This is a genomic window from Algoriphagus sp. A40, assembly GCF_002002735.1.
GTDB lineage: Bacteria > Bacteroidota > Bacteroidia > Cytophagales > Cyclobacteriaceae > Algoriphagus.
Map to the genome: position 1 here is coordinate 1 of NZ_MUNY01000045.1, position 230,686 is coordinate 230,686.

The 230,686-nt window shown below is 44.9% G+C and carries 162 protein-coding genes and 1 tRNA gene (1 of these 163 cut by a window edge); 75 read left to right on the top strand and 88 right to left on the bottom strand.

Features of this window, described 5'->3' with window-relative positions; all coding sequences use genetic code 11:
* Window positions 1-154 precede the first annotated feature (154 nt).
* Both B0E43_RS07620 and B0E43_RS07625 read right to left on the bottom strand, forming a co-directional pair.
* Window positions 155-2,599: an FtsX-like permease family protein gene (locus B0E43_RS07620; protein ID WP_077348314.1), complete on the bottom strand. Its 2,445-nt coding sequence runs from the start codon at window positions 2,597-2,599 to the stop codon at window positions 155-157.
* A 13-nt stretch (window positions 2,600-2,612) separates the two neighbouring features.
* Complete coding sequence (locus tag B0E43_RS07625) at window positions 2,613-5,030, bottom strand: ABC transporter permease (protein ID WP_077348316.1); 2,418 nt, start codon at window positions 5,028-5,030, stop codon at window positions 2,613-2,615.
* A 468-nt stretch (window positions 5,031-5,498) separates the two neighbouring features.
* Here B0E43_RS07625 and B0E43_RS07630 point away from each other — a divergent pair, with 468 nt between their 5' ends.
* Window positions 5,499-6,377 carry an aldose 1-epimerase family protein gene (locus B0E43_RS07630; protein ID WP_077348318.1) on the top strand — a complete coding sequence of 293 codons (879 nt, stop codon included), beginning with the start codon at window positions 5,499-5,501 and terminating at the stop codon, window positions 6,375-6,377.
* Window positions 6,378-6,559: 182 nt separating this feature from the next.
* Here B0E43_RS07630 and B0E43_RS07635 read toward each other — a convergent pair whose 3' ends face one another.
* From B0E43_RS07635 to B0E43_RS07655, 5 genes are all read right to left on the bottom strand, one after another.
* The gene (locus tag B0E43_RS07635) at window positions 6,560-8,914 is read right to left on the bottom strand and encodes an ABC transporter permease (protein ID WP_077348320.1); all 2,355 of its coding nucleotides are present in this window, start codon (window positions 8,912-8,914) and stop codon (window positions 6,560-6,562) included.
* Window positions 8,915-9,138: 224 nt separating this feature from the next.
* Entirely contained in the window at window positions 9,139-11,499 is a 2,361-nt protein-coding gene (locus B0E43_RS07640) for an ABC transporter permease (RefSeq protein ID WP_077348322.1), read from the bottom strand.
* Between the two features lie 248 nt (window positions 11,500-11,747).
* A complete protein-coding gene (locus B0E43_RS07645; RefSeq protein ID WP_077348324.1) occupies window positions 11,748-14,159 on the bottom strand; it encodes an ABC transporter permease in 2,412 nt (803 codons plus the stop codon).
* Window positions 14,160-14,463: 304 nt separating this feature from the next.
* Window positions 14,464-16,905 carry an ABC transporter permease gene (locus B0E43_RS07650; RefSeq protein WP_077348326.1) on the bottom strand — a complete coding sequence of 814 codons (2,442 nt, stop codon included), beginning with the start codon at window positions 16,903-16,905 and terminating at the stop codon, window positions 14,464-14,466.
* A 311-nt stretch (window positions 16,906-17,216) separates the two neighbouring features.
* On the bottom strand, window positions 17,217-19,595 hold the full coding sequence (locus tag B0E43_RS07655) for an ABC transporter permease (protein ID WP_077348669.1): 2,379 nt from the start codon (window positions 19,593-19,595) through the stop codon (window positions 17,217-17,219).
* Window positions 19,596-19,964: 369 nt separating this feature from the next.
* On the opposite strand from B0E43_RS07655, the gene B0E43_RS07660 reads away from it, so the two are divergent.
* Window positions 19,965-21,125, top strand: a complete 1,161-nt coding sequence (locus B0E43_RS07660; protein ID WP_077348328.1) for a VCBS repeat-containing protein — start codon at window positions 19,965-19,967, stop codon at window positions 21,123-21,125.
* A gap of 78 nt (window positions 21,126-21,203) precedes the next feature.
* Here the strand turns inward: B0E43_RS07660 and B0E43_RS07665 are convergent, their stop codons facing one another.
* The 4 genes from B0E43_RS07665 to B0E43_RS07680 all read right to left on the bottom strand — a co-directional run bounded on the left by B0E43_RS07665 (window position 21,204) and on the right by B0E43_RS07680 (window position 31,438).
* Window positions 21,204-23,618: an ABC transporter permease gene (locus B0E43_RS07665; RefSeq protein WP_077348330.1), complete on the bottom strand. Its 2,415-nt coding sequence runs from the start codon at window positions 23,616-23,618 to the stop codon at window positions 21,204-21,206.
* A gap of 196 nt (window positions 23,619-23,814) precedes the next feature.
* Complete coding sequence (locus B0E43_RS07670) at window positions 23,815-26,286, bottom strand: ABC transporter permease (protein ID WP_077348332.1); 2,472 nt, start codon at window positions 26,284-26,286, stop codon at window positions 23,815-23,817.
* 192 nt (window positions 26,287-26,478) lie between these two features.
* Window positions 26,479-28,884: an ABC transporter permease gene (locus tag B0E43_RS07675; protein WP_077348334.1), complete on the bottom strand. Its 2,406-nt coding sequence runs from the start codon at window positions 28,882-28,884 to the stop codon at window positions 26,479-26,481.
* 193 nt (window positions 28,885-29,077) lie between these two features.
* Window positions 29,078-31,438 carry an ABC transporter permease gene (locus B0E43_RS07680; RefSeq protein WP_077348336.1) on the bottom strand — a complete coding sequence of 787 codons (2,361 nt, stop codon included), beginning with the start codon at window positions 31,436-31,438 and terminating at the stop codon, window positions 29,078-29,080.
* A 26-nt stretch (window positions 31,439-31,464) separates the two neighbouring features.
* Between B0E43_RS07680 and B0E43_RS07685 the strand changes: the two genes are divergently transcribed.
* From B0E43_RS07685 to B0E43_RS07695, 3 genes are all read left to right on the top strand, one after another.
* Window positions 31,465-31,701, top strand: a complete 237-nt coding sequence (locus B0E43_RS07685; RefSeq protein ID WP_077348338.1) for a hypothetical protein — start codon at window positions 31,465-31,467, stop codon at window positions 31,699-31,701.
* Between the two features lie 155 nt (window positions 31,702-31,856).
* Window positions 31,857-32,210 (top strand): DUF6152 family protein, encoded by a 354-nt coding sequence (locus B0E43_RS07690; protein ID WP_077348340.1) that lies wholly within the window; start codon window positions 31,857-31,859, stop codon window positions 32,208-32,210.
* Window positions 32,211-32,212: 2 nt separating this feature from the next.
* Complete coding sequence (locus tag B0E43_RS07695; RefSeq protein ID WP_077348342.1) at window positions 32,213-32,689, top strand: DUF6644 family protein; 477 nt, start codon at window positions 32,213-32,215, stop codon at window positions 32,687-32,689.
* Between the two features lie 195 nt (window positions 32,690-32,884).
* Here the strand turns inward: B0E43_RS07695 and B0E43_RS07700 are convergent, their stop codons facing one another.
* The 8 genes from B0E43_RS07700 to B0E43_RS07735 all read right to left on the bottom strand — a co-directional run bounded on the left by B0E43_RS07700 (window position 32,885) and on the right by B0E43_RS07735 (window position 49,803).
* The gene (locus B0E43_RS07700) at window positions 32,885-35,308 is read right to left on the bottom strand and encodes an ABC transporter permease (protein ID WP_077348344.1); all 2,424 of its coding nucleotides are present in this window, start codon (window positions 35,306-35,308) and stop codon (window positions 32,885-32,887) included.
* A 229-nt stretch (window positions 35,309-35,537) separates the two neighbouring features.
* On the bottom strand, window positions 35,538-37,994 hold the full coding sequence (locus B0E43_RS07705) for an ABC transporter permease (RefSeq protein ID WP_077348346.1): 2,457 nt from the start codon (window positions 37,992-37,994) through the stop codon (window positions 35,538-35,540).
* 409 nt (window positions 37,995-38,403) lie between these two features.
* Window positions 38,404-40,830: an ABC transporter permease gene (locus B0E43_RS07710; RefSeq protein WP_077348348.1), complete on the bottom strand. Its 2,427-nt coding sequence runs from the start codon at window positions 40,828-40,830 to the stop codon at window positions 38,404-38,406.
* Between the two features lie 211 nt (window positions 40,831-41,041).
* A complete protein-coding gene (locus tag B0E43_RS07715) occupies window positions 41,042-43,477 on the bottom strand; it encodes an ABC transporter permease (protein ID WP_077348350.1) in 2,436 nt (811 codons plus the stop codon).
* 199 nt (window positions 43,478-43,676) lie between these two features.
* Complete coding sequence (locus tag B0E43_RS07720) at window positions 43,677-46,085, bottom strand: ABC transporter permease (RefSeq protein ID WP_077348352.1); 2,409 nt, start codon at window positions 46,083-46,085, stop codon at window positions 43,677-43,679.
* Between the two features lie 135 nt (window positions 46,086-46,220).
* Window positions 46,221-47,153 carry a DUF4097 family beta strand repeat-containing protein gene (locus B0E43_RS07725; RefSeq protein ID WP_077348354.1) on the bottom strand — a complete coding sequence of 311 codons (933 nt, stop codon included), beginning with the start codon at window positions 47,151-47,153 and terminating at the stop codon, window positions 46,221-46,223.
* Window positions 47,154-47,445: 292 nt separating this feature from the next.
* Window positions 47,446-48,462: a cytochrome d ubiquinol oxidase subunit II gene (locus tag B0E43_RS07730; RefSeq protein WP_077348356.1), complete on the bottom strand. Its 1,017-nt coding sequence runs from the start codon at window positions 48,460-48,462 to the stop codon at window positions 47,446-47,448.
* A 9-nt stretch (window positions 48,463-48,471) separates the two neighbouring features.
* Window positions 48,472-49,803: a cytochrome ubiquinol oxidase subunit I gene (locus B0E43_RS07735; protein ID WP_077348358.1), complete on the bottom strand. Its 1,332-nt coding sequence runs from the start codon at window positions 49,801-49,803 to the stop codon at window positions 48,472-48,474.
* 259 nt (window positions 49,804-50,062) lie between these two features.
* On the opposite strand from B0E43_RS07735, the gene B0E43_RS07745 reads away from it, so the two are divergent.
* Window positions 50,063-51,049 (top strand): bestrophin family protein, encoded by a 987-nt coding sequence (locus B0E43_RS07745; RefSeq protein ID WP_077348362.1) that lies wholly within the window; start codon window positions 50,063-50,065, stop codon window positions 51,047-51,049.
* 193 nt (window positions 51,050-51,242) lie between these two features.
* On the opposite strand, the gene B0E43_RS07750 is transcribed toward B0E43_RS07745, so the two are convergent.
* The 9 genes from B0E43_RS07750 to B0E43_RS07790 all read right to left on the bottom strand — a co-directional run bounded on the left by B0E43_RS07750 (window position 51,243) and on the right by B0E43_RS07790 (window position 68,362).
* Window positions 51,243-51,938: a head GIN domain-containing protein gene (locus B0E43_RS07750; protein WP_168171915.1), complete on the bottom strand. Its 696-nt coding sequence runs from the start codon at window positions 51,936-51,938 to the stop codon at window positions 51,243-51,245.
* A 113-nt stretch (window positions 51,939-52,051) separates the two neighbouring features.
* Entirely contained in the window at window positions 52,052-54,478 is a 2,427-nt protein-coding gene (locus B0E43_RS07755) for an ABC transporter permease (protein WP_077348366.1), read from the bottom strand.
* A 20-nt stretch (window positions 54,479-54,498) separates the two neighbouring features.
* Window positions 54,499-56,922 (bottom strand): ABC transporter permease, encoded by a 2,424-nt coding sequence (locus tag B0E43_RS07760; RefSeq protein WP_077348368.1) that lies wholly within the window; start codon window positions 56,920-56,922, stop codon window positions 54,499-54,501.
* A 138-nt stretch (window positions 56,923-57,060) separates the two neighbouring features.
* Window positions 57,061-57,753 carry a head GIN domain-containing protein gene (locus B0E43_RS07765; protein ID WP_077348370.1) on the bottom strand — a complete coding sequence of 231 codons (693 nt, stop codon included), beginning with the start codon at window positions 57,751-57,753 and terminating at the stop codon, window positions 57,061-57,063.
* A 281-nt stretch (window positions 57,754-58,034) separates the two neighbouring features.
* Window positions 58,035-60,458 (bottom strand): ABC transporter permease, encoded by a 2,424-nt coding sequence (locus B0E43_RS07770; RefSeq protein WP_077348372.1) that lies wholly within the window; start codon window positions 60,456-60,458, stop codon window positions 58,035-58,037.
* A gap of 340 nt (window positions 60,459-60,798) precedes the next feature.
* Window positions 60,799-63,162 (bottom strand): ABC transporter permease, encoded by a 2,364-nt coding sequence (locus B0E43_RS07775; protein ID WP_077348374.1) that lies wholly within the window; start codon window positions 63,160-63,162, stop codon window positions 60,799-60,801.
* Between the two features lie 228 nt (window positions 63,163-63,390).
* Window positions 63,391-65,841 carry an ABC transporter permease gene (locus B0E43_RS07780; RefSeq protein WP_077348376.1) on the bottom strand — a complete coding sequence of 817 codons (2,451 nt, stop codon included), beginning with the start codon at window positions 65,839-65,841 and terminating at the stop codon, window positions 63,391-63,393.
* A 312-nt stretch (window positions 65,842-66,153) separates the two neighbouring features.
* The gene (locus B0E43_RS07785) at window positions 66,154-66,852 is read right to left on the bottom strand and encodes an ABC transporter ATP-binding protein (protein ID WP_077348378.1); all 699 of its coding nucleotides are present in this window, start codon (window positions 66,850-66,852) and stop codon (window positions 66,154-66,156) included.
* Window positions 66,853-67,033: 181 nt separating this feature from the next.
* Window positions 67,034-68,362 carry an efflux RND transporter periplasmic adaptor subunit gene (locus tag B0E43_RS07790; RefSeq protein WP_254423383.1) on the bottom strand — a complete coding sequence of 443 codons (1,329 nt, stop codon included), beginning with the start codon at window positions 68,360-68,362 and terminating at the stop codon, window positions 67,034-67,036.
* A gap of 251 nt (window positions 68,363-68,613) precedes the next feature.
* Between B0E43_RS07790 and B0E43_RS07800 the strand changes: the two genes are divergently transcribed.
* The 3 genes from B0E43_RS07800 (at window position 68,614) to B0E43_RS07810 (ending at window position 71,955) form a co-directional block, all read left to right on the top strand.
* The gene (locus B0E43_RS07800; protein WP_077348384.1) at window positions 68,614-70,002 is read left to right on the top strand and encodes a sigma-54 dependent transcriptional regulator; all 1,389 of its coding nucleotides are present in this window, start codon (window positions 68,614-68,616) and stop codon (window positions 70,000-70,002) included.
* Complete coding sequence (locus B0E43_RS07805) at window positions 69,992-71,344, top strand: PAS domain-containing sensor histidine kinase (RefSeq protein ID WP_077348386.1); 1,353 nt, start codon at window positions 69,992-69,994, stop codon at window positions 71,342-71,344. Before B0E43_RS07800 ends, B0E43_RS07805 begins: the two co-directional genes overlap by 11 nt.
* Before the next feature lie 95 nt (window positions 71,345-71,439).
* On the top strand, window positions 71,440-71,955 hold the full coding sequence (locus tag B0E43_RS07810; protein ID WP_139352698.1) for a hypothetical protein: 516 nt from the start codon (window positions 71,440-71,442) through the stop codon (window positions 71,953-71,955).
* Between the two features lie 127 nt (window positions 71,956-72,082).
* On the opposite strand, the gene B0E43_RS07815 is transcribed toward B0E43_RS07810, so the two are convergent.
* On the bottom strand, window positions 72,083-72,691 hold the full coding sequence (locus B0E43_RS07815) for an outer membrane beta-barrel protein (protein ID WP_077348390.1): 609 nt from the start codon (window positions 72,689-72,691) through the stop codon (window positions 72,083-72,085).
* A 196-nt stretch (window positions 72,692-72,887) separates the two neighbouring features.
* Here B0E43_RS07815 and msrA point away from each other — a divergent pair, with 196 nt between their 5' ends.
* Together msrA and B0E43_RS07825 are read left to right on the top strand one after the other, a co-directional pair.
* Complete coding sequence (msrA, locus tag B0E43_RS07820) at window positions 72,888-73,988, top strand: peptide-methionine (S)-S-oxide reductase MsrA (RefSeq protein ID WP_077348392.1); 1,101 nt, start codon at window positions 72,888-72,890, stop codon at window positions 73,986-73,988.
* A 180-nt stretch (window positions 73,989-74,168) separates the two neighbouring features.
* Window positions 74,169-74,576, top strand: a complete 408-nt coding sequence (locus B0E43_RS07825; RefSeq protein ID WP_077348394.1) for a hypothetical protein — start codon at window positions 74,169-74,171, stop codon at window positions 74,574-74,576.
* Here the strand turns inward: B0E43_RS07825 and B0E43_RS07830 are convergent, their stop codons facing one another.
* Entirely contained in the window at window positions 74,577-75,011 is a 435-nt protein-coding gene (locus B0E43_RS07830) for a Dabb family protein (RefSeq protein ID WP_077348396.1), read from the bottom strand.
* 101 nt (window positions 75,012-75,112) lie between these two features.
* On the opposite strand from B0E43_RS07830, the gene B0E43_RS07835 reads away from it, so the two are divergent.
* Window positions 75,113-76,108 carry a 2-hydroxyacid dehydrogenase gene (locus tag B0E43_RS07835; protein WP_077348398.1) on the top strand — a complete coding sequence of 332 codons (996 nt, stop codon included), beginning with the start codon at window positions 75,113-75,115 and terminating at the stop codon, window positions 76,106-76,108.
* Window positions 76,109-76,163: 55 nt separating this feature from the next.
* Here the strand turns inward: B0E43_RS07835 and B0E43_RS07840 are convergent, their stop codons facing one another.
* From B0E43_RS07840 to trxA, 12 genes are all read right to left on the bottom strand, one after another.
* Window positions 76,164-76,358 (bottom strand): cold-shock protein, encoded by a 195-nt coding sequence (locus tag B0E43_RS07840; protein ID WP_077348399.1) that lies wholly within the window; start codon window positions 76,356-76,358, stop codon window positions 76,164-76,166.
* Window positions 76,351-76,611 carry a cold-shock protein gene (locus tag B0E43_RS07845; RefSeq protein ID WP_077348400.1) on the bottom strand — a complete coding sequence of 87 codons (261 nt, stop codon included), beginning with the start codon at window positions 76,609-76,611 and terminating at the stop codon, window positions 76,351-76,353. Before B0E43_RS07845 ends, B0E43_RS07840 begins: the two co-directional genes overlap by 8 nt.
* Window positions 76,612-76,621: 10 nt before the next feature.
* Window positions 76,622-77,815, bottom strand: coding sequence for a DEAD/DEAH box helicase (locus B0E43_RS07850; RefSeq protein ID WP_077348401.1), 1,194 nt, complete (start codon window positions 77,813-77,815; stop codon window positions 76,622-76,624).
* A 12-nt stretch (window positions 77,816-77,827) separates the two neighbouring features.
* On the bottom strand, window positions 77,828-78,814 hold the full coding sequence (locus B0E43_RS07855) for an acyl-CoA desaturase (RefSeq protein WP_254423384.1): 987 nt from the start codon (window positions 78,812-78,814) through the stop codon (window positions 77,828-77,830).
* A gap of 403 nt (window positions 78,815-79,217) precedes the next feature.
* Window positions 79,218-80,567: a hypothetical protein gene (locus tag B0E43_RS07860; protein WP_077348403.1), complete on the bottom strand. Its 1,350-nt coding sequence runs from the start codon at window positions 80,565-80,567 to the stop codon at window positions 79,218-79,220.
* A complete protein-coding gene (locus B0E43_RS07865) occupies window positions 80,567-81,619 on the bottom strand; it encodes a c-type cytochrome (protein ID WP_077348404.1) in 1,053 nt (350 codons plus the stop codon). Before B0E43_RS07865 ends, B0E43_RS07860 begins: the two co-directional genes overlap by 1 nt.
* A 156-nt stretch (window positions 81,620-81,775) precedes the next feature.
* Window positions 81,776-82,507 (bottom strand): acyl-[acyl-carrier-protein] thioesterase, encoded by a 732-nt coding sequence (locus B0E43_RS07870; protein ID WP_077348405.1) that lies wholly within the window; start codon window positions 82,505-82,507, stop codon window positions 81,776-81,778.
* The gene (locus B0E43_RS07875) at window positions 82,504-83,676 is read right to left on the bottom strand and encodes an MFS transporter (RefSeq protein WP_077348406.1); all 1,173 of its coding nucleotides are present in this window, start codon (window positions 83,674-83,676) and stop codon (window positions 82,504-82,506) included. The genes B0E43_RS07870 and B0E43_RS07875 overlap by 4 nt, the downstream gene beginning before the upstream one ends.
* Window positions 83,677-83,921: 245 nt before the next feature.
* Window positions 83,922-84,416, bottom strand: coding sequence for a YeeE/YedE family protein (locus B0E43_RS07880; RefSeq protein ID WP_077348407.1), 495 nt, complete (start codon window positions 84,414-84,416; stop codon window positions 83,922-83,924).
* A 14-nt stretch (window positions 84,417-84,430) separates the two neighbouring features.
* Window positions 84,431-85,012 (bottom strand): YeeE/YedE family protein, encoded by a 582-nt coding sequence (locus B0E43_RS07885; RefSeq protein ID WP_077348408.1) that lies wholly within the window; start codon window positions 85,010-85,012, stop codon window positions 84,431-84,433.
* Window positions 85,013-85,219: 207 nt separating this feature from the next.
* A complete protein-coding gene (locus B0E43_RS07890; RefSeq protein ID WP_077348409.1) occupies window positions 85,220-86,644 on the bottom strand; it encodes a rhodanese-like domain-containing protein in 1,425 nt (474 codons plus the stop codon).
* A gap of 87 nt (window positions 86,645-86,731) precedes the next feature.
* On the bottom strand, window positions 86,732-87,052 hold the full coding sequence (gene trxA / locus B0E43_RS07895) for a thioredoxin (RefSeq protein WP_077348410.1): 321 nt from the start codon (window positions 87,050-87,052) through the stop codon (window positions 86,732-86,734).
* A 171-nt stretch (window positions 87,053-87,223) separates the two neighbouring features.
* On the opposite strand from trxA, the gene B0E43_RS07900 reads away from it, so the two are divergent.
* Both B0E43_RS07900 and B0E43_RS07905 read left to right on the top strand, forming a co-directional pair.
* Window positions 87,224-90,211 carry a DUF2723 domain-containing protein gene (locus B0E43_RS07900; protein ID WP_077348411.1) on the top strand — a complete coding sequence of 996 codons (2,988 nt, stop codon included), beginning with the start codon at window positions 87,224-87,226 and terminating at the stop codon, window positions 90,209-90,211.
* Between the two features lie 69 nt (window positions 90,212-90,280).
* The gene (locus B0E43_RS07905) at window positions 90,281-90,808 is read left to right on the top strand and encodes a DinB family protein (protein WP_077348412.1); all 528 of its coding nucleotides are present in this window, start codon (window positions 90,281-90,283) and stop codon (window positions 90,806-90,808) included.
* A 4-nt stretch (window positions 90,809-90,812) separates the two neighbouring features.
* On the opposite strand, the gene B0E43_RS07910 is transcribed toward B0E43_RS07905, so the two are convergent.
* Window positions 90,813-91,589, bottom strand: a complete 777-nt coding sequence (locus B0E43_RS07910; protein ID WP_077348413.1) for a bifunctional 2-polyprenyl-6-hydroxyphenol methylase/3-demethylubiquinol 3-O-methyltransferase UbiG — start codon at window positions 91,587-91,589, stop codon at window positions 90,813-90,815.
* Window positions 91,590-91,650: 61 nt separating this feature from the next.
* Between B0E43_RS07910 and B0E43_RS07915 the strand changes: the two genes are divergently transcribed.
* Both B0E43_RS07915 and rlmB read left to right on the top strand, forming a co-directional pair.
* Entirely contained in the window at window positions 91,651-92,886 is a 1,236-nt protein-coding gene (locus B0E43_RS07915; protein ID WP_077348414.1) for a GWxTD domain-containing protein, read from the top strand.
* The gene (rlmB, locus tag B0E43_RS07920; RefSeq protein WP_077348415.1) at window positions 92,859-93,635 is read left to right on the top strand and encodes a 23S rRNA (guanosine(2251)-2'-O)-methyltransferase RlmB; all 777 of its coding nucleotides are present in this window, start codon (window positions 92,859-92,861) and stop codon (window positions 93,633-93,635) included. Before B0E43_RS07915 ends, rlmB begins: the two co-directional genes overlap by 28 nt.
* Window positions 93,636-93,766: 131 nt before the next feature.
* On the opposite strand, the gene B0E43_RS07925 is transcribed toward rlmB, so the two are convergent.
* Together B0E43_RS07925 and B0E43_RS07930 are read right to left on the bottom strand one after the other, a co-directional pair.
* Window positions 93,767-94,843 carry a mannose-1-phosphate guanylyltransferase gene (locus B0E43_RS07925; RefSeq protein ID WP_077348416.1) on the bottom strand — a complete coding sequence of 359 codons (1,077 nt, stop codon included), beginning with the start codon at window positions 94,841-94,843 and terminating at the stop codon, window positions 93,767-93,769.
* Between the two features lie 6 nt (window positions 94,844-94,849).
* Window positions 94,850-95,818, bottom strand: a complete 969-nt coding sequence (locus tag B0E43_RS07930; protein WP_077348417.1) for an SIS domain-containing protein — start codon at window positions 95,816-95,818, stop codon at window positions 94,850-94,852.
* 98 nt (window positions 95,819-95,916) lie between these two features.
* On the opposite strand from B0E43_RS07930, the gene recQ reads away from it, so the two are divergent.
* The 4 genes from recQ to B0E43_RS07950 all read left to right on the top strand — a co-directional run bounded on the left by recQ (window position 95,917) and on the right by B0E43_RS07950 (window position 101,367).
* The gene (gene recQ / locus B0E43_RS07935) at window positions 95,917-98,094 is read left to right on the top strand and encodes a DNA helicase RecQ (RefSeq protein ID WP_077348418.1); all 2,178 of its coding nucleotides are present in this window, start codon (window positions 95,917-95,919) and stop codon (window positions 98,092-98,094) included.
* Between the two features lie 15 nt (window positions 98,095-98,109).
* On the top strand, window positions 98,110-99,399 hold the full coding sequence (gene purD / locus B0E43_RS07940; protein WP_077348419.1) for a phosphoribosylamine--glycine ligase: 1,290 nt from the start codon (window positions 98,110-98,112) through the stop codon (window positions 99,397-99,399).
* Between the two features lie 131 nt (window positions 99,400-99,530).
* On the top strand, window positions 99,531-100,919 hold the full coding sequence (ricT, locus tag B0E43_RS07945; protein ID WP_077348420.1) for a regulatory iron-sulfur-containing complex subunit RicT: 1,389 nt from the start codon (window positions 99,531-99,533) through the stop codon (window positions 100,917-100,919).
* Window positions 100,912-101,367: a gliding motility lipoprotein GldH gene (locus B0E43_RS07950; RefSeq protein WP_139352699.1), complete on the top strand. Its 456-nt coding sequence runs from the start codon at window positions 100,912-100,914 to the stop codon at window positions 101,365-101,367. The genes ricT and B0E43_RS07950 overlap by 8 nt, the downstream gene beginning before the upstream one ends.
* Window positions 101,368-101,378: 11 nt before the next feature.
* On the opposite strand, the gene B0E43_RS07955 is transcribed toward B0E43_RS07950, so the two are convergent.
* Together B0E43_RS07955 and B0E43_RS07960 are read right to left on the bottom strand one after the other, a co-directional pair.
* Complete coding sequence (locus tag B0E43_RS07955) at window positions 101,379-102,680, bottom strand: hypothetical protein (protein ID WP_077348422.1); 1,302 nt, start codon at window positions 102,678-102,680, stop codon at window positions 101,379-101,381.
* A gap of 241 nt (window positions 102,681-102,921) precedes the next feature.
* Window positions 102,922-103,176, bottom strand: coding sequence for a hypothetical protein (locus B0E43_RS07960; protein ID WP_077348423.1), 255 nt, complete (start codon window positions 103,174-103,176; stop codon window positions 102,922-102,924).
* Between the two features lie 475 nt (window positions 103,177-103,651).
* Between B0E43_RS07960 and B0E43_RS07965 the strand changes: the two genes are divergently transcribed.
* From B0E43_RS07965 to B0E43_RS23160, 4 genes are all read left to right on the top strand, one after another.
* Window positions 103,652-103,740 (top strand) — tRNA-Ser (locus tag B0E43_RS07965).
* A 358-nt stretch (window positions 103,741-104,098) separates the two neighbouring features.
* Window positions 104,099-105,313, top strand: a complete 1,215-nt coding sequence (locus B0E43_RS07970) for a site-specific integrase (RefSeq protein WP_077348424.1) — start codon at window positions 104,099-104,101, stop codon at window positions 105,311-105,313.
* Window positions 105,314-105,710: 397 nt separating this feature from the next.
* A complete protein-coding gene (locus B0E43_RS23155) occupies window positions 105,711-106,061 on the top strand; it encodes a hypothetical protein (RefSeq protein ID WP_254423386.1) in 351 nt (116 codons plus the stop codon).
* 12 nt (window positions 106,062-106,073) lie between these two features.
* Window positions 106,074-106,304, top strand: coding sequence for a Fic family protein (locus B0E43_RS23160; protein WP_139352700.1), 231 nt, complete (start codon window positions 106,074-106,076; stop codon window positions 106,302-106,304).
* 645 nt (window positions 106,305-106,949) lie between these two features.
* On the opposite strand, the gene B0E43_RS07980 is transcribed toward B0E43_RS23160, so the two are convergent.
* From B0E43_RS07980 to B0E43_RS08035, 11 genes are all read right to left on the bottom strand, one after another.
* Entirely contained in the window at window positions 106,950-107,936 is a 987-nt protein-coding gene (locus tag B0E43_RS07980) for a hypothetical protein (protein WP_077348425.1), read from the bottom strand.
* Entirely contained in the window at window positions 107,936-108,550 is a 615-nt protein-coding gene (locus tag B0E43_RS07985) for a hypothetical protein (protein ID WP_077348426.1), read from the bottom strand. Before B0E43_RS07985 ends, B0E43_RS07980 begins: the two co-directional genes overlap by 1 nt.
* Window positions 108,551-108,598: 48 nt before the next feature.
* Window positions 108,599-110,011, bottom strand: a complete 1,413-nt coding sequence (locus tag B0E43_RS07990; RefSeq protein WP_077348427.1) for a hypothetical protein — start codon at window positions 110,009-110,011, stop codon at window positions 108,599-108,601.
* Between the two features lie 193 nt (window positions 110,012-110,204).
* Window positions 110,205-110,474 (bottom strand): hypothetical protein, encoded by a 270-nt coding sequence (locus B0E43_RS07995; RefSeq protein WP_077348428.1) that lies wholly within the window; start codon window positions 110,472-110,474, stop codon window positions 110,205-110,207.
* Window positions 110,475-110,479: 5 nt separating this feature from the next.
* Window positions 110,480-114,889, bottom strand: a complete 4,410-nt coding sequence (locus B0E43_RS08000; RefSeq protein ID WP_077348429.1) for a DUF6443 domain-containing protein — start codon at window positions 114,887-114,889, stop codon at window positions 110,480-110,482.
* The gene (locus tag B0E43_RS08005; RefSeq protein ID WP_139352701.1) at window positions 114,886-115,350 is read right to left on the bottom strand and encodes a hypothetical protein; all 465 of its coding nucleotides are present in this window, start codon (window positions 115,348-115,350) and stop codon (window positions 114,886-114,888) included. Before B0E43_RS08005 ends, B0E43_RS08000 begins: the two co-directional genes overlap by 4 nt.
* Window positions 115,351-115,379: 29 nt before the next feature.
* Window positions 115,380-118,577 (bottom strand): hypothetical protein, encoded by a 3,198-nt coding sequence (locus B0E43_RS08010; RefSeq protein WP_077348431.1) that lies wholly within the window; start codon window positions 118,575-118,577, stop codon window positions 115,380-115,382.
* Window positions 118,578-118,579: 2 nt separating this feature from the next.
* Entirely contained in the window at window positions 118,580-119,512 is a 933-nt protein-coding gene (locus tag B0E43_RS08015) for a hypothetical protein (protein ID WP_077348432.1), read from the bottom strand.
* Window positions 119,513-120,986: 1,474 nt separating this feature from the next.
* On the bottom strand, window positions 120,987-122,975 hold the full coding sequence (mobC, locus tag B0E43_RS08025) for a conjugal transfer protein MobC (protein WP_077348434.1): 1,989 nt from the start codon (window positions 122,973-122,975) through the stop codon (window positions 120,987-120,989).
* A 26-nt stretch (window positions 122,976-123,001) separates the two neighbouring features.
* Complete coding sequence (locus B0E43_RS08030; RefSeq protein ID WP_077348435.1) at window positions 123,002-124,276, bottom strand: relaxase/mobilization nuclease domain-containing protein; 1,275 nt, start codon at window positions 124,274-124,276, stop codon at window positions 123,002-123,004.
* Entirely contained in the window at window positions 124,261-124,653 is a 393-nt protein-coding gene (locus B0E43_RS08035) for a hypothetical protein (protein WP_077348436.1), read from the bottom strand. The genes B0E43_RS08030 and B0E43_RS08035 overlap by 16 nt, the downstream gene beginning before the upstream one ends.
* Window positions 124,654-124,968: 315 nt before the next feature.
* Here B0E43_RS08035 and B0E43_RS08040 point away from each other — a divergent pair, with 315 nt between their 5' ends.
* The gene (locus B0E43_RS08040) at window positions 124,969-125,250 is read left to right on the top strand and encodes a hypothetical protein (protein ID WP_077348437.1); all 282 of its coding nucleotides are present in this window, start codon (window positions 124,969-124,971) and stop codon (window positions 125,248-125,250) included.
* A gap of 274 nt (window positions 125,251-125,524) precedes the next feature.
* On the opposite strand, the gene B0E43_RS08050 is transcribed toward B0E43_RS08040, so the two are convergent.
* From B0E43_RS08050 to B0E43_RS08065, 4 genes are all read right to left on the bottom strand, one after another.
* Window positions 125,525-125,935, bottom strand: coding sequence for a hypothetical protein (locus B0E43_RS08050; protein WP_077348439.1), 411 nt, complete (start codon window positions 125,933-125,935; stop codon window positions 125,525-125,527).
* A 15-nt stretch (window positions 125,936-125,950) separates the two neighbouring features.
* Window positions 125,951-126,787, bottom strand: coding sequence for an RteC domain-containing protein (locus B0E43_RS08055; RefSeq protein WP_077348440.1), 837 nt, complete (start codon window positions 126,785-126,787; stop codon window positions 125,951-125,953).
* A gap of 78 nt (window positions 126,788-126,865) precedes the next feature.
* A complete protein-coding gene (locus B0E43_RS08060) occupies window positions 126,866-127,723 on the bottom strand; it encodes an RteC domain-containing protein (RefSeq protein ID WP_077348441.1) in 858 nt (285 codons plus the stop codon).
* A gap of 4 nt (window positions 127,724-127,727) precedes the next feature.
* On the bottom strand, window positions 127,728-129,293 hold the full coding sequence (locus B0E43_RS08065; RefSeq protein WP_077348442.1) for a terpene synthase family protein: 1,566 nt from the start codon (window positions 129,291-129,293) through the stop codon (window positions 127,728-127,730).
* Window positions 129,294-129,576: 283 nt separating this feature from the next.
* Between B0E43_RS08065 and B0E43_RS08070 the strand changes: the two genes are divergently transcribed.
* Together B0E43_RS08070 and B0E43_RS08075 are read left to right on the top strand one after the other, a co-directional pair.
* Window positions 129,577-130,011, top strand: a complete 435-nt coding sequence (locus tag B0E43_RS08070) for a MauE/DoxX family redox-associated membrane protein (RefSeq protein WP_077348443.1) — start codon at window positions 129,577-129,579, stop codon at window positions 130,009-130,011.
* Between the two features lie 350 nt (window positions 130,012-130,361).
* A complete protein-coding gene (locus B0E43_RS08075; RefSeq protein ID WP_077348444.1) occupies window positions 130,362-130,634 on the top strand; it encodes a DUF6520 family protein in 273 nt (90 codons plus the stop codon).
* A gap of 55 nt (window positions 130,635-130,689) precedes the next feature.
* On the opposite strand, the gene B0E43_RS08080 is transcribed toward B0E43_RS08075, so the two are convergent.
* From B0E43_RS08080 to B0E43_RS08090, 3 genes are all read right to left on the bottom strand, one after another.
* Entirely contained in the window at window positions 130,690-132,006 is a 1,317-nt protein-coding gene (locus B0E43_RS08080; RefSeq protein WP_077348445.1) for a RagB/SusD family nutrient uptake outer membrane protein, read from the bottom strand.
* Window positions 132,007-132,123: 117 nt separating this feature from the next.
* On the bottom strand, window positions 132,124-135,309 hold the full coding sequence (locus B0E43_RS08085; protein WP_077348446.1) for a SusC/RagA family TonB-linked outer membrane protein: 3,186 nt from the start codon (window positions 135,307-135,309) through the stop codon (window positions 132,124-132,126).
* Between the two features lies 1 nt (window position 135,310).
* Window positions 135,311-136,972 carry a TlpA disulfide reductase family protein gene (locus tag B0E43_RS08090; protein WP_077348447.1) on the bottom strand — a complete coding sequence of 554 codons (1,662 nt, stop codon included), beginning with the start codon at window positions 136,970-136,972 and terminating at the stop codon, window positions 135,311-135,313.
* A gap of 786 nt (window positions 136,973-137,758) precedes the next feature.
* On the opposite strand from B0E43_RS08090, the gene B0E43_RS08100 reads away from it, so the two are divergent.
* The 10 genes from B0E43_RS08100 (at window position 137,759) to B0E43_RS08145 (ending at window position 148,080) form a co-directional block, all read left to right on the top strand.
* Window positions 137,759-137,983 carry a helix-turn-helix domain-containing protein gene (locus B0E43_RS08100; RefSeq protein ID WP_077348449.1) on the top strand — a complete coding sequence of 75 codons (225 nt, stop codon included), beginning with the start codon at window positions 137,759-137,761 and terminating at the stop codon, window positions 137,981-137,983.
* Entirely contained in the window at window positions 137,976-138,218 is a 243-nt protein-coding gene (locus tag B0E43_RS08105) for a helix-turn-helix domain-containing protein (protein WP_077348450.1), read from the top strand. The genes B0E43_RS08100 and B0E43_RS08105 overlap by 8 nt, the downstream gene beginning before the upstream one ends.
* Before the next feature lie 382 nt (window positions 138,219-138,600).
* Window positions 138,601-139,401, top strand: a complete 801-nt coding sequence (locus tag B0E43_RS08110; RefSeq protein WP_168171917.1) for a hypothetical protein — start codon at window positions 138,601-138,603, stop codon at window positions 139,399-139,401.
* A complete protein-coding gene (locus B0E43_RS08115) occupies window positions 139,338-140,258 on the top strand; it encodes a nucleotidyl transferase AbiEii/AbiGii toxin family protein (RefSeq protein WP_254423387.1) in 921 nt (306 codons plus the stop codon). The genes B0E43_RS08110 and B0E43_RS08115 overlap by 64 nt, the downstream gene beginning before the upstream one ends.
* A gap of 67 nt (window positions 140,259-140,325) precedes the next feature.
* Window positions 140,326-141,810 (top strand): restriction endonuclease subunit S, encoded by a 1,485-nt coding sequence (locus B0E43_RS22925; RefSeq protein WP_168171918.1) that lies wholly within the window; start codon window positions 140,326-140,328, stop codon window positions 141,808-141,810.
* Window positions 141,807-143,405, top strand: a complete 1,599-nt coding sequence (locus B0E43_RS08125) for an AAA family ATPase (RefSeq protein ID WP_077348452.1) — start codon at window positions 141,807-141,809, stop codon at window positions 143,403-143,405. Before B0E43_RS22925 ends, B0E43_RS08125 begins: the two co-directional genes overlap by 4 nt.
* Window positions 143,402-144,244 carry a hypothetical protein gene (locus B0E43_RS08130; protein WP_077348453.1) on the top strand — a complete coding sequence of 281 codons (843 nt, stop codon included), beginning with the start codon at window positions 143,402-143,404 and terminating at the stop codon, window positions 144,242-144,244. The genes B0E43_RS08125 and B0E43_RS08130 overlap by 4 nt, the downstream gene beginning before the upstream one ends.
* Entirely contained in the window at window positions 144,245-145,708 is a 1,464-nt protein-coding gene (locus tag B0E43_RS08135) for a class I SAM-dependent DNA methyltransferase (protein ID WP_077348454.1), read from the top strand.
* Window positions 145,708-146,544 (top strand): UPF0489 family protein, encoded by an 837-nt coding sequence (locus tag B0E43_RS08140; RefSeq protein ID WP_077348455.1) that lies wholly within the window; start codon window positions 145,708-145,710, stop codon window positions 146,542-146,544. The genes B0E43_RS08135 and B0E43_RS08140 overlap by 1 nt, the downstream gene beginning before the upstream one ends.
* A gap of 12 nt (window positions 146,545-146,556) precedes the next feature.
* Window positions 146,557-148,080, top strand: coding sequence for an endonuclease NucS domain-containing protein (locus tag B0E43_RS08145; RefSeq protein ID WP_077348457.1), 1,524 nt, complete (start codon window positions 146,557-146,559; stop codon window positions 148,078-148,080).
* A 535-nt stretch (window positions 148,081-148,615) separates the two neighbouring features.
* Here B0E43_RS08145 and B0E43_RS31375 read toward each other — a convergent pair.
* The gene (locus B0E43_RS31375; RefSeq protein WP_371454680.1) at window positions 148,616-149,239 is read right to left on the bottom strand and encodes an NERD domain-containing protein; all 624 of its coding nucleotides are present in this window, start codon (window positions 149,237-149,239) and stop codon (window positions 148,616-148,618) included.
* Between the two features lie 532 nt (window positions 149,240-149,771).
* Window positions 149,772-150,068, bottom strand: coding sequence for a hypothetical protein (locus B0E43_RS08155; protein ID WP_077348461.1), 297 nt, complete (start codon window positions 150,066-150,068; stop codon window positions 149,772-149,774).
* A 489-nt stretch (window positions 150,069-150,557) separates the two neighbouring features.
* Between B0E43_RS08155 and B0E43_RS08160 the strand changes: the two genes are divergently transcribed.
* The 6 genes from B0E43_RS08160 to B0E43_RS08185 are packed head-to-tail and all read left to right on the top strand — an operon-like array spanning window position 150,558 to window position 158,213.
* A complete protein-coding gene (locus tag B0E43_RS08160; protein WP_077348463.1) occupies window positions 150,558-154,352 on the top strand; it encodes an Eco57I restriction-modification methylase domain-containing protein in 3,795 nt (1,264 codons plus the stop codon).
* The gene (locus B0E43_RS23165) at window positions 154,349-155,266 is read left to right on the top strand and encodes a TIR domain-containing protein (protein ID WP_139352703.1); all 918 of its coding nucleotides are present in this window, start codon (window positions 154,349-154,351) and stop codon (window positions 155,264-155,266) included. The genes B0E43_RS08160 and B0E43_RS23165 overlap by 4 nt, the downstream gene beginning before the upstream one ends.
* 12 nt (window positions 155,267-155,278) lie before the next feature.
* A complete protein-coding gene (locus B0E43_RS22800; protein ID WP_139352704.1) occupies window positions 155,279-155,815 on the top strand; it encodes a hypothetical protein in 537 nt (178 codons plus the stop codon).
* A complete protein-coding gene (locus B0E43_RS08175) occupies window positions 155,781-156,692 on the top strand; it encodes a restriction endonuclease (RefSeq protein ID WP_077348465.1) in 912 nt (303 codons plus the stop codon). The genes B0E43_RS22800 and B0E43_RS08175 overlap by 35 nt, the downstream gene beginning before the upstream one ends.
* 5 nt (window positions 156,693-156,697) lie before the next feature.
* Window positions 156,698-157,465, top strand: a complete 768-nt coding sequence (locus tag B0E43_RS08180) for an abortive infection system antitoxin AbiGi family protein (RefSeq protein WP_077348467.1) — start codon at window positions 156,698-156,700, stop codon at window positions 157,463-157,465.
* Between the two features lie 34 nt (window positions 157,466-157,499).
* A complete protein-coding gene (locus tag B0E43_RS08185; protein ID WP_077348469.1) occupies window positions 157,500-158,213 on the top strand; it encodes a hypothetical protein in 714 nt (237 codons plus the stop codon).
* A gap of 114 nt (window positions 158,214-158,327) precedes the next feature.
* On the opposite strand, the gene B0E43_RS08190 is transcribed toward B0E43_RS08185, so the two are convergent.
* A complete protein-coding gene (locus B0E43_RS08190) occupies window positions 158,328-158,765 on the bottom strand; it encodes a hypothetical protein (RefSeq protein WP_077348471.1) in 438 nt (145 codons plus the stop codon).
* Between the two features lie 153 nt (window positions 158,766-158,918).
* On the opposite strand from B0E43_RS08190, the gene B0E43_RS08195 reads away from it, so the two are divergent.
* Window positions 158,919-159,485, top strand: a complete 567-nt coding sequence (locus B0E43_RS08195) for a hypothetical protein (protein WP_139352705.1) — start codon at window positions 158,919-158,921, stop codon at window positions 159,483-159,485.
* A gap of 217 nt (window positions 159,486-159,702) precedes the next feature.
* On the top strand, window positions 159,703-159,825 hold the full coding sequence (locus tag B0E43_RS28630; RefSeq protein ID WP_256386912.1) for a hypothetical protein: 123 nt from the start codon (window positions 159,703-159,705) through the stop codon (window positions 159,823-159,825).
* Between the two features lie 115 nt (window positions 159,826-159,940).
* Here the strand turns inward: B0E43_RS28630 and B0E43_RS08200 are convergent, their stop codons facing one another.
* The 9 genes from B0E43_RS08200 to B0E43_RS08240 all read right to left on the bottom strand — a co-directional run bounded on the left by B0E43_RS08200 (window position 159,941) and on the right by B0E43_RS08240 (window position 170,560).
* A complete protein-coding gene (locus B0E43_RS08200; protein ID WP_077348475.1) occupies window positions 159,941-160,249 on the bottom strand; it encodes a hypothetical protein in 309 nt (102 codons plus the stop codon).
* A gap of 207 nt (window positions 160,250-160,456) precedes the next feature.
* A complete protein-coding gene (locus B0E43_RS08205) occupies window positions 160,457-161,299 on the bottom strand; it encodes a maleylpyruvate isomerase N-terminal domain-containing protein (protein WP_077348477.1) in 843 nt (280 codons plus the stop codon).
* A gap of 284 nt (window positions 161,300-161,583) precedes the next feature.
* The gene (locus B0E43_RS08210) at window positions 161,584-163,851 is read right to left on the bottom strand and encodes a lipid-A-disaccharide synthase N-terminal domain-containing protein (protein WP_077348479.1); all 2,268 of its coding nucleotides are present in this window, start codon (window positions 163,849-163,851) and stop codon (window positions 161,584-161,586) included.
* A complete protein-coding gene (locus B0E43_RS08215; protein ID WP_077348481.1) occupies window positions 163,844-164,590 on the bottom strand; it encodes a glycosyltransferase family 2 protein in 747 nt (248 codons plus the stop codon). Before B0E43_RS08215 ends, B0E43_RS08210 begins: the two co-directional genes overlap by 8 nt.
* Before the next feature lie 20 nt (window positions 164,591-164,610).
* Window positions 164,611-167,058: an outer membrane beta-barrel family protein gene (locus B0E43_RS08220; RefSeq protein WP_371454679.1), complete on the bottom strand. Its 2,448-nt coding sequence runs from the start codon at window positions 167,056-167,058 to the stop codon at window positions 164,611-164,613.
* Entirely contained in the window at window positions 167,027-167,470 is a 444-nt protein-coding gene (locus B0E43_RS08225; RefSeq protein WP_077348483.1) for a PepSY-like domain-containing protein, read from the bottom strand. Before B0E43_RS08225 ends, B0E43_RS08220 begins: the two co-directional genes overlap by 32 nt.
* A gap of 59 nt (window positions 167,471-167,529) precedes the next feature.
* Entirely contained in the window at window positions 167,530-168,819 is a 1,290-nt protein-coding gene (locus B0E43_RS08230) for a histidine kinase dimerization/phospho-acceptor domain-containing protein (protein ID WP_168171919.1), read from the bottom strand.
* The gene (locus tag B0E43_RS08235) at window positions 168,816-169,490 is read right to left on the bottom strand and encodes a response regulator transcription factor (protein WP_077348487.1); all 675 of its coding nucleotides are present in this window, start codon (window positions 169,488-169,490) and stop codon (window positions 168,816-168,818) included. The genes B0E43_RS08230 and B0E43_RS08235 overlap by 4 nt, the downstream gene beginning before the upstream one ends.
* 95 nt (window positions 169,491-169,585) lie before the next feature.
* Window positions 169,586-170,560: an ArdC family protein gene (locus tag B0E43_RS08240; RefSeq protein ID WP_077348489.1), complete on the bottom strand. Its 975-nt coding sequence runs from the start codon at window positions 170,558-170,560 to the stop codon at window positions 169,586-169,588.
* A gap of 226 nt (window positions 170,561-170,786) precedes the next feature.
* On the opposite strand from B0E43_RS08240, the gene B0E43_RS08245 reads away from it, so the two are divergent.
* Window positions 170,787-171,083, top strand: coding sequence for a hypothetical protein (locus B0E43_RS08245; RefSeq protein ID WP_077348491.1), 297 nt, complete (start codon window positions 170,787-170,789; stop codon window positions 171,081-171,083).
* A gap of 90 nt (window positions 171,084-171,173) precedes the next feature.
* Here B0E43_RS08245 and B0E43_RS08250 read toward each other — a convergent pair whose 3' ends face one another.
* Window positions 171,174-171,644, bottom strand: coding sequence for a RadC family protein (locus B0E43_RS08250; RefSeq protein WP_077348493.1), 471 nt, complete (start codon window positions 171,642-171,644; stop codon window positions 171,174-171,176).
* Between the two features lie 247 nt (window positions 171,645-171,891).
* Here B0E43_RS08250 and B0E43_RS08260 point away from each other — a divergent pair, with 247 nt between their 5' ends.
* From B0E43_RS08260 to B0E43_RS08330, 15 genes are all read left to right on the top strand, one after another.
* Complete coding sequence (locus tag B0E43_RS08260) at window positions 171,892-172,383, top strand: hypothetical protein (protein WP_077348497.1); 492 nt, start codon at window positions 171,892-171,894, stop codon at window positions 172,381-172,383.
* Between the two features lie 85 nt (window positions 172,384-172,468).
* Window positions 172,469-172,798, top strand: coding sequence for a DUF4134 domain-containing protein (locus tag B0E43_RS08265; protein ID WP_077348499.1), 330 nt, complete (start codon window positions 172,469-172,471; stop codon window positions 172,796-172,798).
* A 22-nt stretch (window positions 172,799-172,820) separates the two neighbouring features.
* Entirely contained in the window at window positions 172,821-173,150 is a 330-nt protein-coding gene (locus tag B0E43_RS08270; protein WP_077348501.1) for a DUF4133 domain-containing protein, read from the top strand.
* A gap of 67 nt (window positions 173,151-173,217) precedes the next feature.
* The gene (locus B0E43_RS08275) at window positions 173,218-175,677 is read left to right on the top strand and encodes a TraG family conjugative transposon ATPase (protein ID WP_077348503.1); all 2,460 of its coding nucleotides are present in this window, start codon (window positions 173,218-173,220) and stop codon (window positions 175,675-175,677) included.
* Between the two features lie 32 nt (window positions 175,678-175,709).
* Window positions 175,710-176,414, top strand: a complete 705-nt coding sequence (locus B0E43_RS08280) for a conjugal transfer protein TraI (RefSeq protein ID WP_077348505.1) — start codon at window positions 175,710-175,712, stop codon at window positions 176,412-176,414.
* Window positions 176,415-176,433: 19 nt separating this feature from the next.
* Window positions 176,434-177,081 carry a hypothetical protein gene (locus tag B0E43_RS08285; RefSeq protein ID WP_077348507.1) on the top strand — a complete coding sequence of 216 codons (648 nt, stop codon included), beginning with the start codon at window positions 176,434-176,436 and terminating at the stop codon, window positions 177,079-177,081.
* Window positions 177,082-177,088: 7 nt separating this feature from the next.
* Window positions 177,089-177,727: a hypothetical protein gene (locus B0E43_RS08290; protein WP_077348509.1), complete on the top strand. Its 639-nt coding sequence runs from the start codon at window positions 177,089-177,091 to the stop codon at window positions 177,725-177,727.
* 12 nt (window positions 177,728-177,739) lie between these two features.
* Window positions 177,740-178,960, top strand: a complete 1,221-nt coding sequence (gene traJ / locus B0E43_RS08295) for a conjugative transposon protein TraJ (RefSeq protein WP_077348511.1) — start codon at window positions 177,740-177,742, stop codon at window positions 178,958-178,960.
* Between the two features lie 11 nt (window positions 178,961-178,971).
* The gene (traK, locus tag B0E43_RS08300) at window positions 178,972-179,589 is read left to right on the top strand and encodes a conjugative transposon protein TraK (RefSeq protein ID WP_077348513.1); all 618 of its coding nucleotides are present in this window, start codon (window positions 178,972-178,974) and stop codon (window positions 179,587-179,589) included.
* Window positions 179,590-179,591: 2 nt separating this feature from the next.
* Window positions 179,592-180,896, top strand: coding sequence for a conjugative transposon protein TraM (gene traM / locus B0E43_RS08305; RefSeq protein WP_077348515.1), 1,305 nt, complete (start codon window positions 179,592-179,594; stop codon window positions 180,894-180,896).
* Window positions 180,897-180,929: 33 nt separating this feature from the next.
* On the top strand, window positions 180,930-181,769 hold the full coding sequence (gene traN / locus B0E43_RS08310) for a conjugative transposon protein TraN (RefSeq protein WP_077348517.1): 840 nt from the start codon (window positions 180,930-180,932) through the stop codon (window positions 181,767-181,769).
* Window positions 181,770-181,831: 62 nt separating this feature from the next.
* On the top strand, window positions 181,832-182,611 hold the full coding sequence (locus tag B0E43_RS08315) for a hypothetical protein (protein WP_077348519.1): 780 nt from the start codon (window positions 181,832-181,834) through the stop codon (window positions 182,609-182,611).
* Window positions 182,612-182,621: 10 nt separating this feature from the next.
* Window positions 182,622-182,945 (top strand): hypothetical protein, encoded by a 324-nt coding sequence (locus tag B0E43_RS08320; RefSeq protein WP_077348521.1) that lies wholly within the window; start codon window positions 182,622-182,624, stop codon window positions 182,943-182,945.
* Entirely contained in the window at window positions 182,942-183,211 is a 270-nt protein-coding gene (locus tag B0E43_RS08325; protein ID WP_077348523.1) for a helix-turn-helix domain-containing protein, read from the top strand. The genes B0E43_RS08320 and B0E43_RS08325 overlap by 4 nt, the downstream gene beginning before the upstream one ends.
* Window positions 183,208-183,486: a hypothetical protein gene (locus B0E43_RS08330; protein ID WP_077348525.1), complete on the top strand. Its 279-nt coding sequence runs from the start codon at window positions 183,208-183,210 to the stop codon at window positions 183,484-183,486. Before B0E43_RS08325 ends, B0E43_RS08330 begins: the two co-directional genes overlap by 4 nt.
* A gap of 134 nt (window positions 183,487-183,620) precedes the next feature.
* On the opposite strand, the gene B0E43_RS08335 is transcribed toward B0E43_RS08330, so the two are convergent.
* Together B0E43_RS08335 and B0E43_RS08340 are read right to left on the bottom strand one after the other, a co-directional pair.
* Window positions 183,621-184,118 carry a hypothetical protein gene (locus tag B0E43_RS08335; protein WP_077348527.1) on the bottom strand — a complete coding sequence of 166 codons (498 nt, stop codon included), beginning with the start codon at window positions 184,116-184,118 and terminating at the stop codon, window positions 183,621-183,623.
* Between the two features lie 14 nt (window positions 184,119-184,132).
* Entirely contained in the window at window positions 184,133-192,019 is a 7,887-nt protein-coding gene (locus B0E43_RS08340; RefSeq protein ID WP_077348529.1) for an RHS repeat-associated core domain-containing protein, read from the bottom strand.
* 513 nt (window positions 192,020-192,532) lie between these two features.
* Here B0E43_RS08340 and B0E43_RS08345 point away from each other — a divergent pair.
* Genes B0E43_RS08345 through B0E43_RS08365 form a run of 5 tightly spaced genes read left to right on the top strand, consistent with a single transcriptional unit; the run spans window position 192,533 to window position 195,530 of the window.
* Window positions 192,533-193,045, top strand: a complete 513-nt coding sequence (locus B0E43_RS08345; protein ID WP_254423389.1) for a hypothetical protein — start codon at window positions 192,533-192,535, stop codon at window positions 193,043-193,045.
* Entirely contained in the window at window positions 193,042-193,725 is a 684-nt protein-coding gene (locus B0E43_RS08350) for a hypothetical protein (RefSeq protein ID WP_077348531.1), read from the top strand. The genes B0E43_RS08345 and B0E43_RS08350 overlap by 4 nt, the downstream gene beginning before the upstream one ends.
* Window positions 193,726-193,727: 2 nt before the next feature.
* The gene (locus B0E43_RS08355) at window positions 193,728-194,573 is read left to right on the top strand and encodes a hypothetical protein (RefSeq protein WP_077348533.1); all 846 of its coding nucleotides are present in this window, start codon (window positions 193,728-193,730) and stop codon (window positions 194,571-194,573) included.
* A 55-nt stretch (window positions 194,574-194,628) separates the two neighbouring features.
* Complete coding sequence (locus B0E43_RS08360; protein ID WP_077348535.1) at window positions 194,629-194,958, top strand: STAS-like domain-containing protein; 330 nt, start codon at window positions 194,629-194,631, stop codon at window positions 194,956-194,958.
* A 5-nt stretch (window positions 194,959-194,963) separates the two neighbouring features.
* Window positions 194,964-195,530 (top strand): PIN domain-containing protein, encoded by a 567-nt coding sequence (locus tag B0E43_RS08365; RefSeq protein WP_077348537.1) that lies wholly within the window; start codon window positions 194,964-194,966, stop codon window positions 195,528-195,530.
* Between the two features lie 403 nt (window positions 195,531-195,933).
* Here the strand turns inward: B0E43_RS08365 and B0E43_RS08370 are convergent, their stop codons facing one another.
* The 8 genes from B0E43_RS08370 to B0E43_RS08405 form a co-directional block, all read right to left on the bottom strand.
* Entirely contained in the window at window positions 195,934-196,443 is a 510-nt protein-coding gene (locus B0E43_RS08370) for a hypothetical protein (RefSeq protein WP_077348539.1), read from the bottom strand.
* A gap of 273 nt (window positions 196,444-196,716) precedes the next feature.
* The gene (locus tag B0E43_RS08375; protein ID WP_077348541.1) at window positions 196,717-197,454 is read right to left on the bottom strand and encodes an RHS repeat domain-containing protein; all 738 of its coding nucleotides are present in this window, start codon (window positions 197,452-197,454) and stop codon (window positions 196,717-196,719) included.
* Between the two features lie 198 nt (window positions 197,455-197,652).
* Window positions 197,653-198,090 carry a hypothetical protein gene (locus B0E43_RS08380; RefSeq protein ID WP_139352706.1) on the bottom strand — a complete coding sequence of 146 codons (438 nt, stop codon included), beginning with the start codon at window positions 198,088-198,090 and terminating at the stop codon, window positions 197,653-197,655.
* Window positions 198,083-205,486, bottom strand: a complete 7,404-nt coding sequence (locus tag B0E43_RS08385) for an RHS repeat-associated core domain-containing protein (RefSeq protein ID WP_168171920.1) — start codon at window positions 205,484-205,486, stop codon at window positions 198,083-198,085. The genes B0E43_RS08380 and B0E43_RS08385 overlap by 8 nt, the downstream gene beginning before the upstream one ends.
* A 375-nt stretch (window positions 205,487-205,861) precedes the next feature.
* Window positions 205,862-209,095, bottom strand: coding sequence for a PKD domain-containing protein (locus tag B0E43_RS08390; protein WP_077348547.1), 3,234 nt, complete (start codon window positions 209,093-209,095; stop codon window positions 205,862-205,864).
* Window positions 209,096-213,892 carry a hypothetical protein gene (locus B0E43_RS08395; protein WP_077348549.1) on the bottom strand — a complete coding sequence of 1,599 codons (4,797 nt, stop codon included), beginning with the start codon at window positions 213,890-213,892 and terminating at the stop codon, window positions 209,096-209,098. It abuts the gene before it with no gap.
* 26 nt (window positions 213,893-213,918) lie between these two features.
* Complete coding sequence (locus B0E43_RS08400) at window positions 213,919-214,686, bottom strand: hypothetical protein (RefSeq protein WP_077348551.1); 768 nt, start codon at window positions 214,684-214,686, stop codon at window positions 213,919-213,921.
* Window positions 214,683-215,861: a hypothetical protein gene (locus tag B0E43_RS08405; RefSeq protein ID WP_139352708.1), complete on the bottom strand. Its 1,179-nt coding sequence runs from the start codon at window positions 215,859-215,861 to the stop codon at window positions 214,683-214,685. Before B0E43_RS08405 ends, B0E43_RS08400 begins: the two co-directional genes overlap by 4 nt.
* Before the next feature lie 1,552 nt (window positions 215,862-217,413).
* On the opposite strand from B0E43_RS08405, the gene nirB reads away from it, so the two are divergent.
* The 9 genes from nirB to B0E43_RS08455 form a co-directional block, all read left to right on the top strand.
* Window positions 217,414-219,924: a nitrite reductase large subunit NirB gene (gene nirB, locus B0E43_RS08415; RefSeq protein WP_077348557.1), complete on the top strand. Its 2,511-nt coding sequence runs from the start codon at window positions 217,414-217,416 to the stop codon at window positions 219,922-219,924.
* 19 nt (window positions 219,925-219,943) lie between these two features.
* On the top strand, window positions 219,944-220,321 hold the full coding sequence (gene nirD, locus B0E43_RS08420) for a nitrite reductase small subunit NirD (protein ID WP_077348559.1): 378 nt from the start codon (window positions 219,944-219,946) through the stop codon (window positions 220,319-220,321).
* Window positions 220,322-220,331: 10 nt separating this feature from the next.
* On the top strand, window positions 220,332-220,922 hold the full coding sequence (locus B0E43_RS08425; protein WP_077348561.1) for a DUF4202 domain-containing protein: 591 nt from the start codon (window positions 220,332-220,334) through the stop codon (window positions 220,920-220,922).
* Window positions 220,915-222,723, top strand: coding sequence for an ATP-binding protein (locus tag B0E43_RS08430; RefSeq protein ID WP_077348563.1), 1,809 nt, complete (start codon window positions 220,915-220,917; stop codon window positions 222,721-222,723). The genes B0E43_RS08425 and B0E43_RS08430 overlap by 8 nt, the downstream gene beginning before the upstream one ends.
* 59 nt (window positions 222,724-222,782) lie before the next feature.
* The gene (locus B0E43_RS08435; RefSeq protein WP_077348565.1) at window positions 222,783-223,445 is read left to right on the top strand and encodes a response regulator transcription factor; all 663 of its coding nucleotides are present in this window, start codon (window positions 222,783-222,785) and stop codon (window positions 223,443-223,445) included.
* A 145-nt stretch (window positions 223,446-223,590) separates the two neighbouring features.
* On the top strand, window positions 223,591-225,015 hold the full coding sequence (locus B0E43_RS08440) for an MFS transporter (RefSeq protein ID WP_077348567.1): 1,425 nt from the start codon (window positions 223,591-223,593) through the stop codon (window positions 225,013-225,015).
* 94 nt (window positions 225,016-225,109) lie between these two features.
* Entirely contained in the window at window positions 225,110-228,634 is a 3,525-nt protein-coding gene (locus B0E43_RS08445) for a nitrate reductase (RefSeq protein ID WP_077348569.1), read from the top strand.
* A complete protein-coding gene (locus B0E43_RS08450; protein ID WP_077348571.1) occupies window positions 228,631-230,073 on the top strand; it encodes a rubredoxin in 1,443 nt (480 codons plus the stop codon). Before B0E43_RS08445 ends, B0E43_RS08450 begins: the two co-directional genes overlap by 4 nt.
* A 224-nt stretch (window positions 230,074-230,297) precedes the next feature.
* On the top strand, window positions 230,298-230,686 hold the 5' end (the start) of the coding sequence (locus B0E43_RS08455; RefSeq protein ID WP_077348573.1) for an alginate export family protein. 889 nt of this gene lie beyond the right edge of the window; the window shows 389 of its 1,278 coding nt (coding positions 1-389); it begins with the start codon at window positions 230,298-230,300; its stop codon lies off the right edge, out of view.

Consider the following 230,686-nt stretch of genomic DNA (forward strand, 5'->3'; position numbering starts at 1 on the left):
CGGAACCATACTCAGCGACAGGCAGGTGCACTATCACGAAGGCGGCCAAACTGTTTAGGATAAGGCTAAGTTAACCCCGTCATTTCCTTTTTGTATGTTCCCGGAATATTTAAGACTCAGCCTGACAGAGATTCTAGCTTCTAGATACTTAAGATTATTCGTCCTTCAGCGTATCCACGGGATTCATTTGAGTGGCACGGAAGGATTGGGCTGACACAATGAATAAGGTAAAGAGGATCCCGACGATAGCCAAAATAAGGAAACTCAACCAAGAAGGCCATTCTTTCACCGTAAACTGCTCCAGCCATCCCTGCATAAAATACAGGCTCAATGGCAAGGCAACTGCAACTCCAACCAGTGTAATGACCAGAAATTCCTTGTCGAACATCCAGGAAATGCTCCAGCTTGAAGCTCCCAACACCTTTCGGATTCCGATCTCTTTGGTTCGTCCGGCAATACTCAAAGCTGCCATCGCAAGCAGTCCCATCGCCGCAATCAGAATCGCGATACACGCTGCCAAGAAGACCATTTTCCCCAAGCGCTCATCAGCTTCATACTGTTTTTGAACGGTTTCATCGAGGAAACTAAAACTGAATGCTTCGGACGGAAACACGCGCTCCCACTCAGATTCAAGTAGAGTTCGGAAGGCCTCAAAGTCAGTTCCGTTGCCTTTTACCATCACTTTTGGATTGGTAGCAGCATGGATCATAAGCATGTTTATCCCAGAAAAGATTACATCGGGACTTTTAGCCAAGATGACAGGTTCGATCTCTTTATAAAGGGAATTGTGATTGAAATCTTTCACCACTCCCACGATCTGATGTCCATTGATCTCCTTGCTTGGTAACAGTTCTCCAAGGGGATCATCCCAACCCATCACTTTGGCAAAGGTTTCGTTGACCAAAACTGCGCTGCTGTCCGCTCCAGGCTGGGGATTGAAATCCCGGCCTTTTGCCATCTCCAGTCCCAGAGTTTTCACATAGTCACCTCCCACAAAGTTGAGCCGGAAATTAAACTGCTTGCCTTCCTCAGTCGGAAAGCCTCCATCCCAAAATGAATCGTCTCCATAGGTCGCAATGGTGATACCGGCTGATTGGATCTCGGATCTACCCACCAAAGCTTGGCGGTATTTTTCTGCCTGTGCAAAACCCGCACCGATGGACTTGACAAAACTGGTTCCCGGTACATCCGGCACATCGACCAGAATTATCATCTTTTGATCAAAACCTAAATCATAATCCCTGATAGCATTCATCTGATTGACCATAATCAAGGTCGATGCGATCAGCATGAATGAAATGAAAAACTGAAAAGCCACCAATCCTTTTCTCAGCCCCTGCTTTCCAAACCGGATCGAAAGATTGCCTTTCAATACTTTGATAGGTCTGAGGCTGGACATGAAAAACGCCGGATAAGCTCCCGCCAAGGCGGTGATTCCTACTACCAATCCGAATAAAATCAGGATTTGGGTAGGGCCATATACCAAGTCCAGTTTCTTGTCAAAGAGCTCATTGAAAGTTGGCAGAAGTACTTCCGCCAAGAGCAATCCAAGAATGAGCGCAGCAATGGTGATCAAAAATGCCTCGGTCAAAAACTGGAATACCAACTGTCCAAATTCCGCTCCCATGGTTTTGCGTACACCCACTTCCTTGGCTCGGGTGGTCGATCTCCCGATTGCCATCGTGGTGAAGTTGATACAGGCTATCAGCAAAATCAAAAATGCAATCCCCGCCAAAATCCAAAGTAAAGTGGGACGGGTAGATTCGGCCATTCCAGAGTCCGGATTATCCGTGAGATGTATCTCAGAGATTGGTTGGAGTGTGAAAGAATAATTTCCCTCTTTATAGTCCTCGCCGAGCACTTTTTTCATCATGGAATCTACTCCAGATTCTATCGCCGCCTTTGACTGTGCATCGTTGAGCTTTACATAGGTATCTCCATAGACGTTATACCAAGAATCCTGATTTTGCTGCGCCACGCTGAAATCCAGGTTTTCATCGTTCACCAACATCTCAAACTTGATACTGGAATTAGCCGGCAGATCCTCCAAAAGTCCTTTCACCTGGTATTCTTCATAGTTGTCACCCATCTGCATCCGGATGGATTTCCCCATAGGGTTTTCATCCCCAAAATACTTTTTGGCAGTCTCCTCGGTGATCACCACGCCAAACTTATCTTTCAGGACTTGGTCTTTTTTCCCCTCAAGAAGCTTGAAACTGAAAATTTCCAGAAAATCCGGACTTACAGTCATGTATTGTTGGGTCTGGGTAGTCGCCTCATCCAGATAGGCCTGGGCCGATCCTCCAATTAACCTGGTTGTGTGAGTCACCTGCGGAAATTCCGCGGCAAAGGTCGGCGCTGTGATGATGGGAGTAGAAAAACTTGACATCATCCCGTCTTCTCCTTTTTCATGACGCTCCAAGCGAAAAATCCGATCGCTCTCTTCGTGGAAATTGTCGAAGCTGCTTTCGAAATGGACAAAAAAGAAGATCAGAACGCTGACTCCCAAACCCAATGTAAGACCGATCAGGTTAATCCCGGTGTGCAGTTTGCTCTTGGCAAGATTCCGGAGGGCGATTTTGAAATAATTCTTGAACATATCTTATGCTTGATTATTCAGATTTAATACTCTTGACCGGATTGGCCAGTGCAGCTTCTATAGCTTTTGACCCTACTGTCAGGACAGTAAGTGCCAGGGAGACTACAAAGACCACAATAAACAATCCAATGGTCAATGGGATTCGGTAGGCGAAACTTTCCAACCAACCTTCCATCATGTAGTAAGCTAGAGGTACCGCAACCAAAAATGAAAGGATGATCATCAGAACAAATTCTTTGGAAATCATCACTGTGATCTCAGGAATCGAGGCCCCGAGGGTCTTTCGGATTCCGATTTCTTTCACCCGTTGACTGACTAGGAAGGACACCAATCCATACAGTCCCAAACCTGCCACCACAAGTGATATCCCCGCAAAAATCTGGTAAACCAAGGCGAGCTTTTCTTCACTTTCATAGAATTCATCGATCATTTCATCGTAGAAGCGAGGAGAATAAATCTTGTTGGGATAAAACGAGGTAAAAACAGCCTCAATCTGGTCCAGCGTAGTCCTGGATACATTTTTCTCAAGCTTAATCGCAGAGTAGAAATACCAGTTTTGGATAGTAGTCAGCAAAATTGGCTTGATCTCATCACGTAGGGAATTAGGCGTAAAATCCTTGACAACACCGGTAATTTCGAGCCAAGGTCCTGTTCCCAGTCTTATGGTTTTTCCGACTGCCGACTCAGGGTTCCCTTCGGTTAAGTTTCTAGCCAGAGTCTCATTGATGACAGCTTGCCTTGCGGTATCACTTTGGGAATACCCCTGTCCGGCCAAAAATTCCATGTCGAAATTCCCGAAATAATCTTCATCTGCCAGTTTTAAAAAAACCGGATAGGGCACATCATCAGCTTTATTGTCAAAGGAAAAATTTGTCGAGGAATTATTGTCAGATCCCGGAGGATCAGAGGCCAAACTAACGGACTTTACTCCCGGTATCCGAAGAAGTTCCTGCTTGAAGCTGGCAAGTCTGGGTTGGGCCGGATTTTCCTGCTCCAATTCTATGAGATAGACTTCCTCCTTGCTGAATCCGAGATCCGCATTTCGGATATGGTTCATTTGATTTAAGGAAATCAAAGTCGCGATCATCAGAATCTGGGCGATCGCAAACTGGACCAGCATGAGAGTTCGCCTGAGTGATACGCTTCCTAACTGGGCTGTTTGCACCTTGCCACGCAAAGCACGGATCGGCTCAAACCTTGAAACCACCAGAGCCGGGTAAAGCCCGGAAAGAATTGTCACCAGTAAGACCAAAGCCGCAAGAAATCCATAAAGCATGGATGGGATTTCCCTGAAATCCTCAGGAACATTGGAAACCAGGGACAGGTAAGGAACTGCAAGTATCACTACCAGGAGAGAAATCAGCGAGGCTGACCCTACCAGTATAAAAGTCTCCGTGAGAGAAAGATTGATCAGCTGTGACCTGGAACTCCCCATTATCTTATGGATACCGATTTCCTTGCTTTTGCCAATGGCACGGGAGGTCGATAAATTGATGTAATTGATGGAGGCCATTACTAAAATGAACACTCCGATCAGGATCATGGTACGAACCCCTGAACTGCGCACTTGTGTTCCGCTAAGTGGCTCCAAATCCTGATCGAAATGGATTTCAGCCAAGGGCTGCAGGTGATGGCTGGTGATAGAATTGCCACGGCCTTCAAAGTGTTTTTTGGAAAGTGCGAGGAGTCCCTCTTTTACCTGTTCCAAACTTTGATCGGCAGTAGGCACTACATACACTTGAAAATTGCTGCTGTTGCTCCCAAAATTTTCAAAATCCTGGCGAAAAACCTTCTGATGTGATTTTAAGGTTTCGAAGGAAAGAAAGACATCCGATCTGAAATTAGAATTGGCAGGAACATTTTCTACTACTCCGGCGACTGTCAAATCCACTCCGTTAAGCAGATGAAGGGTTTTTCCCATTGCTTTTTCAATGTCTCCAAACATCAGTTCGGCCATCTTTCTGGACAAAAATGCCTGCTCAGTTTTGGCCAAATCTGCAGGATTTCCTGACAGAAAATCAAGCTTAAAGATGTCAAGGTACTCCGGTGTAATGCTAAACGCATGATCCGACATGAATTTATTCTGCTTGCCCGATCCGTTTTCCTCATCCAAAGCAAGTTGGACATTCCAAAGTCCTACCACCGGGGCTACTTTTTCAAAAAGACCCCTTTCTTCCATAAGCTCCAAGGAATAAGGAGCTGGAATGCCCGGGGTAAACTCAGAGCCATCGGAATATTTTTCCTCGGTGGTGACCCGGTAGGTCCTTTCAAATTCCGGTTGAAACCGGTCAAAGGAAAGTTCGAAATACACCACAACAGCCAAAAGCATGGCTGCAGAAATCCCCAGTATCAAGCCAAACAGATTGATCAGACTGTTTACTTTGCTTTTAAGCAGGCTTCTTAGAGCGATCCTGAAGTAGTTTTTTATCATGTTTTTGAAAATAAAAATTGAAATTTCTCAATGTTCCAAGTTGGCAAGTAGGGAAGTCGGGAGGTTTTGGAAGTCAGGATTGTTCAAAAACCCATCTTTTCCCTAGTCTCTAATCTCTTTTTCTAGCTTCTTGTCTCTTGTTTCTTTACTCTCGTCACTTGCCTCACACTTCTGCCACCTCAACATTTTTCGCACAGAAATACTTTCCCACATTTGTGCCATGAAAAAAGCCCCCAATTCAAGAATTTAAGGGCTTTTGAAAAATTCAGGCCACTGGCATGCGTACATTTTTGTTCGTCATCGCACAATTTCTATTTTAGAATAGAACCTTGTATAAATCCATTCAATTAATCTTGCTTCACCCAAATAACCACTGCTTCCAGGCCAGATCATATTCCATTCAAAATAGATTCATTCGGATCGAGAGGTCTCAATTCCTATCTTTCCAGCTCAATTTGCCCGCTAGATATGAACTATAGCATTGAATCCGATTCGCTCCAAGTCCAAGTCCGACTCAAAGGAATGGAGCTCAGCTCCATCCGGTCCAAAACCACCCAACAGGAATATCTTTGGCAAGGTGACTCCCGCTATTGGACCGGTCAGGCGCCGGTTCTGTTCCCGATCATCGGAGCACTGAAAGGTGGAAAAACCACACATCTGGGACAGGAATATGCCCTGCCCAAGCATGGATTTGTCCGAAATTCTGATCAGGTCCAATTGGTCCAACAGCAGTCCGATCAACTGGTTTTCCGCATGGAGTCAAATTCCAATTCCCTTGCCGTCTATCCTTTTGTCTTTGCCTTGGAAGTCAAATTCCAGCTTTTTGGCAAGTGTTTGGAGATTTCACACAAAGTTTACAACCTGGATGACAAAGACATGTACTACTCCATTGGGGGACATCCAGCATTTAACTGTCCACTGCTTCCCGGGGAAAAGCTGGAAGACTATCTGATCGAATTCCCGGAGAAAGAAACTGACTCTACCTGGATGATTGCGGCAGAAGGACTGATTGGAGAAAAAGGAGAAATGGTTCTTAATGGCACCAAGGAAATCCCTTTGCATGCTCACCTGTTTGACCATGACGCCTTGATTTTCAAACAACTGAAGTCCAGAGAAGTGTCTCTCAGTCACAGGCAAAGAGGTCCGGTGGTCAAATTAGAGTTTGAGGATTTCAATTACCTCGGGATCTGGGCAAAGTCAGGAGCACCCTTTGTATGCCTTGAGCCTTGGCTTGGGATCGCAGACTCTGTTCATCACTCGGGACTGTTAGCTGAAAAGGTAGGGATCCGCATACTCTCACCCGGAGCAACTGAGACGAAAACCTTCCGAATCTGGATTGAGGAATGAAGGAGGAGGTCGGGAAGTTAGGAAGTTAGGAGGTTGGAAGTCGGGAGGTTAGGAAGTTGGAAGTAAGGAGTTGGGGAAGTTAGGAAGTCCATTGTTATCTCTTTTCTCCAATCTCTTGTTTCTTGCCTTTTGTCCCTAGTTTCTAAAATCTTGATACTTATATCTTGATACTTGATACTCTTTTACTCGCTTTTCAGCGTCTTGGCAGGATTCACCATTGCTGCTTTGATCGCCTGTGAACTGACCGTCAAAAACGCAATCAGCAAAGCGATCAGCCCAGTACCCACAAACACTTTCCAATCGATCCCGATTCGATAGTCAAAACCTGCAAGCCATTCGCTCATCGCATACCAGGCAATCGGTACCCCGATCAGCATTGCGATCAAAACGAGTTTGGTAAACTCTCCCGAAAGAAGCAGCACCAATCCACGCACGGAGGCTCCCAGGACTTTACGCACCGAAATCTCCTTGCTTCGCTGCTCAGCAATAAATGCAGCCAAGCCAAAGAGCCCCAAACAGGAAATCAGGATCGCCAATGCGGAAAACACAGTGGTCAGCGACCTGGTCTGCTGCTGACTTGCAAACTTCCGGGCGTGCATTTCATCGGAAAAGATGTATCCGAATGGAGATCCGGGATTGAATTTCTTAAACACCGTCTCCAATTGGGCGATAGTTTCCGGCAAGGCGGTTTCGGTAAGGCGGATATGGACAAAGTTCTGTTGGAGCTTTGGCCCAAAAATCAAGACTCCTCCGGGCTTACCAAAAGGAGAATCGATGATAAAATCCTTCACTACCCCAATGATCCGATATTCCTTGTCCCCATCCTTGATGATTTCACCGATCGGGTTGTCAAAACCCATAAAGCCCATAGCTGTTTCATTGATCAGAACAGCTGTGCTATCCGCAGGATTGGTGTAGACGTCGATGTCCCGGCCTGCAATCAGCTCCAGCCCTGCGGTTTTCACCACATTGGCATCAGCTCCCATGCGCTGGATTGCGGGCTTGAAGGCCTCATCTTTTCCCTGCCATTCCATCAGGTTGGTGTCGCTGTAGGTTTCTGTGAAAGGTGAAAAGGTACTCGAGATCGATACGACTCCGGGCAAAGCTTCCACCTCACCGCGAAAAGCGGTGTAGTTTTTCCTAAGCGACCCAGTCAATTGGTGATAGATCAGATTTTCGGTATTCAAACCCATGTCTCTGTTCTGCACAAACTGCATCTGCTCTCGGATAATCCAAGTACTTGCAATCAAAACGGCCACAATCGTAAACTGGAAAACCACCAAGGCTTCTCTCGGCTTAAACCAAGTTCTCGTGGTATTCATCCGTGACTTCAGCACCAGCGCAGGACGGAACGAACTCAACAAAAATGCAGGGTAAAGGCCTGCCAGGATTCCAGTCAGCAACACATATCCGAAGGAAAAAGCCCAGAAATAGTATTGGTCAAAAGGCAAACTCAGTTCCTTGTCAATCAGCTGATTGAATCCAGGAAAAGCAAGGGTAATCACCAACAAAGCCAGGACATAAGCAGCCAAAGAGATCAATATTGACTCAGCAAGAAATTGTCCGATCAGCATGCTTCGATTTGCTCCGGAAACTTTGCGGATACCGACTTCTTTTGCCCTTTTCTCGCTTTGGGCAGTGCTCAGATTGACAAAATTTACACATGCGATCAGCAGGATAACGATCCCCACCAAACCAAACATGCGTATCAGGTCGATCCTTCCTCCAACTGATTTTCCGTTTTCAAACTCACTCTTCAGGTGCAAATCCGACATCGGAAACAGGAAGTCATTCGTATTTTTGATATCCGCGTTTCGAAGGGAGAAATCTTTGAATTTGTCGTTGAATGAAGTGAGGTCGGTATCCGGTGCCAGCATTGCAAAAGTCCTGCAGTTGTTGTTTCCCCAAAAATCTCCAGCCCAGCCCATCACTTCGAGCTTTTTGTATGGTAAAAATGCCGTAAACCGAAAATCGGTGTTTTGTGGCAGGTCTTCAATCACGGCTTTTACTTCAAAATCAAGTTCGGACTCCACCTTCACGGATTTACCAAGGGCAGGCTCATCACCGAAAAGCTTTTTGGCAACCGACTCGGTCAGGATGATATTATCAGGAGAATTAAGGGCGGCCACAGGATCGCCTTCCAATACCCGGAAACTGAACATTTCAAAAAATCCGGGGTCAACAAATGAGGTCTGCTCGTAGAAACTTTTCTCTCCTACCGACAAGACCATCGGGTCCCATTCCGTGACGTGCGTCACGGCCTCAACTTCCGGATATTGGGCCTTCAGCGCAGCAGCATAAGGTGTCGGCGTATAATCCCAGCTCAGGACATTCCCCTGATTGACATTGGTGCGCCAGACCGCATAAATCCTGTCGGATTTTTCATATTGGCTGTCTACAGAAAACTCGAACTGAATCCACACCATAATCAGCACCGAAGCCGCCATACCTATCGCCAGCCCACCGATATTGATAAAGGCGTATCCCTTACTTCTGAGGATGTTTCTCCAGGCGATTTTAAAGTAGTTTTTCCACATGTTTTCTTAGGGTTGAAAGATTGGAAAATTGAAAGATTGGAAAATTGAAAGTGGTAAAGTAGTAAAGTGGCAAGGTTGGAACGTTTAGATGTCACAATTGATTGAATCATTGAAGGGTAAAAGGTTTCCTAGAGTCAGGTGCTTATACACTAGTTGCGACCTAGTCAATCGTAATTCGTAAATCATAAATCCGTCTTGATTCTTGATACTAAATACTAGATACTTTACTCATTTTTGAGTGTTGTCGCAGGATTGGTAAGCGCGGCTTTGATTGATTGGAAGCCTACAGTAAACAAGGCTATAAGCATGGTGACTGTGCCTGTAGCAACAAACACCCACCATTCAATTCCTACGCTATAATCGAAATCCTCAAGCCATTTGTCCATGACAAACCAAGCCACGGGAACCGAAAGGAGGAATGCGATCCCAACTAGTTTTAAGAAATCCCTGGAAAGCAATACGGAAATACTTGCAACACTGGCACCAAGCACTTTTCGCACACCGATTTCCTTGATCCGATTCGCGGCCATATAAGTCGAAAGACCGAATAAGCCCAAACAGGAAATCACAATTGTGAGCATGGTAAAGAGGATAGATAGGCTGGCAGTTCGTCTGGTATCGTTGAATTTTCTGGCGTATTGCTCATCTACAAAATTGTATTCGAAAGGAAAGTTGGGATTGTAATCTTCAAAAATCCCCTGAATGGCCGCGATGTTTTCGGCCATTGGCCGGTCTGGATTAAGACGCATATGCACCACACTATACCAGGAGGATGGTCCGAATACCATCAAAGGATTGACAGGATCATAGGGGGACTCGAAAATAAAATCCTTGATGACACCAACGACCGTGTATTTATCTTCTCCTTCAGAAACGATCTGTCCCACTGGATTTTCCAGGCGCATTTTTCTCACTGCCGTTTCATTAAGCAGGATTGCCGTTGAATCGCTGGGAAACTGTTCAATATCGATATCCCGACCATCTACCAGTTCGGTTCCCATTACTTTCATAAAATCGGTATCTGTGCTGAATCTGATAAAGTCGAGCTTCTCATCTTCCGGAGTGCTTCCGGGCCAGGAATATCCCCAGCCATCGCTGTAGCGTTGGGTAATCGGGCTCATTGATTTGGTGATTGCCTGCACTGACCCACTGCCCAAAAGCGATTGTTTGATCGCACTGTAATGCTTTTCCACATCCCCTTGCAAAAACAGATAAATGAGATTCTCCTTATTGTATCCCAGTTCCCTGTTTTGGGCATGACTTATCTGACGCTGGATGATAATGGTGGAGACGATGAGGACGATGGCAAAGCTGAACTGCAGAACTACCAATATTTTGCGGGGATTGACCGCCGAGGTCGCCGCGCGGAAAGTGCCCTTAAGGACATGGACAGGAGTAAAAGCGGAAAGAAAAAATGCCGGATAGCTTCCCGCCAAAAGGCCTGTAAACAGGATAAATCCTAGCAGTTGCAACCAAAAAACGAAATCGCTGAAGGGAAGGAAAAGCTGTTTGTCGACCAGCGTATTGAAGGAAGGAAGAGTCAACTGGACAAAGAGCAGCGCAAGAAGACCGGCAATAAAAGCGATAAGGGTGCTTTCGCCGATAAATTGGGCAATGAGCGAGGTCTTTCTAGCCCCTACCACTTTTCTCAAGCCCACTTCTTTGGCCCGCTTTTCACTTCGGGCGGTGCTCAGATTCATGAAGTTGATACAGGCAATGACCAGGATAAACACGGCTATAAAACCAAACATGCGTACGGTAACAATCCTGCCGCCGACAAGCTGGCCATTCTCGCTTTTACCATAGAGATGCACCTGAGACAGCGGATAGCTAAATACTTCTGAGGTAGTTTCTCCATTGGTATGCTCTCGGGTGACATTTTTGACTTTTCGGTTAAATTCCTCATGAGAGGCATTTTCCCCAAGCAATATATAAGTATCTATCGAGTTGTTTCCCCACCATTCGTCGTCCCAGTCCAGCTTCTTCATGTATGCCCAAGGGAGAAAGTAGTCTGCTTTGAACCGGGTATTATTTGGCAGATTTTCCAACACTGCGGTGACGGTGAATATATCAGCACTGTCCAACTTGACCGTCTCCCCCACGGCATTCTCCGTACCAAATATCTTTCTGGCAAAATCGGCTGTGACCACCATATTGTAAGGATCATCCAAGGCTGTGGACCTATCGCCCTGAAGTGTGGGTAAATCCAGCACATCCAAAAATTCAGGATCGATAAAAACCCCTGACTCGTTCATTTTTTTATCCCCTACAGTCATAAGGAAGTTGGCGTGGTTAGCCCGAACCGCCTCCTCCACTTCAGGATAATCTTTTTCAAGAGTAGGACCAAGTATTTTGGGAGTAGTGCCCCATACCCAGAGTTCCCCGCTAAAAGTATCCCGGTTGTACATCCTGTAAATCCGGTCGGTCTTGGGATGTTCCCGATCCATACTTACCTCATTCTGGACCCAAAGGAGGATTAGGATAGCAGAAGCCATACCGATGCTCAAGCCTCCTATGTTAATGAAGGCGTATCCTTTGCTTCTGATGATGTTTCTCCAGGCGATCTTAAAGTAGTTTTTCCACATGACTTTTTTGATTGGGAAATTTTAAAATTGAAAGATTGGAAAATTAAAAGTGGTAAAGTAGTAAAATGGCAAAGTTGGAACGTCTAGATGTCACAATTGATTGGATTATCGAAGGGTAAAAGGTTTCCTAGAGTCAGGTGCTTAAACACTAGTTGCGACCTCGTACCCCGATAGCTATCGGGGCGTAATTCGTAAATCATAAATCCGTCTTGATTCTTGACTCTTGATACTTAGTACTTGATACTTGACTAATCGCACTTTAAGCTATCCACCGGATTGGCGTAGGCAGATTTAAGGGTTTGACTTCCAACGGTCAGCATGGCCACCAACAGAATGAAAACCGATGGAACGAGAAACAAGTCCGTACTGAGATCAAACCTACTTGCGTAATTTCCCAACCAGGATTGGATCAGATAATAGGAAATCGGAATAGCTATCAATCCTGACAAGGCTACAATTCCAAGAAATCCTTTGGAAAGAATCCACAGTAAAGCGGGCTTGGATGCTCCTAAAACTGTCCTTACTCCAATCTCTTTGGTTCGCAACTGAACCATAAAAGCCGAAAGGCCAAACAAACCCAAGCCGGCAATCAGAATAGAAAGCAAGGTGAAGAGTAAAACTGTCTTGGCAAACTGCTGCTCTTGCTCGTATTGGGCATGATAGGTGTCGCTCAGGAATTTATAACCATAGCTATATCCGGGAAAAACCGAAGACCAGATCTTATTCAGTTCCTCCACTGCCATCTTGGAATCAGCCGTATTCAACTTGACAATGAAATTGTCCGGCGTGCTGCTTCGATACAGGATTAAGGGCATGTAGACTTCCTTGGGAGAGCGTTGGTGGAAGTTTTTGAACACACCCTGAATTTCCGATGGATGTTCCCCCCTGTAAAAAGTCAGTTTTTGCCCAATTGCTTCCTCCGCCGTTGTAAATCCGAGGTTTTCCAAGGCTTTTTCATTGATCCAAACACTTTCAAGCGGACTTTCCGGCTCCATGGATTTGCCTGCCAGAAGTTCAATCCCCATTACCTCGGCGTAGTTGGCAGTCACCCCATAGTCATAATAGATAAAGCTCCCTTGGCTATTGTCAGCCCCTAATTTTGTCACTTTACTTGAGGAATGCATATCCTTCACTTCTGAACCTGGCACCGAGCCGGACAGGGTAATCGCTTTCACCCAAGAGTTTTGCAAAACCTGAGACTCAAAGGAACTTAACAGACCTTTTCGCAGTGAATCTGATTCGATTCCCTGAGGTGATTTGATGACAAGCGTATTGTCTATATCTACACCAAGATCCTTTGAATTTAAAAAGTCCATTTGCTTGTAAATGGCCATGGTCACACAAAGCAAAACCACTGAAGCAGTAAACTGTAAGTACACCAGTCCTTTGCGAAGCGAAACTCCATTGGCAGAGGCACTGAATTTCCCCTTGAGGACAGAAATGGGCTTAAAGGCGGACAAAACCAGCGCGGGATAAAAACCGGAAACTAAGGTCCCGAAAAGCACCACGATTGCCAGCAGAAAAGCCAAACGGATTTCCCCAAAATTTGCAAGGCTGAGATCCAGCCCGGTAAATTCCCTGAAGTAGGGAAGCAGCATCAGGAATGCCAACAAGGCCAGTGTTCCGGCCAACAGATTTGTCAAAAATGCCTCAATGAAAAACTGGAAAATCAGCTGGCTTTTGGAAGATCCGATCGTCTTTCGGATCCCCACTTCCTTGGCCCGGTCCATCGCCTTTGCAGTTGACAGATTAATGTAATTGATCCAGGCCAAGAACAAAATCAAAAGACCTATCATCAACAGAAAATTAACTGTCTCCGCACTGCCGTTGACCTCCGGCTCATAAGTCTTGTTGGAATACAGATGAATGTCCTCAATGGGTTCTGCAACTACCACTTTGTCCGGCAACTGCATATTGGCTTTGGAATAGGCCAAGAGTTTTTGATTGAACTCCTCAAGATCCACTTCATCCTGCATCAGTAGGAAGGTGTATTCATTATGCGATGACCAGAGGTTTCTTGGGTAAAAGTCAAACACCAGGGGTACAGTAGCGTGAGAAATCAAAATATCGTACTTCATGTGCGTATTTTGAGGCAAATCACGCATTACTCCCACGATCTCTAGTGGATTTTCGGAATAGGAAAAAGAAAGCCTTTCTCCCACAACATCTGTTTTGTCAAAGTATTTCCTGGCAATGGATTCAGAGATGACGATTTTGAAAGGCTCGTTAAATTTCCCGAGGTTTTCAAACCCTAGAAAATCAAAGGAGAAAATATCAAAAACCGACTCGTCGGCAAAATAAACGCGATTTTCATAACTCACCAAGGAAGCTTCCTGATTCTCAAATTCCAAAGATTCCATCGGAAACATTCTGACAAAATCCAGCACTTCAGGCATTTGATCCTTGAGTTCCTGCCCTTGCAACTGGTAGGTCTGCGAATCATTCAGGACAAACTCATTCCCTTTGTAAATGTCGAGCGTGATACGGTAGATATTCGCCGCCTTCGCATGCATGTTTTCGTAGCTCTTTTCGAAGTCAACATAAAAGAGAATCATCAGCGCAGACACGATCCCCACGCTCAGCCCTATGCTGTGAATGGCAGTTGAGGTCTTATTTCTCAACAGATTCCGATAAGCCAACTTGATATAGGTTCCCAGCATTTTTTATCGCCTTAATGCCCATCCGACCTTCTACTTCCATGCCAGTACAAATAGCCCATAGGGGCCCAAAATTCCATAAATGCCAGTAAATAGTGAATTCCCATCGGACACTACCGTCCGTTAGTGGGCAAAAAGGCGGGAAGATTGGAGGTCGGGAGGTTGGAAGTGGGAGGTTGTCGAGTTGTCAAGTTGCCTGTGCTGAGCGAAGTCGAAGCACCGGGTTGTTCTAATTGTCGGCCTCTTTCCTCTTGTTTCTTGGCTCTTGTTTCTAAATACTTATGTCTTGATACTTGCATCTTCGTTCTCACTCGCTCTTCAGACTATCTATCGGATTGACTACGGCAGCCCGGTAGGATTGGGATAAGATGATCCCCAAACTGATCAGCAAAATGGAACCCACTCCTATCCCGATTGGGATCACGCCGATGCTTACTCTGGAGGCAAAGAAATTCAGCCATAGATTATTGATAAAATAAGCCGCCGGAACTGACAAAATAATGGCCACGGCAAGCAGTTTAAGAAAACCTTTGGAGAGCAGGTAGATGATCTCGGGAATGCTGGAACCCAGGGTTTTTCGGATTCCGATTTCCTTTACACGGGTTTGTGCAGTGTACATCGCCATTCCCAGTAAACCCAGACAGGAAACAAAAATCGCCAAAAAGGATATCAAGCCGATGACTGAAATCACATCTCCCAGCACCTGATGGATAAACAGCAGCTCCTGATCCAGGTATTTGTAGGAAAACTTCGAATTCGGATTGACTTCCTTCCAGGTTGATTCCAGTGAAGCCAGGGTTTGAGACAGATTTTGACCAGAGACTTTCACCAAGGCAAAGCTCATGGCATCATTCCGGTTGCGCAAAATCAGACTTTCCATTTCTCGGTCTGGGGAAAGAAACTGGAAATCCCTCACCACTCCAGCTACCTGCACATTCTTAAATTCCCCCTCTTCATTCAAAGTCAATTGCTTGCCGATGGCCTGCTCATTGCTTCCCAGATTGAAGGTTTTTACTGAAAACTCATTGATCAGGATCAGGTTTTCACTTCCTTCATCCGGTAGATTTTTCCCGGCAATGACTTTCAGATCCAACACATCCACGGTGTTGCTGCTGATGTCAAAAAAATTACTCTGGACAGTGTCCAATGGAAAGTCCGAATTGACACCCTCCAAACCAAAATTCATGCCCCCGCCGGGGATCAAAGAGGTCGCACCTACCTCGGAAACCGCAGGATTGGAGGCCACTGCCTGTGCAAAACGCTGGTAATTGTCGGGATTGAAGAGTTTGACGGTTACTATATTCTCCTTGTCAAAGCCGTAGTCAAAATTCAACATGTGCCTGGCTTGGGACTGGATCAAAACAACCGATATAATAAAGATCAAAGAGATGGAAAACTGAACTACCAGAAGAATATTGCGGATTCCCATGCTTTTGAAAAGCTTCAAGTCACTTAGCTTTTTGAAGAGATTGACCGGGTTCAGCTTGGCAACATAGGTCGCGGGAAGCAATCCTGCCACAACACCAACCAAGATGCTAAACCCAATAAAGACCAATATCCCGGGAAGACTTTGGCTGAAAGAAATCTTCAGGTATTGATTGAAAGTCAATCCGTCAAAGCCCCGCTCGAGAATCTGAAGTATCAGGAAGGCAAAGAACAGCGAGCAAAGAGAAATCACGATCGCCTCAGTTATGAATTGGACGAAAATCTGCGTTTTATTCGCCCCAGATACCTTTCTGACTCCCACCTCTCTCAGTCGGGTCAACGATCTAGCCACAGACATATTGGTATAATTCAGGCATGCCGAAAACATCACAATCAGGCACAACACCCCCAAAATCCACAATACAACCTTTGGAATAGAGACATGCGTCGTATTGCTGATAAAATCCGACGGCGAGAGATCTCTCAATGCCATGGCCTTAAATGAATGTTTGTTGTCGTATTTTGGACCGTAGATCTGCTCAGAGACTTTATCCAGATTGGCCTGAAGATCCTCTTTTCTTTTCCCCTCTTTCAACAGGACATAGGTATAATTGGTCCAGACATTATCCCAGTTGTTGTCTTCCGTACTTCTGACAGCCCCTTCGGGCAAGGACTTCATGGTACTCAAGGAAGCTAGAAATTTAAAAGGCAGGTGCGTCTTGCCCGGATTGGGATTCAACACGCCGGTGATGGTAAAGTAGCCGAAATCGGTCTCAGAATTTCCTTCCTCAATATCCATGGCCCTCATGTCCTTGTCATGAAAACCCACCGACTTGCCCAGTGCCGATTCGCCTCCAAAAAGAATTTCAGCCATATCCGACGTGATCACGAGGGAAAAAGGATCATTTAGCGCAGTGTTGGGATCGCCTTCCTTGAAACTGAAATCAAGGATTTGAAACAGGTTGGCATCGGCAAAATAGCCTCCGCCGGTAGCGAATTTATCTTCAAAGATCACGTCCCCGCCAATTTCGCTGTTGATCGCCGCAGCGGCTTCGATTATGGGATATTCGTTTTTCAGCTTTTCGGCCAGAGGCAATGCAGAACTTGCCGACTCTCCGTTATTTTCCTGATAGCGTGTGGTATGAACCCGATAAACCCGATCCTTTTTGGATTGATAGGTATCGTAACTGTACTGATCCATCCCGATCATAAGGATGAGCAGGCAGACGGACATACTGACTGCCAGTCCGAGAATATTGATCAGGCTAAAAGATTTGTTGCGGATCAGGTTCCTCCAGGCGATTATGATGTAGTTCTTGAGCATATCCCTTAGATTAAATCCAGGGGAAAAAGGTTACAAGTCGCAATGATCAGTCGCAGTGATCAGTGATCAGTCGCAGTGTTCAGTGATCAGTCGCAGTTTGCAGTATTCAGTCGAAGTCAGTGTCCAGTATCAGTAATCAGTCAAAAGACATTCAATCCACTGAGATCCAAGTGAAAAAGGCCAGCATCACTTGATTCTAATCTCTTGCCTCTTGCCTCTTGGTTCTACCTTCTTGATTCTAATCTCTTGCCTCTTGCCTCTTGGCTCTAGTTTCTTGATACTTGATACTAGCTACTTGATACTTTAAAAAATCATTCGTTCTTCAGCGTCTCTACCGGATTTTTGATTGCAGCTTTGAAAGCCTCAATACCGACTGTCAGCATCGCGATCCCGATTCCGAGAATTCCCGCCACGGCAAAAAACCACCATTCAATCCTGATCTGATAGGCAAATTCCTTTAACCACACCGTGCCTCCATAGTAGGAAATCGGAACTGCTATCACGACCGCCACCAAGATCAGTTTCACAAAATCTGTGGACAACAACGTCACAATACTGCCCACTGAGGCACCCATCACTTTGCGCACCCCCACTTCTTTGATCCTACTTTCTGCATTGAAAGCAGCCAATCCAAACAAGCCGATGCAGGAAACGAAGATGGAAAGCATCGCACCGACGGTGATCATCTGCTTCCAGCGGGCTTCCCTTTCGTAGCGTTTCAGGTTGTTTTCCTCTTCGAAACTGTAATCAAATGGCATGAATGGTACATGCTTTCTAAAAACCGCTTCGATCTTTTTGACAGTCTCGGCGGTGTTCCCTTCATTCAGTTTGATAAAAAGTGTCTGAAGTCCATACTTGGGATCCTGAGTCAATACCAAGGGTGCGATTTCCTCTTTGAGCGAAGCAAAGTGGTAGTCTTTCACCACACCGATTACTTTCATTTTCTTGTTTTTCCATTCAAAGTCGACCTCTTTTCCCACACCTTCTGTCCAGCCAACTTTCCTGAGAAACGCCTCATTGACCAAGATGGATTCCTCGGGATCAGTGGCAAACTCCGGGGAGAAGTTTCGGCCTTCCACCAGTTGGATTTCGAGGGTTTTGAGAAAATCATCATCCACCCCGATATACCCAAAATCAACGGTTTCATTGGCTACTTTGGCTACGGTTCCGTTGTAATTCCCATTATAACCGGCGACAGCAGCGATCTCTGACATGCCACTAAGCTCCTGCTTGATCGCATACAGACCTGCCCGGTTTCCACGCATACCACTCACTTTCATCACCCGCTCATCATTGTAACCCAAGTCGAGGGTAGTCAGGAAATTGAACTGGGAAACAATCAAAATCGTGCCCACGACCAGGCAGATCGAAAGTGTAAACTGAAAGACCACCAAGCCTTTGGTCAGGAGGTTTTGCTGCATCAGCTTGTCCCGTTTATAGAGACTCTTGGTGGGACTGAAACCCGAAATCACGAGCGCCGGATAAAATCCCGCCACCAAACCTGTCACCACAAACAGGCCTACAAAAACCAGGATCAGATTTGTGTCCAACAGATAGGAAAGCGATAATTCCTTGGTGGCCAAAACATTGAAAGTCGGCAGTGCAAATTGAGCTAAAAGGAAAGCAAGCACAAAGGCGAAGAAGGCAAGCAAAAATGATTCTGTCAAAAACTGAACAATCAGCTGTTTTCTCTGCCCACCGATGACTTTGCGGATCCCGATTTCCTTGGCTCGGCTCAGCGATCTGGCAATAGCAAGATTCACAAAATTGATGCAGGCAATGATCAGGATGAAAAGCCCGATGCCGCCAAGAATGTAAGAGTACACCGGATTGCTGGTTCGGGTGATTCCGTTCCGGTCGTTGTCCATCCCATTGTCCAGGTGGATGTCCATAAAGGGTTGCAGACTGAAACTAACTTTTTCATGAAATCCGGGTGAATTGGCAAGTTCTTTGGCTGCGTTGATTTCAAAAATCTTGTCCATTTTCGGACCGATCTGAGCCGGATCTGCACCAGGATTTAAGAAGACAAAGGTGTTCATATAGAAACCCAGCCATTCGTCATCAGTCCAACCGTTGGCCACCTGCCATTCAAAGGAGATCATGCTGTCAAACTGGATCGTGGAGTTTTGAGGGATTGTTTTGACCACTCCGGAAACCATAAAAGGAACAAACTGATCCTTCACCTTGAGTTCGACGACTTTGCCGACAGCGTCTGTGGTTCCGAAATAATTTTCTGCCATTTCCTCAGTCAGCACGATCGAACTGATGTCCGAAAGGACAGTCTTTGGATCACCATGAAGTAGTGGAAGCGAAAAAACCTCAAAAAATACAGGATCCGCGAAAAGCACATTGGTACTCAAAAAGTCCTCTCCCTTTTTGACGACAAACGGCTGAGTCTGGGTTCGGATTACTTCTCGGATCTCGGGAATTCCGTCCTTAAATGAAGGTCCATGTATCGCATTTGTACTTGCAATGGTGTTCTCATCCTCTGAGGAGGCCATCGTCACCTTGATGCGATAGAGCTCATTCCCGTTTTGCTGAAAGCGGTCAAACGTCGATTCATCTTTGAAATACAGCAGGATCAAAATACAGCAGGTCAGCCCCAGGGCCAATCCTCCGATATTGATGAGAGAAAAGACTTTGCTTCGCACCAGGCTTCTCCAGCCGATTTTAAGGTAATTTTTCCACATTGGGGTACTGATTTGAATAAGTGAAAACGAGAAATTTGGAACTATCTTTTTGCAAATCCAGCTTACTGTTTTTGTAAAAACCCGGTCAAAAGAACCTGATTTCACACGATGTTCTTTTCCAGATTTGTGCCAGTAAAAAATCCTTTCCAACTAATCAAAAACAGCCTTTTCCACTTTTTTCACGCAAATAATCGCCCAAATTTGTCCGCATTCGGTCAAAATCAAAATCAGGAAATGCCGACGTTTCTGTTAAAGACTTTTCGTAATTGAGGCTAAAATTAAAACTGCAAAGTTACTTTTCGCAGGTTAAGTCATCTATCCCTTTTCCTCAAAAATCTCCTATCTTTAAGTTAGACCACTTCCAAAGCCATGTTTTACACTTCAATTTTATACCTGACCCTTGTTTTTCAATATAAAAATGCCCCTGTTTTTGAGGAGCAGGTGATAGATACCGGAGTTGCCATCGGCTATGGAATCGCCATTGGCGATGTGGACGGAGACGGCAAGCAGGATATCCTTTTGGCAGATAAAAAACAAATCGTCTGGTATCGAAACGGGGATTGGAAAAAGCAGGTGATGGCTGAAAACCTCACAACTTCCGACAATGTCTGTATCGCTGCCCGTGATCTCGACGGAGACGGCAAAGTTGAGGTGGCAGTTGGGGCTCAGTGGAATCCGGGTGAAACCTCAGACACTGAAAAATCCGGAGCAGTGATTTACCTGATCCGACCAGCTGATCCGACACAATTCTGGACTCCCAAAACGCTCCATCATGAACCAACTACCCATAGAATGCGATGGCTAAAGACCGAAAATTCTTCCCATCTGATTGTGGTTCCTTTGCACGGCAGAGGAAATGCAAACGGTGAAGGTGCTGGTGTGAAAGTGATCGCCTATGAATTTCCTGACAATCCAGCTGGCGAATGGAAGTATAAAGTCATTGAGGAAAGCATGCACCTGACACATAACTTGGATGTGATCGGAAAAGACTCTGATAATGCCATTCTTTTGGGAGGAAAAGAAGGTGTCACCTATTTAGGTTCTGCAGCAGCGAATTGGGAAAAAGAAAAAATCAATCTCCCTACCAATCCAAGTGTAGGTGAACTTCGATTGGGCAAGAGTTCAGGAAAAAATCAATTTTTGGCTACCATCGAACCCATGCACGGGACAACGCTGGTCGCTTATGAGGGTCTTGGGGATAAAATGGATTCTAAAGACCTAAAAAGAAATGTCCTCCACTCCCAACTCAAGGACGGTCACGCAATCGCAGTTGGGGATTTTTTGGGTTTGGGCTCAGATCAAATCGCGGTGGGCTGGCGGTTGCCCAATGAAGCGGGAGAATTTGGCATCAAGCTTTTTGTGCCAAAAAACGGTTCATTCTCTGAATTTGAGGAGCATTGGATCGACAAAAACGGCATGGCGTGTGAAGACCTGCAGGCCGCAGATCTGGACGGAGACGGCAAACTGGACCTGATTGCTTCAGGCAGATCCACCAAAAACCTCAAGATCTATTGGAATAGCAGTCGATGAAATGACTAGTTATTGAAAGACAAAAGGCTTCACGTAAATCGTAAATCCGAAATCTCCTATCCGAAATCCGAAATCACCCTACTCGCTTCTCAGGCTGTCCACAGGATTCATCAGCGCAGTCCGAACCGACTGAAAACTCACCGTAAGCATGGCAATCACCAAAGCCACTAAACCTGTGATAAGGAAGTATCCCCAATGCAGGTCGATTTTGAAGGCGAAATTTTCCAGCCAAGTACTTGCCAGATAGAGGCTGAGCGGCACTGAAATCAAAATCGCCAAGAGTACCGTTTTTCCAAAATCCCTGGAAAGCAAGGCAACAATACTCCAATCGGTTGCGCCCATGGTTTTGCGGATACCAATTTCCTTGGTTCGCTGTTCGGTCATAAAAGCCGTCAGCCCATACAGACCAAGACATGCAATGAATATGGCCAACAGGGCACAGCCGACAATGATCGAAGAGGTCCGTTCCTCTTTTTTATAATTCCGCTGAAAGTCCTGGTCCAAAAACGAATAAACAAAGGGTTCGGTAATGGCCGATTTTTCCCATGCAGTGCTGGCACTTTCCAAAACCTCGGTCGCATTTCCTCCCTGGAAATTTGCTATCAAATGACCTCCGTAAGGATTATTGATAAATGCGTAAGGTTCGATTTCTTTGTGGAGACTTTGAAAGTGGAAATCCTTGACTACTCCAACAATCTCCAGCGAATTCAACTCCCCTCTCCATTCATTATGGACCTGTCGCCCCACAGCATCTTCCACCTCATAGCCCAGAGCCTTGATGGCGGATTCGTTCAGAATAATAGATGGTACTTCAGATTTAAAATCGCTGGTAAAGGACCTGCCTGCGAGCAGCTTAAATCCAAGCGTTTCCACGAAATCGTCCCCAACGCTGGCATTTGTAATATTGACAACTTCCTCCACTGACTTTCCTTCCGCGTAATACAGCATACTTTCGATGTTTTCGATGCCCGGATAGGTCGATGCGATGGTCACTGATTTCACGTTGGTATTTTGAAGCAGACCTGATTTCAGCACTTCGTACTTGCCCGCAGCATCCTCACTTTGAAGCGGAATCACGAGTTGCTGGTCTTTGGCAAAACCCAGATCCTGCTTTTTCACAAAATCCAGCTGCTCCCGGATCACAAAAACCATCAAAATCAAACAGGCTGAAATCGCAAACTGAAAGACTACCAACACCTGCCTCAATGAAAATCCCACCATGTGACCCCTGAATCTCCCCTTCAAAACCTTAATCGGGGTGAATCCCGAAAGGAAAAATGCCGGATAAACTCCAGCTGCAATCCCTGCAAGGACAGCTGTAACAATAATCCCAGCCACTGGCAAAAAGCTCTGGTAAAGCTCAAGTTCTTTGCCGGTCATTCGGTTGAAAAATGGCAATAAAAGCGAGGCACCGACCAAAGCTATCAGCAATCCCAACAGAGAAATCAGGATGGATTCTCCCAAAAACTGCCAAATCAAAGCCTTGCGGTCTGCTCCGAGTAATTTTCTGATTCCCACTTCCTTGGATCGCTTTTCGGATCTGGCTGTAGCCAAATTCATAAAATTGATGCAGGCAATCAGCAAAATGAAGACAGCCACCGACCCGAAAACATAAAGCGTGGTCAGATTTCCGGTGGCTCCCAACTCATATTCCAGTTTGGATTGCAGGTAGATATCCCGGACAGGCTGAACAAATAGCGTTTTGGAAAATCCCATTGTTTTGAGGTCAGCAGCCGCTTTTCTATCAAAATACGAAGCTAGCTTCACCTCAAAAGCTGCCGGATCTGCATTATCCTCCAGTTTCACATAGGTGTAAAAAATGTTGTTAGTCGCCCAATTGGTCATGGATTTCACCCAGTCACCGGTGCCATTGTTTTCCATGGAAAGTAAAAAATTGGCATCAATATGAGACTTCATTCCCTTGTCTTGGAATACACCGGTTACCGTGAAATCAAAATCTCCAAAGGGAAGACCAACAGTCAGCGACTGGTTTACCGGATCGGTATTGCCAAACAATTTTGCGGATAGTGTCTCAGATAAAATCACAGAATTGGGAGCCAGCAATGCCCTTTCCGGACTCCCTTTTGAAAACTGATAGTCAAAAACCCGGAAAAAAGTCGAATCAATGAAATATCCCTTTGTCTCATAAAACTGCTTGGATTCACCTCCGGTTTTGGTTTTGAGCAGCATTTTGTCCAATTCCGGGAATTTCAGCAGTCGGGTAGCTTTCTCTACTTCCGGGAATTCGTCGGCCAATCCCTGAGCGACAGGCCCGGGAGTCCCAGCCCAGTCCACATCAGTAGTCCGAACAGCGATCCGATAGAGTCGGTCCACGTCTTTCAGGTGCTTGTCATAGGAAAATTCATCTGTGATAAACAGCCCGATCAGTAGACAAACCACCAACCCGACAGCCATCCCGCACACATTGATTGCAGTGAGTGACATGTGCTTTTTCAGATTTCTGAGGGATATTTTGATGTTGTTTTTCCACATGATTTCTTTGATTGGAAAATTTTTAAAATTGAAAGATTGGAAAATTGAGTGTTGGAAAGTATAAAGTGGTAAGGTTCTAAAGTTGAAAGGTTTGAAAGTTTCCTAGAGTTGAAGACCAAATCACTAGTTGAGGCCTCGTAAATCGTAAATCAAAATTCGTAAATCCGAAATCCAATATCCGAAATCCGAAATACCCTCATTCACTTCGAATCGATTCCACCGGATTGGCTTGAGCGGATCTGAGAGACTGAATCGAGACGGTGGCATAAGCCACAACTACCGAAATAACCGCAGTCAAGAGAAAGAACCCAGCCGAAATCGGTATTCTGTAAGCAAACTGCCCGAGCCACTGAGACATCAGCCAATACCCCAAAGGCAAAGCCACGAGCAAAGAGAGAAAGACCATCACCAAAAATTCCCCGGTGATCTTGTGCACAATTGCCATTACTGATGCTCCCAAAACCCGGCGGATTCCGATTTCTTTTCGTTTGGACTCGGCGGTAAAGATGGACAAGCCCAACAAGCCCAGGCAAGAGATCAGGAGCGCCAAAAAGGAAAACAGCCCGAGCAGATAGCTGGTTTTGGCTTGCTGCTCGTATTGCATGGATATCGCCTCATCGATAAACCGATAGTCAAAAGGCAAACCCTGATAGACCGATCTCCAGGCAGCCTTGAGCTGGATCAGAAGTTCGGGACTGATGCCCTGATCCACCTTGATCAAGGTATGGTTGGTACCGTCAAAAGCAGCGTTTTTGGCAGGCAAATAGATGGTGGGGGTCAGGCTGTAGCGCAGATCCCGGGTATGGTAGTCTTTCACCACACCGACAATATTTCCTTTGAAATTGGAGAAAAGCTCTCCGTTTTCCTCTGTGAAAACCCGCAGGTCGGACCCGATGGCTTCTCGGGCATCTTTGTCCAACCAGTCCAGGGCAGATTCATTGACGATCATGGCGACATTCTCCAAACCCGGAAATCTGTCCCGCATCAACTTTGACACTCCCCGATCAGCACCGTCTTCGAGAAACTCCCGGCCTGCCACCATCGGAACGCCCAAACTTTCAAATAAACCTGCATCTACATACTGCACATTGATGTTTTTGGCTTCCCCTTCTTTGATACCCGGATAGTCCGCCATTGGATTCCATCCGGTATCCATTCCAGGTCGGTCACTGGTAAATTTCACCGAACTAACACCGGGGATTTTTGACAATTCCTGCTTGAGAATGTCCCCCTTTTCTTTGGCAAGATTTCCCATTTTTACAGAAATCAACCCTTCTGAATCAAATCCCATGGAGGTATTTCTCAGGTAGTCATGCTGATAGTAAACCACTGAAGCGCAGAAAACCAGCAGGGCCGAAAGCACAAACTGAAATACGACCAGACTTTTGCGCAGCAGAGACTTCCCGCCCCTCAAAGCGGAGCTCTTCAAGATCAACTCGGGCTTCAATCCAGAAAGGTAAAAAGCCGGGAAAATCCCCGCCAAAAGAGAAGATCCCACCCAAACCATCAGAAGCAATAGCTGAAGGGAGCTGTCCTCCCCCAAATTCAAAGGAATGGTAAAGCCCATCCGAGACTCAATCGTCGGAGTCACCAGATAGACAATCAGCAAGCCAAGTTCAAGGGAAACCGCATTTATAAGAAAAGATTCAGCCAAAAACTGACTCAACAACTGACCTCGCTGGGCTCCGTTGACCTTGCGGATTCCGATTTCCTTCATCCGCTTGATCGCTCTGGCCGTTGCCAGGTTGATGAAATTGATGCAGGCCAAAACCAATACAAAAATGCCGATCGAAAGAAAGATGACCAGTGTCTGACGCGAAATCGGTGGAGTCCAATCACCCTGAAAATCCGCATCGGTGTGGATACTTTGGATAGGTTGGAGAAAATGCACATACCCCTTTGCCTCCTCTGCATTCCGGTAGTTGGGGTTGACCTCCGGTATCTTTTTGCTCACCTGTGCTGCGTCCGTTTGGGGTTCCGTCTTCACATACGTATAAGTCTGTGGCCACCAGAAACTTCCAAAATCAGCCGTGACCGGAAAGTCATTGAAGGACTTAAACGTGTTCATGGAAGCGATAAAATCGAAGGCCATGTGGGTGTTTTTCGGAAGGTCTTTGAGTACTCCCCGTACTTCAAAAGCTAAATCACCCGTAGAAATTAATGATTTTCCGACAGGATCCTCCTCACCAAAATACTTCTGCGCCATGGCTTCGGTAATGATCACTTGGTAGGTATTTTCCAACACACCATCCCAGCTTCCTTTGCTCAGTTCAAAACCAAAAATCCTGTCAAAGCCCGGATCGGAAAAGATAAACCTGTCCTCCCGAAAACTTTCCTCCGGCGCCGTTCCTTCCGGAGCATGCAGGTAGGTGCTGATCTGAGTCACACTCACGACTTCAGAAAGTTCCTCAACAAATTCTTTGCGAAGCATGGGAGCCACAGCCCCACCTGCCCAAGACCAATTCTGGTCAGAATTCACCGTTTGCACTACACGATGGATCCGATCAGAATCCGGGTGAAATTGATCATAAGATCGCTCAAACTTCACAAATGCCATCAGGATCAGGCAGCTTGCCAGTCCTATTGAAAGTCCGAGGACATTGATCAGAGAGAATGCTTTCTGTCGGATCAAGTTTCTCCAGGCGATTTTAAGGTAGTTTTTCCACATGATTCATTGATTGGAAAATTTCAAAATTGGAAAATTGAAAGATTAGGAGTTGGAATGTGGTAAGGTTCTAAAGTTGTAAAGTCTCCGAGAGTTCAAGGCCAAAATACTAGTTTAGGCCTCGTACCCCGAGCTTTCGGGGCGTACTTCGCATTTCTTAAATCCGAAATCACATGTCCGAAATCCGAAATCCCATCATTCGCTTTTCAAGCTTTTCACCGGATTCATCAGTGCGGCTTTTACGGCTTGGGAACTCACCGTCGCCAAGGCAATCAGAATCGCGACCAACCCTGAGATTGCAAATACCCACCAGTCGATCTCGATCCGATAGGCAAAATCCTCAATCCAGCGATCCACCACATACCAGGAGACCGGAACCGCGATGACAATAGCCACCAACACAAGCTTGATAAAATCCCTGGAAAGAATCGCCACCACACCCCCTACCGATGCACCCAGCACCTTTCGGATGCCGATTTCCTTGATCCGCTGCTCGGTGGTAAAGGTCGCCAGACCAAAGAGGCCAAGGCAGGAAATCAGGATTGACAGCATGGTCAGCATCCCGACGATGGCATTTACGGTGCGATCTGCCCGATACAATTCTGTAAAGTGGTCATCCAAAAACTCGTACTCAAACTCGCGTTCGGGGATCACCGAGTTCCATACAGACTCCAGATGGGCGATGGCCTCTGGAGCCCTATCTCCCGCTATCTTCACTGAAGCCTCGTCATATCCCCAGTCTTTCTGGTTGAAAATTGTCAACGTCTCCACCTTGTGATGCAGGGAGTTGAAGTTGAAATCCCGGACAATCCCCACGATGCTGGCAGCAGAATCCATTCCGCTAAACCCAAACTGCCGACCGACGAGAGATTCGATCGACTTGCCTTCCCCTTCTTCCAGCAGCAGTTCCTGAGCCATCGATTCGTTGATCATGTAGGCCTTGCCATAGTCTGCTTCTGTCCCGTTGAAATTTCTCCCAGCGATCAGTTCTATCTGATAGACATCCAGAAAGTCATGATCTACTACCACCTGGGAGGTTGCGAGATTTCTGGCAGGCCCGTCCCCGTGAAAAGTCACCCCAGTTTGGTGCAGGTTATTTCCCAGACGCTGACCGGATGCCGTCACATTTTCAACCAAGGTACTGGCGAGCAATTTCTCCTTCATCACCTCGTATCGATCAGAATAGCGACCGAGAGGAATAGTGACCACCTGATCATGAGAAAATCCCAGGTCTTTCTCCTGCATGAACCTGACTTGTCTGGTTGCAAAAAAAGTCGAAATGATCAGGAAGATCGCACAGCTAAACTGCACGATGACCAGTGCATTGCGGAAATCAGACTTTCTTTTTCCGGACTCAACCGAACCTTTCAAAACTTTGACAGGATGAAAACTTGACAGAAAAACCGCCGGATATATTCCTGAAAGTATTCCCACGGCAATCGCCCCAAAAATCAGAGATCCCAAAACAATCGGGTCGCTAAACAGTGGGAATTCCAGTTTTCGCTGGCTAAAGTCGTTGAGAAAAGGCAATGCCAAAAAGACCATGACCACCGCCAGGATCATCGAAATACCGCTAATGAGGATCGATTCGCTGATAAACTGAAAATACAGCTGGCTTTTTGAAGCTCCGGAAGCCTTGCGAACTCCGATTTCCATTGCCCGGCTGATAGACTTGGCCGAGGAAAGGTTCACGAAGTTGATCCCGGCTATAAACAGCACAATCAGCGCGATGTAGAAAAATATCTTGGTGTAGGCACCGTCAAATTTCTGATAATTGAGATAGTCGTGAGTGATGTCCGTGGATCCGGCATGTACCTGATCTAAGTCTTGAAGAAACAGCTTGTATCCTTTAGCCCCTTCCTCAGACATATGGGAAAGCAAATAGGCAGGAAACTTAGATTCTAATTCCGGAATATCTGTTCCTTCCACCAGTTCGAGGTAAGTCGTCAGCCAGTTTCCGCCCCAATTCTCCATATTTTGAGGGCCCACAAAGGTGCTGAATGAGGCGATTCCTTCAAACTTGAGGTGTGAGTTGGCTGGAATGTCAGCGATAATCCCGGTGACGGTAAAATAAGCACTGTCCTCCTCTGCCACCTCAAGCGTTTTACCCATAGCTGATTCTTCACCAAACAACTGGAGTGCTCCGGATTCGGTCAACACCATACTCCGAGGCTTGGCTAGGGCTGAGGCTGGATCTCCTTCGATCAACTTGAAATCGAAAATTTCAAAAAAGGAGGAATCCGCCCAAATGGTCTCCTCCAAAGTGAAGGTGGACTCATTCATGAGAAACTTCATCTCTCCGCTGGGTCTCACCCGGACATAGTTGAGAATTTCAGGAAATTCCTCCTTCAAAGTTGGCCCCATGGGAAACATGGACAGCGCCACGTTTTGAGGAGCGACCATGCCTTCCCACTGTTGTACTTCGTTGAGTCGATAGATATTCTTGGTATGAATTGCGTCAAAATCCCGCTCATAATTCACAAACAACAGGATCATGATGCAGACGGCCATTCCGATGGCAAGACCGAAAATGTTCAAGGCGGAGAAAAGCTTGTTTTTCCTCAGGTTACGAAAGGCGGTTTTCAGATAGTTTTTCCACATGGTATTTGAATTGGAATATTGAAAGATTGGAAAATTGGAAGATTAAGAGTTGAAAGGTTGTAAGGTTTTAATATGGTTGGGTTTTCAAGAAAATAAGGCTAAAACACTAAATAAAACCTCGTAAATCGTACTTCGTAAATCCGAAATCACATTTCCGAAATCCGAAATCCCATATCCGAAATCCGAAATCCCCTCACTCGCTTTTCAAGCTATCCACAGGATTGGCCAAAGCGGCACGCAGGGTATTCATGCTGACCACCACCAGAGAAAGCAGCAATACCACCACACCTACAACCACAAATAGCCAGAAATTGATATCGATATGGTAGGTGTAAGTCTCCAGCCAGGCATTCATCCTCCAATACGCGAAAGGCACTGCGAGGCAAAATGCAATCAACACCAGCTTGAGGAAATCCTTGGAAATCAACAACAGCACCTGAAGAATCGAAGCGCCCAACACTTTTCGGATTCCGATCTCACGGAAGCGCTTTTCTATGGTAAAAGAAGCCAATCCAGCCAATCCGATGCAGCAGATAAAAATCCCAATTCCGGAGAAAATAGTAATGATCTTGCTCACCAACTCCTCGGATAAAAACTTTCGCCCAAATTCTTGATCCACAAACTGATATTCAAAAGGAACTGCAGGGTTGTACTTTCTGAAAATCCCCTCCACAGCCTCCAATCCAGCCTGTACAGGTGTACCTTCAGTAAACCGAACATTGATCGAGTAAGTCCTTGTGGGGTCAAAATAGATCATCATAGGATCTACCGGGTTGAAAGGTGAATCCATCACCACATTATCCATCACCCCGATTACGGTGTAGTCCGTGTTTCCATATCTCATTTGCATGCCAACCGGCTCCTCTAGACCCATAGCTTCCACCGCTGCCAAGTTGAGGATCAAAGCTGAGGAATCGCTCGGCATTCCGGTAAAATCGGTTCCTTCAAGCATCTTGACTCCCATAGTCTCAGAGAAATCCACATCTGAATACAAACCTGTCATCAACAGGTTCATATCAGTTGGTTTTCCTTCCCAGCTTGGTGCAGGAGCTCTCCACCAAATACTCGTGATGGGTGAAAATGTCCTGGTGGTTGCCTGGACCATTCCGGTTTTGAGCAACTCGTCTTTGATCACCGCGAAGTTTTGCTGGATATCTTCGGTGGACGAGATCATGATGAGGTTATCGGGGTTGTATCCGATATCCCGGTTTTTGATGTGCTGGATCTGCTGGTAAACGATGAGCGTACCCGAAATCAGCAGGATGGAGATGACAAACTGCCCAACTACTAGGATATTTCTTGGTAAGACTGCTTTTTCACCTGCGAGGAAAGTACCCTTCAGAATCTTGATCGGATTGAAGGAAGAGAGATAAATGGCGGGATAGCTGCCGGCAATCAGTCCAGTAAATGTCACCACCGCCAAAGAAATGATCCAAAATACCGGAGAGCTGAGATCCAAAGACAGCGTCTTTCCTGCCAATTGATTGAATGCAGGCATCAACAGGAAAACGGCAATCACCGAGACAAAAAAGGCCAACAAAGTCAAGGTCATGGACTCAAAAAAGAACTGGAGCATCAACTGCTTTTTGCCAGATCCCAGGGTCTTGCGGATACCCACTTCCTTTGCCCTGCGCTCAGAGCGGGCGGTGGAGAGATTCATAAAGTTGACACAGGCAATCAGCAGGATAATTACCGCAACAATTGAAAAAAGCCGGACATAGGTAATCATGCCGCCTGTATTTACTCCGTCCTTAAACTCGCTAAAAAGCCTCCACTTGCTCATCGGAAAGGCGAAATAGGTGCTGATTCCTTGGTCAGTAGGGTTGTTTTTGATTTTGATTGCCGATATTTTTTTAGACAATTCCTCCGGATCGGTACCCGGTTGCACTTGTAAGAAAACATTCCAGGAGGAATTGGTCCAGTTGGTCAAAGCCCGTTGCAAGCTCTCGTCTGAATAATTGAACAAATGGATGTAGTCAAACTTAAACGAAGAATTCCCCGGCAAATCCTTTAGAATGGCGGTGATAGTTACCTCCCTGTCATTATCGATTTTCAGCGTTTGGTGAAGCGGATCCGCATTTCCGAAAAGTGATTTTGCCGCTGATTCTGTCAGAATAATGGAGTTGGGATCAGGGAGTGCCGTTTGGGCATTTCCCTGAAGAAACTGCCAGGAAAACACGTCAAAGTAATTTTCGCTGACCGTAATCCCATTTTTGCGCTGCTTGGTATCCCCAAAAGCCAGAATATGCGATTCGTCCCAAGTACTCATTACCGCATTTTCTACTTCAGGGAGTTCCTGCTCAAGGGCTTGAGCTAAAGGAAAGACCATATTTTGGTCTGTAAAAATCTGATCGTTGTAATCCCGGTGTGCCATCACACGGTAGATATCCTCATAGTTTTCATGAAACTTATCATAGGTAAGTTCATCGTACACCCACAGCAGGATAAATATGGTACAGGTACAACCAAGAGAAAGGCCGACCAGGTTTGTGATTGAGAACTTCTTGTTTCTCAACAGATTTCGATAGGCTATCTTAAAATAATTGATCCACATGGTGTTCGATTGGAAAATTTGAAAATTTGAAAATTGAAAGATTAAGAGATGAAAGTTGGGATAGGTTTGAAATGGAATGGTTTTCAAAAGACTTTGGCTTCGGAGTTCACCTATTCCTCTCACTCAGATTTTACGATTTCTATGCCAACAAAAAAGAGGAAAAAAACCCCTTTAAACCCGTATTTATCGGTTTTGACACCTATGTAACGGACGAAAATGCCCGATTGCGGGCAAAACAAAGAATCCATCCTATGCGGCCCTGAAATCTTAAACCTGTAAAAACAACTATACCTATCAGGTCAAAAAATCCCTGAAATCAAAGGCAAAATTTTCAGTCTATTTCCAACTTAAAGCGCTGAATACTAACAACTCCCATTGGATTTGTTTATTTTTAAGTAGTACCAAAAGCCAAAAGACCATGATTTACTTAAAAAGCACTTCCCTCGCCCTTCTATTTCTTCTCAGCCTTTCCTTCGGTTTTCTGCATCATGGTTGGGCCAATTATGACCAGACCAAAGTGCTGGACTTTGAGACCACCATCGATGAATCGACTTTTGGGAATCCCCATACGATGGCCACAGTAAAGTATCAGGATGAGTCCTGGACCGTCTATCTGGCTCCGGCAAGCCGCATGACAGAACGTGGACTGTCTGCCGAAATGATCAAAAAAGGCACGAAAGTAAGATTGGTTGCCTACCCACATAAAACAGAAAAGGGGGAAATGAGGGCCGAAAGGATATTTGTTGACGGCAAGAAGTACGAGCTAAGATAGGCGTGTCGGAATACCTTGACTGGCTGGAGCACACTTCCTGGGCGGAGGCAATCCGTCAATCCCTCTGGCTGTATCCAGCCTTAGAAATAGTCCATATTCTGGGAATTGTTATTCTAGTCGGTCCAGCATTCTTGTTTGACCTTTTTCTATTGGGTTTTTCCAAAAATTTACCCTTTGCCGGCATGGCGCGATATCTGTTGCCCTGGTCCCGGCGCGGTCTAATCCTGATAATTCCCTCGGGGTTATTCTTGTTCATAACCAATGCCGAAACGCTGGGCTTTGACCCCACCTTCTGGTTAAAAATGGTTTTGCTAGCAGTTGCTGGACTGAACGCGCTCGTGTTTCACAAGTTTGTTTCCAGAGGGAAACTTGATCCAAATACTCCTCCAAAAATCCCTTTGCTTTATAAAATCCAGGCGCTGGTCTCCATTTCCGTATGGATTGCTGTTATCAGCTGCGGGCGTCTTTTGGCTTACTGATCACTAATCCTTTGGGCTCTTTTCTCGACTTAGCCTTTCCACTTTCCCGCCACCGGTAAGGTTGGGAAGTGGGAAGGTTCAGCTCCTCTTTTTCTACGGTCAAAAGGCAAATGGAATTAGAGGTCGTGACTGTTTTTTGACCAATGCGATTGGCTTCGACTCCGCTCAGCCTGACCACTGCGACTGACCACTGCTTTACTCACTCTTCAGACTGTCCACCGGATTCATCATTGCAGCTTTGACGGACTGAAAACTGATCGTCACCAGAGCTACAATCACAGCGAGAAGTCCAGCAACCCCAAAAATCCACCATTGAACAGGTACCTGATAGGCAAAACCTTCCAGCCATTTATTCATCCCAAACCAAGACACTGGTGTTGCTATAACGATGGCTATCAGAACCAGCTTGATGAAATCTTTGGAAAGCAGACCAACGATGGAAGAAACCTCCGCTCCCAGGACCTTTCGGATCCCGATTTCCTTGGTTCGCTGCTCGGCGGTATAGGTTGCCAGACCAAGCAATCCCAGACAGGCAATCATAATTGCCAGCACAGAAAATGTGGTGAAAATCTTTCGAAACCTGAAGTCGGATTCATATTGCTTGTTGAAATCCTCATCCAGAAAACTGTAGATAAAGGGGCGTTGGGGAGCCAGTTTTTTCCAGACATCTTCCACCTTGGCGATGGTTTCTGGAAGGTCATCTCCTTGGACTTTCACGCTGATGTACCGGCTTGCATAGGCTTCAAAAGGTAAAGTCAGGGGTTCAACCGCCCGATGCAGGGAGATATAATTGAAATCCTTCACAACACCGATTATCTGCCCCTCTCTCCCCCATTGATCAAATTTCTTTCCCACAGCATCAGCCGGATTGGCATAGCCATACTGACGAGCGGCAGCCTCATTGATCACCAAAGCTGAGCTGGAATCTGAGGGATAGTCTCTCGAATAGGACCTTCCGGCCACCAGTTCCAAATCAAAATGATCAATAAAGTCCAGACCCACCTGAAAAATCGGTTGCGCTTCCTGCTTCATTTCCCCTTCCGGAGTTTCGATTGTAGTCCCGGCATTTGGGAAATAACTTCCCGGAACACTGCGTGAAAACGCGACTGAAAGCACATCCGGCATCGCTTCAAGTTCACCCTGGATCACAGCCGATACATCATTCACCTTCTCATCGTAATTGTAGTCCAGCACCAGCATGTGCTCTTTGTCAAAACCCATGTCCTTGTCCAGCAAATGGCTCATTTGGGAATAAACTACCAAGGTGCCAGCAATCAAGGCAATGGAAAGACTGAACTGAAATACGACCAACCCTTTACGGAGATTGACTCCTTTTGCATCGGATTTGTTGATCCCTTTCAGGATCATCACCGGTTGAAAACCAGAAAGTACCATGGCAGGGTAATATCCTGCCAGCAAGCCGATGACTAGGATAATTCCTAAGAAAACAGGGACCGTTTGTAAGTTGACCATCTGATTGAATTCAAAGACTTTCCCGGTTAGGTCATTCATCATCGGAATGGCTGCAGAAACAAAGATCAATCCGGCTACTGCTGCTAAACCGACGATGATCAGTGATTCACCCAAAAACTGAAAAATCAAAAGGCCCCGGTCGGCTCCAATGGATTTTCGAATGCCTACTTCCTTCGCACGCTCCATGGAACGGGCAGTGGACAGGTTCATGAAATTGATCATCGCAATGATCATTATGAACAAACCAATGATGGAAAAGACATAAATATTCGGCAAAGATCCGGTCTCCCCTGGTTGACGTTGCGCCGTTGTTCTGAGATAAACGTCACTGAGAGGTTCAATGGCGATGGTATAGCCATAACCGTTATCCCCGTTTCTTCTTTCTATAAATTCTGGAATTTTCGCTTCAAAAGCAGCTCTGTCAAACTGATCATTGACCAGGAAATAGGTATACGTGTCCACATAACCCCAAGCCTCAAAAATCTCCGGGATTGACTGACGGAATGTTTCAAGGGAAAGCAGTGCATTGAACTTAAAATGGGAATTGGATGGCAGGTCAGCCATTACTCCGGTCACGGTGTAATCCCCTTCATTGGCTCTTCCTGCGGATTCGCTGCCTTTTAGCGTTTTGCCCAAGGCACTCTCATTGCCAAAGTATTTTTTGGCGGTAGTTTCTGTCAAAACCACGCTGTAGGCTGCAGCCAGTGCAGTCTTGGGATCTCCCTCGATCAATTTCCAGCTAAACACATCGAAAACCGTGGAATCCATGAAAAACACACCGTCCTCCTGGGTGATGTTGTCTCCCACAGTAAACAAAATGTCTGCCCGTCCGGAGAACTGAACGACCTTTTCAACCTCAGGAAAATCCAACTTCAAAGCAGGTCCAACAGGCGCATTTCCCCAAACCCAAAAGGGTTGAGCTTCGGCACCTTCTGTCACTCCTTCCGGAGATCTGGATCCATGCGTCACCCGATAGATCCGATCACCTTTTTCATGGTAGTTGTCATAGGACAATTCATCCTGCACAAACATAAAAATGAGCACACAGCAGGCCATTCCAACCCCCAGTCCGATAATGTTAATGATGGAATAGACCTTCTTTTTGAGAAGATTTCTATAGGCGATTTTCAGATAGTTTTTCCACATGGTCTTTTGATTCGAAAATTGAAATATTGGAAAATTAAAAGATTAAGGGTTGGAAAGTGGTATGGTTCGACAAGCTCACCAACCGGACTCAGCACAAGAATTGGTAAGTGGTAATGTTGGAGGGATTCCTAAAGCAAGATGCTTAAATACTAGCCGAGATCTCGTCTTTCGTAAATCGTCCTTCGTATTTCGTAAATCCGAAATCCCATATCCGAAATCCGAAATCCCCTCATTCGCTCCTCAAGCTTTCCACAGGATTCGCCAAAGCAGCCTTCACACTCCTTAAACAGATCGTGCCAAATGCGATCAGCAAGGTAACCGCAGCGGCTACTCCGTAAATCCACCAGGCGATATCGATGTGATAGGCGAAGTTTTGCAGCCACAAATCCATAAAGAAATAGCCTGCCGGAAAAGCAATAACCAGTGAAATCCCCACCAATTTGATAAAGTCCTTGGCTAGCATTCCTACGATCTGGCTTACGGTTGATCCTAGCACTTTCCTGATTCCGATCTCCTTGATCCGCTGTTCTGCGGTGAATGTGACCAACCCAAATAACCCCAAGCAGGCTACGAAAATGGTCATCAAGGCAAGGACAGTAAGAAATGACCCAATCTTCGCTTCCTGGATATAGGTTTCATTGTACAGCTCATCCAAAAAGGCATAATGGAAAGCCTCGCCCGAATTGAAGCCCGCCCAAGTCTGCTCCATATCTGTAAGCAAGCCCGGAATATCCCGGTTGTCCACTTTTAAGATTAGGCTGTAATAAGGGTTATAAACCATCATCAAAGGCCGGATAGGCTCCCTCAAAGATCTGGCAACAAAATCCTTAACGACACCAACGACCCTCACTTCTTGCCTGCCACCCTGATTGTCCGTCATCTTTTCAAAGACTTTCCCGATTGGATCTTCAGCAATTCCCAATTCTCTGGCAGCTGTTTGGTTGAGGATTATGTTATTTTCTTCCGAACCGAGGTCCAAAGAAAAATTTCTCCCAGCCACGATTTCCATTCCCAGGGTAGGGATATATTCTTCATCGATCCCATATTGGGTCAACCTCAATGAGCCTGAAGGAGAATCATCCATTACCAGATTTTGACTGCTAGTATCGGTTGGACCAGATGGTATATAGGCTGATTTAGTGATGTTTTGAACACGAGGATCCGCCTTTAATTTATCTCTGAATACATCCAAATGGTCTCCCAAAAGTCCCGCATCACGCAAGACAATCAATTGCTCCTTTTCATAGCCAAGATCTTTATTCTGGATGTAATTCATCTGTTGGGAGACCACCAACGCACCGATAATCAAGGCCACGGAAACTGCAAATTGAAACACCACCAAGGTACTTCTAAAGGCTCCGCGGCCACTTTTCGATATCTTTTTCTTCAACGATTCGATCGGTTTGAATCCCGAAAGGAAAAATGCAGGATATCCTCCTGCCAAGATCGTTACTAACAGCACCATTACCCCAAGAGAAATCAGGATTTCGGGCTGGATAAGCGTTTGCATCGAAAGGGATTTGTCTGCGAAATCATTGAAAAAAGGAATGGCAATCTTGGCCAAGATTCCTCCCAATATCATCGCGATGCAAACTGCCACAAAAGACTCAGATAAGAACTGGAAGACTAGATTTTGCTTATCAGAACCCATCACTTTTCTCACGCCGATTTCCTTTGCCCGCTGCGAAGCCCCGGCGGTGGACAGGTTCATGAAATTGATGCAGGCAATCAGCAGCATAAAGACCGCAATTGCACAATAGATCAAGACGGTCTGTTTGTCACCTCCGGCTTCAAAATCGCCTTTCCCTGCATAAAGTGGATTGAGATGGATCGCAGTGACGGGTTGGAGCTTGAAGTAAACGTGATTTCCTTTTTCAAAAAACTCCTCGAAACCCATCCCTAAACCCTGTTGCATCTGGCCTTCCATATATTTCTTCGAAAGGGCAAGAAGCTTAGACTCCACCTGGGATTTTTCAGTTCCCTCATTCAAAAGCAAATAGGTCACATAGCTTCCGGAAAGCCAACTTTGGTTCTTTGCATCGGAATTCCCCAGCATCGATCCCAGCATATCAAACTGGAAATGCACGTTTTCCGGGATGTTCTCAATGACACCCGTAATGGTATAGTCCCCGGCAAAATTGTGGTATTCACTCGAATAATAGCCGAGATCTTCCAGTTTGATGACCTGATTGATGGGGTTTTTAGAGTCAAAAAGAGCCTTCGCCTGATCCTCAGTAATGACTAGCGTATTTGGTTTGTTTAGTGCTGTGGATGGATCTCCGCTGATAAAAGGAAGGTCGTAGATTTCAAAGAAGTTGGGATCCACAAAGGCAGTGGTTCCTTTTCGAATCACTTTTTCACCCATGCGGATTTTGGTATCCGAACTCAACTTAATCACTCGTGTACTGGCTTCAACTTCAGGAATTTCATCCTTGAAAGTCTGGGCCACGGGAGCCATCACACTGGCTTCATTCAGAAACTCTTCCCCAATCTTGGCATCCAGATTTACGCGATAGATCCGGTCCGAATTGGCAAAGAAACGATCGTAGCTAAACTCCTCGATTACATACAGGCTGATCACCACAGTGGTGGCGATTCCCAAGGTAAGCCCAAGAATATTGATGAAAGACACCAACTTATTCTTCATGAGACTTCTCCAGGCGATTTTAAAGTAAGTTTTGAGCATGATCTGAATTGGAAAATTTTAAAATTGAAAGATTGAAAGATTATGGACTCTGCCAGATATCCATTCTTTCAATTCTACCTAGAAGTTCTCGATAAAAGAATTCCACTTTTATGCCACTATAAATCTTCGCTAATGCCCTCAAAAAGGCATAATTTGAAAAATAGATTTTTAAGCTCGGACGCTTTTGTTCGCTCTCGGGCAAAATAGATCCGATAGCTCTTTCTATGTGGGAAAGGTTGGAAAGTTTTAAAGTTTAAAAGTTATGGGTTAGTGGAAAGGTTAAAAGGTTGGAAAGTTTAGGGACTCAAAGGTCAAGTTGAAATTGAACCTCAACCTTTCCCAGACCTCGTCAATCGTAAATCATAAATCGTAAATCCTTCTTGGTTCTTGATACTTACATCCTGTTACTTTATTCATTCTTCAGACTTTTGATCGGATTGGCTTTGATGCTTTTGAACGACTGTAGATAGATCGTTGCCAAAGCCAAAACCAAACAGGATCCCGCCGCCAGCACAATCACCCAAATCTCGACTCCGGTTCGATAAGCGAATTCTTCCAACCAACCCTGCATCACATAGATGGAAAGTGGGACGGCAAAGACCATCGCAATCAGAATCAACTTCATGTAGGACTTGGAAAGCAAAAGGAATATCTCCAGCATGGAGGCTCCAAACACCTTTCTGATGCCGATTTCCTTCACCCGCAGATGGGCTGTGAAGGAAGTCAGTCCAAACAAGCCAAGAATCGCAATAGCAATCGAACCCAGGGTCAAGGCCCAAAGCAGTCCTTCCATCCGCATTTCGGACTGATACAACTTCCCGAAATCTTCATCCAGAAAGGTATAATTCATAGGGACTCTCGGCTCATAGACTTTCCATGCAGCCTGAAGTTCAGCAATTCCAGCTTTCAAATCCCCACCCTGTAGCCTGACAGAAATGTAATCCCGCAGGAAATAGTCATGCATGTACTCGATCACCAGTGGCTTGATTTCATTCCGAAAGGACTCAAAATTAAAATCCTCCACCAACCCTATGACTTCCAAGGTTGCCTCGTCATTGGCTCCTTGGTTTTTGACGATCAACTGACCAATAGGACTTTCGCTGATGCCAAGGATTTCGGCGGCTTTTTGGTTAAGGATAACCTTCTTGACATCCGCCCCTGCTACCGATGCGAAATTCCTTCCATCGATAAGCCTAAACTTATACGTTTCCAGGTAGTTATGATCGGACTCGTACCAGTTCATCCCCTGTTGCAGTGTAGAGGTAGGTGAGTTGAATGAGCGCATCTGAAATTGCTCAGCCATAGGAATTCCCGTTGAAAAGCTCATCCCCTGGACTTGGGTACTCGAAGCAAATCTTCCCAAAAAGTCCTCCCGCTGGTGATTTTCGATCTCCCCGTCGTTGTGGATGATGAGCAGCTGCTCACGGGAAAAACCCGGATCACTTTGCTGGATGTAATTGAGCTGGCGCTGGACGATCAGGGTACAGATGATCAGCGTGAGCGTGGTCGCAAACTGAAATACCACCAGCCCGTTTCGGAAGCTATGGGAGTTTTTACCCACGCTGAGCTGCCTTTTCAAAACCAGAATCGGCCGGAAAGAGGAAAGATAAAATGCCGGGTAAAAGCCCGAAAGGAAAGTAAGCACCACGATCAAAGCCGGAACAGTGGCCAGGATCAAGGAGTTTTGAAGCAGATTGAAGTCGATATTTTTCCCGGAAAGCTGGTTAAACACCCCGTTAGAAAGCTCCACCAAGACCAGTGAAACTGCGACGGAACCCAAGACCAAAAGAAAAGCCTCAGTCAAAAACTGCCAGATCAGTTGGCGCTGGCCGGAGCCCATCACTTTTCGCACTCCCACCTCCATGGTCCGCAGTCCTGCTTTGGCCGTGGCCAGGTTCATGAAATTGATGCAGGCCAAAAGCAAAACGAACACCCCTACCAATCCAAAGAGGTACACATAGCTTTCGTAGCCATTTGGTTTGATCTCCCGCAGCAAATGAGACTGCAAGTGAATGTCCCGCACGGGCATAAGTTTCAGGTTGTATTCGGAGTTTTCACCTTCTCCTTCCAAGGCTGGAAGCGCAAATTTGGCCACCAGCTGATCGAGCTTCCCGGCTACTTCGCTTTGCTTTTCCTTGGGGAATTTGACGTAGGTATAGAGGATTGCCCAGCTCCAGTTGTCCATCAAGAAAATCTCCCGATGCATCTCAGGCTCATAGACCAGCATGTCAAATTCTAGGTGAGACTGCTCGGGAATCTCCTCCACCACTGCAGCCACTTGTCGTGGATTGGGATTGTTGCTTCCGATCAGCAGCGTCTTGCCAATCACCTCCTGTGGACTCAGGTCACCAAAGTATTTTTGGGCAGCAGCGGTAGTAATTACGATGTGATCCGGGCCCGAAAGGGCTTTTTCCGTACTTCCTGCAGCCAAAGGCAAATCGAAAACTTCAAAGAAGCCGGGTTCAGCATAGAAAACTTTATCCTCACGGAACACCTGATCTTTGTTGACACCTTCCGCCGGTTGCACCGTAAAGTCATTCCATTTCAACAATCTGGTGACGGCTTCTACCTCCGGAATATCGGTCTGAATCCTGGGCCCCAAAGGCGGTGGTGCAGTGGCATAGCTGGCCGTCGCAAAGTCACCCCAATGGGAACTGACACGGAAGACATTTTCCGAGTTGGGGAAAAATCGGTCGTAGCTCCTTTCGTCCTGGACAAAAAGCATGATCATCAAAAACCCGCTGATCCCCAGAGTGAGTCCAAAGCCGTTCAGCAATGTGTAGAGTCTGTTCTTCTTGAGCGTTCTCCAGGCGATTTTTAGGTAGTTTCGGAACATTGGAATTGGAAAATTAAAGTTGCAAAGGGGTAAAGTTGAAAGGTTTCCTAAGGTCAAGGACTTAAACACTATTCAAGGCCTCGTAAATCGTATTTCGTAAATCTTAAATCCTTCTTGCCTCTGATTTCTTGTCTCTTGTTTCTTTGCTTCGACTCCGCTCAACATGACAGAGATTCTTGATACTTGCTACTTAAATCTTGCTACTACGTCACTACTCCCCTTTCAGCGTGGTTGCAGGATTGATTCGCGCAGATTTGATCGCATGATAACTGATGGTTCCCAGTGCCATCGCTGTCGCCATTACTCCTGCTAATGCAAAGCTTTGCCAGCCTAAATCGATTTTGTATTCGTAATCTTTGAGCCAATTATTCAGCAGATAGTAGGCGATCGGAGTAGCCAAAACCAGGGAAGCTAGGATCATGTAGACGAATTTTTGCGTCAGCATCCCATAAATCCCCTGAAGCGAAGCCCCCAGGACTTTTCGGATGCTCATTTCTTTGGTTCGCTGCTCCACCATGTAAGCTGAAAGTGCAAACAAACCCAGACAAGCCACCAGGATGGCAAGGAAAGCAAAGCTGGTAAAGATGATTTTGATCCTTCGGACATTGTCATACATCTGAGCAAAGGAATCATCCATGAAAGCATAGCGAAAAGCGAGATTTGGCGCAAAGCCAGTCCATTTTTCCTCTATTGATTTCAGCAATCCAGGCATATCGGCAGTATTCGTCTTGACAGAAATGATGGTGTTGCTTTTCCCCAAGAACATCGCGAGTGGCTCCACACGCTCTTTCATGTTGTCAAATCGGAAGTCTTTCACGACTCCGATAATCTCATTCAGCTGGCCGAATCGGGACACTTTTTTCCCAATCGGATCCGAGATATTCAGCTCCTTGACCATCTGCTCATTCACGATGACCCCCTCCCGATCAGTGGCTATGGTCTTATCGAAGTTCCTTCCGGCAATCAGCTCGATTCCCAAGGTTTTCAGATAGTCTTCGTCGATCTGCCAGACCTGTCCGGGAACCGTTTCATCGATGTTTTCACGGCCCTCGTTGACAAAAGAGTTGCCGTTTCGTTTGGTATTTTCGAGAGGCAGATAGTCGCTGATCGTGACAGATTCGATTCCCTGAATCCGTTCAAGTTCTTCTTTGAACACCTCATCTTTATCCCCCAGCATATTGGTGCCATAGAGCTGGATGACCTGGTCTTTTTCAAAACCGACTTTGGAAGTAAGGATAAAGGACAACTGCTCATTGATCACGAGTGTGCCAATGATCAGGATGATCGAAACGGTGAATTGAAAGACCACCATACTGGTTTGAAAACCTCCCGATTTGCTTCCCAATCGAAGCTTGCCTTTCAGTACGTTGATCGGAGCAAAACCTGAAAGATAAATTGAAGGATAAAATCCTGCGATCCCACCCACCAGCAAAGCTGAAACCAGGAGAATTGGGACAAAGAACACATTATCCCAAGGCATGGAAAGCGCAATCCCGGTCATCTCCTGAAAAACCGGCATAAAGGTCTGAGCCAATACAATTCCTATCACAAATGCGATGAAGGTGAGCAGCATGGATTCGGACAAAAACTGAAAAATCAAATGGCCGCGACTAGAACCGACCACCTTGCGCAAACCCACTTCTTTGGCCCGGTTGGCGGATTTTGCGGTGGAAAGGTTCACGAAATTGATCGAGGCCAGCATAAGGATAAAAAGGGCCACTGTCCCAAAAACCCAAACGATTTTGATATCATTTCTAAAAGGAGAATCACTCTCAATAGCTGCTGAATGGAGATGGATTTCTTCCAAAGGTTGCAGATAGACTTTGGCATTTTTCTCGATTGTCTCAGCCATCGCCAATCCGGCCGCCGCCATTGCTGGCTTCAGGTACTTGGAGACTACCGTCGTACCCAACGTATTGCTAAAAGCGGCCACATTCGTCTCAGGCTGGACAGCGACGTAATTTTTATAGTTGCTTTGGATCCAGCGATCCTGTTCTCCTTGGCCAAATTCCACTCCTGTCAAGGTCAGGAAATAATCGTAATTCAAGTGAGAATTGGTCGGAAAATCCTCCATCACTCCGGTGATCTTACGTGGATCTTCCCGGTTGCCATTGAGGTAAATCACATGCCCAATGGGGTTTTGGTCTTTGAAGAATTTCTTGGAAATAGTCTCGGAAATTACAATGGTCTTGGGTTCAGCCAAAGCTGTTTTGGAATCCCCAAACACCATCGGAATGCTGAAAATATCCAGGATTGCCTGGTCAGCATAGGTAAATCCCTCCTCATGATGCTGCATTGCTTCATCATCGATCTGGATCTCATTGGTACCCGCTCCATAGAAAAGGTCATTGTCCATGATCCTGCCTGCCTGCTCTATTTCGTCAAAATCAGCGTCCACGGTTCTGGCCAGATTTGCCGAAAAGTGAACCGTATATTCCGTGGTTCCCGCCATGTCAAGCCTGCCAACCACCCGATAGATATTGGCTGAGTTAGGGACATATTTGTCGTAACTCGTCTCGTGAATGATATAGACGGCTATAAGTATGCAGGCTGATATTCCAATGCTGAGTCCCGCAATGTTTATAAATGAAAACCCCTTGGCTTTGATGAGGTTTCTCCAGGCGATTTTTAGGTAGTTTTTGAGCATTTTCTCAAAATTTAAAGATTGGAAAATTTTAAAATTGGAAGATTAAAGTGGGAAGGTTGTAAGGTTACTTGGGGCCAAGGACTAAAACACTATCCAAGACCTCGTACCCCGATAGCTATCGGGGCGTATTTCGTAAATCGTAATTTCTCTTGCCTCTCATTTCTTGCCTCTTGATTCTTGATACTTACCTCCTACTTCTTCACTCACTTCTCAGACTCTCCACCGGTTTCATCAGCGCTGATTTCATGGCATGAGCGCCCACTGTGACCAAAGCAATAAGCAGCGTCAATACCGCCGCAAAAGCGAAATAAGACCAGGAAAGATCCACCCGGTATGCAAAGCGCTCCAACCAGTTTTTTGCAACCAAGTAACTGACCGGTATCGCTATGCCTATCGCAACCAAAACCAAAGCAACGAAGCTTCCTGCCACAAGGCGAAGGATATTCCATTCATTGGCTCCCAATACTTTTCTGATTCCGATTTCTTTGACCCGCTGCTCTGCCATGAAAGCTGCCAGTCCAAACAGCCCCATGCAGGAGATGAGGATTGCCAGTCCGGCAAAATAGTTTGCCAATACCAGCACCCGTTGTTCAGCTGCGTAAAGCAACTCGTAATCCCTGTCCAAAAACCCGTAGTCCATGGCCAAACCGGCAAACTGACTGGAATAGAGACGTCGCAATCCTGCTACAGTCTGTTGTTCCATTCCCGGTTCAATTTTTACAAGAATCGTGTTTGCTCTTGGTTCCAGACGGATAATGCACGGCACAATGGATTCAAAGAGCGACTCAAAATGGAAGTTGTCCGTCACTCCGATGACCTCTTTGGGAGAACCCCAAAAGCTGATGATTTTACCTACCGGATCTTCAAGCTGCATGGCATCGACCGCTGCCTGATTGAGCAAAACTTTCTCTGTCTCGTTGGTAAAATCCCTGGAAAAGGACCTCCCCTCTTGGAGCTCAATCCCTAGCGTCTCGACAAATCCATATCCGATTTCCAGGTTGCTGAAGTTCAACTGCTCATCTTCATCGCCGGCTTTCCAGTCCACACCCGACATTCCCCCGTGGTTTCCCGTGAGATTGTGGTAAGCATTTGTAGCCTTAACCACACCGGGCACTTTCTCTACCTCTCCAAGAAATCCTTCGACACGATTCTCCCAACCACCACCGATCTCAAAGAAGTTTTCATCTCCGCCATCTGGCATTTCCAGTTGAAAGCGCAGCACATTTTCCCTGTGATAGCCCAGGTTTTTGGTTTGGATATATTCCAGTTGCTTGTGAACAATCGCCACAGAAACGATCAGCAAGACTGAAAGTGTAAACTGAAATACTACCAGGCCTCTTCTGGCCGAAATCTCTTTCCATGAACCCGGAAGTTTGTTCTTAAAAGCAGTGATTGGCTGAATCCCGGAAATGTAAAATGCCGGATAGCTTCCCGCCAAAATGCCGACAAGAAGAGCCGTCACAAGAACACCAAACACCAGCACCGGGCTGAGAGCAAGTGACAGTTGCTTGCCTGTGATGAGGTTAAACTGAGGCATGGCCAGCTGCACCAAAAGGATGGCGCAAAGTGTGGCTATCGAAGTCAGCAATACAGATTCGGTGAGGAATTGGGAAATCAGAGACGATTTGGCTGCGCCAAAAGATTTCTTAATTCCGATCTCCTTGGCTCTTTTGGAGGCTTTGGCTGTTGTGAGATTGATAAAGTTGATGGAGGCGATGACCAGGATGAAAATCGCGATAATTGAAAATAGTCGGACATAACCAATCCTTCCTCCAGCCTGCTTACCGTTTTCGAAAGTTCCTTGCAGGTATCGGTCCGAAAATTTTTGCAGAAATAGACTCGATTCAGAATCCACTCCTTTTGCTTTTAAAAAATCCCGGATCTTGAGATTGAATTGATCCAGTGAAGCCCCGGGAGCTAGTACCAAATAAGTATGTGGATCGCTGTTTCCCCAGTTCTCCAACTCATATCGATCTTCGATATACAGCGCGTAGTTAAAGAGAATATCACTTGGATTCGAGGAATTGGCGGGCGGGTTTTTAAACACAGCCTGGATGGTGAAATCTCCACTCAGCGATCCAAAATCCCAGACTATTCCTTTTCCGATCAGATTATCGGTGGTATTAAACAACTTCTGTGCAAGCTCTTCGGAGATTGCTACCGAGTATTTGTCGGCAAAGATGCTTGACTTGTTGCCAGCGAGAAGTTCAAGAGAGAAAATATTGAAGAAATCAGGCTCAACGTACTGAGGCCTGGCTCTGAATGCATTTTCCTCAACTTTTGCCAGCCCTGTATTTGGAAACCAGGAAGCTGGGATCACGGAGGTGGCGAATTCCACTTCAGGTATTTCCTCCACCAAAGCCTTCGCCAATCTTCCCTGCGTAGCCTGTAAAGTCAGGATTTGATCCCCTTCTTTTACATTCTGCAGAACCTGATAAAGTCGCTCATCATTTTCGTGGTACCTGTCCACACTGTACTCATCCACAACCCACAAGCTGATCAGCACCACACCTGCCAATCCGATCGTCAGTCCAATCAGATTGATCAAAAAGGTGGTCTTGTTTCGCTTGAAATTCCTTAGGGCAAGGAGGATATGATGTTTGAGCATTACAATTGGGTTTGGAGGTTGGAAGTCAGGAAGCTAGGGGGTTTGGAGGTTTAAAGGTTTGGAGGTGGAAATGTTGGGAGATTCCTCATAATCTCTTTTCTCCAGTCTCTTATCTCTGTACTTGGTACTTCGTACTTAATTAAACTCCAGATTAATACTGCCTCCAGAGCTCTGCATAGTGACAGGAATTCCTCCACCGTTGACCTTGCCTACGATCTTGTCTTTCTTGATTTCTCCGTCAAAATTTGAAAGCGGCGAGTTTACCCGACCACCACTGATGTCCAGATTCAAACCCAATCCATCCGGAACCACTGCCGTAATGCTTCCACCACTGGAGTTTAGGGTCAGCTGTTTCTCCAATTTGGAGAGCTGGGCTCTCACGGATCCTCCGCTGGAATTCACCACGATACTGCCTGCGATTTCCTCCAGATTGACGCTTCCCCCAGAGGAACCGATCATCAAATCACCAGTGAGTTGATTGACTTTGATGGAGCCGCCGCTTGACTGGGCTTCTACATTTCCTTTGAAGTTTTCCACCCGGAATGAACCGCCTGAACTTTGGGTTTTTACCTGTCCGCTGCTGTTGATCACCTGGATACTACCACCGCTGGAAGCTACGTCCTGTTTCCCGTTCAGTCCCTCAATTGCAATTGAGCCTCCGCTGGATTGGAATTTGGAGGACATTTCTTTCGGTACTTTGACCTTAAAGTGCAGGCTCATTTTACTGCGGTTGGTATTGGGTTTCTTTTTGACAATTAGTGAGACCGTATTTCCGCTTTGATTGATGTCCAGATTATAATTTTCCAGCTCCTTTTCCACCGCTGAATCTTCCATTTCGATCTCTTTCCCGTCCAGCTTCACATACATGTCAACCACGACTTCGTTGCCACTGGCACCTGTCACGGCGACCGAAGAGCCGGAAGTTTCCACGTTAAGATTGCCTGCACCGCTCAAAGTGAATTTTTTAGTGAGATATGGATCCCCTCGAAAATCCATTGCGAAAACCGAGAATTGCAGAGAAAGCAACACTAGAATCAAGAAAGCTGAAGTTGTTTTGATGCGTGTCATAGCTAGAAGTTGTTTAGACAGTTCGAGCAAACTCCCATTTCCACTTTTGTGCCAGTAAAAAACCGTCCAATTAGGTTCTTTTGAGGCTTTCCAGGAATCAATATCCTAGCCTCCGTACATTTTCGTCCGCTTGCGGTCAAAACTTCAATCCATTTTATAAAATCCTAAATCAAAGTCTTTATTCATTTCGGATACTCTGGCCAGGCTAGAGGGATAATCTGGAAAAATGCGATCAAAAACTCACCAAAAAGCAATCCACTGGTACTGTCTACCGCTAGTTCGCTCTTGGGCACTAATGAGTCTCAGTGACTTTGTTTTTCTGAAAGCTATACAACAGATACCCCAATGAGGGCAGAATAAAAACACTCCCGATCAACAAGGCCCAGGCCAAAGTTTCGATTGGTTTGCCGGTGGCGGATGAATTGAAAAAAGTCAGGTTTTCACCTGATTTGAGAATGATCAACTCGGGAAAATAATGATACCCAAAAGCCAATAAAATCGTGCTGACGACAAATCCACTGAGCAGTCTAATTCTGATTTGATTTCCGCTTTTCAGAGAAAACCAAAGGTAAATCATGGCCAAAGTAGCCAGAATCAACATCCCAATCGTGACACTTTCCTTAAGCAAAAGGCCCAAAAGCGGTACCTCATCAACAATCGAAGCAAGAAACACAAAACCTCCTGCCAGAACTGTAAGGATAATAAACTGCTTTGCTTTCCGAACTACGAGTGTTCGGACTGTGGGATTATTGGATTCCCCAATCAAAAAAATGGCGGCTAAAAAACCACATATTGCTATAGTAAATAAGCCCACCGAAAAGCTAAAAAGATTGAACCAGGGCTGGATATAACCCTCGCAGAAACTGGCAGCCTCAGGATCAATCTCCCCTCCGACCGCAGCTCCGAAAATCAAGCCCAGGAAAAATGGCGTAATAAAACTGGAATAAGTAAAAATGAGATTGTAGACTTTCTGCATCTCATCTTCATATGCATCGTAGTGACGAAACACAAAGGCAGTTCCCCGCCCGATAATCCCAATCAGCATCAAGGCCAGCGGGATATGCAAATGCACTGACAGCAGGGTATAGATCGGCGGAAACCCAACAAACAGGATGACAATTGCAATGATCAGCCACATGTGGTTTGCCTCCCAGATCGGTCCGATGGTTTTGTAAGTAGTGTCGCGCAGCTGCTCACGCGCTGAGGCTGGAGTGAACAATTCGACGATCCCCGCACCAAAATCCGCCCCTCCAAGGATCACATAGAGCAAGAGGGCAAGACAAAGAAAAATGATGACCACGTACAGCATAAGTTCAGCTTAAGGATTGGATGAGGCCGATGAGTTTTGATCCAAGATTTTAGGCAAAGCTTTGATCTGTCGATAGAGCAGAAAGGTCACTATTCCTGCCAGAGAAATGTAGATCGCAGTGAATACAATAAATGAATACACAATCCCAGGAATCGGCGTCACGGCATCTTTGGTAAGCATGATTTCATAGATAATCCAAGGCTGACGCCCCACTTCGGTCACGGTCCAGCCGGATTCCAAGGCGATAAATCCCAATGGTGTCGCTGCCACAAACAGCCAAAGAAACCAGCGCTTGACTTGCCAGCTTTTCTTTTTCCAAAGGGAAATAAAATAAAGAAAACTCAGCCCAACCAACAGCATCCCCAAACCCACCATAATCTGAAAAGCAAAATGAGTCACCATCACTGGAGGATGATGCTCCTCAGGGATTTGATCCAATCCGATCACTTCCGCATCAAAGTCCCCATGTGCCAGAAAACTCAAAGCCCCGGGAATTTCGAGGGCATAGTTGACTTCTTTTTTTTCCACATCAGGAATCCCGCCGATGATCAAAGGCGCTCTTTTTGAAGTTTCGAAATGCGCTTCCATCGCAGCCAGTTTTGCGGGCTGCCGCACTGCGATATCCTTAGCGGAAATATCCCCTGAGATCGGTTGTAGGATTGCCGCGACTGCTCCAAAAAAGATGGCGATTGAAAAAGCCTTTCGGTGAAAAGCCAGATTTTTGCCCTTCATCAGCAAATAGGCGTGAATTCCCGCTACTGCAAATCCTGTGGACACAAATGCCGCTAAAGTCATGTGCAAAGCTTGAGTAAACCAAGCATCGTTGAAAAGTGCCGCAATGGGATCAATATTGAGGTATTCTCCATTGACAAAATCAAATCCAGTCGGACTGTTCATCCAGCCATTGGCAGCCACCACCAAAATACCAGAAGCCAATCCACTGATCCCCACGATCATTCCGGTCCACCAGTGAAACCACGGGTTAAATTTACCCCAGCCATACAGAAAGAACCCTAGAAAGATCGCTTCAATAAAAAACGCTGTTCCTTCCAGCGAAAAGGGCATTCCGAAAATCGGGCCGGCATGAAGCATAAACTTCGGCCACAGCAATCCCAGTTCAAAGGAAAGCATGGTGCCTGACACCGCTCCAGTCACGAAAAATATCGCTACGCCTTTGCTCCAAACCTTGGTCAATTCTTTGTAAAGCGGGTCTTTGGTTTTTAGGTATTTGTAATGGGAAGTGGCCATGAAAAACGGCATCACCATCCCGATGCAAGCAAAAATGATGTGGAATCCCAAGGAAAGGGCCATTTGGGAGCGGGCAGCAAAAAGATCATCCATAGAACAGCGACTTGGTCAAATCTAAAATCTTTGACGACATGAGACCATCTGAAGTCTCGATAGTGTGACGTAGTTGGAGTGGATTAAGTTCCTGAAAGGAGTCAAATTTCACCTCAAAAACCACTTCCCAAGTTAGGAAAAGCCACTCTTCTAAAATGGCCTGCTTGGTATCGTTTTCATGGTACAACCAACATTTTGGGTAGCCTGAATTGGATAATAGTGATAACTTTTTGATATTTTAAATCCAAACCACCCCCTTATGTACGTCAACAGGCACTATCACATCTGGAGCACCGTTCGTTGGTCTAAAAAACCGCTTTTAAATTCCCTTTTTTACTCCGCTGCCATCATAGTGCTCTATGAAATCACCGGTATCCCATTTTCACTTCCCTGGCAGCCTATTTCAGTTATCGGTATTGCGGTAGCCTTCTATTTGGGATTCAAAAACAACAGCTCCTACGACCGTGCCTGGGAGGCAAGAAAAATCTGGGGAGCCATCGTCAATGACAGCAGGTCTTTGGCTATCGGAATTCTGAGCCTCCCCTCCTCCCAAATTCCTTTTGAATGGAAAAAGGAATTTGTTTTCAGGCACATTGCCTGGGTGATGGCCCTCAAGCATACCATGAGAAAAAGAAAATCATGGGAACACGACTCGAAGATTGAAAACCTGATATTTACACCCCATTTCCGGGAGGAGGGCATGAAGGGAATGAATGCCGAATTGGAGAAATACCTCAGTTCTGAAGAAATCCAAAAGCTGCACACCTTCAACAATATTCCTATCCAAATCCTGAAGGCCCAGAGTCTGAAACTGAAAAATCTGGAAGAAATCGGGGGTATTACCGAATACAAACACGTGTGGCTCCAGCAATTGATCGCAAGATTGGTTGACAACCAAGGTGCCTCTGAGCGGATCAAAAACTTCCCTTTTCCGCGTCAATATGCATCCACCGGACTGTTTATCAATTACATCTTTTGCGCATTGATTCCATTTGGTCTGCTGGATATTTTTTCCCAGTCAGAAATCCTTCATTATTGGCTTACCGTACCCTTCTCCACGATTATTATCTGGATATTCTTTTTGGTAGACCGGATCGGTGATTATTCTGAAAACCCTTTTGAGGCCGCTTACAATGATGTGCCGATTTCCTCCATATCCAGGGTCATCGAGATTGATCTTTTAGAGATGCTTGAAGAAAAGGATGTTCCACCGCCATATCCTGTGGAAAATGGGTTTTTAATGTGAAAAAGACGGAAGACTGAAGACCGGAGACGGGAGAATTGCCAAACACTTCGTCATTCGATACCTGCCCGCCGCAGGCTGGTTCAACATTCGATGTTCTCTATTGAAAAATTGGAAGACCGGAGACGGGAGACGGAAATAAATCCGAAATCCCATCTCCGAAATCCGAAATCTTGCCTCATCAACCAAAGGAAAATTACCTTTTTCTAATGCTGCTTGATCCGGATACTTTGATTTCTCCCATTCGCGGGGAACCTGAATACACCACGTCGCCTGATCCGGAGGAGTGAACCGACACTTCTCCCAATTCACCCACATAAGTACTGCCTGATCCTGATTTGGAAACATCCAACTCATCAATCGCCAAATCCTCAGCTACAAAATCTCCCGAACCTGACTGGCTGATCTCAGCCTCTCCTACTGCTCCGGATGAGATGGTTACTTTGGCTGAACCAGAGATATTTACATCCAACTCGTCTGCCCGGAGACTTTTCATATCAATGTCCCCAGATCCGGAAAGTCCGATATAAAATTCTCCGGCAGTGACGTCAGATTTTACTTCCATTTCACCTGAACCTGAACACTTGATGCCTTCCAGTTTTCGGTAGGTAACATAGAATTTCAGGCTGACGTTGTTGTAATTACCTTTGACGAGTCCAAGTTGGAGTACATCTCCTTCGATTTCTGTTCTTACTTTGTCCAGGCCGACACCTTTGGCCTCGATTCTGATCTCTTCGGTATTTCCTTCCACCAAGATCACCTCCCAGCTTCCTCCGGAATGTACTTTGGTGAATGATCCAGGCTTTCTGGTTTCAGTTTCTTGGGCTTGCACGCAAGACACCATGACTAGGGATGCAAGTGCAAATGCTGCGATTTTAGGATAGATTTTCATAATTGATAATTGAAAGATTGCAAAATTTGAAAATTTGAAAATTGGTTTAGTTGGTCGAGCCATCACTTGACTCTTATTCTTGATTCTTGATACTTGATACTTCCTACTATAAACTACTCATTCTTAATACTTTTTATCGGATTGGCCCAGGCAGCTCTCAGAGTTTGTGAGGTTACGGTAACAGCGGCAATAATTCCCGCAATCAATCCAGCCCACAGGAAAATGGTCCACGTAATTCCGGTTTTATAGGCAAAATCTTCCAGCCAGCTGCTCATTCCAAACCAGGAAACGGGAATGGCAATCAGGAATCCGACTGCAACGAGTTTGAGGAAATCCTTGCCAAGCAATACCAAAATATTCCCTGTTTCTGCCCCCATCACTTTTCTGATTCCGATTTCCCGGGTACGTTGTTCGGTAGCAAAGGTCACCAAGCCCAACAAACCAAGGATTGAAATCAGGATCGCCAAAGCCGAAAAGAAGGTGAAAATGGTTTTCACTTTTGCTTCCGCCTCATATTGCTGATTGAATCCTTCATCTACAAAAATCGGCTCAAACGGATAATCCGGTCTCAATTGCGCCCATTCCCCTTCCAGGAACGCCAAGACTTCCTCCCGCTGGGCTGCATCAATCTTGATACTCACTTGATTGTTCCTATCTTGAGAAATCATAAACACGATCGGAACGATGGGTTGATGGAGACTTTCAAAGTGAAAATCCTGCATAACTCCAGTTACAAACCCACGGCGTCCGCCATACAAAAACTGTTTTCCAACAGCTTCTTCAGGACTGGCCCAACCCACTGCCCGAATTGCGGCTTCATTGAGTATAAAAGCTTCCGTAGAATCACTGGCTCGCTGAAAATCAAAATCACGGCCGGCCTTTAGGGGGATTCCATAAGTATGTAGGAAATTATGCGCCACATGAATGTCGGCGATTCGAACATTCAACTGGGTCATTTCACCATTGACTTCTGCGGTACTTCCCTGAGAATCCAGCAATCTCCCAGAAGGCACACGGCTGGACATGCTCACTTCCTTGATTCCCGGATGATTTTCCAGCCTGTCCTTGAAAATCAGGTAACTGGAGCTGATCTGTGCGCTGTTTGGCAAAACCACAATGTCTTCCTTCTGGAATCCCAAGTCTTTGTTTTGCATAAAATCCAGCTGCCTCACCACCACCAACACCGCCACGATCAAAATCACAGAAATCGCAAACTGACCGATAACAAGAAATGATCGGAAATTCTCATGCCCTTTTCCGGCTTTGAAAGCACCTTTCAAGACTTTTGCTGGTTGAAAACCAGAGAGGAACAAAGCCGGATAACTTCCCGAAATCAGTCCAACAAACGCCATCAGCCCAAAAATCCCCAGCAGATATTCCGGGTTTTCAATAAAATTCAAGCTTAATGTCTTATCCGTAAAATCCGAAAAGGTGGGCAAAAACAGGTAAACCAGGATGATCGCCAGAATCATGGAAAACAGCGTCATCACGAAGGATTCACCCATAAACTGCCGGATCAAGATCACCTTGTCTGCACCCATTACTTTGCGAAGCCCCACTTCCATAGATCTCAGAGAGGACCTGGCTGTGGACAGATTCATAAAGTTGATGCAGGCAATCAGCAGGATAAACAGGGCTACTGCCAAATAGACGAAAACATAATCGATGTTTCCGTTGGGCTCAATCTCAGAAGCCAGGTTGGAATGCAAATGGACATCCGCTATCGGCCATAGAAAAAGTCCTGTTCCTTTTGACATCGGGATTCCAGCCTGGTTTTCTCCCATTCTCCGGTCGATCATGCCAGGCAGTTTGGCTTCAAATGCCTTTCCGTCGACTCCCTCAGCCAACTTGATAAATGTGGAGAAATTATTCGAACCAAAGTTGGTCATAAATGCTTCCTGTCCCCCGTAAAACTGGACCACAGGAACCATGGAACCCAGAAAATCCACATGAAAATGGGAGTTTTCGGGCATGTCTTCCATCACACCGCGAACCTGAAAAGTAAATTCCTGCCCACCCAGCTCAGCCTGCAATTCTTTCCCAATGGCTGGCTCGTCACCAAAATATCGCTTTGCAGTACTTTCAGTGAGGATAATTCCATCGGCTTCGGTCAGGGCCTTTTGGGCTTCCCCTTCTACCATTTTCCAGGAGAAAAGATCAAAAGATTCTGGATCAGCGAAGAAAAACCGCTCCTCAACCATGGCAGTTCCCCCGTTTTTGATCAATGCTTCAAAGTTGAAAAGTCTTGCCGACACCTCCACTTCCTCCGCAAAATCAGATTTCATCAGCGGTCCAAAAGGTGGTGCCAAGTGCCCCAAATGAAGACTTTCTACACCATCCTGATTGAACCAAGCCCTGGAAACCCGGTAAATCCGATCCGCATCTGGGTGGTATTTGTCATAGCTCAACTCAAATTGCACGTAGAGCAAAATGACAATACTTACCGCCATCCCGATTGCGAGACCGATCAGGTTGATCAGTACGTACATCGGATGCTTTTTGGCATTTCGAAAGACGATTTTGAAATAATTCTTAAACATAGTGCTTGTGGTATGGGTGATTACTCTGATTTCAAACTTTTGACCGGATTGGTGCGTGCTGCAATGAATGCCTGATAGCTGACAGTGAGCAAGGCAATCGCCAAAGTCACCAAACCGGCAATAAGGAAAATCAGCGGATTAAGCTCCGTCTGATAGGCAAATGACTGGAGCCATTGCTCCATGGCCCAATAGGAAATCGGTGCACCGATGACAAAGGCCACAATCACCAGCTTACTGAAATTGGTTGTCAGCATCCACACAAGTCCGGAAGTAGAGGCACCGAGTACTTTTCGGACACCAATTTCTTTGGTCTTTTGATAGGCCGTATAAGCAGCCAATCCAAAGAGTCCTATGCAGGCTATGACAATTGCCAAAACGGAAAAGGAAGTGAGAATTTTGCCTGAAATTTGCTCGCTTTGGTAAAGTTGTCGGAGGTCATTTTCAAGAAAAGAGAAAGTAAAGGGCTGGTTTTGGCCAAAACGGTCCCAGAGTTTTTCCACTTCAGCGATGGTTTGTTGGGGATTATCCCCGGAAATACTCAAGGCCAAAAATGCCTGAAAACCTACTGCCGACTCTGCGCTGAAGATCGCAAGTGGAGTCACTGGTAAATGCAAAGTCTCAAAATGAAAATCCTCAGCCACTCCGATCACCGTGTAGGGAATACTGACCTGTTCCCCATTGATTTCTGTACCACTGAAAATCTTGCTTCCTACGGGATTTTCCAGTCCAAAGGCATTGACGGCAGCTTTATTAAGAATGACAGAAGTGCTGTCATTGAATCCTTCTTCAAAAATCCGTCCTTCAGCCATATCGATATTCATGGCTTTAAGGAAAAAATCATCCGCAACAAAGCCCTTTCCGGTCAACACTTCTGATCTTCCTTCGGGAGTAAACTGAATTCCAAAAAATGAATTTCCAGGCATATTGCTTGTACCTCCGGCATTGAGAACACCGGGAATTTTGAGGACTTCTTCACGAAATGTTTCCGGATTTTCCAGTTGGCCAAAGCGATCGACGACCAGAATATTTTCCCGCTGGAAACCAAGATTTTTGGTTTGGATAAAATCGATTTGTCGGTCGATAATCATCGTCGCAGCAATGAGCATGATCGAGATGGTAAACTGGAATACCACCAATCCATTTCGGAGAAATTGACCTTTTTTGGAGGAATTTAATCTCCCTTTCATGATTTCAACGGATTGCATTTTTGAAATCTGGAAAGCCGGGTAATAGCCCGCAACTAAGGCTACAAAAACTGCCATACCCAACAGCCATGGCAATAGTTCGATTACTTTTTCAAAAGAGAGCGAGAGTTCTTTCTGAGACATGTTGTTGAAAAAAGGCAAAACCAGCCCCACCAAAATGGTGGACAAGGCCAAACTTATCACAACCAACAAAACAGCTTCCAACAAAAACTGGGCGATCAACTGGCCACGGTCGGATCCCATGGCTTTTCTGACCCCAACTTCTCTGGCCCTCTCGGAAGACCGTGCAGTAGCCAAGTTGATAAAATTGACCGAAGCGATCAGCAGGATAAAAAAGGCGATGGAGATGAAGATATAAACATATCGGATATCTCCGTTGGGCTTGAGTTCAGCCTGAAGCTGGGATGTCAAGTGGATATCTCCCAAAGGCTGGAGAAAATAGGTATAGCCATTTCCAGCAGCCACATAATCATCGTAATTGACACCGGTATTTTGTTCAATTTGCCCGGCTGCGTATTTTTTCACTAAGGGAGGAATCGCCGCTTCAACGGATTCTGGGGAAGCATTTTCCATAACTTTGATATAAGTCATTGCGGAAAATGAGGCATAGGTTGGACGCTGATTGAATTCTTGGCCGGCAGTAGACCCGAGCATATCAAATTTGAAATGGGTATTAGACGGAAGGTCTCTCATGACACCGGTTACCTCCAAATCATCCCCGTCAAGTTTAAGAAGCTTTCCTACGGCATCTAACGAACCGTAATATTTGAGAGCAAGTGTCTCGCTCAAAACCACTGCTTTGGTTTTGTAAAGTGCCGTTTTTGAATCCCCTACCAATAGCTCAATTGGGAACATTTCAAAAAAATTGGAATCTGCTACCGCGACCGAACGCTCCTCGTAGATATCCTCTCCTACCTGCACGGTACTGGCAAAATCCCCAAACGAAAACAAACGTGTTGCATCCGCCACTTCAGGAATTTCATTTTTGAATGCCTCTGCAAATCCGTCAGGAATAATCGCATACAGATTGACATGGTCGGGATAGACCCGCTCCAGTGCTACCCGATAGACTTGCTCATGGTCCTTCCAAAATTTGTCATAGCTGATTTCATCCTTGACTTGGAGGAAAATCAAGATGCAACAGGTCAAGCCCAAGGTCAGTCCAAAAATGTTTATCCCGGTATAAACCTTGTTTTTGACGAGGTTGCGGTAGGCGATTTTCAGGTAGTTTTTGAACATTTTCTAAGATTGGAAAATTGAAATATTGAAATATTGAAATATTGGAAGATTACTATTCCTCCCTTCACTATTTATTAATTACTTCCTGCACAATCTTCTCTTGATTGTTGGCTCTTAATTCATGGTACTTGGTACTTTTTATTGCTTGATCAATTTGGTAGAGCCGGAGATTCCGATGCTTTGCTTATCGGGATTGCCTCTGTAATAAATATTTCCGGATCCGGAAGATCCTACCGTGAAGGATTCAGTCACTCCGATAGCCGCGTCGCCGGAGCCTGATTTCCCGATTTTCACGTCTTCAGCGGTGAAGTTGATGGCTTCCAGATCACCAGATCCTGACTGACCGATATTCGCTTCATCAGCCTGTCCGCCTTCAATGATTACTTTCCCTGATCCACTCATTCCCACACTCAGCTTTTCAGCATTGATGTTTTTGGCTGTGATGCTTCCCGAGCCTGAGAGCCCGATGTTAAAGGAATTTGCTCCAAAATCGGATTTGAGGATCATGTCTCCCGACCCTCCGTTTCCGACCGCTTCCAGTTCGCGCACGGTGATATACACTTTTATATCCACGTTGTTGTGGTTGCCTTTGACAAGTTTGATTTCCAGCTTGTCGTCATCCACCTCGGTGATCACTTTGCTCAGGTCAAAGCCATTGGACTCCAACCGGACTTCGTCTTTGGAACCTTTGATGATTTCTACGTCCCAGCTTCCGCTGTTTTCAATTTTGGTAAATGAGCCCGGAGTTCTGGTTTCTGACTTTTGGGCTATTGCCGTTGAGACAGTCAGAAACATTGCAATTGCTAATGCGGAAATTTTAGATGGTTTCATGTGTGTAGAAGTGAAATAGTTTGTGGTTTTTATTTAAGTGCCAGAGATTGTGCCAAGGAAAAAACACCCTTTACCAACTCTAATGCTGTTTTTCCTAGAAATAAATGTCCGAGAAAAGTCAATTTTGACCGCAAGCGAACGAAAAAAGTGTTCAGTAAGCAGTCTCAGTTTGCAGTTTCTCAATCACTTTTCGGGTCATAAGAATTTATTCTGGGAACTGGCCAATTTTCTATAATCATGGCTAGTTCTTCTGATCAATAGGATTGAATTCTTTTTCCTCATTACTCATTTTTAAGGTAGTCTACCGGATTGGATGCAGCGGTCTTGAAACTTTGGTAGCTGACCGTAAGCCAGGCAATCAGGATCGAAAACGCCCCGGCGAAGAAGACCAGGATCAAGTCGATCTCAGTGCGATAGGCAAAATTTTGGAGCCAATAATTTTCCAAAAAGAAGTAACTCAACGGGCCGGCTATTAGGAAAGCAATGACTACAAGAAGGATAAAATCTTTGGATAGTATCGTTACCAAATTGGCCATTGAGGCCCCCAGGGCTTTGCGTATGCTGATTTCCTTGGATCGCTGCTCAGTGGTATAAGCTGCTAGGCCAAACAGGCCTAAACATGCTATCCCGATTGCCAAAACAGTAAAAATCAAGATAATCTGACCCATTTTTTGTTCCTTTTGGAAAAGGAGATTGAAGTCCTCGTCCAAAAACGAATATTCAAACGGTGCGCCACCGGAATGCTTTTTCCAAAGGGCTTCCAGCTGGCTGATCTTTTCGGTGACTGATCCGGGACTGATTCGAAGTGCCATCTCATAAAAATTATCATTGGCACCTTTCATGACCACAAGTGGCCTGACATTTTGCTTCAACCCTTCGAAGTTGAAATCTTCCATCACTCCGATCACTTTTCGATAAGTAGGACTTCCGTCCTCATTCCAAAATCCGCCGAGCTCCTGGGTTCCGTCAAGTTCCGTCCATCCCATCAAGGCCATAGCAGTCTGATTGATCAGCAAAGCCCCTGTATCTGATGGGATTTCTTTGGAAAAAAATCGTCCGGAAGACAACTTAAATCCTAAAGTCTCCAGGTAATCTTCATCCGCATAATTGATGTGGCAAAGGATATCCTGTTGTTTGTCTTTGGTCCGCATCACTGAAGTCCAATCCATCCGGGGAGGCAGGACATTGCTATAGGAAGCTGCCGAAAAACCCGATTGGGCTAGTAATTCCTGTTTGAAGGCCTGAAAATTGTCACCCAATGAACGAACATGCAGCAAGGCCAGGACATTTTCTTTGTCAATCCCCAAGTTTTTTTCCTGCATGTATTTGAGCTGTTTGTAAACCACCATGCTGCTGATCATCAGTGCTATGGAGATAAAAAACTGAAAGATCACCAAACCGCTTCTTAATGCCGAGCGCTTGACTCCTGACCGGATTTCTCCTTTGAGTACAGCTACCGGAGAAAAAGAAGTGAGGTAAAATGCCGGATAAGAGCCCGCAAGCAAGCCTATGACAAGAATGAAGGCCAGAAACAGTAACAAAAACTGGGGCTGAACCAGTATCTCAAAACTTAATGTTTTGCCTGACAACAAGTTGAAAGGCTTTAAAAAAATCAAAATGATCACAATGGAGGTCAATCCCGCAATCGCGCTGTAAAACATAGACTCGGAGAGGAACTGTCCCATGAGGCGCTGGCGTTGTGCACCGATGGACTTCCTGACTCCCACCTCCTTGGCTCGGCTGGCTGATCGGGCAGTGGATAGATTCATGAAGTTGATGCAGGCGATCAGCAGGATGAAAACGGCAATCCCTGAAAAAAGGTAGAGGTATTGGATGTTTCCCGGTGGTTTGATCTCATCCGAATTATTGGATTTCAGGTAAATGTCCAGCATCGGAATGGAAATCAGGCCGTAGGAATTTCCCTGCTCCACAAATGCATCCATCGAAATCCCCAAAAACTGAAGAATCTCTGCACCCACATACTTAATAACAAAATCATTAAGGGCGTTTTGCACGCTTGCAGGATCTGCTCCCTCGGAGATACGGTAATAGGTCAGCAGGTTGTTGCTGGTCCAGTTTTCCTGCTCGAAAAACCACCAGTTTTCTCCTGAAATGACTGCCTCAAAATCCAAATGGGTATTGGAGGGCAAATCTTCCATCACCCCTGTCACTTCCAGTGGAGTCTTGTCCCCGCCACCCAAAATGGTCTTTCCGATTGGATCCTGATCGGCAAAATACTTTTTGGCAATGCTCTCGGTTAGGATGATTTTATCAGGCCCTTTCAGTGCAGTTTGCGCATTTCCACTGATCAATTTCAGCCCGAAAAATTCAAGAAAATTGGAATCAGCGACCATTACAATGGGTTCGGTAAAGGCCTTATCTTCCTCCATCAGTGGATAGGCTCTCATGACTCCCATTCTCACAAAGTCCTCAACCTGCGCAATTTCCTCTTTCATTGCAGGGCCAACAGGAGTGGCTGAATTGGTAGAGGTAAACTCGTTTCCGTTAAGTTTTCCCGAGATATTAACCCGGTAGATTCGGTCAGCATTCGGGATAAATTGATCATAGCTCAATTCATCAAACACAAACAGGAAAATCAGGACACTCGCCGCCATTCCAAGGCTGAGTCCGAAGATATTGATGAAGGAATAGACCTTGTTGCGTTTCAGGTTGCGCCAGGTAATTTTCAGATAGCTTTTCAGCATGGCATTGGCAGTGGGAAAGAGTTGGTTTAGTATTTGAAAAATAAGTTGGAAGCGTATTCAATTCATTGGATGCAGACTTTTCAGGAAAAGTTGCATGGAGAAAAAAAGAAGATTGAGAAAAAATAAAATGGCCTCAGAAATTAATCTGAGGCCATTATTAAACACTTAACTTTTTGTTTTTCAGGCTTTGGTGAAAGTCTGAATTCCAATTCGAAAACATCCGATCTTCAGAATTTGCAATTCCGAAGCGGCATTGTAGGATTTATAACCCGACCAAAGCTAACCCGGATTGAAAATCCTACGGCAAGTCCTCGGGAATGCAAACCTGAGGAACAAGCTCCTATTCCGACTTAATCGCATGTACGGGATTGGACCGTGCGGCACTCAAAGACTGGAGGCAAACTGTCAATATTGCAATTCCCAAAATTGTAACCGCCGCAAGTGGGATGAACCACCATTCGAAGCTGATCTTGTATTGGTATCCTTTGAGCCAGTCCTGCATCAGCCAAAATGCAATCCCTGAACCAATTGAAATCGACAAGATGACGATGAGAATAAATTCTTTGTTGATCACTTGAAGGATAGACAAAGTCGAAGCTCCGAGCACTTTGCGGATTCCTATTTCCTTGGTCTTTTGCTCTGCAATATGAGCCGACAAGCCCAGCAACCCAAGACAGGAAATCAGGATCGTCAGAATGCTAAAGTATTGCGCCAAGTCCCTCAGGCGTACGTCTTCTTGGTAGAGTCGGGCGTAGTTTTCATCCATAAAACTGTAATCGAAAGGGAATTCCGGGTTTAGTCTCTGGGCAGTGGACTCCAGGAATGAGACAGTTTCGCGGATTTTCCCCGTTTTGACCTTCACATATCCCTGCCAGGTATTGTCAGGATCCAAGAGCAGGATCGCCGGAGCTACGTTTTGCCGAAAGCTTTCGAAGTGAAAGTCTTTGACCACACCGGTAATGGACCTTTCGGTATCCCAAAGCCTGAAAAACTCGGTTCCTTCGTGATCCTGCTCCATCAGGCGAAGCGCCGTTTCGTTAAGGATTGCGCCGGCGGTGGAGTCTGTTCCATTAGCACGGTCAAACCCACGTCCTTTGACCAGCTGCAATCCGGAAGCTTCCAAAAAGTCATAATCCACCCGGATGATTTCAAAAAGAGCCGAATTGTCCGGCGCCTTTCCTTCCCATCCAACTCCCCCTGTATTCGAATTTCTTCCTAAAAAACCAAAGGAGGAGCGGCTCACGGCCACGATGTCTTCGTTTTTCTCCAACTCCGTTTTGAAAATATCAAAGCGGTCCAAAAGCTCTCCCTCCAAAGTGATCTGGATCAGCTGATCCTTGGAGTAGCCCAGGTCCTGATTCATCGCAAAGTTGATCTGTTGATACACCACAAGTGTAGAAACAATCAGAATCGTGGCCAGGATGAACTGGAATAGCACCAGTGTCTTTCTCGCCATCACCACACCTTTGCCGGCTTTGGTAAAGGATCGAAATACGGAGACCACTTTGGTTGCCGACAGGTAAAAGGCGGGATAGCTCCCAGCCACCAATCCCGTAATCAGGAGAATCAGCATCAATCGAAGCCAGAACATCCCCGAGAAAAACGGTACACTCATCTCTTTGCCAGTTAGGCTATTGAAGACAGGCAAGGTCAGCGCCACCAGAATCACTGCTAGAAAAGCTGCAAACAGACTGATCAGAATCGATTCGCTCAAAAACTGAAATACTAGACTTTGCTTGTCGGCACCGGCCACCTTTCTCACCCCGACTTCCTTGGCCCGCTTCTGGGATTTTGCCGTACTGAGATTCATGAAATTAATACAGGCGATGATCAAAACGAAAATCCCGATCATGGCAAACAGCTTCACATTTTTGATTCTTCCTTCCTCCAATTTACCATCCTTCCATTGACCGTACAGGTAAAGATCTCTGAGAGGATAGGCAAACAGTTTCACATTTGATTCCTCATTTTTATCCAGGATGTAATTGGCGATACTTTCCGAGAAAGCCTCTCCATCTGTCCCTTTCCTGAGTTTCAGGATGGTACTCGGACCGTTGTTTCCCCAATCGCTGAGCCAGTCGTTTTCTGCAAAAAATAGCGCATAAGGCAAGAGGTAGTCAAATTTCAGGGAAGAACTTTGGGGTAAATCCTTCAAAACCCCCTGGACGATGAAGTTTTTCGAATCGGAACCTTGGCGGATTTCCACATCCTCCCCTACCACATCCGTCCTTCCAAACAGGGAAATGGCTCCTTTTTCGGTTAGTACCACGTGGTTGTTTTCGGTAAGCATCCGATCCAAATCTCCCTGAATCGCTTCATACTGGTAGATTTTTAGCAGATCCGGCATAGCATAGATCCCATCCAGTCGGATTCGTTTGTCTTTTTGGACGAAAAGCTGGGTTTGGTTCCAGGTATAAGTCGAGGCAAATTCCACTTCCGACAGGGATTCTTTCATACTCTCTGCCAAGATCCCCGGAGTGGAACTCGTCGTAAAGACATCAGCACCATAAGTCTGATGCTCCATCACCCGGTAAATCTGATCGAGATCTGCAATATCCCGATTGGTCCTAAGTTCAGATTCAACCCAAAGCCCGATCAGTATGGCAGCCCACAAGCCCAGACTCAAGCCAAAAAGATTGATGAAAAAGGTGAGCTTATGCTTTGCAAAGCCTCTTAGTGCGATTTTAAGATAGTTTTTCAACATTTTCTTCTCGATTGGAAAATTGTAAAATTGGAAGATTGAAATATTAAGTGGTTAGGAAGTTGGAGGTTGGAGGTTGGAAGATTAGAAAGGAAATCTTTTCAGGTTAACTCCTGCCGTGATTGATTCATAGTTTCGGATTTCATACCCTTGATTCTTACCTCTTGTATCTTGATTCTCGCCTCTTGATACTTGATACTTGTCTCTTGATACTTACGCCTAGCTACTTTTCTATTCGCTTTTCAGTGAATTAACTGGATTGGAGGTGGCGGCTTTCAATGATTGAAAACTGATGGTGGCCAGCGCAATAACCAAGGCGAAAAGACCTGCAGCGATAAAAACTGCCCATCCTATTTCGGTTCGGAATTCATAATCCTGAAGCCAGCTATTGACTGCAAACCATGCCAATGGAGTCGCAATCACAAAGGATATCAGCACCAGTTTGGTAAATTCCTTTGAGAGCAGTAACATGATATTGCCAACGCTGGATCCCAGCACCTTTCGGATTCCGATTTCCTTGGTTCGTTGTTCAGCGGTAAATGCCGCCAAAGCAAACAGTCCCAAACAGGCAATCAGAATGGCAAAACCTGCAAAAATCCCGAAAACCTTTCCCAGTCGGACTTCTGAGGCATACATATTCCCAAACCGGTCATCCAGGAAAGAATAGGTAAAAGGCTGACCTGGGGCAAAACGATTCCAAGTTCCTTCCAGATGTGCGATCACCGCTTCTGTATCCTGAGATTGGAAGCGGAAAGAAGCGATCCCTGTCGGGTTTTCGCTTAAGAAAATCATGACCGCTCCGATGTTTTCTTTCAGTGACTCAAAATGAAAATTTTCCACGACTCCGACTACCGTCCTGAAAGTAGTCGAGTCCATACTCAGTTGTTCCCCACCCGCAAGTGAATAAATCTTTTGGCCGATGGGATTTCCTTCAAAATGGAGATTACGAAGAGCGGTTTCGTTGATGATGACAGCGTTGGAGTCTGATGGGAATTCGATCGAAAAATCCCGGCCATCGACCATATTCATCCCGAGGGTTTTGATGTAATCATAGTCAACCTCCCAGTTTTGCATGCTGACCAGGTTTTCGGTTTGCTTGGGGTCTTTTCCTTCTGCCCACCAGGGAGAATCACTTCTCCAGGTGCCGGAAACCGGCAAAAAGCCAGTCAGGGTACCGCTTTCCATCATGCTGTTTTTCAGAACTTCTTCTTTGAAAGCCTGCCTGTTATCCTGGAGCGCAAAGATATCATCTACAGTAATGATCTGATCTTTGTTGAATCCGATCTTCTTATTTTGGATGTAATCCAACTGCTTGAATACCACCATCGTCGCAATAATCAGAATAATGGAGATTGAAAACTGAAATACCACCAGCGAGCTTCGAATCATGCCGCTTTTCATTCCCAGCGACACTTTTCCCTTTAAAATCTCAATGGGTTTGAATCCCGACAGATAAAACGCAGGATAAATCCCTGCCATTAAACCTGTTACTCCTGCACCTAAGACCAATATCCCATAAAATGCCAAGTCTGAAAATGGAATAGTAAGGCTTCTACCCGCCAGGTCATTAAATACCGGCAAAGCCAATACCACAGCCGGGATAGCAAGGACAAAAGCCACACAGCTGATTACCAGAGATTCTAGGAGAAACTGGCGAATCAGATGAATCTTAAATGAGCCCATTACTTTCCGGATCCCAACTTCTTTGGCACGGTTGGCGGATCGGGCAGTAGACAGGTTCATGAAGTTGATGCAAGCAATCACCAGAATAAACAAGGCAATGGCTACAAATAGATAGACATAAGTGATGTTAAAATTGGGCTCAAACTCACCAAGCAAATCGCTTTTCAAGTGGATATCCAGGAGCGGCTGCAGGCTAAACTCCAATTTGCCCCCACTGCTTGAGAGTGTTTCCAAACCGGCACCTTCTCCAAAAACCTGAGCGATCTCCGGCTCGATATGCTTTTTGATGAGGTGATCAAATTTGGTCTCCAGATCCTGCGAAGTGGCACCCTCCCGGAGTAGCAAGTAGGTCTGGAAATTATTGCTCAGCCAAACAATCCGCTTGGCTTCATCCAATCCAGCCGCAGCAAGTAAAAAGTCAAAATGGAAATGGGTATTGACTGGAATATCTTCATAAACTGCCGTGATGCGAAACTCCATATCATGATCCAGGATCAGAGACTTTCCCACTGCATCCTGTCCCGGAAAGTACTTTTCCGCAGCCTTTTGGCTGATTGCCATGGTATTTGGCTCAGACAGGACCCCGTCAGCATTTCCTTGTAATACCTGAAGATCAAAAACCTTGAAAAAATCCTTCCCTGCCCAGATGACACCGTCCTCTTTGATGTTTTCCTCGCCTTTTTTCACCAGATAAGAACCCCTGCCTCTAAAATGCACCGCGGCCTCAACCTCCGGAAATTCCTGTGGAAGAACTTCAGCCATCGGAGCTGGCGCAAGGACCATATCCCAGTGATTGCCTCCGAATACTATGTCACTGTGAACACGGTAGATGCGATCCGCATTGGTGAAATGCCGGTCATAGGAAATCTCATTGATTACAAACAGTGAAATAATCAGACAGACCGCCACACCGACGGACAAGCCGAGAATATTGATCAGGGAATAAAATTTGTGTTTTTTGAGATTCCTGAATGCGATGAGGAGGTGGTTTTTCAGCATGGGGGAAGAATTAAAAGGCGGTCGAAAAAGGAATTGGTTTAGCTTTCAATAGGTGAGATGCTTGCTAGTTCCGAAAGGTTGCATAGAAAATGCCAGTTCCAAAAAAAGGCCTGAGATGGACTCTCAGGCCTTTTCGGTTATTTTGCTTTGTCCGTCAGAGGACTTATTGGTCGCAGGCGGTCAGTTTTCAATGATCAGTTCCCAGTCACAGTAATCAGGAAGCAGTGTCGGGAAATTAAAGGTGGGAAGTGCGAAGTTGGATACGGTTTAGCACCTAACTTCCTACTTCACAACCTCCTACTCCCCTACTTCTTACACGTGAAACTGCTCCCGAATATTCTCAGTCACTACTTTACCATCGAACAGGTTGATGATTCGGTGCGCGTAGTTGGCGTCATGCGGAGAGTGAGTTACCATCACGATAGTGGTTCCTTCGTTGTTAAGTTCTTCGAGAAGTCTCATTACTTCCTCTCCGTTGGTTGAATCCAGGTTACCTGTAGGTTCATCGGCGAGGATCACAGATGGCTTGGCTACGATAGCTCTGGCAATTGCCACACGTTGCTGCTGACCACCGGAAAGCTGCTGTGGGAAGTGATTTCTTCTGTGCATGATATTCATGCGGGATAGCACTTCTTCCACTTTTTTCTTACGCTCATCAGAAGGGATTTTAAGATAAAGCAGCGGAAGTTCGACGTTTTCAAACACAGTCAGTTCATCGATCAGGTTAAATGACTGGAATACGAAACCAATATTTCCCTTTCTCAAAGCAGAGCGCTGACGCTCAGAAAACTTGGCAACTTCCTTGTCAAGAAAGAAGTATTCTCCGCTATCCGGATTGTCCAGGAGACCAATGATATTCAGAAGCGTGGATTTACCACAACCTGAAGGCCCCATGATGGCGACAAATTCGCCTTTTTTGATTTCAATCTGAATACCATCCAGAGCGGTGGTTTCCACTTCTTCTGTAGCATAAAGCTTGCGAAGGTTTACTGTTTTGATGACGTTTTCCATAAGGATTTCGGATTTCGGATCGCAGATTTCGGATTTTTGTTACCAGAAACCCTGATCCTGTTTGTTTATTTTTTTATTTATTTATTTGATTTTCATTTTTTTAAAAGACTCCAATTCAATCAGGTTAGACATCAAATTTCGAGTTGACAAAAATCCGAAATCCGAAATCAAACATCCGAAATCATTTGAGTTCCAAGACTTCGTTAGTGCCAAAATTCTCGTAGCCGCTGACGATGACTTTCTCTCCTTCTACCAAACCTTCTAGGACTTCGTAGAATTCAGGATTTTTTCTTCCCAGACGGATGTTTCGTTTTTCAGCGACTCCAGTGGTTGGATTGAGAACAAACACCCAGTTGCCTCCGGTATCCTTGAAGAATCCACCAGTTGGAAGGAGCAGGCTCTGCTCGCTTTGGCCAAGTTCAAGACGGATTCTGACACTTTGCCCTCTTCGGATTCCTTCAGGAATTTCACCTGTGAAAGCCATATCCACTTCAAATCGGCTGTTGATAATCGTTGGATAGCTTTTGATGATTTCGAGTTCATAGTCCTTGCCGCTGAGGGTGAATTTTCCCCGAAGTCCCAGACTGATTCGTGGATTGTAGAGTTCATCGATCGGTACTTTCACCTTAAACTCATCCAGAATATCAATTTGACCATAGCGTTGGCCTGGGTTGATGGCCTGGCCGATTTCGAGCTGCTCAGGAGTGGCCAATTGGCCTGCAATCGGAGCAGTGATAACCAAGTTATTGAGGATATTACCGACCCCACTTAGCGATGCGTTCATGCGGCCTTCTGATTGACGAAGCTGCTGCAGCTGATACGATCTTGCAATGGAATCGCTCTTGTAAGACTTATAAGTCAATTCCTTCCGCTTCAGGTTGTATTCGTATTGCTCTTTGACTTCTTCAAATTCACGGTCAGAAACCAATTTTTTTCCATGGAGCTCCTTGAATCTTTCGTATTGGGGCTTCAGCAAGCTGATTTGGTAATCAATCTCGGCAAGCTGACCCTGTTGACTCAGATCGTTTTGATCGAGAAAGAGGCGGGTTTGACGCAGGTTATTGATTTGCTCGTAAAGCATCGTTTCCCGCTGCATCACATCCAGCTGTAGATTGGAGTTGCTTAGGATAAGGATCGTATCGCCTCTTCTCAGTAATGCTCCGGATTCCCTGATCACCTGGTCAACAACTCCTCCTTCGATCGCATCGAGATATACTGTCCGCGCAGGTTCGATCTGTCCTGAAACCAAAATGTAATCAGTAAATTGTCCGGTGGAAACGGTAGCGATGCTGAGCCTGTCTTCCTCTACATTCATGGTAGATCGGTGGTCTGCAAATCCGATTTGATAAATAATTCCCCCCAACAAAATGGCTCCACCGCCTACGGCAGCGATCCTTCGGAGAGTCCAGGTTTTCTTTTCTATTTTTCTGTCCATTGTGTGAAAATGCCCTACTTGGCCCGTGCTCTTTGTGCCAAAGGCTGTGCCATGCGAAAAATAGCCTCTGGGCACTCCAAATTGGGATTTGCAGAAAATGCAAATTTCAAGTCTCGAACATTTTCGTCCGCCACCGAACAAAAGTGGATCAAAGGCGAAATTTTCTTATTATCTTCTTCAATGAAAAGTCAAACCTAAAATCGGCCAAAATTGTCCGAAAATGGCACTTTTCAGTCAATTTCAAGCCTCTCGAAAAATCGGCAAACTTTTGGAACAAGAAGTCGGAGGTTTGGCATCGATGCCAGCTGCTAAAATTCTTTCTTTTTATGACTGACCAAAGATTCGGTAAAATTCTCATCGTCGATGACAACGAAGACCTGCTAAAGGCGGCGAAGATTTTTCTTAAGCGACATTTCGCCCAAGTCGACACTGAAACCAACCCTGACCTGCTTCCCATCCTCACTCATAACGAGCAATATGATGTGATCATGCTCGACATGAACTTCACCAAAGATGTGAGTTCTGGACAGGAAGGGTTCTATTGGCTGGACCGGATATTGGAACTGGATCCCTCCGCTGTGGTGGTCTTGATCACCGCCTATGGAGATGTGAATCTGGCGGTGAAGGCAATCAAAGAAGGTGCAACAGATTTTGTACTCAAGCCTTGGGAAAATGAGCGGCTTCTTGCCACCTTGAATTCGGCCCTGAGACTGCGTCAGAAAAAACTCGAAGTAAACCTGCTCAAGGATCAAAAAGATACCATGCAGCAGGATATTGACAACAAATTCAAAGACATAATCGGCCAAAGTGCATCCATGCAACAGGTATTTGAAACCATCGAGCGGGTGGCTGCAACAGATGCCAACGTGTTGATTTTGGGAGAAAACGGCACTGGTAAAGAACTCATCGCGCGCGCAATCCACAGACACTCCAGAAGAAACCGCGAGGCATTTGTCGCTGTAGATCTGGGATCGATCACTTCCACACTATTTGAATCAGAGCTTTTTGGACACAAAAAAGGATCCTTTACCGACGCAAAAGAAGACCGGGCTGGAAGATTTGAGCAAGCCCACAAGGGGACACTTTTTCTGGATGAAATCGGAAACCTACCCTTACCCCTTCAAGCCAAACTTCTGGCCGTACTTCAAAACCGACAGGTGACTCGCGTTGGAGCCAATCGCCCCGTAGATGTCAATATTCGCTTGATTTCGGCTACCAATATGCCGATTCACAACATGGTGTATGACAATACGTTCCGCCAGGATTTGCTCTATCGGATCAATACCATCGAAATCCAACTTCCCCCACTTCGCGAAAGAATCGAGGATATTCCGCTTTTGGCCGACCATTTTATTTCCTACTATTCTAAAAAGTACAACAAGGATATCCGAAAAGCCTCTGAACCTTTGGTCAAGCGAATGACGAAATACCACTGGCCTGGAAATATCCGTGAACTCCAGCACAGCATCGAGCGTGCGGTCATCATGAGCAATCACAACGTCTTACAGCCTGAGGACTTGTTTTTGCAGAAAATGGCCCAACCTGACCAAAAAGAGGAATCAGTAAGTCTCGAACATCTGAACATCGAAGACGTGGAGCGAATTCTCATCCGGAAAGCCCTTCAAAAGCACAATGGCCATATCACCCGGGCGGCAGATGAACTGGGCCTAACCCGGTCATCGCTCTATAGAAGATTGGAAAAATATGGTCTATAAGAGGTTTTCGGTCGGAATTGTTGCCCGGATAGTACTGATTACGATATGTCTGTTTTTGGGTATTTGGCTTTTTTATGTCCAAGAATTGTGGCTTGCGCCGGGAATATTGGCTCTGATTGTTGCTTTTTTGACCGGTGAGATGATCTATTACGTCAACTCCATCAATCATAAGCTCGCCCGTTTTCTGGATTCCATCCGATTTACAGACTTTTCCTCCTCGTTCACTTCAGACAGTAAAATGGGAGGTTCCTTTCGGGAAGTAAACAAGGCTTTCAATGAGGTGATGGACGTTTTCAAACAAACCCGGGCTGAAAAAGAGGAACAGATGCTTTTCCTCCAGGTGATCATCCAGCATATCAATACTGGAATCATCTCCTTCAATGCCGATGGGAAAATCGGTGTGATCAACAACGCCGCCAAGCATTTGCTTCAGATTCCACAGTTCAGAGACATCACTGATCTGGGTAAACTTTCTTCAAAACTTCTGAAAGAGGTGGTCGAAATGAAGCCCGGTCAGCGGATTTCTTTCAAGGTAAATGCCAGTCTCCACCTGATCATCCAGTCTGCTTCCCTGAAAATGGGCGGTCAAAGCTGGTCTTTGCTTTCTCTCCAAAATATCAATGCAGAACTCCAGTCCAACGAACTGGAAGCCTGGCAAAATCTGACAAAGGTATTGCGCCATGAAATCATGAATTCCATCACCCCGATTTCGAGTTTGGTGGAGTCGCTCCGGACGATATTGGATGAGGACAGCTACGTGCAGCAGGAAGGATTCCTGATCAAAAAAGACGGTTTTCAGGATATTCAGGAAGGGCTTGATACCATAGCCAATCGGAGCAAAGGCTTGGTCACTTTTGTAAATGCCTACCGGGATTATACCAATATCCCGGAACCAAAAAAGGAATTGGTGCCCGTCAGACAGCTTTTTGAAAATGTCATCGGCCTGATGAAAGAGGAACTGAAATCCAATCATATCGATATCCAAACAGAGATCATACCCGGAGAATTGGAGGTTCTCTGTGACCCTGATCAGATCACGATGATTCTGATCAATCTGGTAAAAAATGCCAGTGAATCCATTCAAAATCAGGCAGACCGGACAATTATTCTAAAAGCTTTGGGCCAAGGTGATCTTGGCACAATCATTCAGGTGGAAGACCACGGATCGGGGATTATTCCCGAAGCTTTAGAGCGGATTTTTGTACCGTTTTACACCACCAAAAAGACAGGTTCAGGCATTGGTTTGGCGATTTCAAGACAGATCATGAACCTGCATCGGGGAAGCCTACAGGTGACCTCTTCGCCCAATGTGAAGACAATTTTTACATTGAATTTCAGGTAGTTCCCAATTCTTCAAGTGATTTTTAGTAAAAAAAATCCCTTTAGCATCCTGTCTATTTGAATAGAATGGTTGTAAATTATTGGAAAAATAATTCCATGAAAAACCCAAATAACACCGAGATAAAAAATGCTGCCTTTCAGCTTTCAGGATTGATCTATGGGGTATCACTTGATGGGGTCGTCTCACGAAATGAATATCAGGCACTGAAAAGTTGGTGCAGTGAATTTGAACCGCTTTGTGAAATGGAAGCCTTTCAAAAGCTTCACAATGAAATCAAGCCGATCATTAAGGATGGCAAAGTCAATTCGGAAGAAATTGAAGTGATAAAGCATATCCTGAACAACTTTCTGGAGGAGCTTGATGCCAAAAATGAGGACACTCCTAACCTATATTTTCTCAGTGGGATCTTCAAAGGGATCCTTGCGAGTGGAGACATCAACACCTATGAAATTTACAAACTCAATCAATGGCTTGAAAAAAATGGCCACCTCAGGTCTCAGGCGCCATTTGAAGAAATGTTTGAGGTAATTCAGAATGTTCTTGAGGACAAAAAAGTGGATGATGAGGAAGCCTTGCGATTGAAAAGTTTTTTTTCAAATCTGGTCAAATAGACTTGTGATTTTCAGCAATCTTGGCAGCAGCATAATTTTCTTTTATTGAGTTTAGGCTTCTTTTCTTAAGCAGAGAAGACACCTGGTGAGTATTTGTCAACCTATGCTCCAATAAAATTTCCAACACCTATTTTTTCCCCGGTATCAAAAAAGACAGCCCAAGAATCAATTGCTGGTTTTTGTAATCTTCTTTGCCCAGAACATTTTCGAGGTTGTATTTCCGTTCGTTCAATTCTCTTTCAAATCGCAAATCCAGACCAACCGGACCTATATTGACTCCCAAACCCAATTGAAATCCAAGCCCAAAAGGCTCGGTTTCTTCAAAATTCTCCGGAATTGAAAATTCTTCTTTAAGGGTATAATGCAAGGATGGTCCAAAGTTAAATCCAATCACCTGAAACAGGCGGAATCCCACCAAAATCGGCATGTCTATTTTTTGATACTGGACAGCTCCCAAGTCAGTCTCAAAACTGTTTTTAGTGTAAATCAACTCCGGACGAAGTGAAATATCGTAGCTGGTCATTTTGTAAAATACCCCGATATGGTAGCCCATATTTTCTCCAGGGGTCGTTAGAATCTGACCGGCATCTTTGAAGTATTTTCCACTGGTGTTGTAATTGAGGCCTCCTTTTACCCCAAACCCAGAGCCTTGCTGTCCTTGAACTAAGAACGGTAAGAAAAGTCCGAGAAGTAGAAGTGGAAATATTTTATTCAGGTTTCTCATAGCCTCAGGCATTTAATTGGGCTTTTTGTTAAAATTCGGCCAAATTGTATGCAGGCCGAAAATCCAAACCCCCACCTGTACCGTAATTGACTTAGAGCAGAATTAAATCTATTTAACAAAGCCACCGAAACAGAAGGATGTATTTGGTTGTTTTGTTTAGGGCAAAAAGCTGACCAAAATTTGAATTAAATCAGTAGAAAATTCCAAGATGCAAAAAATAACCACGCTTATGATAAGTATGATTCTGAGCCTATTGTTGGCTTGTGGAACCAATCCTGGAGAAACAGGAGAGGCTTCCAATTCTGAACTTGAGGCAGAAAAAAAGGAGGTCTTTTCCTCCAAAACTCAACTTGCGACTTTTGCCGGAGGTTGTTTTTGGTGTGTTGAAGCCCCTTTTGAGGATCTGGATGGAGTAATTTCAGTAGTTTCGGGATACTCCGGAGGAAAAGAAAAGGACCCGACTTATGCAGAGGTTTCTTCTGGGAAAACATCCCATCGAGAATCGGTTCAGATCACATTTGACCCGGAAGTGATCTCCTACTCTGAATTGGTGGATATTTTCTGGCAAACTTTTGACCCAACAGATGTTGGCGGGTCATTTTTTGATCGAGGACCCCAATACGAATCTGCGATTTTCTTTCATGATGCCGAGCAAAAAAAGGTAGCCGAAGCATCAAAAGCACTCCTGGATCAATCCGGGAAATTCACCAAACCCATCGCGACACCTGTGATCAAGTTTACCAACTTCTATCCTGCTGAAGAGTATCATCAAGATTACTCCAAGAAAAACTCCTCAGAATACATGGCTTACAAAATCGGCAGTGGACGTCAGGAATGCATCCTGACCAATTGGCCGGTCATCAGTGAAGGTACCTACCCTGCCAAGTCCAAGACGGAGTTAAAAAAGCAACTCACTCCGCTCCAATATGAGGTCACCATGGAAGATGCCACTGAATTTGCCTTTCAAAATGAATACAATGGCAACAAGGAATCTGGGATCTATGTTTGCATCGTGTCTGGCGCACCGCTATTCAGTTCTAAAGACAAATACGAATCCGGCTCTGGTTGGCCAAGCTTTACCAAGCCGATCGATGCACGGGCTTTGGAAAAACCCATTGATAAAACAGACGGAATGAATCGTGTGGAAATTAGAAGCAAATATGGAAAAAGTCACGTAGGGCATTCCTTTTACGATGGACCCGCTCCGACAAACCTCCGATATTGTATGAATTCAGCCGCGATGAAATTCATACCAAAAGCCGAGATGGATGCAGCAGGCTATGGTGAATATGTCTGGCTAGTGGATTGAAGTGATAATTAGAGGTTGTCAATTGACAGCCTCTTTTTTTTATCCATTTTGAAAAACCCGGGATAATCAGAAGTTTGAAAGTGAAACCTAAACTTAAAAATCAGACCCCTTCAATTTTTTTCTCAATGCTGATTTTTGAATTATCCTCTGATTATCTTTAATCAAACATATTCTTGAATTATGAAAAAATTTATCTGGGTCTCCAGTTTGATTCTTGTATTGGTATTGGGAATCTTTTTTTGGTGGAAATTTTATTTTGTATTTGGTGAGGGTGTAAAGGCCGGAAGTCTCAATTATTTTGTCAAAAAAGGAGTGATCTTCAAAACCTATGAAGGCCGAATGGTCCAAGAGGGATTTCAAAGTCCAACTTCAGGAGCCTTGCAAAGCAATGAATTCCGATTTAGTGTGACAGATCCTGAAGTAGCTGCCATATTGGAGCGCAATTCGGGCAAACACCTCGAACTGCGCTACCAGGAATTTAACGGCATGCTCCCATGGAGAGGCACCAGTGAGTTTGTGGTTACGCAAGTGATCAACGCCTCTGAATCAGCAGAAACAGACGGTGGAACACTACCTGTGGACCGCTGATCAGGGCTTCGTCCAGTAATCCACCACAGTGACTTTGTCCAGACTGGAGCCAATTACATTACCAAATGCTTTGTGTGCCGGATGAGGAAGGTAGGCATCCCGATCGGAATCTGAGTGAAAAGTCAGGGTAAAGGCATGGGTCAGCCCTTGGTTCAATCCTTCAGGGCTTGAATTGGTACCCCATTCAAACCCCTTGATTTCGGAGATTTGGGACGGAAGGGCTTTGAAGGCATCTATGACCTTTTGGACATCTTCCGGTGAGGTGGTTTCTTTGAATCCAAAAAGAACAACGTGGCGGAGTACTGAATCTGGCATAGCTTCTTCGATGGTGGTAGGTGGGGTTTCTGTTAATGTTTCTTCGGTAATTTCTTCTGTCTTTGGTTCACTGCAAGACCAGAAAAGCAAGAAAGGAATGAGATAGATTAGCTTTTTCATGTGTTTAAATTTTCCCTTAAACTATAAAGAATTCGACTTTAATTTTCCAAATTTTGATTTTCGGTTACCAATTTTAAAAATTCCCCACACTTCAATTACAAATGAAAATAGCCTGCTATAGCACCAAATCCTACGATCGGGAGAGTTTTAACCGGTTTTTGCCTGACTCCGGCCACACCTTCAGTTTTTTCGAAGCCAAGTTAGATTTGCATACTGTTTCCCTTGCTGAAGGTCATGAGGTGATATGTTCTTTTGTCAATGACCATGTAGATGAGGCTATTATTAAAAAGTTGGAGCGGCTGGGCATTAAATTGATCGCACTTCGCTGTGCAGGTTATAATCAAATTAACCTAAAAGCAGCTGCGGAACATGGTATCAAAATCGTGCGCGTTCCTGCCTACAGCCCAGAAGCTGTGGCCGAGCATGCTTTCGCTTTGATTTTGACGCTGGCAAGAAAAACCCATAAAGCATATAATAGGGTTCGAGAAAACAACTTTTCGTTGGAAGGACTGACAGGTGTCAATATCCATGGCAAGACTATAGGGGTAATCGGAACAGGAGCAATTGGGCGGGCCTTTTGCCGGATAGCCAAGGGATTTGGCTGTAGCATTATAGCTTATGATGTTTTCGAAAATGAAGAAATGAAACAGATGGGGGTAAAATACCTTCCTTTGAATGAGGTACTATCCGGCAGTCATATCATTTCCCTTCATTGTCCGCTCACACCAGAAACACACCATCTAATCAATGTCCAGACGATTTCCCTCATGCAAAATGGTGTGGCTTTAATCAATACAAGCAGAGGAGCATTGATTGAAACAAAGGCAGTGATCAAAGCTTTAAAAACCGGAAAAATCGGCTTTTTGGGTATTGATGTGTATGAACAGGAAGAGAATATTTTCTTCAAGAATCTTTCAGAAGAAATCATGCAGGACGAGCAGATTGCCCGACTCATGACTTTTCCCAATGTGTTGGTCACGGGACATCAGGCATTTCTGACCAAAGAGGCTTTGGAACAAATTTCAAAAATCACACTTTCCAACATAACTGCATTCGAAAAAGGCGAAGCCTTGGTCAATGAAGTGAAAGCCTCCTAAAAACAAAAATCCCCGAAGGTAAACCTGCGGGGATTTGTTTGGCTAAGAGTTCCGATTAACGGACAACTTTCACGTTAACGGCATTGATGCCTTTCTTACCTTGTACCAGGTCATATTTCACCTTGTCGTTTTCACGGATTTCGTGAACCAGACCGCTGTGATGTACGAATACGTCTTCGCTGTTGTCTGCTGGTGTGATGAATCCAAAGCCTTTGGTAGTGTTAAAGAATTTTACTGTTCCTTCATTCATGATTTCTGAAATTTTGATTTGTTTTTACTCGGTTTTGATTTGTTTGTGTTGAATTTGTCTTTTTAACAATTGGCGGTTCGGGAGGAGTATCGGAGAAGTTTCCAAACTCGTCGACGTAAGCGATCATATTGTCGAGGCTTCCATCTTTAGGCTGGGCTTTACGCTCCAGCTTTTTTTCGAGTTTTTCCTTTTGTTTCCGTTTCCTCAATTCTGCCTTTTGCTTTTTGATGAACGTGTTTTGATTTTTAGACATTAGCCAGATTTTAGTTTACAAAAGTGATGGCGTGGCCGACTTTGCCGGCTCGTCCAGTCCTGCCGATACGATGGATGTAAGCATCCATGGTCATCGGTAGCTGATAATTGATCACATGTGAAACATCAGCTACATCGATTCCTCTGGCAGCGACATCCGTAGCCACCAGCACCCGTATATTCCCTTTCTTGAAATCTTCGATCATTTTGTTTCGAAAATTCTGGGATTTATCTCCATGAATCTGGCCTGCAGAGATGCCGACTTGATTCAGTTTTTTTGCCAGCCTGTCGGCCAGTCTTTTTGTTTCGGTAAAGAGAATTACTTTCTCCATTTCCGGACTCTTTACAAGTCCTTCGAGGATATCAAACTTTTCTGCACCTTCCGGCACTTTGATCGTCTGCTGCTCTATATTTTCGTTGGTTCCGCCGGCATTCTCTACAATTACTTCAATTGGATTGTGTAGAAGTGTAGAAATCAATTGCTTTTGAGCAGGCTCAAGAGTTGCAGAGAAAAGAAGGGTCTGGTCACGTTTTCCGATCAGGTTCACCAGTTTCTTCACATCATTGACAAAGCCCATATCCAGCATCCGGTCAAATTCGTCGAGAACAAGGGTATTGACCTGATTCAGTTTCAGAAGTTTTCGATCGGAAAGATCCAGCAGTCTGCCTGGTGTGCCTACAATCACCTGAAGCTTTCGCTCCAGCTGCTTGTAATCAGAATTGATATTGGTTCCTCCGATAAACGTGGCAGAATACAAGTGCAATCCTGCAGTCAGACTTTTGAATTCATCTTCAATCTGCAGCGCAAGTTCGCGGGTGGGAGTCACCACCAAAGCAGTATAATTTCTGGGATCCTTCAGGGCATGCTCAATGATCGGAATCAGAAATGCAGCAGTTTTACCAGAACCTGTCTTGGAGATTGCCATCATGTCTCTTCCGTCAAGGAGAGGCAAAATGGATTGCTCCTGGATAGTTGTCAGGGTTTGGTAACCCTTGGCTAAAATGTTGGCTAAAAGCCTTTCATTGAGATTTAAACCTGTGAAGGTCTTTTCAGTCCTGAAACCGGCCTGTCCACTTGGCTTGGCTTTTTTCACAAAAAGCTTTGGGTCCAAGGTGGACTCTTTTTTCTTTTTTACTTGGCGTCTGTCCACATTGCCACCTCGCGGTGAATTAGAAGGCACCGTATTTTTTCTAGTATTATTCATGGTTGGGATAAATCAGGCTTTGACGCGAACCATTTCAGAATTGCCCAAAAACCGGAGCATTTCAAAATGTGATTTCAAAGCATCAAAAAATGTCTTTTTTGTATGATAAGGAATATTGTATTCAGCCGCTGTGGCTTTTACAATTGGGGCAATTTTCCGATAGTGCACGTGACAGATATCGGGAAACAAGTGATGCTCTACCTGATGATTCAATCCTCCGATCATCCAGGCAAATACCCGACTCCCTTCAGAATAATTAGAAGTAGTAACCAACTGGTGAAGCATACGCTCACCTTCTACAATTCCATGCTCATCTGCCTCTGGAAAATCCACATTAGGCATGATGTGAGCAGTTTGAAATACAAGAGAAATACTCAATCCTGTAATAAAATGAAGCACTAAATAGGCTAGCAAGATCTCTCCTACTCCAAATGGAGAAAATGCAATTGGGAGACCTAGGATGAAAGCAAAATAAACCAATTTCCAAGCAATGATCTTCAGAATTGAGTTTCTGTAGACATTTTTGCCTTTCATCAGGCCCATTCTGTAATATCTTGTCAAGCGAACAAAGTCCTTGGAGGTCACCCACGAAACGGTAGACAAACCATAGAAGAACCAGGTGTACCAATGCTGAAAAGGATGAAGGGCGTTTTTGGGCGCATTTGGAGAAAATCTCAAGAAAAACGGCGCATTGATATCATCGTCTCCCTCAGATATGTTCGTGTATGAGTGATGAAGAACATTGTGCTGGATTTTCCAAACTGTTGCATTGGCACCCACCATATTAAGTGTGTAGCCAAGTAGCTTGTTCACTGTGGGATTTTTGGAAAAAGACCCATGAATGGCGTCATGCATCACACCCATACCTATTCCAGCCATGCCCAAGCCACTGAGAATATAGCAGGCGAATAACTGCCAAGTTTGATTCGCAACTCCAGTTGAAATTAAGATAATTGGAGTGAAATAGAGAGTCACCATGACACATGTCTTGATGATCATTTCTCTGTTCGCGAACTTTGATTTTTGGGTGGATTTGAAGTAGTTGTTAACCCTGCTTTTGAGAGTTATTGAGAAATCAGAAAGTTCTGACTCCGAAAATCGAATGGTCTTAATAGTAGAGTGATTTAAGTAAAAGGAAATCTTTGGGTTCTCGAAAGGATTGTAAACTGCAAATTCTGATTCGGTAAATGGACAAGCCATTTGTTGAATCAAAAAAGTAGAAGATGAAGAATTAAAACCCTTTGTTGGAGAACTCTTGATTTGCTACTTAAGCAGGTATTTAACCGTTGCAAACTTGTTGTCAAGTGTCGAAAACGTTTCTTCGACTCCACAAAGGTGAGGAAATGGATTCGGTTTTCCAAATTACCCAAGAAAATAGATTTTAACGGCACCGTCCATATCATCAATTCCACTTCCAATTCACAATCCCATTGAAATGAATCATTTCGACCTTATTGTAAATTTGATTAGGGTTTAGCTTTTCGGGGTTTAATGGTTCCTTGCTCACTAAAATCAAATGAAAATCCAGGTTCTTGATTTTTTTGGGTTGGTATTTTATCCCGAGGTTTACTTGCCGATACCTTGGAAAATTGTACTTGTTTGCAGCTGCATCCTTGGTGTCCGAAAGCCAATGAAACCCTAGATGACCATAAATTGAAAGTGGTATTTTTTCCATCCGATATTCACCATATCCCACGAAAGCATCCACTTTCTCATATCCTTCATTTCTTTCTCTGGGGACAAATGTATACCAAGCATCCTTTCCCCACTCTCTCGGACTCAGCCATCGCCCACTTCCTCCAACATGGCTGTAATTCAGATGTGTGACCCACCTGGAATTCCTCCAGCCAATCCGTCCGGAAAGCGAATAGTTACGATCTTCAGGTTCTTTGTACTTTAGTTCGGGGTTTTCATTTCCGCCTGTTCCAATTCCCTGCTGATAACCAGTTTGAATTCCGACCGTCAGAATACCGGATTCTATTTTTTTGTTTTTCTCAAAAGCAACCCAAAAAGTAGAGAAGAGATTTTGGGCAAACGTATTGGAGAAATGGATTTTGGAGTCCTTTCCCATTTTCCGATCTACTTCCCAAATTGCCACCCAATCACTGGAGGTATTGCCAAAATACTGAGCTGGTTTGCCCGAAACTGTTCTTCCAGTTGGATAAATCCCAACTGTTTCTCCAACTGAAAGCCACTCACTACTGCCTCGGACACTCATCCTCTCGATGCCCCACACGGAGAATTTCCAAAGGTCATTTGGCGCATACCATACATGGATGCCTTCGATAGCCGTTGGAGAAAGCCTACCATCTTGCGAGTTGACCCAATCGGAATTGATGCCCATCCGACCGATTTTTATACCAAAGTTTTGCTTGGAATATTCCAGAGAAAGGGTCTCCAACTTTCCAAAAAACCGATCTTTTGTTTCCAAAAGATCAAAAAGCCCTGTTTCATATCGATTTCCCTGTCCTGTTGTCGGATCAGGTTCCCAGATCTCAGAACTTACGACATTGGCAAATGTTCTATATCCAACCTGGAGCTTCCAGTTTTCCCGATAGCTAAAATTTGCACCTAGGTTCATGGTCATCCCAAGTGCATAATCTTCCTTGAAATCCTGCCCGGGATAATTGGTATTCATCCAGAAAGTCCGAAAGTGTAGATCTGGATTGACAATAAATTTCCTCTTTTCCTCTTGGGCTATTCCTGTTTTAAGGATTCCCAAAAGGAAAATTACAGTGGCAAATCGCTTCATCAGTTGGATTTTGCTTTCGCTTCTTTGATTGGGTTAAAAGGCCCGAATTTGTGCTGCTCCTCTGTGAATCCGTCAGCAAATGGACCAAAAGGGTGATCTATTGGTTTTTTGGAAATATCCGGCCAATCTTGGGCAAGGTCTTTAACCGGTCTATCCAAACTGTTGACATAAGCGGCTACATCCCAAGCTTCTGCATCAGTAAGAATGGGATTTTCAAAAGTGGCCCCCAAGGGCATATTTGCTCTTACATATCCTGCAAATCTGGAAAGTCTAAAAAGTCCTGCTCCGATATTATAGCTGTTTTTCCCCCACAACGGAGGATAGATATAGCCTGATCCGTCGGGTTTTGGCATTCCTTGACCTTCAGAAGTGTGGCAACTTTGGCAATATTTTTCATACACCAATTTTCCCTTTGCAGGATCTGCTGCACGGTCGAGAAGTGGAACTTCATAGATCCCTGAACCTTTGGGTATTTGTCCCTTTGGAACATCTTTTCCCACCCAACTGATGTAAGCCACCATGGCAATCATTTCCTTGGAATCACGCTCCAAAGGTTGACCGTTGAGACTTCGCTCAAAGCAATCGTTGATGCGTTTTTGGACATCTTCTTCAGTTCCTGACCTTGCACGCATTTTAGGATAGGTAGAAAAAACCGCTCCATAGTTATTTCCTAAAGGTGCTGTTCCGGCCTGCAAATGGCAGTTTTGGCAATTCATTCCATTGGAAATAGATTTAACCTTGCCATTTGGCCCCAAGAATTCAGCGGTATTGGCTACCAATTCTTTTCCGTATTTGATTTCTGCTGCATTGGGTTCAGCCTCAACAGTAGCCCAATCCGGTGCATGCCACATTCCGGAGGGATCATCAAGCGATTTAATTACCGGAACCGCAGCAACAAGAGCAGAAGTGGATTCGTCCGTATCCTCCAAAGGTGGAAGTTGGACACCGCTTATTGACAGAAAAATCACCAATCCAATTACACAGACTAGGACTGTAACCAGGCCCAACAAGGCAACAAGAAGTGTAATCAATTTGGCTAAGGGACGCATCATTTGACTCTGAATCGCATGTTAAGGTACAAAAATCCGAATTTTCAGAAGGGAAAATCGGTGACTTGGGTCACAGGAAGAAAAACAGTCTTGTTGAAATCCTTAATTCAATTCAGAAAAAAAGATCTAAATCAAATACAATACAAGGAATGGGGAAAATCAAACTAAAGGGACAACCTTAGTTTTTGATAAAAAAACCAGCTTCTTCCCTACTTTTCCCTCCACCAAGTATCCGGATTCTTTTTTGAAAAGGCTCAGCATCACGGTATCACCCTCGACACATTCAGCCAGGTAATTGATGAGTAATCCTTTCGGCGGGATTCCATTGTCGTAAAGTAAATTCTCCACCCAGCGGATATAGCTGGTATTATTTACATGATTGTAAAGATCAAGGTCTGAAAGCCGGACTTTAATTTCCTCAGTTGCCAACAGGTCCCCCGAAAGGGAGATTTTTTTGGGTTGCCAGTCTGGTTTCAAGGTTGGGTCAAAAAGCTCCGAAGGCAAAATATGCTCTGGTCTTTGAATCCGCTTGGTTTCAGTATTTACCAAAAGCCAAGAGGCCATAGCTCTCGTCAAAACCCGCTCATTTTGATCCCAAACCATAAATTCTCGAAAAGCAAAAAGTTTATCAGCTCCTCTTCCGGCTGTAAAAAGGGTGATTTGTTCGCCCCATTTCGGAAAATCAAAAACCTTGATATCCAATCGGGATAATGCCCACATCAACTGAGATTCTAAAAGGTTTCTTCCAAAATCTGCCGAATCTGCATGCCTCCAGGCAATCTCCTGAAGAAAATCTGCCAATGAACTCAGGCTGATATTCCCATCAGGATGAACCTGAAAAGATCCGACTTCAAACGTTTTGGTGAATTGAAAACCTTCAGGTAAACTCATGCGGTTGCTTTCTTTGGAAACTTAGGTGGAATCAAAAATACCGTTTTCTTAAAACTAGAAAGGAGCAAAATACCCATTCCACACAAAGCCACCAGTGCGAAGGAAATCTTTAAGTCAAACAACTCCGCAACAAATCCGATCAGCGGAGGACCAAGCAAAAATCCAAAAAACGAAATGGTTGACACCAAAGCCAAGGCAACACTCGGTGAGTATAACTTAGACCGGCCTGCGATGCCATAGGAAAGTGGAATGATCGACGCAACTCCCAACCCAACCAGGAGAAAACCCAAGGTCGCCGCCCAAAGCGTCGGAATTAATACGGATAACATCAAGCCAACGAAAATAAGAAATCCACTGATCTGAATGACGGCCACTTTGGTATAGCGGGCAGCAAGTTTATCGGTAAAAAACCTCCCGGAAGCCATTGCACCCATAAAAGCCACATAGCCCAAGGCAACAAATTCCGGTTCAGCCAAAATTACCTTTTTGAAATAAACCCCACTCCAGTCAAACATGCATCCTTCACTCATCATACCTAAAAATGCAATCATGCTAACCCTAAGGAGCAGGCCATCAGGACGCTTCAAGACTAGTCCGCTACCTCCGGAGGATTTTACTTCTTTGACAATCAGCCCCTGGGAAAGCGCAATTATCAAAATTGAAATCAGGGTCACCACTCCGAAATGCTGTGCAGGAGTAAGGTCCAGCCAAATCAATGCAGCACCCAGCCCGGCACCGGTAAACCCGGCAAGGCTCCAAAGTCCATGAAAAGATCCTAAAATGCTTTTTCCCATCTGATCTTCCAGATTAAGTCCCTGGGTATTTAATGAGATATTCATCACGTTGCCCAGCATTCCATAACACACCAAAACGGGCAACAATGTCCAGGTAGAGGGGCTCAATCCGATCAGGGGCAAAGTCAACGCATAAGCCACTCCTCCGGTAAGTATCACCACTCGGCTGCCAAACTTATGAACCGCCCAGCCGGCAAGCGGAAGTCCAATCACTGAACCGATTGGCAAAAAGAGAAGCAAAGTCCCCAATTGGCCTTCAGAAAGACCGAATTTGGTTTGAATATCGGGAATCCGGGAAGCCCAGGTGGAAAAACATAGACCGACGAAAAAAAACATCGCTCCTACAGCCACGCGGCGTTTGGAAAGGTAATTCATGAAGTTGGGTAGGTTGAAAGGCTCGCAAATTTAGGAATAATGGGATGGATTTGGGAAAAGTTTCGAAAAAGCGAGAAACTATTGCTCGCCGGGCCTAGTTTTACCAAAAAGAGACACTTATGGAATTTGTCATTGTCGGAGGGATTTTGGTGACAATCATTTTGCTGATTCGGTTTATCGTCAAAAAGGTTTTTAACTAAAAAAGCCACCCTTTCTCAAAGGTGGCTTTTGCAATTTTGCCTAAGTTAATTCGGCAGCTTGTCGGCAAACTTACCGTAAACCCATGTCCCTGCCAATGCCGAGATCAAAGTCACCAAAACCACACTATACCCACTTCCGATCTGGGCAAACAAGGGTCCCGGACATGCACCGGTGATTGCCCAACCCAAACCAAATATGAATCCTCCGATCACTTGGCCTTTTTTGAATACTTTGTCCTGAATAAGGATGGTCTCCCCGTGGATGGTTTTGATATTCAATCGCTTGATTAATTGGATTGAAATAATGCCGGTCACCACAGCTGATCCGATCACTCCATACATGTGGAACGATTGGAGGCGGAACATTTCCTGGATTCTAAACCAAGAGATTATCTCTGCTTTTACAAACACAATCCCGAATAAAGTCCCTAAAATCAGGTACTTCAGCAATTCCAAACCTTTGTCATGCTCTGATCTGAGATTGGGTGCTGCGCAATTCTCATCCCGGTCAATTACTATGTTCTTTTCTGCTACTTTCATTTTTTTGTCAATAATTAGAATCCAACCATTTTCATCAAAGGCTCCATCAAAACAAGTGTCATCAGGAATCCACCAATCATAAAGAAGATGGTGGCAACTAAAGATGGCCACTGGAGGTTACTGATGCCCATGATCGCATGTCCAGAAGTACAGCCACCGGCATATCTTGTCCCAAATCCAACCAAGAATCCTCCAACCACAAAGAACAACAGTCCTTTGGCTGTAAATAGATTGCTCCATGAGAAAATATCCGAAGGCATCAAATCACTGAAATCAGTAATTCCCAAGGCTGCCAAGTCTGCTTGAGTTGCTTCTGAAATGACGATTGATTCCGGATTTGCCAGGAAAGTCACTGCCAAGAATCCTCCAATCCCCACACCTAAAACAAAGAGGAGGTTCCACATTTCATTTTTCCAATTGTAGGTGAAAAACGGGATTCCTGCCGGTACACAGGCCGCACAGATGTGGCGAAGCGAGGATGAAATTCCAAAGGTCTTATTTCCAAGAATTAGGAGCGCCGGAACCGTCAATCCAATCATCGGCCCGGCTATATACCAAGGCCAGGGTTGAGAAATCCATTCAATAAACTGATTCATATTTGATCTTAATTTTTCGTTTTGTTGGAATTCAGGATAGAATAATAAAGCTTTTCAATTCAGTTTATCTTCCTGAATAAGTGGGGCAAATTTGTCTCCTTAATTTATTGTTTCACTGTGACTTTGATCACAACGGAAGGACTACTAGTAAAAATGGCAAACCCGAAGGCCTGCCATTTTGAATTAAGCAACTTTTCTCGCGTTTAATCAGAGCAAGGTTGTGGGGCACACGTAATCGGTCACCTTGATTTTCTCTGATTCTTTGATCGCCTTGAACCCGCCGGCTATATCGATCAAATTGTCGTAACCTCTTGCTCTGAGTACAGAATTGAATACCATGGATCTGTATCCTCCTGCACAGTGCACGTAATAGGTTTTGTTTTTATCAACTTTCAACATGCTGTCATTGATGTAATCCAGCGGAGCATTTTCAGCGTCTACCACATGCTCCGACAGATATTCAGAATTCTTTCTTACATCCAGAATGTGGATATCAGGATCGCCTTCTTTGATTTTTGCCAATTCGTCAGCAGAGATTGATGTAATCGAGTCCACTTCATGTTTTGGTGAATTTTTCCAGGAAGCAAACCCGCCCTTCAGATAGCCGATGCAATAATCATATCCAACTCGGGCAAGTCTGGTCACTACCTCCTCTTCGCGGCCTTCCTCCGCCACTACCAGGATTTCGTGCTTGAGGTCGGGTATCATCGCTCCTACCCATACAGCAAAACTTCCGTCGATTCCGATATTGATGGAGTTGGGGATAAATCCTTTGGCGAAAACCTCTGGAGCACGGGTATCGAGAATCAAGGCCCCGGTCTCATTGGCTGCGGCTTCAAATTCATCGGGAGTCAAAGGATGGACGCCTCTTTTCAATACCTCATCAATGCTGTCGTATCCCTGTATGTTCATCATCACATTCTGTGGGAAGTAGGCGGGTGGTGGAGTCAAACCGTTCAAAACTTCCTTGATAAAGGCTTCTTTGGTCATCGGCTGAAGCGCATAATTGGTCTTCTTCTGATTGCCCAATGTATCTGAAGTTTCTTTGCTCATGTTTTTGCCGCAGGCAGAACCAGCCCCATGCGCAGGATACACGATCAGATCATCTGAAAGAGGCAGAAGTTTATTTCTCAAAGAATCATACAAATGACCTGCAAGTTTTTCCTGAGTCAGGTCTGCTATTACTTTTTGTGCGAGGTCCGGACGTCCCACATCACCAATAAACAAGGTGTCGCCTGTGAAGATTGCTTCGGCCTTTCCTTCTTCGTTGAAAAGTAAATAGCAGGCAGATTCCATTGTGTGACCGGGAGTGTGAATCAACTTGATTTTGGCTTTTCCCAGGGTAAATTCATGATTGTCCTCTGCAATGATTGCATCAAATCCAAGCTTCATTCCTGTCGGACCGTAGACAATCTTTGCACCGGTTTTTGCAGCCAGATCTTGGTGTCCGGACACGAAGTCAGCGTGAAAGTGTGTTTCAAAAACATACTTGATTTTCGCGTTTCTGCGTTCGGCTTTTTCGATGTAGGGCTGAACTTCTCTCAGTGGGTCGATCACAGCTGCTTCGCCATCTGACTCTATGTAATAAGCTCCCTGAGCAAGGCATCCGGTATAGATTTGTTCGATTTTCATATGGTTTAATCTTTTGAATTTCTGTTAAAACTTTGTCAAAATTATCTTTCAGGAACCTGTTTCAAAATGACTTTAGTCACAGAGAGGTCAGGCATTTGCAAGAAGATTTGAATTCAGAATCTGAACCAGTTGATGTGCAGGAACTACGCCGGACTGCCTCCAGAGGGTTTTTCCTTTGTGGAAAAGGATCAATGTTGGCACTCCTCTCACCTGAAACTTACTGGCAGCAAGCGGATTTCGGTCAATGTCTACTTTCACGATTTTCACCTTGTCTCCCAATTGACGGGAGGCATCTTCCAATACCGGCTGCATCATTTTACAAGGACCGCACCAGGTAGCAAAGAAATCCACCAAAACCGGTGTTTCTCCATCTATCAGTTCTTGAAATGTTTTTGTTTTGGCACTCATTGGTCTTCCTTTTTAATTACTCTACAAAAGTAGACTCACTTGCCGGAATCTACAGTAATTTTTGTCACAGGAGATTTTGGTACTATAATGCTCAGGAGTTTTAAAAAGTGCTAAAAAACCCGGACTTGGAGTAAAATTTTATATTTTCGCCCCGACTAATTTATCGTTTTAATGCTCAATTATAAGCAGATCAATAATTTCACCGGCTGGGTAATTTTTGCCGTTGCGACCTTGGTATACATTCTCACAGTGGAGCAAACCGCCAGTTTTTGGGATCCGGGGGAATTCATCGCCGTGTCCTACAAACTCCAAGTACCCCATCCTCCGGGAGCGCCATTCATGCTGTTGGTCTATAAGATGTTCGGTTTTTTGGCATTTGGAGATGGGTTGCAGGTGGCTTATTGGATGAACGTAGGCAGTGCCTTGTTTGCCAGTTTCACAATCCTGTTCCTGTTTTGGTCCATTACACTTTTTGGAAAAAGAATCTTCGCCATCGAAGAAGGTCAGGAGTCCAAAGGTCAGATTATTGCCCTAATGGGTTCTGGAATCGTCGGTTCATTGATCTATGCATTCTCAGACAGCTTTTGGTTTTCAGCCGTCGAAGCTGAAGTCTATGCCATGTCATCGTTCTTCACCGCCATTGTGATTTGGGCTTTTCTGAAGTGGGAAGTAATCAAAGATCCCAAGGAAGAAAACCGCTGGATGATTTTTATCGCCTATTTGGTTGGGCTTTCGATCGGTGTTCACTTGCTCAATTTGGTGACTTTGCCGGCTTTGGCATTGGTTTATTATTTCAAAAAATATTCAAATCCTTCCCTCAAAGGTGCTTTTTATGCTATGTTCCTGGGTGGTGTTGCTTTGATCATCATCAATAACCTGATCATTCCAGGACTTCCAAGCATTGCCGGTTCGATGGAGATTTTCTTTGTCAACAGCATGGGTTTACCGTTTGGTGCTGGAATCATCGTGTTCCTACTCCTGTTTTTAGGAGCTTTGATTTATGGCATCAGGTATTCCATGAACCGGGAAAAACCATTGCTCAATACCATCTTGCTCTCTCTTACATTTATCCTGATCGGCTATGGTAGCTATGCCTTGATCATCATTCGGGCCAATCAGGATCCCGTCATCAATGAAAACGGCCCTGCGGATATTGTGAGCTATGTTTCCTACCTGAAGCGGGAACAATATGGATATCGTCCTTTGCTACATGGACAGTACTATACGGCACAGCTGGTGTCCCAGGAAGAAGGTGCTCCGGTCTATATGAAGGGCAAGGACAAGTACGAGATCGTGGATTACGAGCTGAAAAACACTTATGATCCCACAAAAACCACTATTCTACCAAGGATTTATTCCACTCAGGAAAATCATAAGCGGATCTATCGCTCCAAGTTGGGACTAAAGGAAGGTCAGGAACCGACTTTCGGAGATAACATTTATTTCATGCTCAGCCACCAGCTCGGACACATGTACTGGAGGTATTTCATGTGGAATTTTTCCGGCAGGGAAAGTGACTTTACCGATGCTCCTTGGATAGGCTTGACAGATGCCTTCGGCGACAAATACCCGGATTATATCAAAGAGAATAAAGGGCACAATAATTACCTGATGCTTCCTTTGATCTTGGGATTGATCGGGATTTTCTTCCAGGCAAAGAAAGATCCAAAGTATTTCTATGTCAATCTGATGCTCTTCCTGATGATGGGAGTGGTGCTTGTGCTTTATTTGAACTCTCCTCCGGTTGAGCCTAGGGAGAGGGATTATATCTACGTAGGTAGTTTCTATGCTTTTGCAATTTGGGCTGGATTGGGAGTTCTTGCGATTGCACATGGTTTGGGTAAAATCACCAAGAATCTGAGCACCGGAGCGATCATTGCCACCTTGATTACCCTGCCTGTCGCAGCCTTGATGGGAACTCAAAACTGGAACGATCACAACAGAAAAGGCCGCTACTTCTCGGTGGATTCTGCCAGAAACTTCTTGGCATCCTGCGCTCCGAATGCCATTCTTTTCACCGGAGGTGACAATGACACCTTCCCGCTTTGGTATGTGCAGGAGGTGGAAAATTTCAGAACTGATGTAAGAGTAATCGTTTTGAGCTACTTCGATACGGACTGGTATGTGGAACAAATGACCAGACCGGTCAATGAATCAGCTGCACTACCTTTCTCATTGACAGAAGAGCGCTACCAGAAGGGAACCAATGACGTGCTGTATGTAGCGGAGCAAGAAAACCTGAATGCAATCTCAGCCAATGAATACCTGAAGTTGATCAACTCAGGTTCGGACCTGCTGAAGATGAAGACCGGCGGAAAAAGTGTCGTAAATATGGTTCCGTCCCGCAATCTAATACTGGAAGTGGATAGCAGTTTTGTCAACAACCCAGAGATCGTACCACCCCAATTCAAAGATCTTTTTGCTCCGCAAATGAACCTTCAGATCAAGGGGCAATATGTCACCAAGGGCACCCTGATGCTGATCGATCTAATCGTGAGCAACAATTGGGAAAGACCGATCTACTTCAACAATACCTCACTGTCTTCTATAGGAATAAATATTGAGGAACATGTGGTGATGGAAGGTATGACTTACCGCCTGTTGCCGATCCGCAAACCGGATCATGTGCGTGATGAATTGGTCAACACGGACATTGCCTACCAGAATTACATGGAAAAATTCGCGTTCCGCGGCATGGACGATCCGAATGCCTATCTGGATGAAGAATATCGCAGATTCGCATCCAATCACAGAAGTTCGCTCAATACCATTGCCATGGCACTTTTGGATGAAAACAAAATGGAGCAGGCAGCTACCTTGCTGAATTACGGACTGAAAACCATGCCAAACGAGGCTATCCCTTATGACCTGAGCAGTGGTCAGTCAGTTCCTCTATTCTTTGAAGTTGGCGAAGACGAAAAAGCGCTCGATATCATCGAGAAAATCTCTAAGAGATCGCTGGATATGATCGAATTTTATCAGAAAGAGGACCGTGGATATGATCGGGACATGATGATTTCGATCGAAATGGTGAAATATTTCATCCCGCTTTTGGAAGAAAGAGGCTACCAGGAGGAGGCACAAAGCCTCAAGCTAAGATTGGAATCACTGATAGGACAGGAAAGTCAATCTCCGGGAGTTTTACAGAGACAAGATTAATCAACAAAAAAAGTCAGGAAATCCTGACTTTTTTTGTTGAAATTCAAGGAAATAGATCTTTCGCAAACTATGAATAAGCTATTTCCATTCCTCTTCATTCTCCTGTTGTTTTGCTGCCAAGAAAAGGTGCCTGAAGGTAATATCCGTTCAGTCCTGGAGGAACAATTGATCAACTCCCACTCTAAAGCTGAATGGTTTGTCCCGATAAATAACGCCGTAAAAGGCCTAAGCGTAGAACAGGCAAACTGGAAGGACTCCACTGAGAATCACTCGATCGCCCAACTTACTTCTCACCTTCTTTTTTGGAATCGGAGACTCTTGAATTCTTTTCAGGGAAATAAAGAGGAAGAATATAAAGGAAAAAATACCGAGACTTTTTCCCAATTGGACAGTACAACATGGGCGAAAACTGTAGAGGAATTAGACCTTGTCATGAAAACCTGGGAATCCGAAGTTACAAAGGCAAGCGATGAGCAATTAAAGGAATGGACAACTTCCATTGCCAACATTTCCTCACACAATGCCTACCATACGGGTCAAATTTTGTATATCCGAAAAATGAAGGGATGGTGGGATGCTTCTCAGGGAGTTCAATAACCCATTATTTCTTCCAAAGGATATAAAATAGGTCTAACCCCTTTTTTGGATCCTCCACCAAAGGAAAATCCTCATGGGTGATCTCCACCACAGAATTTCCCTGTTGCTTATGCAGCTTGTTTCGGTTCATCCGGTTTAGAATCTCATAGGGCATTCTCAATACCGAAGCAGGAAGTTTGTATTGAAGGTCAAAAATATCGAAGCGCATGATTTTCTGAACTGACTTTCTATTTGCCTCATGATAGGCCCAGACTTTCTCATTTCCGCCGATTCCTTTTGCCTCTACTTTGTCAAAAATCTTAGAAGCCAGATCGATCAATTCCTTAGGTTTGTATTCCCGTTCGTGCCATGGATTGCGAGAGAGGGTATGTGTATTGTTAGGTGTAGAAATAATGGCTTTACCACCCGGCTTCAACATCCGGTAGATTTCCTGAAGAAAAAGCCGGTCGTTCGGAATATGCTCAATCACTTGAAAGCTCACAATCGTATCAAATGAATTGTCCCCAAAACCTACAAATGGGGGAATGACAGCCTGTCGAAAATCCACACCCGGATACTTTGATTTCAGCATGGATATCACCTCGCCAATTTTATCCAGGCCAATATAACTGCTCGCCAATGGAAGCAATTCTTCTACCCCACGGCCTTCTCCACAGCCGACTTCCAACAAATCACCTGAAACCCAGGGCTTGGCAGCAATGTAGGCTTTGAGCAGTCGCTGATGGATTGGATTGTCGCTGATCAACTTGTCAGAAGCGATCTCCGTTGTATAGGTAGCCATTCGAAATTTTAGTATTTTGGCAAAAGTAAGTCTAATTTTTAAAACCCGAGATTAAGACCCAATGAATCGATTCCTTATCCCATACTTCTTTTTTTTGTTGTCAGTCCTCAGTATCCCTAATTTTTCTTTTGCCCAAAAAACACTCTCATCCACCGATCAAGCGCTCAGGTATTCTCTTTATTCCCGTTTGGGACTCAAAATCATCCCTGTAAAAACCGGGGAAGGCAGCTTTAAAGTCCAGTTTGTCGTTGAGAAAATCGAAGAAAATCCGGCATTTACCAATTTCAGTTTCAGCTTTTCGATTCTCAATTCTTACGATCAGGAAATTCTACCGGAAATTACCACGCTCCTTACCCAAAACGACCTAAAAGCTGATACCGAGCGGCACTGGATTTTTGAAAAATCTTTGGAAATACCTGCGACTCAAGAAACAGCCATTGCCTTTCTGACCGTATTGGACACCCGTCAAGGAGATGAATATGTTTACCATATTGACCTGAAAAGTTCTTTTGTTGCGGGCCACCCGGATTTTGGAGCCTACTATGCCAACGAAGTTCCTTTTGACCAAGCCTATCTGAACAAAGAGGAATCCCTGATGTTCAAAACGGTCAAATCTCCTTCGATCCATGCATTTTTCTACCCTATGGTATTTGATGTGCCTTTTCCTCCAATGGAAACACGTCCTGCAGATATCCCCAAAGAGCTTCAGGTAATCAATGAAGGCGACTTTTTACCCAATTTGCCAAAACAACTCAATGATGAAGGATACTATTTTTTCCAAACCGACACTTCCGCTTCTACCGGACTTTTACTGAAAACAACCCATGAATCGTTCCCAAAAGTCAAAGATTGGGAGGAAATGGTACAGATGGTGACTTATATCTCCACCCGAAAAGAACACGAAGCCTTGCTTTTGGCGGAGGACAAGAAAAAAGCCCTCGATGAATATTGGATTACCCTTACCCGTAATCCGGAGATCGCTAAGGAATTGATCCGGAACTATTTCCGCATGGTGGAATTTGCCAACATTCTTTTCACTGACTTCAAAGAAGGCTGGAAAACAGACCGCGGAATGGTCTATATGGTGATGGGACCTCCCCGTGAAGTTAATTTTTACCTGGACAGAGAAGTCTGGTCTTATGCAGGCATGGACGAGAGCTCAAAAATTAGGTTTACCTTTGCCCGGGCTAAAACATTACTCAGCCCACATTTCTACACCCTGAATCGATCTCGGGCTTATCAGCCGATTTGGTTCAAAAACATTTCCCAATGGAGAAGCGGAAAGATGGCTTTCTGATCGAAAAAGCAGCCACTGACAAAGATTTTATATTCGGTACCCGAGCCGTGATGGAGTCCATCAACGCCGGCAAAGACATCGATAAAGTGCTCGTTCAAAAGGAGCTGAACAATGACTTGATCAAGGAATTGCTTCAACTATGCCGGGAAGTAAAAATCCCTGTGGTCCGAGTGCCGGATGGCAAACTGAACCGGATCACCCGAAAAAATCATCAGGGTGTAATCGCCCAGATGTCTTCCATCGAGTATGCATCCTTGGACAATGTGATCGACAATTGTTTTGCAATTGGCAAAGCGCCCCTGATTTTGGTGTTGGATCACATCACTGACGTGAGAAACTTCGGCGCAATCGCCCGAACTGCAGAATGTGCAGGAGTGGATGCAATCGTCATCCCGGAAAAAGGAAGTGCACAGATCAATTCAGATGCCATCAAAACCTCCGTTGGAGCCTTAAACTTCCTACCCGTAGCTCGAGTCAGAAACCTATTTTATGCGTGTCGTGACATGCAAAAGATGGGATTGACGCTGGTCGCGATCACCGAAAAAACAGAGAAGGTCATGTATGACGCAGATTTTTCGTCTCCGGTTGCGTTAGTAATGGGATCAGAGGAGGATGGTATTTCTCAGGAAATTATGGGAATCGTCGATGACCGGGTAAAAATTCCCATGGCAGGAAATATCGAAAGTTTAAATGTGTCCGTGTCAGCGGGAGTGGCGATCTACGAAGCCATCAGACAGCGGAAAAAATGATCAAATTTCAATTACCAATGATCAATTCTCAAGCTTGGAGTAAAGGGCTCTGAAAATTGATCATTGAGTTAGTTAATTGAAAATTGAAACAAAATAAAACCCTCATGTTTGAAAAATTGAGGTAACCTTATTCAGACGAAGTCCTCCCCTTTCTTTTTGGCATTGGCCACAAAATCTCTGAATTTTTTCTCCCCATCAAGCTTGCAGATCAGCAGGACATTTTCTGATTCGCTGATCAGATAGTTTTCCAATCCCTCTACTACCACCAGTTTGTCATTTTTGGCCTTGACAAAGCAGTTTTTAGTTTCGTAAAGCAGAGCATTGGCATCCACCACGTTATTGTTTTCATCCTTATCACGCAAATCGTGTAAGCTGTGCCAAGACCCCAAGTCAGACCATCCATAATCTCCCAGAATGACATAAACGTTGTCGGATTTTTCCATAATACCCAGGTCAAGAGATACGTTTTTGACAAGGGAATAGGCCCTGTTGATAAATTCCTGCTCGGTGGATTTACCGAAATGATTTTTTCCCTCCTCGAAAGTCTCAGCCACATCGGGCATGTTTTCACTGAAGGCATCCAAGAGGCTTGAGACTTTCCAGACAAACATCCCGGAGTTCCAGACAAAATCACCGCTCTCCAAGAAAGCCTTGGCGAGCTTTTGGTTCGGCTTTTCAGTGAAAGTCTTGACTTTCATCGCCGAATCCCCATTTTTATTTTCGAGATATTGGATATATCCGTAGGCAGTTTCAGCCCGGTTGGGTCTGATTCCCAGGGTGATCAACCTTCCTTTTACTTTGGCTGCTTCCACAGCTTTTTCGATTGTCGTAATAAAACGGGCCTCCTGCAGAATCAGCTGGTCGGCGGGTGTGACAATCAGAGTAGCCTCTGGGTCAATCGTATGGATCTTATACGCGGCATAAGCCGCACAGGCCGCTGTATTTCTCCTGAGTGGCTCGGTAAGAATCTGCTCAGATCTGAGATCGGGCAATTGCTCCATTACCAGTTCACGGTAGCTCTGGTTGGTGACAATATAAAATCGATCCGGTCCGGCAGTTTCCAAAAAACGGTCATAAGTCATCTGAAGCAGGCTCCTGCCCGTACCCAGTATGTCCAAAAATTGCTTGGGGCGGTTATTTCTGCTATATGGCCAAAATCGGGAACCAATCCCCCCAGCCATAATCACAATGTAGGGTTTGTCTTGCATGCTGAGTTAGACTATGCCTTCTTTCATCAAATCATGAATATGGACAAAACCTGCGGTTTTTCCCCCATCCAAAACAACTAATTGGGTGATATTGTGATTGCGCATCAGATTCAGGGCACGAATGGCAAATTCGTCCTTTGAAATTGTCTTTGGACTCACGGTCATTATATCCCTGGCTTTCAGGGCCTGGATGTCCAGTGTTTTTTCGAGCATTCTTCTGAGATCCCCATCAGTAATTATCCCCGTAAGATTTCCTTCCGGATCATTCACAGCAGTGGCGCCCAGGCGCTTTCCGGATATCTCAATTATCACCTCCGTCAGCCCGGCATCTTCATGAACTATCGGAATTATTCCTTTGGAAAGTACATCACCTACCTTTAGGTAAAGTTGCTTCCCGAGTGATCCTCCAGGATGGTATTTTGCAAAATCATCAGAGGTAAAGCCTCTTGCTTCCAACAAACATACTGCCAAGGCATCCCCCAAGGCCATGTGGGCTGTAGTGGAAGTGGTTGGAGCTAAATTGTGAGGACAAGCTTCCTCGCCTATGGTTGCATTGAGAACAAAATCTGCCTGTTCGGCCAGGTAGGAATTCGTATTGGAAACTAAAGCTACAAGGACAGAACCCAGCTTTTTCAAAAGTGGCACCAAGACCTTGATTTCGGGAGTATTACCGGATTTTGAAATACAGATTACGATATCCTCTTCCAAAATCATCCCCAAATCGCCATGAATGGCGTCAGCGGCATGCATGAAAAGAGCAGGTGTTCCGGTGGAATTGAGGGTAGCCACAATTTTATTGGCAATGATGGCACTTTTTCCCACTCCTGTAATCACCACACGGCCTTTGCCAGTAAGAATTTTCTCCACACAGGCCTCAAAATCCCCATCTATAAAATCGATCAGGTTAAAGATGGCATTTGCTTCATTTTGCAAAACCCGCTTGGCTGTATATCTAATATTTTTAGCTAAATTCAATTTTACCTGTGTTAATCACTAATTTTGAACAAAGGTATAAAAACTAATCGTTCATTCCTGTTAACAGGCATTCATCACCCACTAAGCCGATTCTTCTCGTGGAGGAAAAAGTCAAAGCAGATCTTAAGAAAATCTTCGGATTCAGCCAGTTCCGTGGGAACCAGGAACTCATAGTAGACAATTTGCTCAATCACCGGAATACCTTCGTGATTATGCCCACCGGGGCAGGCAAATCGCTTTGTTATCAGCTTCCTGCCGTGGTATCTGAGGGGACAGCCATCGTCATTTCCCCGCTGATTGCCCTGATGAAAAACCAGGTCGACCAACTCAATGCGATCGGGGTCAACGCCCACTTTCTAAACTCCACCCTCACCAAGTCTGAATCGAACAAGGTGAAAAATGAGGTGTTGAAAAAAAGAACCAAGCTCCTGTACGTCGCACCGGAATCCCTGACCAAGGAAGAGAATGTTGCCTTCCTGAAATCCGCGCATTTGAGTTTTGTAGCCATCGATGAGGCCCATTGCATTTCTGAATGGGGACATGATTTCCGGCCCGAATACCGAAAAATCAAATCCATTATCGGACAGATAGCACCGAATCTCCCGATCATTGCTCTCACAGCCACTGCCACCCCAAAAGTTCAACAGGACATCCAGCGAAACCTGCAAATGGAAGAGGCGGATTTGTTCAAATCTTCATTCAACAGGACTAATCTTTTTTATGAGATTCGTCCAAAGGTGAAAAATGAGTCCAAAAAATCTTTGATCAAATTCATCAAGCAGCACAAAGGAAAGTCAGGGATTATCTATTGCCTCAGCAGAAAAAAAGTAGAGGAAATTGCAGAGCTGCTGAAAGTCAACCAAATCAATGCGGCACCTTACCATGCAGGATTGGATTCGTCGGTTCGGATCAAAACCCAGGATGATTTTCTCAATGAAGAGTTGGATGTAATCGTGGCAACTATTGCCTTTGGAATGGGAATTGACAAACCCGATGTACGATATGTGATTCACTACGATGTGCCAAAATCACTGGAAGGATACTACCAGGAAACCGGTAGGGCTGGCAGGGATGGATTAGAGGGGCATTGTCTGATGTTCTATCGATACGAGGACATCGTAAAGCTTGATAAATTCAACAAAGACAAGGCTGTCACGGAACGTGAAAACGCCAAAATCCTGCTTCAGGAAATGGCCGCCTATTCCGAAACCGGTGTCTGCAGAAGAAAGTTTATTCTGAATTATTTTGGGGAAACCTTGAATGAAGACTGTGGTTTCTGCGATAACTGCAAGCGGGAAAGAGAGACCTATGAAGGCATGGATTACCTTCTGGTTGCCTTAGAAGCCGTCCAGCAAACCAACGAGCGGTTTAGCCTGGAACATTTGGTCAAGGTGATTCGCGGAGAATCGGACGATTATGTTCAAAGCTACCAGCATGACCTGCTGCCTGTATATGGTAAGGGGAAAGAAGAGTCAGAAAAGCATTGGACCTCTGTGATCCGACAGGCGATGATTAATGCACTTTTGGAAAAAGACATTGAGAATTATGGCCTTTTGAAGCTCACCCAAAAAGGAACGGATTTCGTGGATTCCCCTTATACTGTGGATTTGTTCAAGGATCATGATTTTGAAAAACTCACTGAATCAGAAACTCAGGAAGTTCAGATCAGCACCGGCCCAGCTTATGATGAGAAGCTGTTTGAATTGCTCAAATCAGAGCGAAAGCGTGTAGCCAAAACAAAAAACCTTCCGCCATACATCATTTTCCAGGATCCTTCTTTGGAAGAAATGGCGACAGTTTATCCCACCACCAAGGAAGAACTTGCACAGATCAATGGTGTGGGTATGGGAAAAGTTGTCAAATTTGGGGCACCATTTCTAAAGCTGATAACAGCTTATGTTGAGGAAAATGAAATCGAAACTGCAACTGAGGTAGTTGTAAAAACAGCCGGAGCCCGATCCAAAGTTAAGATTTCAATTATCCAGCAGATTGACCGCAAGATCGACCTGGATGAGATTGCAGAAAATCTCAATATTTCAATGGGTGAACTGCTTCAGGAAATTGAGCAGATCATCTATAGCGGAACTAAACTAAACATCGATTACTACATTCAACACATCATGGATGAGGAGCGGGAAGATACTCTCCATGATTATTTCATGAATGCGGAAAGCGATCATATCAAAGCGGCATTGGAAGAGTTGGGCGACGAGGACTTCGCAGAAGACGAATTGCGGGTCTATCGGATCAAGTTCATCTCAGAGCATGCCAATTAAAAACGAAACGAGTCAATGAATATACTCTTATTGGGTAGCGGAGGCAGAGAACATGCCTTTGCTTGGAAAATTGTACAAAGTCCGGAATGTACCCGGCTTTTTGTGGCGCCTGGAAATGCCGGTACTGCCGAAATCGCTCAAAATATACCTCTTGCTGTCACAGATTTCACAGGTATTCACAAATTCATTCTTGACCATGCCATTGACCTGGTCGTCGTAGGACCAGAAGAACCCTTGGTCAAAGGCTTGGTAGATTTTCTGAAATCAAAACTTGAAACTGCGCATTTACCTATTGTCGGACCGACCCAACTCGGCGCAACTCTTGAAGGAAGCAAGGATTTTTCCAAACGCTTTATGCAGCGTAACGGCGTTCCTACAGCAGCTTATGAAACATTCACTGCAGATCAAATTGAAGCTGGGTTAGCCTATTTGGAAAAACAGAACCTTCCAATCGTACTCAAAGCCGATGGCTTGGCTGCCGGAAAAGGCGTGTTAATCTGCGAGAATTTGGAAGAGGCAAAAAATTCACTAAAAGAAATGCTGCTTGAAGCCAAATTTGGAGATGCCTCCTCCAAAGTCGTGGTGGAAGAATTTCTAAGCGGAATTGAGCTTTCTGTTTTTGTTGCGACAGATGGAAAAAGCTACAAAATCCTTCCTGAGGCGAAAGATTATAAGCGCATCGGAGAAGGGGACACCGGACTAAATACCGGAGGAATGGGTGCTGTCAGCCCCGTTATTTTTGCAACTGCCGATTTCATCAAAAAAGTGGAGGAGCGGATTGTAATACCGACCATTGCAGGATTGGAAAAAGAAAAGATCGACTACAAAGGCTTCCTGTTTATAGGTCTGATGAATAACAACGGAGAACCTTCAGTAATCGAATACAATGTCCGGATGGGTGACCCTGAGACAGAGGCTGTGTTGCCACGGATCCAAAGTGACTTCCTGGGATTGCTCAAAGGGATCGCGACAGAAACACTCGCTGAGTATGAGCTGGTCATTTCCCCAGAGTATTCTACTACAGTGGTTATGGTAAGCGGTGGATATCCCGGATCTTTCGAAAAAGGCTTCCCGATTTCTCTACCGACAACAGTAGAGAAAAGTGTAATTTTCCACGCCGGGACAAGTCGAAACTCGGCAGGCGAACCTGTCAATCAGGGTGGCCGTGTGATCGCTGTTACAGGTTTTGGCAAGGACCTGCACGAAGCACTGACAAACGCCTTTGCGACGGTAGAAAAAATAAGCTGGGAGAAAGCATATTACCGCAGGGATATCGGTCAGGACATCTTAAAATTGATTAATTAAACCCAAAGAACTAATCGAGGCGAAAGCCCTGAATATAAATTATGGCTGGATGTAGTACCTGCTCCACCTCCTCAGGAGGTACCGGAGGCTGCCAAAACAATGGTAGCTGCGGAACGAGCGATTGCAATAAAATGAACTCTTTTGATTGGCTTTCCCACATGGGAATTCCCCAAGTTGACAATTTTGACATTGTCGAAATCAAATTCAAAGGAGGCCGGAAAGAGTATTTCCGAAATGTCGATTACCTCACTCTCCATACCGGTGACCCTGTGGTGGTAGATGTACCGAATGGTCATCACATCGGATACGTTTCTCTTCAGGGAGAATTGGTTCGCTTGCAGATGCAAAAGCGGAAAGTCAGGGATGACGACAACATTACCCGGATCTATCGGGTGGCCACTCAAAAAGACATGGAAAAGTGGGAAGAGTCTAGAAACCGAGAAATCCCAACGCTTTACCGTTGCAAGCAAATTGTGGATGAGTATAAACTTCAGATGAAAATGTCTGATGTGGAATACCAAGCGGACAATTCCAAAGCAACTTTTTACTATTCCGCCGAAGACCGTGTTGATTTTCGGGAATTAATCAAAGCCCTCGCGGGAGAGTTTAAAATCCGCGTGGAGATGAAGCAAATCTCACTTCGTCAGGAAGCCGGAAGATTGGGAGGAATAGGTGTTTGCGGACGTGAATTATGTTGTTCTACTTGGCTGGTCGATTTCAAAAACGTAACCACCTCTGCCGCAAGATATCAAAATCTGTCCCTCAACCCCGGGAAACTCAGCGGTCAATGCGGTCGGTTGAAGTGCTGTCTCAACTATGAGTTGGACACCTACATGGATGCGATCAAGGACATTCCACAGGTAGAAAAACCCTTACAAACCGAATCCGGACCGGCAAAGCTTCAAAAGACCGACATTTTCCGTAAGCTGATGTGGTTCAGCTACAACAACGACAACGACTGGCACAACATCTCCTGTGACCGGGTTAGAGAAATTCAGGCGCTGAACGAACAAGGAATCAAAGTCTTTAATCTTCAGGTAGACAAGTCTACCGATATGGTGGATTTGGCAGCACAATCCACTCGGGAACTCGAACTTTTGGACAAGAAATTTTCCAAAAAGAAGAAAAAGAAGAAGACCAAAAACAGACCCCAAGGTGAAAATCCGGTGGCAGATACTGCCCCAAAAGCTGCCCAACCATCCAAACCAGGACCACCAAAGGCCCAGCAAGGAAGACCACAACCCGGCAAACCACAAAATCGCCAAAATGTATCCTCCGGAGCTGCTCCTCAGCCGAAAGCCCAGGAAATCAAAGCGACTGAAAGGCCTGAGGCAAAAGAAGGAATAGAGCACCGAAAAAAGAAAAACAAAAATAGAAACAGGCCTAAGCCTGGTCCAAACCAAGCGGCTGGTCCTAAGCCCGAAAATCAGTCTAACAAACCTACCGAGGTCAAACAGGAAGGGAATAGAAAATTCCCTCCACGAAGAAATCAAGGTCCAAACAACGGTGGAAATGAATAATTGGAAAGGTTGGATTCTTTTGGTTTTCTTGGCTTTCACCTTTTCCTGTTCACAGGATCGGGTGTATGAGGAGTTTTATGCTTTCCAGACACTTGAATGGAATGAAAAAGACACAGTAGCATTTGACCTAAAGGACCTGCAAGAAAATCGAGGGAAAAAACTCATCGGGGTCAGATTCAATGATGAATATCCCTTTTCCAATTGCTACATCCGTGTAATCAGCAGAGATACCACAGGCAAGATTCTTGACAATAAACTCATCAATGTGCCGCTCTTTGATTCCAAGTCAGGCAAGCCTAAAGGAGGGGGATTTGGAAATACGTTTACTTTTTATGACACTTTACCTTTTGAGCTACCAGAACAGACCAAGGAGGTGGTTTTACTGCAATACATGAGACAGGAAAACCTTCCCGGATTAGAAGCCGTGGGATTGAAAATCCTAAAATAGAAATGAGCACCTCAAGTGAAGGTGCTCATTTTTTTGGCATGCTGTCGGATGATTTGGTCCAGCTCTTTGGTCAGAGGTCTCAGATAGCTGAACAGTTTCTGGTTTTCCTTATTCAATTGCTTTGCATCTATCAGGTCGATTATACCCATCATGGATGAAAGCGGCCCTCTCAAAATATGGGAAGGACTGAGTGCCAAATCTCTAAGACGCTCATTTTCCCGATTTGTCTGAACAAGCTGCGACTTGAGTGCAGTTATATCCACCACCTGGATCAAAATTCCTTCTTGCTCTTCGCCTTCTATAGCTAAAGGTCTCAATCCTGCAGTCCAAAAAGAAAACTCTTGGTCCGGCATGAGCATTTTCAATTCCAGGTCTGAACTTCGACCTTTTTTTGCTTCCTCAATGGCTCTTACCAGTTTTGAAAATCGGTTTTGCTGGTTGGGAAAATTCAGGAAATAACCCTCGGAATAAGCCCTGCCTTTCCAGATTCGGCCAAGATTTTTGGCAGATTCATTTTGTTGGGAAAGCTTCCCTGATTTTTCCAAAACAAAAACAGCCCCAGGCATAGCTGAAAGCAAATGAGCCGGAACGAGGCCTTTCTCGGAAACCGTAGTTTTGGGGATTTCTTTGGGTACCAAAAACAAATGATAACCCTCCAGACTTGGAGTCAATAAGGCAGCAAAGAAAGGAAGGCTGGATGAATTGGATTTAAAAAGAAAACATTTAGGCTTGCTTTCTTGGGAGATATACTCTAAAACATTTTTTAGCTGGGCACTTCCTTTCAATGCAGGGATTTCTACCAATGCCCGATTTTCCCAGCTTTCAGCTTCCGGATCAAACCACTCCAAAATCCTTTCATCCCATTTTTGTACGTGCAAATCCTTGTCAAGCACAATTTTGCCAAAACCAAGGACGTCTACCAAATTGTTCCAGGGCATTTCCTGTTCCAAAAATTGCATTCCAACTCCAATCCCTATAATTCCGGATATATCCATATCAGGTGTAGTAACAACAGAAAATTCCCACCATACCTGAGAAAAACCTTCAGCCTTGATCGCAGGATGTTCCAGCATCAAATGCCTTCTCATCTTTGGTGCCCCAAGCATGAGCTCCAACGAATAGTTAAATTCCGAGCTTGAGTTTGGAGAAAGAAAATCAGAAAACGAAAGGTCTACCGGGTCTGAACTGATCTTTTCAAAACTCTGGTTAAATTTCAAAACCCTTCCATCCACATCCGTAACTACGAGGTAGAAGTGCCTGGATTCCATCAAGAAATCCGGGATCAGACTTTCGATACTTTCTGTACTTATCAAAACTTTTGGGTGATAAATGGGTGACTTTTCGAAAGTTTCAAAAAAATTTTATTAAAAAAAAGAAGCACATTATAGAATTAAATATCACATTTTTCAAAATATCAATATAATATTCTAATAAAGGCATAAAAAAGAAGGTTCGAAAACAAAAAATGCTTTTCGTCCCAGAAATGGACCAAAAAGCATCTGAATTTATTTTTGAATTTTTTTTCTTTTTCTTGAGCCAGAAAGTCTCCTGACTTTAAACTTGCTGGAATTTTCCCTGTTCGAAGTTCTGATAATTGATTTCTTTGACCATTAAAATCAAGGCATTAGCTAAATCTTGTTTGCAGGTACAAACCCTGAATTTCCAGTCCTCTTTCAGGGAATATTCAACTTCCGAAGAACCGAAAAGCCTCTGAATTTCCTCCAAAGAATCTGAATAAACGAACACACAGCCGTCCGTCTTGCCACTCTCCTCAATCAAAAAATCACAGATAGATGTCTGAATTATCATAGCAAAAACAAATTTGATATTGTTTGATAAAAATAGAGTCCTAAAACATTCCAAAAATACCCAGTACTGGGTATTTTTTAAAAAATTTAGAAAAAATTTTCACCTTATCGAGTGGATTAATTTTCTTTTCAAACCTTTCTTGGCTGAGACTTTCCTTTGTTTGAAATTGTAGATTGTTTTGGATCTTTAGCTGGCAAGCCAAACCTCCACCTGAAAGGATTCCAACTTCCTTTATAGCACAGATGCGGCGAAATCCCTACAAATGGGCACCCCGCAGGTTAGGCATCAATTTGGCATGACACCATTCCAACGTAAATCTGCCAGAAATGCTGGCTGTTTGAAAAAAATTCAACTTGATTTCCAGGTAATTAATCTGATTTCCACGAAAGAAGGTCTGATAAGCCAATAGAGCTTGTTTAAATCTTTTCAATTGGATTATATTTGCAACACTTTAGCCAAGGAGCTAACCGGGAATAGAGGGTTGGGTGAGTGGCTGAAACCAGCAGTTTGCTAAACTGCCGTACGGGTTAAACTGTACCGGGGGTTCGAATCCCCCACCCTCTGCGATTAACACACTGAAAAACAAGGGGTTACGAGATTGAGAAATCTGTAGCTTCTTTTTTTTAGCTCTTTAACAAATCTAATCATTTGATTTTCTGATAATTACAGAATTTCAGCTAATTAGGACAGCGGAAAGGAAAAGCCTGTAAACAATCGTTTTACAGGCTTTTTTATTGGCGGAACCCGTAAAATTTTCACAATTGCCTATAATTCGAGTGCGTCATTCGTGTAGTTCGGCAATTGGAAAAAAAAGACTCACTGGAATTGATATAGTATTTTGATTTTCAACATGTTCAATACGTGAACATCTTGTGATTTAGAGCTTGTTTTTTGAGTTTTGTTCCACCTAACTATCCAAATTATGTTAGAAAAAAGCTTCGGTTTGCTCTTCTTTTTGAAGCAAGCCAAAAAAAACAAAAATGAAGGAAGTTATATCTACCTTCGAATCACAGTTGACGGAGTGGCTAAGGAGCTATCCACCAAAAGGTTATGGCCTATTTTTAAGTGGAATGCCACTGCCGGAAGGGCATTTGGGAATACAGAAGAAGGTAAAACCCTGAATTCCTATCTGGATACCCTATACTACAAAGCTCTCCAAGCCAAAAAAGTATTGCTGGACCATGATCAAGCAATCACCGCTGAAGCAATCAAAAACATTCTTCTCGGTGTAACTGAAAAGAAAAAGATGATCATGGAGATTTTTCAGGAGCACAATGAGCAGGTAGCAGCCCTTTTGGACAAAGAGTTTGCTCCGGGTACACTACAGCGCTACCGAACTTCCTTCGACCATACCAAGGCGTTCATGAAGTGGAAATACAATAAGGAAGACATGGAAATCCAGTCTCTGGACTACGAGTTTATCTCTTCCTATTCCTTTTGGCTTAAAACTGTCCAGAATTGCAGCCACAATACCACGGTGAAGTACCTGGGCAATTTCAAAAAGATCGTCCTAATTTGTTTAAAAAGCGGCTGGCTGGACCGGGATCCATTTATCCGTTTTAAAATGGTGAAGAAGGAAGTGCACCGGGTTTATTTGACACCCGAGGAGCTTGCTATCATAGAGGAAAAGAAATTTCCGACAGAGCGGCTTAGACAAGTGAGGGACATTTTTCTTTTCAGCTGCTATACAGGATTGGCTTATATCGATGTAAAGCGCCTGAGCAGGTCTCAAATTGTTACCGGCATAGATGGAGAGCAGTGGATATTTACCAAAAGAAAAAAGACCGATACTCCCACTCGACTCCCCTTGTTGCCAAAGGCGTTGCAATTGGTCGAAAAGTACAAAGAGCATCCCTCCTGTGAGAATGGATCACAAGTCCTGCCGGTATTGAGCAACCAGAAGATGAATTCCTATCTGAAGGAGATTATCGATGTCTGCGGGATCCATAAGCCTCTGACCTTCCATATCGCCAGGCATACATTTGCCACAACGATTACCTTGGGAAATGGCGTTCCGATTGAGACGGTTTCCAAAATGCTGGGCCATAAATCCATCAAGCAAACCCAACATTATGCACGGATTCTTGACACCAAAATCAGTCATGACATGATGGCTTTGAGAGAAAAACTTTCCTAAGCTCTATCAAGAAATTCAATCTAAAAGAGATCAAGCCAATGGAAAATAAAATTGAAATATACAAGGTCAAGATGGCCAAACCCAAATATAAGTAAAGTTTGAACAGGACACTGTATGGTTATCTCAAGAGCAGTTTGTAAGTCTCTTTCAAAGAGATCAATCTGTAATTTCCCGACATATAAGGAATATATTCAATGAGGGAGAGCTTGATGAAAAAAGCAATATGCAAAAAATGCATATTGCTCTATCCGACAAACCCATAGCATTTTACAATTAAGATGTAATCATTTCGGTTGGCTACCGTGTCAAATCGCCATAAGGAACTAAGTTTCGTATCTGGGCTACCCTACGACTAAAAGATTACCTGATAAAAGGATACGCTGTTAACGAACAACGATTGGCACAAAAGCAGCAGGAAGTTCAAACCCTCAAGAACGGCATCAGAATCCTAAGTCGGGCAATTGAGCAAAAGGCCGAGGATCAAAACCTGAGCTGCCTAAATCAATTTGCTAAGGGCTTAGAGCTCTTAGACGATTATGACCACGAAAACCTGGACAAAAAGGGTCTAAACAAGCGGCCTGCTGTATTTCCTAGCCTGGAAGAATACCAGCAAGTGATATCCTCCATGCGTTCTGATTTTGAATCAGGAGTTTTTGGAAAAGAGAAAGATGGAAGCTTTGAAAGTGCCATTTCCCAGATCGGTAAAGGATTTGACAACGAGGATTTTCATCCTTCATTAGAGGAATAGGCAGCAACACTTTTGTACCTGATCGTCAAAAATCACGGGTTTATAGACGGGAATAAGCGGATAGCAGCGGCCTGTTTTCTTCTTTTTCTCCAGGCCAATCGAATGCTTTACGGCACAGAGGGAGACACCGTCATCAGCAACGATGCGCTGGCTAGTTTGACGCTTTTCATCGCTTCCAGTAAGCCGGAAGAAATGGAAACCGTAAAGAAACTGGTGATCAGTGTGCTTAACAGGAACATGTGATTGGAGACTTAATCTGAATGGATGTCAGCTGGTCATGCCGTAAAATGCGCAGTTTTTGGTCTGTTCTTTATTATGAGCAATAAAGCGTCGCTCTATAGCTCATTTATTTTGTGATTTTGAGTTATAGAAAATGGTATTAATCCTCATGAGGTGAATTTGGGGCAACAGAGTTCTCTGAATTTGGTGGAAGTCCAACTAACTCGTCTGGAAGCGATGCCCTTGGCAGCTTGACGCTTTACATCGCATCCGGCGAGCCAGAAGAAATGAAAACTTTCAAAAACCTGGTGATCATTATGCTGAACAGTAACAGTGATTATGAGTGGTATGGGAAGCGTAACAGGATTTGAACCAAACTCCATTTCAATCTGATTTTCTGACAGTTATTTCAACGAGTGCAACAGTGTTCACCGAATAATTCACCAGTTTCCAATTCCTCCTTATGATCCTGATTATGAAGTAAATATAAATTGAAATTTCGAAATACTAAGCAATTTGGAGAAATAATGAATCTGCCATAAAAATCTGTTTAAAAGTCCTCATAACCTCCCGAAAACCGCCAATAAATGGACGAGAATATTTCTAAGTTGCAAGGGTTTTGTATGAACACTCCATCAATCCATGCTGCTTTAAAAAAGGAGTCTCCACCTACTTCGACTGATTTTCCAAAATTCTAATTCTCGAATCCAAATCCTTCAATTGCCTATTCTCATTATTTAAATTTTCAATCGCCTTATCCTGGATCAACAGATACAGCGTCAACTCCTCAATTTTTTGAAGAAGTTTGGTATTTAGCTCACCCAATTCCACTCCCTCAGCCTCCATTTCAGCAGCAGTCTCAATCTCAGGCAGGTGTTTATTGGCTTTGATAAAGGCCTCCAATTCTTCCAAAGGCATCAAACCGTAATCCTCTTCAAAAACAAAGTCAGCTCCGCTCATATCCACTTTGACTTCCCTTGCTCTTACTGTTCCGATCACGTCAAGTTTGTGCCCGGGTGCAGCAGTTCCAATACCAACATTCCCATTTGTGGTAATACGCAATCTCTCAATCCCCGAATCCGTAGTAAAGGACATAAAGCCTCCTGTTGTAGAGAATCCTCTATGAAACCGGATACCAGTATTTCTTGCAGTACCATATTCCATTCCCAACTCCGATAAAACTGAACCATCACTATTTACTGTTTGGTCTTGCCTTGTAACCAAACGAAAATTTATATCAGCCCCATGAGCAAGAATAACTGACTGACCTGTGCCAGAGTGATTTACATGAAGTTTAACTAGTGGTGAAGTAGTCCCTATCCCCACATTTCCGTCGTTCAGTATTGTCATACGGGTAGCACCGAAAACCACCGAAGGACCATTTGTTGTTTCAAACTTTAAACCGGTTCCATTACTTTGGCCTCCCGAACTTATGTATGCAAAATTATCTGAGACGCCTAAACCCCCTATCTGCAAGTATCTATTTTTCATAGTTGTAATCCGAACCATCCCGTCGACTTCAAGACTTTGTGCAGGAGAAGTTGTCCCTATCCCCACATTCCCAGTAGTTGGAAAAGTATTGTTTTGAGCCAACAGATTAAAATTGGTTACAAGGAGAAAGAACAATCCCCAAAATATTCTCAGTCGAGTTTTCATTAGTTTTTTTGATTTGATTTCAATTCTTCAATTTCCTTTTTAAGACCAATTACATATAGGGTCAACTCCTCGATCTTTTGAAGAAGCTTGGTATTTAGCTCACCCAATTCCACTCCCTCAGCCTGCATTTCCGCTGCTGTCTCAATCTCAGGCAAGTGTTTTTTGGCGTTGATAAAAACCTCCAATTCCTCCAAAGGCATCAAGCCGTAATCCTTTTCAAAAACAAAGTCAGCTCCGCTCATATCCACTTTGACTTCTCTTGCCCTTATTGTTCCAATCACGTCCAGTTTATAGGAAGGGTTTGCAGTTCCAATCCCAATATTGCCAGTTGAACCTTTAATAAATAAAAAATTATGCCCCCCACCTCTGGCATCAATTTCGAAATCAATGGGTATACCTGAAGGGACATCGGATTTCTTTACCAGATCAATTAATAATCCATAGGAGGGAGCATTGTAAATAGCAGACTTGGTATAAAGGCCCGTGCCAGTTGATGTAAATTGTAAAGGTTGTTCTCCATATAAAGTAATTGACTCCTGTGAATGGGCATTAATGGACGAGGTGAGCAAGAATGATACGCTAATTGCTTTCAGGTAATTGTTCAAACGTGACATACTATTGATTTAATTATCTATTTATTTAATTATTTAATTACTTAATCATTATAGAAAATCAGGTGACAATACTTCTGTCTGATTGTCCAGCTTCTGCTGAATTTTGTCAGTGGGAACTTTATCCTTATACTCCTTTAGATCGATCTCCTTCATTCTTCCAATTTTCAGTCCTTTCAACTCAAACCCGATCTTTAATTGAAAAGGCGAATTGGAAAGGCTTTTGGATTCATTGTAGGCCGGATTCCAGCTGGTCAGTACCACAGACTGGATTCGTTTTCCAATGGGAATGACCCGGCCAAATCCCAAACCGGTGTTCCATTCCATCCCCTCATAATCCATATCATCAAACCCAACCGGATAATTCACTTCGATATTCACGCGGGCCAGTTCTGTCTTCACAAACCAGTTGCCCTTGGCAAACCGGACGCTCAGCTTTGCTCCCTGTCCAGTCCGGGTAAGTTCTTTACTGTCCTCAAAGTCCCTCCGAAAGACGATTCCTCCAAAGGCTTCCAGCTGATGGGTAAATCGGTAGCTCAATCCTGCATCTGCGTAAACTCCCTCCCCAAATGAGGTAAGAGGATCATACCAGGCGTACAAACCCAGTCTTTCCAGGAATCCGGCATCCTTCAGTTCGTTTTCTTCCCAGAGGTCAAACTTTGGTTTAGTCATTGCTTCCTGAATGACTTCGATATTCCCAAGCGAGTCAAACTTCAGTTTGGAGAATTTGCCCTTGAATTCTTGGACATAGGTATCGGACAAATGAAGGGCTTTTTCCTTTGCCATAGATTTGGCCTGATCGAAGGAAAGGTCAGCGGGTACTCCTTCCTTGACCAACTTTTCCAAAGCCCCTTTCCCGTAAAAGTCCGGGATCTTAGCCTGTGCCGGATCCCAGTATTCTGTCAGTGTTCCGGTCAATACCTGCTCTACCTTGGGCATGATCCATTCATTCGTCAGTGCCTTAAGGTTTTCTTCATTCTGATCCAGCAAGGCCTCCAGACCTTCGAAGTCTTTGATTTTGGCTAAACTCGCTTGGGACTGCTTCACGCGTTCCAAGGTCATGGATGCGGCATTCCGAATCTCTCCTCCTGGGATATCTTCGCTTTCGATCAGGCTTTTCAGTACCTGAGCCTCTTTTTCAAGAATTATTCTCCCCTGCTCTTTCGCTACTAAAATCAGGCTGTCTCTTTGGGTGCTGTCCTGCACAAGGCCTTTGATTTCGTTAAGCTCATTTTTCAGGGATTCGTAAGATTTCCTCAGAGATTGGATCTGTTTCAATTCTTCCAGATAGGGGATTTCAGGCTTACCTGATAAAGCACCCAGCCCTTCTCCCATTGGAAGTTTTCCGGTCAATCCCTGCAATCCCGGCTTCTCAACAGGGAGGGACTTCGGAAGGCCTTGTCCTAGTAAAGAATTTATGGAAAAAGCCAAGATGAAGAATAGGTAAAGAGGAAATAGTTTCATCAATATTTAGATAGTAATCCCCATGTTAAACTGTCAATTTTATGTTTCTATTTACTCTTATTTTAAATTTACAATCTCATCTGAAACTTAAAATCCCACATTATATAAAGGAGTAAATGTTCACCGACAGCTGTCGGGTTACAACTAGTTCTGAACTTCTTTCCTCTAAATTAAAAGGAGAGATAACTCCTTGTTAAAACAACTTCGTTATTATTTTATTCCCAACTTTTAACCATACCCAAAACAAGGAAACAAACACTAATGACGTAAAAGGAGTAAATAACACTAAAACTAAAAATCCCTTTAAACCATAAACCGCTTCATCATTTAAGTTTACTGGATATAATCCGATCAATGAAAATCCCCCAAGTATTATCATAAAAAATAAATTTCCAAAAAGGAAATTCACAAACAATAATTTGAAAAGGCTAACCGGTAATCTTGACACATCTTTCAATTTCATAATTTTTATTTATTTAATTCTGAGAAATAGCTATAAGTAGCACCTAATAATTTACTAAAACCTTTACTTGCATTCCCTAAATTTACACTAAATCCTACTTTTAAATATGGCAAAGTATAGGAAACTCCAACAACTGCTGAGTTACTCGCATTTAAATTAAAATTGTTTTCTCCAAAATTACTTTTGCCCGTTACAGATAAAATATCAGTTGGACCATAATTCACCCCATTTGAATCATTTTTTAAGTTGGTTTTTACTCCGGAAACCCCAGCTTCAACATTTACATCACCAAAAGATGCAACTATTCCTGCAGTTGCTATCTCAGAAACTGCTTCCTCCCCATTTGATGTCATACTAGCATCCACATTAACAGCTGCTAATTTAACTGCTAATGATGCAGGCCCTAACTGTCCCGATATTTTTGAACCTAGTAAGACCCCAGTTACACTAACCTCATAATCGAAAACGTTTAGTAATAATTCTGAAGCTTCTGCAAAAGACTCTCTTACATTTTGGGATGGATCATATTTCCCGAAAACAGAATTTGTGCAATTTCGACAATTCTCCGTAGTTTTTTGATCTTTTCCCTTTTGATCTCCTCTTCCCCCACCATTCGGAGCGATAGCAGAATTTGCATCTTCAGGGGCAATATATCCATCTACTGTTATACCTCCCATCACCGAATACGCCTCCATCCCATCAGGATCTATAAATCGAAGCGGATTGTTCAGCGCATAGTTATAGGGAGAATGCCTTCTTGCCTTTTCTGCTAAGGGATCAACCACTGCCCATCTCCCGATAGCCGGATCATACATCCTGGCCCCATAGTCGTAATACTGAAGACCATTGTCTTCGATCAGTTCCTTGCCGTTGTAGAGGTACTTATTCTTCTTCACTCCGGCATACTCATACCCGATCCCGGTCAGCTCCAATCCCCAAGGATCGTAATGGGTCTCCTGCACCAAGAGCGATCCCTGACTTAAGACCCGGAAGTTGTCAAACCAGACATCCTGTTCCGTCTCATTGACCACGAAGGTTTCAATATAGCCATTTTTCCTGATCGCCAGTTTCTCCTCCAGCTCCTCATGCTGGTTGGCAGCGTTTCTGGATAGGACCTTCTTGCCGACTTCGTATCGGTTGCTGTCCTGGTCATACAGCGCATAGATCAGGTAGGCTTCCGGCGTCTCCTTCTTCAGCAGATCCTTGGCTACGATATCCACCAGATTCAGTACTGCGATCGGGTTGGCACCACCCGCCATTTTGGTATTCAGCCCCAGTTCGTTCAGCTGGTCGAGCAGGGCGGTCTTTCCTCCCATCGTGGCAAAGCTGGCTTCGTTGACCCTCGCCTTCTTTTTATCCAGAAACTTTCCGTGCACGGACAGCGTCACACTGTCACCTTCGAAGATCTCCTGCGAGGTTCCCGGGCCGACCATCTCTCCCCTGTCGGCATTCAGCCAGGCCACTTCCTGCCCCCCTTGCGTGACGTTGTGTTTGGGTTCCCGCTTCCGTGTCGGTTTGATCTGTGTAAACAGGCTTTCTTCCTCTTCCGCATTGGCCTGCTCCATGGTGGCAATCCGGGCATTGGCGGTGGGGTTTCTGATCACCTGACGGACGTTGCCCAGGTGATCCTTCAGGTAGTACTCGTAAAACAGGCCTCCTACTTCGGACACCACCCGGCCTTCCTCATGGATCAGGTAATCCAGGGCACCGTTTTGGTACACAAATTCCCCGATGTAATCCTGGGTTGTGGTCAATACCCCACTGGTGTTGTACACTTTTTGTCTCAGCTTAACCCCTTCCGCATCGTAGGCAAAGCTAATCTTGGCCCCGGTACTGAAGGTAATTTCAGAAGGGAGGTTCAGGTGGTTGTAGGTAATGTTGCTGATCTGTTTGTCCGCATTGGTTTTCAGATTCCCGTTGACATCGTAGGTATAGGCCGTGGTGCTACGGTCTTTGAAGTCCTTGGAGGTATAGGCCTGCGATGCGTATCCGTCGGTGACCTGCGTCAGCTTGTTGCTGTTGGCAGAATAAGTGTAGATCAATTGATCTACTAGCCCATAAGTGGTTGCAGTTCTTTGGTTATTTCTGTGAAGAGTGTCGATATTTCCGTTGGCATCATATCTGATTTTTGAAAGCGTATACCAATCTGTTTCATTGGGAGCGGAATAATTGGCCGCAATGATCCGGTTGGCTTTGTCATACATATAATTGTAGGTTCTTACCTTCGGGGTCTCTGTGGTCACCGACTTGCCGCTCCAGTCGATCCGTGAGATGTTTCCGTTCCAGTTGTTGAATGTACCCCCTGTTTCGTAGTAGTTGGTCTGTTTGTATCCTTCCGTCAGCCCGCTGCCAAGCGTCTTCAGCCAGCCTCTGATGTTGTAGGTGTAGGTCTGATTCCCGCTCGGAAGCTGCGGAAAGGCCTTGGTGGTTAATTGCCCAAGGTCATTGTAGCTGTTCAGCACGATCGTTTTAGCCGTATGTGCACCGATTTTGTGAGTGACATTGGCCAAGTGTCCTGCCACGTTGTAAGTGTATGTTCTCAATACTTCCTGTCCCACAGCACTTCCGTTGGCTGCAAGCGTCTGAGTCGGCTGGTTCTCGAAGTTGTAGGCGGTGGAAGTTCTCACATAGCCACCGTAGAGCTGCTGGGCAATCGTCTGGATCATCCGCCCCTTGTAGTCATAATAGATGGCGGTGGTGAAAAACTGCCCCGTATCCAAGTTCTTCACTTTCTTTCCAGTTTGGAGGCCGTGAGTTCTGGTACTAGCCTGAGCGTCAAATCCAGAATAGATCCCCGAGGGGGCCAGGTATGAGAACCCAGTCAAAAGCTGATAGCTGTCATAGTAATTCACCGTCAAAATCTCCCCTTCGTCTGTGGGCCAGGCTCCGGCAGACCCCGATGTGGCGGATCCGATTCTGGCGGTAAAGGTCCGATCCCCATTGGCACTGAAAGTAAAACCATTTTGCAGGGTAATGGTTGAAGAGGCGACGTATTCATTATATCCGTCGTATTTGGCAGAAGTAATTGTCGACCCCGTCTTGATATTGGCAGTGTTGGCGTTGACCGCCGCATTGTTGGTCCCTATACCCAGGTTGGTCTGCAATGTTGCGAAGGTAGTGGCATCCACCGTAATCCCTGTCATCAGCACCCTGCCCAGTGCGTCGTATTTAGTATAAAGCCATTTGTTGGAAGCCCGAAGAATACCATCCTGGAAGCCAACCAGACGGTCTTGACTGTCGTACAGCATGTACTCCACCGCTTTTCCAGGCATCCGTTTCTCGACCATCCGACCCCGGCCGTCATAGGTATAGCGGAAATACAATCCATCGGCCAGCGCGACGTCTGTGCTGGTAGTGCTCAACCAGCTAGCCGCTGCGATGGTCTCCACTGCCTTGGGCGGGATCACCACACGCAACCTTCCAAAGGCATCATAGACATAATGTGTGCTTAGCCAGCCTGTATAGTCCACTCCAGGACTGGTGGCAATCTGGACTTTCTTTAGGATAAGCCGCCCCAATTTGTCCTTGTATTCAATTGTTTTTTGCAAGTTTTCATCAACGGTTTCAAATTTCGAAAGTGCGCCAACAGGATAAGTCGTGGAAGTTATGGGCATTCCATTTGAATTCACCGTCCAAAGTCTCACCACGTCCCCAGATCCATTGGTATTTTCGTTGAGCTGGATTTCCTTTCCAATCCAAGGCGTCCCTGGTACACCCTGTTTAGTGATCCTGTTAATTGGAGAAGCCTCATAGGTCTTGTCTGCATATCCGCGGCTGTCTGTATACTGGGCCGTATAAAAGCTACTATGCAGGGTAGTCGCCGTCGAACGGTAAAGCCCCGGACTGGTGCTGCTGTTGGCGAACGGCAAATAATCACGGTAAGGCCGTCCATAGGCATCATACACTACAGGAGTTACCAAATCCAAGCCATTTACGGAAGCCTGGATTGCCACCTGCTGATTCACCCTTCCAAGTCCATCATGGTAGGTTGTCGCTTTATAAGAGGTCGCCTGTGGCGAATTCCTTAATTCGAAATCACCGCTCAGGGGAACCCTTGCATCATATTCCCGGGTCCAATTGCGGTTCTCGGCATAATAATTAACCCTTATGGGAACTTTTGCCGTAAGGCAAGCCGTAGAAGTATGGTAGTAAGCCAAATAATATGTCGCGCTGGCTGATAGTGTAGTGGCGAAAGATTGAGAGGTTCCGACCTGGGTCGTTCCATCTGGACCAAACCAGCGGTAGCCAAAACCCGTAGGAGCCGGATTTGCTATCAATGTTACCAGTTGAATTGTATCAATATTTACAGAAGGAGCGGAGGGAGTGACTGTCACACAGACGGAGGAGGACACCACCTGGGCCTCTGCTCGAAATAAAGCTGCCCAAAGGATTAATAGAAAAGCAATTCTCTTCATATTCCCAATCCTTTGATGTACAACTTATTAAACCCTTTTTTATCACCACCGATAGGTATCCAAATCTGCCCTTTGCCATTGAATTCAACCTGATATTCAATTACCTCATCTTCTGAAATCAAACTGAGAACTCCAGTCTTAGAATCTAGCTTCCACTTTCCCTTGACTTCGTTGTGAGATCCTTCATCCACCCAAGTCATTACAAAGTTTCTTTCATTATCGAGTGCAAACACCCGGGATTCCGTAGCCCTCCAAAAAAACTCCTGTTTTTTTCCGTCCAACTGGTCGACCTGAGCTTTGGTCTCGCTATCCAATTTGCTTTTCTGCTCAGGAAGATCAACTTTCCACACCCCAACCAATTTGATTTCTTCGGCAGACAACGTGTCACGAAGTACCAACTCTTGCTCTTGTGCAAAAAGGCCGTTGAATCCTAACAGCATAAGAATCAAAAGAAATGTCATATTTTTCATACCTTAAAAAGAAAGATGGGTTAGGGTTTGATGTAGGTGTATTCGTAGTGCTTGAGGATATGCCCATCCTCATTTTTAACAGTCTCCAACCGTCCAAATGGATCGTATTGATAGTAGATTCCCAAGTTTTTGGAATCCACCATTGACCACATTCCGATTTGCGGTTTGATCGTATAGGTAGTCATCAGGCTGTTGCTAGGATGAACTCTTAACTCATCGATTATGGTACCCGAACCACTGATTGTCACCGAGGCTGAGCCAGTCACTTCCACCAACCTCCAAGTATCATCAAGGGTACCCGAGTACGCTGTGCCGTTGATTGTCAAGGTTGCTGCCGAGGCTGAGTTTTTTCTTGCCCAAAAACTCAATTTGTAGGTTCCTGTGACGGACTTTGATACCTGACCATTGTTGAGTAGATATACATTGTTTCCGGTTTTCGCCTGGCCGGCCATTACGGGAGACTCAGCCCCAGCATAAGTCCAGCCCCCTTTTTCATTGGTTTCAAATGAAGTAAAGGCTATGTTTCCTACCGAGGAATTCGTAGCTTCTGCTATGAGGTACTTGCCGTCGTATCCGTATATAAATGAACTGGTTGCGCCATTGGTCAGTGCATACTGGATTAAATTCCCTCTTACATCATACCCCTGCATGCTCATTCTGAGCTTATATCTGGTGTCCTTTGACAATGCACTGGTTCCCGAGACGACTAGCGGAGAATAATTGGTTACAGGAGATGCTGTCTCAAAAAAATACACTGAAGATGGTACATAAAGCGATGTTCCTGAAACCAACGAAAACTCTGTGACCTGTCCGGATACCACCTCATTTGCACCGGCGCCCTCCTTGACCCAGGTGTATTGCTCGACCGGACTGGAAATCATATTCTTTAAAAGCATCTGCTTGTATGCATCCGGCAAACCCGTATAGGTTGTTCCGGTCCCTACTATGTCATAGTTATACCTGAAATTTGTCCTAACTGTACCAGGATTTCCTGATGAAATCACCTCCTCAAAAGTGGGCTGTAAATAGGTGGCATGGTATCCCCTGTTTGTGATGTGCTGGACAGAATCAGCACCAAAGAAAGAGGTAACCTTAGTGGAGGTCTCCTGGAACACCCCGACATCCTGATCCATATTTACAATCATATAACGCTGTCCATCATAGCCTGAACAGATCGTAAAAAAATTCTCTGACTCTTGTCCAACGATTACCTGAAATGCCGCCTGCCCCACTTTTGGAGTCTGACTCTTGTACTGGGTATATGTCTTGGAAGTAACTTCCTTAATATTATTCAAATTGTCATACTTGATAACCTTAGTCAGTTTACCACGCTGCCAGCTTTTTCTATTTCTCCAGATTTTGTTGGAATGTGGAACCGCAAATACCCCATCACTAATCAACAGGTTATTGTCAAATTCATACAATGTTTTTCCGTTTCCATTAGTGCTGTTGGCATATTCCATGACGTTGGTATATACTACCGGAGCATCATCAAATCCCGGCCCCACAACCGAATTGGAAACCCATGTACGCACATTGTATTGCCTTTGAGGTATGGGTTGGAAACTACTATAGATATCACGTTTATAAAGCGTGTTCATAAAGTGGAAATTTCTGACATCAAAATTCTTATGTCCGAACCCACTCTCACCCGCACCATATTTGTATAGGGTGGAATAGCTAGTTACTCCATCATTCTTGAGTATTTTCTTTATGCGTAGGCCAGCCCCATATTTGGTCGCCGCACCTTCCAAATATTTATGGGGTTCAAATTGAAACTCCGTATAACCTCCGGTTGGAAATGTTATCTGTTTTAGGAGGCCTTCTTTGTAATAGGTCGTATCTGTGCTCCTGTCAGCCCCACCAATTACCAGGTCGATAGGAGTGTGGAAACTTTGTGCGCGATATTGCACTGTATCCTTTGGAATCAGATTGGTGTTGGTAGTTTTTCCATTATAAAAACCGAACAGATCCCTTCTAAATGATCCCTCCGACTGGTCCCAAGAAAAAGTTGTGGTGTTGTAGGTGAATCCATACTTGTTGATAAGCGTATTTGAACCGTCCCTTACTTCCAATCCATCCAGTTTTAGCCTTGCATCTGAGTTGTTAACTGCAAGTTTGAAATTTCCGCTGTTGAGAAGTGTGAATGACTTTAACAGCACATAGGCGTTGTTTACCTTGGAATACACCTCTATTTTGCTTAGGCGCTTCATACTGCTTCCACCGGGCACATCAGTTCTGTTCGCCCCCATGATGAATTTGACTTTTCCGGTATTGAAAAATATTTCATCTATCCCCATTTGGGTGGAGGAATTTGAAGTAGAAACCAAGGTTTCAACCGGAGAATAGGAGGTGCAAGGCAAAACGACAGATTCTGAGGTAGTACAATTGTCCATCAGTGAGATATTACTTTCTATCTCATTTATGATGAATGAGCCCACGTCCTGATACTTAAAAGTCACATAATCATCGGTGTTCGGTGATTTAATCTCTTGCAAATACCAAGTGACCACTCCTGAAGTTACAGTAGATCCAGAATAGGCACTCATGGATTCTCTTGCCGCGTTTGCTCCTGCCCAATCAGAGCCAAACCGGTACATCAGGCCTTTGGTATCCGTAATGTCGTAGTAGTTGGGATTTCGAGTCACCTGAATCGCACTTTCCGGAAAAAGCAGTGGCGGTAATCCTCCCTGCCTCAAAACAAAGCGACCAGAAGCACCCGGAAAAGAATAAGAGAACAAATCGGGCTCGCGGTCATTGGATCCATTCGCAGTGTGTTCCTTGTAGTAAAAATTGTTACAGTAGTCATAAGTGTCCACAGAATAATTATTTGTCCCGCTCAAAAAACTGTCTTCATCGGGTTTGCCTTGAATAGTCCTGGTGATCTGGCCACCCACCTGGACAGACCAGCCCAATCCAGCCCAGGAAGCTCGGTCTGTATACCTAATACCTCCGGCGTGGTAAGACAACACGATCGGTACGGTAATTCCGCCTGACTGAATTTCAAAAATAGGTATGCTGATATCAGGAATGCCTGTATATAGATTGACATTAAAATCTCCATATTTCTGAATCGCCGCCGCATTTGGAGATTGTTGTGCGGGCTTGGGGACCAATTTCTCGATCTGCGAGGAAACATCCCCCGGTAATTGGCCAAATAGACTAAATGGAGCATTCAAAAAGAAGATCAAAGCTCCCAAAATTTTTAATTTATCCATTTTCACTTGTTTTGAATGGCTTTATGTTCTTCAAACTCCTTTTTCAGCTGGATTATATGCAAGGTCAACTCCTCCACCTTCTCCAACAGCTTTACATTCATCTCCAGCAAATTCACCCCGTTTTCCAGGACTTCTCTTTCAGAAGGAACATTAGGCAGATGGCCATTTTCAAGAATATAGGATTCAAGCGCAGCAAGGGACATCAGATCGTAATCAGGCTTGAAAACATAATCCGCCCATCCCGCGGCAGTGACATTGACTTCTTTGGTTTTGATGGTACCGTTTACTTCGAGTTTCGAAGTGGGGTTTGTCACACCAATACCCACATTACCATTTGGTGTGATTCTCATCCGTTCGACAAAAGTTCCCGACTCATTTGTCACAAACCTCATATTATAACCTTGAGATGACATGAACAAAGCATCTTTGCCGGCGACAAACAACCCTGCAGAATTGGAAAAACCTTCAGCGTTACTTCCGTAGTCTACAAGGTCTACAGTAGTATTTGAAAACTGGAATCTTGAACGTTGGCCTGATGCTGCGTTAAAGTGGAAGGGATGTAACGGATTTACTATCCCGATTCCAACAAACCCACCGTTTGATTGCAGAACCAGACTATTGGTGGAATTCATTCCCAAATAACCTTTACCCCCAGTTGCTCGAAAATGAAAATACTGATCATATACTGCGTCATAGGCATATGCAGTAGAATAGAAGTATCCATCATTCCTGAAAGCCCAAGTCCCTAATACATCTAACTTATATGCTGGTGACGAAGTGCCAATCCCAACATTACCCGAATTGGTATTGTATATGTTTGTTCCATTTTGCCATTGGGCTTGAACATTAAGCGAAAGTGCAAAAGACAGTAGAAAAATTACAAACACTCTTTCCAATGCAATAAAACTTTTACTGTAGGCGGGATTACATTTCATTATTTGACAAGGATAAATGTTGCTATAAAACTGCGAAAGCAACCTAAAGCAAAAGGGCTTTAAAAGTCGATATCGATTGTTACGCCTCAATTCTCAAAAAATAATCTGAACTAAAAAATACCCAGTACTGGGTATTGTAAATGAAAATCATATCGACTACACCAGCTATTTTTTTCTATATAAAACACATTATATTGACTTCGAACTGCCTATTTCAACCTTTAAATAGAATTTTATCATATAAAATGCTGTCTGAAAAACCAGAACAGATAAGTTTCTATAGATGTTAATTTATTCTTTATTTAATTATATTTTTTTCAATTTAAAAGTCAATTATTACACCTTATTTAAGATTTTAAATAAAATTTATTTTTAGTATTTTTTACTAAAAAAGGGTAAAAACAAAATTTTCGTCAAGCATATGAAATAAATAGTGTGATTTCTTTCATCCTTACTCCAAAAAAAGACCCTGCCTGTGTAGGCCGGGTCTTTTCCAATAACAGATAGTCTATAGGTATCCTAACCCCTTCAAATTCTGGGCGTGATCTGGCCTTCTTTTGGGATTGACCCGGAGAATCCTCCCCTCCTGCCTGCTTCTCCCCCTTCTTCAGGTCTTTTTTTTACTTTCATCAGGTTCGGGTTCTATCTCTTTCCCCTGTTTTTGCCCGTTTATCAGCAAGTCAGTGGTTTTGACCGAACTCATGGTCGCATCATAGACATTGATTGACTTGAACACCGCCCTTCCCTCCAACAGATTAAAGGCATCCTTGGCCGTGATCCCCTGGTTTTGGTAGAAGGTATGTTTCTTGGGCTCCAGTTCCGGATTTTAATTCCTGAGCGACGCCTCAAACTTGTTGAAGAAATACCTGTCCGAGATCGCCGATTTTTTGAAATACAGGTCAAAATCCATCTTCTTTCCCTCATGTCCATCGTGGTCCCAAGGGTAAAGTTCTCTTTCCCTGACTTGATTTCCTCTTTTTACCTGGTGTTCACGTTATCCTCAAATCCGCTGTACTTTAGCTTTTCGATCAAAAACTCATAATTCTCCTGATCCATATGCAGTATTTGGTTCAGTGTGAAACATGGGTAAAGGAATGGCTTGGAGTAGTTGTTTGCCCTTTAGGGGAAACTGGAGCTCTCAATCTCTGTTTTTTCAATTGGTGAAAATCATTCGCTTCGGAGATAGCGAAAACCGAAAAGGCCATGAGTAGCGCCTGTTTTTCCGCTTTAGTCAATATGGGCTAGTAGCTGCTGTTTTCCGAAAATGGCCGCACGAACAGCCCCCTCTTTGAGGACTCTTTCTTTGATTTGGCATTGATGCGATTGCTAGTCTGACACTTTTTATCGCTTCCAGTAAGCCAGAACGCCAGTCCCGACGAATGTCGGGAAAATGGAAACAGTCAAGAAATTGGAGATCAGTGTACTGAATAGAAACTATTGATTTGGACATCGAGTGTAATTGAGGGGCGTGAAATCACAACGCTTCTTTCTTTATAATCAAGTGCTTCATAGCTGGATTTTGCATCAATCTTTCCATCTCTGAATTCACGATATCTTTCACCTCCTGCTTGATCTGAAGGTAATTCCGATTGACAATTGAAAGTGAAATACTTCTGATCTGGGGGATTGGCAAGTATCCCTGCTGCTCCTTTTTAAGGCCAGCGTGGTCGTTGATAAACTCTGAATGAAACGCCTTCAACGCCAGTTTACAATCAGGATTGTCGGCGACAAGTCCGACAAACTCACCCGAAGACAAAGAGGAAATTGTCGCTGGAGGCACCGCCGAATCCAGCTGTTTGGACTTGCTGATTGAGGTATCGGAAGTATTAATAGACAAACTTTTTCTATCCTGCATGATCTTACCGATCCGTTCAGATAACTGTTTGGCCGAATCACCGGTCACCTGACCGGCAACGACGTTCCCTACAATTCCCATAATTACTTCGGCAAGCTCCCTCCCATAGTCCTTTCTTAACTGACTCAGGTCCTGAATTCCCAGAGTAGTTGCCACTTGGTTACTTCTTGCCGTTGCAATTAAACTGTCAATTCCATTGAGATAAATGGTAGGGAACTCATCGAAAATCAGACTACTTTTTAACTTACCCTTTTGATTGACCAGCTTTACCAATCTATTGACATACAGGGAAAGTACCGCTCCATAAGTCTGGATTTTCTGGGGATTGTTGCCCATACATACCAGCTTGGGCTCTTCCGGATTGTTGATATCCAAGGTAAAATCATTGCCGGAAAGTACGTAGTACAGCTGGGCTGAAGACAGTCTGGCCATAGAGATTTTCACCGAGGCGATTTGTCCTTCCAGCTGCTCCATCACGTCGTTGAGGTAGGCGTTGACAAATGGATTGATCAGCACCTCGATGTCTTTTTCCGTCCTCAATACAGTGAACAGTTCGTCGTAGTCGAGCTGCATCAACTCGATCACATGGGGCAGCGTACAGTATTCCCCGTTGCTGTATTTTCGCAAAAACCAGATGATGGCGGTGAGAAAATTGATAGGCGATTCGACAAAAAAGTCACCCTGCCGTTTGATCCATTCCCGGTTCAATCCCATCAAGATCGTCCGGGCCGACTCGGCTGCATCGGTAATGTCCAACATGGTTTCCGGCGTCAGTGGATTGCAGCGGTGGCTGCGTTGGAGGTCGTCAAAATTGATCACATAGAACTTCGGTTCCACCGCATATGTCCCCCGGTTTTTCAACCAGGTGTTGTAAACAATCACGGAAAGGTCATCGAATTTGAAGTCGTAGACAAACATGGAAAACCCCTTTCTGATATGCTGGGTAATCACGTGCCTGATGACAAAATAGCTTTTACCAGAGCCCGGAGTACCCAAAACCAGCAGCCCCCGGAAAGGATTGATGATATTGATCCACGCGGATCGAACCTTGCCTTTCAACTTATAAAGAGTCGGGAGGTTGACTGAAAATTCGTTTTCTATTCGCCGCTCTTCCTGCGGGAACGTCTCGTTTTCCGAGTTAAAAACTTCAGTGGTTAAACTGTTTCTTATAATCCTGGAAAACCTTGTTCCACCCGAAAGGATTGCCAGAAAACCCACGGAATTGGCGGCCATGTATCCGATGGAAATCCATTCCTCCGGGCCTTTAAAATGAAACGCCAAATAGCTCCCAAAGTAAAAAACAAGCCCGACGCCGGTCCAGATCCCCGCTGCTTTAAGGTTGGCCTTGTCGTCTTTTCGCCCCTTGGCACCCAGCAGGGAAATAAGAAGCAGACCCAAGGCAACCACCTTGGAAAGGTGGAAAGACTGATACAATCCAGTCTCCCACACGTTATCCAACACCCGGTCTGTCAGGCCAGAAACCAGCCCCCAATTGCTGAAGGAAGCATAGCAATAATAGTAAAAGTGAAGTCCCAAAACCCCAATCCCCATAATCCTGGTCATGTCCAGAATCCTGCGTAATCCCTGTTCGTTTTCTCCGGTCTGCATTTGTTTTTAGCTGATTTGGTTTACTGCTACAGCTTCTTTTTCTTTCGTCTACTACGCTTCTTCCATTCAAAAGGCACATGGGAAAAGCCAGCATCAGGCGTTGCCAGATCCACCAAAAGGGAATATGTTCGGAAGCCAGAAGACTTTTCTATTCCTTCTTTTTGTAAACTGTGAGTATCTGAAGCTTGATTCCCCAGACTTTTTGTCGTCGGATTCATCGAAATTTGCGAGCTGTTTTTCTCATTTCCGCCACCGCCAATTCGTTCCAGCATCCCCTTGGCGCTGTACTTTTTGCCAAGAGCGCTGCCGTTGAATACGCACCTGTTGCGGTGATCTACGTAGGTTAATCCATAGACTCTTCCGTCCGGATTTACCCGCTTTACCACAGCAATTCCCCGCCTTTCCAGGCTTTTTACCACCTCATCCAGACTTGTCGGTTTCGACTTTAAGAAGGTCAAATCCACCGCCGATCGTATCTCCGGAAGGTGAGATTTCCGTTCGATTTCATTAGCACCAAATCGGCTTTCGATGTCGTTTAGCGTCGCCATAAAGTGGAAGCTACTGGCCTTGATGGGAACTCCAACCTTCTCCCCTTTTTCATCCAACACCCGGTAAACCAAGCCCCTGTTTTTGAAGATCCGGGACTCCTCTCCCCCACGATCAGCGGTGATGTTATAGCCCTTCAGCACTGCATTCAACTCAGGCAGGGAAGTATATCTATAGTTCTTGAGCACATGCTGGAGCACGTTTCCGATCGCGCGCTTTGTCTCTGATTTGCCATAGGCTACCCTTGAAATATCCACCGCCTTGGCGAGGTACTCGCCCTTATTTTGCTGCTCAGCGGGCACCAACCCAAATTGATTTTCGATTGCCTTTCGGGTTGGTTCTGACTTGAGTTTGCCGATGTTGTGGAGCGGAATCCGTGTCCCGTCCAACTGGATGTTTGTAGTCACCAAATGGAGATGGGGATGACCGGCATCGGTGTGTTGGTATACCAAATAAGGCTGGTCTCCAAAGCCGATTCCCATCATGTACGATTTGGAAATACGGATCAGACGGTCCTTGTCAAGCACCTCACCTGGAGCAAAATTCAGGGAAATATGTACTGCGTTCACTTTCGCTCTGCCATTCAATTGGGTCAATTTTAGCATGTATTTCAACCTCATTTCGGCAGACTGTTCGGCTGAATTTCCAGGATAGTTTTGGATAGATAGCAACACCGCCGCACCGGTTTCCAGCTTGTTTTCATTGTACTGAAATGGCCTTCGAATAGAGGAACCGGACTTTATGATTGCAACCATTTCTCTGTGATTTTATCCATAAATCCCTGCAACTTTTCCAGTGAATCCCGGATATTTTCACCCAGGTCTTGGGCCTGGATCGAGAGTGTTTTCCCTTCGATTTCAGGCTCCGAATGGAGCTTTTTTACCAGTTGATTGTAGTTGGATGCTAAGCCGTGCAGGTCTCTCCTCAAGGCAAAGAGCTCCCTCAAAAGATCCTCCGTTCCGGTATCCCGATACCTGCCGATGACGGGCTTTTTGAGTAAAATGCGTCTTGCAAAATCACTCAAACTTTGTTGGATTGTTTCTTCGGAGTAGGCTCTGATTTTCACCAATTCCCGATCAGTCAGTCTAATATGAAGCCACTTGTTTCGTTTGTTTTCATCCATCTTTTCCATGCATTTAAGCTTTTGAATAGCATTCCCAAATCAAACCCCACGACTTCGGAGTGAAGGGGATCAAGATCCGGTTGTGATACAACCGTACATCTTGCCGATTTCGGAGGACACAGGAAATCCCTTCAGCCTTAGGAATTTCAGACAGCGGCCTAAAAGACCCTTCGGCAATGTTTCCTCCCCTTCCAAAGCTGGGTGATACAAGTATAAAAAGCACAGAGCACTCCAGCCTATCCTGAGCAATTGTTAAATAGGATCATCTGACTGACTTCCAGTAGATTGAAAACAATTATCAACATCACTTAAACCCCAAAAACAATGGCAACAACATCATTGGAAATCCTCTTTGAAACCCTCTTGGCAGTACCCGGTATGCACGATCCGGTAAAGATCGACCTGAAAATCCCCCGCAAAACAATCCTTCTCCTCACCGAGGTCATCGCCCGGGGAATGAACCAAAAAACAGACCTGGAAAATGGCATTATCCGGATCTCCAAAGAGTCGGCAGCGGAACTGCAAACCATCATCGACGATTGTCTGGAAAAATCGGGACTGACCTGCCTAAATGCGAAACTCAGGGAAATCAACCTCCAAAGCTGAAATCATGGGACCGGAAAAAAACGAAATCCCAGACACAAGCAGGCGGATCGATCCGGATGCGAATCCCTTGACTTCATTTGGAAGAGACAGTGACTTCATTGATGAGCTCATCCAAGGAGTATATGAAAAAAATTCTTCTTCCCGGGAAATGCCAAAAACTACGGAGTCGGAAACCAATACCCCGAAAGTTCGGGATCGAAAGAAGCGGAGTAAAAATTTCCGGTTTTGATCTTCAAAAGCACCTTCCTTTAAGCGTCAAAAATGCTTTGCTGATCTAGACAGCTTGATTCCCGACCTTGCCTGTAAGTATGGAAGGCAAATCGGGAAACAGGCTGTCTTTTTCTATCAGGTAAGGCCCTGTTCCGAGAGACGAGGAAGTGGGCCTTACCTCTAGGTTATTTTCCTTTTTGGCCTTTCTCTCCAACGCGTCTTTTATGGAATCTCTGAAAAGGACAACCCAAATGAATATCGAAAACATGCCGATAAGTATAACCGGAATGCTCAACCACATCACCAATCCTTCAACCGCGGTATCAAAAAGCCCCTTCCCATAACTGGAAAAATGCTGAAGACCTCCAGGTCCCCTTCTTAGAAAGCGTCGCTTCCCTACCCAATAGCGCATGTATAATCCCTGGGCGAAAATCCCGATTATGATGACCCAGGCTAACAAATCATAAAAAAACATACCTGAATAGTTAGATTAATACCCCATATCCGTTTCATCCATCCGCTTTTCCAGACTGTCTTTGAGACTGTCCAAAAAAATCGTCCGGTTCTTTTTCCGTATCCGCATACTCTGGAACGTCCGATAGAAATTCCCCACCTGCACATCGAAAAGCGACTCCATAACTTTGATGATCATCTTGACATCGCTTTTTCCATGATTCACCGCTCCGCGGGAATGCAACGCATAGGCCAGCTCAATTAGGGCAGACTTGGAATCCGTCCATCTATGCTTGGATTTTTCAACAGAATTGGCCTCCACCCCCAGTTCCAATTGATCAATCTTCCTGCGGATGTGTTCAATCATTTCCTCCAGAGCCATAATTTTAGCCAGCTTACTGCTGTTTGGAGTGGAAAACAAGGGGTCGAAATCAACCGAATAGTCCGGTATCAGATTAAGAGGCTTGGAATTCCTCAGGAAAAACTGACCGTCCAGATCGTCCCGCTCCAACTGGTGGTAGATGTAGAGCTGGTGGTTTCTGGCAAAAAAATCCTGATACTGATCAACGACATGATGGTAAAAGATCTTTATCTTCTCCTTTTCTCCGACTGGCTTGGAAGACTCGAGGTAGGCAAGCTCGGAATAGAAAATCAGCTCTTTGAAAAACAGGGGTTTGTAATACTTGAAAAACAGAATCTCGTCCTCTTGATCCCCGAACTGATAGCCGGTCATATACTCTCGGAGTTGGATCAAAATCGTGTTCACTGCCTTTCCGCAGCGTTCTGCTTTTTGCAATTCATTGGAAGATTCACGGGCCAATTGGTTCAGTGTCTTTTCCATCTCCTCCAAAAGCTTTTCTGCAAATGCTTTCATATCCTCCTTGTTTTAGTTCCAGGCTCTACCTGCTCTCAATTCAAGAAAAGCCCTTTGTTTTCTTATTCAATTCTTCAATCATTCTTTTCCTTCATATTCTTCGATATAGGAATCCAATTTTGATTTGCATCTATCCAGAAAAAAGGTCCTGCTTTTCTTTCTGGAGCGGATTTCCTCGAATGTTTTATAGTAGCCTCTAAGCTGCCTGCCAAAGGCTCTTCCAAGCACAGCCGCCAAATCAGCCACACTTACGCTTCCACTGTTCACCACCGCAGTGGCCTTCAGCGCGTAAACCAGTTCCACGAGTTCTACTTTGGTTCCTGTCCAATACAATCCGGCCGCCTCATCCACCCCTTTTGCAACATCACCCTCATCCATCTGACCGTATGGCGAGACTTCATTTGCCAAATAGTCCATCAGCCTCGCCATCGCCTGGAGTCGCCCAAAATAAATCGTGTAAACCGTGCAAAAGCTGGAATCCAATGTATGGTGAACCAGGTCGGGATAGAGTATGGGAGACTCGGAGCTTCTGAGGAAATACACCCGATCCAGATGTGTTTTCCCCATGAGGAGGTAATTGTTCAAGCCAACATTCCGCTGGAAGTATTTCTTAATCTCTTCCATCTTCCCTCGATAGTACACCAGGATCTCCCTTGGAGAATCCACCGGCTTTTCCGATTCGATATGAAACAGTTCGGAATAGAAATGAGACTTGGAGAACAGCTCAACCATAAACCGCTTGAAGAATTGGATTTCCTCCTTTTCATCTTTGAATTCAAACCCCTTGACTCTCCCTTTTAGGACTTCAATTGATTCATCCACCAAATAAAAGGAGCTCTCAATCGCCATCATCCGGTTTTCTCCGGTTACCGGAAATTTCGCCAATTCTCTTTCCAGCTTTTCCAAAATGCTTCTCACCTCGTCAATGCTCCCCATCCTGCTAATCACTTTCGTTTAACATCTTCAAATACCGGGTGGTATCGTATAACGACCAACTGACCGCCCCTGAAATCTTGTACTGTATCTGCCTCAAGATCTCTCGATCGTACATGTCCTCACTTGTCTCAAGGCGAGCGGACTTATTAAGAAACTCTCTGAGTACCTCCTTATGCTCTTCAACAATCTCTTCCCGTGCCTGCTCCTCCTTGATCCCCTGATGATGCTTTTTTAGGATCAACAGGTTATGAAAGTCTCCAAGATCTTTTTCCTTCTCATAGGAAAACAAATCATTGGTCAGATAGATCAGTTTGGCAGCCAAGTCTCTCAGTTCCCCAGAAGTCAAAAAAGAATCTTTAATGTCCTCAAAGGCAGTTTCCATTCCCAGTGGAGTCAAAGAGATGGCGAGCTGTCCACCCGAAAAGAGCGGTCGTTGAATTCTGTATTCTTCCAAAGTCGGAATGATCTCAAGATCCCGGTTTTTTGCCTCCCAGGTGTTTGACTGGACATACTCCAGGAATTCCTGCTTCAAATAATCAAGATAGCTCTGCTCCCGATTGACAAGTCCTGGCAGTTTCATCCACAACTCATAAAAAGCATTTCTGTAAGCCTGGATTGATTGCGGCAAAATGATGCAATTATTCCCCTCAAGCACGCCATGGATAGCACAAGAAATTTCCTCCCAAACCTCCACCTTCATACCGGTTGGCAACTGATCTGTGAAATCATCCATTGCAAAAAGGAGGGCATACAACTTGGCCAACCATAACAGGTTCTCCCGGCTGGCATCGGGATACAACCTGGCAGAAAGCCATGACAACTGAAGTTTTTTGTAGAGGCCCTCATCCCGGGTGCCGGTAAAAATCTTTTGGAAGACTGACCCCCAAACTAAGGTGTGATTGTCCACCAGATCTACCGATTGATGAATCTTTGACTCGAAAGGGTAGCTTAAATTCTCGCGGTAATACTTGATGATCCTGGAATACCGGGCGGTTGCCAAATCCTTCTTATTCATCCTGGATATGGTTTTCCGGTCAACACCCAGCAAATCAGCCAACTGTTTTTGGCTGAGGATAGCTTCTATTCCGGGAAATTTCTTCTTCAACTCCGCTCTTCCCAGATCAAAGGGTAAATTCCGTATCGCCTCCCATTCTTGCTCCCGATACCTAGCTATTCGGTAAAGCTCGTCGGACAGGTCTATAAACTTGGGAAATTGATCCAGGATCAAATTCGCGTTTTTGTAAGAAAGGCGGGTGTATTTCGCTGCCTGAAGCACCTTCATTTCAAACCTGCTGGGTTGCTGATTGGCATAGGATTCCAGCTCCACGCAAACATCCCCTTTCACATAAAGCCTCACTAATTTTCCCCGATAAAATTTCCCGATCATCCCTTCCAGAATTAATCTGGACTCGATTTCTACCGTGCCTGATTTTAAGATAACCTCGCGGGGCTTCGTTTTCCCTAAGTCAAAATAGGGAGTGAGCATCTGGTACTCCTTTTCAGACACCTTGTTCATATAGTCCAGCAAAGGCTTCAAATGAACGGGAGTCCAATCCATTTCGATTTTCATGACCAATTTTTATGTTTAAAAAAGTAACAGAGATCAATCCCCCTGAGTCGAAAGATATTCCCAGGGGAATAGGCTATTTGGGACAACACTCCTCGCAAGAGTATTCTTTCGACTACTATAAGGTAAGTTTATACAATTTAAAAAACCTAGGAAATCATCAAATAATTGATAGTTCAAACTAAAAAATGGGACATTGTCCCCAAAAAAAATATTTGATCACAGCTGTGAGGCCATTGCTTCAAAATTCACGGAGTTTTATCCATGTAAAATAAACACTCTAAAAATGAAGGCTTTAGAAGCAATCCCAACGATAGTATTGATACTTGTCTGGACTTACACAGGCTTGGACAAATTAATTCGCTGGGACGAAACCTGGAATGCATTTCACAATCAAACCTTTCCGCCAAATCTGGCGGAAATACTGAGCTATGCAGTACCCGGAGTTGAGTTGCTGATTGCCCTGCTCCTGCTCTTTTCAGCCACCAGATGGTCGGGATTTCTCTCAAGCATCCTCCTCCTTACCATCTTCAACACCTACGTGGGACTGATCTGGGTGGGAGCTTTTCCACGAATTCCTTGTGGTTGTGCAGGACTGATAGACGACATGGGATGGTCTGCCCACTTCTGGCTTAACTGCTTCCTTATCCTGATTGGCATCACGGGCTTACTGGCCGGTTCAAAAAAAACGGAATCCAAGGATTCCGTTTTAGTGTGTTAAGCCTAAATCAGCGCGTTGCAAAAAATCCATTCTCGATTCTCTTATTTATCTGACAATTTAACAAACTAGAATAACAAAAGGAAGGGGAAAAAGATAGATCCAATTTATAAAAAACGGGCAGGGACATTGGTCGGATCCCCACCCAAAAAATACCTCAAGAAAAGATCATCCTCCGATTCCCGGAGGAGATCAGTGATCAGAAAATTTCACCGCTCCGGAGGACAGTAGGTGTAAGGAGCACTGTCCACATCTGGTGAAACCCGGGGCCAAGCCGAAAACCCCTGACAGAGTAGGCAAACAATCACAAACGGTTTTCCTGTTTTTGATGGGTTAAAAAACAGGGCAAAACGATGAATAGAATACTAAAATTCCTGCCGGCACTTGCTTTGGCGCTGGCAGCAACCTTTGCTTTCGCATTTTCTCCCAAGGGTGAGGCGACCAACCAATACGGTGAGGACTCAAACCAATGGATCAATGTGACTGGAGTGACTCCCGGACCGACCACCTATACCTGTGACGTGGCCGAAGACGAGCATTGTCTGTACGATGCGCCAAACGGAAACCCACTAAACCCCGGTGAGGACAAAATGTTTGTTAACAGAGGGATTGCTCCCCTGAGGTAAGCTTCAAAAGCTTTTAAGGTAAGCCCGGGGCTCATGATCCCGGGCTTTTTTTCTCTCACCTGAATTCCAGATCTAGCTCGTAAGCCGGGACTCCGAGATACAAGCGGGCTGGTTCGGATATCTGGTAACGCTGACCACCTATTTCTCTGAAAGGCAATTCCTCCATTTCTCCCCTGGCAGCCAAGCGTTTCACATCCATCCAGCGGGTACCTCTAAATACCTGCTCTTTCTGTCTCTCTTCCAATACCAAATCCAGCGGATTTCTTGAAAGATTCAACTCCCAATCCTCCGGTGTCCGGTACCTATTCCGGGCAAGAATTCCCAACAAATCCAATCCATCTTGGGTCCTTCCCATCCTGACCAAAGCTTCAGCTCCTGTCAAATACAGCTCCGGAAGCGCAATTCCGGTAAACAGATTGTAGTCACCGTTATAGGAACCTTTGAAAAGACTCCCCTTCGCACCTTTTGTAAAAAACAATCCGGTCCTCAGATCACCCTTCTGATACTTTTCCGTCAAATCCGGATTGACAAATGTTGCCGCGCTCGCCGTCACCGAAAAGCTGCTCGTGATCCCATAGTACAGCACCTCTGAGTTGAACAGTTTGAATGGGTAAGGCGCCAAAGCGTCCATCTTATGGTAGTCCATCAGCTTATCCGCCTCAAGTTCCAATACATATTTTGATGCCTCAAGAGCCTCTTCCCACCTTTCTGTGTAAAGGAAAAGTCTGGCCAAAACCGCCTGGACTACCCTCCTGTTGGGTCTGTTTTTGAACTGGGAACCGGCAGGCATCAGCTCAAAGGAGTCCAGCAGATCCCGCTCCACCTGCGCCAAAACCTCCGATACATTCCACCATTGCGCCGGTTGGCTCACTTCCGCAATGAGCTTAACGGGAATCTTGACCTCCCCTTCACCAAGCATCGGAGAAGGCAAGAAAAGTTGTGCCAACTGAAAGTAAGCCATAGCACGGACAAACAATGCCTCTCCCTTCAGCTGCTGTGATTCCTCCGAACTTCCCAGATCTTCCAGCACGTCCAGGGACACATTTGCCGTAAAGATTTTTCGGTTGAGTTTGGAATAGTCCGTAGACCGCTCCACAGGCTCAAAAACCTGCTCCTGCCAGAGGTAGGCATTCTGTTCCCACGGGGCCAACCGCTGCCAGTTTGCATCGTCTGTCACCCAGTCATCTGACTGGATAAATTCAATCAGTGGGTTGTCGTTTAAGGTGGTGTAATAGTCCAGCAAGGCCCGGACATCTTCCACCGACTTGGGCACCAAGATGGATTTTTCATACTTTTCGTCCAGGTAACCCTCGCAGGAACCCAATCCTGCCAGAGCAACTAACAACAGGCATAAGTATTTGATATTCTTCATTTTTTTGCTTTTTAGGGTTAGGAAAAGGGTGGTCAGCAAGGCTGACCGGGAGGCATCTTGGGTTTATATCAACTAACCTTATGAGAAACTGTCATCTCCTGTTACCCTGTTTTACTATTAAAAATCGATCTGCAGACCGAATGAAACTGACCTCAGTGGCTTGGATGTCTGGTAATCCGGATCCAGCCCGTCGTCGGAGGCTTTCCACAGGATACCCAGATTGTGAGCATAGCCATAAAGCTGCGCCGAACGGAAGGGCAACCAAGGCTGGCGGTCTTTGGCAAAGCCATAAGACAGCCTGATATCATTCAGCCGGATATGATCTCCCTTTTCAATCAATGCCCCGGAATTGGAGTAGAAGGCATTCCTCCGGGTATCTGCCGTTGCGGGCAAGGAAGGAATCTGGGTAAACTCCTCATCACCGGGCTCCTGCCATCGCCGGTCAAAGTCACCATGCCCGATCTCTCCTCTCAACAGGGTGAAATAGTCAATGGACCTCCTTTTGTAGTAGTAGCCAAACCGATAGGAAATATTGACAGACAAGGCAAAGCCCCTGTAGGAAAAATCATTCCGTAACGCTCCGAAAACCGTGGGCCGGGCAGGTCCGTGATATTGAAGATTTTCGATGGTTGCCGCCCTGCTCATCCCCAGATAATCTTCGCTTGCTTCCCCGTCCAGATAGCCCATGGGGTTTCCCTTGTCAGGAGAAAGTCCGGCCCAATGATAGCTGTAGATTCCATAGAGCGGTCTGCCCACGATAGGCTGGGGAGCCGCAGAAAAGGCCGTTCCCAGCAGGTTATTGACCGTCGGTATTTTCTCAAAGTCCAATACCTTTTCCCGGACCTGGCTTAACAGCAGGTTGGTACTCCACCCGAAAGACTTCCGAAACCAGCGAACGTTCATGCTGAGATCTATCCCTCTGGTCTGGGTTTCCGCAAAATTCCCCGTAAAACTGGTTTGTCCGGAGGAGGCCGGAACCGAATATTCTCCCAACAGATCACTGGCGTGTTTGGCATAATATTCCAAGCTCCCCGCAAACAAACCGTTCTGAGTCTCCCAGTCCAATGCCAGGTTGGACATCCGGATCTTTTCCCATCTTAAATCGGGATTGGGAGGATTAACCAATACAGCAGCCCGCATCTGTGGCAGCACATCGTAAAACAGGAAGTTGACATACCGGGCGGTAACGTCGGAAGAAAGGCGTTTGTCGACATTTCCGCTGTAGCCGTAAGTCGCTCTCAATTTCAGGAAAGGCATGTTGGAACCGCTCAGAAACTTCTCCTCAGAAAGAATCCAGGCTCCACCGACTGACCACAGGGGAACCCCTCTCCGGTTGGCTTCCACCCCGAAGATGTTGGACTGGTCTTTCCGGGCACTCAACGTCAGGAAGTACCGGTGCCTGTAATCATAACCCACATTGCCATAGTAGGATACGAAACGATCCGTCGTCCCCGAGTGGGACTGCGCCGAGAGGATGCTGACCTGTGAGCCCGGATTGAAGTACATGGGATAGCGACTGATCCAATCCACCGGCACACTGCTGCCCATGTCATCCTGATAGCCATAGAAGCGGTCCGAGAAACCCAGTCCCTGATGGTCTTTGATTTCCGCACCCGCAAGCACGTTCAGAAAATGGGCACTGCCAAAGACTTTTGCGTAAGTCAACTGGGGCCTGAACGTATGGGAATAGGACTTATTCTCCCTGATATCCAGCACATCCCCCATGGGAACGGGATAACTGAGGGCCCCATCCGTACCCACCTGAGTATATTTGTTGATCAGGTCACGGGTATAAAACAGCTCCTGACTGTTCCGGATTCTTCCCGAGGAAAGATTGGACCAATACTGATAGTAGATCCCCAAACCCAGATCGGGTGTGATGTTCCACTTGAGGGAAGGAGAAATCCTGATATCGTAGGCTTCCGTCCTGTGGTCGAGCTTGCCGATTTCATTCAGGGGAATGTACCTCCAATCCAACAGCCCCCGGCCTTCAACCGATTCGATGTAGCGGGTACTGTAGAGCTGAGTGACCAGACCGGGATTTCCGGCTTCGTCTGCCAGGGATTCATAGGCATAGCCATTGGGCAATGCAGTTCTGGTGTTGCTTTGCTGCCGGGCAAGATTCAGGTCTATACCCGCTTCTAGCCTTTCCCCCAGAAATTTCCATTGATTTCCTCCTGCCATCGTCCACCGGCTGGAACTGTTGTCTATCAGGTCTGCTTTGGATTGGTCATACCCCAGAGACAGGTGATAGCTATGCTGCTTTCCCCTTCCTCTCAGTGCCAAAGCATATTGCTGGTTTAGGGATGGCTGGAGGTAATTGGACTCGATGTCCCTTCGGATATCAGCTTGGCGATAGCCAGCTATCCGCGCATCGGCCTCGGCAGGGCTGATCTTCCCGTCCCGACGTGCGATCAGGGTTTCGACCACCGGAGACAACTTGGGCTTGTTTGCATTGGTTTCCAAGGCCCGATAGAAGTTGGAACCAAAGAGCTGCTCCTCAATCCCGATAAAATCCGGTATGGACATCTGCGGTATATGAAACAAGTCCCTGGGTTCGGTGACCGTCAGGTTGGAATTCAGGCTGACCTGCAGGGCTTGACTTTCTCTTCCCCTATGGGTAGTGATTACGATCACCCCGTTTCCCGCCCGGGCTCCCCAGATCGAGGATGCGGCCGCGTCCTTGAGCACGGTAATGCTGGCCACGTCATTGGGATTGATGTTTTCCATTGGGCCATCGTAAGGGAAATTGTCCACGATAATCAGCGGCTGGGAATTGGAGAAGATGGTACTTCTTCCACGGATGGTAATCGGATCATTGGCAGCCTGTGGACCCTGATTGAAGATCAGCCCAGAAGTCACATCCTCCAAGCGATCCAGCACGTTTGCCCCTACCCTTCGCTGGACCAGTTCCTGATCCAAGTGGGCAAAGGAGCCCGTCGCCCTTTCCTTTGGGATCTGCTGATACCCGGTGGAGACCACATCGACCGCCGACAGGTCCAGTGACTGGGCAAGCAGTCGGATCTCCAACAGTCCGGCAGCCGGAAACTCGACTGAGAGTTCCTGCGGTTCCATTCCGATATAGGAAACCGTCAAGCTGTATTTTCCAGCAGGAGCCTCCAGGGTGAAACTACCAGATTCATCGCAGAGGGCGGTATAGTCCGTATCCATCAGACGGACAAAAGCCCCCGGGAGCGCAAGGCCGGACTCATCCGTTACCCGCCCTTTGAGTACAGCTACTTGGGAATATAGGGAGTGGCCGAGGCATACAGTCAGCAACAAACAAATAAGATATCTCTTCATATTAATATGGGTTAGGTAGGTTCAACAGGGCAGCGTCGGGAGCGGCATCCTGCTCCAGGCGCCGGATCAGCTCTTCTGGCTCCATCCGAAGGATAGTTTGCAGTCTGACTGTCCCGTCCTTGGAGATGATCATTTTCTGGGGATAGGAATAAATGGAGTAGGACTCGAGGATTCCTGTTCCCCGGGGCCCCCAGGCATTGAGTGCGCTTTCCGAAGTGTACTTTCCCGTAGCCAGGCTTTGCTTCCAACTCTCGGGGCTGGCATCGGCATTGACGGTCAGCACCAGTATGTCCTCACTTCCCCGGTACCGCTCGCTGAGCTGGGCCATTACCCGCTGGTGCTCTTCCAGGCAAAACCTGCATCCCGAAATCCAGAAATGGATCAATACCGTCTTCCCTTCCAGCATCGGGGGACTGAGCTGGCTTCCGTCGGGCAGGTAGATTCCATCGGATGAAAACTGCCCTCCAGCGTTGGACAAAAGCCCATCAAACCTCTGGCGGATCCAATCGGACTCCACTAGGGGAAGATTCTGGGAGATGACTGATGGCAGTCTGTCTTCCATCCGGTTAAAGTTGTCCAGAATGTAAAAGGCAATGACCTCTTCTCTCAGGGGATTGGGAAGCGGAGCATACACCTGCTCGATGGGTACCTGCGTGGCATGCGACTCCATCAGCGCATACTGATAGTACGCTTGGACTAAAAGCGGATGGGAAAATTCCTGTCCCTTAAGCCCAAAGGTCTCTACCCACTCCCTGAGTCCTGCCAACTTAGAAGGATCTTGCCGGATTGCGGGCCAGGCGAGCTCAGCCTTTTTGATCCCGGTAGCCAATACCTGTCCTTTGATCGCCGCTTCTACCAAATCCAATCGACCGGAAGCAAGCAACCCGCTGTACCGATCCAAGATTGCCATAGCCGGATGATCCTGCCAGGAGGAAGAGATATACGATTCCACCTCTCCCCATGCGGACTCTGCGTCGGTGATCAGGCGCATCTGCACAAAGAGATCTTCCGGTCGGATACGGGACTGATTCCAGAGGCGCTCAGAAACCGAATCCGAGCGGTAAAACTCCGCGTCCGGGGAAAAAAGGATTGGATCTGTATTGAACTCCTCCTCTTTGAATACCCGGTCAACCTCGTGCTGTAGCCTATAAAAGTCTCCATCCGGCCCTCCAAAGAGCAGGAAGCCCGAGGAAAGGTCTCCGCGGATTCTTACCCGATCCTGAGGAAAGTAAATCCATTGGCGGATCAGACGGTTTCTGCCATAGCTGACATTGAAATACCCGAAGCTTTCTGCTGAGGGAAAGGGGATTTCCGCTACCCGGAAGTTTCTGTTTCCTTCAAACATATTCCCTTCGAGAGTGGCTCTCCTTAGCGGTTGCCCCGGGGTTACATTCATCCGCTCACTGACCAGATGCTCCCAAAAGCGGAGACTCAGGGAGTCTACCCCTTCGGCATGGGTCACTTCGATATACAGCGTTCCCGGTGGGAAAGTATCGGGACGGGCAATCCCGCCCCGATGGGTGTCTCCTGAATGTAGGGAGACGGTGGGGCCGCCGAACCTATGAAGAAGATCGGCCCTGGGTGACTGAACAACTTGACTCAGTGCTGCGCTTCCGGCAAGGCATAGCAGTGCCAGGAAGCATGTGAATAGATTTTTTTTCATGCTTTCAAAAGGAGTTAGAATGAAAGCCGGAGTTCTGGAAAGGCTACAAGATCCCCTACCCAACCACCTAAGTTTCCGGTCAGGGAAAAGAGAAGTATAGACTCATAAAACAGGTCGCGGGGATTCAAATCTCCCTGAAACCTTTTTTAAGAGGCAATACAAAGCCATTCCGCTTGCCAAAAGGCAAACAGAGCTCAAGCAATAAGAAATTAAAGTGGGCTGACAGCGCTACCTCCCTGGTATCGGGATGCTGTCCTGAGGCAAATAAATCCCTGAAAGCAGAATATGGGCTAGCACCGAATATTCAGGGATGCTGATCAAACTTAGGTGGGCTGTTTGATGATGTTTTTCTGTAGCTGCTTGCAACTTAAGCAGACCGGCGCATGCAGGCTATCCCTTATCCTCTCGGAAATTCCCGGGATTCCATTCCAAAAAGTAAAAGTTGATACCTGCTCCATTGGTACTTGGGTTTATATCCTCAACGTCCGGATTAAGAACCAGCCAAAAAAGTTTGGCGTGGTAACTCAACCCTCCGTCTTAGAGGTACTGCCATACCAAGGGACACAGAAGAGAAGAGCCCACGCCAAATGGCGTGAGCATTTCACTTATCTTCTCGCGCCCTGTTGAAAATTGGCAGTTTCCTAAGGCGAGACGTATAAGTGCAAATGCATTCGATTTTCGAGAGCTTCGCAATTACCTATCTAAAGGCTTGGTAATAATAAGTAAAAAAGTAAAATAGCGCAAATTTGCGTTAATAATTTTTTAAGTAACTCTTGATTTTGCCACATGGCACAATACAGAGATCAAGAATTCATTGAAAAGGTGGGTAAAAAAATTGTTTCAATCCGAAATCGAAAGAGAATCACCCAGGAAGAACTAATGGATCGAACTGGTCTTACCTTAAGCCAAGTGGGAAGAATAGAAAGAGCTGAGGTCAACACGTCGATAAGTATGATTGCTCTAATTGCCAAAGGCTTACAAGTCAAACCGAAGGAATTATTTGATGTTTGAAATTAGAAAATCAAATTTTGAATTAGCTGTAATCCAAAAGGTTAAAGAAATCCGAGAAAACCGCAAACTTGGACAGAGGGATATTGCTGCTCTTTTAGGAGTAACGGAAGGTTTTATCGGCCAAATTGAAAGTCCAAACAACGCGAGTAAATACAATCTCAATCACTTGAATATTTTGGCAAAAGAATTAGAATGCTCTCCAAAAGACTTTTTGCCTGATGAGCCTGTTCTTTAAGCTTGATTTATTGGTTCACATAATTTCTAGAATATTCTTTTGATATTTTTCAAACTTAAATTATTTGAGTCTCTCTTGTCAAAATATGACATGAATTGCCGTAATTCTCCCTTTTTCAAAAAATAAACCCTTGCTTTCAATTGGCATTTCAAATAAGTTTAAACTGCGTCAGTGACGGAAAAGAAACCCCTAATGCAGTACAAAACTTAAAATGGTTGATCAATACAAAATTCATAGACACATCTTGCCAAAAATTTACTTATAAGGCCAATCTTTTGATCAATTCCAGGCCTTGACTTTTTGAAAATGAAGCTTATATTCGAATATTACTTCGATAAAGGATAAACCCCAATTTTTAGGGTTTATACCAAACCAAAATATAATGGCCAAAGGCACCTACATTTCCGAAAATCTAACGCAACAGCAAATAGATATGATGCTTTTGCTGGATGAGTTTGAGATGGACATTTTCACCTTACAGGAGCTAAAAGAATTGTCGGCTGACCAATTTGACAATATCAATGAACTGGTCGAAAACCTGGCGCACAAAAAAGTCCTTTCCCGCATTGAACGCGGAAAATATTGCCACTCCAACTTTCGGGATGAAAAAGTAATCGGTACCCGTTTGGTGGAAGATGGAGCTGTAGCTTATTGGTCAGCTTTAAACCTGCATGGCCTTACCGAGCAGTTCCCCAATTCCGTATTCATTCAAACTACCAAAGTAAAACCACCAAAACGGGTTTTCGGGGTGACTTACCAGTTTGTGAAAATAACCCGCACTAAAAGAACAGGGATAATCAAAGAAGGATATGGAAACCATAGCTATGCAATCACCGATGTAGAGAAAACCCTAGTGGATTGCTTTGACCTTCCCCAACATTCTGGTGGCTATGCCGAGCTGATCCGTGCGTTCGAAAAAGCGAAACTCTCGGCAAAGAAAATGATGGAATACTGCAAAGCCGTAAACAACCTGGCAGCCACCAAGCGCATAGGTTATTTGGCAGAGTTGCTGGACAAAAAAGGAATGAAATCCTTTATCCGTTTTGCTAAAGACCAGCTCACGCAAACCTTTAATCCTCTGGATCCATTAGGTGCGGATACCGGGAAATACAATGGAGAGTGGAAACTGAAATTGAATATTTCTGCGGAAGAAATTATGGATATCGTCAACAAACAGTATTAATGATACTTAAAAAGGAAATCGAAAAAATTGCAGAGCAAAATGGAGTTGCCAAAACCACCATCGATAAAGATTGGGTTTTGGGACACTTTGTGGATGCTATATTTTCTATCCCTGAGTGTCGCGATAAACTTATCTTTAAAGGCGGAACCTGCTTAAGGAAGTGTTATTTTAAAGATTACCGTTTTTCGGAAGACCTGGACTTCACGGCCATTGATTCGGATTTTGTCCTAGACAAAAAACTACTGGACAAAATTGTAAATCTGGTCACTGAAAGAGCGGAAATACCGCTCTTTGTCCAAGAGCTGAAACAACTGAAGTTTAAGGATCTACCAACCGGTTTTGCAGCCAATGTCAAATTCTGGGGCGCTGATCATCCCAGAAACCAAGCACCTGCGCCACCTGAGCGTTGGCAGACATCTATCAAAATAGAGATCATTTTGTATGAGGAGATGATATTCTCTCCGGAAAATCGAAATGTACATCATGAGTACAGCGATCAACTGTCTGAAGCAGCCCAGTCTGTACCATGCTATGCCTTGCAAGAAGTACTGGCTGAAAAGCTCAGAGCATTGATCCAGCGCTCTTACACTGCACCTCGGGATTTTTACGATATCTGGTATTTATCACAGAATGTAACAGATCTCAATTGGTCGGAAATTGTGGAAGCATATCATCAAAAGATGAAATTCAAAGGGCTGGAATTTACCGGTATCGACCAGATGATTAATGACGAAAACGACAAGCGGCTGCAGGCAGCTTGGAAGAACAGTTTAGGACATCAGATAGCAAATGAAAATATGGCTGATTACACCATCGTGAAAAATGAAATTGTGGAACTTTTAAATCGGGTATTCTAAATATGGCGACTATCAGTGATTTGGAAGAGAAAGATATAGTATCAAATCAGCTAATTGATTTAATGAAGTGAAGGAGAAATTGACTAAATATAGTTTACCAAAGGGCTGGGTTTGGACTACGATTGAACAATTGGGAGTTGTGAATAGTGGGGGAACACCATCTACAAAAGAAAGCACATATTGGAATGGTAATATACCTTGGATATCACCTGCGGATTTAAGTGGCTATAAAGAAAAGTATATTTCTAAAGGGAAAAAGAGTATTACTCAAGAGGGTTTGGAAGAGTCTTCAGCTACGCTGCTCCCTGAGGGCAGTATATTATTTTCTTCTCGTGCTCCTATAGGTTACGTAGCTATTTCAAAAAATGAGTTAGCTACAAATCAAGGATTTAAAAATTTAATTCCTGCCAAATCGGTAAATAAAGATTATATTTATTACTATTTTAAATCAGCTAAACAATTAGCTGAAAGTGTTGCTAGCGGGACAACTTTTCTTGAGTTATCAGGAAGTAGTTTCTCAAAATTACCTGTACCTCTTCCACCGTTGAATGAACAGGGCAGAATTGCCACAAAACTTGAAGAATTATTTAGTGAACTAGATCATAGTATTGAAAATTTAAGATGGGCCCAGGCTCAACTCAAGGTATATCGCCAGACTATTTTAAAGAACGCTTTTGAAGGTAAACTCACCGCAGAGTGGCGAAAAGAAAATAGATCAAAATGGAATGAATGCAGATTAGGTCAAATAATTTCTGTGTCAAGTGGAAAGGGTCTTACTTCATCACAAAGAAATGATGGAGGGGATTATGACGTTTATGGTGGAAATGGTAAAATTGGAATGCATTCAGAGTACTTGTTTGAAGAAAGGAAAATCATTATTGGGAGAGTGGGTGTCAATTGTGGGAATGTACATATTACTACTCCAAAGTCATGGGTAACTGATAATGCGTTCGTAACCACCTATGACGATAAAGAGTACGACATAGAGTTTTTGAGATACTTTCTTAAAGATCTTAACTTGAACCAATATTCCAGTAGCACAGCTCAACCTGTAATATCAGGTCGTAAAATCTATCCTATAATAGTTAAGGTGCCCTCCATTGAGGAACAGGTTGTAATAGTACAAGAGTTGGAAAGTATAATTTCCATGATAGACAACCTAGAATTCACCATAATACAGGAGATTATAAAATCTGAGTTAACCAGACAAAGTATTTTCAAAAAGGCATTTGACGGCAAACTAGTTAGTCAGAGCCCTGATGATGAACCAGCTTTTGAGTTGTTGAAGCGAATTGAAGAAGAGAAAAAAAAGTGCATGGAAGAGAAGAAGCAACAAAAGAAAAAAGCACCTAAAAAACCGAAGAACATGAGTAAAAACCTAAGCATTGAAGATGTACTCAAAGCTGCTAAAGGACCGCTAGCAGCTAAAAAAGTATGGGAAGAAAGCAAGCATAAAAATGATATTGAAGAATTCTATGCTGAACTTAAAAAATTAGGTAGTAAAATCGAAGAAATTCGTGAGGGAATGGAATCTAAGTTGACACTTAAATGAGAATAGACAAAGTCTATATTGAAGATTTCAAGAATCTTAAGAAGTTCTGGATTGATCTTGACAAAGATCAAATGAATTCTGTACTGCTTGGAGAGAATGCTACAGGAAAATCGAACTTCATTGAGGCTCTCATTGAGATTTTTAAAAATCTGGATCTAAGTAAAAGCAGTTCTAGAAGACACCCAAACTTCAAATACTGGATTGAGTATCAATGTAGAGGGAATCAGATATGTGTTGATTACACTGGTGAAAGCTATTCCATAGTAATCAATGAAGAAACCAAACCAATTGCATTTACAAAGTTTTTCAGTAAACAAGGGAAGCAGACATACCTTCCCAAATATGTGTTCACATATTACTCAGGTATTAGCAATAGATTGGATAAGCTATTTTGGGAACATCAGAAGAACTTTTACTCACGGATCATCAAACCAGACTTTCAAGCTGGTGAATTAGATGATTTAAGAAGGCTTTTTTACGTAAAGCAAATCCACAGCTTTTTTGTCCTATTGGCCTTTTTTGCCTTACCACAGATTGAAAAGAAGTCAAAAGATTTTCTTAAAGATGTTTTAGGTATAGAAGATTTAGAATCTGTACTATTCATCATCAAAAAGGGCGGTTGGTCTGGTAAGGGGGATCCAAAATTTTGGGGAGCAGATGGTTTGGTAAAGAATTTCCTTAACGTTTTATGGGACCATTCATTAGCCCCAATTTATGAGGACAAAACGGTGGATATTGATTTCAGAAGTCAGGAAACTCAGAATCGACTTTATCTCTACTTAAAAGATAAAAGGAAGCTGAAAGAATTTGCTAATGAATACTTTTCTGTTTCCAAAGAAAAGCCAAGTAACACCTTTCTATTCAAGGCATTAGAAAGCACCTACATTTCTGAAATGTTGGAAGAAGTGAAGGTGAAGGTTAAGAAAAAAAAGGACGGAGAGGTTACTTTCAGGGAATTAAGTGAAGGTGAGCAGCAATTACTTACGGTAATTGGGTTGCTCATATTTACTAGGGAAGATGAGTCTTTGGTTTTACTCGATGAGCCTGATACTCACCTTAACCCTATCTGGAAGTATGACTATTTACATTACTTAAAATCTGTGGTAAAATCTAAGGGTGATCTGGTATCATTAAAAACAGATGGTGAGTTAAATGAGGATCGTACCACTCAGATTATAATTAATACTCACGATCCCCTTGTTATTGGAAGCATGGTTAAATCCCAGGTTAGACTATTTGGGAAAGAGATTAAGAAATATGAAACAGATGAAGATGCAACTAGTCAAAAGTTCATAAAGAAAGCTGAAAATCATGCGATAGAGCCAGATCAGGATCCGCAGGGACTGGGTGTTGCAGGTATACTGAAGAGTGACCTATTTGGTCTAAAAACGATTCTTGATAGAGAGACAAATGTTTTGTTAGACGAACGAAATAGATTAATGTACAAACAAGCACAGTCGAAGGCCACAGATAAAGACTTAAATCGGTTGGAAGAATTATTTGAAATACTTAGCAACAAAGGATTTAATCAAACATATCGTGACCCCCTATTTCAAGAATATATTGTCGAAAAGATGAAAAAACTTGAAGAATGATACCAATAAATATAAATAGAGTTCAACTTGATCTAACTAAACAAACCAAGTGGAGTCTTAAAGCACAGGTTTTGCTACTACAGCTTGAAAATGCCGCGGATAAAGAAGCAAGAGATAAAGTGATAGATGATAATAGCAAATATTGGAAGCTTTTCAAGAACCATCTAAAAAAGGTCTCTTTCAATAAATGCTGGTATTCTGACTCGATAAACCCAGCGTCTCACTACCATGTCGATCATTTTCGACCAAAGAAAAAAGTTATTAACTATGATAAAAGCGAACGAGATGGCTATTGGTGGCTTGCCTTTGAGGTTTCTAATTTTAGACTTTCAGGTAGTGTCCCGAACAGCAAAAAGGGAAATTATTTTGCAGTCAAACTTAACATGGTCCTAAATCAAGGGCCTTGTAGAGATGAATTGATCTACTTTCTAGATCCTCTTGTGCCTAGCGATACTCAATTAATAAATTTTCAAGAGGATGGTAGTGCAATAGAGAGTGCTCCGATAGAAGACGAGCCTTGGCACCATAAAAGAGCAGAGTATACCATTGAGTATTTTGATTTAAATTATGAAGATTTGGTTGAGGCTAGGATGACTGAATGGGCCATCACAACCAAGTTAATTAAGAAAATCAATGAGAAAATTTTGGAGTTCAATCAAGAAATAACTGTGAGCTTGCAAACCGAAATTGATGGTCTAAAGGATCAGTGCCGAGAGAGAATAGCATCATGCACCAATCTTGCTTCGACAAATAGAGCTTGTCTCCGAGCGTCAGGTAAGAGATGGGCATTTGAATTACTTGAAGAAAATGTTGACGAAAAAAATTGTGAGGATAGATAAATGACAACAAACAATCTTATATCAAAGATTTGGTCATTTTGTGATACCCTTAGAGATGATGGCTTAGGGTACAATGACTACTTAGAGCAGCTCACCTTTTTGCTGTTTCTAAAAATGGCAGACGAAAACCAGTCTAAGTATAATCTGCCGGAAATCTACGAATGGCAAACACTAAAAGGACTAAATGGAGGAGAATTACAGGATAAATACGAACAGACTCTTTTGGCATTGGCTGAATCCGGAGGTATGCTGAAAAAGATATTTTCAGGTGCCAGAAACAAAATCCATGACTCTTCCAAATTAAAGAAGTTGATCAACCTTATTGATGATGAGAATTGGTCTTCTACTGAAGTCGATATCAAGGGAGAAATTTACGAATCCCTCTTACAAAAAAATGCAGAAAACAGTGGTGCAGGTCAATATTTTACTCCAAGACCGGTTATCCGAGCAATGGTCGAATGCATGCAACCCAAACCAGGAGAAACAATTGCCGACCCATCATGTGGAACAGGCGGCTTTTTTTTGGGAGCTCTGGAGTTTTTGGATACCCTTCCTGGCTTGTCAGAAAAGCAAAAGGATTTCATAAAGTTCGATATGTTCCATGGTTGGGAAATTGAAAACGCCACAGCTCGTCTTTGTTTGATGAACCTCTATTTACACGGAATTGGCGACTTGGAAGAAACACCGGACATTCTGGTAACCGATAGCCTCAAGTATGTAAATGAGAACGGAAAAGCAAAAGAGCATTTTGACATTGTCCTAGCCAATCCTCCATTCGGAAAAAGTAGTAGTGATGTTCCAACAATTGATGAAGAGCAAGCTAAAAAGGAAGGCTACTTTTATAGAAGAGACTTTTGGGCAACAACTAGCAATAAACAACTTTCTTTTTTACAGCATATAGCTTCAATGCTTAATGAAAATGGCCGTGCTGCAGTAGTACTTCCCGATAACGTTTTGTTTGAAGGAGGTGCCGGAGAAACCATTAGAAAGGAGTTACTTAAAGAAATGAATCTCCATACCATTCTGAGGCTTCCGACCGGTATTTTTTATGCCCCAGGAGTAAAATCAAATGTACTGTTTTTTGAGAAAAAAGAGTCCTCAAAAGAAATTGGAACTGATGAGATATGGTTTTATGATTACAGAACCAATGTACATCCCACACCGAAAAAGAATCCACTAACTTTTAATGACCTAAAGGATTTTATTCGTTGTTATCAGATGGGACAACTTGACAGTAGAAAAGAAACATGGAGCGACAAAAATTCAGAGGGACGTTGGAGAAAATACACTTATGATGATATTATGTCGAGGGACAAAACCAATATGGATATTTTCTGGCTCAGAGATGCTAGTGTAATTGATTTAGATAACCTTCCTGAACCAGAAGTTCTCCTTGATGAGATCATCGAAAACATCGAGAGTGCCTTGGCTGGTTTTAGGACAATTAAGGATTCGCTAGGCTGATGGGCTTCCAATTTCTGAACGACAAGTATATTACACCACCAGGTTCTTTAAGACAAAGGGTTTCACACCCTGCTCATGGATTGGGGATGAGTATTGAGATTTCGATATTCAATGACCACCGATATGCCTTTTTCTTTTGGAATAAATGGACTCAGAAGCTAATGAGCGAGGATAGGATCAACTATCCTCCCAGCTTGGTTACTTTGGATTGGCACCAGGATTTGGTTTATCCTACTGAGGAAGAAAAGGAAAGTCTGAAAGAAATCGATCTAAGCAGTAATCAAGAGGTTGCCCTCTATAGCTGGGCAAACTTAAGAGACCTGAACGATACACATATCATGGCCACCGCGTATCTGAATGTCATAGGTGATGTATATGTTTATTGCCGCCAGGGCTCCTATGGAGGCACGTGGGAAGATGAATATTTAGAAGATCGATACGGGAGGACTCACACTATACGAAAGTTCAAAGAGTATAGAGATTTAGAATACTGTCTTCTTGAGAGCAAAGAAAACAATGTGTATTTCGATATTGATCTGGATTTCTTCACCTTGATCAATCCCTTACAGCCTGGGGGAGGTAGCGGAAATTACACCTATTTGCCTGACAAGACCATTAAAGAAATGCTCCACCATAGCCACCCTTTGATGCAATGGATCTTCCACCGACTACATGGAATCACCATTGCCACAGAACCCGAACATACAGGTGGGCTAATGGAATCCAATCGCTTACTTAGCTTGATAAACAAAATATGGTTTAAGCCATCGCTTTTTACTAAGCATCCAGGAAAGTGGGACAAAGAAACCCAATGGAGGCATCTGAGGAAAAAATGAGTCCCAAATAAAATGAAAGTCGAACATATCATCAGAGATTGGCTGGTAATAAATCCCCAATTCATCGAACCAGGGTTGGAAGTGGTGGATAAAGAACATTACCTGCCTGATGATGCCGGAACCAGCGGCTTTATTGACATCCTATGCAAAGACCCTTTCAATAATTTTGTCATTGTTGAAATCAAAAGATCCGATCCTGCTGCAAGACAGACTTTTACAGAAGTACTAAAATATGCTGAGTTAATCCAGCAAACCTATCAGGCAAGAAAGAGCGAACTGCGAATTATCATCCTCTCGACTCATTGGGATGAAATATTAAGAGCATTTACGCATATCTGCTTTCATTCCAGCATCCCAATAAAGGGATTCCAGCTATTTATCAATGGAGAAACCAAAATCCCAGAAACCAAAGAAGAAATAGTACCTATATCCTCATCAAACTTCTCAAGAAAATTTATGAGGCAACAAATGTGTTATTTGTTTTTCAACGAGGAGAATCGCCAAAATGCAAATCATAAAATACAGGAAATAATGAAGGGTGCGGAAATCAAGGATTATGTATCTATTGATTTGGACGCTGGAAAAGCAAGGGATACTTTTTATCCATTCGCTTTGAATCTTGCTATTCAAAAAATTCCAAAAGAAGATCTTCTAAAGAAAATCTCCAATTTAGGTGGTGAGGATCACATCGACATGGAGGAGAATGAATTTGAAACTGAGGATGGATACCTTGAGTTTTTAAATGATGTTTTATTCCTCTCATTAGATTTTACCCGCTTCTCTGATTCAGCTGAAGCAAGCTATGCAGAAAATTTTGACAGTATTATCAATGTTCAAAATTGGAAAATAAAATCATTAAACAGGTTTGGGATTTTCAAATCAGATCCCCGATATACTGAGTTTATGCTCCTAAAGGAACTTAAAGGGCATGATGGAAACAGCCATAATAAATTTGTCGGATTTACAGAGTCCAGTCAAAAAGAAAGATTTTTAGAAATTAGAATTGAAAGTAAAGCTAGTATTCAGAATATACCATTTTGGAGTGAAATCATCGACAAGGTCCTTGACGACCTAGCAAAAGGTAAGCAAGAATTCAAAATGGTTCTGGACATTTACAGCCTACCCTCTCTCCTACAATCTCTTTTTTTTGCAACCATCAATGGGAATCCGGATTATTTCCCAAAAATTCTATTTTTCATTTTCTTCGAAAAGCCTGAAAAAACCATTGCTTACGAAGGAAAAATTCTGTGGAATGGCCGGTCCCCTAACCCAAAAATTCTCAATAAAAGTTTTTTTGAAACCATCATGCTTCCTGACAATGAAGTGGATTCAATCCTCCTTGGCTTATCTTATGTTTTGGAAAAAGTAGAATTCGAAAATGGAAATGAAATTTCTTCGAATTACGTCACCATTAAAAATGGTGTTTTATCAATTGATGATACAGAATATTTTTCAATAGAGGATTATTTCAAGGAAAATCAAACGTTCCTCACCCAATTGGTAGAAAAAATTAACAATTCCTCTACATTCCTTTAAACTTTATTTGGTTACCTCTATTATTCTTCTTTTCTCAGAATCAAAGCCCAATACCCAATTCATTTAAAACAGTCCCCTTTTAGGAGTAGTCCAATATCGGCTGGAGTGGGTGGAATTTGCAATTCCATCCAGATATCAAAACCAATTTTAAATTGGCTTTTTTTGTCTTAACCCACCAACTTCACCCCAGCTCACATCACATGGAAAAGGCGTATGAGCATTAGCACCCTCGGAGTTGTTAATCCAATTGCTGCCATTCTTAGCCAATTCCTCAAGGAGGAACTGAAAATCAAGAAATTCTCGAAATGCTTGTATCATTAGGTTGGCTAAAATTTGGCAAATGGTTGCTAGTTTGTTGGACGAGCAAGGGAAAAATCTGGAACTAAGCAATCCTGCATCCAGGCTCTTCGCTAAAATAGTCCACCGGACAGTTTCTTCACGCCTGTCTGCAATTAGCAGGCTCGGTATTCCAATACTGGGTATTTCTTGGGGTTAAATTCAAAAACAGTTAGCTCAACTAATTTTGATTTTTATCTTATAGGTTTTTGCTTATGTTAATAGTATAACTACACTGAGGAAAGTTTGAACAACCCAAAAATTCACCAAACTTCCCTTTTCTTTTTATCAAGTAACTTCCACAATTGGGACAAGTTTCAGCGGTCAAATTCTGACGACTTTCTTGGATTTTCTTTTTTACCATTTTTACATGCTTGCTTCCTTCTAGACCACTCTTTAATCTCAGTTTATCTAATTGATCATAAATAGCCTGCATTTGATCAAATGATAGATTTGATTCACAATCTTGCTCTCGGATGGTTCGTAATAATCGGTTGGAATAGATACCCGGGCTCCAGTTAGTCACATTCTTCAGCACTGCTCCACCACTGAATACCACTATTGGAAAGTATTTGATTTGCGGGTATCCCAAAAGAATTCTTTTCAAAGCATAAACGTGTACATTATTCTGGTTTATCGGGTTTTTGAAGCTATACCCATTTGAGAATAGGATTTGTTTCCAGTATTCCGAGTTCTCATGACCATAAATCCAGCCCTTATAGTTCTTGGTCTCAATTACAAAAAGCCCACTTCTGGAAATTACGATGTGATCAATCTGGGTGGTAGACTCCCCTACATTTAACAAAACATTATTTAGAACTATATATTTTTTTTATTCAGCAATTTCAGTCTGAGAGAGACCTTCAATTCTCCAAAGCGTCCTTTGATCTTTGGAATAAGAACCTTTTTGAGATATAGGTAAAATCCAAGACCAAGTAAAATACATAAAATGCCAATGACTTGTCGCTCCATTAAATAGCAGCTCTTTCCTCACTAAAGATTCAATTCTTATCAATTTGATGTAATTAAAAAAAAATAGCTACCCATTCCAATTGAACTTTCAATTTCACCACCACGCTCTGCGAGTAGTCACGGAGTCAATAAGATCCAGAATCAGAACCCAGGAGAGTCAACTTCCATAAAATCACCATAGGTGAAGACATACCCTCTGGGCGCTCGATCAACGATATATTCTTAGTAATCAGTATTTTCATAATTTTTTTTTGAGTTCGCTAAAAGCAAAAATGTCCAGTTTTTTAATTAAAAAACTGGACATTTTAAGGTCTGTATAGAAAGTAAAACCATTTTTGGGAAGCCTACCGGAATGTTGGGCCGAATACAGGGCTCCATACAAATCAAGCGACTACTGCAATAATTATATTGGCAATAATCGAAACTAAAAGCAGACCCCATGCAATCCATTCCCGAAGTCCGATCGGAGGTTCAAAATCAATAGATCGATACTTAAAGTCTGCCTGGGTAAGACCATTCGGCTGAAATACTAATTCTCCAGACGTGCTAGACTTCGTTGTTACATCAAACAGCTTTTTTCTATCGATGTAATATTCCACAACCTTGTCAGTTTTCCAACGGTTTCCCTTATTCAGCGTTTTGATTTGAGTATAGGTAATGTAATTGATATGGTCACTCATTTTTCTTGCCTTATATTGATCATTCTAGTTTGACTCCCATAATTTTAACACCCTTCAATCCCCTTTTTTATGATCGTGGGGCTTCAAGTGTGGGTACTTGGGTTGATTTTCCGGATTTACCCGTCTTCTTTCATCCGGTTTCCCATCTTCCCTGTTTGGCTTCGGCCCTGGCTTGATCGCTTTAATCATTGTCATGGTTGTTTGTTTTAGATTAAACTTATGATTCAACTGTTTCTAAATTTAACTAAAATGGAAACAACATATGCTATTGACAAAATGATTCCGACACTGATTGTCATTTAATTAACCAATAACCCAGTAGGTCAAGAATAGCGTCTAGACTCGGTTATCGCCAACTTTAATACAGTCAAAACGCCCTTGACTGGTAATAGCTTAGGAAAATTTTGAACCGGTAGTTTTATTCCCATTGCCTTTTTAGTCAAAAAAAATGCATCTTGTTAAGAGTTTTTTCAAGTAAGATGAGTTCTGATGATTGATAAGTTTCTAAAGCCCAAACAGGCCCTAAACCCAGCATTCCGAAAAGTAAAGCCCAACCGGACAGCCATTGAGAGCTTTAAATTTAATCTCATCCAGCTGATTGACCGGATCAATGAATCTGAATCGGAGGAGTTTCATAAAAATCTGGTCATTGACTTTCTGAAAAAAACCTATTACGATCCTACCCACTTCGTCAACACCAAAGGCAGAAATGATCTGGTCATCCATACCGGAGACAATGCCAAATCCAGCGTTGGGGTGATCATTGAAGCTAAAAAGCCGACCAGCAAGTCGGAAATGATCAGCAAAACCAACCTCAACCACAAGGCTTTTCAGGAGCTGGTGTTGTACTACCTGCGGGAACGCATCACCCACACTAATCTGGAAGTAAAGCATCTGGTGGTCACCAATATCCAAGAGTGGTTTATCTTCGACGCACTTTCGTTTGATCGGCATTTTGCCCAAAACAAGGGTTTTGTTAAGCAATTTGAGGACTTTGAGGCAGGAAGATTGTCAGAGATCAAGACGGAGTTTTTCTACAAAAACATCGCCGAACCGGCCATCGAGAAGGTAAAGGATCAGATACCATTCACCTACTTTGATTTCCGCGACTACGACAAACCACTGCGAAATGCGGACAAAAGGGATGATAATAAGCTGATCGCTCTATTCAAGCTTCTCTCTCCTGAGCATTTGCTGAAGCTGCCCTTTGCCAACGACAGCAACAGCCTCGACAGACGCTTCTATACCGAGCTGCTGCATATCATCGGGCTCACGGAGACCAAGGAGGGGGGAAAGAAACTCATCGAGCGGAAACCAAAGGGAAGCAAGAACTCTGGAAGTATCCTGGAGGATGCAATTATCCAACTGGATACCTATGACAAGATCAGTCAATTGGCAAGGCCCAGTCAATACGGCAATACATCTGAGGAACGTCTTTTCAACGTCGGTTTGGAGCTGAGCATCACCTGGATTAATCGGGTGCTGTTCCTGAAGCTTTTGGAAGCGCAACTGATCTCCTATCATAAGGGAAATAAGTCCTACGCTTTTCTGAACAAGAAGAAAATCCATGATTGGGACGATTTGAATTCCCTGTTTTTTCAGGTACTGGCTAAGAAAACCGAGGAAAGAAATGAGGATGTACGGGTAACTTTCGCCCAAGTCCCCTATCTGAACTCCTCCCTGTTTGAACCAACAGACATGGAGCAAAAGACCATCATGGTCAATTTTCTGAAAAATGAGAAGACCATTCCGGTGATTTCGTCCACGGTGATGAAGGACGGCCAAGGCAAAAAACTCACGGGTGAACTCACCACTCTGGAATATCTCTTCCGCTTCTTGGATGCCTATGACTTTGCCAGCGAGGGCTCGGAAGAAATCCAGGAAGACAACAAAACGCTGATCAATGCCTCAGTGCTGGGCTTGATCTTCGAAAAAATCAACGGCTATAAGGACGGCTCGTTCTTTACACCCGGCTTTATCACCATGTATATGTGCCGCGAGACGATCCGCAAGGCGGTGATCCAGAAGTTTAAAGAGGCCAAAGGCTGGGAGGTTGAGAATATAACGCAGCTCTATGACAAGATCGAAGACCGAACTGAAGCCAACGCGCTCATCAATTCACTGAAGATCTGCGACCCCGCCGTAGGTTCCGGGCATTTTCTTGTGTCTGCTCTGAATGAAATCATCGCTGTCAAAAATGATTTGAAGATCCTTCAGTATCGATCGGGCAAACGTCTTAAAGAATATCAGGTCGAAGTAGTCAATGATGAACTGATCGTGACGGATGAAGATGGAGAACTCTTCGAATACCATCCCCACAACAAAGAGTCTCAACGAATCCAAGAGACACTCTTCCATGAGAAGCAGACGATCATCGAAAACTGTCTTTTCGGGGTGGATATCAATCCCAATTCGGTCAAGATTTGCCGATTAAGGCTTTGGATTGAGCTCTTGAAGAGTGCTTATTATAAACAAGACCTGCCAGGTTTTGAAAACCTGGCAGGTCTAAACGAGTTGGAAACTCTGCCGAATATCGACATCAATATCAAGGTCGGCAATTCCCTGGTTTCACGCTTTGCACTGGACTCTGATCTCAAGTCTGCGCTTAAAGGCTCCTGGAAGATTGAAGACTACAAGACGGCGGTTTCCACCTATTGCAATGCGAAGAGCAAGGACGAAAAACGGGCAATGGAAGCCCTGATCGCCCAGATCAAAACCAACTTTCGGTCCGAGATCTCCAAAAATGATCCGAAAATTCAGCGCAAATCCAAACTGGGAGGCGAGTTGTATAACCTCACCAGCCAGACCGCAATCTTCGAAGAATCTGCCAAAGAGAAGAAGATCCGTCTGGCCAAAGTGGAAAAAGTGTCTGCGGAGCTCAACAAACTCGATACTCAGATAGAGGAAATCAAAGCCAACCAGATCTATGAGAATGCCTTTGAATGGCGGTTTGAATTTCCAGAGGTGCTGAATGACGAAGGCGATTTTGTGGGATTCGATGTGGTGATTGGCAATCCGCCCTACATCCGTCAGGAGGAATTCTCTTCCTTGAAACCCTATCTACAAAGCAGATTTCAAACCTTTGCAGGCACCGCCGATCTCTATGTGTACTTCGTGGAACTGAGTATGAATCTGCTCAAAGATTCCGGAGACTTCGTCTTTATCATTCCCAATAAATGGATGCGTGCCGGGTATGGTAAGGCTTTGAGAAGCTATGTCAAAGGATTTGCCATTCACGAACTGTTGGATTTTGGGGATTTGCAGGTCTTTGAGGAAGCCACCACCTATCCGCTAATTATTGCGTTGGGTAAAAGCTCACCGGGGGCGAATTTCAACGCAGTTAACCTGAATACGCTGGATTTCCCGAATGGAATGGAAAACTACCTGAGAGAAAACAAACTCGAGGTCTCTCCTGCTGGCTTGGCTGAAGAAGGCTGGACACTGACTGACAGTCGATCTCAAGCACTCCTACTTAAGCTCAAATCACAGGGCGTTCCGCTTTCGGAATACGTGGACGGAAAAATCTTCTACGGGATCAAAACAGGCTACAATGAAGCTTTTGTCATCGACCTAGCCACCAAAGAGCGATTGATTGCGGAAGATCCAAAAAGCTCCGAGCTTATCAAACCCTTTTTGGCTGGAAGAGATATCAAGCGGTATCAGCAACCGAAGAGTGACAAGTTTTTGATTTTACTGAAAAATGGACAGACCAAGGAGCTGTTTGGCAATCTGGACGAAAGTCAAGCTTTTGAGAAAATTTTCGAAGCCTACCCTGCTGTGATGGGACATCTGAAAAACCATGTAACCAAAGCAAAAGCGCGGTACGATCAAGGTCAATATTGGTGGGAGTTGAGAGCTTGCGACTACTACGAGGAGTTTGAGAAGGAGAAAATATTGTACCAAGAAATTGCTACCTATCAATCGTTTACCTTGGATACCGAGGGATATTACACCAACAATAAACTATTCCTACTTTCAAATGTCACTAAGGAACTATTGGGATTTTTGAATTCGAAGTTGGTGTGGTTCTACCTCAATAATACGACGTCCAAGCTTAGAGGGGATGCACTTGCCATGCAATCTCCTTATATCCTGTCAATTCCCACTTTGGAGGAAGTGGTGAACAATATAGCTTTAGCGCAAAAAGTGGATTTGATTCTGAATCAAAGCGATCCTACTCAGATTAAAGTACTGGAAGCCGAAATCGACCAATTGGTTTTTGAGCTGTATGGGTTGAGTGAGGAGGAGATTGGGATAGTGGACTATAACAAATCAATTATATGAGAAGTCAATTAGTAAATCCTAGATACGAGGTATTATACAATGATTTAGACAATTTGGGAATTGGTCATTTTCTACAAAGTAGAGAGTTTAAAAAATTACTAGTTTTAGAAGGTATCGATCATTCATGGAGAAATTTGTTGGAAAAAGCTAGATATGAACGAACATATGTCATTGCCGGACACGATCATGACTATGGTGACAATTTGACAGTCTTTACTTTTTTTATAAATATGATAGAAGAGAGTGAGAAGGTATTAAATTTTATAATTAAATTAATTTCTATTTTTATTTCAGAATTTAAAGAAAAGAGAGATTTTTCAAATATCATTGAAGATTTTGAATTATTAAAAATCAATCCAAACCACCTCTTGGAAATAATGAATTCTATAGAAAAAAATAGGCTTTTAGAGACTGAAATTTCAAAAAAAGAGTCTTCACTTAAGGAAGAAACTGCAATTGGTGATAAAAAAAATATTTTCATCGTCCATGGCCATGACAATGCCCTTAAATCAGAAGTAACACTTTTTTTAAGAAAAATCAAACTTAATCCATTAATATTAAATGATTTACCTTTACACGGAGAGACAATTATTGAAAAGATAGAGAAATATAGCAATGTGGACTATGCGATTGTTTTAATGACGCCTGACGACTTAGGGAAATCTAAGACTCAAAAAAAGTACATGAAACGAGCACGGCAAAATGTAATTTTAGAGTTAGGTTATTTCATATCTAAATTAGGCCGAGATAACGTAGCTATTATATGTGAAAAAGATATTGAAATCCCTTCAGATATTAATGGCATACTTTATATTGTAAATTCCGAAAATTCATGGCAATTAAAAATTGCAATGGAACTAGAAAGCAGGGGGTTCGATATTGACTTTAATCTATTTAAATACAGTGTCAAATAAGAAGAATTTATTTTGAAAGCCAACGAACTCCAAATAGTCAAATTTCTAAAGTCACCAGATGTACAGTTTGTGATTCCGATCTACCAAAGGAATTATGACTGGACTATTACGGAATGTCGGGAATTTGCAAGTTCAAAGGTTGATAGCTCGAAGGTTGATAGCTCGAAGGTTGATAGCTCGAATGTTGATAGCTCAAAGGTTGATAGCTCGAATATTGATAGCTCAAAGGTTGATAGCTCAAAGGTTGACAGCTTTAAAAAACTTTCGGCCAAAAAGTTCTCAAAAAAAGAGCTTTTCGAAAAAATAAGAAGCTCATGTGAGAATGATTTTAAAACGATTGAAGAAATAGCCGATGATATCGGGCGTAACACAACCTATTTGAAAAATAAAATTTTTCCTGAGATGATAGATAGAGCTTGGATTGATCGAAAGGCTATATCCAAATATTACTCATCCCCACCAGGCCTACAAGGCTACCAACTAATTGCTGCCAAACAACAGAAAGGTCTAAACCATGAAGAAGAAATCCAGATCCAAAGAAATCGCTGAGAAGACCATTTTTGCCTCCTTTCAAATATTGAAAGAAGCCGGGGGTGAGGTGCGAGGCAGCGAAGTGGTTGAGAAATTGAGGGAAAGACTCACTTTTGACGAATACGAAAACTTCCGCTACGAAAAGACCGGCTATATCCGCTGGGAAAGCATTCTGCATTTTTTCACCATTGACTGTATGAAAGCGGGATATATGCGAAAGCAGAGCGGAATGTGGGTTTTGACAGAGGAAGGAGAAGAGGCAATGAAACTTGGTCCCGAAAGGCTCCTCTCCACCGCTACTAAAAAATACAGGGAATGGGATGCCCTGAACAAGCAAAATAAGGAATCGGATATATCCCAAGACATCGATATAGATGACACTGAGGAGATTTCCCAAAAACAGGAAGCCTTGCTTTCCCAATACGAGTCGAGTGCACTGGATGGTATTCGGGAATTTGTCAACCGCAAAAATCCTTATGAATTTCAAGACTTGGTGGCCGAACTGCTGAAGGCTATGGGCTACCATATCGCACTTGTAGCACCCAAAGGACGTGACGGGGGTATAGATATCATCGCCTACACCGATCCGCTGGGTGTCAATTCCCCCCGCATCATTGTCCAAGTAAAACACCGACCCGAAAACAATGTAAGCTCAGACGAGATCCAAAAGCTTTCCGGAACAATGAAGCGAAATTCCGACGTGGGTATCTTTGTTACTTCTGGTGATTTTAGCAATCCGGCAAAACAAGAAGCCACCTCCGCTTACAAACATATCGAACTGATCGACTTCTCGCGGTTTGTTAAACTTTGGATAGAATATTACCCGAGGATGTCAGATGAGCAAAAAAACATGCTTCCTCTACATGCGGTGTATTTTCTAGGCAGTAAAGAATAGATATTATGGGAACTCACTATGAAAATTTAAGCTCTAATACACTATTCCATTTCACACCTAAATTAGAATATTTGCAAAGTATCCTCCTAAATAATTTTCAACCAAGGTACAGTTTAGAGAGCTCTTCATTTCTAAATAACAAATTACTTAATATGGATTTAGCCTATCCAATGGTATGTTTTTGTGATATCCCCCTTTCAAAACTAAAGAGACATATTGGAACTTATGGAAACTACGGTTTAGGATTAAAAAAAGAATGGGGAAGTAGAAATCATTTAAGTCCTGTTTTTTACACAAGAAAAGGCTCAAATACTACTAATTCATTTGAACAATTAATGTATTGGTTTATTAGCATTAAAGCTAAATTGAATTATGAAGAGCAAAAAATCTATTCGCAACGATTTTCTGAAATATTAATGCATACCAAACCATACTATGGAAAGATGTATAGAAACGGTAAAGCAGTTAATAAACGGTTTTATGATGAAAGAGAATGGCGATGGATACCGAAACTTGATCACAAAAAATTCAGATCACATTTAAGTAAAGATGAATTAGAAATCGACAGTATTAAATTTAATCAAATAGTCTCTGAACATAGAAGACTTAAATTTACACCTAGTGACATCGAATATATAATTCTGAATAGTGAAAATGAGATTGATGGTTTTATTAATGTTTTAGAAGGGGAAGATTTGAAATATGATTCAAAAACTATAAAAAAACTAACTAGCAGAATTATTACAAAAGATCAAATACGGAATGATTTCTAGTATGAATTTTTCATATTACATTAAAACACCCCGCATGCTCCCTATTACCCTCATCATCCTCGGTGGAATCCTCTTGATAGCAGGAATTGTTTTGCTGCTAAAATCACCGAAGTCAGAATCTCTAAACCAGGTCATCCTGGCTGTAAAAGCAGACGGAATCATGACACCCAAGGAAGAGAAGCTGATCCGGGAGGTGGCTCAGAGTGAGGGAAAAAATGCAGACGCCGCGATAGCCCAGATCCGAAAAGAACTGGAAGAATCCGAGGAAGGAAGCGAAACGGAACTTATTGATGTCAATCAAAAAGCAGGATTGGATTTTGAGAAGTTTGTCGTCCAGAAGTTCGACAGAAAGTATTTCGATATCCGAAACTGGGCGGGAGATAAGTTTGTAGAAGGCAGATATGCAGATACCACTACGCAGCCTGATGTTCAGCTATCGCTGAAACTTAGAGGTAATTCCTACCCTTTTGCCGTGGAATGTAAATGGAGAAATCAGCCCAAAGGTGAGTTTGTCCGTTTTGCCAATGATGGACAGCTGGAACGATATAAGACATTCGGACAACGGGAGAACTATCCTGTTTTCATTGTATTGGGAATTGGCGGCAAGCCTTCCGATCCTGCGGAATTGTATATTATACCGCTTCTTGATCTGAACAAGCCCATACTTCACCGGGGAGCCTTGGGAAAGTATCGAAAGAAGGTTGACTCAGACTTCTTTTTCGACCAAGAGTTGAATAATCTTAGATGAGAAAGCTCTTAAAACCTCACTACCTCGGCATGAAAGGCATTTGCTCCAATTCGGAAGAGACTACCCACATCGCATTAGATTGGACCGGTGATCGAACTAAAGCCCAGCCCATTTTCATCTCTTTTCAGAATATCTAGGTCGTCCAACCCATCGCTCGGTAACCAGAAAGGTGTCCGAATCTCCGATTTGGTAGCTGGATTTATCACAGGAAAAACACAAAAATGAAACGACCTCTCCTGATTCCAAACTTAGCGATACTTCGTAAGCATCTTCCCTATATTCGGAAAAAACTGAAGTCGGACTGGGCTGATCTGTAAACATGGAAGGAGGTCCTTCCCATCTCCCCTTCGAAAAAGAATACCCTAATACAGTTCCCGTGACCGGAGAGGATTTCCCCAGCAAGTCGTTTAACAAGAAAAAACCCATACACAAAATCACGCCTCCAATGAAGATTCTAAATCCCCGCATGATCTTTTTGTCGGTTTCTTCTTGCTGCTTCAATATCCGGATCCGTTCCTCTTCCCGATAACGCCAATCATCTAAATATCTCATAAGCAAAAAATTACATACTCATAAATATAAGTTAGTTTTTAAAAAATTGAAAAGTGTACCCTTATAAATTTGCCGAGCTTGCCTTCCCATTGGAAAAAATGGGCAGATCCGTTTGTCAAAAAAGCAAATCTTTACCCCATCAACAGTTTCCCAATGTCTACGCCGATCTTTACTACCAAAAAACTGGAAAAAATGATCCAGAAGTACATCAAGCCCAAAGAGAACGTCGGAGACCCTGGGATTCTCGGAAAATGGAACGCTACTGTCTTCTACGTCAACCGGAGAAAAAATTGGCTGCTATTTAATCCCAAAACCCATTATTCGGTGATCCTGGAAAACATCACGGCCAAAGACCTGGTGAACATTCAAGAAAAATTCCGAGAGGAGTTCTTCCTACAGCTGGTCGTAGATGGGATTGATATCACCCAAAAACAGGTCGACTGGCTCGTGGAAGACCTCAGTTTCCACTCTACCGATGCAGACCGAAGTGCTTTGGGATATATCAATGAGATATTGTATGCTATAGATTGCCATCAAGACTTTGAGTACTACAAGAGCCTCGCCGAAATAAACGTCTACCTCAATAACTGTATCTTCAGTCTAGACGGCTCTTCCAAATATACCCGATGTACCAAACCCAGAGATGAAATGGGAAAAATACTGAGGGCATACATCGGAACAGAACGGGACATGCCCATCCATCCTACCTCGTTAAACTGACGGACTCACCGCAGTAATTTTAACTTCTTATTAATGCTCTCCCAGTTGCAAGCTTTAAAGTGCTTGAATCAAAGATTGAGCAGAATGTGGCATCTACGGTTGCAACCGGGCCTGCCTTTGGACGGAATGACAAATCGTTATCCCCCGCTAAACGACTCACTCTTTTATGGATGCTTTTGACCGGCTTAGTTTCAGTTCAATACCGAGAACCAACTGCGTGAAACAGGATCTATGGCTATCCGGTGAGTTGGAGATTGCAACCCATCCCGAACTCGAAGCCGAAAAGATGTCGGCTAATTACTGGATTAAGCGGATCACTTCGACCAGATTTGCATCATAGCTGGGAACAGCTTTGATTGGTGCATCTTTCAGTTTCTGCTCGAATCTTGTGGGGCATGCCTTACCAAGATCGGTATTTAACCCATAACCAGTTATCACCCCTCTTCCCGACCGCATCAAAGGATCTTACCGAAATCTTCGTCCAGTTCCACACTCTTTTTACTTGCCTTTTGCTTGGCAGCGAGTTCATACTTTTCCAGTAATTCCAGGATGTCTTTTCTGAACTGCGGATCGTCTATGGGAAAGCCGGACATACTGAAATTCTCATTGAGGATCTGGATAAGATTCCTCGGAAAAACCTGTTTTCCGTAAAATGCCGCATCAGCGACATGAACAATCTGGTTGTCAATATCCTGAAAGATGATTCCTTTATCGGATTTGTCCAGCATGGACAGCGATTCTTTGACCAGTTTTCTGAAATTCATATTTTTTTAAATTAATGACAGCTTGTCTTTTTGATAGGGCAGTCGGAAAGACACAGGAAAAACGCGGATGGTTTTGTCTGCTGGGACCAAGGAAAGAACTCAAAATTCCAGCGCGGCCTATGATCCTGAAAGAAACAAAACTTGACCAATCTATCCCAAGTCTAGTCCACTTGGCCCTAAGGGAATTGAAAATACCGGAAGTCCGGATCACGCCATTACCGCCAGGGCTTTTAGAAAGTGCAGCGCCAGTTCACGGTCTCCCCTAAAAACAACCGCTTCCACTGCTTCATTGGGGACAATACCTTTGCTGAATATCCTCCATGCAAATTCTGCTGGAACGGTCAGCTCAGCGCTGGGAACCACTTTAGAAAAAGGCAGAAGCTGCCAACCCACCTTCCCCCTTTTGAGCCACCAGGTTTGGCTGAACTCTCCTTCAACCGTGAATTTGACCAGTGTTCCGAGAGGCCTGTCCATTTGCCGGTAGTGGTACGGTAGCGCTCTCATGGATGTTTCCAGATAAGGCTGATACAGTCTTTTAGAAAGCAGGGTATGATTTCCGGGGTCGAGGGCGTAAAAGATCTGCTGGGTATGGTGCCATTTCTCGGTGTATTCCCGTGCCACATGAAACCAGTTGGGAGATTCCTGTTCACCCGCCCAAGCCACTGAGAACAGCGCCTTGTCAAATGGCTTGAGTGAACGGATGAGATTCCGGTATTCTTTCCCGGAAGATTCCAGCAGGGCTGTCAGCACTTCCGGGCTAAGCCGGTTGGTGGCAGTTACCCAATCCGCATTCAGTCTGTTAAGAAAGCCCACCAGATCCCCATAACCCTCAGTCCGGCCCGGGCTTTCGCCGAAGTAACTGTCACGCAACATGGAGACCGCCCTGAGGTTGCCGTCAAGGAGATGGGCGGCAACCTGCTTTACTGTCCAGGAGCCCGCCAGAGTCCGGCAATGCCATTCTTCCCAGCTTAAACTCTTTAATTTGGCGAGCAACATTTCATCAAGTTCCTGAAAAAGATGTCTGGTCCGGATGGGAATAGAAGCGTTCATGCAGGTAGGTTTTCGCTAAATAGCCAAAAGGCACACTCTTTTCAAAATGAAGATTTGGGCAGGACCAAAAAAGGCACTAAGATGTCTTCAGGAGGAAGAAACTATCTGGCGGAGCAAATACAAAATAGATTTTAAGGCATGGCGCCGAAACCGGAATAGACTTACCAACTTCTACAAATCCCCTCCCAAATCAGATGATTAATCTAAACAACCAATCCAGTTGAAAGCTACCACCGAATGGTCAGAAAAGTCACTAAAACCAAAGGATCTGTCGGTTATAAACATTAGGGTTTATTACTCTTTACCAATTCTAAAACTCTCCAACCGTCCACCACTTCCAACTCATTCCATTCCCCCCGTCCTTTTAAATCAGGAAGTCTTTTTCCTGCCTTTGAAATCCAAATGGAATGGTCCACCGCCCGTTCAACAATCCAATCAGGGTCCGCTTGAAGATTAATCAAGCGACCTTTCCAACCCTCATTCTCTTGAAACTGTGTCTCCCGATTCAAGCTCTCATCGCCATCATACACCGAAATCACTTCCAGATCCGAATTAAAAAGCACCGAAGGCAGGCGCTTATTGTATATAATTACCTCTTTGGCCGTAGCCTCATTCTTTTTTATCCATTCAGTCACTCGATGCGTGTCGTTTGTCAAGCCCGGATTTTGGCTCATGAAATAGGTTGACATTCCGGTCAGTCCCATTGTAAAAATAAAAGCAGAAATCACGGTTCGATCCATTCTTCGGATTTCTACTTTCTGTAAAGCGGCAAGAATAGAGGCAGTAATAAACCAGATGAAGTAAAACTTGAAATTCAAGCTAATCTTAGGCTCAATAAGTGGCAAAGCGACCAAAGCCAGCATCAACAAAACATGAAAACCCTGCTGCCATTGCTCCCAGATTTTTTGTTGGGAATCAGTAAGCTTTTCCCAATAATTAATCGCTCCAATCGCCAATCCAGAATATAAAGGCAAGATGTATAACACCAATTTTGACTGACTCAGCGAGAAGAAAACCAGCGGTAAAAGCACCCACATGACCAAAAGAGCTCCTTGGGTACCGAAATCAGTTCTTTTGAGGGGAATCTTTTTAAGCAAAATAATCACCCAAGGAAATGCTGTTCCCAGTAAAACAGCCCCATAAAACCAAAATGGCTGGCCACGGTGGAAGGCATCTGATGCGAAGCGATCTATCGTGTGTTTGAAGAGGAAGTAATTCAGAAAGCGATCATCTTCTGACTGTAATAAAACAAACCAACTCAACCCAATTCCCAACATCAATGCGATTCCGGCCAAGTGAATCTTAAGCGCACCCATTTTCTTTTTCATCACAAGTCCTTGATAAATCCATATCAGAACAGGTATAATCAACACCACAGGGCCTTTTGTCAAAAACCCAATTCCCAGAAAAACATAACAAAGAAGGAGCTTCCAGGGCTTTTTATCCTCCAAAAAACCAAACCAGAAATACAATGCTGTCAAAACGAATAGTGTCAAAAATGTATCTGTAGTAAGCGCCCTGCTTCCAATAATCAAGGCTGGAAATGACGCATACAGCATGGCGGAAAGAAAGGCAGGGTTGGATCGCTTAAAGAAAATCAATGCGATCTTATACACGAGCCATATCTGTAGGAGTACAGAAATCTGAAGTAAGAACCTAGCCGAAAACGGAGAAACCCCCATGACTTTATAGCTCAAAGCAGTCAGCCAATAGGTCATTGGTGGCTTGTGGTAATGGTAAATCCCCATCAGCTGAGGATGCAACCAATCACCTGTTTGCACCATTTCCTTGGCAATCTGCGCATAGCGAGCTTCGCTGGATTCGGTTACAGACCAAGCTCCCAAATTGAGAAACAAAGCCATTCCAACAAAAGCCAGCAGCAAGGTCATTCTCACACTTTTTATCCGATCCAGAAAACTGAGTTTTGCTTCATTTGCTTTTCCGAAGTGGATCATGAGATTCCGCCCATAAACCAAAATCCCAAAAGCCTGACCGATAAACAGCACAGAGTCTTTTCGCAGTATTGCATAGGAGGCAATAAGAACCGCGCCTACCAAACTGATGTACCAAAAGCTCAAAGGAAACTGGGATTCTTTGCTTCGCTCGGATTCAAACCATTGCACCACAAATCGAGTAGTAAAAACAATCTGCCCTAACGTACCCCAAGTAAGCAGCATCCCACTGATCTCTGGATTGTGCACCAAACTGTGAAAGTCGTAGTGCGCATGGAAAACCAAGTATCCCAAAAATAGAATTGGTAAGAAAAGAAAGCCTAATCGAATCCACCTCGGAAAGAGCTGCCAGGCATTCTGGATTTTCAGATTTCGGATGTAAATAAAATACCCAACAATTTGCCCCCCGACGATCACCAGGTCCTGACGAAAAGTTCCGTAAACCAGCAAAAGAAAAGAAGCAATTAAGCTGAGTTGCCAAAAAACAACCGGAGAAAGCACTTTTCCGGCTTTCTCAGACTTGACTAGTTGGATTACAAAACGGGCTGAGAAAAGCCCTTGAGCGAGAAACCCAATCCCCAGAAGTAAAGAATTATTCATGGATTACGGCTTTTTGCCCTTTGACCGAATTTTCAGAAATGGTATAGACTGACTGGCGATTCATCATCCAGCGCAAAGCAAGCGTATCCTGAAGCGGTGATAAAAGCCGATTCCAAAGATTAAACTTGGATTTTCCGGTGATTCTCGGGAAATGCTTTACTGGGATTTCTTTTACTTTTTTGCCCTGAATCAATGCCAAGGCTGGAAAGAATCGATGCATCCCTTTAAAAAAAGGCATATCCATAGCAACAGATCTACTCATGATTTTCAACGGACAACCGGAATCATGAACGCCATCATGCAGCATAGAATCTCTAAACCAATTGGCAAAAGTGGAAGACATTTTCTTCACCGTACTGTCCTTGCGTCCCTCTCTTCTGCCTGTGACAAAATCATAGGCAGGAAGCATTGCTTCCAGTTTGAGAAAGTCAATTGGATCTGTTTGCAAGTCCGCATCAATATAGCCCACCCATTGAGTCGTTGATTTTTCGAAACCTGCCCAAATGGCAGCACTCAATCCAGCATTTTTTTCAAAAGAGATGTATCCAACATAGTCATGAAGCGCTGCAAGTTTCTTGATTTCATTCAGGCTATTATCAGTGGACCCATCATTGACAAAGAGTAGATTCACTTCAAATTTTGAGGAATTGATATACGCTTCGAAAGCCGGTAAAAGTCGGGCAATCCCTTCCTCTTCATTGAATACAGGGATAACGATGGTGATTCTGTTAGCTTTCATGGAAATTCTCTTCAAAACCGTTAAAACTTATAAGTGTACCCTACCCGAATCACCTGCGTCTCGTAATAATCAGCGCTCGTGTAACTGAAGTCATTTCCATCAATGGTCTTCTTGATTACCATGGTATTCAGCAGATCAGTGGCATTGAAGAATACCTCTCCCTTCCCTTGCTGTACAGTTCGCTTCAGGCCCACATCCAGGGAGAATCTAGCCTGAATCTTCCCCTGCGGAAAAATATCCGGTGCCAAATAAACCGCCGTCAATTGTCCGGAAAAGCTGTCCGAAAACTTGAATTTGGAGTTCCATTTGACGTTTCCTGAGAAAATCTCCTGCTCGGCAGCGGTAAATGTGTGCGGAATTGGATAAAGGTTTTCGACAGTAAATGCATCGATCTGATTGTGGTATCCGGTTAGATTCAAGTCAAAAGAATACCAATCGGTGACATTCTGATCCCAAATAATTTCCAAACCTGAGTTATAACTTTTGTCGGCATTCTGATAGATCGCATAGATCAGCCTGCTTCCCGGCACCGTTGTCGAGATCCGGGTGATTGTGCCATTTACCATCCGGTGATATGCTGCGGTGTATAGGTATCCAGTGCTCCAGCCAGCTTTCCAACCAAGTTCGTAGGAATTGGTGAATTGAGGTTTCAAGGCAGGATTTCCCACTTTGATAATCTCAGCATCATCGTACTTCGGAAAAATCCGAATGTCCACTTCATTTGGTCGATCCACACGCCGGTTGTAAGAAGCTGTAAGCTTATTCAGCTCATTGATTTTATAGGAAATCCGTGTATTCGGAAATGGCTGAAAGTAATTGTAACCATCGCTTTTGTAGGTAGGGTGGTTTGGATTCACTTCATAATCCAGGTCCACATATTCCAGTCTTAATCCTACTTCCCCTTCCCACTTTTTACTTTCATAGATATAATTTCCATAGACGGCCGGTATGATTTCTCTGTAAGTAGCTGCTCCACCTGCCAAAGAGTCAATGGGAGAATTCAAGCCTGGAAAAAACTGCATATTGGTAGGAATCCAGCGTTTGCGCAATTTCAAGCCTGTTTCAAGACGTCCATTTTTCAAGGGTTGCACATAGTCAAGCGTCAGATCTATCACATTCTCATCCGAAAGCAGTTTGAATGCATCCTCCCCGGTATAGGTCGGCAGCGTATTGGTGAAAAAATACTGTTCGTCTTCCCGATGAAAGGTATAATTCAAGCCTGCAGAAAGGTTGTGTCCTGGGTCCGCAAAATTATGCTTGAAAGCTGCCGTAGCCATCACGGTCGTTTTTAGCTCATCCTCCAGAAACTGCCAAAGTCTCAATAGCTCTGAGAGATCTTCATTGTAAAAAGGCTGATCTCCACGGTCGATAATCTTTTCACTTCCAAACATGCCCGAAACCGTGAGCGTGTTGACAGCATCGATAGTCCAATCCACACCCGCCCGAGTGGTCAGGAAGTTGGTGTTTCTATTCCGCTTCAACTGTTGATTGATGACGGTACCATCGTCATAAGTCCGGGTCACGAACTCATTTTTATTCAGTGTTTGTGTGTAGAGATTATCCGCCTGAAAGAAAAAATTCACATCCTTTTTTCGGTAATTCAGTGAAAGGGATGGATTGACCTTTGGAGTAGCCTGATACTGTGGTCGAATTCCCGGGAGGTTTGCTTTTTTCTCCCAAAGCGCACCAAGACCCAGTGCCATTCCTACAGTTCCGTTAAATCCTTCCTGTTTTTCCTTTTTGAGAATGATATTGATGATTCCACCGTTTCCGTTGGCATCAAACCTAGCAGAGGGATTGTTGATGATTTCGATCTTTTCGACCGAGGATGCAGGCAAATTATCCAGCCCAGACTGGTTGCCAAAGCCTGTCAAAGCTGTCTGTTTTCCATCGATCAGTACAGTTACACGGTTGTTACCACGTATTTGAACCTGTCCCTCGACTACGGCAACACCCGGAAGATTGGACATGGATTGCAGGACAGAGCCCCCACTTTGGCTAATGTTCTCGCTCAAATCGTAGGTTTTCTTATCCATTTTGGAGCTTAAGGCATCCTGAACCCCAATAACTTCCACTGCTCCCAGTTCTTGATAGGAATCAGTCATCCAAATCTCGCCAACATTCAAAAAGGCAGAGCTCGAACCGACAAATAAGGGTGATTGAATGGTTTGGAACCCAATAAAACTAGCTTCCAATACGTACTCTCCCGGTGCTACATCCGAGAGCGTAAAAAGCCCTGATTCATCAGAAATCGCTCCGGTAACGAAGGCTGAATCTGCGCCAGTCTTAAGTACCACATTTACGAATGGTAAAGCCTCCTTAGAAGCCTCGCTCATAATTTTTCCTGACAGCTTTACTTTCGACTCTTGGGCGAAAACAGCCTGAGAAAGTGAAAATAAGAAAATAAGGAGTTGATTTTTAATTTCCATCCAATTCTCAGATCGCTGTCTTTGCAAGTAATTTTCCATTGATATTGAATACACACTCCCATTCTTCATCGCCTTTTTCTACTGCTAATTCATAGACGCTTCCATCCTTTTTTTCAGAGATTTCCGCTTCATCAATTTTGAATCCTGCGAAGTTCTGAGCTAATGTCTGCTTGATCGCTTCCGGAATTTCAGCTGCTTTGATTTCGTGTTCCGTCTCCTGCCAGGTTCCGCCTGTTGAAAAATTGGCTGAGTATTCTTTTCCGTCCTGCTTGAACTCTGCTTCCCATTCAGTGGCAGATTCCATATTCCAGTTGACCTTTTTTGAAGCGGGAAATTTCTGCGAAAAAGCAGTTTTAACAGCTGCCGGCACTTCCTTTTCAGAAGGCTCTCGAGCGCAGACACTTGCAGAAAGCATGACTCCAATTGATAAAATTGTGAGATACTTTTCCATTTGAAGTTTGGGTTCTGTAAAAATGATTACCCAAAACTCGCACGAGATTTAGAAGACATTTAGAATTTACTGAAGCGGACAGAGAAAATGTGGAAATAATCCGAAAAATCGTAGGTGATTTCCCATCCATTTTGCTTGCAAATCTCTTTGACAATGGCCAACCCCAATCCACTGTTGGTAGTCTCTGTGGTAGAAATAGAAAATCGCTTGAATAAAAAATCCCGATTCAGCCTTTCCTTACCCGAGTTTCTAAAAGAAAAACCATTGTCATCCCATTCAATGCCGATTTCACCATTTGCTGAAGTGTGTCTTACTGCATTGGAAAGTAAATTGTTGACCAGCGTTTCTGCGAGAAATTTACTTGACTTAAAAACACATTTACCTTTTCTGCTTTTCTGAAAGTTCAGCTTCTTTTCGCCAATATAATCCTGAAGCAGCTCTTCGCTTTTCTCAACTTTCTCCGCAAAATCTATTTCTGAGATATCCGAAAAATTACTGTTGTCGATTCTGGCCAGCAGGAGCAAATTCTTATTCACTCGGGTTAGCCTTGCCAATGGAATCTGTATCGCATTAACCAATTCTGACTGATCAGAACTGAGTTTTTCATCCTGAAAAAGAATTTCCAATTTTGATTTCAGCAAGGCAATGGGAGTTTGCAATTCATGGGAAGCATTTGCGACAAAAGCCTTCTGTTGATTATAAACGCCAATATTTTCCGAAATCAGCTTGGAAATCGTATGGTTCAGAGACTCAAATTCCTCAATGTCGGTAGGTTCAAAAGTCAATTCTTTACCCGCACTCAAGTCAAAAGATTTCAACCTGGTCAGCGTACTGTCAAAGGGTTCCCAGACACTTTTTGAAATCTTCCTGTTAAGTTGGATAAAACCGAAAACCAGTAATCCGTAAAGCAAAACTGTCACCAGACCGATGGCAAAAATAGTTTCATAGGCTTCCTCAACATTGGTTTCGATATTCAATAAATAGGGCTTATTATCAATCCGAATCACAGTTTGCAAACCTCGAAAACGATCCCACTCAGACTCGTATTCATTGTATTTCGTTACTTCATAAATGCTATCCCGGCTACCACTGGCTTCTGTAATTGGCGTAATGGATGAACTCGGCTGCAAGGTGTTCCAAGTATGGAGAATCGTCTCCAAATCATGCCCGGACAGATGAGCCTGCTCGAATCGGTTTTCGATCCGCTCCATGATGATCTCATGATTGTCATCTATCTCAGTCACCCAGATCCAATCCACCACCAAAAAGTAAATAGGAATGCTCACCAGCAGAATGATCAAAGCATAGATGGTAAAGGCTTTGAATGGTTTATCGAGAAGCTTGATCATATTTCCCATTTATATCCAGTGCCATACTTTGTTTTCAAATAATTCCCATAGCCCCCCTCGCTGAGTTTTTTCTTCAGGTTCTTGACATGCGCGTAGACGAAATCATGACTATCAAACATATCCGCCAAATCTCCTGATAGATGCTCTGCCAAGGCGCTTTTGGATAAAACCCGATTCTTGTTGCCAATGAAGAAAAGTAGCAAGTCGTATTCTTTTTTTGTCAAAGGAATTCCATTACCACCTATTTGAACGGTTTTGGAAAGCAAATCAATTTTTACTTCATTCTGAACAATCAGATTTGAAGGGTCAAACTGCTTTCTTCGAATCACCGAATGAATCCTCGCCGCTAACTCAGAATGATGAAATGGTTTGGCTAAGTAGTCATCTGCACCGATATTCAATCCCTTGATCTTGTCTTCCAAGGAGTTTTTGGCAGAAATGATTATTACACCGTCCTGCTTATTCTGACTTCTCAGATATTCCAAAATATCAAATCCATCTCCTCCGGGTAGCATCAAATCAAGCAAAATGCAGTCATACTGATAAAGACTTACTTTCTCCCTAGCCGAAGGAAAATCAGCGGCAGTCTCACATAGATAATTTTCCCCTGAGAGATAGTTTACAATATCTCTTGCCAGCTCCTTTTCGTCTTCTATCACCAAGATTTTCATGCATTCAAAATACGAATTGAATTTGGAAGGAATTTAGAATCGAAAAAAATAGAGCATTGTTAACCCCATGACCAAAAAAGGGGTTTCCCCCTTTCTTAAAACGGACAGGTCATTAGAATATAATCTACCGCTTTCTGGGCTTTGGATGCCGCCTCAATCAACAGCTGCTTGTCATTTTTCAGCTGTGCGATCCAGTTCTGCAAGTATGCTGCTTGGTTGTCTATCAGATACTTATTCTCAATCCCCGTATAGCCGCAGAGGTACCCTGCTCCCATTTCGGCGATGAGTTCTTCCTTGCAATAGTTGGAGGATCCAAAATAATCCATTTCCGCCACTCCCAGACGGTTTAGCCGGTTTTCACTTCCGGTTGAATGGACCAGCTCATGAAACAGAACCGCATAGTATCCTTCCGCTGTCTTAAACCTAGGCTTTGGTGGCATATTGATCAGATCCAATTGGGGATGATAGAAGGCTTCCTCCTTCTGGTGAATCAATTTGGGAGGATTCAGCATCTCTGCATAGACCGCCTCACACTGTTCGATCGCCGGTATCCAGTTGTCTACAGGGGTTTCGGGCAGTTCCCAATCGATTCCTTCTATCAACTCTATCGGGAAGATCTTGTACTCCTTCAGAAAACAGGTCTTGATCAGTGCATCAATCGGATAGTCCCGAACCAGTTCGGCAGGTATGTTCCTTCCTGTCTCCTTGTGCCTGTAGACGAAGTTCCAGTAGCAGACCGGGATCGCCTTCGCTCCTTTTTTGATCCTCCCTCCCAGACTTTCGGCTTGTTTGAATGTCAGGTAGTAAGGAGACTCGTGCTGAAGTGCCAGTAGAATCCAGAGGTTGATTCCGCGGTAGGGCTTTTTGGTCAGATAGTTGGCAGGCATCCCTTTCACGCTCCAGGGCTGATGCCATGGGATGATACCCTGTTCCAGCCGTTCCAGGATAAGGCGGTTAAAAGTCTCATACACATCATAGGGGGAAATCCTGGTCTCCGATGTGGTTTTCTTCCTTGCTGCGGATCTGCCAGACTTGGCTGATTTTCCAGAGGTTTTTGCTGTAGTTTTCATTTTTCTTTACGTTTTAGTTAGAAATGAACTGATACAGCAGTCCCCGCGGGAAGGAGGCACTAAGTGCAAGAGGAAACGGAATAAACCAGCAAAGGCAAGAGTGCGGGCTTTATGCCGTAGTCTCTTGCCTCGTGTGTCGCCTCCCCGCTAACTTAGCTGGAGCAGGGAGTAAATAAAATTAAAGGTTTAGGGGTAGTTTAAAGGGCCCTTTAAAAAACTATTATAAATGAACCTGGGAATGGACGGCATTGCCTTTATCGATAGGATAATCATTCAATTCCGTCCTCTTAAGATTGTATCAAAAACGAATCTTAAGGCAGGCTTCACTGATAATTCAGATGAAATATCCCTGGCTCATTTTTGCAAAACTATCCCGGAATCTGTCCCGGCGCTCCAGAATTTGAGAAACCGGACAATGATACCCTATTCCTGCTTGGGCGGCGTGATCTATTACCATCAAGAGGAAGTAAAAAAACTGCTCTTAAAGCAGGGATCGACCGAAAATCCGTTTGGGAAAATCTGATTAAAATAGGCCCAAACCACCTTCTGGTTGGATCCCCGATGCGAGATTCATTCCTAAAACCGGTAAAATACTATTTAAAAAAAGAGGAGCCTAAAGCTCCCCTTCGTCAGCGAAGGAATAGTATCCCTCCCGGCCCAGGATGATGTGGTCCAAGACCGGAAGATCCAAGGCCCTTCCAATCTCCACCAACCGTCTGGTCAGTCTTTTGTCCTGTTCGGAAGGCAGAAGATTTCCCGAAGGATGATTGTGGCTGAGTACAATCGATGAAGCATTGGCTTTCAATGCTGCGGCAAAGACAACCTTGGCATCCACGACCGTTCCGGCTGTTCCTCCCGTACTGACCGTGGAAATTCCCAACACCCGGTTTCCCCTGCTGAGCAACATCACCTGAAACTGCTCGACATATTCCAAAGAATCCTGATTCCAGAATCGGAGCAGGACCTCATACACCTGTCTGGAACAGTCAACTTTCGGTCTCTGACTGAGACTTACTTTTGGACGATACGACAGCGTGATCTCCGCTACGGTATTCAGATCAATTGACTCATTTAAAGCTTCCATAATTTTTTTCGTTTTGGTGAAACATGAATTATGGAATCCTCCCAGTCCTGATCCGACCAAGGCCAAGAGGAAAAGGAATAAACAAGCGGGGGATTGCGGGAAAGCTTTATGCCGGAAGCTCTTGGCCGCACGGAGGATGCAGGGCTACCTTGGTCCATAATTCAGGGACACCCTTTCTCTGCCAAAAAAAAAACCAAATCTTTTTTTAGTAGCTACCACAACAGTGTAAAAAACAGGGATTTGCCGCATGCAGATTTGCTTCTGTCAACGGGACACAAACCCGATTCACCAAAACAGAAATCCCATGTTGGAAGCTATTACCTGGAACCATTACTTCAGCATCCTAGCCATAGGACTAACAGCCTATTATCTGGGGATCGCTATACTCTACTACCCTCAAGAACTTCGCGGCCTGGTTTCCGGAAAAACCATGCAGTTCAATCTATCCCCCCTGCAGGAAAAGGAGCGGCACCTGAGCAAGACCGGGGCGAATGAGATTAACCCATTGGAAGAACTGGAGATCACGGTTGCGGAACTCAAAGGCATACTCGGAAGGGCGGGAAACCTGACAGACCCATACCAGCTGCTAGATCAGTTAAGGGATGCGCTGTCCAACCACCCCGGGCTTCGGGAGCCCGCCCACCGGGTTGCCATTTACAACTTTCTCCAGAGACACATCCCCAAATACACCCCCCACAGTTTCAGCGAATCAGAACTGAAGGCGCTCTGGAAAGAATAACACGCTACTACAATGCATCACTCCTACTCCTTCAAGAAGGAACAGAGTCACTCCTCAAACATTCCAAACCTTAAAATCCCATCCCATGAAAATTCCAAAAAACAACATCGTTTCAAAAAAAGGAAAAGCAGGCCTTTCCACGCTACTCCTCATCATCAGTTCGGTTTCTGCCCAAGCCCAAGACGGTCTGGCCGGTATTGCCGAAGCAGACCGGCAGGTGAGAAGCTACTTTGCCGCAGGTACCAGCCTGATGTATGCCATCGGAGCCGTTCTGGGGCTGATCGGCGCAGTCAAAGTCTATCAAAAATGGAATGCGGGTGATCCCGATACAGGAAAGGTTGCCGCAGCCTGGTTTGGCAGCTGCGTGTTTTTGGTAGTCGTAGCCACCGTCATCCAATCCTTCTTTGGAGTCTAAGACCTCCCTCACTCCACTCACCATGTCTATCAGCATTTATAAGATCAACAAAGGGATCAACAAACCCATCGAGTTTAAGGGATTAAAAGCCCAGTACATCTGGTACCTCGGTGCCGGTGTGCTGGCAAACCTGATCCTCTTTGTCCTACTCTACATCCTGGGAATCCATCCATTTGTCTGTATGGGACTTGTCGGGATGTCAGGAACCCTGCTGGTCATCCAGGTTTATAGGCTCAGCCAGCGGTATGGAGAACATGGCCTGAGCAAGAAATTCGCATACCGACAAGTTCCCCATGCGATTCGGCTTAGATCCAGAGGAGTATTCCGCAAGGTAAAAACCAAAAAAAGGTAGGTCCGGATTCCCTGACAACCGCCACCCCTATCCCCATTCCCTCTACAAATTCCAATCCCACAGTTCCATGGAAAGATTACTAGAAAAGCATTTCCCTATCCTGAGTATTGAACAGGACTGCATCCTTTCCAAGATGGGAGATATCACCGTTGCCTACCAGCTTAGCCTCCCTGAGATCTTTACCCTCAGTGACCGGGATTATGAGGCCTTCCATCAGGGCTGGATCAAGGCCATCAAAGCCCTGCCCCAAAACAGCATTCTGCACAAGCAGGACTGGTTCGTAGAACGCAGCTATGCCGCAGATTTCAACAAAGAAAGCGACAGTTTCCTGGACCGCAGCAGCGAGCGGTTCTTCAACGAAAGACCCTTCTTGGATCATTCCTGCTATCTCTTTCTCAGCCTCAAACCCAAAAACAGAAAGCCCGCCAGCAGCCTGCTTTCCAACCTGCTCCGCTCCCACATTATTCCCGAAGAACTGAACCTTTCCCAGACGCTCAACACCTTTCTGGATGCCTGTGGGCAGTTGGAGCGAATCCTAAGCGACAGTGGTTTTGTAGGAATCCACCGGCTCAAAGAAGACTCGATCTACAGCATCCAAGATCAAAAAGGGATTCTGGAAAAATATTGCAGTCTTTCTGAAAACTATGCGTCAACCTGGATCGGTGACATCCGCCTAAAGCCCCTCCTGCAAGTAGGCAACAAATCCTGCAAAATATTCAGCATCAGTGAACCGGAAGATCTTCCCGCACTCTGTGGCAGCAGGATCAATTATGACAGATACAGCACAGACAACAGCAAGTTCAGTGTGGGATTTGCCTCATCACTGGGTCAGTTGCTTTCCTGTAATCACATCTACAATCAATACCTCTTTATCGGGGATGCCCAAAAAACCCTCAAAGAAATGGAATCCAAACGGCTTCGGCTCCAGTCCCTGGCCAACTACAGCAGGGAAAATGCAATCGCCCGTGACGCCACCAATGATTTCCTCAATGAAGCCATCGGGCATCAGAGACTCCCGATAAAGGCCCATTTCAATATTTTGGCATGGACCGAGGATGTCAACCAGCTCTCCGAGATCAAAAAACAGGTAGGGGCTGCCTTTACCCAGATGGAGGCATCAGTAAAGGAGGAAACTGTGGGTGCCCCGCAGATCTTCTGGGCGGGAATTCCCGGAAACAGTGCGGATTTTCCCATGAATGACACCTTCGACACCTTTCTGGAACCAGCTACTTGTTTTCTCAATCTGGAAACCGCCTATCAAAGCTCCATCAGTCCCTTCGGAATCAGACTGGGCGACCGGCAGACGGGAAAACCCATTCATGTAGACCTTTCGGACGAACCGGTCAAACGCGGTATCTGCACCAACAGAAACAAATTCATCCTTGGACCCAGCGGCTCCGGGAAGTCCTTTTTCACCAATCACCTGGTTCGGAGTTACTACGAACAGGGCACCCATGTAGTCCTGGTGGATGTGGGACATTCCTACAAAGGACTTTGCGACCTGATCAAGGGCTACTATTTCACCTACGATGAGAGAAACCCCATCCGATTCAATCCCTTCTACATCGCCGAAGGGGATCAATTGGATACCGAAAAGAAGGAAAGTATCAAAACCCTGCTCCTGGCACTCTGGAAGAAAGACAACGAGACCTTCCGGCGCAGTGAATATGTCGCCTTATCCAACGCCCTGAAAGGCTATTTCGAGAAAATCGACAGCAACCCTTTGCTATTGCCCTCTTTCAATACCTTCTACGAATACCTGCAGGGTGATTTCAAAACCCTGCTTTATGCAGAACAGGTGAAAGAAAAGGACTTTGACATCAGCAACTTCCTGTATGTGCTGCGGCCCTATTACCGGGGAGGTGAATTTGATTACCTGCTCAACGCGACCGAAAATCTGGATCTCCTTCAGGAACGCTTTATCGTCTTCGAACTGGATATGATCAAAGACCATCCCATCCTTTTCCCGGTGGTTACCATCATCATCATGGAAGTCTTTATCAATAAGATGCGGAAGCTCAAGGGCATCCGCAAACTGATCCTGATCGAAGAAGCATGGAAGGCCATTGCAAAGGAAGGCATGGCAGAATACATCAAATACCTCTTTAAAACAGTCCGGAAGTTCTATGGCGAAGCCATTGTGGTCACCCAGGAAGTAGAGGACATTATCAGCTCCCCGGTGGTCAAACAGGCCATCATCAACAACAGCGACTGCAAGATTCTGCTCGACCAGTCCAAGTACCAAAACAAGTTTGACCAGATCCAACAACTCCTGGGTCTGACCGACAAGGAAAGGGCGCTGGTACTCTCAGTCAACAAAGCAAATGACCCCAGACGCAGGTACAAGGAAGTCTTTATCAGTTTGGGAGGCACACAATCCAAAGTGTACCGCACGGAAGTATCCAAAGAGGAATACCTGGCCTACACCACCGAAGAGACGGAGAAGATCAAAGTGATGGAATACGCAGAGCGGTTTGGCTCCATCCAACACGGCATCGCAGCCCTTTGCGCAGAATCCGAAACCTAAATCTCTAACCTAAACCACCAATCTAAAGCCATATGAAAGTCCACAGCAAAACAGTCAAAAGAAGTCTGACCCTTTCCCTTTTGGGCATCCTCTTTCTCCTACCCCCAAATCCAAGCCAGGCGGCAGTTCCGATTGCCATACTGGAAATCATCAAGGCGGGAGTCACCAAAGTCATCGTGGCGATGGATCTGAAAATCCAGCGGGAGCAAAATCAGGTACTCTGGATGCAAAATGCCCAGAAGGTGATGGAAAACACTCTGTCCAAACTCAAGCTGGAGGAAATCGCCAATTGGAGCGAAAAACAACGGGATCTATACCAACGGTATTTCAATGAACTCCAGACGGTCAAGACTGCCATTTCAGGATATCAACGGATCAGGGAGATCTCCCAAAAGCAAGCCCGGATTGTCTCCGAATACCGAAAAGTCTGGGCTGTCATCCAGGCTGACAGTCATTTCAGCCTTCAGGAAAAAGAATACATGGCCAGGGTGTACACCGGAATATTGTCCACTACGGTCGATAATCTGGATCAGATGGCACTGCTGGTCAAATCCTTCACTCTTCAGATGGGGGAAGGGGAGCGTCTGGAGCTCATCAATGAAACGGCCAACCGGGTAGATCAGAATTACCAAGACCTCATTTCATTCAATCTCAGCAACGGACAGGTCAGTCTGCAACGCGCCTCCAACAGCAATGAAATACGCCAGATCCAGAACCTCTACGGAATCAACCGCTAATCCATTTAATCTCAATGCCATGAAAAAAATGATTCTCATCTGCTATTTGGCCTTTCTGTCCCTGAATTCCCATGCCCAGACATTTGACGAATGGTGGAATCAGAAAGAAACCCAGCAAAGATATCTGACCGAACAGATTGCCGCTTTAAGCGCTTACGGGGCAGTTCTCAAGGAAGGCTACGAAACGGTATCTCAAGGGCTGGGACTGGTCCATAACCTACAAAATGGAGACTACACCCAACATCAGGGGTATTTCAATTCATTTTCTTCGGTCAACCCCCAAATCAAAAACCACCCGGAAGCCGAGCAGGCACTCAAAATCTTTTTCAAAACCCGGCAACTGACCCAACAAATCCCTGATAAGCTCTTCCCTTCCCCACACTTATCTGGGCCTGAAGAGCAAGTCATCCGGCATGTACTGCTGGCAATCCAAAAAGACAGTGAGCAGATTCTGACTGAACTCGAAGAGCTATTGGAGGAAGGACTACTGCAAATGAGTGATACAGATCGCCTCAAACAGCTCTCCGGGATCAATCACCGCATGCAGGATGTCTATGGCTACAAGGTCCGGTTTTATCAGGATTGCCGGGACATCAGTCTCTCCAGACAAAAAGAATCCCAAGCCATCCAACAGCGTAACGCACTCTACTCCTTCCCATCAAACTAAGACAGCCATGAAACTCTCCCTACTCTTGACTCTTTCGATCTTCCTTTCCCTGGGCATTTCCACAAGTAAAGCCCAATCTGACGAAGCCGCCCAGCTTCTGCTCAATGTCACCAAGCTGAGCCAGTTGAAGCAGATCTTGACTGATCTTGAAAAAGGCTATACCACCTTGAAGACAGGCTACACCCAGATCGAAAATCTGGCATCCGGAAATTTCAGCCTACACCAAACCTTCCTCAATAACCTATTACAGGTAAGCCCCGCAGTCAAAAACTACCACAAAGTAGCCGAAATCATCGGCTATCAAATCAGGCTGGTCAAAGACTGCCAACGGGGAATAACCGGCTTCAAATCATCCGGTCAGTTTACCGTCAATGAAATCTCCTACCTATCCCAGGTTTATGGAAACCTCTTTGACAAAAGCCTGCAACAGCTGGATGAACTCACGCTGGTTTTGACCGCCGGACAATTGAGAATGTCCGATGAGGAGCGTCTGAAGGCGATAGACCGCATCCACTCAGACCTACAGGACAAGCTTTATTTCCTGACTGACTTCAATCAGGAAAACCAAATCCTGGCCATCAGCAGAGCGAAAGCCAGCCAGGAAATAACCCAAATCAGGAATCTCCACTCTTTAAAAGCTTACTAAGAATCAAAGCCCATGAAAGCCGGAAACAGGATTATTTTATTGACGGCCGCCGCGCTGTTGGTTCCACTGACTACCCAAGCCCAGACCGGCATAAACCGGGGATTGCATGCAGTTCTGGAAGAGCTCTATTCTGAGATGATGCCGCTCTGCAGCCAACTGATATCCGTGTCTCAGGGGATCGCTGCCTTCGCAGCACTGTGGTACATCGCCTCACGGGTCTGGCGTTCCATTGCCAATGCAGAACCGGTGGATCTCTACCCCCTATTCCGGCCATTTGTGATTGGATTTTGCATCCTGCTATTTCCTTCTGTACTGGCCCTGATCAACGGAGTGATGAATCCTACCGTCACGGCAACAGCTTCGATGATGGATAATTCAAATTCCGCTGTTGAGAACCTGCTCAAACACAAGGAAGAGCTGGTCAAAGGAACGGTCAAGGGGGAAATGTACAGAAACAATTACAGACAGGGAGACTATGAAAAATGGCTCAAATACACCGAAGGATTGCCAGAAGACAGTCCTGCACCCGAAGAGGGTTTTTGGGAATCGATCAGTAACGAACTGGCATTTGCCGGTGCTAAATTCAGCTTCAACTTCAAACATTGGATCAAGCAGGCCCTTGCCGAAATCCTCCAACTCCTGTTTGAAGCAGCAGCACTGTGCATCAATACACTCAGGACCTTTCAGCTGGTGGTACTGTCTATCTTGGGTCCGTTGGTATTCGGACTTTCAGTCTTCGACGGGTTCCACCATACCTTGACCGTCTGGCTGGCCCGCTACATTAATATCTACCTCTGGCTTCCTGTGGCCAATATTTTCGGAGCCATCATCAGTACAATTCAGGAAAAAATGCTGGTTTTGGACATCGGTCAGGTCGAAAGTACCGGTGACACCTTCTTCTCTGCCACCGACACCGGATACCTGATCTTTCTGGTCATTGGAATCATCGGATACTTCTCCGTTCCGTCCGTGGCCAACTACATCGTCCATGCTGCATCAGGTGGAGCCCTTCCCCACAAAGCCACCGCCTTCTTCACCAAAGGCACCGTCAACACGGTAGCTGCCGCAGGTGCGACAGCAGGAACTGCCGCCAGAGGCGCTGGCATGGCCGCCGATTATCTGGGAGACAATGCCAGCAGGGTTTATCAATACATGTCCTCCCACGGAACGTCCTCAGGCTATTTCGGGGATAAAGACAACTATCAATCCGACAAACTCAAGGGCAATTCCTAAACCGAAAATACATGTTTCAACAACCCAAAAACATCAACACGGCCTTTCGCCAGATCAGGATTTTCACGCTGGTGATCATCATCGGATGCCTTTTCCTTTCGGGCTTTGTGTTCTTCAAAAGCCAGCAGCTGAGTGCATCCCTTCAGCAGAAAGTGTACATCCTGGCCAATGGAAAAGTACTGGAGGCCCTGTTGACCGACAGGCGGGAAAACCTCACCGTTGAAGCCAAAGACCATATCGCAACCTTCCACCAGAATTTCTTTACGCTCGACCCGGACGAAAAGGTGATCAGAGCCAATACCACCAAGGCGCTCTATCTGGCGGACTTTTCTGCCAAAAGACAATACGATAATCTCAGGGAAAGCAACTATTACTCCAACATCATTTCCGGAAACATCAGCCAGGAAATCCACACCGACAGTGTGCAAGTTGACCTATCCCAGGAGCCTTACTATTTCAGATACTACGGAAAACAGGTACTGACCCGCACCGGGTCCATCGTAACCAGACAATTGATCACGGAAGGAAATCTCAGAACAGTTTCCAGAAGTGAGCATAATCCCCATGGCTTTTTGATCGAAAACTGGAAGACCCTGGAAAATCAAGACATCCACATCCAAACACGCTAACCATGACACATCCAAACCATCCAAAGTCTCAGCAAAAACGCAAGTTTCTGCTCATGCTCCCGATTCTGACACTACCCTTCCTCACGCTGACGTTTTGGTCGTTGGGAGGAGGTTCCCGGTCCGAATCGTTTCAGATGGACAACCCAAAGGAGGGCTTCAATCTGGAGCTTCCCGGGCTGATTGAAAATAAGGAAAAGGCACTTGACAAACTCGGACACTATCAGCGCTCCAGCGCCGATTCCAGCCGATTCCGACAGGAAGTAAAAAACGACCCCTATTATCGAATGGCCTTTATGGGTGGACAGGGAGACGAAGATGTACCATCCCAGGAGTATGCAACCGGAACTTCCACGAGCCAAACGGCTACCGTGCAAACTTCCACACCAGGCTATCAAACTACTCCCGAAGAACAGATCCTTCAGAGACTGGAAGCCCTCAACCGTACACTGAATGAAAGCCCCCAAAACCCCGGTCTTCCTGAAACACATGGGCTAGCATCAAACCATCTCAAACCTGCTACGGCCAATACAGCCCTCAGTTCAGATCTGGATCGGCTGGATCAGATGATGCAGCAAATGCAAAACACCCATTCAGAACCTGATCCGGAATTTCAGCAGATGGCTGAACTTCTTGACCGTATACTGGACATCCAGCATCCTGAACGGGTCCAGGAGCGAATGCTTGCGCAAAAGACGGTCAGGGAAACCACTCCACCCAAGAGTTTACACCCCGCCCCCAACCAGGACTTTACTACTTTGGAATCCTACAAACAGCACACAGCCGCCAAAGAAACACCTTCCAATGGATTTTTTGGCCTGGAGTCGATTTCACCTCAGTCCCAGTCCCAGTCCAATTCTTCCGTCAAGGCGGTAATCCATGAAGATCAGACCCTCGTTTCGGGGTCGACGGTTAAACTTCGGATTACCCAAGAAACAAACCTCGGTGACATCACCCTGCCAAAGGATCAGCTGATCTATGGTATTGCTTCCCTGAACGGGGAACGGCTAAAAATCTCCATTCGCCATATCCGGTTGGCGGAACAAATCCTTCCCGTTGATCTGAAGATCCACGACGCTGACGGGCTGGAAGGAATCCTGATTCCCGGTTCAATCAGTCAGGAAGTCAGCAGCCAAACCGGAAGCCAGACCATACAGGGATTGGGATTTAACAGCTTGGATTATTCCCTGGAAGCGCAGGCAGCCAATGCAGGCATTGAAACCGCTAAAAGCTTTTTGGGCAAAAAAATCAAACAGGTCAAGGTCAGTCTCAAAGCAGGCTACCAGGTCTGGATCATCGACAACATCTAAAGAGCAACCCCATCATTCCAAAAATCCATTCCCATGAAACTACATGCTATCATACTGACTACTCTCTTGGGCGCCCATGTCTCCAACTTCTCTTTCGCACAGCGTAATTCGGATTTTGAAACCAAGGCTATCCCCAGCTCAAGTCTGCAGATCAGTGATCAAATGACCACGAATCTGATATTTCCCCAAGCGATTAAAAGTGTAGACCGGGGAAACCGGAACATCCTGGTTCAAAAAGCCAACCAAGTTGAAAACATCCTTCAGGTGAAAGCTGAAAACAGCGATTTGCCAAACAGTAACCTGACCGTTATCACCGAAGACGGTGGCTTTTACTCTTTTGACGTGGTGTACAAACAAAACCCGCAAGAACTCAACTTGGACATCCGGCCGACTGCCAAGGCACCCATGGCAGAATTCGGTGTCCCTGTCGAAACAAAATCCGAAATGCTGAAAACTGCCCAATTGATCTCCATGAAAAACAGGCATATGCAAGCCATCCGGCAACGAAGATTTTTGACGGGGATCACACTGACAGGGATCTACATCGAGAAAGACGTCCTCTACTTCCAAATCCAACTGGAAAACCAGACGAATATTCCTTATGATACAGAACAGTTTCGACTGTTCATCAGGGACAACAAACAAAGCAAGCGCAGTGCCTCCCAGGAACTGGAAAAGATTCCAGTTGTCATCTGGGGGGATACCAGCAGGATTCCCGCACAATCGACCCAAACACTGGTTATCGCACTTTCCAAATTCACCATTCCGGACCAAAAACACCTGGGAATCGAACTGATGGAACAAAACGGCGGAAGAAACCTGCGCATCAAAGTCAAAAACCGACACCTGATGGAGGCAAGCATACTTGACTAGTCCATCAAATTATCCAAGAAATTCTCAATCCAAATACATACTCATCACAAAACACAACAGCCATGAACGAACAGAACTTTGATTACCTCAAAAACCAGGTCAAGTACAGTGGATTCGGAGACTCCCTGGAGAAATCCCTGAAAGAACAAATCCAAAAAGGAGAGCCAAATTTCACTTTGAAGCACCATACGGATTTTGGAGGCGACACAGTGAATGCCGACCTCCATTTCAGAAAGTCAGGTACGTCTGACATGTATTTCTTTAACAAATACGACCTGAGCCTCACCAAGTCAGGCCAGGATGAACCGTCCATCAGCCAGACTTTTTACATGGGAAAAGAGAATAATTTCACCCTGAAAGAAGGATACAACCTCTTGGATGGACGGTCTGTAAACAAAGATCTGGTCAACAAGGATCAGGAAAAATACAATGCATGGGTACAGCTGGACTTTAAGCAAACAGATGACAGCGGCAATTTCAAATTGAAGCAATTCCATGAAAACTATGGCTTTGACCTGAAGACAGCCATGGAAAAACACCCGATCAAGGAGCTTCAAAATCCCGAAGACCAAAGCCGCCTGATGGATTCCCTAAAAAAGGGAAACCGACAATCCGTCACCTTCGAACTGGAAGGAGGAGAACAAAAACGCTTCATAGAAGCAAGTCCCCAGTTCAAAAGCATCAACGTTTACGATTCCAACCAGATGAGGACTTCGGAATCCCAAGCCAAATCAACCTCCAAAAGCCAATCCGAATCACAAAAACAGGAAGTGGCCGAAGACTCTGAGGAAGGCCCCTCGAAAAAGTCCAGAAAAAGAAAAAGCCAAGGAATAGCGAGTTAGACCACCCACCATGGAGCAGATAAAAAAGGCACTGGAGGACTTCATGTCCGGCATCGACAGGGATCCAAGGATCAGCCTGTCGCATATCGGGCTGTTCTCCGTGCTGCTCCACTTGAGAGAAGAAAATGAGGGTATTGAGCCCTTTCCCATCAAACGGGAAGAGCTGATGAAATCTGCCAAGATATCCAGCACCGCCACCTATTTTAAAATCATTGGCCAACTTCATGAATACGGATACATCCAATACTTCCCCACATTCAACCGCATGAGCCAAAGTCGGGTAAAACTGTCTTTTGATCATGCCAGTCATTTGTCTAAACCCAAAATACGATGAGCGACATCACCAAAGAAGACCTGGAAAATCTACGCCATCAGTTGTTTGTAGACCTTAAGGTATTACTCGAAAAACCTGCTCAGCCGGAAGTCAAACCCAAAGAATGGCTCAGAAGCCGTGAGGTAAAAAAAATGCTGAGTATTTCAGATGCGGCACTGCAAAACCTGAGAATTAGAGGTCTGGTAAAACCAGTAAAAATTTCAGGTCTTTATTATTATAAAGCCGAAGAGCTCAAATCACTTTTCAGCCATAAACCAAAATCATGAAATCCAACCAGATGGAACACTATGTGGCTAGGTTAATTCGGGAAAAAGGTCTTTCTCCCACCCGAATTTCTGTTTTTATGACCATCCTTCAACTGTGGAAGGAACAGGGTCGCCAAAACCCGTTTCAAATCACCCGTAAAAAAGTGATGAAACGCTCTGGAATCAAGAGTATCGTCACATATCACAGATGTATTTCAGAACTCAAAAATCGGGGAATGGTGGATTACCGCCCATCCTATCATCCGGGACTGGGCAGTGAGGTTATGTTAAAGTAATTAGGGTTCGAATTGATTGAGTCCGTTCAAAAGCCACTGTACGGATTTTCACGCTATCTCAATTTATCCCTACACGGCTTTCCAGTCAAAGAATGATCTCAAAATACCGTTACGTTTCATATCACCAAGATATATTATTCCAAAAATGGAATAAACCTAAAATCCTTTAACGCCATCGGGGAACTTAATATTGAATCGAGAACAAATTCCTTGCTTGGGTTTCTCTTGTTAAACGACGTTGTACGGATTTTGTACAAAATAAAACCATCTTGTTTGCATTGAAAAAAAAACTCTTTTTGAAAGTAGTTTACTGAGCCATACTCAACTGAAACGACAAATCCTTTTTCTGTTTTCAAAAAGCCATTCAATGAAAATCCACTATAATCTAGTTGACTAGGTAGATTGACTTCCTTGAATAATTTATTCTCGTTAAAAATACTGACGTATTTTGATTTCGATTCTTGGTAATAATCAACTTCTAACCTATATTCTTCTCCATTGCAATTAACCAGAAGGACATCACTTAACCCTTTTGCTTGGTCATTTCTTGCACTCTCTAAATTTTTTGATTTTGTATTCGTACAAGAGTAGAAAATTAAACTTGCAATAACCAAAAGTGTTTTAAATCCCATATTATCAATATTTATTAATCTACTCTCCAAAAAATAGATTCCCCTGCTGTTCCAGTCGCATTTAATATACCTCCCTTATTTCCTGTACTATAATAAAACCCAAATGTACCTCCTGTTGTCGATTGGCTGAAAGTCCCCCAATTTAAAGGGTTCCTAATTATACTGAAAACATCCGCAGGAATACTGTAACTTTTGGAACCATACCTAACTGAATTACCCCATTTTGCTTTCTGAGAGGTTTCATAATCATTGAAGGTCATCACATCAATAAAAATTGCTGAATACTCTTCAAATTTATTTTGTGGTGTTCCATTTGGTGAGCTTAAACCCCAAGCAAGAAAATCTGTGCCATCCCAAAACTGAGCTCCTCCTGTTGGATCTGCTCCTCCAGATAGCACATCTATCACTCCAGCCCTAGCAAATTTTGCTGTGCTTGAGTTATTCTCAATACTTAAAGCAGTTTTATTTGACTTACTAACACTTGAATAACCAGACATCAATTTACTATAAAGACTCTTCCCAGAAAAATTAGCAGCATTGTTTGAAGTATGCGCAATCCACAAATATTCCTTTGCCTCCATTGTAGTCCCTTCCTGTCTAACAATATTTGAAGAAGTTTGAAATTGGGTATGATTGTCAGTAAACTGGGATAAATTTTTAAATCCACCCTTGCCATCTCTTTCCCCTATAAAAGCCAAATCTCCTCCAGTTCTACCATCATCTCCCAAATACGTTCCGTCTTTCCCATAAATAGGATAATCCAAAGCTCCTGTCGGATCTATTCTAAATATCGGATTGTTGCTTACGAAGTTGTACGGAGTTAAAGACACTCTCATATGTGCCAATGGATCCACACTCAGGAACTTCCCAATCGTTGGGTTATAGATCCGGAAGCCGTAGTCGTAGTGGCTCTGATTGCTCCACTGCCCGCTTGGGTCCTTCTCCTTGCCATTGAACCCGTACCGATACGTATTGCTCTCCGTCCTGCCGGTCATCTCAAGACCGAAGGGATAGTAGTCCGTTCGGCTCAGAACCTGAGTCCAGGTACTGTCGGTCTTCATCCGGATTCGGTCTGATACCACTGCAAGCACATTGCCCAGATGGTTGCTGAGTTCGTACTGTTTGTGTCCCACCGTCCGGTAGCCCGGCTTGGAGGCATAGGACAGGTTCCCAAGTCTGGATGAACCGTAGATCGGCCGCTCTGATAGAGTATCCGCCTGATACACCGCCATCACATTGCCTGAGGCGTCCCGGATGTATCGGGTGATTACTGTCCCCTGCTTCTTCTCCACCCGGTTGCCGGCTGCATCGTAGCGGAACTCAAGCGGAGAGCCGGTCGACTTGGTCACTTTCCGGACTTTTCCCGATGGCGTCCATTCAATATTGGTCACCCCTCCTGCCACATCTGCGGTCAGGTTGCCGATTTGGTCGTAGGTATAGTTGTCCCCCTGGGCCGAGGCCGTCTGCCTCAGTTTGTTGGAGTTCGCATAGTAGCCGTAGGTAAAGTTGTCCTGAATGGCTGCTGCCGCGTTCCTCCGCTGTAAAGTAAGCAGATTCCCGTTGCCGTCATAGGTGTATCCCGCATCATAGGCCAGGGAATTGGTGGTGGCCCTTGTGGTAAATCCGGTGCCTGAAGTATAGGCTCTCAGGCTTCTCGCCTGTACGATCCGGTGCAGCTGGTCGTACTTGTACACCATCGCCTGCATGTCGTATTGATCCTGTGAACCTGCCAGCTCGGTGTTCATCCAGCTGATGTTACCGTTGAACAATCCTGTGTTGCTGTTGAGCGTGGATGTCCGGGTCCACAGGGCATCTCGGGTATCTGTGAGGACTGTCCCTGCCGTGATCGGGGCATAGTCCCCGCTGAAGTACCCCAGCGCAAAGGCCATCGCATCCTTGCCTGTCCGTTTCGTTCCGATTCCGTCTGCCCCGGGATCTCCCCCGCCCGGCATGTTCACCCCTTTCAGCCAGCCCTGAAGCGTATAGTAGTAGTCCAGCCCCTGCACCTTGTGCTCACCCAGTTCCACTCTTGCAAGAGGCCCATGGGGGTAGTAGTAATACGTCGCATCCGTGGTCCATAGGTAGCCGTCCGTACTGGTCTGCACTGTCTCGATCCGGTTGTCCGCATCGTAGCGGTAACGGTGGATCAGCTGTTCGGCCGTTTCCGGCTGGTAAAACACATAGTTCACGTTGCCGCTGATCTGATCGTACCGGTAGGCCGTGATCTTGGGGGCAAGTCCCGGAATCTGCTGAAACAGGCTTTTCACGTTCCCGTGCGTGTCATAGCTGTAGGCTGTCAGCAGCGTGTCGGTCTTGCCCTTCTCCAGCTGGGCGGTCCAGCTCACCCGGTTGCGCAGGTGGTCCTGCGTGAATTTCTGGTGCAGTCCCGTCTTGGGTGAATCATACCCGGTGAGGGTGATATCCTGCGCGGTATACGCAGGCCGTTGGGGAAAGTCCAGTTCCTTCAACTTCTCTTTCAGGCTCGACAGAGCCTCCGCGGTTACCAGTTCCCCGGTCTCGGTCACCCGTCCCAACCGGTCATACTTGCTGTAGCTGTAGGTATTGGCCCCTGCCTGTTTGGCGTTTTGCGAAAGCCTCAGCTGTCCGATGGCATTGTACCAGAACTGCGATACTCCCCCGTCGGGACTCGACTGCCACACCAGCTGGTTCTTGCTGTTGTAGCGGTATTTGGTCGGAAGTTCGTGGGCCGGGTTTACCGCCGTGCCCGATTTCACCTGATTGACCTGGGCAGTGGTCAGCGGCTTCACTCCCTGGGGAGGAACCGTCTGCACCAGGTTGCCCGCCTGATCATGGTAATAGAGCGTATAATGGTATTCCTGGTTGGTCACCGTCAGGGTCAGCGTCTCTGTTGCCCCTTCCAGGCAGGAAGTCGATACCGACCGGTAGTAGGACTCCAGCCAGGTGTTCTCCAGCTCCTCGACAGCGGCCTCCTGGATCGCCGCACGGACCGTGTCCCGCTCGGCCAGACAGCGCTCAACCACTTCCTCCCAGTCCGGTACATAGCTCACCCCAGCCAGCCAGGGGTTCGATGCAGGATCCAGCTCAAAAGAGGTGCAGACCGTGACAGTTATCGTAGGAACAGTCTCTATCACAACCGGAGGGCCTTTGATGACAGTACCGGGCGGAAGACTGGGGTTGGTAATTTCGGGGTAGTAAACCCCATTACAGATATTTGGCCCGTTGTCATTGAACACACAAGGGAGAGCGGGATTTTGGTAGTTGTATGCCTCTTCCCTAAAATCTGTAAACAAAGGAACCCCATCTTTGACCCAACGGTATTTTGAGGGCTGAGGCGTATTTCTTCCCATATCCGTGGATAACTCCAACACTCTGTTCTCCAACACCTGGGTAGAAAGCGTATCCACAGCTTGACTTTGGGGAAGATAAATCGATGTGTTGGTGAAATAGGTGGCCATTTCTACCAGACTTTCTACTTCAAAGCTATTGTTCGCAATCCTCAGGTAAGGAAGATTTTTGGAATAAAAGCAGAAAGGTAAAGTTCCTGTTAAGTAATTATTGTTAAGCGTTACCGTTGACAAAAAAGGAAAACTACACAGATAGTCTGGTACGGATCCAGTCAGTTTATTATTGTGCATTGTCCATTCCACCATTTTGGACAGGTTAGAAAAGGTGGAAGGAATGGGGCCGCTAAATTCAGAATTCTCAATTCTTAGCGCCATCAGATCCGTAAAGCTACCTATGAAAGAAGGAAGGTTACCGGTTAACTTTGTATTTAAAAGGTAAAGTTCCTTTAGCTTGGTAAGTTGGCTAAAACTGCTTGGAATCTCTCCAATCAAATAATTTGAATGGAGATGGAGATATTCCAGATTCACCAGATTTCCTATACTGGCAGGAATGGTGTTCCAATTCAGCTGGCTGCTGCTCAAATACAGTGCTTTCAGATTGGTCAGGTTGCCAATAGACTGGGGAATATTCTGATACAGTCTATTGGAAAACAGGAACACCTGCTCCAGGTAAACCAGGTTTCCGAAACTCTCGGGGATCTGCCCGTGGACGTTGTTATCCGGTAGGTATATCCCCAACACATTGCCGTTCGCATTGGTAGAGACTCCCACAAATCCGGAAACATCCTGGATCACATTGGGATTGGCCGTACTCCAGCCTGTCTTGTTCACCCAGTTGGCCCCGTTTGTAGCAGCATAAAAATCCATCAGGGCACTGTATTCCGCCTGGGTTGGCAGACCTCCTGCCAGCATCCTGGTATTTGCTCCTGTACCTCCTGAAAGATTTTTACGTGACCTTTCGTTGAGCAGCTCAGCTCTTTTTTGTGCCTCCATTTTAGCCTTTTCCTGCTCCATCCGGGCAAGAACCATCTTTTCTATCTCCTGAAGGCTTTTGATCTCTTCCTTGGAAAGTAAAAGTTTATCATCTCTTTTTTCCTTATCCGTACCCGTTGACTGTCTTGCAGACATCCTATAATTTCCGCCATAATTAGGGTCTGGTATCTCAACCTCCATGGAATCCGTGCACACCAACGGGTTGTCAATGGCAAAGCTGTTGATGCTGCAGGACTTGGAGGCCAGCAGGTTTTTCAGCGGAGTGAGCAGCGGATCGTTCACATCCTCAGTCAGGATCAGGTTGAAAAAGTTCCCCTGACGGTCGGAGTTCAGGTAAGCCCGCAGGCTCTCCCGGATCGTGGTCTGCTCCCCGGCCGTGAAGGTCTGCGGACAGCTGCCCCCGTTGGTGATCCCGTTCACCAGCTGGTCCAGCTCCTGTTCGGAGACCGGGCCTGTTTGCCCGGACGAAGCGGTAAAAGTCTGCATCCCAGCCTGCGTGTCCGGAAGTCCCAGGTTGCCAAAACTGGACTCCAGGTACTTCGGGCATGAAACCAGCTCCGGGATCGTGGCCTTGACCGCGTCACTGGTCTTCTGGTAAAATGCCAGGTAAACACCCCAACGTTTCCGGTCCAGTTCTTCCTGATATTCCTGGGGCGTCAGCTCATTGTCGGCCAGCTTTTTGGCCAGATCCGCATACAGCAGATGCACCCCGCCGGGGTCTTTCTGTCCCGTACTGTTCACATACATCCCGGTATTGGTCGGATCGGTGACGCTGGAGAGCGTCCCGGAAAAACCCCCTCCAAGATTGATGAAATTAAGTTTATTCTCTAAAGCCGTTAAATATCCAGACCCGGAGTTCCCCGTCTTGTAAAACGGATCTGTCCCGGACAGCGGCAGTTTGCCGCTGGAAAGCGCTTCCGCGTATCCGGAGATCCCCATCAGCCCCAGCTCGAAGAACCGGGCATCCCCGTTCTTTTCCATCAGCACGTAATTGCAATAGTCCGGATGGGTCTGCACCACGGCGGCAACCGCCACCGAATCCGATGGATCCAGGGACGGATTGTCCTCCAAAACTTCTTCCGCCATCAGGTGCCAGGCTCCCGCCTGTTCTGCTTCCAACATCCCCCCGAATGCTCCCTGAAGTGCGTTGTCAGCCTCCGGGCATTCTTCCATGCACAGTTCACAGTCACCCACCTGCTGGCCCGATGCGGCTTCCACCGCCTGACGCTGCTGCTGAAACTCCGTGCTGGCCCTCACCACAGTCAGAATCTCCTCCAGCGTCTTTTCCTTCACCTTCAGCTCCTTGACCACCCGGTACTCCCCGACCTTGGACAGGGTCAGCGCCAGGCTCACCCCGCTGAAATCCGTCTCCACCTGGCAGTCCGTCGCCGTGAACGTCCGGCTGAAGGCCCCTGCCGACGGATCTTCGTCCCCGGGGATATTCGCCGGAAGGACTACCGGAAGCCCGTCAGGGTCCACCACGCTCAGGCTCAGCGTAAACACGCAGCTCTGGCACCCGGCCTGATCCAGCTCATCCCCGATTCCTGACAGGGTATAGGCAACCGTATGGGGCGTGTTGGCCGTCAGGTTCACAAACGCCGCATCCACCCCCCTGCTGCCGCCAGAGGTTTTGTTCTGGGAAGACAGGTCGTAAACCACCGACGGCCAGCCCGCATTCTTCCGGGTGGTATACTCTGCCAGTTCGGTCACCAGATTCACCGGAACAGTCCCCGCCAGGGCCGTGGCCACCACCTGGCCCTCCTGGTTGAGGTACTGCACCGAGGCCTGCCCGTTCGCATCCACCGTCACCTCGCGGCGGTAATGGACTGCGGCACCCACCTGGGTGCCGAACAGCCGGATCAGTTCCTCGGGAAATGACTGCCCGTAGTACTTCCGGGTGGTTCTGGTCCCGTCGATGCTGTAGACACTCCCCGGCTGGTTTTGCTTCTTCACCCTTCCTGTAGGGTCGGGGGTGTATTCGGTCATCACCGCCCCGTAGCCCGCAGCTTGGGGAAGATAGGACCTGTTCACCACGCCCGTCAGTCCGTTGCTAGTCGAGTAGTACTTCCCCGTCCCATAGCTGGCCGACAGGGTGTTGTTGGCCACCGTCCCGTTGTCGTAATGGTATTTTCTCCTGCCCGTCGCATCCGTGGCCGCATTCACCGCCCCCACCGTGCCGCCGCCGGCAGTGAAAATGTTGTAGTTTGACCTGAAATTCAGGCTCGTCCCGGGATCGGGCGCAGGCAGAAAGGCCAGGGATTTTCTCCCCTCAAAATCATACCAGCTCTCCGAAACCAGCGTAACCGCTCCACCGTACAGGGTGCTCACCGATTGTCTGTCCCGAAGGGTTCCGTCCAGGTAAACCACCGACTTCTTAAAACGGCCCCCCTCAATGTAGTCGTTGCGGATCTGCCAATTGTACGACGTCTGCGGGTTGCTGACCGCCGTCCCTGCGTTGGGACCATAAGACCAGTCCCCCACCAGCTTCCGGTCCGGCTGATCCGGGCGATACCCCACCGCACGGACCCGGTAATACAGCTTCCCCTGGGGATAAAAAACCGGGTGGGCATAGCTGTTGGAACGCAGGCGGATCCGGACCCCCTGCCGGTGCGCAAAGGCAGCAGCGGCAGTCGAACCCACAAAATTGTCGTATTGGGAGATAAACACCCACTCCAGGTCATACTCCCGGAAGTCCGCATTGACCGAGGTCCAGCTCAACGTCGCCTTCGGGGCCGTATAGCCCACCGTCAGAACCGGCAGCTGCGCTGCGTTAAACGTGTCCCCCACCTTCTTGAACAGCTTCTCCCTGAGCGTGATCCTGCCGGCCGGGACCGTTCCCGTCCCGCTCTTGGACACGATCTTAAACCGGTAATCCACACTGCAGCTCAGGGCCACGTCATGGAACACCGTCCCATGCCAGGTACCCGCCGACGAACGCACCGACAGCGGCTTGGTCCAAAGCACCGTCGTCCCCTGCATAAAACTCACCTGAAGATCGGCCGTCCAGGCCGTCTCGGTGTTGAAATCCCCCAAGTCATAGCCCAGCTCCAGGCCTACGTAATACTCCCCCGTCAGACAGGGCGGTGTCTGAAACACATCAAAGGTCCGGTTCACCGCAAGCGTATCCCAGGGGATCACCTGCTCGATGGGTGAAAATGGCTCGATCCCTCCCGGCCTCATCTGCAATTCCGCCGGAATGAACTCCGTCTGCGACGGCATCTTCACACTCACCTCGGCTGTGGTCACCGAAAAAATGCTCCCCTTCTTCGACTTGATCCGGTACACATACGTACTCCCGGCCGTCAGTCCCGTGTCGACATACGCCGTAACTGTCCCCGCCACCGTGGTCAGCTGGCTGAAACTCCCCGTCCCAACCTTCCGCTCGATCACAAAAGAATCCACCGACTCACCCGAATAGCTCCAGACCAACCGGATAGAACTGTGGTTGTTCAGTCCCGCCCGGAAATCCACCGGAACAGGAAGGGGGGCGGAAACCGAGACGTGCGAAAAACAAAAAAACAATGTCAAAGTAAACAGCAAGGGGCGAAGGAAAGGACTGATTGTGACTGAAAATATCCGCATTGTGAAAATTGATCCCCGATGGCTAATAAGTGAATTGTACTATAATCATCGTGAAAATCCCAACTACAAAAAATACCCAGTACAGGGTATAGGTTTTTAACAAAAAAATTAACCTAAACGCCAACTGCAGATAACCTATTCCTATCTACGGATTTTTAGCATTATCCAGTACTTGAAAAATAATTGACAGAAAACACAACTAATTGATTATGAGAATATTTTTTTTCTGTGCTTAGTGAGAAAAAAAAATATTTTACATCAATTCCAAGTCTTTTATCAGGGTGATAAAGCACTATACATTAGGATATATTGGAAAACGAATTAGTCAGCGGTTTCAACCAATACCTCATCAATCGGGTCAGAATAACTAGAGTCAAGCTGATATTCCCACTCCAGAGCGAGTGAAATTTAGAAGCTGAAACAAATTAAATTTTACTCTTCCATATTAACGGAGGCTAAAATGTTCTTTGTTCGCGATTTGCAAACAAAGAACCGAAAAACTACCTTTGTTACATGAGAGATCATAATGGGATGCGTCCACTGGACATAGTAATACTAATGAAACTTGTGGCATTAGACAATCAGCCTTGGCAATACAGGGACTTATCTTCTTGTCTTTATATTAGCATTTCAGAAATCTCCGAATCCCTAAACCGTAGTATTCTGGCCGGACTGGTAGATCAGGGGAGTAAAAAAATAAGAAGGAATTCCCTGATGGAGTTTATTCAATATGGCTTCCACTATGTGTTTCCTCAAGTTCCCGGTGCCCTGGTAAACGGCATAGCAACCGCCCATTCTCACCCCTACTATAGTAGCTCAATTGTCAGCCAAATCCCCTACGTATGGCCTTCACCAACAGGAACTATCAGAGGACAGGCCATCCAACCCCTTCATAAAGGCGTAGTAAAAGCAGTATTAAAGGATGAAATACTATACAAACTATTGGCAAGTCTGGATATTCTCAGAGTTGGCAAGGTTCGGGAAATTAACATCGCACTCAACGAACTGAAAAGTCAAATCCTATGAGCCGCCATGAAAACACACTTCGAATCAGGGCAGTCTCAAATGCACTTCAAGAATTACGGGACAGTGTAGTTTTTGTCGGGGGTGCGACGGTCTCATTGTATGCTGACAGAGAAGCAGAGGAGGTACGCCCAACTGACGATGTAGACATACTGATAGAATTAATCAGCTATAAAGAATATGCGGCTATTGATGAGAAATTACGGGAAAAGGGATTTGTAAATGACATCGAATCAAAGGTCATCTGTCGATACAAAATACAGGGAATCATAGTAGACGTCATGCCTACTTCCGAGGAGATTCTTGGATTTTCGAATAGGTGGTATACTCCGGGATATGCAAACGCCATTACTCATCAGCTCACTGAAGAGGTTGAAATCAGAATATTGGCGCCGACGTATTTCCTGGCCACAAAATTAGAAGCATTCAAAAACAGAGGCAAAGTTGATGGAAGGACAAGTACTGACTTTGAAGACATCATCTTTGTTCTTAACAACCGAGTCACTATCTGGGAAGAACTCAAAAACACCATCCCTCCGCTAAGAGACTATTTAACAGAATCCTTTAAAGAGCTGTTGGAAAACAGCTACAAAGAAGAATGGGTCGGCAGCCATCTTGAATATTCCGAACAAGAGCGGTCTGTATTTATTCTTTCGTCTCTTCATGAATTCGTAAATACCTAAGTATGGGTCCAAAACCACATTCAAAGTACCCAATCTCAGGAAGGTTGGTATCTGGCCCGTCAGCGTTCCGAAAATTATATGACATTTTTGAACACTTTAAGCAATCTGAAGCCAATGAAATCCTTTTGGATTTTGATGAAGTGAGTTGGATGGATGCCAACTTATGTGCAATATTGGATTCGGTGATTTTTGTGCTTAATAGAGATTATGGACACAAATTTTACATAGACAAAAAACACATTTCAGGGAAGTTTGAGATCTTTCAAAGGAATGGCTTTCTTAGTGTGGGAACTTCGGACGAGGTACTGATTGATAATAGAGACACCACGGTAAGGATGACAAGATTCTCAACAGAGAGCGACGGTGAGTTCTATGGGTATATTGGAGAGAGCCTTTTTAACCATCAAGCTTTTGAAAAAATGCCGGACATAAAAGCGAATTTATTGGAGCACTTTCTCGAGATCTATGCCAACATTCAAACCCATGCCAATACAACCGGCCCTGTTTTTGCCTGCGGACAGTACTACCCACAGGTTCATCAACTCAAATTCACATTAGTTGATATAGGTGTTGGTTTTCTAGATCCAATTTCGGAATTTACTAAAGGACAGGTCAATACAGCCAATGAGGCAATTGTCTGGGCATTGACAGAAAAGAATACAACCAAAATGGACGCGCCTGGGGGCTTGGGATTGACTTACCTGAAAAACTATTGCCAAAAACATGGCCATGGGTTTCAAATAGTGACCAGCGGAAAATGCTGGACAAATGACACAAGTGCCCTAAATTTTTGGCCAGTAGCAAATTTCCCGGGAACAGCCATTAACTTGACATTTACCTGTAAATGAAACAATTATCAAATAACAAGACTTTGAACCCTAATTTTTATACCTTTGCACTCCCATGGTAAAAATCAGAGAAATCCTTTCCAAAAACATTGCAATCCTTCACTCGGATGGATTGAAAGTCTACAATGCGATTATGGAGGAACTTGCTCAGGACAAACGCTTTTCAGTAAGTTTTGAAGGAATAACTACAAGTACAACGGCATTCTTAAACGCTTCCATTGGAAAGGTTTTAATGAATTCGCCAGAGGCTGTGGATAAAATGGAAATCAAGAACGCCGAAGACAGCGTCTTGGACAAAATTGAATGGGTAAAAGAAAACGCCCTAAACACAGGAATAAGGGTAGCCAGAGAAGATGCAATGAGAGAGTATCTGGAAAACGCCTGATTTGAATGCCCACCGGAATTTTTAGGCTCACAAAAGAGACAGCCTCTTCTGAGAAAAGATACTTTTTGGATGCCAATGTTTGGATTTTTGCGCTCGGGAATCCGCCCTCTCCTAATACCAAAGGTCAGGAATACATCGATTTCCTTGACTCTTTACTCGGAAGTAAAATGAAAATCTATTCTCATACAATATTGATTTCGGAAGTTTTCAATGCCTTAATGAGAATTACTTTTAAGGATTTTACTAAGTCAGAGGAACTGCGAACAGGTAAAAAGTTGAATTTGGATTTCAAAAAAGATTTCAGACACACTAAAGAATATTTACAGGCATTTACAAGATTTCAATCAGACATAGAGGCCTATCTGCCTTTCATCCATATTATTGACAAAGAGTATGACTATGAAATGTCTTACCTGATCAAAAACCTACCTCCTAACTCTGATTTCAACGACTATTTATATTACGAAATGGCAGTTGACCTAGGGTTAACAATTGTCACCGACGATGGAGATTTCAACTATAGCGGCGTTGAAATTCTGACTGAAAACAACACACTACTTAAAAACAATTGAGCTAAACTGGGTTAATTTCTTTTCATTTTTGGACACTGGGTTTATCGGCCAATACCGTCGTTGGATTTACCTCCGGGTTGACAATTTACAAGAATCTACACCCAAGGAATGAATCCGATAACAAGGAAAACTATTTGAATTGATTAAAATTCATAACCAGTTGAAAATCAGGTGTAATACCAGAAAAAATCGCAAAACTCCCAACTTTAAGTCAATGAAAAACAAAAACCCCAGTTCCAAAAAACACTTAACTCGGGGGGTCAATTCGCAACGCTGACAGAAGGTCTCTTTGATAGCTATATGCATTTTTACCCCAGACTACATTTTCCCTACATAATTTTCCAGGCAAAAAAGGATGTCAAATTTCGTTGCATTTCAGTTGTCCTCAAAGGAAATCAATGGATTAAGGGAAATTTGAATCTATAAGTAATAACCACTGATCAGAAATAGAGACTTTTCTTATTGTCTCTGATCTATAGTTTATTTCTTCCTCAACACATGTATCATATATAAAATATACTGAAGGGTAATCTTTTTGATAATATTTGAAATATAATTTATCAAAATAAATCAAAGAATCACATGTTTCATTTTCCTTTTCCATATGAATTTCTGAAACACCCACTTGCTCCATTAGTCTTGTCAAATTCTCTTCCACTATTTCCATTTCCAATGTAGGTGTTTGAAAATTCGGATTGACAAATATCATTCGGACTAAATCTTTATTTACGCTATCTTTTCCATAATAGCTCAATAAATATTCCTTGATTACCTCAAAGTCTTGCGTTCGTTCTTTAAAGTGCTGCAGGTAGTCTTTTTCACCAATTTTTCCACCGCAAGAGGCAATTAAAATGACGGAAAATATCAACACAGTTAATTTAATCCTTAAACGACTATTTTTTTTCCTTTGCATTTTCTCTATATTCTATTCGCCTTTCCAATACTGCACCTTTTACACTGTTATCCTTTAGTAGATTTAGAGCTTTGATTCTTCCTGCGGATATTGCTTTTTGTTCATGAGGCTCATCAGTCCTCCCTTGGATTTGGCTTCCTGCTTCAGCGATTGAATTTGGAGAAATGAATGATGCGTGATATTCTAAAGATAAGCCCCACAAATAATTGCCTGCTTCATTAGCATTATAGGTTACACCATCTATCTCAAGAAGTTGATTTCTTCAAACTAGCATTAGATCGTACATTTTACTTTTAAAATCCAACTCTTTTCCAGACCCTCTAAACGCATTTGATTGTACGCTGTAGCCTGTTCAACATTTCCGTTATACACGTCATTTATTATGTATGAAGCATATCCAAAAGCTGAAATGAGGTCTTCTTTTTGTAAAGTTGAAATTCCAGAAAAGTCACCGACTTCATCTACTCCATTATCTCTGCCCTCAAGAGTTTTGTAGCTATTCGCTGTATAGATTCTATTTGCTAATTGAATTTTAAAAACTTCCTCGCGAGGAGCATTGGCATTTACAATTGTTATATCTGAGTTAATCAGTTGTACTTTAGGTTTTCCAGGAGTAAAAGTGAACCTAGTTTCAACTTTTTCAAGTCCATCTAAATCGACATTTCGAATAACATCATTCTCAGCAAAAGCATAGGAACTGTTCCAAGGAAATTCTTTAGCCAACGGATCCACACTCAGGAACTTCCCGATGGTCGGATTGTAGATCCTGAAGCCATAGTCGTAATGGCTCTGGTTGCTCCACTGTCCGCTTGGGTCCTTCTCCTTGCCGTTAAACCCATACCGGTACGTATTTCTCTCCGTCTTACCGGTCATCTCAAGACCGAAGGGATAGTAGTCCGTCCGGCTGAGCACCTGGGTCCAGGTACTGTCGGTCTTCATCCGGATCCGGTCACTGACCACGGCCAGCACTTTGCCCAGATGCTTGCTCAGTTCGTACTGCTTGTGTCCCATCTGCTGTTTCTACACCCCTCCCCTACAAACAGGCTCTTCGCTAAAAATGTCCACCGAACTTTTCTTTACGCTCAGCCCTCCGCCGGATCATAGCGGAACCCAAGCGGGGAGCCGGTCGACTTTGTAACCGTTAGCACCTTCCCACTTGATCACTCGATTTGAATCATCCTACTCACTATATCCTAGATTATAAGTTCGTTAATCGCCAAATATAGTTTCTTCCATTTCAGAAATAACTTCAACTATTTTATCGGTATAATACCAATACAAAATAGAAGTATAATACTTATTGAAACCTCCTTCTGTTAATTCATTAAAATTTAAAACGATTTTCTTTCTTGACTTTAATAGAGACCTATAAGATTTTCTGAAACTCTTCTTTAGTTTATACCTTTCATAAAAATTGACATTTTCCAAAGTGTCAATTTTTTCTACCAGAAACCGGATCTTTTTAGTTAACATCGAATCCAATTTCAAAGATTCATTTACAATAAACTTATTTACTTCTGACTGATTACAATTACTACAATAAACATTAATGCTATTTTCAAATTCATCAAATCCACTTTGAGAATAGGAGAAACTTGAGAACAAGGTGAGTATAAAAAAAACAAAAATTTTCAGTAAATTATTCATTACTATCTTCTTCAAGTTTAGTTTGGTCTATTTTTCTATCTAAGTAATCTAAATTATAACGCTCCTGAGTTCTAAATAAAATCAATTGTCCAATTCTCTTTTTTGCAGTTCCTCTTTCACCTTTTAAGAATCTTAAAAAGAATCTCTCGTCATCTCCTTCATTATAGGAAGAAGCTGGAAGACCATTAAATACAAAATCAATCATTGCATCTTTTTGTCCCCCAACAAGACTTCTTGTACTTTTATTTTTTTCAACAATCAAACTTTTTGATTTCCAATCACTTTCAAACCATTGATCAATTACCTCATCACTTAGTTTAGTTCCAACCGGATAATTTTTTTGCTCATTTTCATCAGTCAACTTATGACCTATGCCCCCAGTTGGCGCTCCTCCTTCGAGAGAAGGATATACTTCGTAATCCCTACCTTCATAATGACTAACGAAATCTTTCAAATCCTTTGAAGGGTTGCCATACATATATGATTTCACACCGTCCTTTTCTAAAATCACAGCAACTCCAGAGCCTAATGGACCAGGTTTTTCAAGGGTTTTCACATTAACTGATTTTATTTGCGTTTTCCCCTCTCGGCTATCTCTTACAATTGTATATATAGCTTTTTCTAACCCCTCTAAATCTACACTTCTAATCACATCATTCTCTGCAAAAGCATAGGTACTATTCCACGGAAACTCTTTTGTCAGCGGATCCACACTCAGGAACTTCCCAATCGTTGGGTTATAGATCCGGAAGCCGTAGTCGTAGTGGCTCTGATTGCTCCACTGCCCGCTTGGGTCCTTCTCCTTGCCATTGAACCCGTACCGATACGTATTGCTCTCCGTCCTGCCGGTCATCTCAAGACCGAAGGGATAGTAGTCCGTTCGGCTCAGAACCTGAGTCCAGGTACTGTCGGTCTTCATCCGGATTCGGTCTGATACCACTGCAAGCACATTGCCCAGATGGTTGCTGAGTTCGTACTGTTTGTGTCCCACCGTCCGGTAGCCCGGCTTGGAGGCATAGGACAGGTTCCCAAGTCTGGATGAACCGTAGATCGGCCGCTCTGATAGAGTATCCGCCTGATACACCGCCATCACATTGCCTGAGGCGTCCCGGATGTATCGGGTGATTACTGTCCCCTGCTTCTTCTCCACCCGGTTGCCGGCTGCATCGTAGCGGAACTCAAGCGGAGAGCCGGTCGACTTGGTCACTTTCCGGACTTTTCCCGATGGCGTCCATTCAATATTGGTCACCCCTCCTGCCACATCTGCGGTCAGGTTGCCGATTTGGTCGTAGGTATAGTTGTCCCCCTGGGCCGAGGCCGTCTGCCTCAGTTTGTTGGAGTTCGCATAGTAGCCGTAGGTAAAGTTGTCCTGAATGGCTGCTGCCGCGTTCCTCCGCTGTAAAGTAAGCAGATTCCCGTTGCCGTCATAGGTGTATCCCGCATCATAGGCCAGGGAATTGGTGGTGGCCCTTGTGGTAAATCCGGTGCCTGAAGTATAGGCTCTCAGGCTTCTCGCCTGTACGATCCGGTGCAGCTGGTCGTACTTGTACACCATCGCCTGCATGTCGTATTGATCCTGTGAACCTGCCAGCTCGGTGTTCATCCAGCTGATGTTACCGTTGAACAATCCTGTGTTGCTGTTGAGCGTGGATGTCCGGGTCCACAGGGCATCTCGGGTATCTGTGAGGACTGTCCCTGCCGTGATCGGGGCATAGTCCCCGCTGAAGTACCCCAGCGCAAAGGCCATCGCATCCTTGCCTGTCCGTTTCGTTCCGATTCCGTCTGCCCCGGGATCTCCCCCGCCCGGCATGTTCACCCCTTTCAGCCAGCCCTGAAGCGTATAGTAGTAGTCCAGCCCCTGCACCTTGTGCTCACCCAGTTCCACTCTTGCAAGAGGCCCATGGGGGTAGTAGTAATACGTCGCATCCGTGGTCCATAGGTAGCCGTCCGTACTGGTCTGCACTGTCTCGATCCGGTTGTCCGCATCGTAGCGGTAACGGTGGATCAGCTGTTCGGCCGTTTCCGGCTGGTAAAACACATAGTTCACGTTGCCGCTGATCTGATCGTACCGGTAGGCCGTGATCTTGGGGGCAAGTCCCGGAATCTGCTGAAACAGGCTTTTCACGTTCCCGTGCGTGTCATAGCTGTAGGCTGTCAGCAGCGTGTCGGTCTTGCCCTTCTCCAGCTGGGCGGTCCAGCTCACCCGGTTGCGCAGGTGGTCCTGCGTGAATTTCTGGTGCAGTCCCGTCTTGGGTGAATCATACCCGGTGAGGGTGATATCCTGCGCGGTATACGCAGGCCGTTGGGGAAAGTCCAGTTCCTTCAACTTCTCTTTCAGGCTCGACAGAGCCTCCGCGGTTACCAGTTCCCCGGTCTCGGTCACCCGTCCCAACCGGTCATACTTGCTGTAGCTGTAGGTATTGGCCCCTGCCTGTTTGGCGTTTTGCGAAAGCCTCAGCTGTCCGATGGCATTGTACCAGAACTGCGATACTCCCCCGTCGGGACTCGACTGCCACACCAGCTGGTTCTTGCTGTTGTAGCGGTATTTGGTCGGAAGTTCGTGGGCCGGGTTTACCGCCGTGCCCGATTTCACCTGATTGACCTGGGCAGTGGTCAGCGGCTTCACTCCCTGGGGAGGAACCGTCTGCACCAGGTTGCCCGCCTGATCATGGTAATAGAGCGTATAATGGTATTCCTGGTTGGTCACCGTCAGGGTCAGCGTCTCTGTTGCCCCTTCCAGGCAGGAAGTCGATACCGACCGGTAGTAGGACTCCAGCCAGGTGTTCTCCAGCTCCTCGACAGCGGCCTCCTGGATCGCCGCACGGACCGTGTCCCGCTCGGCCAGACAGCGCTCAACCACTTCCTCCCAGTCCGGTACATAGCTCACCCCAGCCAGCCAGGGGTTCGATGCAGGATCCAGCTCAAAAGAGGTGCAGACCGTGACAGTTATCGTAGGAACAGTCTCTATCACAACCGGAGGGCCTTTGATGACAGTACCGGGCGGAAGACTGGGGTTGGTAATTTCGGGGTAGTAAACCCCATTACAGATATTTGGCCCGTTGTCATTGAACACACAAGGGAGAGCGGGATTTTGGTAGTTGTATGCCTCTTCCCTAAAATCTGTAAACAAAGGAACCCCATCTTTGACCCAACGGTATTTTGAGGGCTGAGGCGTATTTCTTCCCATATCCGTGGATAACTCCAACACTCTGTTCTCCAACACCTGGGTAGAAAGCGTATCCACAGCTTGACTTTGGGGAAGATAAATCGATGTGTTGGTGAAATAGGTGGCCATTTCTACCAGACTTTCTACTTCAAAGCTATTGTTCGCAATCCTCAGGTAAGGAAGATTTTTGGAATAAAAGCAGAAAGGTAAAGTTCCTGTTAAGTAATTATTGTTAAGCGTTACCGTTGACAAAAAAGGAAAACTACACAGATAGTCTGGTACGGATCCAGTCAGTTTATTATTGTGCATTGTCCATTCCACCATTTTGGACAGGTTAGAAAAGGTGGAAGGAATGGGGCCGCTAAATTCAGAATTCTCAATTCTTAGCGCCATCAGATCCGTAAAGCTACCTATGAAAGAAGGAAGGTTACCGGTTAACTTTGTATTTAAAAGGTAAAGTTCCTTTAGCTTGGTAAGTTGGCTAAAACTGCTTGGAATCTCTCCAATCAAATAATTTGAATGGAGATGGAGATATTCCAGATTCACCAGATTTCCTATACTGGCAGGAATGGTGTTCCAATTCAGCTGGCTGCTGCTCAAATACAGTGCTTTCAGATTGGTCAGGTTGCCAATAGACTGGGGAATATTCTGATACAGTCTATTGGAAAACAGGAACACCTGCTCCAGGTAAACCAGGTTTCCGAAACTCTCGGGGATCTGCCCGTGGACGTTGTTATCCGGTAGGTATATCCCCAACACATTGCCGTTCGCATTGGTAGAGACTCCCACAAATCCGGAAACATCCTGGATCACATTGGGATTGGCCGTACTCCAGCCTGTCTTGTTCACCCAGTTGGCCCCGTTTGTAGCAGCATAAAAATCCATCAGGGCACTGTATTCCGCCTGGGTTGGCAGACCTCCTGCCAGCATCCTGGTATTTGCTCCTGTACCTCCTGAAAGATTTTTACGTGACCTTTCGTTGAGCAGCTCAGCTCTTTTTTGTGCCTCCATTTTAGCCTTTTCCTGCTCCATCCGGGCAAGAACCATCTTTTCTATCTCCTGAAGGCTTTTGATCTCTTCCTTGGAAAGTAAAAGTTTATCATCTCTTTTTTCCTTATCCGTACCCGTTGACTGTCTTGCAGACATCCTATAATTTCCGCCATAATTAGGGTCTGGTATCTCAACCTCCATGGAATCCGTGCACACCAACGGGTTGTCAATGGCAAAGCTGTTGATGCTGCAGGACTTGGAGGCCAGCAGGTTTTTCAGCGGAGTGAGCAGCGGATCGTTCACATCCTCAGTCAGGATCAGGTTGAAAAAGTTCCCCTGACGGTCGGAGTTCAGGTAAGCCCGCAGGCTCTCCCGGATCGTGGTCTGCTCCCCGGCCGTGAAGGTCTGCGGACAGCTGCCCCCGTTGGTGATCCCGTTCACCAGCTGGTCCAGCTCCTGTTCGGAGACCGGGCCTGTTTGCCCGGACGAAGCGGTAAAAGTCTGCATCCCAGCCTGCGTGTCCGGAAGTCCCAGGTTGCCAAAACTGGACTCCAGGTACTTCGGGCATGAAACCAGCTCCGGGATCGTGGCCTTGACCGCGTCACTGGTCTTCTGGTAAAATGCCAGGTAAACACCCCAACGTTTCCGGTCCAGTTCTTCCTGATATTCCTGGGGCGTCAGCTCATTGTCGGCCAGCTTTTTGGCCAGATCCGCATACAGCAGATGCACCCCGCCGGGGTCTTTCTGTCCCGTACTGTTCACATACATCCCGGTATTGGTCGGATCGGTGACGCTGGAGAGCGTCCCGGAAAAACCCCCTCCAAGATTGATGAAATTAAGTTTATTCTCTAAAGCCGTTAAATATCCAGACCCGGAGTTCCCCGTCTTGTAAAACGGATCTGTCCCGGACAGCGGCAGTTTGCCGCTGGAAAGCGCTTCCGCGTATCCGGAGATCCCCATCAGCCCCAGCTCGAAGAACCGGGCATCCCCGTTCTTTTCCATCAGCACGTAATTGCAATAGTCCGGATGGGTCTGCACCACGGCGGCAACCGCCACCGAATCCGATGGATCCAGGGACGGATTGTCCTCCAAAACTTCTTCCGCCATCAGGTGCCAGGCTCCCGCCTGTTCTGCTTCCAACATCCCCCCGAATGCTCCCTGAAGTGCGTTGTCAGCCTCCGGGCATTCTTCCATGCACAGTTCACAGTCACCCACCTGCTGGCCCGATGCGGCTTCCACCGCCTGACGCTGCTGCTGAAACTCCGTGCTGGCCCTCACCACAGTCAGAATCTCCTCCAGCGTCTTTTCCTTCACCTTCAGCTCCTTGACCACCCGGTACTCCCCGACCTTGGACAGGGTCAGCGCCAGGCTCACCCCGCTGAAATCCGTCTCCACCTGGCAGTCCGTCGCCGTGAACGTCCGGCTGAAGGCCCCTGCCGACGGATCTTCGTCCCCGGGGATATTCGCCGGAAGGACTACCGGAAGCCCGTCAGGGTCCACCACGCTCAGGCTCAGCGTAAACACGCAGCTCTGGCACCCGGCCTGATCCAGCTCATCCCCGATTCCTGACAGGGTATAGGCAACCGTATGGGGCGTGTTGGCCGTCAGGTTCACAAACGCCGCATCCACCCCCCTGCTGCCGCCAGAGGTTTTGTTCTGGGAAGACAGGTCGTAAACCACCGACGGCCAGCCCGCATTCTTCCGGGTGGTATACTCTGCCAGTTCGGTCACCAGATTCACCGGAACAGTCCCCGCCAGGGCCGTGGCCACCACCTGGCCCTCCTGGTTGAGGTACTGCACCGAGGCCTGCCCGTTCGCATCCACCGTCACCTCGCGGCGGTAATGGACTGCGGCACCCACCTGGGTGCCGAACAGCCGGATCAGTTCCTCGGGAAATGACTGCCCGTAGTACTTCCGGGTGGTTCTGGTCCCGTCGATGCTGTAGACACTCCCCGGCTGGTTTTGCTTCTTCACCCTTCCTGTAGGGTCGGGGGTGTATTCGGTCATCACCGCCCCGTAGCCCGCAGCTTGGGGAAGATAGGACCTGTTCACCACGCCCGTCAGTCCGTTGCTAGTCGAGTAGTACTTCCCCGTCCCATAGCTGGCCGACAGGGTGTTGTTGGCCACCGTCCCGTTGTCGTAATGGTATTTTCTCCTGCCCGTCGCATCCGTGGCCGCATTCACCGCCCCCACCGTGCCGCCGCCGGCAGTGAAAATGTTGTAGTTTGACCTGAAATTCAGGCTCGTCCCGGGATCGGGCGCAGGCAGAAAGGCCAGGGATTTTCTCCCCTCAAAATCATACCAGCTCTCCGAAACCAGCGTAACCGCTCCACCGTACAGGGTGCTCACCGATTGTCTGTCCCGAAGGGTTCCGTCCAGGTAAACCACCGACTTCTTAAAACGGCCCCCCTCAATGTAGTCGTTGCGGATCTGCCAATTGTACGACGTCTGCGGGTTGCTGACCGCCGTCCCTGCGTTGGGACCATAAGACCAGTCCCCCACCAGCTTCCGGTCCGGCTGATCCGGGCGATACCCCACCGCACGGACCCGGTAATACAGCTTCCCCTGGGGATAAAAAACCGGGTGGGCATAGCTGTTGGAACGCAGGCGGATCCGGACCCCCTGCCGGTGCGCAAAGGCAGCAGCGGCAGTCGAACCCACAAAATTGTCGTATTGGGAGATAAACACCCACTCCAGGTCATACTCCCGGAAGTCCGCATTGACCGAGGTCCAGCTCAACGTCGCCTTCGGGGCCGTATAGCCCACCGTCAGAACCGGCAGCTGCGCTGCGTTAAACGTGTCCCCCACCTTCTTGAACAGCTTCTCCCTGAGCGTGATCCTGCCGGCCGGGACCGTTCCCGTCCCGCTCTTGGACACGATCTTAAACCGGTAATCCACACTGCAGCTCAGGGCCACGTCATGGAACACCGTCCCATGCCAGGTACCCGCCGACGAACGCACCGACAGCGGCTTGGTCCAAAGCACCGTCGTCCCCTGCATAAAACTCACCTGAAGATCGGCCGTCCAGGCCGTCTCGGTGTTGAAATCCCCCAAGTCATAGCCCAGCTCCAGGCCTACGTAATACTCCCCCGTCAGACAGGGCGGTGTCTGAAACACATCAAAGGTCCGGTTCACCGCAAGCGTATCCCAGGGGATCACCTGCTCGATGGGTGAAAATGGCTCGATCCCTCCCGGCCTCATCTGCAATTCCGCCGGAATGAACTCCGTCTGCGACGGCATCTTCACACTCACCTCGGCTGTGGTCACCGAAAAAATGCTCCCCTTCTTCGACTTGATCCGGTACACATACGTACTCCCGGCCGTCAGTCCCGTGTCGACATACGCCGTAACTGTCCCCGCCACCGTGGTCAGCTGGCTGAAACTCCCCGTCCCAACCTTCCGCTCGATCACAAAAGAATCCACCGACTCACCCGAATAGCTCCAGACCAACCGGATAGAACTGTGGTTGTTCAGTCCCGCCCGGAAATCCACCGGAACAGGAAGGGGGGCGGAAACCGAGACGTGCGAAAAACAAAAAAACAATGTCAAAGTAAACAGCAAGGGGCGAAGGAAAACCGACGATTTAAAATCAAAATGTTTCATGTTGTTTACTGATTAGGGAACAAGTGGATTAGCCTTTAAATAGTGCTCGACCTCCGTGATGGTCACCACTCCCGTCTCAGTTTCCTTTTTCAGTAACCTGAGATTACCCGCCTCATCGTAATGGTAGGTGGTAGAAAAATTATCCTCATCCAGTACAGCCGCAAGCCGCAGCGTGTTTACTTCATACACATAGGACTTCATCATGGCGTCAGCTGGCAAAATCCTCACATCGTCCACCCAAAGGGCTGATGAAGCTCCTTTCGAAAATTTCACCTTGATTCTCTTTGTCCCAACAGGAACTGTAAAGGAGCCTGAAACCCGTTGCCATTTTTCAATAGAGGCATTTTCAGGATATATTCTTTGGGATCCCAGAGAAACTCCGGCCTGGCTTTCGGTGATTACTTCGATGTACTGATTGGGGTCAACTATCGCATCTGCCGAACTGACACCATCAGAAACCCATGCAGAAAAACTATACTGTTTTCCCTCTGCCAGCTTAATCAAGTCCTGGGAAATAGTCTCTGTAGCATTGACAATCTTCATGCTTCTGGTTCCGGTGTGTGCAAAATTGGAATCAAAAACCAATGTTTCAGGAGTGCTTAAGCTCACTTTAAAAATCGCACGTTTATACAACCTCCTGAACGAATCAGGAAGATTTCCGATGGGAATTACTATTACCGTCTTACCCGGATCATTCGGATCCGCCTGCTTACAGATAATGGGCGTGTCATTGTAATTTGGCAGCACACCATTAATGTCAGAAGGAGCAATGAGTGACACAGTATTAAAATCGCTGATTTTATCCATTGGAATATCAATCAGCGCTACAAACCTGTTCATGCCGATGATCTCTGCGGAAAATATTTTGTGGTTTGAATTCTGGGACAACCGCCAGTTTCCTATCACAGACGAGGAAATATCCTCAAAATCAGTCACCAATATTTCCTCCCGTTTTGCGTTCATCACTGATCCGATGACATTCGCCCCGCTGTATCCATAGAGGTTGGAAGAATAAATCCCCAACGCATCCATGGATTCTTCAGCCAAACCATCCTCGCTAAAGGTGCCTGTAGTACTGGATCTGACCCAACCGGGAACTATGTCGTAATCAGAATAGCTGTAAGAGAAGCCGTTAGATTGGTAGGTTCCATCCTGTGACAGATTAGGAGCTGGGGTCTGGGTTCTCTCCGAATCAAAGAAATAAGTGGATAATCCTTCCCAATTACCGGAAGTGCCATTCAAGTAGCTGTTTAATCCATCCAGTGATTCTTTGGTAAAACTCCTTTGCCAATTATCGGAAAATGTCTGGATCGAAGTATTTATAACCTGATTGCTGGTGATCGTGGTATCCCGAATTAATTCATCGACAAAATCGGCTCCCGAAACTACGGAAGACTGAAAATTCACCGATTTAGTGGTTGTCAAATTAAACAGGATCGTATCGCCACATTTCAGGTAAACCTTCAGGGTAACGTTATAGGTCCCATTGGCACCGTAAACATGGACCGGGGTTTTGTCTGTAGAGCTTGCGCCGTCGCCAAAAGTCCATTCATAGGAAACAGGTGAACATCCCTCGACCAGGTTAGCTATCGGATCGAATGCAACGCCGCAATAGACATCATAGGGATCTATGGAGACCGAACCCAAAGAAGCAGTATCCTTGTTCAGCGCCTGATTTTTACTTTGAAGCGTAAGCAACGGGGCACCGTCATAGCTAACTTTATAATAGTAAATACCAAAATCACTGTCTGTAAGATAGCCTGTAGTGTAGGTATAGTTATATCTAGTAAAGTCAGGCTGCAAGGCGACTTCATTTCCGTTTACCAGTCTAAACCACTTATACTTAGCATTTGGTCGGGAAAGCCCCCTATCGACATCGGCAATAAATGTTTTTTTAAATCCTATTCTCACAGAATGACTCCTAAGTTCATCCACCAAAAGTTGTGGGGCATAGGTAAAGGAACTTCCTTTAAACTCCCTGTATGGGTATATAAAATCGGAAAAAGAGAAATTACAGTAGGAAATATCAACCAATCCGGTCACTCCGCTTACACCGTAGGGCAAAGAACCGGTCAATGCCGGATTGTTGTTTACACGAAACTCAAGCTTGGGCGCATAGTTAAGGAATATTTCATTCGGAAGTGTGCCGGAAAAATTATTATAGGCAATGTTAAAGAGCTGAAGCTTACTCTGCCCCGAAAACCACTCCGGCACAGATCCGGACAATCCACTTGCATAAGCGACAAAATATTTCAGGCCCGAAAAAACCGGAGAACCAGTGGGAAGAGAACTTATAAAGTTATTCTCATACAAATAAAGTTCTTCCAGATAGGGCAGTTGTAAGATTGTTGCCGGAACCGAACCTGAAAGGTTGTTGTCTCCCAACTGAAGAACTCTCAACGAAGACATTTCATTGATTTCTGAAAAAATTGAATTATTTAAATTATTACCGGTCAGGTACAGATGTTGAAGCGAGTGAAGATAACGCAAGTTTGAAGGTATGGGACCGTCAATATTTGAGTATGTAAGCAACAATGTTAGGAGTTGGGTCAAATTGCCAAAAGTGTCTGGTATAGTTCCTCCGAGTTGGGGATTGTTTGACACATTCAAATTCAACAAACCGGTCATACTTCCCAGTTGATGTGGCAATCCACCGGTCAAAACATTGTTGCTGAGAATCAGATGATTCAAGCCTGTCATAGAGCTAAACGAAACAGGAATAGAATTCGAAAGCTTGTTGTTATCCAGGTTTAAAGTCTTGAGATAAGTAAGGTTACTGATAGAGGCCGGAATCGGACCGACCAGATTATTGGCAGACAAATCCAGAGCGATAACGTGCCCGGCAGGATCTACCTCTACACCCGCCCAACCGCTCACATCAACCGGATTCCCAGTCCCTACCCAGCCTGTTTTATCATTCCAACCGGATCCGGTCGTTGAATTAAAAATATCTTTCAGTGCTGTAAACTCAGAAACGGAGGGCGGCGGCACCGCTAAAACAGCACTTCGGGTTTCTACTCCCGATGATTTGGGATTTCCCTTATTTGCTGAACCCCCATTGTCTTTTCTCCTGTTCAGCTGCCGGTGCGGGGCGACATATTTAAACTGAATTTCACGAAGTGTTTTTTCCTTCATTTCCAGTTTGAGGCTATCCAGGCGTTCCTTGCTGAGTAACTTGCCGGACTGGGCATAAAGACCCTGTAAAAGTGCCATTCCAAGCACAATCATGATGTATAAACCCTTCATTTAGTTAATCTTTTGGGGAAGTGGAATGAGAACGTTTTTAGAATGGACTACAGAAGCCCCTGTCTCCGGGATCTCCAAAGCGGTAATGTTTTTCGTGGTTGCCGTGAGAATATTCCGATTCCCTGACCGGTACACCTTTGCTTCCAGGTTCGGATAGTTTTGCAGATCCTGAAGCGGTGAATACACCATCTGGTCCCCGTTGACCACTCCCAGGTAAATCGCCTTTGTCAGTGGGATGGGAATACCGTCGACTGTCTGGTACAGCAAAAGTTCATCGCCTTTTTGGATATGTGCCGTTACGGCAAAAGAGGTTTTGAATTTAAATTCACTGCTGTTTTCAGGGCTTGTAGAAAAATTCGGCACCGAGAACTTAAACCCGCTGTTCGCATTTGCTGGTCCCATTCCGCTGTAGTTGTGGTATGCAGGAATCGTTAACAAGTAAATGGGAGCTTCATAGTTGTTGTTGACGCTCTGCAGGACCGGACTCCCGGTCAGCACATCCCATCGGAGGTGCTGCGTCAGGATTTTAGAGCCAAGATTGGATGATTCCACCGATTCCAGTATTCCCTGCTGATAAATCACTTTGTTGGTCACCACCGTACGGAGTTTGTTTTCAACACGGACAGCGCTATTAAACTTGGTTGTAACCGGAAATGGTATAAACCCAAAAAGAAAATCTACGTTGGCACCAAACCCAACGGAAGAAGTATTGTCCAAAATCTCCCTGACATCCACGATGAAATCAGATTGATACCCATAATATAGGTTTTCATCTTCCGAGCCCTGCTCGGAAAGAAGAGAGACCATTTTCTCACCTTTTGTAGAAAACTGATTGTTCAGCTTAAAAACCTTGTTCCTGTTCTGCACTTCTACATCTGCCTTGTAACGGTATTTTGTCCAGGAAATCGGTTCTGCATTAAAACCTCCCGTGTTTGATTGGGCAAAAACCTCCTCAGATTTTGGCTTGCCGTGCATGTCGTTCAATAGTATCCCATACCCCTGGCTTGCAGTAAGATTATTGATCTGAACTTTTACAAATGGATTGGGTATACTTGGAAGACTATATACCCTTTTCATTATTTCAGTCTCCAGGGGGATTACCGGAAAGTCCCGGGCGGTATAAAACGAAAGCAATTTCATCCCGGAAGTTCCATAAGTTGCCTGCGTTCCTTCCGGAAACACCACATTTCCGAGCAGGGCATATCCCGCTTTTTTTGCAGCCGGCAAACTCAATATCTTCACCTCCGAATAGCCGACCACCGGAGACGGATACAAGCTTTCATTAACGGGATACTCAAAGTATAAATTGGCATCGCTTTTTAATTTCCGGACTTCTTTGTAGGATTTTGATTTCCTGAGCGTATTCTCTTCCCCACCCACAAACGGTTCATAAGAAGTAACACCGCTGCTTTTAACAACACCGTTTTCAGTATGGGTGTAGTCATATACCTGCCCATAATATCCTTCGGCATGATGTTGCCAGTTGTCATGAATGGTGATCTGTCTAACCCGGTGGCCACCTCCCAGTTTGGAGCCATCCGTATTCATAATCCTCAGTCCTGACAGTTTGAGGTTGATCTCCCTGCCCCATTGGTTTTGTTTGCAATAGTTGTTGAAGCCCGAAATTGTCTGCCTGATCGACCCAACGATCCCGGCAAGTCCCCGAATCAGATTCAGTCTTTCTGTCTTGGAACTGGTAGGAGAAAAATTCTTGGTGATGTTGGCCAGCCAAGGTTGATTCATTTCTATGTGACTCCACGCCAAAGCGGAAAATGGGTGGACATTATTAATCTTTTCCAGTTCAAATTCCCCGAAAGCATAAGCGCCGGATCCATCTGTGACAAGTGTCATTGGCGCGGATAGATTGACTTTTAGGTAGCCTTCAATTGTTTCAAAAAGTTTCTCCTGCGACTTTCTAAGGTTTACATCCAGTTTGACATACACCTCTCTGGACTCGAGATCGAGGTACTTCATCACCTCGGTCTTTTGATCTGTCGCCGAAAGCGTTCCCGTAATCGGTTGATTCAAAGGAAACCGAATCTTGGGAACTGTACTGTCCGGATTAAATGAATACACTAGCCTGTTCCCGGATTCAGTACCCGGCATGGAGAATTTTACCATCTCACTGGCCTTCTCATGCTGGACAAACGCATACCGGTCAGCTTCGTAGTCCACTCTGATTGTTCCGCCTGACGGCAGGGTTATATTGGTCAGATTCCAGGCGCTCGCATATTGGTTCTGCAGGTTTTCATCTCCCTGAATCACATAAGGCCACTTGATGTTGGATTCTCCGGCAACGGCCTGAGGCTTGTAATTCCCCCACCTGTCTTTTGAATATTGTGAGTAGGTCGGGTTAAAAGCAGAATAGACAAACTTGTACGGATTTTGACTTCCGATAGAATTCCCTCCATTTTCTATCACCAAGCCGGTAAGGGTCAACTTGCCTGTTCCTCCGACCGAATTGGGAAGTCCACCGGACAAGGTGTATTTGTAATCGAATTTAATCTTCTTCAAAGGCACCGATTCGCCCCCAGCCCTTGTAAACAGGTTAATCTCCTTCAGCCGCTTCAGTGCCATTCCCAGCGTGGAATTGGTATCCTGGAACCTGGTATTTGCTCCGCGTGCATCAAGCCGGTCCGTTGCATCCAAAACAAATTTGGCGATATGGGATTTTGTTTCCGCCTGTTTCAAAAAATACACTTCCTTTTCCCCATAGGAAAAAGTCCCTTCGTCATCCCGCTTATCCGTAGCATACCCCTGGTTGTAGTGGGCTTTTGTATAGGGGTCTCTCCATTTATATAAATTTGCAGCGTCTGTAATCTTCTGATAAGAAAACTCCACCCAGTATCCCAGATCATCCGGTGAGATCCCGTCCCCGGTCACATCCACATAGTTATTCCCCTGAATGGAGGTTAACAAATAGCTATGGGCATATTTCGGAATCTCTGTTTTTTTATAATATTTCTTAGTGCCGTTTACCTGGTAGTTCGGCTGATTGTTCACTGATGCTACGTCAGTAAATATTTCATTCACGACTCTGGTAGAATCCGTGCTAAAACTGTATTCCTCCTGGACCATATTATACACCGGTAATCCGAAAGTATATCTTAGGCCATTTTGATCGGTGACAATATATCCGGCAATATGATGGGCAGGAAACTGGGATCTGTCCAGACTAACCAGATTATTGTTTTTGTCGAAATACTGGATACTCAATTCAGAAACCAGGCTGGAATTGTTTTTCAAAATATCCCTGTTTAACAAAGGAGTAATATTCTGTCTGGTATCCAACTTCATCTTTTGACCGAAAGGCAGGGTCAGGTCTGACGCGTACCCCACTTTGTTGCTTGCCAATTGGTAGCTCGGGTAATTGTTTTGAATTCCGATTGAAACAGGATTTGTCCCTCCGGTTTTATCGAACAAAGTCTGATTTAAGACATTTCGGTCCCCTACAAAACTGTAGGTAACGGGGGGAACTGCATCCTCTTCGGCAATCTTGTTAAAAAAGAAATTTTTGACATACTCAGCTCCCGTGGTCCAGAACCCGGACTTATTTTCCGAATAACTCGGTGTGAGATTTATTCCACCATGACTGGGGGGGCCAATATCCACCCCTCCACTAATGCCAATAGACGAGGATTTAACCGTACTTTCCGGGACTACCCCATAGTCGTTCCTAAAAGCCCGAAACGAACCTCCGATTCCAACAGCTGAAACATTAAAAAGATCATAGGTTAAATGGGGAATCGCCAGATTTGGAGAAAAGGAGTTGATCATTCCATCCTTTTCCCTGTTTAAATCGACCAAATAATCTGATTCGACGTCTATCTTTTCAAAGTTCGCATACCCGTACGCAGGGGTCCCAATCCGTTTCTTATCATATTTAAACTTACTTTCATTGTAATATCCCGACGCATAGCCTTTTGCATAAATGCCCGAAATACCAAAACCTATTTTCACCATAGCAGAAAAACTGGTATGGCTCATCGGAAATGGATTTTGAGGGAAATAAGTCGGATGTACGAAAGAAACATTAGGGGTAACCCAACCTTTGGTACCTATCTCCTGAGTACTCTTTATCTTATATTTGTGAGATCCATGTAATCCCATGGAGGACATCCCTGATTTGGAATTGTATGCGCCCGTTAAACCTATCTGATGCGACTCTGTCCCATAAGTTAAGCCACCCCCTATTGAACCGCCATTGTTTGAATCAAAATCCAATCCGAGATTTAGTCCAAAATTTCCGATTTGGTCGGATTTAGTTGTTTTGGACAACCCGATATCTGCGGACAATGAATATCCGGGCCCATTCATAGTATTGTTATAGACCCCCAATCCAATTCCTTTCAACGCCGGAAATCCAAAAACTTCTCCACCTAATCCCGCTTCCACTCCTACTGTCACGTTGGGAGCCATCGAAACGGTATTGTAAACAGTATCCGCCTGAAATTCATCCGGATATCCTCTCAATTGGCGATTTATGGCACCCGAAGACAAAGTCCATCCCAACCCCACCCAAGACGCTTCGTCATCCATCTGTGCGCCTGCGGCATAGGTTAAATTGAAAGGGTATCCACCGTTGGGACCTGGCAGATCAAACAACGGGATGTTGTATGAAAAATCACCGGTAAAAGGATCCACCATTTCACTGGTTCCGATCGATGAAAACCCATTAAACTCAGGAGCAGACGGTCCTGAGGTTAGCGCAAAAACCTGATTCGAGCCTATGGGAAGCAAAAAAATCAGCAGCAAAAAAAGGGCAATACCTTTTCTGATTTTGTATAACAAAGACATATAATGGTAATAAGATTGGTAGGAGATTATTTTTCTATTATTCGCTTTCGCGTAGGATCCACGTTGAACAGGATGGAATTATAGTTTGGTCGGGATGCATCACAGGCCACATTCACCAGCTGGTACGCGATCTCTCCACAGGAATCAGTTACTTTCAATTGAATCTGGTAAGGTGGAGCTAGATCCACCAGAACTCCACTGCTATATCCCTGGATCGGAAGCAGTTTTTCATGATCCGAATCACTTCCTGAAAACTTCCACTCGATTAAAAATGGGGCTTTACCCCCTTTAACTTCACTAAAAAATTCAATCAAGGTGTTGGAAGGAGTTTGGCAATCGATGGTAATCGGTGATTTGACGATCTCTGCCTCAACCGGCACTGCATCCTTTTTAGGATCGATCAGCAAATCCTTGGTATATTTTTTCCCCATATCATCTACCAGGGAAAGGCCAAAAATCGTCGGTTCTTCAAGTCCGCTCAGATCCGCGTTTTCAAGTAAAAACCGGTTATGTCCAAAATTTTTGCGGAAAACGTAGCTTCTTGAATTCTGATCCGAACTGTTCTCCAAAACCACATGGACGGAGTCTTTCATGCCGAATTTATCGTCAAAGATGACCCCTATCCGCCCGCCGTGGTAAGCAATTTGTTCAAAACCACCCTGGACCGCGTTAAGGTGTACATAATAGACTGTGGTGTCAGCGAGTCTGAAGTGACTTTCAAGTTCATCGTACTGCTGGGCAAATGCAGGAGATATCCCGAAAAACATCAAACTAAGGAGTATGGTTGTTTTCATTGTTTCTTGGATAGTTTGGAAATCCCGAATCTGAAATCAACAAGATTCGAATACGTATTCTTCAGATATTGGGGGTTCAACAGCGTCTGGAAATTCAGTTTGGTGCTCCCCGAGGGAGAAAGCTTGAAAAGCGTGCTCGCTCCTATCTTCCAATTGGAATAAAGCTGCTCTATCCGTTCCAAATCGGCGGGAACTCCTGATCCTTTCCGGTAGGAGTTTTCAACTACGGCAAACAGCTTGTTTTCCAACACCTCTCTTCTAGCAAAAAACCGCGCGCCTATCGCTGAAAAATCCCCACCCAAAACACCGATTTCAGGCCCTACTCCTACTTCATAGAACTGCTTCACCTTAACTCCCAGGCTTCCGGAGAAGTCCGTAACAGACAGGTCTCCAGCATATTCCTCGGCATTGACAAGTCCTTCAAAAAATAGGTTATCCTTGAGTTTCTCCTTTTCGGCAATGAGATACACACTCAAGGAGTCCTGGACTTCATCTTTGATGCTGTAAAGTTTCCGGGACACCAGGTTACGGACACTGTCCACCAGATCCCTGTCCTTAAGGCTGACAATCCGCGTGGAAAGGGCCTGATATTCTTTTTCAAACTCCGGTACCGGAGGAAGCTCATTGCGAATTGATTCTGTAATCTTGTCACTGTCCCAACCGGCAAATTCAGGCTTGTCAATCGAGAATGTTTCGAGATACCTATTCAGCAAAGTATCAGACAAGAAGTTCTCCCTGAGGTACTCTTCGGAAGGTATTTCTAAATCCGCATCCGGTAGCAAGAACTCTTGCAATTTCATGTCGATCTGCTTAAGACTGTCTGAAAGCATGCCATCCACAAAGTTTCGGACGTTCAAGGAATCCAACTTCGGCAAATCATCCAAGGCAACAGGGAAGGCGACGCTATCCGTGAAATACTGGGACGCGAAGGCACCGTCTGTCAATTTTCCAACAGCAGCGCTGTCAGAATACAGTCCTTTTGGGTCGAAATTTGAATCAACATATTCAGAAAACTGTGCCTTGACGGTGCCAAATTTATCTCCCAAGCCCGTTGGAATCTTGACAAGACTGGGTAAGATTTGGTCATTATTGAAAGAAGAAGGTCTTAAAACAGAATCCATCAAACCCGGTAATTCCCTTAACCCAGGGGATTCAAGTTCACTTACTTCAATCATGATTTTATCAGAATACGCTGAATCAAATAAATTCAGCTCCAGTGAATCGTCCAGATTTAGACTTTTAAAAAATCGATTTCCATCCAAAACAAAAGTCGAATCAGGAACTTGAGAGTTAAAGGCTTTCTTCACCAATGTTGTGTCAAGCTTTTCTGAATATCCACGGATAAATGATGTATCAGGAATACTCTGCTTAAGTTGTTTATATACACTTACTAAGGAATCTAAGTTGGGATTTGAATTTATCAAAGAATCAAATCCAATCTTGGAAAAAGGAAAAGTCACTTTGATCTTTTCCTGGGCAGATGAACTTGAAACAATCCAAAAAAAAGCACACAAAGCAATAAAATATTTTACCATCAGTTAAATAATATATATAGACACTCGCCGCTATTTCAAAACCGATGGAATGATCGATAAAAATGTCAGAAATAAAAAATACCCTGTACTGGGTATAGGAATTTGTAAAAAAAATTATTGAGCTATTCCAACCGCATATTAGTTAGTTTGATTTACATTAAAATTGATTTATTGCTATCTATTATCAAAAACTAACAAAAACCTAAGGCATTGGTTTTCAGCTTATATATTTTTAAAATATTTTCGTTAAATAATGATTTTGCAAGATCACTTGAATTCAAGTTGTGAGAATTGAGTCTGGCTTAGAACAGAAAGTATCCTCACTTCTATCCGGTTTTAAAAAAATCTCCGAAGAAATGGAAAATCCACCTTTAATACATGAGGCCGCTTGCAATCATCTGTGGTACGTTGGTTCTTGACATTCGCATTCGTCTTATCCATTTCACCCTTCAATTTCTCGTCGGGTGCGGTCAGATCAGCCATCGTTAATTACTATAGATGTGTTTCAGATCTGAAAATCCGGGGAATGATAGAAAACCGCCCTATCATACAGCCTTGGCGGAGAGACTATGCTAAAGTATTTAAGTTTTCTTCCTGATTGGGTCAGGTCAAAAGCCTGAAAACTTTTTACTTTTTAAAACAAAAAAACTATCTTTATTCCAGAAACAAGTTCTTTCAGATATTATATTATTACAAGATTAAATTGCTTATTATCAAGTTTCGTAATTCGTGTAGTTCAAATTTAGACTCCGATTAAACAACTGATTATCAGCAATATAACGACCAGGTTCATTCCCCCCACCCTCTGCAAGTCTAAAAAAGCCCAATTCTGTAAGATTTGGGCTTTTTTTCTGAAAAACTTTTAAACAAACACCTGTCAGATTTCCAAAATCTGACAGGTGTTTTAATTTCAGGAATAAGGGTAAATTTCCACAATTCATAAATGCTAATTGCCAGCAAATACTTTTTAAGTTTGGCACCTCTCAGCAATTCCTTCAGCAAATCATCCTCCTCCCCTTTTTTTGAAGGATTTTTAAATCCGCCAACCTCACTCCTACTTAAAGTACTTACAGTTTTTTAGAGCCTTTTTTATACATTTTCTAGATTTTTTACTTACAAAATCAAATCATTATTTGCAATTCTCATTTTTACATACGTATATTTACTTACTTTTAATTAAAATTACGTAGATATGGAACGGATAATCTTGGTCGGCAATGGAATGGTAGGGTACAAGTTTTGCGAAAAACTGATCGCTCATCCAAGTCGAAATCAGTTTGACATCCTGGTTTTCGGTGAAGAAATCAGGCCCGCCTACGATCGGGTTCACTTAAGCGAATACTTCAGTCTGAAATCCGCTGACGAATTGCTTTTGGCACCCTTAAACTGGTATCAGGAAAACGACATTACCCTGAGGACCTCTGAACTCATCTCCTGGATTGACACGGAAAACAAAAAGGTTCTAACCCATAAAGGAGAATCCTTTGACTACGATTACCTGGTATTGGCGACAGGCTCCTTTCCTTTTATCCCTCCAATCAAAGGCTCAGAAAAAGAAGGAATCTTCATCTACCGTACTATTGAAGACCTGGAGGCCATTCAGAATTACGCCGATAAACTCAAAGCAAAGGGCCGTTTCCAATCAGCAGTTTTGGGTGGGGGACTTCTAGGACTTGAAGCTGCAAATGCCAGCAAGGAATTGGGCATGACGACCCATGTGGTCGAATTTGCACCGAGACTTATGCCGAGGCAATTGGATCAAAGCGGAAGTGACCTTCTGCAATCCAAGATCGAAAGTTTGGGTTTGAAGATCCATTTGGGAAAAAACTCCAAAGAAATCGTGGGTGAAGGCAAAGTGGAAAGAATTGATTTCACCGACGGCACTACACTTCCTATAGACATGATCATCATCTCAGCGGGGATCCGGCCAAGGGATGAGGTTGCCAAAAACTCCGGAATTGCAATAGGTGAACGCGGCGGAGTGCTTGTCAATAATAAAATGGAAACTTCCGTTCCGGGTATTTATGCTATCGGAGAAGTCGCCCTTTACAATCAAAATATTTATGGACTGGTAGCTCCCGGCTACGAAATGGCCGGCGTTGCACTGGATCAAATCCTGGGCGGATCCAAACTCATGAGCCCTTCGATCGACATGTCCACCCAACTCAAGCTGGTCGGAACAGAAGTAGCATCATTTGGGGACCCTTTTATTGAGGGTGAAAGCGCAATAGCCATTCGCTATGAAAACAAGCAGCGTGGGATCTACAAAAGGATCAATATCAGCAAAGACGGAAGCAAGCTCTTGGGCGGAATCCTGGTCGGTGATTCATCTGACTACAACTCCCTGTTTCAGCTTTACATCAATGAAATGAAACTTCCCGAAAACGCAGAAGACCTGATACTAGGTCAGCGTGGACCGGGTTCAAAAAGCCTTTTGGGATCAGTACTAGACCTACCAGATTCTGCACAAATCTGCTCCTGCGAATCTGTAAACAAGGGATCGATTTGCGAGGCCTTAAAAAGCGGAGCATGCACAGATCTGAAAGGAGTCATCAAGCAGACCAAAGCTTCAACTTGCTGTGGAGGATGTAAGCCAATGGTGGTGGATTTGGTCAAGGAAACTTTGAAATCTCTTGGCAAAGAGGTCAAAGAAACCATTTGCGAGCATTTCGAATACAGCCGACAGGAACTTTTTGACTTGGTCAAATTGAACAACACTACAGGATACGATGAAGCCCTGGATCATTTCGGAAAAGGCCACGGCTGCGAAATCTGCAAGCCGGTCATGGCCTCGATTTTCGCCAGCATCTTCATGGAAACAGCCAACAAGCAGGTGGCGATCCAGGATTCCAACGACCGCTTCCTAGCCAACATCCAGAGAAACGGCACCTACTCGGTCGTTCCAAGAGTTCCGGGTGGAGAAATCACACCCGAGAAATTGGTCGTTTTAGGCCAAGTTGCCCGGAAATACGACCTCTACACCAAAATCACGGGAGGTCAACGAATTGATCTTTTCGGCGCGCAACTCAATGAATTACCGATGATCTGGAAAGAACTCATCGATGCCGGATTCGAAAGCGGACACGCATATGGCAAGTCCCTAAGAACAGTCAAAAGCTGTGTAGGTTCAACCTGGTGCCGGTTTGGAATGCATGACAGCGTGAGCTTTGCCATCCGGATCGAGGAGCGTTACAAAGGCCTTCGTTCTCCACACAAGCTGAAAGGCGGAGTTTCGGGGTGTATTCGGGAATGCGCCGAAGCCCGAGGCAAAGACTTTGGAGTAATCGCTGTTGAAGGAGGCTGGAACCTCTATGTCTGCGGAAACGGCGGTGCCAATCCCAAACACGCCATTCTGCTCGCTTCCCAATTGGACGATGACACTTGCATCAAATACTTAGACCGTTTTCTAATCTATTACATCCGCACTGCAGGGCCTTTGATCAGAACTTCCACTTGGTTGGAAAAACTGGAAGGTGGAATAGAATACCTGAAAAAAGTGGTGGTTGAAGATTGCCTCGGCATGGCTGAGGAATTTGAAAATGAAATGGATGGATTGGTCGAAAAATACGCCTGTGAATGGAAAGAAGCGATCGAAGATCCTGAAACCATGAAAAGATTTAAGCCTTTTGTCAATACAGAAGAATCTGATGACCAATTGGTCTTTGTGCCCCTTCGCGAACAAAAAATGCCTAGACCTTGGTAATTGAAATCCTTTTGAACCTATGGAAGAAATTGTGAGCCTATATCAAACCGTCCAACCGTCCGAGGTGATTTCCTGGATCAGAGTTGGCGCAGTAAATGATTTTCCTGAAAACGCCGGAGCCTGCATCAAATACAATTCCCGACAGATTGCCGTCTATCATTTCACCCGTACTCAAAAGTGGTACGCCTGCCAAAACCTTTGTCCCCACAAAATGGAAATGGTCCTGTCACGGGGACTGATCGGTGACGCTGGAGGAATTCCAAAATTGGCCTGCCCGATGCACAAAAAGACCTTTTCACTGGAAGACGGCTCCAATCTGAACGGCGAAGAATACAGTATCGCCACCTATCCCGTCAAAATTGAAGGCGGAATTGTCTATATTGGATTTGCTGACTAATTCCTTTTGAATGAACCGATTCGACAAAGCCATCCAGCTGATAGACCAAATCAACTCTGAAGATCCGACCAAAGAATCCTGGAAAGGGAAAGATTTTCCAAAGGAATTGCTTTATTCCCACCGGATGACTAAAAAACTGGGAGAATTTGCACCGGATGCCGCTGAACACTTGAAAATCGCAGCCCGCGCCCAGCACATCGGCAGATGGAAGATCCAGCGTTCCGAATACCCCATGGACAGGACTGGATATCTCACCTGGCGAGAGGATCTCAAAAAAATGCATGCAGAAATGGCCGGCAAGCTTCTGGAGGAATTTGGCTATGAGGAGGCTTTTATTTCCAAAGTCAAATTCCTGATCCGAAAAAAACAACTGAAAACCGACTTCGAAACCCAGATTTTGGAAGATGTCGTCTGTTTGGTTTTTCTGGAATACTACTTTGAGGAGTTTGTAGCCAAGCATGAGTTTGAAAAAATTAAAGACATCCTAAAGAAAACCTGGGCCAAAATGTCCGAAAAAGGCCAAAAAGCCGCCCTCCAACTCAATTTTTCCTCCCAAAGTCTTCGCATCATTCAGGAAGCACTATTCGACAGCAATGACTGAGAATACCAATACGCTCGATCGGGATACCTTCAACAGACTCAGACGTCTTTACATTATTGCCCTCGGCGCAATCGCCATTTCATTGATTACCAGCCAGATTTTGATCAGACAATACCTGGCCGATCAGGAGGATGACAGCCGATTGGTCAATGTGGCAGGTCGACAGCGGATGCTCAGCCAAAAGCTAAGCAAAGAGGCATTGCTGTTATCCCTCGATCAATCTGACTTTCAAAGAAGAGCACTTGAAGACACCCTTTTGGAAACCAAAACCGACTGGGAAAGAGCACACAATGCCTTGCTAATTGGTGATGAAAATTTGGGGCTCAATCCCGGAAACAGCCCGGAAATCTCAAAAATGTTCGAGGGAATTCAGCCACATTTCGAAACCATCGTCTCCAACACCAACTCCCTAATTCAGCTTTCCAAAGAAAACATCGGGGATTCACTGGCATTTCAGAGTTCAGTCACCAACATCCTGAGCAGCTCAAGTGAGTTTTTGACCAAAATGGAGGAAATCGTAAACCAATATGATTTTGAAGCCAAGGAAAAAGTTGAAAGTCTAAAGCAACTTGAACTGATCATAACGCTTTTTACTTTGTTGGTTTTGCTTGCTGAGTTTTTGATCATCTTTTGGCCTTCGGCCAAAGCTATGAAGGCAAGTATCAGGGTATTGATGGAAGCTGAGAAAAAAGCCATCAAAATGGCAAAGGATGCCGATTTGCTCAGTCAGGCAAAAGAAAAATCCGTTCGTGAACTTCGCGCTTTGAGCCAGGCGATGGATCAAATTTTGCTTTTTGCAAGAATCACTCCAGATGGACACATCACTCACATCGGAGACCGCTTTGCAAAGCTGGTCAAGTTTCAGAAGTTCAATCAAAACGCCAAATTTTCGGATGTGCTTACCGAACAGGAAAATGAGCGTTTGACCATTGACAGGATTATTTCCGAAAACAAAAAGTCAGGTTGGCAGGGGGAATTAAAAGCCACTGCCCCGAGCGGACAGGATCTGTGGCTTGACTTTTCTATGATTCCATTTCATTCTGGAGAAATTTCCGAGCTAATCATCATCTGTCTGGACATCACCAAGCGCAAAGAAGCCCAACTTGAAGTCCAGCAATTGACCAAAGAAAGCTTTGAAGAAAAGATGCTCCAGCAGAATGTCCTCAGCCGGCAGATCATCGAAAACCAGGAAAACGAGCAAAACCGTATCGCCAAAGACATCCACGACGGAATTGGTCAGATGCTCACCGGGTTGAAATATTTGCTGGAAAGTGTTGACCTGAGCGAAGGCGAAAAAGCGCAAGTCAAACTCGAAAAACTGAAGGAATTGACCACAAATATCATCAAGGGCGTTCGCACAGCTACTTTTAACCTCACACCTCCTGAACTCAAAGATTACGGCATTGTGCCCGCCCTGACCGAACTTACTCAGGAACTAAGTAAGCTCACAGGTAAAGACATTATCCTGATGAACAAGTCTGATTTCAACCGCCGGTTGGACTCTTTGGTCGAAATCAACCTTTATCGAATCACCCAGGAAGCCATCAACAATGCGATCAAATATGCAGAATCTACCCTTATTTTGGTGACAATTTCTCACAGTGAAAAAATCCTCAGTATCACGATTGATGACAATGGAAAGGGTTTTGACAAGAAAGCCCTGAAACCCAAACCGGACAAAGACGGAGGAATGGGACTCACTTTTATGCAGGAGCGGATTAAATACATCAATGGCCGGCTCTTCATCAATTCTTCCCCGCAAAAAGGAACCAAAGTCACCCTGAATATTCCGTTGGTTTAATTTTTGAACCCTGATTACGTAAAATTTCCTTACTTTACTACGTAATAACTTTAGAAACGATGAACCCAACCCGAATTGTCCTGGCGGACGACCATGAGCTCGTCCGCGATGGAATTAAGTCCCTGCTGGAAAATGAAGCTGAATTCAAAGTTGTTGCTGAAGCCTCAGACGGAAAAGAAGCTCTGAAATTAATTGCCCAAGACCAGCCCGATCTCCTGATTGTGGACATCAGAATGCCGGTGATGAACGGGATTGAAGTAGTGAAAAACCTGAGCAGAGATTTCCCAAAAGTCAAAAAGCTGGTTTTGTCCATGCATGATTCAGAAGAGTACGTGGTGGAATCCATTGAGTCTGGAGCAGACGGCTACCTGCTCAAAGGCAGCAGCAAGGCGGAATTTCTCAAAGCCTTGCACTCCATTGCAGCTGGTGGAAAGTATTTTTCGGGAGACATCTCGGAGATTATCATCGACAATTTTGTCAGAGGTAAATCCAGGGTCGAACCAAAACCACTCAGCACCACCGAAGAAATTTCCATTCTCACCAACCGTGAAAAGCAAATCCTCGAATTAATCCTGGACGGAAAGGGAAACAACGAAATCGCCGAAGCCCTGAAAATCAGCAGACGAACAGCAGAAGTACATCGGTTTAATCTCATGAAAAAACTGAATGTCAAGAATCTCATCGAACTGACCCAAAAATCAAAAGAATTGAACCTGATCTAAGAAGGATCTAAGTATTTATAAATTTCCAAAAACCCACTCAATTCATTCTGAGTGGGTTTTTTACTTTTTTGTAAAAATTTTTTACGTATTATTTGTTTTATGTACGTATATTTACGTACTTTTATTTCAGATAAAATTAAGTAATATGAAAAATCAAGCTACCCTTAAAGCAACGGGTCTAAATCTGGGAGATTTTAACAGTGTGCCGATCCGGACTTTTTGGATCACATCCTTCGCGTTTTTCATTTGTTTTTTTGCATGGTTTGGCATCATCCCTTTTATGCCGGATGTGGTTAGGGATTTGGGACTTACTCCAGAGCAAAAATGGAACTCAGTGGTTTTGGCCGTTGCTGGTACTATTTTTTCCCGCTTGTTGATCGGGAAATTGTGTGATTTATACGGTCCGAGGATTTGCTATACCTGGCTTTTGATCCTGGCATCAATTCCTGTCATTCTTAGCGGTTTGGTCACTACTCCAATGCAGTTTTATCTCTGCCGCCTTTTTACAGGATTTATCGGAGCCTCCTTTGTGATTACTCAGGTCCACACCTCTTTGATGTTTGCTCCAAATGTGGTAGGAACCGCAAATGCAACTTCCGCCGGTTGGGGAAATTTGGGCGGCGGTGCCAACAGACTAGGAATGCCACTTTTGGCAGCTTTGGTGATCGCCTTTGGGATTGCTGAGGCAGATGCCTGGAGGTATTCAATGGTAGTGATCGGCATCATTTGTTTTTTGACTGGGTTTCTTTACTATTTCTTTACCAAAGACACTCCGTCCGGAAATTATTCTGAATTGGTGGCAAGAGGCGAGAAAATACCAAAAAGCAAAAAAGACACTATCGGCTTCATTGAAGCAGCAAAAGACTACCGTGTTTGGGTTTTGTTTGTGGTCTATGCGGCTTGTTTTGGGATCGAACTTACTGTGTACGGCACCATGGACGATTACCTCCAAAACACCTTTGGAATAAATAGAATCACTGCTGGCAACTTGGTCCTATCCTTTGCCTTGATGAATATTTTTGCCAGAACCCTCGGAGGCTGGTTTGGAGACAAATACGGAAAAACAAGCGGGCTCAAAGGAAGAGTCTGGTTTTTGGCTGCCATCATTGTAGCTGAAGGCTTGATGTTGGGCTTGTTTTCAATAACGACGACGTTGGCTCTCGGCATGGTCCTCTTGATTCTATTCAGTCTTACTGTCCAAATGGCCGAAGGAGCTACCTTTTCGGTAGTACCTTTTATCAATAAAAAAGCAATTGGGTCTATCTCAGGAATAGTTGGTGCCGGAGGTAATTTCGGAGCTTTCCTGACTGCACTTTTCCTTAAATACAAGTCCGCAGGAGCGGAAAAACTGGCTTTCCAGGCAAATGAGCTTTTGGGAGAAGAAGCTGCAAAAGCGGCCCAAGCTGCGGCGGCGGCATCGGCAGTTTCGAGTGGCTATCTGATCATCGGACTGATGATTGTTGTTTCGGGAATAGCTACCTTAATTATCCGATTCAGCCTGGAAGATGAAAAAATCGCAAAACAAGAATTGGAACAACTTACACCTGAATTAATTCGGGTTGAAGACTAAATTGTATTAGAAATTATTGAAAAGCACTTTCTCCTAAATGCCAATTGGAGAAAGTGCTATTTAAAATTACCCTAGCCCGGCCAAATTCTTAAAAGTGAATTCCCAAAAAAAAATAAAAACGACTTGCTCTTATTGCGGAGTTGGCTGCGGAATAGTTGCAGGAATTAACCCCCAATCCAAAGTAAGTGTGGAAGGTGATCCTGACCATCCGGTCAATGCCGGAATGCTCTGCTCCAAAGGGATGAACCTCCACTACGTAGTCAATGACGTTTCAGACCGGATTCTTTATCCAGAAATGCGCTGGAGTCGATCCCATCCCCGGGAGCGGGTAAGCTGGGATGAAGGCTTAGACAGAGCTGCGGCCGTTTTCAAATCTTTGATCCGGAAATACGGCCCAAACAGCGTTGGATTTTATATTTCCGGCCAATGCCTTACCGAAGAATATTACATCGCCAACAAATTGACCAAGGGCTTTCTTGGCACCAATAACATCGACACTAATTCCCGGCTTTGCATGAGTTCGGCGGTGGTTGCCTACAAAAAAACCTTTGGTGAGGACGCAGTGCCTGTTTCCTATGAAGACATCGAGCTCGCAGATGTCTTTTTGATTGCCGGTGCAAATCCTGCCTGGAACCATCCGATTCTTTTTCGAAGACTGGAAAAACACAAGGAAAAAAATCCCAATGTCAAGGTCATAGTCGTCGATCCCAGAAAAACCGACTCGGCCAATTTTGCGGATATCCACCTTCAGATCATTCCGGGCACAGACATTATATTATACAATGCCATCGGAAGAAGGCTGATCGAAATAGGGCTGATCGATGAGAATTTTGTAAAAAACCACACAGAAAACTTTCAAAATTACCGAAAACAGGTAATGGAGACCTCTTTGAAAGAGGCCGCAGCACTGTGCGGAATCACAGTTGAAGAAATCAAAGAAGTCAGTGATCTGATCGGGAAATCCCAAGGCTTCATCAGTATGTGGGCTATGGGACTTAATCAAAGTTCCATAGGCACGGATAAAAACTTTTCACTTCTCAATCTTTCCTTGGTCACCGGAAAAGTCGGCAAACCCGGAAACGGACCCTTTTCACTCACTGGGCAACCCAATGCCATGGGCGGTCGGGAAGTCGGCGGCATGGCCAATCTTCTTGCCGTCCACAAAGACCTTCAAAACCCTCAGCATCGACAGGATGTGGCGGATTTCTGGGGCGTGGACCAAATCTCCCCTACTCCCGGATTTACCGCTACGGAGATGTTTGATGCTCTGGCCAGCGGAGAAATGAAAGCTGTCTGGATCATTTGTACCAATCCGATGGTCAGCCTTCCCAATCTCGGGAATGTGGAAAAGGCTTTTGCAAATGCCAAGTTTGTAGTGGTCCAGGACATTTCTCACCGCTCAGATACGGTAGCTTATGCAGATTTGGTTTTGCCAGCAGCAGGATGGTTGGAAAAAGAAGGAACCATGACCAATTCAGAGCGCCGGATTTCCTATTTGGCCAAAGGAATCAATCCTCCCGGTGAAGCGCGACCCGATGTAGAAATCCTCTGTGATTTCGCCAAACGAATGGGTTTCAGAGGATTCAACTTTACCAATGCAGAGGAAATCTATGAGGAATATTGTGCCATGACCAAAGGCACCAACATTGACATTTCCTATCTCAATTACGACCGCCTGAAAAACGAAGGAAGCATCCAATGGCCTGTGCCTGATTACCGTCATCCCGGGACGCCCCGACTTTTCTCGGACAAAAAATTCTTTACTCCGAGCCAAAAGGCAATCTTCAACATTCCTGCCCAGATCGAGAATACATCTGAAAAAATCAGTCCCCAATATCCGTTTATTCTAACCACCGGGCGGATCAGGGACCAATGGCACACCATGACCAAAACCGGAAAAGTGGCCCGATTACGGACTCACTATTCTCACCCGGTATTGGAAATCAGTCAGCTTGATGGCTACATCTACAAGATCAAAGACGGAGATGTGGTCGAAGTAAAAAGCAAAAACGGAGTGGTCCGGGTCAGGGCTAAACTCTCCAAATCCATCCGAAATGGCGTGGTCTTTCTACCCATGCATTGGGGCAAACAATTGGAAAACGACCTCAACAGGGCCAATAACCTGACCTTCACCCGGGTGGATCCCCAATCCAAAGAACCGGACTTCAAATACACGACCGTCTCAGTCACCAAATATCAAAAGCCAAAAGAAAAGATCTTGGTTATCGGGGCTGGTGCAGCCGCATTCCGGTTTATTCAAAATTATCGGGAGCACAATGACTCGGATTCGATCCATGTCTTCTCCAAAGAGCCCCACCCCTTTTACAACCGGGTTTTGTTGCCGGAATATGTAACCGAAGAACTCACCTGGGAGCAACTTCAGAAAATCAAAGAAGCCGGACTCAGCAAGCTTAAAATCAGCCTGCATACGAGTTTGTCTATTGAAAAAATTGACCCCGAAAACCAAAAAGTCTGGGACAGCAAGGGGCAAGAGCATTCTTACGACAAATTGATTCTGGCCACGGGTAGCAGGGCTTTTGTCCCAAAAGATGCCCAACTAGACCTGCCCGGTCGCTTCACCATGCGTAGCAGAGAGGATGCCGACAAATTCAAAAACTATCTGGATTCGACCCAATTACCGGCAGAGGTTCAGCATGTGGTGATCGTCGGTGGTGGTTTATTGGGACTGGAACTGGCCGCTGCGCTGCAGCACACGAATGTGAAAGTCACCATTGTCCAGCGGGCTTCCCGACTGATGGAGCGACAATTGGATCTGGTTTCGAGCAAATTGCTTTCACTGGATGTCCAGGAGCGTGGAATCCACATTTATTTCGACAACGAGGTCAGTACGGTATTTGACGATCAGTCTTCCAAAAACCTGAACATCACACTGAAAAGCGGAAAAATCATCCAGGCCAATGCCATTGTTTATGCGATAGGTACTCAGCCGAATATCAAAATCGCGAGGGAAAACGGCATCGTTTGCAGTCGCGGAATCAAGGTAAACAAGCACCTTCAAACCAATTTCCCCAACATTTTCGCCATCGGAGAAATCGCCGAATTTGAAAACCAGCTTTTTGGCATTACCTCCGCCGCAGAAGAACAGGCAGCTATTTTATCCAATTTCATTTTGGGAGATATCAGCAGCACTTACAGCGGTTCGGTACTAATGAACATCCTGAAATTCAAAGACCTGGAACTTTGCAGTATCGGCGATATTATCATTCCCGAAAATGAAGAAGGATATGAGGAAATCGTATTCACAGACCTGAGCAGAAGGTATTACAAGAAGTGCATCGTCAAGGATGACCTGTTGATCGGGGCGGTTTTGATGGGAGACAAAAGTGAATTCGCAGAGTTCAAAAGCCTGATTGAAAACAAGATTGAGCTTTCTGAAAAGCGAAAATCCCTCTTGATGGGATCTTCGGAAACCCGGTCAATAATCGGCAAATTGGTCTGTAGCTGTAGCCGGGTTGGTGAAGGGAATATTCAGGAAGCGATCGCCGGAGGTTGCACCGAATTCTCAGCCCTTTGTACCCAGACAGGTGCAGGATTGGGTTGCGGAAGTTGCAAAACGGAGGTACGGGAGATTTTAAACCAAGCAAAAGTAAAGGTATGAAGCAGACCTTCTCCAGAGTAGTCGTCAAAGGTGGAGTGCTTTCTCCGGCCGAGCTCAAGCAGATTTTGGAAATTGCTGAAGGTGCGGGTTTGGATACCATTTCATTCGGCTCCCGTCAGGATATTTTGTTTATCAAAGAAGACGGAGCATTTTCGATAGATCCACAATACAAATTTCAGATCATTTCTCCTGATCAAGAAGGTGCCGAAAACATCGTTTCTTCCTATGTTTCCTCGGACATTTTCCCAAATACGCCTTGGCTGACTGGTGACCGGTACCTCTATATTTTAGAGCAATTCCGGATGCAATCCGAGCTTAAAATCAACATTACTGATCCCCGGCAGCGCCTTGTCCCATTGTTCACCGGACATTTGAATTTCATCGCTTCAGAGCATGAGGACTATTGGTATTTATTCGTCAGGCTTCCGGAATGGGAATCCAACCAAATGTTTCCTGCCTTAGTTTACAGTTGGGATTTGGCAAAAGTCGCTGTGGCGATCGAGGATATTTTGCAAGAAGAACCCGAGACAGTTGACTTTCTCTTCGACTTGGTCAATGATGCAGTTGACCTCAACAACCGGACGGTCGACAAACCGTTGGAGGTTCCCTTTTATCCTTTCCCCTACTATGAAGGAATCAATCGCGTCGGATCAGACAGCTATTGGATGGGATTGTATTGGAGAAACAACAGATACTACACGGATTTTCTCAAAGCACTCTGCGACCTTTGCTCTGATTGTAGGATCGGAAAAATTTCGATCACCCCATGGAAATCATTGATTATTAAAGGAATTGCGGAATCATACAAACTGGAATTTGAAAAACTTTTGGGGAAATACGGAATCAATGTCCGACACTCTATGCTTGAGCTCAATTGGCACTTGCCTGTCAATAACAAATCTGCCATCAAGCTGAAAAAGTACTTGGTCTCCTATTTTGACAAGCATGACATCAGTACCTATGGATTGACTTTTGGGATCACAGATTACACCCGAAAAGCCTATTATTTTACTTCAATCATCATCGAAAAAAATGAGCCTCCCATGAAATTGGAAGGCTTAAAAATCCGGAGCACATACAATCTTCTTCATGCCAAGAACTTTGACCCAAACACTCAGGAATACTTGGTTTATGTGCAGGAAGTGGACAAAACCGACTTGCCTGAATTACTCATTGAATTGAGTAAAATCTATTTTGAGCAGTTGGGGAATGAAAAAACGCTGCCTGAAAAACCTGTCAAGGCCAAAGAATTGGTCAGCAAAGAAGCCTATCAATGCCGGGAATGCCTGACCGTTTACGACTCCAACTATGGAGATTTGACTCAGGGGATTCCTGCCGAAACACCTTTTGAGAACTTGCCTGAAAACTATCACTGCCCACTTTGCGAAGCACCCAAATCCAGTTTCGCGAAAAAGAAATTCGTTAAGCAGGCGGAATGAAACTGGGATTTCATTTAATGGCATAAAATTGATTTTTTAAACTTCATTTCGATCTCCATTCACAAGGGCTTTTTTTTTCAAAAAGACAATCGAGGGAAAGGAAAAGAACCCTTCGACTCCGCTCAGGGTGGCATCAGCAAAGTAAAATAATACGTATTTTTTAAGTATTTATTTTGATAAAATAAGTATTTATACGTATTTTTAATTAACCTATTCTACCTGTTATGAAAAAGATCCTCTACACAATCGTACTTGGTATTTTGCTAATTGCCAAGGCTCAAGCACAATCCATTTCACTTGACGCGGACATCAGACCCAGATTCGAATACCGACACGGGTTTGGAAATTTACTTCCGGAAGGCGGCGATCCGGCTGCATTTGTCACGCAGCGGTCCAGGCTCAATTTTGCCTATCAAGACACTAAGTTGAAGTTTTATTTCAGCGTCCAGGATGTCAGCACTTGGGGTGATACCCAGCAACTTTCCATCAGCGACGGAAACAACTCCTTCTCTCTTTTCCAGGCTTGGCTGAGCTATTCGTTTACAGAAGCTTGGTCCATGAAACTGGGCCGACAGACACTTTCCTACGACGATCAGCGGATGCTCGGGGAAGT

Coding starts and splice junctions, on each gene's coding strand:
- B0E43_RS07635 (WP_077348320.1), bottom strand. CDS start 8,914: ATGTGGAAAAACTACTTTAAAATCGCCTGGAGAAACATCCTCAGAAGT.
- B0E43_RS08205 (WP_077348477.1), bottom strand. CDS start 161,299: ATGAACGCTTCTATTCCCATCCGGACCAGACATCTTTTTCAGGAACTT.
- B0E43_RS08085 (WP_077348446.1), bottom strand. CDS start 135,309: ATGAAGAGATATCTTATTTGTTTGTTGCTGACTGTATGCCTCGGCCAC.
- B0E43_RS08100 (WP_077348449.1), top strand. CDS start 137,759: ATGGCACAATACAGAGATCAAGAATTCATTGAAAAGGTGGGTAAAAAA.
- B0E43_RS07960 (WP_077348423.1), bottom strand. CDS start 103,176: ATGATAATTCAGACATCTATCTGTGATTTTTTGATTGAGGAGAGTGGC.
- trxA (WP_077348410.1), bottom strand. CDS start 87,052: ATGAGTGCCAAAACAAAAACATTTCAAGAACTGATAGATGGAGAAACA.
- B0E43_RS07900 (WP_077348411.1), top strand. CDS start 87,224: ATGCTCAATTATAAGCAGATCAATAATTTCACCGGCTGGGTAATTTTT.
- B0E43_RS07670 (WP_077348332.1), bottom strand. CDS start 26,286: ATGTGGAAAAACTACCTTAAAATCGCCTGGAGAAACTTGATCCGACAG.
- B0E43_RS08180 (WP_077348467.1), top strand. CDS start 156,698: ATGGGAACTCACTATGAAAATTTAAGCTCTAATACACTATTCCATTTC.
- B0E43_RS08280 (WP_077348505.1), top strand. CDS start 175,710: ATGAAAGTCCACAGCAAAACAGTCAAAAGAAGTCTGACCCTTTCCCTT.
- B0E43_RS08340 (WP_077348529.1), bottom strand. CDS start 192,019: ATGCGGATATTTTCAGTCACAATCAGTCCTTTCCTTCGCCCCTTGCTG.
- B0E43_RS07630 (WP_077348318.1), top strand. CDS start 5,499: ATGAACTATAGCATTGAATCCGATTCGCTCCAAGTCCAAGTCCGACTC.
- B0E43_RS07705 (WP_077348346.1), bottom strand. CDS start 37,994: ATGCTCAAAACTTACTTTAAAATCGCCTGGAGAAGTCTCATGAAGAAT.
- B0E43_RS08015 (WP_077348432.1), bottom strand. CDS start 119,512: ATGAAATGTAATCCCGCCTACAGTAAAAGTTTTATTGCATTGGAAAGA.
- B0E43_RS07730 (WP_077348356.1), bottom strand. CDS start 48,462: ATGCTGTACGTGGTCATCATTTTTCTTTGTCTTGCCCTCTTGCTCTAT.
- B0E43_RS07715 (WP_077348350.1), bottom strand. CDS start 43,477: ATGCTCAAAAACTACCTAAAAATCGCCTGGAGAAACCTCATCAAAGCC.
- B0E43_RS08145 (WP_077348457.1), top strand. CDS start 146,557: ATGAAAGTCGAACATATCATCAGAGATTGGCTGGTAATAAATCCCCAA.
- nirB (WP_077348557.1), top strand. CDS start 217,414: ATGGAACGGATAATCTTGGTCGGCAATGGAATGGTAGGGTACAAGTTT.
- B0E43_RS07755 (WP_077348366.1), bottom strand. CDS start 54,478: ATGTTTAAGAATTATTTCAAAATCGTCTTTCGAAATGCCAAAAAGCAT.
- B0E43_RS07980 (WP_077348425.1), bottom strand. CDS start 107,936: ATGAAAACTCGACTGAGAATATTTTGGGGATTGTTCTTTCTCCTTGTA.
- B0E43_RS07745 (WP_077348362.1), top strand. CDS start 50,063: ATGTACGTCAACAGGCACTATCACATCTGGAGCACCGTTCGTTGGTCT.
- B0E43_RS07950 (WP_139352699.1), top strand. CDS start 100,912: ATGAATAATTGGAAAGGTTGGATTCTTTTGGTTTTCTTGGCTTTCACC.
- B0E43_RS07640 (WP_077348322.1), bottom strand. CDS start 11,499: ATGTGGAAAAACTACTTTAAGATCGCCTGGAGAAACATCATCAGAAGC.
- B0E43_RS08335 (WP_077348527.1), bottom strand. CDS start 184,118: ATGGGATTTAAAACACTTTTGGTTATTGCAAGTTTAATTTTCTACTCT.
- B0E43_RS08175 (WP_077348465.1), top strand. CDS start 155,781: ATGAAGAAGAAATCCAGATCCAAAGAAATCGCTGAGAAGACCATTTTT.
- B0E43_RS08155 (WP_077348461.1), bottom strand. CDS start 150,068: ATGAGTGACCATATCAATTACATTACCTATACTCAAATCAAAACGCTG.
- B0E43_RS07775 (WP_077348374.1), bottom strand. CDS start 63,162: ATGTTGAAAAACTATCTTAAAATCGCACTAAGAGGCTTTGCAAAGCAT.
- B0E43_RS07765 (WP_077348370.1), bottom strand. CDS start 57,753: ATGAAACCATCTAAAATTTCCGCATTAGCAATTGCAATGTTTCTGACT.
- B0E43_RS07915 (WP_077348414.1), top strand. CDS start 91,651: ATGAATCGATTCCTTATCCCATACTTCTTTTTTTTGTTGTCAGTCCTC.
- B0E43_RS08290 (WP_077348509.1), top strand. CDS start 177,089: ATGAAACTCTCCCTACTCTTGACTCTTTCGATCTTCCTTTCCCTGGGC.
- B0E43_RS08140 (WP_077348455.1), top strand. CDS start 145,708: ATGGGCTTCCAATTTCTGAACGACAAGTATATTACACCACCAGGTTCT.
- B0E43_RS08235 (WP_077348487.1), bottom strand. CDS start 169,490: ATGAAAATCTTGGTGATAGAAGACGAAAAGGAGCTGGCAAGAGATATT.
- B0E43_RS08425 (WP_077348561.1), top strand. CDS start 220,332: ATGAACCGATTCGACAAAGCCATCCAGCTGATAGACCAAATCAACTCT.
- B0E43_RS07620 (WP_077348314.1), bottom strand. CDS start 2,599: ATGTTCAAGAATTATTTCAAAATCGCCCTCCGGAATCTTGCCAAGAGC.
- B0E43_RS08435 (WP_077348565.1), top strand. CDS start 222,783: ATGAACCCAACCCGAATTGTCCTGGCGGACGACCATGAGCTCGTCCGC.
- B0E43_RS08050 (WP_077348439.1), bottom strand. CDS start 125,935: ATGTTTTTTTATGATTTGTTAGCCTGGGTCATCATAATCGGGATTTTC.
- B0E43_RS08215 (WP_077348481.1), bottom strand. CDS start 164,590: ATGAAAGCTAACAGAATCACCATCGTTATCCCTGTATTCAATGAAGAG.
- B0E43_RS08070 (WP_077348443.1), top strand. CDS start 129,577: ATGAAGGCTTTAGAAGCAATCCCAACGATAGTATTGATACTTGTCTGG.
- B0E43_RS07680 (WP_077348336.1), bottom strand. CDS start 31,438: ATGTGGATCAATTATTTTAAGATAGCCTATCGAAATCTGTTGAGAAAC.
- B0E43_RS07785 (WP_077348378.1), bottom strand. CDS start 66,852: ATGGAAAACGTCATCAAAACAGTAAACCTTCGCAAGCTTTATGCTACA.
- B0E43_RS07710 (WP_077348348.1), bottom strand. CDS start 40,830: ATGTTCCGAAACTACCTAAAAATCGCCTGGAGAACGCTCAAGAAGAAC.
- B0E43_RS08220 (WP_371454679.1), bottom strand. CDS start 167,058: ATGGAAAATTACTTGCAAAGACAGCGATCTGAGAATTGGATGGAAATT.
- B0E43_RS07625 (WP_077348316.1), bottom strand. CDS start 5,030: ATGATAAAAAACTACTTCAGGATCGCTCTAAGAAGCCTGCTTAAAAGC.
- B0E43_RS08385 (WP_168171920.1), bottom strand. CDS start 205,486: ATGCCGTCGCAGACGGAGTTCATTCCGGCGGAATTGCAGATGAGGCCG.
- B0E43_RS08230 (WP_168171919.1), bottom strand. CDS start 168,819: ATGATCAAGCTTCTCGATAAACCATTCAAAGCCTTTACCATCTATGCT.
- nirD (WP_077348559.1), top strand. CDS start 219,944: ATGGAAGAAATTGTGAGCCTATATCAAACCGTCCAACCGTCCGAGGTG.
- B0E43_RS08060 (WP_077348441.1), bottom strand. CDS start 127,723: ATGGGGAGCATTGACGAGGTGAGAAGCATTTTGGAAAAGCTGGAAAGA.
- B0E43_RS08270 (WP_077348501.1), top strand. CDS start 172,821: ATGTCTATCAGCATTTATAAGATCAACAAAGGGATCAACAAACCCATC.
- B0E43_RS07910 (WP_077348413.1), bottom strand. CDS start 91,589: ATGGCTACCTATACAACGGAGATCGCTTCTGACAAGTTGATCAGCGAC.
- B0E43_RS08080 (WP_077348445.1), bottom strand. CDS start 132,006: ATGAAGAATATCAAATACTTATGCCTGTTGTTAGTTGCTCTGGCAGGA.
- B0E43_RS08125 (WP_077348452.1), top strand. CDS start 141,807: ATGAGAATAGACAAAGTCTATATTGAAGATTTCAAGAATCTTAAGAAG.
- B0E43_RS08395 (WP_077348549.1), bottom strand. CDS start 213,892: ATGTCTTTGTTATACAAAATCAGAAAAGGTATTGCCCTTTTTTTGCTG.
- B0E43_RS07850 (WP_077348401.1), bottom strand. CDS start 77,815: ATGAATAATACTAGAAAAAATACGGTGCCTTCTAATTCACCGCGAGGT.
- traN (WP_077348517.1), top strand. CDS start 180,930: ATGAAACTACATGCTATCATACTGACTACTCTCTTGGGCGCCCATGTC.
- B0E43_RS07750 (WP_168171915.1), bottom strand. CDS start 51,938: ATGAAAATCTATCCTAAAATCGCAGCATTTGCACTTGCATCCCTAGTC.
- B0E43_RS07990 (WP_077348427.1), bottom strand. CDS start 110,011: ATGAAACTATTTCCTCTTTACCTATTCTTCATCTTGGCTTTTTCCATA.
- B0E43_RS08040 (WP_077348437.1), top strand. CDS start 124,969: ATGGCAACAACATCATTGGAAATCCTCTTTGAAACCCTCTTGGCAGTA.
- B0E43_RS07665 (WP_077348330.1), bottom strand. CDS start 23,618: ATGTGGAAAAACAACATCAAAATATCCCTCAGAAATCTGAAAAAGCAC.
- B0E43_RS07845 (WP_077348400.1), bottom strand. CDS start 76,611: ATGTCTAAAAATCAAAACACGTTCATCAAAAAGCAAAAGGCAGAATTG.
- B0E43_RS08110 (WP_168171917.1), top strand. CDS start 138,601: ATGGCCAAAGGCACCTACATTTCCGAAAATCTAACGCAACAGCAAATA.
- B0E43_RS08030 (WP_077348435.1), bottom strand. CDS start 124,276: ATGGTTGCAATCATAAAGTCCGGTTCCTCTATTCGAAGGCCATTTCAG.
- B0E43_RS07835 (WP_077348398.1), top strand. CDS start 75,113: ATGAAAATAGCCTGCTATAGCACCAAATCCTACGATCGGGAGAGTTTT.
- B0E43_RS07995 (WP_077348428.1), bottom strand. CDS start 110,474: ATGAAATTGAAAGATGTGTCAAGATTACCGGTTAGCCTTTTCAAATTA.
- B0E43_RS08035 (WP_077348436.1), bottom strand. CDS start 124,653: ATGGAAAAGATGGATGAAAACAAACGAAACAAGTGGCTTCATATTAGA.
- B0E43_RS08225 (WP_077348483.1), bottom strand. CDS start 167,470: ATGGAAAAGTATCTCACAATTTTATCAATTGGAGTCATGCTTTCTGCA.
- B0E43_RS07800 (WP_077348384.1), top strand. CDS start 68,614: ATGACTGACCAAAGATTCGGTAAAATTCTCATCGTCGATGACAACGAA.
- purD (WP_077348419.1), top strand. CDS start 98,110: ATGAATATACTCTTATTGGGTAGCGGAGGCAGAGAACATGCCTTTGCT.
- B0E43_RS08285 (WP_077348507.1), top strand. CDS start 176,434: ATGAAAAAAATGATTCTCATCTGCTATTTGGCCTTTCTGTCCCTGAAT.
- B0E43_RS08265 (WP_077348499.1), top strand. CDS start 172,469: ATGAAAATTCCAAAAAACAACATCGTTTCAAAAAAAGGAAAAGCAGGC.
- B0E43_RS08065 (WP_077348442.1), bottom strand. CDS start 129,293: ATGAAAATCGAAATGGATTGGACTCCCGTTCATTTGAAGCCTTTGCTG.
- B0E43_RS23165 (WP_139352703.1), top strand. CDS start 154,349: ATGAGAAGTCAATTAGTAAATCCTAGATACGAGGTATTATACAATGAT.
- B0E43_RS07985 (WP_077348426.1), bottom strand. CDS start 108,550: ATGTCACGTTTGAACAATTACCTGAAAGCAATTAGCGTATCATTCTTG.
- B0E43_RS08075 (WP_077348444.1), top strand. CDS start 130,362: ATGAATAGAATACTAAAATTCCTGCCGGCACTTGCTTTGGCGCTGGCA.
- ricT (WP_077348420.1), top strand. CDS start 99,531: ATGAACTCTTTTGATTGGCTTTCCCACATGGGAATTCCCCAAGTTGAC.
- B0E43_RS08360 (WP_077348535.1), top strand. CDS start 194,629: ATGGTAAAAATCAGAGAAATCCTTTCCAAAAACATTGCAATCCTTCAC.
- B0E43_RS08325 (WP_077348523.1), top strand. CDS start 182,942: ATGAGCGACATCACCAAAGAAGACCTGGAAAATCTACGCCATCAGTTG.
- B0E43_RS08315 (WP_077348519.1), top strand. CDS start 181,832: ATGAACGAACAGAACTTTGATTACCTCAAAAACCAGGTCAAGTACAGT.
- B0E43_RS07725 (WP_077348354.1), bottom strand. CDS start 47,153: ATGACACGCATCAAAACAACTTCAGCTTTCTTGATTCTAGTGTTGCTT.
- mobC (WP_077348434.1), bottom strand. CDS start 122,975: ATGCAGACCGGAGAAAACGAACAGGGATTACGCAGGATTCTGGACATG.
- B0E43_RS07810 (WP_139352698.1), top strand. CDS start 71,440: ATGAAAAACCCAAATAACACCGAGATAAAAAATGCTGCCTTTCAGCTT.
- B0E43_RS08260 (WP_077348497.1), top strand. CDS start 171,892: ATGCAGATTTGCTTCTGTCAACGGGACACAAACCCGATTCACCAAAAC.
- B0E43_RS08130 (WP_077348453.1), top strand. CDS start 143,402: ATGATACCAATAAATATAAATAGAGTTCAACTTGATCTAACTAAACAA.
- B0E43_RS08005 (WP_139352701.1), bottom strand. CDS start 115,350: ATGACATTTCTTTTGATTCTTATGCTGTTAGGATTCAACGGCCTTTTT.
- B0E43_RS07770 (WP_077348372.1), bottom strand. CDS start 60,458: ATGCTGAAAAGCTATCTGAAAATTACCTGGCGCAACCTGAAACGCAAC.
- B0E43_RS07875 (WP_077348406.1), bottom strand. CDS start 83,676: ATGAATTACCTTTCCAAACGCCGCGTGGCTGTAGGAGCGATGTTTTTT.
- B0E43_RS07675 (WP_077348334.1), bottom strand. CDS start 28,884: ATGTGGAAAAACTATCTGAAAACCGCCTTTCGTAACCTGAGGAAAAAC.
- B0E43_RS07815 (WP_077348390.1), bottom strand. CDS start 72,691: ATGCCTGAGGCTATGAGAAACCTGAATAAAATATTTCCACTTCTACTT.
- B0E43_RS08010 (WP_077348431.1), bottom strand. CDS start 118,577: ATGGATAAATTAAAAATTTTGGGAGCTTTGATCTTCTTTTTGAATGCT.
- B0E43_RS08245 (WP_077348491.1), top strand. CDS start 170,787: ATGAACCTGGGAATGGACGGCATTGCCTTTATCGATAGGATAATCATT.
- B0E43_RS07660 (WP_077348328.1), top strand. CDS start 19,965: ATGTTTTACACTTCAATTTTATACCTGACCCTTGTTTTTCAATATAAA.
- B0E43_RS08000 (WP_077348429.1), bottom strand. CDS start 114,889: ATGAAGAGAATTGCTTTTCTATTAATCCTTTGGGCAGCTTTATTTCGA.
- B0E43_RS08345 (WP_254423389.1), top strand. CDS start 192,533: ATGAGAGATCATAATGGGATGCGTCCACTGGACATAGTAATACTAATG.
- B0E43_RS08275 (WP_077348503.1), top strand. CDS start 173,218: ATGGAAAGATTACTAGAAAAGCATTTCCCTATCCTGAGTATTGAACAG.
- msrA (WP_077348392.1), top strand. CDS start 72,888: ATGCAAAAAATAACCACGCTTATGATAAGTATGATTCTGAGCCTATTG.
- B0E43_RS08320 (WP_077348521.1), top strand. CDS start 182,622: ATGGAGCAGATAAAAAAGGCACTGGAGGACTTCATGTCCGGCATCGAC.
- B0E43_RS08405 (WP_139352708.1), bottom strand. CDS start 215,861: ATGATTGAAGTAAGTGAACTTGAATCCCCTGGGTTAAGGGAATTACCG.
- B0E43_RS07870 (WP_077348405.1), bottom strand. CDS start 82,507: ATGAGTTTACCTGAAGGTTTTCAATTCACCAAAACGTTTGAAGTCGGA.
- B0E43_RS07700 (WP_077348344.1), bottom strand. CDS start 35,308: ATGTGGAAAAACTATCTGAAAATCGCCTATAGAAATCTTCTCAAAAAG.
- B0E43_RS07970 (WP_077348424.1), top strand. CDS start 104,099: ATGTTAGAAAAAAGCTTCGGTTTGCTCTTCTTTTTGAAGCAAGCCAAA.
- B0E43_RS07825 (WP_077348394.1), top strand. CDS start 74,169: ATGAAAAAATTTATCTGGGTCTCCAGTTTGATTCTTGTATTGGTATTG.
- B0E43_RS08055 (WP_077348440.1), bottom strand. CDS start 126,787: ATGAAAGCATTTGCAGAAAAGCTTTTGGAGGAGATGGAAAAGACACTG.
- B0E43_RS07865 (WP_077348404.1), bottom strand. CDS start 81,619: ATGATGCGTCCCTTAGCCAAATTGATTACACTTCTTGTTGCCTTGTTG.
- B0E43_RS08160 (WP_077348463.1), top strand. CDS start 150,558: ATGATTGATAAGTTTCTAAAGCCCAAACAGGCCCTAAACCCAGCATTC.
- B0E43_RS07905 (WP_077348412.1), top strand. CDS start 90,281: ATGAATAAGCTATTTCCATTCCTCTTCATTCTCCTGTTGTTTTGCTGC.
- B0E43_RS08090 (WP_077348447.1), bottom strand. CDS start 136,972: ATGAAAAAAAATCTATTCACATGCTTCCTGGCACTGCTATGCCTTGCC.
- B0E43_RS08200 (WP_077348475.1), bottom strand. CDS start 160,249: ATGAATTTCAGAAAACTGGTCAAAGAATCGCTGTCCATGCTGGACAAA.
- B0E43_RS07735 (WP_077348358.1), bottom strand. CDS start 49,803: ATGGATGATCTTTTTGCTGCCCGCTCCCAAATGGCCCTTTCCTTGGGA.
- B0E43_RS08400 (WP_077348551.1), bottom strand. CDS start 214,686: ATGAAAACAACCATACTCCTTAGTTTGATGTTTTTCGGGATATCTCCT.
- B0E43_RS07880 (WP_077348407.1), bottom strand. CDS start 84,416: ATGAAAGTAGCAGAAAAGAACATAGTAATTGACCGGGATGAGAATTGC.
- traM (WP_077348515.1), top strand. CDS start 179,592: ATGACACATCCAAACCATCCAAAGTCTCAGCAAAAACGCAAGTTTCTG.
- rlmB (WP_077348415.1), top strand. CDS start 92,859: ATGGAGAAGCGGAAAGATGGCTTTCTGATCGAAAAAGCAGCCACTGAC.
- B0E43_RS08370 (WP_077348539.1), bottom strand. CDS start 196,443: ATGCAAAGGAAAAAAAATAGTCGTTTAAGGATTAAATTAACTGTGTTG.
- B0E43_RS08105 (WP_077348450.1), top strand. CDS start 137,976: ATGTTTGAAATTAGAAAATCAAATTTTGAATTAGCTGTAATCCAAAAG.
- B0E43_RS08355 (WP_077348533.1), top strand. CDS start 193,728: ATGGGTCCAAAACCACATTCAAAGTACCCAATCTCAGGAAGGTTGGTA.
- B0E43_RS07720 (WP_077348352.1), bottom strand. CDS start 46,085: ATGCTCAAACATCATATCCTCCTTGCCCTAAGGAATTTCAAGCGAAAC.
- B0E43_RS07645 (WP_077348324.1), bottom strand. CDS start 14,159: ATGCTGGGAACCTATATCAAGTTGGCTTATCGGAATCTGTTGAGAAAT.
- B0E43_RS08440 (WP_077348567.1), top strand. CDS start 223,591: ATGAAAAATCAAGCTACCCTTAAAGCAACGGGTCTAAATCTGGGAGAT.
- B0E43_RS08190 (WP_077348471.1), bottom strand. CDS start 158,765: ATGAGATATTTAGATGATTGGCGTTATCGGGAAGAGGAACGGATCCGG.
- B0E43_RS07860 (WP_077348403.1), bottom strand. CDS start 80,567: ATGAAGCGATTTGCCACTGTAATTTTCCTTTTGGGAATCCTTAAAACA.
- B0E43_RS07690 (WP_077348340.1), top strand. CDS start 31,857: ATGATTTACTTAAAAAGCACTTCCCTCGCCCTTCTATTTCTTCTCAGC.
- B0E43_RS08450 (WP_077348571.1), top strand. CDS start 228,631: ATGAAGCAGACCTTCTCCAGAGTAGTCGTCAAAGGTGGAGTGCTTTCT.
- B0E43_RS08195 (WP_139352705.1), top strand. CDS start 158,919: ATGTCTACGCCGATCTTTACTACCAAAAAACTGGAAAAAATGATCCAG.
- traJ (WP_077348511.1), top strand. CDS start 177,740: ATGAAAGCCGGAAACAGGATTATTTTATTGACGGCCGCCGCGCTGTTG.
- B0E43_RS08375 (WP_077348541.1), bottom strand. CDS start 197,454: ATGGGACACAAGCAGTACGAACTGAGCAAGCATCTGGGCAAAGTGCTG.
- B0E43_RS08250 (WP_077348493.1), bottom strand. CDS start 171,644: ATGGAAGCTTTAAATGAGTCAATTGATCTGAATACCGTAGCGGAGATC.
- B0E43_RS07885 (WP_077348408.1), bottom strand. CDS start 85,012: ATGAATCAGTTTATTGAATGGATTTCTCAACCCTGGCCTTGGTATATA.
- B0E43_RS08350 (WP_077348531.1), top strand. CDS start 193,042: ATGAGCCGCCATGAAAACACACTTCGAATCAGGGCAGTCTCAAATGCA.
- B0E43_RS07780 (WP_077348376.1), bottom strand. CDS start 65,841: ATGCTGAAAAACCACCTCCTCATCGCATTCAGGAATCTCAAAAAACAC.
- B0E43_RS07830 (WP_077348396.1), bottom strand. CDS start 75,011: ATGAAAAAGCTAATCTATCTCATTCCTTTCTTGCTTTTCTGGTCTTGC.
- B0E43_RS08240 (WP_077348489.1), bottom strand. CDS start 170,560: ATGAAAACTACAGCAAAAACCTCTGGAAAATCAGCCAAGTCTGGCAGA.
- B0E43_RS07925 (WP_077348416.1), bottom strand. CDS start 94,843: ATGCAAGACAAACCCTACATTGTGATTATGGCTGGGGGGATTGGTTCC.
- B0E43_RS08185 (WP_077348469.1), top strand. CDS start 157,500: ATGCTCCCTATTACCCTCATCATCCTCGGTGGAATCCTCTTGATAGCA.
- B0E43_RS07840 (WP_077348399.1), bottom strand. CDS start 76,358: ATGAATGAAGGAACAGTAAAATTCTTTAACACTACCAAAGGCTTTGGA.
- B0E43_RS07650 (WP_077348326.1), bottom strand. CDS start 16,905: ATGCTCAAGAACTACATCATAATCGCCTGGAGGAACCTGATCCGCAAC.
- B0E43_RS08135 (WP_077348454.1), top strand. CDS start 144,245: ATGACAACAAACAATCTTATATCAAAGATTTGGTCATTTTGTGATACC.
- B0E43_RS08390 (WP_077348547.1), bottom strand. CDS start 209,095: ATGAAGGGTTTATACATCATGATTGTGCTTGGAATGGCACTTTTACAG.
- B0E43_RS07760 (WP_077348368.1), bottom strand. CDS start 56,922: ATGTTCAAAAACTACCTGAAAATCGCCTACCGCAACCTCGTCAAAAAC.
- B0E43_RS08380 (WP_139352706.1), bottom strand. CDS start 198,090: ATGAATAATTTACTGAAAATTTTTGTTTTTTTTATACTCACCTTGTTC.
- B0E43_RS08365 (WP_077348537.1), top strand. CDS start 194,964: ATGCCCACCGGAATTTTTAGGCTCACAAAAGAGACAGCCTCTTCTGAG.
- B0E43_RS08330 (WP_077348525.1), top strand. CDS start 183,208: ATGAAATCCAACCAGATGGAACACTATGTGGCTAGGTTAATTCGGGAA.
- B0E43_RS07890 (WP_077348409.1), bottom strand. CDS start 86,644: ATGAAAATCGAACAAATCTATACCGGATGCCTTGCTCAGGGAGCTTAT.
- B0E43_RS07855 (WP_254423384.1), bottom strand. CDS start 78,814: ATGATCATCAAGACATGTGTCATGGTGACTCTCTATTTCACTCCAATT.
- B0E43_RS07805 (WP_077348386.1), top strand. CDS start 69,992: ATGGTCTATAAGAGGTTTTCGGTCGGAATTGTTGCCCGGATAGTACTG.
- B0E43_RS07655 (WP_077348669.1), bottom strand. CDS start 19,595: ATGTGGAAAAATTACCTTAAAATCGGCTGGAGAAGCCTGGTGCGAAGC.
- traK (WP_077348513.1), top strand. CDS start 178,972: ATGTTTCAACAACCCAAAAACATCAACACGGCCTTTCGCCAGATCAGG.
- B0E43_RS08210 (WP_077348479.1), bottom strand. CDS start 163,851: ATGAATAATTCTTTACTTCTGGGGATTGGGTTTCTCGCTCAAGGGCTT.
- B0E43_RS08430 (WP_077348563.1), top strand. CDS start 220,915: ATGACTGAGAATACCAATACGCTCGATCGGGATACCTTCAACAGACTC.